Consider the following 230,686-nt stretch of genomic DNA (forward strand, 5'->3'; position numbering starts at 1 on the left):
GAAATGCATGATTGGTTCATCCAAATTCATTACAATATGACTATCCGGAGTTTATCTAAGTAATTCCCTTGTATATATTGACACATGGCAAAGAAATGGTAGAATAAGAAAGACTGATAATGATAATGAATCTCATTATCACGAATGGAAGAAGCTTGTAACTATTGTATCTCCATGAATCCCATTTCAATAGGAGATATACAATAGTCTTTATTCATATATTTTTAATTACAAATATTATCGCTGTATTTAATGAGATAGGAAGAGTAGGAAATGTAGATGAAGATAAGATATTTAGTCATGGCGTTAATTGTATTATCATTTACGTCATTATTCATTGGTGTAAAAGATATTACCCCCCTAGATTTATTGGATCTAAGTGATGATAAAGTGCAAATCATGCTGCAAAGCCGTTTCCCCAGAATGATGGCCATAGTCATTGCCGGTGTTGTGATGAGTATAAGCGGTCTGATCATGCAGCAATTGAGCCGAAACAAATTTGTATCCCCGACGACTGCCGGTACCATGGATTCTGCAAGGCTTGGACTTCTTCTTGCCCTCATCATTTTTCCTTCGGCAGCACTTATAGAGAAAATGGCATTCGCTTTCATATTCGCTTTGGCAGGTACGTTCTTGTTCATGAAAATTCTTGATCAAGTGAAATATAAGGATACGATATTCATTCCACTGGTCGGTTTGATGTTTGGTAATATCGTCGGATCCATCTCAACTTTCTTTGCTTATAAATATGATTTGATTCAAAGCCTTAACACATGGATGAATGGAGATTTCTCGATGATCATGTCGGGAAGGTACGAACTTATATATGTAAGTATCCCTCTAGTCATTCTCGCATACTTCTTTGCCAATAAATTCACTGTGGCAGGGATGGGTGAGGAGTTTGCTATCAATCTAGGACTCAATTATAAACTTATAGTCAATTTTGGGTTGATCATCGTGGCATTATCCTCCACTGTCGTCCTGTTAACGGTGGGAACGATTCCTTTCATAGGATTGATCGTACCAAATATTGTATCCCTTTACCTTGGTGATAATTTGAAAAAGAGTCTTTCTCATACAGCATTGCTAGGGGCAGTATTCCTATTGATCTGCGATATTCTGGGCAGGATCATCATATATCCATTTGAAATCCCGATCGGACTCGTGGTTGGTGTGATAGGAAGCGCCGTATTCATCTATCTGATTATGAGGAGAAAGGCATATGAATAATAAAAGTAGGATCATAATATTAGCTGTTCTAGCAGCAGCTTTAACGGCAGGTTACATATTTTGGGACCTTGGCCCGAATTGGGATTATGCACTGCCGAGAAGGGTTATAAAAATCATCGCCATCATCGTGGTAGGTTGTGCGATAGCCTTTTCAACAGTGATTTTCCAGACGGTTACGAATAATAAAATCCTGACACCAAGCATTTTGGGGTTGGACTCCATGTATATGCTGATTCAAACGGGAGTTATTTTCCTCTTCGGTTCAACGCATATCATGATTATGAATAAAAATCTCAATTTCCTGGTTACCCTTACGGCCATGCTTATTTTTTCCAGCCTGCTGTTCAAGTTCATGTTCAAGAAAAACCGAAATATTTACTTCCTATTGCTGATTGGGATCATCTTCGGGACCTTATTCGGCAGCATGTCTTCATTCATGCAGGTTTTGATTGACCCGAATGAATTTCAAATCATACAAAATAAAATGTTTGCCAGCTTCAATAATGTCAACACGGACCTGTTAACGTTAGCGATTATCCTCATGATAGCGGCAATGATATATTTCATGAGATTTTTGAAGTATTTGGATGTCATGTCCCTAGGGAGGGACCAAGCCATTAACTTGGGTGTGGATTATGATTTTGTCACAAAACGGGTTTTAATCGTCGTCACGATTTTAATCTCCATTTCAACTGCCCTGATTGGTCCTATCACGTTCCTTGGATTACTTGTTGCAAATGTGGCTTATCAATTCATCAAGTCCTATCAGCATAAACATATCATCCCTGGTGCAATGCTAATCAGTGTGATTGCCTTGGTCGGCGGCCAATTCATTGTAGAGAGGATCTTTACGTTCTCAACCACTTTGAGTGTCATTATCAACTTTGTTGGCGGGGTCTATTTCATCTATCTTCTATTAAAGGAGAATAAATCATGGTAGAAGTGAAAAATTTATTCAAAAAATATAATAGTAAAACGGTTGTCGAGGATGTTTCCATTGAAATAACGAAAGGGAAAATCACATCCTTCATCGGTCCTAATGGTGCGGGGAAAAGTACAGTCCTTTCGATGATCAGCCGGCTCATTACCCGGGATTCGGGAGAAGTCCTGATCGAGGGTAAGGATATGGCGAAATTCAATAGCAATGAACTAGCGAAAAAGATTGCCATCTTAAAGCAGGCCAACCACATCAATATCCGTTTAACGATTCGTGAACTCGTCGCCTTTGGCCGTTTTCCTTATTCACAAGGTAAACTGACTAAAGAGGATTGGGAATATGTCGATGAAGCGATTGAATATATGGAACTTGGCGAAATGCAGGATAAATTTCTTGACCAGCTTAGCGGCGGGCAACAACAGCGGGCATTCATTGCCATGGTTATTGCTCAGAACACGGAGTATGTACTTCTTGATGAGCCCCTGAACAATCTTGATATGAAGCATTCCGTCCAAATCATGAAGGTATTGAGGAGATTGGCCGATGAATTAGGTAAAACGGTCATCATCGTCATTCATGACATTAATTTTGCTTCCTGTTATTCCGACTATATTGTCGCATTGAAGGATGGCAAGGTCGTTCATAATGGACCTACCGAACAAGTCATCAATTCCAATGTATTAAAGGAAATCTATGATATGGATATTGAAATCCAAAATATCAATGACAATAAGATCTGTGTGTACTTCACTTAAGACAATTCGCTTTGGTTTTAAATTACTTCAGTATTCGTAGCCGATCCAGAATCACTTCGTACGCTCATTAGGCTGTTAAAAGTTGGCGGGCGCCCAAGACTTTAGCCGCCTCCTGTTTATATGGCAGGGAAAAGTGATGAGGTGAATTCTGTGCAGGTGAGGATTCAATATGTAATTTTAAATAAAAAAATACTTTTCGAGGTGACCATAATGATAAAGAAATTATCTTTACTGCTATTAGTAGCAATGCTGGCTGTAGTGGCTGCAGCTTGTGGAGCAGATAAGGAAAAAGAAGAATCCAGTGCGAAAAAAGAAAGTGCAAAAAGCGAAGAATTTACGGTTAAGCACCAGCTAGGCGAAACGAAAGTAAAAACAAACCCTGAAAAAGTCGTTGTATTCGATATGGGTGCTCTTGATACTCTTGATAAATTAGGTGTGGAAGTAGCAGCTGTTCCTCATGATGGCCTTCCAAAATACCTTTCTAAATATGAAGGTACAACTGAAAATGCTGGCGGATTAAAAGAACCTGACTTCGAAAAAATCAATGAGATGGCTCCTGACTTGATCCTTATTTCTGGCCGTCAATCTGAAGCATATAAAGAATTAAGCAAAATTGCCCCTACTGTTTTTGTAGGTGTAGATACTGCAAAGTATATGGAATCATTTAAAGAAAACGTAACACTTTTGGGTAAAATCTTCGATAAAAAAGACGAAGCTGCTAAGGAATTGGCAAGTGTTGAAGAAAACATCAATGCTTTGAAAGAAAAAGCTCCAACGGATAAAACTGGTTTAATCGTTCTTGCTAGCGGTGGAAAAGTAAGTGCTTACGGACCGGATTCAAGATTTGGAATTATCCATGATGTATTCGGAGTACCTGCTGTAGATGATAAATTGGAAGTATCGACACATGGTCAAAGTATTTCTTTCGAATACATTGCTGAAAAGAATCCTGACTACCTATTCGTTGTAGACAGAGATGCGGTTGCCGGTGATGGAGCTAGAGCAAAAGAAACTGTTGAAAATGACATTGTGAAAAATACAAAGGCTTTTAAAGAAGGCAACATCATTTATCTTGACCCTAACTACTGGTACTTATCAGGCGGCGGTTTAGAATCTGTTGATGCAATGGTTAAAGAAGTTTCTAAAGGCCTTAAGTAATATAAAGGAAATCCTGCCCTCGATTGGGGGCAGGATTTTTTTATTTTCTAATAATAAAGATGACTGAAAAATATATACTAACAAGGGGGGAAACCAGGAAAATCTAGTAACAACTGCTTATAAGGTCCTCACAACCAAATAAGGTGAATAAATAGGACAAGGGCCCTTACACGCCAGTTCCAGTGTCAGGGGGATTTATATGGGCAGTTATAGAAAGAAAATAACTTTTCAGTCAATCAAATAACAACAAGAAAATTCAGTTTCTTCCTATTATAATGTCATTTGTCTGGATACTTGATGCACTTTCAGGTTCCGGTGTGGTTTTTAAATTGTAATTTAAGTGAAATTTGGTAAATTGGACCTTTCATGGGTTGGAAAAACAATCTAATAATTAACATTCATTTAAACCTGGAAATGATCGAATTCATCATACAATACTTCAGGGATTTTGGCGTAGTTTACTATCAGGAAAAATAATTTAATAAAAGTTGATCAAACGAAGTCAAGAAGGGAATGATGTCGATTTACGCGAAATGCGTTTATTAAACAGTCTTCAAAACCATTTGTTATTTTATGGAATTTCGGAATGGTATGACGCAGGAGATAGACCGGTGAAACTTATGCTGGCTTTGGTTCTGAAAGGGATACGAAAAGTGCGGTGGAGCCATGCATCAATGTAATCGTCAATCAATTTTCAACTGTCGAATTATCGGGAAAGATATCCTGGAAATATCAATAGCTTTCAATGTTTGAAGATTTATATCTTTACATATTTTGTAATGTGCTGGTGTTTTTATTAAGAGTCGTTTATAATGGTAAAAGCCTGAAGGACGTGAAATTTATATAGTGACTGTCATCCGCAGTCACCCCAAAAAGTTACGGTGATATTTATTGGATTAAGACACGGAGTTCCTATATATTTGTTATAGGTGTACTGAACATTCGAGAAGGGCAAAACTCTGTAATTTTTTAAAAGGCTTGTTCATAAGCTAAGGAAGTGTTCTGGATATAAGGATTATGGATGTGACAAAAGGTGGTTTTCACAATCTTGACTATCTGAGTGAAAGAATGCTATTATAAGGTTTCCGTTTTTCCGTCTTTTGTAAGTTTGTAAGAATTTATATAAATAAACCACTAGATTAATAGAGGTGAAAGCATGAATAATTTTCTCAAAAAAAGCCGGCATTTATTTGCAAATAACATACTAGGCTTTTTCTTTATTGCAGTAGTTATGTTTCAGATTAAAACTTATATTGGATATCGAGTTGAATTTAACTTAGGTATTGAAAATGGCCTGCAACAGTTCTTACTGTTCATAAACCCGATTAGTTCAGCCATTTTATTCTTTGGCCTTGCACTATTGGCTAGAGGCAAAAAATCGTTCAAATGGATCATCAGGTTGAACCTATTGATGTCCTTATGGTTATTCTTCAATATTGTATACTACCGTTCATTTACTGATTTCATTACATTACCAACCTTGACGCAAGTGCAAAATGCCGGGGATTTAGGACCGAGTATTTTAGAATTATTTAAAACCCATGATGTATTTTATTTCCTTGATACGGTTCTTTTGATCGTATTGTACAGATTCAAAGACTTTAAAGTGGAAGACTTCAAAGTCAAACGCCGTACAGTTGGAATGGTTTACCTAGCGGGTCTTGCAATTTTCGCTATTAATTTAGGACTTGCTGAAAAGGATCGCCCGCAATTATTATCAAGAACATTTGACCGGAACTATATCGTCAAATATTTGGGCATGTTCAACTATACGATATATGATGCCGTTCAGAATACAAAAACATACGCTCAGCGTGCGACTGCAAATAGCACGGATATCGCAGAAGTGGTCAACTATACGAAGGCAACAAGCGCTGAACCAAACCCTAAGTATTTTGGGGCAGCTAAAGGTAAGAATGTCATATACTTGCATTTGGAATCCATGCAGAATTTCCTGATCGATTATGAGTTGAATGGAGAAGAAGTTACTCCATTTTTAAACTCACTTGCAGCAGATAAGTCAGATTTCATGCACTTTGATAATTTCTTCCATCAAGTAGGCCAAGGTAAAACGGCGGATGCTGAATTCATGCTCGAAAATTCCCTGTTCGGTTTACCACAGGGTGCAGCATTCACAAACCGATCCCAAAATACGTATCAAGCAGCACCAGCGATTTTAGGACAACAAGGATACACATCTGCTGTGTTCCATGGTAACTACAAATCTTTCTGGAACCGGGATAATATGTATAAGTCTCTTGGTTTTAATCAGTTCTTCGATGCAAACCATTATAATATGGAAAATAAAGAGGAAGTTCTAAGTTATGGATTAATGGATAAGCCTTTCTTTAAAGAATCGATTCCTATGTTAGAAACGCTTAAACAGCCTTTCTATACAAAATTCATAACGGTATCTCATCATTTCCCATATGCCATGGACCAGGAAAAAGCAACAATCGGTAAGCATACGACAGGCGATGCTTCCGTTGATAGTTACTTCCAAACTGCACGCTATGCCGATGAGGCGCTTAAAGAGTTTTTCGATTATCTGAAGGAATCCGGTCTTTATGATAACTCGGTAATCGTTATGTATGGTGATCACTATGGTATTTCCGAAAACCATAAAGAAGCCATGTCAAAAGTGCTTGGCAAGGATGTTGACGCATTTGAGAATGCCCAATTGCAACGTGTACCATTATTGATTCATGTTCCAGGTGTCGAAGGCGGGGAAATGCACCAATACGGAGGACAAATTGACCTTCTCCCGACTTTATTGCATCTATTAGGAATTGAATCTAAAGATTATGTACAATTCGGTTCGGATTTATTATCAAAAGATCATAATGAAGTGGTACCTTTCAGGAATGGTGATTTTGTAACACCGGATGTCACTTCCATTAAAGGGAAATACTACGATACGGATACAGGGGAAATGGTCGAGGAAAATGATGACATCCTCAATTACAAGACGAGAGTTGAAACGATGCTCAATTTATCCGACCAAGTAGTGAACGGTGACTTACTCCGTTTCTATACTCCAAATGGCTTTAAACCGATTGACCCTGCTGATTATGATTACACATATGAAGAAGAAGGTTCAAAGGAAGACGGGACCGATAAAGATAAATAAGCTTAATGAAAAGAACAGGCAGGAAGCCATTGCTTCCTGCCTGTTTTTTATATGCAAAAGGATATTTATGCTTTGTTGGTCATCATGGCGATATACTTTCTTATTTCATCAGGCTTTCCTGCATATTTTTCTGCACGCCGCTCATCCTTTAAGATTTTATCTTTTGCTTTGTTCAGGATTTCTTCACCCATGGCTTGTGGCACGACCACGACTCCATCTATGTCCCCTATGATAATGTCCCCTGGAAATACGGTGACACCTCCACAGGAAATGGGGATATTGGTTTGTCCTACACCAGCCTTGCCGCTTGAGGCAACCGTCGTCCCTTTACTGAATACAGGGAAATTCAGATCTTTAACCGCTTTAAGATCACGAATGACACCATCAACTACGAGGGCGCCAATTTCCATTGCCTGCATCATGCCGACAACAAAGTCTCCTGCAATAGCCCGGTATGTATCGCCTTTGCTGTCAACGACTATTATATCCCCAGGACTTGCTTCGCCGATTGCTTTTAACACCGCTGAATTATCACCGACGGGCATCTGTACGGTTAAAGCACGTCCGGCAAAATGATATTCTTCTTTTAAGGGCTTAATCGCTGATTCCAGATTGTTCAATCCTTCCATTGCATCTGAAATGGCCGTTGTAGGCAAATTCATGAACTGTTGAATGAGAGTATCCATGATATGATTCCTCCTTGAGGGATATGATTATATCCTAATTATACACAAAATTTGTAATTTTCCATTTACTTTACATCAGCAAAATGGTAATTGTGGTGAACATGGAGGGGGAGGGAAGTTCTGCTTATAGAAGGAGTTCAAGGCAAATCCATGTTTAATCAATCGTTTGATTAAACTTTATAGGCAGGAATGTATAAGGAAATCCCCTTCGGCAGCAAGTGTAATATCCATGGATGGACGTGGTCACTTAACCTGTTTTATTAAAGGGGATTATACTTCCTATATTAGAAATGTGCCTATGGGTTTCAATCGTGGTGAAGGTTTTGAATAAGGAGGTCATATCGAAATATCGTATTTTCATATTTTTGCGTTTTGCCTTCTTGTCCCGTATGTACTTTTTAATGTTTACTTCATTCGCCTATTGTCACCAAGAGGGAAATGTCAGTATATCCCCTCAGTTTTCTTGTTTCGAATGCAGGGGTATTGAAGCGGTCCTTAGTGGAACCAGTATGTGGGAGGTCGCTAAAGAGGTTTTCAACAATCTTCAAAGCAGGAGCAAAATCAAGACGGACGTAGCCAATGTAATCCAAATGGGGCTAAAAACTTCTGGATGAATGATTAAAAAAATGATTCCTGCGATTGTGGCAGCCTGCTGAATGGTCATATGTCTAATGAAGTGTATTCCAGCTTTAAAACAGGCTTTAAGCAGAGGCATTTGATTCATTTTCATTCCTCCCTTTTCTTTCAATAATATGACCAGGCATAAAAGAAAATACATGGGGATTCGTTTTCCGCTCAATTATTACGGGTATAGTAAAGGTAAAATAAAAGGAGGAATCATAGGTGGTCATTGTATATATTAGTCTTGCCCTCTTTATCGGATCGATTATCTATTTAGCGTTTTTTGCTTTTAAAACATTTAAGGATTCCAAACCGACTATTGATAATTTGACGGAAACCGTTACACGCATCCAGGCCAAAACGGAGCAGATTAAATCGGAGACGGACCAACTTGCCATGACACAGTATGATATCACTGAAGATGTTCAATATAAAAAAGAGGCCGTACAATATACGGTTGATGCGGCTAAAGAAATACCTGAACCCTTTAAAAAAATTTGGTTTTCAATAAAAGGTGACAAGTGGAAGCTTAGAAACTGAGCATAAGCGTTTCGAATTGGAGTATATGATATAGTCTTGAAATAATAAGTTTCTAGGATTCCTCGGTTGAATTTTACCGGTAGGGTCCAAGAGAAAGCGGAGGATTCTGCGTAAACGGAGGGAAAAAAGCTCGGGAGGTTATGATACATGACCTTTCGGGCTTTTTCTGTAATTGGAGGGAAAAAGATGGCTTTGGTTCAAATCGTGATTGAATGATTATTTGAAGTGTCATGGCCACGAATTAAAAAATGACGAGGGTTTTACGAAATTAGCGATGCGTTTGTTATTCGTCGGTTTTATTTTGGTTGGAATTATCGGCTTGAAGGTCACTTCTTCTGAATAATTTATCGTCTCCTCGCAAATATTAATATTAAATTATTTTAGAGGAGTGAGGAAAATGAATTATAAAGCGATGGTATCAAGTGCGATGATGGCTTTAGTGATTACAGGTTGTTCACCTAATGATAAAGAAGATGCCAGTGAAAATCTTGGCCTGAATCGTACCAATCAGGATAATTTAGATAATCCGATGAATGTAAGCGACACAAGGCAAAATGTTAATGATGATAATAATGATAATGGTGTAAACGATATGAGGGTTTCCGAAGATATCGCAAATCGTGTCGAAGCTTTGAAGGAAGTAAGTAACGCCAATGTCATCGTGACTGAAAATAATGCATATGTAGGGGCAGTATTAAAAGACGGCGGGGATAAGGATATCCCGAATGACCTTAAAGAAAGGGTTGCTGATGCAGTAAGGGGAGCCGATCCATCGGTGGACCAAGTTTATGTTTCGGCAAACCCGGACTTTGTTCAAAGAATGAAAGGGTATGCAAATGATATCGAGAATGGAAAACCCGTTGCAGGATTTGCTGAAGAGTTCCGTGAACTTGTAACACGGATTTTTCCAAGCCCAAGATAATTGGTAACGTTAATGAATTAAGATGAAAAGACTTATCTGGTGAATTCCGGATAGGTCTTTTCCTATTTAAAGGATATCGGTGAATCATGACTAACTTTATAGAGGGTGGTTACACTAAAAAAACTAAGTACAGGTAATGGGAGGGGTGGAATAGTGAGGTTTTTTAAGGACAGGAAGGATAAGGATGCAGCAACCTTTCAGGATTCTTCCAAGGATTTTCAGGAACTTCTTAAAAAGTTTGAAGCATCTAATGATTTTCTTACCTTCCAATACCCGACTGAAGACGACTATACCATCTCCTATTTCAATTCACTGGTTAGTGAACAACAGCTCCATGAACATGTACTGACTGCCATTTCGAATCAACCAAAGAAGGATCTTAAGCAATTAAAAGGCGAAATTCCGATGGAAGATATGAAATTGACGGCTGATTTAAATGACATTCAAAGGTTGGTTTTGGCCGGATCGGTCATGATTCAATACAGGAAAGATGAAGAAATGTGTTTGTTGATTCCATGTGTTCATAGTGTGAAAAGGCAAATTTCCACACCCGAGTCGGAGTATACGGTCGTTGGGTCCAAGGAGGCCTTTGTTGAATCGCTTGATTCGAATTTGAATCTGATCCGTAACCGTTTGCCCACTCCTGAATTGCAGTCCAAGGAATTTCGGGTCGGGAGCATCTCGCAAACAAGGTTAGCCGTTCTTTACATAGATGGGATAGTAAATCAACAGATCATTAATACAGTCATGCAGAGAATAGAAGATATAGAATATGATACGATCGTCGATATTTCGTTTGTAAGTCAGATGATCACGGATAATCGGAATTCGATGTTTCCGCAACTGATTGATACGGAGCGGCCCGATCATCTGGCCAGTGTATTATCGGAAGGGAAAATAGGGATCATGCTGGATGGATCTCCTCATGTATTAGTTGGTCCCAATACCATCATTTCGTTCTTTTCGTCATTTGAAGATTATTTTCAAATTTGGAATCTCGGTACTTCATTCCGTTTGATTAGGCTTTTCGCAGTGCTGTTTTCCGTTTTGTCATCACCTCTGTATGTTGCCGTTTTAACGTATCATTATCAGGTGATTCCAACTGATTTGCTGCCCATCTTAATATCATCCAGGGGCGTGATCCCTTTTCCGCCGATTTTGGAAGCGATCGTGCTGGAAGGGACGATCGAATTGCTCAGGGAAGCAGCGGTCAGGCTGCCAGCTAAGGTTGGCTCCACCATCGGTATTGTTGGCGGTATAGTCATCGGTACAGCCGCTGTGGAAGCGGGATTTGTCAGTAATGTCTTGTTGATGCTTGTCGCTTTGGCTGCCTTGGCTTCATTTACGGTGCCGATTTACCAAATCAGTAATACGATTCGCCTTATCCGCTTTCCTTTTCTAATTGCAGCCCAGTTATACGGACTGTTTGGAATAGCTTTATGCAGTGCATTCATTTTAAGTCACTTATTGAAATTGACTTCGCTTGGCAGTCCATATTTAGATCCTCTATACCCGTTAAGGGTTCATGACTTTAAAGATAGTCTGATTCGCCTCCCTTTTTCAAAACAGAAAAAACGCCCGCAATTTCTGCGGACGGAAAATCCACTAAGGATGAGGAAGAAGGCGGATACTCAAAAATCCCAAAGTGATATTGATGAATAAGTTGTAGAAAGCGGTGAGAAGGTATGGAAGTCAAACCAAATGAAACTAAACAAATATCCCCATTTTTTGTTTTTTTCCTTATGCCCGGCATGCAGATTGGCGTAGGGGTATTGGGGTTTGAACGGGTCATAGCGAAAGAGGCTGGCCAAGACGCATGGATATCAATCATAATTTCAGGGTTAATCATAAATGTTCTGCTTTGGATGTGTTTCAAGCTTTTAGGCAGGGGCCCACAAACACTTGATTTGATTGCCATCCATAAAGATTTGTTTGGTAAATGGGTAGGAAATGCTTTCAATATTTTATTCATCCTCTACTTCATAATGATTTCCATCATACTTATCAGGACTTATTTAGAGGTCATTCAGGTTTGGATGTTCCCTGGTGTCAATGTCCTGATGCTATTAACCTTCATTCTTATTCTCCTGTATAGTTTTGTGACGGGAGGGTTCAGGGTCATAACTGGTTTTTGTATAATCGGGCTTATTATTGGATCACCATTATTCCTTTTGAATTATTTTCCATTGAAGTACGCCCACTTTGAAAATTTGGGTCCTTTTCTTGATCATTCTTTTTTGGAAATCATGAAGGCCTGTAAGAAAATGACCCTGAATTACCTTGGTTTTGAATTACTCCTGATTTATTACCCATTCATTAAAAAGCGTGAACATTCTCAAAAGTGGGCCCACTTAGGGGTGTTGTTTACTATGTCGATATATTTAATGTTCATTATTGTTTCATTAGCCTACTATCATCAAGATCAGCTGAAAGATGTAATATGGGCAACTTTGACGTTATGGAAAATTGTCGACCTTCCATTCATTGAAAGGTTCGAATACATAGGGATTTCCGTTTGGCTGTTCATGGTGCTGCCGAATGTTTGTTTAGGGGTTTGGGCAGCAAGCAGAACAGCGAAAAGAGCATTTGGATTCAGACAGAAAAAGATGTTGGTTTTCATCCTGCTTATCATTTTAGCTTCCTGCCTTTTTTTGGATAACCGCTATAGAATCGATAGGTTTAACACGATCAGTTCGCAAATAGGCTTTTATATCATTTATTTTTATCTTCCTCTCTTATTCATATGGCAGTCGATCGTTTATAAAGTTAGGGGGGATAAATCATGAAAATCAAACTCCTCATGATTACATTAGCTTGTTTCTTGATGACGGCGTGCGGTGTGGAAAAGCAAATATTAGAAGATATTTTAATTGCTGAAGTCGTAGGTTATGATGATGCCGGAGACAAAAAAATCAAAGGTACGGTCGTTGTCAGCGTTCCTCAGCCTGGTGAGGAAGCAGATCTAGGTAATGAAGTATATGAATCAATCTCCCATGATATAAAGGCAACCCGCCAGCAAGAAAATGCAAAGACACCATTCCCGATTGTCGGCGGGAGGCTGTCAGTCATTCTCTATGGTGAAGAATTGGCGGGTGATGGGTTGAATGATTACGTCGATACATATCGGCGTGATCCGATGGTGGGAAGGGATTTGTATTTAGCGATCGTTCATGGTAAAGCTGAGGATGTAGTTAAAATGGAGCCGAAGTTGATTAAAACTCCAGGGGTTCAAGTAAAAGAACTGATTGAACAGAATATCCGGACTAATTTGCCTGATGTAGATTTGCACAGGTATTTATATGCGTGTCATGGTAATGGGATCGATCCGGTCCTGCCCTTATTGGAAACTGCAGAAGACCAAATACGGGTAAAAGGGATCGCCCTGTTTAAAAGGGATAGGTATATTGGTAAATATATCCCTTATGAGGATGGGTTTTTATTCAAAGTCCTCAGTGAAAACTTTAAGCTGGGGAATTATGAAATTAAATGGAAGGAAAATGACTATACAGATATCAATAACGTGGAGTCACGTGTCCATTATGATTTCTCGAATGTAAATCAAGACCCCAAAGTCAGGATTGAAGTGAAACTAAAAGCGAGTTTGCTAGAGGTCCAAGGTTATGACTTGGGCAAAGGGGTCGCCCTGAATAAAATAGAGGCCAGGGCTGAACATGTCATTGGTAATAAATTAAATGAGATGGTAACCATGTTTCAGGAAAACAATATAGATCCGATTGCACTCGGTAATCACGCTAAAAGTAAAACAAGAAATTTCGATCAAAAACATTGGGAGGAGGCATATCCCCATATTCCCATCGAGGTGGATTTGGACATTGAAATGATTCAAACCGGAATTGTGGAATAAAAGAAGAATATTCTGAAGTTTCTCCCTTTATAATAGGGTATTGGTGTAATGATTATGTCAATGCGTTTAAAGAGGGGAGGAAAGGCATGGACAAAGCATGGTGGAAAGAGGCAGTTGTATACCAAGTGTATCCAAGGAGTTTTATGGATAGTGATGGAGATGGGATAGGGGATTTAAACGGGATCTTGATGAAACTCGATTATTTACAAGAGCTGGGTGTGAACGTGATATGGCTATCCCCCATTTATCAATCTCCCAATGATGACAATGGGTACGATATCAGTGATTATCGATCAATCATGACTGAATTCGGGACAATGGCTGATTTTGATAGGTTGCTGAAGGCGGTGCATGAACGTGGGATGAAGATCATGATGGATCTGGTGGTCAACCATTCTTCAGATGAACATACGTGGTTCAAGGAATCCCGATCCTCAACAGATAATCCAAAGCGTGATTATTATATTTGGAAACCTGGAAGGAATGGGAAAGAGCCAAATAATTGGGAGTCCATTTTTAAAGGTTCGGCATGGGAATATGATGAAGGAACGGATGAATATTATTTACATTTATTCAGCAAGAAACAACCTGATTTAAACTGGGAGAACCCTAAGCTCCGTGAAGAAATCTACAGCATGATGACTTGGTGGCTGGATAAGGGTGTCGATGGATTTCGGATGGATGTCATCAACTTCCTTTCAAAAGATCAGAGCTATTCAGATGGATCCGTTCATCATGAGAAGCAGTATGGTGATGGAAGCCCCTTTTTCCTGAATGGACCGCGCATACATGAGTTTTTACAGGAAATCAATCAACGGGCACTTTCTCGATATGACGTGATTACCGTTGGGGAGATGCCAGGCGTCACACCGGAGGAAGCACAATTGTTCACAGGTAAAGATCGTGGTGAGCTACATATGGTCTTTCAATTCGAACATATGGATTTGGGGTGCGGACTAGAAGGGAAATGGAGTAACGATAAGTGGAAGCTAAGCGATTTAAAGCGAATTCTTTCCAAGTGGCAGACTGGTTTGGAGGGGGATGGCTGGAACAGTTTATACTGGAACAATCATGATCAGCCCCGGGTTGTCTCAAGGTTTGGAAATGATGGAAAGTATCGTATTGAAAGCGCAAAGATGCTTGCCGCTTGTCTTCATATGCTTCAGGGGACTCCTTATATATATCAAGGGGAAGAGTTGGGCATGACCAATGTTGCATTTGAAAGCATCGATGAATACCGGGATATTGAAACGTTGAATTCATATGACGAACTCGTCAATTCGCGTGGCTGGTCAAAAGAGCGGATGATGTCAGCCATTCACGCCCGTAGCAGGGATAATGCGAGGACACCGATTCAGTGGAATGATTCCCGGAACGCAGGATTCACAAATGGGAGTCCTTGGATTAAGGTTAATCCCAATTTTCCCGAGATCAATGCGGAAAAAGCCTACAATGATCCGAATTCCATTTTTCATTTTTATAAAAGGCTTATCCAAATACGCAAGGATCATGAAATCGTCGTTTATGGCCGTTTTGAACTGCTCTGTCCAGATGATGAACGAATATTTGCCTATACGAGAACGTTGGAAGAAGAAAAGCTGCTAGTGCTATGCAACTTTAAAGAGGAGCCGGCCTCCTATTCTTTGCCTGAAGAGCTGCATGCATATTCTGCTACAAGGCTGATCGGTAATTATGATCAGGAAGAAGAAGGAATCTCCACCAAACCTCTGCGTCCATATGAATGTCGTGTTTATCATTTGAAATGAAAAAAGGACCTGTTCTTCCCCGTTTAGAGAAGAGCAGGTCCTTTTACGTATTATTTTGATTTAAGGTCACATTCCTCAAGGGGAATGATTTTCGTTTTATGCTTAATTTTATAGCCGAACCATAGGACGAAAAATAGAATCAAGCCAATGTAGGAAACGAACATTGAATTCCAATCGATCCCATTGCTACTGAAGGCTTGATAGCCTTGTCCAATGATAATGATGATACAAAGGACAAGTGCGAATATAGGTCCGAATGGGAAGCCTTTGGCCCGGTATGGTAAAGCATTCATATCAAGGCCTTGAGCTACGTAGGCTTTGCGGAACCGATAATGGGCAATCGCAATCCCGACCCAGGTGACGAATCCGGCCATGCCTGAAGCATTCAATAACCAGATATAAACAACACCATCTCCGAAAAATGAAGCTAAGAATGCAACGCAGCCAACTAAGGAAGTCACGATAAGTGCATTCACTGGTACTCCTCTTTTATCTAACTTGCCAAGGAATTTCGGTGCTTTCCCATCACGTGCCAAGTCCCATAGCATACGGGTTGAAGCGTACATGCCAGAGTTACCGGCAGAGAGTACGGATGATAAAATGATCGCGTTCATGATGGATGCGGCAAATGCAAGGCCCGCACGTTCAAATACAAGCGTGAATGGACTTACGGCAACATCTTCACTCAATAAACGTGAATCCGTAAACGGTATGATCATTCCAATTACAAAAATTGCAAGGATATAGAATAAGATGATGCGCCAGAAAACGGATCTGATCGCTTTAGGGATATTTTTTTCCGGATCCTCACTTTCACCAGCCGTCACTCCAAGCAATTCCGTTCCTTGGAAAGAAAAGCCAGCTGCCATGAATACGCCTAGAATCGTGAAGAACCCCCCGTTAAAGGGACCTTCGCCCATTGTGAAATTGGAAAAACCAATTGGGTCTTTCCCACCCATGATTCCGAGGATGATCAAAACACCAGTGATCAAGAATATGACGACCGTCACGACTTTGATCATGGCAAACCAGAATTCCGTTTCCCCAAAACCTTTAACGGACATGTAATTGATAAGAAACATTGTGATTAACGCAATGGCACTCCAGATAAAGGAAGGACTATCCGGGAACCAGAACTTCATAATTAAGACAACGGCTGCTAATTCAGCGGCAATGGTGATTGCCCAGTTATACCAGTAGTTCCATCCAATCGCAAAACCGAAAGACGGATCGACGAATTTGGATGCATAGACACGGAACGAACCGGCCACTGGCATGAACGCTGCCATTTCTGCAAGACTTGTCATTAAGTAATAAACCATGATGCCGATGATCGCGTATGCCACCAAGGCACCGCCGGGTCCGGCTGAATGAATGGCACCGCCACTTGCTAAAAATAAACCTGTTCCAATCGTTCCACCTAATGAAATCATCATCAAGTGCCGCGCTTTCAGGCTCCTTTTCAATTCAGTAGGGCTTGATGCTTGTTGTGAATTTGCCAATTGATGTTACACTCCTTTTTATTGGAAGGGAACGAAAAATAAAAAAACAGCAGTCGAAAAAGATCGACGGCTGTTTATAATAAACCCGTTTATCCTTCCGAAGATAGCTCCCCACGCTTTTAGAAAAAACGTGACAGTGATGTTCCTGTTCGAAAACACCGCCAGCCAAGGTATACATGGAATATACCCAAACTTCGGCAACTTATCCTTTCAAACGGAGTCTTTAATTTTCCAGAATCTCGTCCGTTTTACTTTTATAAGCTGCAGCCTCTAACTCATCGGTAAATGAGGAAGTATTCAATTTTCTTAAATCGTTGCGCCATCTTGTAATTGACGACGGACGATTATACTCATGAAATTCATGCAATAGCTAATAGATTGCTAGTAATTGAGTAAACTTTACTATATCAAAATTATAAAATAATCTCATGGATATCGCAATGATTATTTTATGTGGTTATTTTTTCCTAGTTCAAAAAAGTCTGGAAGATTTGATGATACAAAAGTAAAGCTATTCTTAGCGTTATTAAACGCTCCTTCTTTTTATAAGGGCGTATTCCAGTTTTACATGTTTGACCACCTCAGGATTCTCGAATAGATCAACTGCCATTTTCCCAATCCATTCCAGCGGTAAGGAAATGGTCGTGATTTCGAGCATTTCACTCAGGCTATCATTATTGAAGCCGAGAATGGCCACATCTTCAGGTACCCTCATGCCAGATTTCTTAGCTGTTAGAATGAAGCCTGCCGCCGTGTCATCATTAGTGATGATGATGGCCTCAGGTTTATTCACCATCGAATTCCAATCCTGAAACAATTGTTCACCGTCTTTGATGTGATAACTGCCTTCAAACAGCCAATCTTTATTGTTTATAAGTTGATGTTTACTCATGATATCGTTAAAAGCCTTTGTGCGGAGAGAACTGTTTCTGCTCTTTTTACGGCCAAGACTGTATCCAATTTTCTGATAACCTTTAGCAATCACGTATTCAAGGGCACAGGAGAAAGCTGCATAATGATCAACGCTGATGGATGAAAATTCAGCCTGGGCTGTATCTTCACATAAGATAATCGGTCCATATTTTTGATACTCCAAGAGGATTTTCATTTCCGAAATTCTTGAACAAACGATAATGCCATCGAGTTGCTTCATTTGCAGCATATTCAAAGCCTGGATTTCTTTCTCTCTTTCGTAATGGGTCTGAAAGATGACTAGATGACAGCCGATTGCATTCGCCTGTTTAGAAATTCCGTTAACGATTGCCCCGTAATATGGGTGATTGGTGAAGGGGATGATGATGCCGATAAGATTTGTTTTGCCTTTAGAAAGATGGATGGCGTTGATGTTTCTCGAATAATTCAAACGGTCAATGGCTTGTAAAACGCTCGCTCTTTTTTCAGGGCTTACATAAGGATGATCATTCAATACACGGGAAACTGTTGAGACAGATACACCAGCACTTTGAGCAATTTCTTTAATATTTGTCATGGGATCACCGTATTTTCTTTTTTTATATTGTACAGTATGAAACCCATTTCAAAGCAAGAGAACACAGTGGGGCTGCTGAAGATTTCTTCAAATAAGCTCTTGTTCTGGTATGGGTTTCATCCTTTAAGATTGGGTTAAGTCTTAGAGGAGGAGGAGATCATGATGGTCCAAACTTTAATTACCCTGTTTGTACTTTGCGGAATTGAATTGGGATTGGCGTACCTGGCAATTTCATTGAAGTCGGAAAAATGAGTGGCAGCGCACATGGAATGCCGGATGCCAGTCGGGAATTACGCGATTTACTCTGAATTCCACGGCATTAGGCGTGAAATTCGCCATTTTCCTAGTGAATAATAAGGAATTACTCGTGAATACTGCATTTACTCGTGAATTTTGACACTTTACTCGTGAAATCCGCGCATTTACTCGTGAATTTTGACACTTTACTCGTGAAATCCATGCATTTACTCGTGAATTTCACGTTTTCCCGCCATAAACAATCGAAATAGACCCTCTAGTTTATTTTCACCATTAAAACTCCACAATATAAATATAACTTCATCGTTTACGTTTCATGTTACGGAAGGAAGAACTTTTCTTCATATAAATGACTGATTGTCCGGAAGGTCCACGTGATATTCCGGACAGTTTTTTGCTGTTTGTAAAGTCATTCGCTGAACTCAAATCCCGAAGTTATTTTTGGGTATTTTTAATAAAATGATTTATCTGCTTTATGAAAAATAGTTGCACTTTTTCCGTATACTTGTGTATAGTATAAAATAAGTTGTGTAGAGGAAACTTTTTAGCATTTGCGACAATGTAAAAAAATTTATGCTTAATTTTGCACATGGCAAACATTTTTAGAAAGATGAAAAAGGGAGGGAATATGGATGGGTTTTCTAAAATCTATTGGGGGCGTGCTTGCTGCATTGCTGATTTTAACGGGGTGCGGCAATGACGCGGCCGAAAGGGATAAAGGTAATAGCAAGTTGAATGTCGTTGCAACAACGGGAATGATTGGGGACTTGGTTGAGAATATCGGCGGTAAACATGTAGAGGTCACAAGTTTAATGGGACCGGGAGTCGACCCCCATCTATATAAAGCAACACAGGGTGATGTGAAGACACTGGATTCGGCTGATATGATTTTTTATAACGGTGTGCATCTTGAGGGGAAAATGACGGATATATTTGAAATGATGAGCAAGGATAAACCGACGATTGCCGTAACGGAGGATTTCAAGGAGGACCAACTTCGAAAAGTTAGTGCGACGGAACATGATCCCCACGTATGGTTTGATGTAAAGCTTTGGATAGTAGCGGCGGAAGCAGTTAAGAAAGAGTTGATTGCCACCGATCCGGACCATGAATCAAGTTATCGTAAAAATTATGAAGAGTACGTACTGCAGTTGGAGGAACTTGATAAATATGTTCAAGATGAAATAAATGAAATACCAGAAGATCAACGGGTGCTCGTTACAGCACATGATGCTTTTGGATACTTCGGCCAGTCATATGGTCTGGACGTAAGAGGGCTTCAAGGGATCAATACATTATCGGAATATGGATCAAAAGATGTGACCGATATGCGGAATTATCTTGTAGAGAACAAAATAAAAGCGATTTTCATTGAGTCTAGCGTGCCAAGGAAGGCTATCGAGGCTGTGATTCAAGGTGCCGAGAAGCAGGGCCACAAAGTGGAAATTGGCGGTGAATTATTCTCGGATGCAATGGGTGAAAGAGGGACGGAAGAAGGAACGTATATCGGAATGGTCCGTCATAATACCGACACCATCGTCCGTGCTTTGAAATAAGGGGGAGAAAAAATGTATCAATCAGCTTTAAAGGTCGAGAATTTAACGATTGCTTATCATAAGAAACCGGTTGTTGAAGATGTCTCATTTGAGGTGCCTGAAGGGAATTTAATTGGTATCATTGGCCCCAATGGAGCAGGGAAATCCACCTTGATAAAGGGAATACTCGAATTGATTCCAAAAATATCGGGGGAAATCACAATAAAGGGATCTACTTATAAATCGATGAGGAAGAGTATCGGCTATGTACCGCAGCGGGAGTCAGTGGATTGGGATTTTCCGACCAACGCACTCGATGTCGTGATGATGGGCAGGTATGGTCATCTCGGATGGCTGAAGCGACCAGGGAAGGCCGAAAAGCAGAAGGGGATGGAGTGCCTTGATAAGGTGGGGATGGCTGAATACGCTAACCGCCAAATCAGCCAGCTATCAGGCGGGCAGCAGCAAAGGATATTCCTGGCCCGTGCATTGGCACAGGAAGCGGATATTTATTTTATGGATGAACCGTTCGTAGGGGTGGATGCCGCAACAGAGAAAGCAATCATACAATTGCTGATGGAATTGAAGGAAAAAGGCAAAACCGTTCTGGTTGTGCACCATGATCTTTCCACCGTGAAGGAATATTTCGACTGGACGATGTTATTGAATAAAAAGGTGATGAAGATAGGTCCGACAGAAGAAGTTTTCATTCCCGAATACTTACAGGCAACTTATGGAGGCCGCCTAGCGATACTATCAGACACAAGGTCCGGCCTGTTATTAAAATGAGGTGTACACGATGAATATACTGGATATTATTACTGATCCAAATACAAGGTGGATTTTGCTGGGCACGATGTTCCTTGGATTAAGCAGTGGGGTCATCGGCAGTTTTGCCTACCTCAGAAAGCAGTCTTTGCTTGGCGACACACTCGCACATGCAGCGTTACCAGGTATCTGTGTCGCCTTTATGTTAACTGGAGTGAAATCCACTTCCTATTTTCTTATAGGAGCTGCCCTGTCTGGCTTAGTGGCTGTTTTCTTAATCAGTGTGCTAACGCGATACAGTAAGATCAAGCAGGATGCGGCCTTGGGAATCGTCTTATCTTCCTTCTTTGGCTTCGGAATTGTCATGCTTACACAGATTCAGCAGAGCGAGTATGGAAACCAGAGTGGATTGGATACCTTTTTATTCGGGCAGACGGCTTCAATGGTCATGTCCGATGTATATATGATGATGACGGTTTCCTTTATACTCATTTTCACTTGTACCGTGTTTTTTAAAGAATTCAAATTACTATCCTTTGACCCTGGGTTTGCCAAGGGGATGGGATTGCCGGTTGTTTTTCTGGATTATTTCATCATGATGCTGATCGTGGCAGCTGTAGTGATCGGTATCCAGGCTGTAGGCGTCGTATTGATGGCATCTTTACTAATCACGCCAGCCGTTTCTGCGAGGTATTGGACGGAGCGGCTGCATATCATGGTCATCCTGTCCGGTGTATTCGGAATGTTGAGCGGTGTGTCTGGAACGTTGATCAGTACCTCAGTGAATGATTTGCCAACAGGACCTTTAATTGTCTTATCCGCGACGGTATGGTTTTTCTTTTCCATGCTTTTTGCACCTAAACGCGGAGTGCTTTCATCTGTATGGAGAAGGGTATCGACAAAAAGGAAATATTCTCTCGAACAGGATAGAAGGAAAAGGAGACACTCATCATGAATGATTTTTGGATTATTTTAGTCGGAGCATTGGTGGCGAGTTCTTGCAGTGTATTAGGATGCTTTTTGATAGTCAGGAAAATGACGTTGATAGGGGATGCCATCAGTCATTCCGTTTTGCCGGGAATCGTATTGGCATTTTTAATAACCGGGACTCGTGACTCGGTTCCAATGCTGATCGGGGCAGCTGCTCTAGGTTTACTTACAGTATTCTTAATCCAGCTGTTCCAATCGTCGGGCGTTCAATCTGACGCAGCGATCGGGATTGTATTCACTTCCCTTTTTGCAATGGGGATCGTACTCGTGAGCTTGTATACGCAACAAATAGATTTTGACCTGGAACATGTCCTTTATGGCGAAATAGCCTATACTCCCTGGAACACGATGACCATCGCGGGAATCGAGGCTGGACCAAAAGCTGTTTGGATCGTCGGCGGTTGCTTCATCCTGAACCTCATCCTGATTTTCCTTTTCTTCAAACAGTTTAAACTCGTATCCTTTGATCCATCACTTGCGGCTGCAATGGGAATTCCTGTACTGTTCTTTCATTACTTATTGATGAGCCTCATTTCACTGACAACTGTAGCTTCTTTTGATAGTGTAGGTTCCATTTTAGTAGTTGGAATGCTCATCATACCTGCGGCAACGGCTTATCTGCTGTCAGACCGTTTAAGCCGCATGATATTGGTCAGTATCGGGGTCGGGGTGCTAAGTTCCATCATCGGTTATTATTCAGCTTCCATTATGGATGCTTCGATATCCGGTTGCATGGTGGGATCGGCCGCCATATTATTCGGATTGGCCTTTCTCTTTTCCCCAAGCCATGGATTGGTCAGCAGATTGCTGAAACGGAGAAAATCAAAGGAATCACATGCATAACTCCCCCTGCCTACAGGCTTCATGGAAATAACTCCGTGAAGCCTGTAAACTATTCTTCTATATAGTTGTGATTTTATTTGTTTAAAGTATAATGAATAAGTGTATTTATAGATGTATAGCAGGAGCCTTTTTAAGGGAGAGTTAAGTATGGAAGAACAAAATAAATTTTCATCACGAATAGATTTTTCTTTGGTCACAATATTGCTGTTATTATGCGTTGGAAGTTGCTTAGCAATCTATAGTGCCCAAACGACTGGACAGTACGCTGAAAACTTCTTAATTAAACAAATTTTTTGGTATATAGTGGGAATCGGAATCGTATTAGGGTTCATCACCCTGGATTCGGATCAGCTGAAAAAAATCTCTTGGTATGCCTATGGCTTCGGATTGTTTTTGCTTTTTTTGCTGATCATTATGCCAGATACCATCGTTCCTGTCCGGAATGGTGCGAAAAGTTGGTTCATCATTCCGGGAATCGGTTCGATTCAGCCATCGGAATTCATGAAGGTTTTCCTGATCCTGGCTTTAGCGAATGTCATCTCAAACCATCATCTCAAAAACACGCTGAAAACAATTCAATCGGATATGTGGCTACTTATTAAAATCGGTCTTGTGACTGGTGCCCCCTTATTGTTAATCATGCAACAGCCGGATTTGGGTACATCGCTTGTCATCATGTCAATCATGCTCGGAATGATTTTCATATCAGGGGTATCATGGAAGATCCTGCTACCGATCGTTTCGGGAGGAATTGTCGTCGCTTCAGCGGTCCTATACTTCGTCCTTTGGAAGCCGGAAATCCTGGAAAAATACCTAGGGGTAAAATCTTATCAATTCGGCCGTATCTATTCTTGGCTGGATCCATATAATTATGCCAGCTCCGAAGGATATCACTTAACCAAATCATTACTGGCTATCGGCTCCGGCCAGACCACAGGCAAGGGAATCGGTTCGAGGGAAGTGTATTTGCCTGAGAGTCATTCGGATTTCATCTTCAGTATCATCGGTGAAGAATTCGGCTTCATCGGATCTAGCATCATTATTTCCTTGTTTTTCCTATTGATTTACCATATTACAAAAACGGGAATGGACACGAAAAATAACTTCTATACATATATCTGTGTCGGCGTTATAAGCATGTTGACGTTTCATGTTTTTCAGAATATCGGCATGACTGTAGGCCTTTTACCGATTACGGGGATTCCGCTTCCATTTGTCAGTTATGGAGGAAGCTCGCTAATGGGGAACATGATGGCCATGGGCTTAATATTCAGCATTCGGTATCACTATAAGAAGTATATGTTTTCAACGGATATCTAAATGGAAAGCCGGCCCACCATGGGCCGGCTTTATTTGTAGCAAAAAAACAAAAGGAGCAGAATCTGCCCCCTGAATGTTTACTTATTGAATGTTCGATCCAGAAGGAAATTGATTTTTATATCCGGAAAATTGTTTGTACGATTGGCCTAAGCTGGTAGCTTGCGCCTTTTCTAAGCTATACCAGCCTTTTTCGAACATAAGGTTAAAGAGCTCACGCTGCATCTCCTGATTTTCTTTTGATACGGAGAAAATGTCTTGGAATAATGCTTGGTTACTCATTTCATGCAAGGCAACGGAAAAGGAGTTACAAAAGTACTTTTCAGTTGTAAGCATATCATTTATAAAATCCCTGTCATTCATTTGCGGTGTCTTTGCTACAGGAGATTCTGGATTTTGGACTTTGTTTTCATTGGGCATCAAGAACCCTCCTTTACTGGTATTGTTGTTGACCCTGAATTTGGTCCGGGTTCAAATGTTTCAAAATGGTATCGTAATGGCGTTGATGCATGAGACCGCACCGATTTAATGCATCAATGATTTGCGGGTCCTTGCATTGTGTGGCAAAAAAATGTGCTTTTTTAATCGCATTCAGATTCCATGCAAGCATATCGGTTAAGTATAAGCTATCTTTCACCGAAACCATTTCCGGCGGCTGCTTCATAAAGCCGGTGGACTGCTGTTGGCTGTTAAACGAATTTTGCTGTTCCATCATTCTACCTCCTTAAGTGTTCTTTAAACGAACTTAATTTTCCCTTAATGAAATTTATTTATTCTTGATTCTAAATATCTGAAAAATGAATTAAATGGTAAAATAATCTTGTGCATCTATTTTCCAAAATGATTTGGAGGGGAATGCAGATGGAAGGAATATTGAAAAATCTATTTCTTTTTTTATCAAAGAACAAAAGCATGACAAAGGCAGCGAAAAAATACGGGCTGCGGTTTGGTGCATCTCGTTTCGTGGCAGGAGAATCATTGAATATGGCATCTGGTGTGATTTCAGATCTAAACCGGAAAGGGCTTGCTGTTACCCTTGATTATTTAGGTGAATTCATTGAAGATGAACATGAAGCAGGGAAGATGGCAGATGAGTGTATCGAAGCGATTCGCATGATTGGCAGAAATCAACTGGATTCACAGTTATCCCTGAAGTTGACCTCGATGGGCTTGGATGTGTCCGAACGGGTCGTAATGAATAACATGCGGAGGATTTTGGATGAAGCTAAAGCCCATCAGGTTTTCGTGACGCTTGATATGGAGGATTTTCCGCGCTGTCAGCCAACTTTGGTTGTATTCAAAAACCTAAAGTCTGAATATAATGAATTGGGGACCGTAATCCAAGCTTATCTGTATCGGACTGAGAAGGATATTGAGGAGCTGGATGCATACCATCCGAATCTAAGACTTGTTAAAGGAGCTTATAAAGAACCAAGGGAAGTGGCTTTTCCAGAGAAAAAAGATGTGGATGAGAATTTCAAGAAAATTATCAAGCAGCATTTGCTGAATGGCAATTATACAGCCGTTGCCACACATGATGATAAAATCATTGATTATACGAGGGACTTGGTCAAAGATCAGGGAATTCCCCATGACCAATTTGAATTTCAAATGTTATATGGCATACGCAATGAAAAGCAGCTTGAGCTTGCTGAAGAAGGATATAAGGTAAGGGTATATGTTCCTTATGGTACGGATTGGTATGGATATTTCATGCGCCGCCTTGCGGAGAGACCGGCCAATATTGCTTTCGTTTTAAAAGGCCTATTCAAGAAATAGGAAGCGAGAGCCGCCCCGGATAAGGGACGGCTGCTCAAATTAAGAAGGTTTTATTTTTTAAACTGATTGTTCTGGCTGTTCACTTTATTGATTCCATGTTGACGTTCAGCGCCAGGGCCGGCATTGCCTTTAACGCTTGCTGCACTTACGGCTGCTTTAGAAGGATTATCTTTACGCTTCATTTTATAAGTCACCTCCTGCACGGTTATTTTTTACTGAACGGCGGAGAAATAACCAAAGGAATTTGGAGAAAAAAATATTTTTTTTACTGTTTAATCATTGCGGAATTTCCAAATATATTCTATATTAGTAATAAGAAAAAATATTCAAAAAATTTTTGGATTAAAAATGAATGAGCATTCATTCAATACATTGCGTAAGGGGGATATGAACTTGGTTCGACAAATACGAAAGGCTGCTGTTCTAGGGTCAGGAGTTATGGGATCAGGGATTGCTGCACACCTTGCTAACATCGGCATTCCGACTTTATTATTGGATATTGTACCTCGTGAGCTCACTGAGGATGAAAAGAAAAAGGGTCTTACATTAGATAATAAACAAGTGCGTAACCGCATTAGCCAAACTGCGATTACTAAACTTTTAAAACAGAAACCAGCTCCGCTTTCAGCTAAGGGAAATATTGCGTTGATCGAGGCGGGAAACCTGGAAGATGATATAAGCCGTTTAAAGGATGTCGATTGGGTCATCGAAGTGGTCGTTGAGAAACTTGAGGTTAAGCAAAGTGTATTTGCCCAGGTCGATCAGCATCGTAAACCAGGAAGCATCATTTCATCGAATACATCCGGAATTTCAATAGAAGCGATGGCAGAAGGCCGTTCGGAGGATTTTCAAAAGCACTTCCTGGGAACCCACTTCTTCAATCCACCGCGTTATCTTAAATTGTTGGAAATCATCCCTACTGAAGCAACTTCACCAGAAGTGCTCGAATACATGAAACGATTCGGCGAAGATGTACTGGGGAAAGGTGTCGTCGAAGCCAAGGACACGCCAAACTTCATCGCAAACCGCATTGGCACTTATGGTTTATTGGTCACTCTCCGGGAAATGCAAAAAGGCGGATACAGTGTCGGTGAAGTCGATTCGGTTACAGGACCGTTGATTGGAAGGGCAACCAGCGCGACTTTCCGGACACTTGATGTAGTTGGTCTGGATACCTTTGCACATGTTGCCAAAAACGTATATGACCAGGTGGATGGAGAAGAAAAAGAAGTTTTCAAAATTCCTGATTTCATGAATGAAATGCTTAAGAATGGGTGGCTCGGAAGCAAGTCAGGACAAGGGTTTTTCTTGAAAAAAGGCAAAGAAATCCTTGAACTGAATCCCGAAACGCTTGAATATGATGCACGAAAAAAATTAAAAGCGCCGTCCATTGAAATGGCTAAACAGGCCAAGGGCTTGCCAAATAAAATGAAAGCGCTTGTTTATAGCGAAGACCGTGCTGGCCAATTGCTTTGGAATGTGCTGAATCCGGCGCTTGTGTATTCTGCCCAACTGCTTGGGGACATTGCAGATGACATCGTGGCAATCGACCAAGCGATGAAATGGGGATTCGGATGGTCCACTGGTCCATTTGAAACCTGGGATGCGATAGGTGTAGAGAAATCGGTAGCCCGTCTGGAAGCGGAAGGCATCACCGTTCCGCAATGGGTAAAGGATATGCTCGCCAAGGGAATCACTTCTTTCTATAAAGAAGAAAATGGCATAGTCCACTATTATGATAATGGTGAATATAAAGAAATTGTCGAAAATCCTAAGGTGATCAATCTTAAAGCAATCAAGAAGCAAAAAGGCGTAATCAAGAAAAACAGTGGTGCAAGCTTGATAGATATCGGCGATGGAGTGGCCCTTCTTGAATTCACTTCACCGAATAATGCAATCGGTCTGGATATCATGCAAATGATCAATGCGGCGGTCGACGAAGCGGAAGCGAATTATAAAGGCCTTGTCATCGGAAACCAAGGCAAGAATTTCTGTGTAGGCGCCAATATTGCAATGATGTTGATGGAAGCGCAAGATGACAATATTTTTGAACTCGATATGGTCATCAGCCAATTCCAAAAGGCGATGCTGAAAATTAAGTACAGTGCAGTTCCTGTAGTGGTTGCCCCGTTTAATATGACACTTGGCGGGGGTGCTGAAGTATCCCTTCCGGCTGCGCGCATCCAGGCAACGACTGAAACGTATATGGGACTGGTGGAAGCTGGTGTAGGTTTGATCCCAGGCGGCGGCGGGACTAAAGAACTTTATGTGAAGACATTGAGGAATATGCCGAAGGGTGTCGACTTTGATTTACAGAAAGTGGCCAACCAAGTATTTGAAACGGTTGCCATGGCAAAGGTTTCAACCTCCGCTGAGGAAGCACGCGGGAATAATTTCCTTAATTCATATGATGGAATAAGTGTGAATGCGGATCATCAACTATATGATGCGAAGCAGGCTGTCATTTCCATGTATGAACAAGGTTATACCGCTCCTGCCCGCACAAAGATTCCTGTCGTTGGTGAAACGGGATATGCCGCACTTCTCTTAGGGGCGGAATCCATGCGCCTTTCTGGATTCTTATCCGATCATGACCTTGTCATAGCCAAAGAGCTTGCATACGTCCTGGCAGGGGGGAAACTCCCGTTTGGCACGGAAGTAGATGAACAGTATATCTTGAACCTGGAAAAACAAGCGTTCCTAAAACTGATTTCGATGCCGAAATCTCAAGCAAGGATGCAGCACATGCTCGTTAAAGGGAAACCACTCCGTAATTGATGATTAGATGAAGATATGGCCAAACCGATAAGGAAGATTAATAGATCGATAGCTTAAAAATGAGTAAGGGGGATCCTCATGAAAGAAGCGGTAATAGTAGCTGGAGCAAGGACTCCGGTAGGAAGAGCGAAAAAAGGTTCTCTAGCTAATGTACGCCCTGATGATTTAGGGGCACTTGTTGTAAAGGAAACGTTAAAGCGTGCAGGGAATTATGAAGGAACCATCGATGACCTGATTATCGGTTGTGCAATGCCTGAGGCGGAGCAAGGATTGAACATGGCGCGTAACATTGGAGCGTTGGCAGGGTTGCCTTATACAGTACCAGCCATAACCATTAATCGTTATTGTTCAAGCGGGTTGCAAAGTATTGCTTATGGAGCGGAAAGAATCATGCTCGGCCAAAGTGATACAGTCATTGCAGGCGGAGCGGAATCCATGAGCCTTTTACCAATGATGGGTCATGTAACGCGTCCGAACGCGAAACTTGCGGAAACAGCCCCGGAATATTATATGGGTATGGGTCACACTGCTGAAGCCGTTGCAAAAAAATACGGGATTTCCCGTGACGATCAAGATGCATTTTCTGTACGAAGTCATCAAAAGGCGGCTAAGGCCATTGCAGAAGGAAAGTTTTCGGATGAAATCGTACCGGTTGACGTAACCCTTCGCTCAGTGGGTCCAGATCTTAAATTAAAGGAACAATCATTCACATTCTCACAGGATGAGGGGGTTCGTCCAGGTACGACTGTTGAAGTGCTGAAAAAACTAAGACCTGCATTCGCAGTTACAGGATCCGTAACAGCAGGGAATTCATCACAAACGAGTGATGGAGCAGCCGCGGTCATGGTCATGGATGGGGAAAAGGCCTCTTCATTGGGGATGAAACCGATTGGTAAGTTCCGCTCCTTTGCTGTAGCGGGGGTACCGCCTGAAATTATGGGGATCGGACCGATTGCAGCCATTCCTAAAGCTTTGAAACTAGCAGGCCTTGAGTTATCCGATATTGGTTTATTTGAATTGAATGAAGCCTTCGCTTCCCAATCCATTCAAATCATTCGTGAGCTGGGGCTGAATGAAGAGATTGTCAATGTAAATGGCGGAGCCATTGCCTTAGGCCATCCACTGGGATGTTCAGGAGCAAAATTGACATTAAGCCTGCTTCATGAAATGAAGCGCAGAAACCAACAATTCGGAGTTGTGACAATGTGTATCGGCGGCGGAATGGGCGCTGCTGGAGTATTTGAATTATTAGCGTAATTCAATCCCTTCCGGAAGCTGTCAACATGCTTCCGGCGGTTTAACTTTCATAAATCACTTAGGAGGAAAAAACATGTCCAATCAAACAACAGATAACCTCATTAAAGGCGGAGCCTTTTTAGTAGAAGATATTACGTATGATCAAGTGTTTACACCGGAAGATTATTCCGAAGAGCATAAAATGATTGCCAAAACTTCAGAGGATTTTGTGGTGAATGAAATTCTGCCGCAGGTTGAACATTTAGAAAACCATGAATTCGACCGTTCTGTAAAATTACTGAAGCATGCAGGTGAAATCGGTTTACTTGGTGCTGACGTTCCTGAGGAATACAGCGGATTGGGTCTTGATAAAGTCAGTTCGGCATTAATTACAGAAAAAATGGCACTTTCAGGCGGCTTCGGAATTACGCATGGTGCACACGTAGGTATCGGATCTTTGCCAATCGTATTATTCGGGAATGAAGAACAAAAGAAAAAATATCTCCCTTTACTGGCAACGGGTGAGAAAATTGCTGCATATGCCTTAACGGAACCCAGCTCAGGTTCAGATGCCTTGGGGGCAAAAACGACTGCGAAATTGAATGCTGAAGGAACACACTATATTTTAAATGGTGAAAAACAATGGATTACAAATGCAGGTTTTGCAGATGTCTTCTGTGTATACGCCAAAATCGACGGCGAACAATTCTCTGCTTTCATTGTAGAGCGTGATTATGAAGGTGTATCGACTGGTGCTGAAGAGAAGAAAATGGGCATCAAAAGCTCATCTACACGTACATTAATCCTCGAAGATGTTCATGTACCCGTTGAAAACCTTTTGGGTGTAGCAGGAAAAGGGCATGTCATTGCTTTCAATATCCTGAATATTGGCCGTTATAAATTAGGCGTGGGTGCTGTCGGCGGATCTAAACGTGCCCTTGAGATTACAGCTGCTTATACGAATCAACGCCAACAGTTCAAAACGAAAATTTCCGATTTTAACTTGACGAAAGAAAAACTTGCAACAATGGCGTCTAAAATTTATGCAGCAGAAAGCTCTGTATACCGTACTGTTGGCCTTTATGATCAAAGGCAAAGCAAATTGACGGATGAGCAAGTGAAAGATGGAAAATCAATGGCAGCTGCAATCGCTGAATATGCAATTGAGTGTTCATTGAATAAATTCTTCGCTTCCGAAGTATTGGATTATGTTACGGACGAAGGCGTACAGCTTCATGGCGGTTATGGATTCATGCAGGAGTATGAAATTGAAAAAGCATATCGTGATTCCCGTATTAACCGGATTTTTGAAGGTACAAATGAAATCAACCGATTGCTTGTACCGGGAACTTTCCTGAAGAAAGCACTTAAAGGGGAATTGCCGCTTCTTCAAAAGGCTCAAGGCCTGCAAGAGGAATTAATGATGATGATGCCGGAAGAACCTGGCGATGAGCCATTGGCACAAGAAAAAATGCTTGTTAGAAACGCTAAGAAAATCGGTATTTTGGCAGCTGGCCTTGCTGCACAGAAATACGGCAATAAGCTTGATCAAGAACAAGAAATCCTCTCCAACATTGCTGATATAGCATCCCTTGCATATGCAGCTGAATCCGTGGTATTACGTACGGAAAAAGCAATTGCGGCTACAGGACTGGAGAAGAACAAACAAAAAGTGCTTTACACGGAAATTTTCGTTCAGGAAGCTTTCAATGAAATAGAACAGCATGCAAAGGAAACGTTAATTGCGGTGGAAACAGGCGATACCCTTCGCATCATGCTTTCTTCGCTTCGCAAGCTGACAAGACACAATCCAATCAATGTCATTGCGAAAAAACGTGAAGCTTCCGTTAAGGTAATCGAAACGGAAAAATATGCACTTTAAGCAATGAATCAGAATCTGTAAAGGGAATGCCCGTAAAGGCATTCCCTTTATTTCCTTTGATGAAATTGCATTGGAAATTCACAAGACATTTCGTTGTATTGCGTGGTGAAAACGGGTATTCTATTGATAGGTGGTGAAATGATGGGCTTAACATTATATTGGTACCCAAAATGCGGCACATGCCGTAATGCGAAGAAGTGGCTGGATAATCATGAACTGCAATATGAAGCGATTCATATAGCGGAAAATCCGCCTTCGCGAACTGAAATTGAACAACTATATAAAATCAGTAATTTGGAGTTGAAGAAGTTTTTCAATACTAGCGGTCAAAAATATCGGGAGCTGGGCTTAAAGGATAGGCTGAAAGAAGCTTCTGAAGCAGAGATGCTTGATATATTGTCCACAGATGGCATGCTTCTGAAAAGGCCGATTGTTACGGATGGTACCAAAGTGACGGTAGGATTCAAAGAAGAGCAATTCGAACAGGTTTGGAACTGAAATTTTACAAAATATTTGGTTAATTCCTTACTTAAACAATAAATCTACCTTATAATGGAATAGATAAAATAAGATGTACATATGGAGGGTTTATAATGACAACAACACCAAAAGAACTTCGTTACACTAAAGAACATGAATGGGTAAAAACCGAAGATGGAACAGTGCGCATTGGAATTACAGCTTTCGCCCAGTCCGAGCTAGGGGACATCGTCTTCGTTGAGCTTCCAGAAATCGGGGATGAACTGAAAGCGAACGAACCATTTGGAAGTGTTGAATCCGTTAAGACCGTTTCTGAGCTGTATGCTCCTATCAGTGGCAAGGTTGTTGAAGTAAACGAAGACTTAAGTGACAACCCTGAATATGTAAATGAATCTCCTTTTGAAAAAGCATGGATGATTGTGCTTGAACCATCAAATAGCAGTGATATTGAAAACCTGATGAGCGCTGAGGAATATGAGAGTTTGATTAACGGTTAAAAACGAAGAAGAGGGGGGACTGAAAAGGCCTGCTCTCTTTTTCATTTTGTACAATCATAGTTGCGCACATAATTCGTGAGATGGAGTGATGACATGGAATGGGGCGAATTCGATAAAGTGATCATTGTAGAAGGCAGTTCCGATAGAAGAAAAGTTGCCTCCGTTTTAGATGAAGATGTGGAAATTAGATGTACGAATGGGACCATATCATTAACTAAGCTTGATGAATTAGTGGATGAATTGATGGACCGTGATGTTTATCTCCTTTTTGACGCAGATGAATCAGGAGAAAAGCTGCGGAAGCAATTCCGAAGGGAAATGCCGGAAGCGAACCACCTGTATATTAATAAAATGTACAAAGAAGTGGAGAGCTCACCTGAACATCATATCGCAACTGTGCTTCTATCTGCCAATATGAATGTTAAAATGAAATTTTTAAGTCAAAGGGTGAACGACTAATTGATTCAGGAATGGAAAGAAGAAGAGTGTAAGCTTGCCGTTGAACAAGGGGAAACATTTTGCTTATATTTATATACGCCTTTATGCGGCACCTGTCAGGTGGCTTCCAAGATGCTGACGATATCCATGGAACTTTTCCCGGAACTGAAGGCAGGTAAAATGAATATGAATTATGTTCAAGCGATTGCCGAATCATATGAAATAGAAAGTGTCCCGTGTTTATTGCTTTTCAAAGAAGGGCAGCTGCACAAAAAAATATATGCCTTTCAATCCGTTCCTTATTTGTATGGATTGCTTAAGGAGATCAGCTAAGAAACCAATCAGAAATGGATTGGTTTTTTTAGTTGTGGACATGTGGCGGCCAAACCGGAATTAAACAAAGAATATTCTAACAATTCATTGACTGGTTAATTCTAAAATGTTATATTTTGTATTAAGAAAGCATCTGAATTTAATAGTTCTTATCAAGAGTGGCGGAGGGACTGGCCCGACGAAGCCCGGCAACCGGTATAAATTTATATACGGTGCTAATTCCAGCAGAGTGTTAGCTCTGAAAAGATGAGGTGCGTTATTAAAACCTCTTCTTATGGAAGTGGTTTTTTTGTTTATGAAAGGCCCGGTTTCAATTTAATTCCTACTAAATCCATAGAGAAAGAGGAGAAATAGTATGTCAGAGAAAAAGTTACGTTTCGAAACATTGAGTGTTCATGGCGGTTTGCAAGCTGATGAAACAGGTGCACGTGCAGTCCCGATCTACCAAAGCAATGCATACTTGTTCAAAGACACTGACCATGCAGCGAATTTATTTGGTTTAAAGGAGAATGGCTATATATATACACGACTACATAATCCCACGGTCAGCGTTTTTGAGGAAAGAATGGCCTTATTGGAAGGCGGTATCGGCGGATTGGCAACAGCAAGCGGAATGGCTGCCATCTCACTGTCAATCTTGAATATTGCCGGTGCAGGGGATGAGATCGTTTCAGCCTCCACTTTATATGGCGGTACGTATAATCTTTTTGAAAACACTCTTCCTAAATATGGGATTAAAGTGAAGTTCGTTTCTCCTGATGACCCTGAAAATTTCAAAAGGGCGATTACGCCAAGAACTAAAGCCATATTTGCCGAAACGATCGGAAATCCAAGTTTGAGGGTCCTTGATATTGAAGCGGTAGCCGACATTGCCCACGATGCCGGGATACCTTTAATCATTGATAATACCTTCGCTACACCGTATCTATGCAGACCAATTGATTTTGGAGCGGATATTGTCATCCATTCCGCTACAAAATGGCTTCTGGGAAATGGAACCACCTTAGGCGGTGTCATCGTGGATGGCGGGAAGTTCGATTGGAACTCGCCAAACTACCCTGGCTTTACGGAGCCTGATCCAAGTTACGACGGTCTGGTATACGCCGAGGCAGTTGGACCAGCCGCTTTTATAACGAAAGCCCGAGTGCAGTTACTTCGTGATTTAGGCCCTGCGCTAAGTGCCCAAAGCGCATTCCAGTTTACGCTTGGACTTGAAACGCTGCATGTGAGGATGAAAGAGCATCTTTCGAACACGAAGTCTGTACTTCAATATTTGAAAAATCACCCTGCCGTGACTTGGGTTTCGCATCCTGCTAATGAGGATCATCCCGATAAAGCCCTTGCGGATAAATATTTGCCTAAGGGAGCAGGATCTGTTGTGACTTTTGGAATAAAGGGAGACCGCGAAGCCGGGGCGAAACTTATCAATTCGGTGGAATTATGGTCCCATGTAGCGAATGTAGGGGATGCGAAGAGTTTAATCATTCACCCTGCCAGTACGACCCATCAGCAATTGAATGATGCAGGTCTGGCGAAAGCTGGTGTGCGTGCTGATCAAGTCCGTTTATCCATTGGGATTGAAAATGTAGAGGATTTAATAGAAGATTTGGAGCAGGCAATTGAAAAAGCGACGAATATCGTCTCCTTGACTTCTAAAACGGTTTAAGCAAAAAGTCCTGGGCATTCTTGAACTAGAAATATTATACATTGCGCTCCTTTTTTATCTATGATAAAATTTCAACATACTAAAGAACTTAATGATGTACAAATATTCTATATATTAGCTCTTATCAAGAGAGGTGGAGGGATGTGCCCGATGAAACCCGGCAACCGACAAGGAGATTTCCTTGGAAAGGTGCCAATTCACACAAAGTTTAATCACTTTGGAAGATGAGAGGAAGGCCTGTTTCTTCACCTGCCTTTCTGCTCATGCAGAAAGGTTTTTTCTATTTCAGTAGGAAAAACCTTTGCATGAATTGCAAAATTGGTAGGGGAAACAGATAATAATGTAGAGAAATTAACTAAGTTCATAGGTTTTATTGGATAAAAGAGGTGAGGATTAATGATTACATTGACAAAAGTCAGTAAGCTGTTCCGAACAGGAAAAGGAAGCAGTGAGACGATTAAGGCTGTAAATAATGTGAATGTTGAAATAAATAAAGGCGAGATTTTCGGTATTATTGGTTATAGTGGAGCAGGGAAAAGTACTTTGATCAGGATGCTCAATGGATTGGAAACACCCACAGAAGGATCCGTTGTGGTGGCTGAGAAGGAAATTTCAAAAATTAAAGGTGCTCAGCTTCGTAAGGCCCGTCAAGAAATCAGCATGATTTTCCAACATTTCAATCTATTATGGTCCAGGACCGTTCAGGAAAATATATCCTTCCCGTTGGAAATTGCAGGAGTTTCAAAATTTGAACGCACCAAACGTGTGAACGAATTGATCAAGTTAGTCGGACTGGAAGGCAGAGAAAAGGCCTATCCTTCGCAATTAAGCGGAGGGCAAAAGCAACGGGTGGGAATAGCCAGGGCTCTAGCGAATGATCCTAAAGTGCTGCTGTGTGATGAAGCGACTTCTGCCTTGGATCCACAGACTACCGACTCTATACTCGAATTGCTTGTTGACATCAATCAGCGTCTCGGGTTGACGATTGTCTTGATAACACATGAAATGCATGTAATACGTAAAATCTGTCATCGTGTGGCTGTGATGGAAAGCGGGCAAGTTGTTGAACAGGGACCTGTCCTGGATGTTTTCAAGAATCCTAAAGAACAAATGACGAAGCGTTTCGTGCAACAGGTGACGGAACCGGAAGAAACGAAAGAAACGATGGACCATCTGCTCGAACGCTTTCCTGCAGGCAAAGTGATTCAATTGACTTTTGTAGGTGATCATGCAGAAAGCCCGTTGATCACTAAGCTTGTACGTAACTTCGAGTTGGATGTCAATATAGTTCAAGGTAAAATATCGCAAACCAGAAGCGGTTCATATGGAACGTTGTTTATCCATCTTGATGGCAAAGAGGATGAAATGCTCCGCGCAATCGAATTCATTAAAGCACAGCAGGTAGGCGTGGAGGTGATTACTCATGCTTGAAGAATTATTGCCGAATGTTGATTGGGAAGACATTATTGAAGCAACGAAAGAAACGCTTTATATGACAAGTATCTCTGTAGTGGCAACCTTTTTTATAGGCATATTATTAGGATTGATCCTGTTCTTGACAGGGAAGGGGAATATGTGGGAAAACCGGGCAATCAACGCGGTCATTAGTGCTGTGGTTAATATATTCCGTTCCATTCCATTTCTTATTTTGATCGTGCTGCTCATTCCTTTCACTAAAGCGCTTGTCGGTTCCATGATCGGAGAGAACGCTGCACTGCCGGCACTTATTATCGGTGCGGCACCATTTTATGCACGTATGGTTGAAATCGGCCTCCGTGAAATCGATAAAGGTGTAATTGAAGCCGCTAAATCGATGGGGGCAAAAACGAGCACGATCATTTGGAAGGTCCTTCTTCCGGAGTCGATGCCTGCCCTTATTTCCGGGATTACGGTAACATCGATTGCATTGGTTGGATATACCGCAATGGCCGGAGTCATCGGCGCAGGCGGACTTGGTAATCTAGCCTATCTGGAGGGCTATCAAAGAAATCAAAATGACGTTACGCTTGTAGCGACTATCGTTATTCTAATTATCGTCTTCATAATTCAAATTATTGGAGATGTGATTACATCTAAATTGGACAAAAGATAAAGGGAGATGAAAAGGATGAAAAAGTTTTTAGGATTTGCATTGATTTTAGTGTTATCTATCGCTTTGGCTGCTTGTGGAAGTGAAAAGGATAAAGGCGGCAGTGAAACGGAAAAAGAATCGAAGAAATTAGTCGTAGGGGCATCCAATGTTCCGCATGCTGAAATCCTAGAGGAAGCTAAGCCGCTTCTTGAAGAAAAAGGAATAGAATTGGAAATTGAAACATTCCAGGACTATGTTTTACCAAATAAGGCTTTAAATGATAAGGAATTGGATGCTAACTATTTTCAGCACATTCCTTATTTAGAATCCCAAATTAAAGAAAATGGATATGATTTCGTTAATGCAGGCGGAATCCATATCGAGCCAATAGCTCTATACTCACAAAAATATAAAACCATCGATAAACTCCCTGATGGGGCAACGATCATTTTAAGCAGCTCTGTCGCTGATCATGGGCGTGCTTTATCCCTTTTGGAAAAGAATGGCCTGATCACTTTGAAAGAGGGAATCGATAAAACGACGGCTACAACTAAAGACATCGTTAAAAATGAGAAGAACCTTAAATTCGATTCTGAATATGAAGCGGCTCTGCTTCCTAAAATTTATGAGAGCGGCGAAGGCGATGCTGTTTTGATCAACTCAAACTATGCGATCGATGCAGGTTTGAATCCGATTGAAGATTCGATCGCCATTGAAGATTCTGAATCACCATACGTGAATGTCATCGCTGTAAACAAAGGTGACGAAAATAAAGAAGCAATCAAAGCGCTTGTAGAAGTATTGCATTCTAAAGAAATTCAAGATTTCATCCTTGAAGAATACGAAGGTGCAGTTGTACCGGCGGATAAATAATTCAACAATGACGGCCTGATGTAATTCAGGTCGTTTTTTCATGTTTATATATGATAGAAAAAGGGTAGAGAATGATTGAAGGTAATAAAATGATACACAAATTTGAAAGGATGGTTCACTATCAATACTCTGGATTTAAATGTAACAAGCGAAATGGAAAAGGCGATGCAGTCTTCACATGGGATTGGCTACAGTGAGTACAGTAGAAACTTAGACCTCCGTATCGAGGTTGAGAAAGAACGAGATAGGGAACATGAAAAGTGCAACAAAATGGTCCTGGACCTGCAACGCAAAATTCACGGCTAAGCATATAAAAGAGTTCTTTAAAAGATCGGTCTGTAGAGGTAAAATGGTAAGTGGTCCAGAAAATAAGGGTTTCCTTATTGGATGAACTTACATAATGCCTTACAGTCCGATTTTTTTATTTTCAAAGCGGAACGTTCATACCATCCGATCGACTCTTTCGGACATATATTAATAAGAACGAAGGTTTGCCGAATAATAAGATAATTTTAACAAAAGCTAAAATAAGGCTAAATATGCTGTAAATAGGCTATATCTGTTAGTATGGTAAGAATAGGACAGGTTTTTAACATGTAAGAAGTGGAAACCCCTTTCTATATTAGTTGATTCCAAATTGGATTTGTTATAAAATTGGAATGAGAATAAATTGAGAATGGTTTTACGTAAATTTAAAGTAAAGAAAGTAATCTTTACTTTCTGGTAATAAAATAGGAATTAGTTCACGGAGGTATTATTATGTCAGCTTCTACATTAACGGTTAAAGATCTTCACGTATCAATTGAAGGCAAAGAGATTTTAAAAGGGGTAAACCTTGAAGTTAAAGGTGGGGAAATCCATGCGATCATGGGACCAAATGGAACTGGTAAATCCACTTTATCATCAGCAATCATGGGTCACCCTAAATATGAAGTAACAAGCGGTAGCATCACATTCGATGGTGAAGACGTATTGGAAATGGAAGTCGACGAGCGCGCTCGTGCAGGCCTATTCCTAGCTATGCAATATCCAAGTGAAATCAGTGGTGTTACAAACGCTGACTTCCTACGTTCTTCCATTAATGCACGCCGTGAAGAAGGCGATGAAATTTCATTGATGAAATTCATCCGTCAAATGGATCAAAAAATGGAATTCCTTGAAATGGATGAAGATATGGCGCAACGCTATCTGAATGAAGGTTTTTCCGGCGGAGAGAAAAAACGTAACGAGATCCTTCAATTAATGATGATCCAACCTAAAATTGCAATTTTGGATGAGATTGATTCAGGTCTTGATATCGATGCACTTAAAGTCGTTTCAAAAGGAATCAACGAAATGCGCGGAGAAGACTTTGGATGCTTGATCATCACTCACTACCAACGTCTATTAAATTACATCACTCCTGATTATGTACATGTAATGATGCAAGGACGTGTCGTTAAATCAGGCGGTCCTGAACTTGCTGCCCGCTTAGAAGCGGAAGGTTATGATTGGATCAAACAAGAATTGGGCATTGAAGACGAAACTGTTGGCGAAGAAGCGTAAGTAGGAGGATTTGCAATGACTACAGAAACGAAATTACCGTTTGAACAAGAGGATATAAGCTCCTATTCAACTAAAAATAATGAGCCAGCTTGGCTTTCCGAGCTTCGGATTCAAGCGTTTTCTGAATTTGAAAAGCTCCCGATGCCAAAGCCGGATAAAACGAAAATCGACAAATGGAATTTTACTTCCTTCAAAACCCACGCGGTTGAAAGTGAAGCTTTTGCCTCTTTAGAGGAGCTTCCGGAAGAAATTAAATCCATTATTGAAGAAAATGGGAACTTATACATTCAACGCAACAATACGCCGGCATATATCAATCTGTCAGCTAATGTGAAAGAACAAGGCGTCATCTTTACGGATATTTTCACAGCGGCCCGTGACCATTCTGAGCTCGTGCAAAAATATTTCATGAAAGACGGCGTTAAAATAGATGAACATCGTTTAACAGCGCTGCATGCTGCATTAGTCAATGGGGGAGCATTCCTTTATGTTCCGAAAAATGTAGAAATCAAAGAACCGATTCAATCGGTATTCTTGTTGGATAATCCAGATACTACACTTTTCAACCATGTATTGATCGTAGCGGAAGATAACAGCTCGGTAACGTATGTGGAGAACTATTTCTCAAACGTTGAATCTAGCGAAGGTATCGCCAATATCGTAACCGAAGTAATTGCGAATGCAAATGCAAAAGTGGAATACGGAGCGGTCGACACCCTTTCAAAAGGATTTACGACATATGTTAACCGCCGTGGGGTGGCAGGCCGTGACGCACATATCGAATGGGCGCTAGGTCTTATGAATGACGGTAATACGATTTCGGATAACACAACATATTTAATGGGCGATGGCTCACATGGGGATACTAAATCCGTTGTAGTTGGCCGCGGGGAGCAAAAGCAGAACTTTACGACTGCCATCATTCATTATGGTAAGCGTTCCGAGGGGTATATCCTTAAGCATGGTGTTGTGAAGGAAAGTGCATCCACGATTTTCAATGGAATTGGAAAAATAGAGTATGGTGCGACAAAATCCAATGCCGAACAAGAATCACGCGTACTGATGTTAAGTGAAAAAGCACGCGGAGACGCCAATCCAATCCTTTTAATTGATGAAGATGATGTAACGGCTGGTCATGCCGCTTCTGTTGGACGTGTTGACCCGCTTCAACTTTATTATTTAATGAGCCGTGGTATAACAAAGCAAGAAGCGGAAAGACTTGTCATTCACGGATTCTTGGCCCCTGTTGTTAACCAACTTCCTATTGAGGGAGTAAAAAAACAATTAGTTGCGGTCATTGAAAGGAAAGTACAGTAATGAACCCATACGAAATTCGTAAGCTTTTTCCAATATTAGATCAAGAAGTCAATGGTCAGCCATTAGTTTATTTAGATAGTGCTGCAACCTCTCAAAAACCGGCTGCAGTGATTGAAGCGATTGAGCAATATTACCGCGGATACAACTCGAATGTTCACCGCGGGGTGCATACACTAGGAACAAAAGCTACGGATGCGTATGAAGGTGCACGTGAAAAGGTGCGTAAATTCATTAATGCTTCTTCTACTGAAGAGATCATCTTTACCAGAGGTACGACTACTTCTTTGAATACAGTAGCAAAAAGTTACGGTGGAGCAAATGTTAAAGAGGGTGACGAAATCGTCATCTCTTACATGGAGCATCATAGTAATATCATTCCGTGGCAACAGCTTGCCAAAGAAAAAGGCGCTGTACTGAAGTACATTCCACTTCAAGAGGATGGAACGATTTCCCTTGATGATGTGAGGGCAACAATTACGGATGCAACGAAAATCGTTTCCATCATGCAGGTTTCGAATGTACTTGGTGTTATCAATCCTGTGAAGGAAATCGCGAAAATTGCCCATGATCACGATGCTGTAATGGTAGTCGACGGGGCACAAAGTACACCTCATTTAAAAGTGGATGTCCGCGATTTGGATTGTGACTTCTTTGCCTTCTCAGGTCATAAAATGGTCGGTCCGACTGGTATCGGCGTATTATATGGTAAAAAAGAATTACTGGAAAAAATGGAGCCGATTGAATTTGGCGGGGAAATGATTGATTTTGTAGGTTTGTATGAGTCTACATGGAAAGAACTCCCGTGGAAATTCGAAGGCGGAACCCCTATCATTGCTGGTGCGATCGGCATTGGGGCTGCGATCGATTTCTTGGAAGAAATCGGCTTGGATAATATTGAGCGGCATGAACATAAACTCGCCGCTTATGCAATGGAAAAAATGTCTGCAGTTGAAGGACTTACCATATACGGTCCAAAAGATGCAGAAAAACGTGCGGGCGTAGTAACCTTTAATATTAATGACGTACATCCACATGATGTCGCTACCGTACTTGATGCAGATGGAATTGCTGTCCGTGCCGGTCATCACTGCGCACAGCCATTAATGAAATGGCTTGACGTGTCATCGACAGCAAGAGCAAGTTTCTATCTCTATAACACGGAAGAAGATATTGATAAGCTTGTGTCCGGGCTTGTTAAAACGAAGGAGTATTTCAGCAATGTCTTTTGATAACTTAGATACACTTTACCGTCAGGTCATTATGGATCATTATAAGAAACCACGTAATAAGGGTATGCTTGAGGATGGAAGCATGACAATTGATATGAACAATCCAACTTGCGGCGATCGGATTCGTTTAACGATGAAGATTGAAGATGGAAAAGTCAGCGATGTTAAATTCGATGGTGACGGTTGTTCGATATCCATGAGTTCAGCTTCCATGATGACTCAAGCCATAAAGGGCAAAGACGTAGATACTGCTTTAGCGATGTCCGAGACTTTTTCCTTAATGATTCAAGGAAAAGAATACGATGATGAGATGGACCTTGGGGATATTGAAGCCCTTCAAGGTGTTTCTAAATTCCCTGCCCGAATCAAATGTGCGACGCTAGCTTGGAAGGCCATGGAAAAGGGATTGAAGGAATAATTAAATTAAAATGAGCTGTTGTAATTCAGCCATTTGAAATGGAGGAATACGAGCTATGGCAAAGAAAATGCCTGATATCGGCGATTATAAATATGGCTTTGCGGATAAAGATGTTTCCATCTTCCGTTCAAAGCGTGGTCTGACAAAAGAAATCGTGGAAGAAATTTCTCGAATGAAGGATGAACCGCAATGGATGCTTGATTTCCGTTTGAAATCATTGGAGCATTTCTACAACATGCCAATGCCTCAATGGGGCGGCGACATGCAAAGCTTGAACTTTGATGAAATCACATATTATGTTAAACCATCAGAGAAATCAGAGAAATCCTGGGATGAAGTTCCTGATGAAATCAAACAGACTTTTGATAAATTGGGAATTCCTGAAGCTGAACAAAAATACCTTGCAGGCGTATCTGCTCAATATGAATCAGAAGTGGTTTACCATAGCATGAAAGTGGAATTGGAAGATATGGGTATCGTGTTTAAAGATACGGACTCAGCACTTCGTGAAAATGAAGATATCTTCCGTGAGCATTTTGGAAAAACGATTCCGCCGACTGACAATAAATTCTCGGCATTGAATTCAGCAGTTTGGTCAGGTGGATCTTTCATCTATGTACCAAAAGGCGTTAAAGTGGATACTCCGCTTCAAGCTTATTTCCGAATCAACTCTGAAAACATGGGTCAATTCGAACGTACGCTTATCATTGTTGATGAAGGCGCATCCGTTCACTATGTAGAAGGTTGTACAGCACCTGTTTATACAACTAACTCCCTTCATAGTGCGGTTGTTGAAATCGTCATTAAAAAAGATGCTTACTGCCGTTACACGACGATCCAAAACTGGGCAAACAACGTGTTTAACCTGGTTACGAAACGTGCGGTTTGTGAAGCAAACGCAACAATGGAATGGATTGATGGTAACATCGGTTCTAAATTGACAATGAAATATCCTGCTGTCATCTTAAAAGGTGAAGGCGCTCGCGGTATGACATTATCCATTGCCATTGCCGGTAAAGGCCAACACCAAGATGCTGGAGCTAAAATGATTCACCTAGCGCCAAATACATCTTCAACCATTGTATCAAAATCAATTTCTAAACAAGGCGGTAAAGTAACATACCGCGGTATCGTTCACTTCGGACGTAAGGCCGATGGGGCTCGTTCCAACATTGAATGTGATACATTAATCATGGATAATCAGTCTACTTCTGATACAATCCCTTACAACGAAATCTTGAATGACAACATTTCCCTTGAACACGAAGCGAAGGTTTCCAAAGTATCTGAGGAACAATTGTTCTACTTGATGAGCCGCGGAATTTCTGAGCAAGAAGCAACGGAAATGATCGTAATGGGCTTTATCGAACCATTTACAAAAGAACTTCCAATGGAATATGCGGTTGAAATGAACCGTCTGATCAAGTTCGAAATGGAAGGCTCCATCGGCTAATAACCGACTGGCCTGCCTGTAAGGCGATTTAGAATAACCATTCATACAAAAGCCTGCCGGGTCTGCCTGGCAGGCTTTTGTATTTGGAAAGTGATATATGACACTCTTATACCAAAGATTAAATATGGCTCAATAAGGGTAAAAAATAATAAAGGAAGAAGTCAGGAAATGGGGACTGTCCCGGGAGGAGTGATGGTGCAGATGATTTATGTTGGCGTGACAGGTTGGGGGGATCATGATAGTTTGTATCATGGCGGTGTGTCCCAACGTGAAAAACTCAAAGAGTATGGGGCTCATTTTCCCATTGTGGAGGTGGATGCCTCATTTTATGCAGTCCAGCCAAAGAGGAACAGTGAAAAGTGGGTATCAGAGACGCCGGCATCATTCAAGTTTGTCGTCAAAGCCTATCAAGGGATGACAGGACATCAGCGTGGGGAGATCCCGTTTGAAAGTAAGAAGGAAATGTTCAAGGCATTTCGCGACTCTCTGGAAGCTTATCAGAAGTCAGGGAAGCTCGCGATGGTCTTATTTCAGTTTCCGCCATGGTTTGATTGTAAGCGTGAAAACGTGAATTACCTGCGATGGTGCAAAGCTGAAATGGGCGATATTCCAGCTGCCATAGAATTTCGGAATCAAAGCTGGTACAGACCCAGCGTAGTCCAGCAAACTTTGGACTTTATCCAAGAGGAAGGCTGGATACATACTGTATGCGATGAGCCGCAGGCTGGAGAGGGATCCATTCCTGTCGTTCTGCATGCCACCGATAAAGATAAAACCCTGATACGCTTTCATGGCCGTAACCTGCATGGTTGGCAGAGACCTTCCTCGGGTGATGATTGGCGTGAGGTCAGGTACTTATACCGATATAATCATCAGGAATTGACTGAATGGGTGGAGAAAATCAGGATATTGGAAAAGGAATCCAAGGAGATATATGTCCTGTTCAATAATAACTCAGGCGGAGATGCCGCCGATAATGCCAAACAAATGATTGAGTTGCTTGGTATAGAATATGAAGGACTGGCTCCAAGGCAGCTTGGTTTGTTTTAAAAGACATTATATAATCAATAAAGAGAAGATGTGACAAGCTAGTAGAGGTGCCATCCTCACAAACAGGTAAAGGCGGATTTCTTCATGGTATGGTTAGTTTTAGTGGGTATCGGATTATTAGCGGGATCAATCGGCTCTCTTGTCGGTCTGGGCGGAGGCATCATCATTGTGCCTTCTCTTTTATATTTAGGTACTTCGACAAATATAATCGATGAGCTGACACCTCAGGTGGCCGTAGGTGTTTCAACCGTTATCATGATTTTCACCGGGTTATCTTCTACTTTATCTTATTTAAAACATAAAGTGGTGGATTATAAGGCCGGCTTAATCTTCTTTATAGGCAGTGCACCAGGTGGCATAATAGGGGCATATGTGAATAAAAACCTTAATGTCGAAGCTTTTTCATTGTACTTTGGGATTTTCATGGTTTTCATAGCTATCGTGTTATTAGTGAAGGACCGGTTGAAGCCAATGGTTTTCAAGCCTGGAAAAGGGAAAATGGTCAAAACGTATAAAACTGAAAATGGACATTCATTTTCTTATGGTTACCACCCCCTTATAGCTGTATTGATTACTTTTTTCGTGGGATTCAGCTCCGGGTTATTTGGGATTGGCGGCGGAGCCTTAATGGTTCCCGTAATGATGCTTCTTTTCTTCTTCCCTCCACATATGGCTGTAGCGACTTCGATGTTCATGGTATTTCTGTCTTCCATCACTAATTCGATTACGCATATTTCCCTTGGAAATGTAAATTGGCCATATGCTTTTGCCCTGATTCCGGGTGCATGGTTCGGTGCTAAATTGGGGGCATTCATCAATACGCGCCTAAAAAGCGCGTCGCTGGAAAATATGTTAAAAATAGTGCTGATAATCATTGGTTTACGTCTTATATACCAAGGTATTACAGGATAAACGAGGAGGAAAAATGATGTCAGAAATCATTCATTTATATCACACCAATGATCTCCATAGTCATTTTGAGAATTGGCCTCGTATTGATAAGTTTCTTAAAGAAAGAAGACAACTTCATCAAGATACGGGAGAAGAAGCGATCATACTTGATATAGGCGATCATGTAGACCGCTGGCATCCATATACAGAAGGTACGTTGGGTAAAGGGAATATTGAACTGCTGAATGAAGCAGGCTACCAATATGTGACCATCGGCAATAATGAAGGGATCACTTTACCTCATGACGCGTTAGACTCCTTATATGATCAAGCAAGGTTCAAAGTCTTGGCAGCCAATATTTATTACGGAAATAATGAAAGACCGGAGTGGGCGCTGCCATATTGGATACATACAACGGAAAAAGGCACTAAGATCGCCATGATAGGTTTGACAGCCTTTTTTCAAAAGTTTTATTCTGCGATGGGCTGGGAATTAACAGAACCATTCGCGGAGTTAAAGGCACAGCTTGAAAGGGTCAAAACAGAGGCGGATGTAATCATCATCCTTTCTCACCTGGGCATCCATGATGATGAGAGGATGGCAGAGGACTTTCCGGAGATTGACGTCATACTTGGTGCGCATACCCACCATATCCTTCACCAAGGGAAATTGATCAATGATACACTCCTATGCGCTGCGGGAAAATATGGTTTTTTTGTCGGGCAGGTGGAAATGACCGTCAATCAGGAAAAGAGAATTAGCCAGAAGAGTGCCATTCTATATGATACCAATGACTTTTCGGAATTAGAGGATGAACGGGCATGGATTGAAGCGATGTACCTGGCCGGAGGGGAAACGCTAAAACAGGTCGCAGTGGACTTGCCGGAAGCCTTGGACAATGATTGGTTCAAGGTAAGTGCTTTGACGGAAATCCTTGGAGAGGCCTTAAGGGAATGGAGTCAGGCGGATTGCACCTTTCTGAATGCTGGTCTTCTACTCGAGGGATTGCCGAAGGGACCAGTCACAAAAGGGGATATTCACAGAATCTGTCCACACCCCATCAATCCTTGCGTCGTTGAAGTAAATGGGAATGAATTAAAAGAAATCTTAATGCAATCGAGAAATGAGGAGTGGCCTCATATCCAAGTGAAAGGTTTCGGTTTCCGCGGAAAAATCATGGGAGTCATGCAATATGATCAAATTGAATTTAACGAAATGGAGAATGGAATCGTAAATGGGATTCTGATAAAAGGGGATAAACTGCAGGCAGATAAGTCCTATAAATTGGCTATACCTGATATGTTCACGTTTGGGAACTTTTTTCCAAGTATCCAGCGCTCCAATCGTAAGAAATACTTATTACCGGAATTCTTGCGGGATATCCTTTTATGGAAGTTGAAAAAAATGTATACGGACGCCTAACGCTAAATCACGGTTTCGCCTTTTTTTCATAAAGTATGGGGAAGAAAGGGGCGAAACCAATTGATTAGCATGATACCTATAATACTTGATAATCATACATTCCTAGCCATTACTGTCCGACTTCCCAAAACGAATTTACTTGCTGTCGCGTCCGAAAAAGGGTATATAATGTGCGGTGCGTTAGATGTAGGACTGTTGAATGATAAATTGAGAGATCGTAAAATCCTTGCAGGAAGGGCCACAGGAGTTAAATCGATTGAAGAGCTTTTGGAAGCGCCGCTTGAATCAGTTACCTGGGAGGCCGTGGAAAAGGGCATTCATCCAGGAATGATTGGTAAAGAAGCATTAATCAAGATGATTTGAAAAGGTAGGCTTTCTTTTATCAAGAAGGGGGGCCTTGTTTTTTACCAAAGATTTATTCAATAATTATTTTTAAACGGATTCATTTATCAAAATATTTTCCGATAATCCTTATAAAGGAAAGAAATGGTTCGATCTACAAATATTAAATGGGGAAATAGAGTACAAGAATGAGGCTAGCTATTACAAAGTCCCTAAGCCCTGGAGCCAGGCTCGGAAAAAACATCTATAATGAGCGGGGCCATAGCCTATTATGTGAAGGTCTTACATTAACTCAGAAAATGATCAATCGACTGGTGTCCCTTAATATTCCCTTTGTTTACATACAAGATTACAGGACGGATGACAATTAATGAAAAGAATCTCGAAATTCTTGGGCTGGGCGCGATTTTACATGATGTCGGCAAAATGCTCGTACCTTTGGAAATCCTTCGTAAACCCGGTCAGATCACGGAAAAGGAGTTTGAACAAATCCGAAAACATGCCGATTACGGATTTCACCTAATTAAAAATGTTCATACCGTTTCACTTTTAGTTGCAAATTGTGCCTATCAGCATCATGAAAGGTTGGATGGATCTGGATATCCACGTGGGATAAAAGGGGATGAAATCCACTATTTCGGCAAGATCATTGCCGTTGCCGATGTGTTTGATGCCGTGACATCCAATCGGGTTTACCGGAACGCCCTGCTGCCGCATCAGGGGTTGGAAGTACTTTATGCCGGAGTCGGGAGAAAGTTCGATAACACGATCATCGAGGCTTTCCGCAGGGCAGTCGCGATCTATCCAAATGGTTTATCCGTAGAATTGAATGATGGGAGAAAAGGGGTGGTATCAGCTCAAAATGAGGAGATAGGGGACTGCCCAATGATCAGGATACTTGAAGAAAATGGGGAACAGATAAAAGAGCCATATGAAGTGGACTTGAATAAAAACCTGCATTTGCTGATCATGAAATGTCTCAAAATACAAGAACCAGCCTAACCTCATGGATAAGCTGGTTTTATTATTCCTTGTTTTCCTTCATGATGGCAGGTGCCAACGAACCGTTTCCATTACTATAATAACTTGGTACATCACCTTCAATTAGCAAACTGCCGACTGTCACTTCCTGACTTACCTTGGTCTCCTTTGTGAAAGAGGGGATGACGATTTGAATATTGACATCAAAATCCACAATCAATTCATAATACACATTATTGATGCCTGCGTTTGTCAGTTTTGTCCTCAAATCCGATTCAACATTGCCGATGACTGACATTTTCACTGGGATTTCAGGTCCGTAGTTGGAAAGAAGGTTATTCCCGGTCACGACACCCAAGGGTATATAATAGACCACACTTTTATATTGTTCATCATTTATTTTGGCTGAACCCGTTTTAAAAGGATTTCCCTTTTTGATGCCAAGCTTCTTTTGAATATCCTTCGTAATGCTAGCTCGCAATTCGCTGTATATGACCGGATTGAAGCTATAGGAAGAACTGGAGTCCTTACTACCCTCGTTGTTGGTGATGATTTTGTTCATATCAACCTTGGCTATATTCTCATCAACCGATTCATGAATCGTTTCCGTTGCAATCCGTTTGATTTCATATTCGGCTACACTCATGATCACGGGTTCGATTGATTTATCAACGTACCAAAGAGTCATGATGCTGGTTATGATAAAAAGGATAAAGGAATAGAGAAATACTTTTCGGGTGGGAAGAGGCCCCTTCTTTCGGAATTTCTTTGTTCGAAATCTTTTTCGGAACACGCTTTAGCCCCCTTTACTAATACCTATGCATCAAGTTCAGGGGTTTATGTTCGAATCAAAAAAAAGCAGCGTAAAATTCATCGCCGCTTACTTTTTCTTTTTAGCTAAATCCTTCCTTTCCCACATTTTCAAATAAGGGTAAGGGTCAAAGCTCCATTCCGTGATTCCGTTGTCTTTGTACATTCCGTAATGAAGATGCGGAGGGAATTTCCCTGAAGTTCCCGGAGGGCCGTAACCTGTACTGCCAACACCTCCGATGACTTGCCCGGGCTCAACGATCTGTCCGACTTTCAATCCTTTGGCAAAACCGCTTAAATGAGCAAAGTAATGATACGTATTATTTAAATCCCGTATCCCGATCCGCCAACCGCCGAATTTATTCCAGCCTTTCATTTCGATGATTCCATAGCTCGTTGATCGAACGGGAAGGCTATAATCCGCAAATATATCAGTACCCTCATGGATTCTCCTTCCGCCCCATCCACGAGCGCTTCCCCATGTATTCAAATACGTATAATGAGTCCGTACTGGAACGGGGAAGGCCTTTTCCTGTAAATCCAGCCGGCCATATTTCTTATAAATCTCGGCATTGCCGATAATGATGCTGACGGCTTTATCTCGTTTATAATAATCCCACAAGCCGATCCGGATATTATCTTCATCTGCACCATAAGATTGAAGGTGCTTCGAAAAAGCATACAATCGATCGGTATCATTAGTGATATCAGCTTTGCCATCACCATTGCCATCCTGGCCAAGCCCATCAAAAAATGTGATCGTGAGCGGGTTCACGTCGTTTAAGTCAGGATTGAGGGCACCGCTCCACTTTGAAGGCTCGATGTGGATGCCTATTAAACCCTTTGCCGGCTCTAAATCTCTTCGTGCAGCCCTGAGGCTGTGCTCATATTGATCAGCTCCAGCAAGGTAATACCACGGGATTTGGACGGTAGCCTCCATATTTTTGTATAGCTCCATTCTCCCGGCATAAGCATCTGGAGTATCGGCAGCATTAGCCACTTGGCCTGGTGCATTCAAAATAAACAAACAAGTTAGGGTAAGAAGGAATAATTTTTTCAACGGGGCAGGCTCCTTTCATGTCACTCTCCGATTTATAAAGACATCAGTTATCCATCTTTTATAGTTTTGCTGATTTAGCTATAAACATGAAAAATAAATAATGGGAAACCAACTATAACTTGTATTAATGCTTTTTTATTGTTAAAGTAGGGTGTGTTAATTTCTATAGAATGGAGTGGCATTTTCATGTCTTCTACAAATAAAGAAATTCTTCGTAAACCAGATTGGTTAAAAATAAAGCTTAATACTAATGAAAATTACCTCGGTTTAAAAAATATGATGCGCGAAAAAAATCTTCATACTGTCTGTGAAGAGGCGAAATGTCCGAATATTCACGAATGCTGGGCAGTGAGAAGAACGGCTACATTCATGATCTTAGGTGAAATCTGTACAAGGGCTTGCCGTTTTTGTGCTGTTACAACCGGACGACCTAATGAATTGGACTGGGCTGAACCGGAGCGTGTTGCCGATTCCGTCGTATTGATGAATTTAAAGCATGTCGTCATTACAGCTGTTGCCCGTGATGATTTAAAAGATGGAGGCGCTGAAGTTTTCGCTGAAACGGTCCGTGCCATCCGACGCAAGAATCCATTTACATCGATTGAAGTATTGCCTTCGGATATGGGCGGGGTACATGAAAATATTAAGACTTTGATGGATGCTAAACCAGACATTCTGAACCATAATATAGAGACAGTCAGAAGTTTATCCGACCGTGTACGGGCTCAAGCCAAATACGAACGTTCATTGGAGCTTTTAAGAAGAGCCAAGGAACTGTATCCGGAGATTCCGACAAAGTCGAGTTTAATGGTTGGCCTTGGTGAAACGCGGGAGGAAATCCTTGAAACGATGGATGACCTAAGGGCCAATAATGTGGATATCATGACGATCGGCCAGTATTTGCAGCCGACTAAAAAGCATTTGAAGGTGCTGAAATACTATACGCCTGAGGAGTTTGCCGAATTGAAAGAACGTGCATTGGAAAAAGGCTTCAGCCATTGTGAATCCGGTCCGCTTGTCCGTTCTTCCTACCATGCGGACGAACAGGTTAATGCTGCGGCAAAACATAAGCAAACCAAAGGTGAAGAATTATTGAAATAGAGTGAAATAAAGGACCGAAAAAATTCGGTCCTTTCATTTTTAATTAACGGTTATCCATTTTTTGATGGATGTTATCGTGATGATCCCTTTTATCGTTAATCATTTCTCCATTTTCATTTTCCCCGTCACTCATTTTGTGTCCTTGAGGCGATTTCAGCATTCTTTTGATGGTTTGTTCAATCGTATAGTCGATCCCTTTGCTGCCGGATTTCAATGTAGCGAAATTCTCGACATCTTGGGCAAGGTTTTGATAATCATCACTAACATAGACATGATAGTAGCGAGGCACGACGGACATGGCAGTACGTTTAACTTGGTCTGCGGTTTCATTCCGATCCTTGGTATTGGTATCATATACGACAAGAACTTCCTCGTCGGTCACCAGAGTAGCCGCGTCATTGACATTTGGAATCTGAACACTCAGTTTTGAAATGACATCTGACAGTTGTTCACGGTCAATGGAAGCAGCCTTGTTGGAAATGTTACGGCCGTCAATGGTTGCACTATTTGTGCGGGTAAAACCGAAATCATCACTTTTGTTGTCATTATTACGGTAATCCTCGTCATAATATTGAGTTGGGTTATTTACGTTTGTTGGGTTGCCGGCATTGTTTTTTGCACCGAGCCCCTGATCCTCTTCTTTATCAGCACATCCAGTTAGTGCAATAATCGAACTTAAACCTATCGTTATTAGCGTTTTTTTCATCAATAACACCCCCATAACTTTAGGATGAACATATTTCTCTATTTTTCGCTTAGTAATTGATGGGGAATCAGTTATAATTTAAAGAAGGAATGTATTTATGAGAGGTGAAAATAATGATTAACATCAATAACATGACCTATGAAATAATCGAGGATGAACGGGAAGGCTATAACGAAGAAGCGTTTAAAGCCAGATACAGTGAGATTTTAACGAAGTATGATTATATAGTGGGGGATTGGGGTTACGGCCAATTGAGGCTGCGTGGATTTTTTGATGACTCTAATCAGAAAGCGACCTTCGATACAAAAATAAGCACGCTTAGTGAATATTTATATGAATACTGCAATTTTGGCTGTCCATATTTCGTCGTGAAGAAAATAAAGAAATAAGAAAGGCCAGGATTTACTCTGGCCCTCCATGTTAAGAGTTTCCATATCCTTTATAAGGAGACTGTTCATCTTTTTCTGGATCATCATGTGTCGGATGAGCTCCAGGATATTGTCGAGGTAAGTCTTCGTGCAAAGATTTATTTTCATAATTAAAGGCACTTTGATATCGTTGACCTTCCTGCCACGGGGTGTTTTTATTCTGAACTGGTGCATCTTTTGCTATGGATGATCCAAAAGGTCCTTCGGGAAATTCTTCAGGAATCAAATAATCCCGCTGTTTTTCGACATTGGAGAAATCGTGGTATATTTCCTCTTCTTTGCCCAAGGTAATCCCCCCTCATGTAATCGTACATTCAGTAGGTTATCCCGTTTAAGAAAAAAAACGTCGGCTTTCAGACGATTTCCATTAAAAAGTGACTTAGTTCTTCGGCTTCCGCTTCTGACAACTGAAAGGCATGCTCAAGATAGCCTTCCTCTTCTAAATCATCAGGTCCAATAATCGCGAAACGGTTACTCTGCATATTTAAGACAAGTTTCTTCCCATAAAAACGATCGGTTGTCGTAATGGCCAGATCGAATCTTGATTCCTCTCCCATGAAACTTATGAACCGGGTTTTTGAATCAACTACGTCATTGTATAAATAAAAACGATCTTCCATAGTATCATTCCCTTCTTATCTTCACATTTGTAGTTCCATCATAACAAAGTGCCTTCAATAGGGGAACAGACATTTTTCGGGTTCCCGTCAGGAGGAACTTCGTCACTCCTCATGGTTCCATAGGAAAGTCCGGCAATCATGCCGTCAGAGTTTTCATTGATTAAAGGAAAATTGTCAAGAATACAAATGGGACCGTAAATTTAGGTTTTTTTATGGCAATGCTTGCGTTTTTGCTGCTGTTTAATATAGGGATTGGTTCAAATGGCTGAAGGAATTGAGAGTAAGGGAGAAGCTATGGTATCATCAAGGAATAAGGTTGGTCCGGCACAGGGTTTTACCTATGCCGCTCATTCAACCAATGATTCCCTATATCATCTTAGATCAGAAAGGATCTGGAAAAAAATGTACTTTGTAGACCGCCAAAAGATTGAACAAATATTAGGTTTTCTTGAAAAGCAGCTTGGACTTTTTGAAGGGCATGATAATTGGGATGGAGACCTTTCGGAACTTATCGCTGAAAGGCTTATACATACTTCCATCGATTCCGTGTTGGATGTGGGAAATGCGGTAATTGATGGTTTTATTATGCGTGATCCGGGAAGTTATGAAGATATTATCGATATCCTTCAAGATGAAAAAGTCATTTCAGAAGAAAAAGCGATACAATTCAAAAAGGTTTTGCCGCTAAGGAAAATGCTGGTCCAGGACTTCATTGAAGTCGATCACAAAGAACTGCATGCTGTTTTCTCGGAAAATATCGAGGCATTCAAGCAATTCCCCGATTTGGTGAGGAACTATTTAACAAATGAATTGGGACCCGTATCAGCTTTTAAAAACTAGTAGCGTTAGGAAGGCGAATTCAAATGAAGTCGTATAAAGGATATTTGATTGACTTAGATGGCACCATGTATCGCGGAACTGAACAAATTGCGGAAGCGGCAGGGTTTATTAATGACCTAAGAAAAAGGGAGATCCCTTATTTATTCGTCACCAACAACTCATCCCGGACTCCGGCACAGGTAGCGGATAAATTGAGAAGCATCGGCATATCAACGGAAGATGATCAAGTTTTCACGACAAGCATGGCAACTGCCAATTACATAGCTGAACAAAAGCAAGATGCATCGGTCTATGTGGTGGGTGAAGAAGGCATCATCGAGGCTCTTAAGGAAAAAGGAATGAAGCTTGTGGATGAACATCCAGACTTTCTGGTAATGGGCATCGATCGCGGCGTCAATTATGAAAAGTTGTCAAAAGCCTGTCTTGCTGTCAGGAATGGCGCTGTTTTCATTTCGACCAATGGTGATATTGCCATTCCTACTGAACAAGGCCTTTTGCCGGGGAATGGTGCTTTGACCTCCGTTGTTTCCGTTTCGACTCAAGTACAGCCGATTTTCATCGGAAAACCTGAATCCGTCATAGTGGAGCAAGCTCTAAGAGTATTAGGGGTACCTAAAGAAGAGACGATCATGGTTGGCGATAACTATGATACGGATATCCTAGCCGGCATTAATGCAGGGATCGATACAATGCTTGTACATACTGGCGTAACGACCAAAGAACGCTTGAAACAATATAAGGAGCAGCCAACGTATGTGGTGGATACGCTCGACCTATGGCACTTCGAATGAAAAAACCAGGCCTGCGAAAGCAGTCCTGGTTTTTTTATGTCGTTTAATATCATAAGCTCACTATTCTGCATTTTCGGTTCTATGGGCAAGCCGGCTTGAAGCGGCAGCAGCAATTGCCCCAACGATATCGTCTAAAAAGGTGTTCACCTTACCTGTGCTTTTATCGTTTAGATATTTTAAGATACCTGGCTTTTGTTTATCGATGAAACCATAATTGGTAAAGCCGATGGATCCATATACATTCACAATTGAAAAAGCCAATATTTCATCGACCCCATATAGTCCTTCATCTATTTCAATGATGCTCAGTAGCGGCTCCTCGAGCAGTTTTTTCTCAGCTAGAATATCCAACTGAATGCCGGTAAGGATGGCATTTTGGACCTCGCGTTTTGAAAGGACCCGTTCGACATTGTGAAGGCAATCGGACATTTGGAGATTTTCATGGTATCCAGATTGTAAATACATGACAAGCTCAGCGATATCCTCCAATTTCACCCCTCGTTCAATTAGCCACCTACGAGCCGTTTTTTCAGACATTGATTGTTCAATATTAGCCATGTCATCACCCATTTCTCTATATTTTAAAGGGATAGTTCTATTGCCGGAAGTTTGATTTGATTAAAGTCAAAACCCATGAAAGGGATTTGGATTCGATTTTATAATAAGGTTTCGATAATCATTCAGAAAACGGGTTATTCCACATATATATAAGTATATGATGACCAATATTTCTATTATATCCATTTGATGAAGGGGGCCATTCCATGATAGAAGAAATCATTTTTAATAATTATGGTATACAGGTAGGTCATGAAGAAGCCAATAGCAGATTTCCAAGCTTCCGTTCAGGGAATATGGTTTACAGCATCGTTCCCATTGAAAATATGGAGCAGGAGGAATTAGTGGAACGGCATACAATGTCTCAACACATGATTTCACAAGGAGATCGTCACGTATCGGCTTTTGTTCTTGCCAATCATGGAAGTTATGTTTCGGAAGCGGATGAACAATTATTCATCCTTCTTGCCAATCAGGCATTGGAAGGTCCGAAAAATTTCAACCCAGGAAGACGTCTGGCAAGATTCCATCAGCGTGGGAGAAATATTAATGAAACGATTCGAACATGCTCAAGGATCGGTAAATGGAAAGAACTCTGGGAACAAAGGATCGATCAGTTAGAAAAGATTTGGCGGGATAAGCTCAATGCACATCCTGATAACCAGTTTGAAAAATTATTTATAGAAACCTTTCCCTATTATATGGTCCTGGGTGAAAATGCGATTCAATATTTAGTCGACACGGAAATTGATGATACCCCGCAAATTGTCGATAGTGGTACGGTATGTTATGAACGTTTTTTACATGATACGTGGAAAAGCAATAAATGGATGAAAAATCCGTTTGATTGGGTATTCGACCACGGAACAAGGGATGTCGCGGAATGGGTGAGGGAACACTATTTTCAAAATGTGCATACCCATCAGCGTGGCATTGGCCATTTCTTTCACGAATATCAAACCATAGAACCGTTCTCCAGCTTTTCAGCCCGGTTATTATATTCAAGGATGCTATTTCCCATTCATTACTTTGAAACAGTGGAAGAGTATTTTTCAAAAACGACGGAATCAAGGGCGAATGAACTGGAGGATAAAATATCTGCGATCACGAAATCCTCCCAACAATATGAGTCCTTCCTCAAACATTTTTATGAATTGGCGGAGGTGCCGGCCAAGCAATATGATTTGCCTAAAATTGACTGGATTTAGGTAAAAACGGAAAAGAAATATGATTCATCCTTACTTACTATGTTATGATGATAAAAAGATTTTTTAGAATAGTTAGATATTTGGTTATTACTACGGAAGGATGGGTCCATGAAAAGATTGATGATGGCCACCCTTTTAGTCCTTTTAATCATCCAACCGACAGATCTTACGAAAGCTGAAACGAAAACAAGCTGCGAAGCAACACAATTCAAGATTGTCATGAAGACTACTACGGATGTGAAGGAAAAGGCGTCGGCTGCGAGTAAAACATTAAAAACTTATAAGAAAAATAAAGAACTATCGGCAAGTGGTAGAACTGGAAACTGGTATAAGGTCTGTCATTCAAAAAAGACTGCATATATCAAGATGGCAGATGCAAAAGAGGTTTTCAGTTCCGGTGAAAAAGTCCTTCTGAAAAAATTCGATACGAGGAAAGGTGTTAATCAAGTTGTATCGGTGACAGGGAAATCCATGAGTGATACGAAGGTAGCGATCCAAACTTACGAGAAGAAACAGGGTGAATGGCGACGCGCATTAAAGAAGATGGAGGGCGTCATTGGGAAGAACGGCTTCACGAAGAGTAAAAAAGAGGGTGATGGAAAATCACCGGTTGGAATTTATTCCTTTGGTACGGCCTTTGGAAGCAAAACGAAGCCGCCCGGCGTGAAAATGAATTATAGGAAAACTACCAAATATGACTACTGGATTGATGATCGGACATCCAAGGATTATAACAAGTGGATAACCTATAAAGGAAATCCTTCAAGTAAATGGAAGTCTTTCGAAAGGATGAATCATGAACTCTATAGGTATGGGGCGATCATCAATTATAATACGAATCCCATCATAAAAGGAAAAGGAAGTGCAATCTTCCTTCATATATGGAGAGGGGAAACAAAGCCGACGGCAGGATGTACAGCAACTGCCGAAAAGAATGTCCTCAGTTTACTGAAATGGATGGATCCCGCGCAAAAGCCACATGTAGTAATGGGAACGAATGATTCATTAAAGAGCGCTGAGTAATAATCTTCAAAATGGTTTTCCCATAAAAAAATTAGCTTTAGCCGTTCTTACTCGTTCAAGGGATGGACAAAAAAAGTTCGTTCATCTATCTTTTCTAACTATTGATAATTATATGAATTAAACTTATAATGTCTACTATACAAATACAAATGTTTTCTACAGGTAAACAGTTTTTAAGGGGGAACCAAATATGAAAGCCATCTCGATCGGTTTATTGGGGTTAGGTACAGTTGGATCAGGAGTCGTACAAATCATTGAAAGTCATCAGGACAAGCTCATGCATCAAGTGGGCTGTTCCATATCCATTAAGAAGATACTGGTCAAGGACACGACTAAGGAGCGGCTTGTCGAGGTTGATAAAGATATGTTAACTGACAAACCTGAGGATATCCTTTCGAATCCCGAGATTGATGTTGTAATTGAAGTCATGGGTGGAATTGAAGAAACACGCGGTTATCTGATAGAAGCAATAAAAAATAAAAAGCATATCGTTACGGCCAATAAAGACCTAATGGCTCTATATGGACCGGAACTGTTGGAATTGGCCACCGAGAATCAATGTGATTTGTTCTATGAAGCAAGTGTTGCAGGGGGAATTCCGATTCTAAGAGGTCTTGTCGATGGATTATCTTCTGACCGCATCACGAAAATGATGGGAATCGTCAATGGGACGACAAACTTCATTTTAACGAAAATGAGCAAGGAAGGCAGAGCTTATGATGACGTATTGAAGGAAGCCCAGGAGCTGGGATTTGCTGAAGCGGATCCGACAGCAGATGTAGGGGGATTGGATGCAGCCCGTAAAATGGCGATACTATCCACACTCGGGTTCTCAATGAACATTGGCTTGAATGATGTTGAGGTACAGGGAATAACCGATATATCCGAAGAGGATTTGAGATATAGTAAAAAGCTTGGATATACGATGAAATTGATTGGCGTCGCTTCCAGGGCAGGGGATAGGGTCGAAGTAAGTGTCCAGCCTGCACTTCTTCCGGAAGCACATCCTTTAGCATCGGTAAATAATGAGTATAATGCGGTATACGTTTATGGGGAAGCTGTAGGGGAAACGATGTTTTACGGACCGGGAGCAGGAAGTCTTCCGACTGCGACTGCAGTCGTTTCGGATATGGTGACGGTCATCAAGAATATGAGGCTGGGCGTAAATGGCCGCAGTGCCGTTTCACCGCAGTACCCGAAACAATTAAAAGATGCCACTGAGATTTTCGCTAAGTTCTTCATTCGATTGCATGTTCAGGATGAAGTTGGCGTTTTAGCCAGAATCACGAATTTATTTGCCGAGCATGGGGTAGGATTCGATAAAATCCTTCAATTGCCGCTGGATGAAAAGGAATCTTCCGAAATCGTATTAGTTACGCATACAGCCACTTTGGCAGCATTTGAGCAAATTATACAGAAATTAAATGATTACAATATGGTAAGAGAAGTGAAAAGCACATATAGAGTTGAAGGAGAGGACATCAAATGAGCTGGCAAGGACTTATAAGCACATATAAAGATTTTTTACCTGTCAATGAAAATACACCTGCACTATCCCTGTTGGAGGGGAATACACCTTTAATCAGACTGAATCGATTATCCGAAGAGTGGGGAATCGACTTACATGTAAAATATGAAGGAGCTAATCCAACTGGGTCGTTTAAAGATCGCGGAATGGTCATGGCTGTCGCAAAAGCGATCGAAGCAGGTAGCGACACGATCATCTGTGCTTCTACTGGGAATACATCGGCAGCCGCAGCGGCTTATGCCGCCCGTGCCAACCTGCGCTGTATCGTTGTCATTCCAGAAGGTAAAATAGCCATGGGTAAGCTTGCACAAGCAGTTATGTACGGAGCAGAAATAATCTCTATCGAAGGGAACTTCGACCAGGCTTTAAAAATCGTCCGTTCACTTAGTGAGAGCTCACCGATCACCCTTGTGAATTCTGTCAACCCATACCGGATCGAAGGGCAGAAGACGGCGGCTTTCGAAATTTGTGATGCTCTAGGCTCTGCACCGGATATTTTGGCGCTTCCAGTCGGGAATGCAGGTAATATAACTGCTTACTGGAAAGGGTTTAAAGAATATAATGAATCGAAACAAACGGGCCTACCTGAAATGAGAGGGTTCGAAGCGGAGGGTGCGGCTGCAATTGTCAGGGATACCATTATTGAAAATCCCGAAACCATTGCAACAGCCATCCGGATTGGGAATCCTGCAAGTTGGAACTTTGCTGTCGAAGCGGCAAAAGAATCCCAAGGTAAAATTGATGAGGTGACAGACGAAGAAATTCTGGAAGCCTATCATTTCCTCGCTAAAAAAGAAGGGGTATTTGCAGAGCCAGCCTCATGTGCTTCCATTGCAGGCATCTATAAACAATTAAAAAGCGGTGAAATCAAAAAAGGAAGCAAGATTGTTGCGGTGTTGACTGGAAATGGATTGAAAGATCCGAATGTGGCAGTCGATACTAGCACGATTCAACCGACATTGTTGCCAATGGACGAAGAGGTCATATTAGAACATCTGCAGGGTGTGAAACAGGCATGAGTGCAGATTCCGAGATGTTCTTGATCCGTGTACCGGCGAGTACGGCCAACTTAGGACCAGGATTCGATTCCATCGGCTTGGCACTAGGACTTTACTTGGAAATACACGGATCTTCATCAGATCATTGGGAAGTCGTTCCACTATCAGAGGAAATGTCTGTTTTTCCAAGGGATGATCGTAATTTTATCGTTAAAGTTGCTAAGGAAACGGCGGCTTATTATGGAAAGGAACTATCCCCATGCCGGCTTTTCGTCTCTAGTGAAATTCCCCTGGCACGGGGTCTTGGAAGCAGTGCCTCCGCCATCGTAGCGGGGATTGAATTAGCGAACATCGTTGGTGAACTCCATTTATCCGTTGATGAAAAGAATAGGCATGCTTCCCTCTTTGAAGGGCATCCGGATAATGCAGGGGCATCTGTTTATGGTGGATTGGTAGTGGGCCTGCATACAGAGGAGAGAACGGATGTCGTGTCGTTTCCGATCGAGGGAGTTAAGGTGATTGCTGTCATTCCCAATTTTGAATTGCTTACTGAGGATTCAAGAAATGTCCTTCCTAATTCACTTTCCTATAAAGATGCGATAAGCGGAAGTGCAGCCGCAAATGTATTGCTTGCAGGAGTCTTATCGAAAGATTGGAAGCTTGTTGGTGAAATGATGCAAAGCGATCGATTCCATCAACCTTTTAGAGCGGGGTTAGTCCCTCATTTAGCACTTATAGAAGAGGTCGTCCTTAAAAAAGGTGGATTTGGTGCAGCCCTAAGCGGAGCAGGCCCCACTGTATTATGCTTGGCATCCGCAGAAAAATGCGAAAGTGTGCTCACTGGATTGAAGGAAAAATTTCCGGAATATCTTGCGAAAGAATTGGAAATAGATAATGTTGGCAGTTATACGGCAATCCTTTCAGAACAGGAAAAAAAGGAATTGAAATTTTTGAAATCGTGAGCCGCATTTCATTTACTTTCCATATAAAAAAGCTGACTCGCGTCAAGCCGTATCAATTCATTTGATAGGGCAAAAGCCGAGTCAGCTTTATTTTTTACTACAGTCCAGGAAAAGTTCCGGCCTGCATGAAAAAAGGTTGAACGTGTATAGATGAAGTGATCCTTCATCCATACGCTGCATGTTATTTAAAGGGCTATTAGAAAACTTGTTCTACTTCCACTACACCAGGAACTTCTTCAAGAAGGGCACGCTCAATCCCAGCTTTTAGCGTAATGGTCGAACTAGGACAGCTTCCGCAGGCTCCTAGTAATCGTAATTTTACAATTCCATCTTCTACGTCAACTAGTTCACAGTCACCGCCATCACGAAGAAGAAACGGACGAAGTTTATCTAGGACTTCTTGAACTTGAACTTCCATTGTTTGTTCAGACATTGCAATCGACTCCTTTCCTAATCATATTATAAAGCGAAGGTAGTAAAAAATCCAACTGTAACTTTGCGGAAATATAATCTATATTATTCTGGTATGATGGAAATAGGTGAAGTTTTTAAACATTATTCAAAATGAAGCAGAAATACTAAAATGAAGGAGGAAGAGTATGGTAATGAAAGAAATTGAGATAGAAGTGTATGGAGCGGAGCAAATTTGCGCGAGTTGTGTGAATCTCCCATCTTCAAAAGATACCTGTGAGTGGCTTGAAGCCGCTTTAACGAGAAAGTTTCCTGAGCAGAAATTCAAAATATCCTATATAGATATGTATAATCCCCCAGAAACGCTTAAGCAAAAGAACTTTGCCGCGAAGATGATCGAAGAAGATTTATTTTATCCACTGGTCCTCATCGAAGGTGAGATCATTGCAGAAGGAAATGTGCGTCTCAAAAAAGTGGTGGAAACGATGGAAAAATACGGATACACTATATAATGGAAGAAATTAAAAAACCGACCCATAATGAGCTGCTCGCAGCTCCATGGGCCAGTTTATGAAATGTGTGGCATATGAAGGTCTTGAAATCAACCGTTATGGTATTTATACATCCAAAGAATGCCTGATTTCATTAGACGTGCCACTCTTCCGGTGATAGGGCGATTTGCAACAAGACCAAAACCTTGTTTCTTCCCAAGGGAACCTAATGTCCCTTTTAATTTCATGGTAGGGAAGCTTTCTGGAAGTGGTTCATTTGCCCATTTCTTCACAAGGACTTGGACGATTTGTTCAGCTTGGGACTCCGCCAATTGAGCACTAGGTGCATGAGGCAGGCTCGCACAGTCGCCGACCACAAAGATGCTGTCATTATTAGGAAGGAAATGCTGAGGAGTCAGAACGGCTCTTCCTTGACGATCTTTTTCAATATCCATATCGCGGATGATTTTGCTTGGTTGAATTCCCGCTGTCCAGACGATGACGTCACTTTGAACGGCTTCGTCACCATTATAAAGAAGGTTTGGCTCAACTTTGGTTATATTTGAATGATGGATGATTTCGATTGTATGTTTATCGAACCAAGATTCGACAAAGGTACTTAATCTTTCTGGGAAAGCAGATAGTATATGCGGTCCACGGTCAAATAGCTTAACGTTCAAATCTGAACGGCTTTCAATTAATTCACTTGCTAGCTCAACACCACTAAGTCCGCCACCAACGATAGAAACGGTTGCACCTGCACCCAAATTATTCAAAGCTGAATATGTGCTACGTGATTTATCGATTGTTTGGATACTATAGGTATGTGTGTCTGCTCCAGGAATATTGTGGTATTTATCTTCACAGCCAAGGCCAATGACTAAATCATCATAAACGACAGGATCTTGGTTTTCTATAATGACCTGTTTATTTTCCATATCGATGGAAAGTACTTCTCCGTATACGTTCTTCAAGCGAGGATGTTCAGGAAATGCAACACGGATGTGCTGATCAGGAATGGTACCTGCTGCTAAAGCATAATATTCCGTTTTTAAGCAGTGATAAGGATTACGGTCGATAAGCGTGATGCTCACATTTTCAGGCAGCTGATTAGGCAGCAATCTTTGCAACATGCGCATACCACCATACCCACCACCAAGTATGACTAAATTCTTCATATGATTTTCCCCTTTATTTGATCTCTTGAAAAATTTGAAAAAATGCTTCACTTGTGAAAACAAGTATCCAACTATAGGATTCCCCCAAATGAACCCTTTTAAAGTTTAATTAAATATATATACCCCAATTAGTAGTAAGAATAAAAAATTAGATAATTTTCTTTTTTTACGTACCCCGACAAAAGTATAACGAATATAAAAGGAAATCACAACCGATATCTTGAAATCAGCTTACTTTTTATGCGTAAATATTGACTGTAACTGGGAAAAGTAATAAGATGATTTGTTAGTAACTGTGAGGTGAAACAATGTACCCGATTATTGAATTTTGCGTAAGCAATCTAGCCAGCGGTGCTCAAGAGGCTCTGGAAAGATTGGAGAGGGATCCAAATTTAGATATCATAGAATATGGTTGTTTGGGATATTGCGGCAAATGCTCCAGTAACTTATATGCACTAGTAAACGGTGAAGTGGTTTCCGGCGACACAACGGATGAATTGGTAGATAAAATATATAAGTTCATTGATGAATTTGAAATGTAATCATCAACGGCGAATGAAAAGGCTGCTCCTCTTGGGACAGCCTTTTCATTCCCTGTCCTTTTTGAAATGTCTCCAGCGAGTTAGAGGATTCTGGCTTCAGATGCCTGAGTACGCTAAAGTCCAAGTCCCCTTTAAATAGGATGCTTCATATTCCTTAAGTGCGAATCTCAAGAATCTTCCTTCTTGGTCCTTTGTTTGATTGATTCTGTATAGCCAGGCAATCCGTAAATGGGTAAAATAAGTGCGGGAATATGAGTTTTTTCAAGCTGGAAAATTGAGCGTGGGAAATTCTTTGGTATATACTATAAAGAGAAATAGTTCTATCTCACATATCTTAAGAAGGAGGGGTTTATTGTGAGTGAAGTTGTTCAAATAACGGAAGCTGCTGCTTTTCAGATAAAAGAAATGATGAAACAAAATGGTGAAGAGGGTTCCTTTTTAAGAGTGGCCGTTAAAGGCGGGGGCTGCAGTGGATTATCCTACGGAATGGGTTTTGAAGAAGAGCCCGGAGAAAAAGATAGCCAACTGGAGCAGTTTGAAATAAAGATCCTTGTTGATAACGGGGATGCCGATATATTAAATGGAACGGTAATTGATTATAAACAAACGATGATGGGCGGAGGCTTTACGATCGAAAATCCAAATGCCATCGCTTCATGCGGTTGTGGGTCTTCCTTCAAAACGGCAAAAAACGCCGGTACACCGAAGAATTGCTAACAAACTGGTTCATTTAAAAAGGGGGGGCACTTTAACAAGTGCGCCCCTTTTTCATGCTTATTTCCTATTTTAAATATTGTTAAGGGCTTCCTTGATTGGAGAGGTACCGCTGAAAATCTCGAATGTCTTATTGAACGTATTTTCCGCTGTGATTGATTGGGCAAGAACGGAGGCGACATCTGCTCTTGGAATGGATTTGTTGGCATGGTCCACTTTTGCTTCAGCAAAGATTTTTCCGATAGCTTGTTCATTTGTCAATGCAACCGGCCGGACAATCGTGTATGTCAGCCCGCTTGCTTTTAAATATTCATCGGCATCATGTTTTGCTTCAAGATAATGGCGCATCCCTTCTTGGGCTTGTTCCGGATCATCAGTACCGACAGAGCTTAACATGATAAAACGTTCGATCCCTTTCTTTTTGGCGGCATCAACTAGTTTAATCGCCCCATTCTTATCCACAGCCGTCGTTTTATCCGGTCCCGTTTTTGGTCCAGATCCGGCTGCGAAAATGATGGCTTCCATGTTATCCACTGCTTTATCCACATTTCCCTCTAAATCTGCAAGAATTGGATGCCCGCCGAGTTCTTTTATCGTTTGAGCCTGTTCCTCTTTCCGGATCATTCCGAATACATTCATTTGTGGATTTTTTGATAATTCCCCAATGATCTGCTTTCCGGTCGTTCCATTGGCTCCAGCAATTAAAATATTCATATATGGGCATTCTCCTTTCAAGTCTTCTCCTACTCTCTACCCTTAGAATAACAAGGTTAAGCATTGTGGATAACTAATGAAAAACAGTTATCCACAATCATGGAATTGGGGACAAAAAAACCCGGCTACGAAAGCCGGGTTTTTGCGTAATTTTAAAACATGGAAGAACTGTGCATTGGCTGGACTTTTGCTTTTGGGTCAATATATTGTTTTGCGTGATTGACGGCAGTGGGTGCCTCACCAAAACCACTTGCAATCAATTTGACCTTGCCATCGTATGTTGCGATATCACCTGCGGCATAAATTCCTGGGATATTCGTTTCCATTCTGGAATTCACCAAAATACTGTTCTTCTGGATATCAAGTCCCCATTCCTTGATGGGACCAAGGGAGGAAACGAAGCCGTAGTTGACGATGACTGCATCTACCTCCATCGTCTCTGTATCTTCACCGTTTGTATCCTTGATGACAACTGTATTGATCCGGCCGTCTGTACCAATCAATTCTGAAGGTATGTAAGGAGTCTTTATTTCAACTTTTGAATGTTTAAGGTTCTCTACACTATGTTCGTGGGCACGGAATTTATCTCTTCTATGAATGATGCTCACTTTCTCGGCGATCGGCTCCAGCATAAGTGCCCAGTCCACTGCTGAATCCCCACCTCCGAATACCACCACTTTTTTGCCAGCAAAATGATTGAGGTCGTCGATGAAATAATGAAGGTTGCTGCTTTCATATTTTTTTGCATCATCAATTTCGATGCGGCGGGGTTGGAAAGCCCCATTTCCAGCTGTGATGATAATGGTTTTGGAGTAATGGATTTCTTTATCCGTCGTTAACTTGAAAACTCCGTCGGCTTGCTTTTCCACTTCTTGAACGGCTTGCTCCAAGACAACATCCTGTTCAAACTTTGCCATTTGTTCTTTCAAATTATTCACTAGCTCCTGAGCACGCACTTTTGGGAAACCTGCGATATCATAGATGAATTTCTCAGGATAAAGGGCCGACAATTGTCCGCCTAATTGTGGCAGGCTCTCGATGATTTTTACGGATGCCTGTCTCATGCCGCCATAAAATGCAGTAAATAATCCAACCGGGCCTCCGCCAATGATGGTAATATCATAAACTTTTTCATTAACTTCCAACGTTATCCCTCCGATATACTAGGTTTGCTGAAATTTATTCTTTTATTTTAACATAGATGATCTTTTAAAAAGCGGAGAAAGATTAGAAAAGTGAGAAAGTTTTGACTATATATGAGCAGTCACATGATGAATACTGTTCACCCTCTTTCATAAGTGGGTAAAAATACTCTTTACCATGATTGAACATATAGAAAAAATATGGTCAGTAACCGGGTGAAAAGTAACGTTTTTAAGCTTTATTTTAACGCTAAAAAGTTCAGTTTGTTACTTGAAAAAGGTATGGAAAAAGACTAATATTTACTTAGACATCATTTGGTAAAATTTTTATGAATTTTTTATTACAATTACGAATTGTTACGTGAAATACGTCACAAATGTATAAGAGTGCTTTTTATAATGGAAATTAATAAGATACACAATAGATTTTAGTTATGGAAAGCATCACAAGAAAATATCGTAAAGGTGGACGAATACTTTTGAAAAAGCCAACTATCGTTGTTTTAGGAGCAGGTTATGGTGGATTGATGACCGTTACTCGCTTACAGAAGGCATTAGGTCAAAATGAAGCAGAAATCGTATTAGTTAACAAAAATGATTACCACTATGAAACAACATGGCTGCATGAAGCATCTGCTGGAACGCTTCATCATGATCGTGTGCGCTATCCAATCAAAAGTGTCATTAACGGCAGCAAAGTTAAATTCATCCAAGATTCTGTTTTGGAAGTGAAAACAGAAGACAAAAAAGTCATCCTTGAAAACGGCGAAATTTCTTATGATTACCTAGTGATTGGACTTGGACCGGAATCGGAAACATTCGGGATCCAAGGGCTAAAAGAATATGCTTTCTCCATCTCCAATGTGAACACTGCTCGTAAAATCCGTGACCATATCCAATTGCAATTTGCTACGTACAGTTCTGAGGTCGAGAAGAATGAAGACCGATTGACGATCGTCGTTGGCGGAGCAGGATTTACGGGTATCGAGTTCCTTGGCGAATTAGCTAATCGTGTTCCTGAACTTTGTAAAGAATATGACATCGATTTCCAAAAGGTTCGTATGTACTGTGTGGAGGCAGCACCGGCCGTCCTACCTGGATTCGATCCGGAATTGGTGGATTATGCAGTTTCTTACCTTGAGAAAAAAGGTGTGGAATTCAAAATCGGTACACCGATCAAGGGGGCAACTCCTGAAGGTATCATCGTGGCAAAAGGCGAAGATGAAGTGGAAGAAATCAAGGCGGGAACCGTTGTATGGGCAGCTGGCGTACGTGGTAACTCCGTGATTGAGGCTTCTGGTTTTGAAGCTATGCGTGGACGTATCAAAGTGAACCTTGACATGCGTGCACCGGGTCATGACGATATTTTCATCGTAGGGGATTGCGCTTTGATCATCAACGAAGAAATTAATCGTCCATATCCACCAACTGCACAAATCGCCATGCAACAAGGTGAGGTCATTGCGAAGAACCTGACTAAATTGGTTCGTAACGAAAGCGACCTTGAAACGTTCACTTTCGAAAACAAAGGAACGGTATGTTCACTTGGTGAAAACAATGCGATCGGTGTTGTATTCGGCAAGAAAGTTACAGGTAAGACTGCATCATTCATGAAGAAAATGGTCGATAACAGAGCATTGTTAATGATTGGCGGAGCTTCCCTGGTTGCTAAAAAAGGTAAATTCAACGTCCTTTAATTTTTTGATTTATAAATAATGGCCATTTGGGGAATCCTTGAATGGCTTTTTCTTAGGTTCTCTCGAGTGAGCGTCCCATGAAAGCTAGGAGTATGCACCTTTCGTATGTGGAATATAATGGGGATAAGGATGACAGCTTTAAAATCATCGTATGTTCTTATGCGGTTTGGAGTTTATACTGCTTATAATGAATGTAGGGGAAGTGGGTTTTGGTGGAACGATGCAAAAATGTTTGGCTGGCAGTGTCCGGCCTTGTGATATCTGATAAAGGTGAGTGGCTTGTCGTGAACAAAAGGTATGGCGGATTGAAAGGGCAGTGGTCACTTCCGGCTGGTTTTGTCAAAAATGATGAAACCGTTGATGAAGCTGTCGTAAGGGAAGTGTTGGAGGAGACGGGTATTCATACAGAAATCGAAGGTATTGTAGGAGTGAGAAGTGGAGTCATCAAAGGGGATATAAGTGATAATATGTTTGTATTTTTACTTAAACCGCTCAGTTTTGAAGTCACCGCTCAATTGGATGAATTATATGAAGCTAAATTTTATGACCCTGAATTACTCGTGCAGGAGGGGAAGCAATCTTTACTATTGGAACAGCTTTTAGCGTTTAAAAAGGAAAGAATGCAGACGATGCTTGACGGATTGAATCCGGGAGATCAATTTGGCTATACATCCTATAAATTATTCATGTGATTTGGGTAATTATCTTTTCTTCGGTATTATTTGGTATAAGTCGTTGACGTAGCAATTATTTTTTCAGTAAACTAAAGGTGTCGCTTTTAAGGAGGGTCAAGAATAACATGCCATTGCCTGTTTTAATTATCTCAATACTCTTATTTTTCATACTGTTTTTCGGAATTGGCTTTTTGCTGAATATGCTCTTTCGTTCTTCGTGGATCATGGTCATCTTATTTCCAATCGTCTTCATCATCATTGTCAATGAAACAAAGCTAATAGAATATTTCAGAAATCCGGGAATATCTTTTTCACATCTTGGAACGAACCTAACATCCTTACATATGGCAGATATCATGATTTTATCGAGTGGGCTGCTTGGCGCGGTTTTAGCTGGTGTGGTCATTAGGGTTTTAAGGAATAAAGGATATCAAATGTTTTGAATTGGGAAGGGCCTTCATTTATGGAGGTCCTTTTTTGTAAGAAAAAATGGTTGTTTTCATTCTTTATGAATACTTTCACTCGGGAAAGGGAACAAATATCCTTGTGAGAGGAGTGGAACTATTACATATGAAGATTGTAAAGGCATTATTTTTGAGGGTTGCTATTATCATATTATTTATCTTGGCCATCGAATCAACCTTAAATCATGTTTTTGGAGCTGAGTCGGACAATCATCTCTTTGAAGAGGCGATGAGACAAAATCGAATGCTTGGTCTCGAATACAAAGCCATCCATAGTGGTGGCCAAGTGGCAACGCTAGTGGCATCCGCATCCCTGAGCAATGGTCCAACGACGATAGCGGAGGCAATCGAGCTCTCTAAATACCCGAAGCACGAAGTTTTGGCTACAGGATATACAGCAGGGTATGAATCAACCGGAAAGTTCCCGGAGAGCCCATCTTATGGAATCACTTATTCAGGGGTGAAGGTGAAAAGGGATCTGTTTTCCACCATTGCAGCTGATCTTGCCGTATTTCCTCTCGGAACCATCCTTTGGATTCCGGGCTATGGATATGGGGTTGTAGCGGACAAGGGTGGCGCGATCAAAGGCAATCACCTGGATCTATACTACGAAACGGTACAAGACGTGTACGAGAACTGGGGAAAGAAAACCCTTGAAGTATATGTTGTGCAAAAAGGGAACGGCGAATTATCTGAAGAACAGTTAAAAAAGCTGAACGAAACCAGGATCAGGCAGGTTTTCAAGCCTAAAATCGCTGAAAAAACATTGAACGAGAATGTATCATCCTTTGCTTTTTAATGAAATGATGGATAAAGTCCAGCGAAGGTCAAAAAGGCTGCCCCGATTGTGGCAGCCTTTTTGATATCATGTTCATTTGAAAATCCCTTAGCCCAAGCCGTTGTATGCTTCAGGGTGAAGAGTCTTTGCCAATTTTGAAAGACCATCCAGTAAACGGGGGGAAGGCCGACAGAATAAGGGTTCTTCCATGATGTGGATATTGTTATCCCGGACTGCCTTCATATCGGTCCACCCTTTTCGTTTCTTGACCAGCTCTGGATTCACTTTTCGTAAAGGGACACCGACCCAAGCTAAGCAAATATGGTCGGGATCCTTTTTCCGGACCTCTTCGGAAGTGACTTGAATGCTTGCCATGTCCACATCTTCGAAAAGATTATATCCTCCAGCAAGAAGGCTGATCTCGGTTAACCAGTTAACTCCCCCAGGGCTGAATAAGGGATTTGGCCACCATTCCCAATATAGGGACGGCTTCGTTTCGATTTTATCGGCGACGTTTTTATATTGAAGGATGGCCTCACGGAATTTAGCAGCCTGTTCCGCTGCTTTATCATTAAAATCCGTGGCTTCGCCCAGGATCAGCAAATCTTTTGCTATATCTTCAAGTGATTGCGGATTGAAGATGATATGAGGGAGGTTCCGTTCTTTTAATCCTTCAATATTTTTTTCCATACCCGGTACACTCAGGGAAGCGAGCACCAAATCGGGTTTCAGTGATTCTACATGATCGATATCAATCGATAAATCGGGCCCCACCTTAGGAAGGTGCTGTATGGTTTCGGGCCAATCGGAATAGTCATCGATAGCAATCAGCTGATCTTCAATCCCTAGATATGTGCAGAGTTCCGTATTGCTGGGGCAAAGAGAGATTATTTTCAAATTGACCACCTACCCTTGAAAGATGAAAAAGTGAAGTGCCAGTGCAATGAAAACTCCGGTCAAGGCTCCGAAAAATACCTCGATTGGCTTATGGCCCAACAGTTCCTTTAATTGTTGCTGTTTCTGCTTTTCTGCTTTTTTCTGCCAGTTTTTTGCTTGCTCGACAAATGTATTGAAGTCCGTGACGAGCTGATTCAAGACGGCTGCCTGTTCTCCTGCCTGCCGTCTCACTCCTGTCGCATCGAACATCGTGATGATGGCAAAGATCGCGGCAACGGCAAATACAGGAGAATCCATTCCGGTTTCAATCCCTACTGCTACTGTTAGAGCTGACACTGCCGCAGAGTGGGAGCTGGGCATACCGCCTGTGGAGTTAAGAAGTGACCAGTTAACCTTACGAAAAGCTATGAAGTGGATGGGCACTTTAATGAATTGAGCAAAGAAAATGGCAATCAATGCTGCAATTAAAGGGAAGTTGAGAAATAATTCCAAGAGTATCAGCCTTCTTTCTAGTTATGAGTAACAATGAAATCCATATATGGGTAAATAAGAAATCCTGCTCGGTACAAGGCCCTTATTATTAGTTCAATTCGGTCCTGTCGATTCCCTGCTGGTTATAAGTATAAATATGATCTTTCTTATACTATTACTCTAAAGTCACCCATTCTAAACAATATCCCTTGTTATTATTATTTTAAGGTGCCTTATTCGAAAATTTTGGAAAATTTCGTTATAATGAAGGTAATCGAATGAAGGAGGTAGCAGAATGTTTACAGTTAAAGATTCCTTGAATATAGATTTGATTGATGAATGCCTGATTCTAGGCATATTTGACAAACCCGTAAAATTCACAGGCATAGGGAAAGAAGCCGATGAACGATTGGACGGTCAGTTAACCGAGTTAGTTAAAGCGGGAGAAATCTCTTCCAAGAAAAAATCAGTAGTTAAAATACATACATTAGGTAAATTAGGCGTAAAGAGATTGATTTTTGTAGGGTTGGGCAAGGAAAAGGAGCTTTCCTTTGAAACGCTGCGCGAAGCGTTGGGGAAAGCCCGTAAAACGATTAAAGAATCCAAGCTTACGACGCTTTCGATTGCTTTGGATACATTCACGACTGAAAACCTGGATGCATTGGATGTAGCCCATGCTTGTTCAGAGGCCTTTGAGCTTGCTTCCTATAAATTTGACGGATACAAGCAAAAATCGAACCAGGTCGAAAAAAGCATTGAATCGATTACAGTTTACAGTGAATCGGATAATGAAGAGGTCGGGGCCGCACTTCATGTAGGGAGAATCTTCGGAAGGGCGACGAATTCAGCAAGAACATTGGTTAACACACCAGGCAATTTGTTGACTTCCACGGATCTGGCGGATTATTCATCTGCCTTGGGTGAACGATATGGCTTTGAAGTGGAAATCCTGGAGAAGGAAGATATGCTCAAGTTGGGAATGGGCGCCCTCCTTGCTGTCAATCAAGGTTCGGTCGAGCCTCCGAAAATGATCGTCCTGAAGTATCAAGGTAAAGATGAATGGAAGGATGTTATCGGGTTGGTCGGTAAAGGCATCACATTCGATACAGGTGGATACTCATTGAAAACGAAGGCCGGAATCGTTGGAATGAAGACGGATATGGGCGGTGCGGCAGCTGTTTTAGGTGCAATGGAAATTATCGGGGAATTAGGACCGGATCAAAATGTCGTGGCTGTCATTCCGTCCACTGATAACATGATCAGCGGTGATGCATTCAAGCCAGATGATGTGATCACTGCCATGAGCGGCAAGACGATAGAGGTATTGAATACGGATGCGGAAGGCCGGCTTGTTTTGGCGGATGCCATGACTTACGCTAAACATCATGGTGCTGACTATCTTATTGACGTTGCTACTCTAACGGGTGGTGTCATAACGGCGTTGGGCATGGATATGACGGGTGCGATGACCAATGACACGGAATTCTATGAACAAGTGGTCAAAGCCTCAGAGGAGGCCGGGGAGCCCATTTGGAGATTGCCGATTACCGAAAAGGATAAAGAGCGGGTACGCAATAGTAAAATAGCCGATTTGAATAATTCACCTGGCGGGGCAGGGCATGCGATCATGGGTGGGGCCTTCATCGGCGAATTTGCCGAAGATACTCCGTGGGTCCATCTGGATATTGCCGGAACATCCACAACCTCGAGCAGCTCCGAATTGTGCACGGCGGGGGCTACCGGTATCATGGCACGAACGCTTGCACTATTGGTTGAAACCTTTGAAACGAAAACGAAATGAACCCAAATATCCGAAGCCGAAAAAAGGCTTCGGTTTTTTTACCAAAAGGTGTTGGACGTTATACATCCCTCCATTTCAAGCTGACGATGATATGACAATTTTCTTCCTCTGCTTTAGGATAGAAATCAAAACGGATCCCATCGGGGTTATACGTGATATCAGGTTCGTTCTTAATTCCTATCTTTCGGATCATATCGATCACGACACTCATTTTCGATGCTTGGGCAGCAATCATCAGCCGGTTTGAAAAAGGCTTGGATGTGGCTAAAGTATCCATGACTTTTTTTACATCAAGCATTAAAGATTGTGATGTCTTTGCCGATTTAACTAGCATATCTGGATTGGTTGCCGAGTAGGGACGCAATGTTCCTCCCCGCTCCCGATTCATATTCATTGCCCCGGCGTGAGGTGGAAATAGGATGGGGTCATACAAAAAATAAGGGAAATCCTCCAAAAGGTTTCCTTCCTTTCCTTAAGTCTGTCTATAGACACGTTTTCGTTATACGTTAAAATATGTATAAAGGCCAGCCGATATGATAGCGGTTTGTGAATGACTTCCTTTTGCAAAAAAATTTCTTGAAAATTATGATCAAAGACACACTATTATTTGTAAACTGCTTCATTGACAGGTATAGTGTATAGTAATATACTTACTTACCTAAAGTAAGGAGAAGGCACACTATAAATTATAAAATAGGTGATGTTAAGATGAAAATAACCCAGGAAACAAAAAACCTTTTAATAGATAAAATGAATATCATCAAAACCCCGGGAAAGGCTGATATATGCCTTGTGGGGCCTGTGAACCTGCCTGTTGAACAAGGCGATTTCTCAACGGTTTTCCAATGGTATACGTGGCTCCAGCTTGATGGCATGGATAATGACAAGGAAGCGGTGCTTGAATCGCTTTCGGAAGCTAACCTTGCTTTTGGACAGCAATCCTCCGTATTGGTGTATGGAGATTTTGAAAAGTCGGGGGATGCACTCGTCCGGATGCATAGCATCTGTCACACAGGTGATATCTTCGGCAGTAAACGCTGCGATTGCGGCTACCAGCTTCACCAATCGATGAAGATGATAGCCGAGCATGGGTGCGGGGCCATTTTTTACCTTGCGGACCATGAAGGAAGAGGAATCGGCCTGTTTTCCAAATCTCTTGCATATTTGCTTCAGGAGGAAGGGTATGACACGGTCGAGGCGAATCAGGCATTAGGATTCGAAGACGATACGCGATCTTACGAGGGAGCCATTCGAGTGTTGAGGGAACTGCGTGAGGAGCCGGTTACTTTAATTACGAATAACCCCAAAAAGTTGGATGCCCTTATGAAGCATGGACTTGCGGCAAAGGACCATATCCCGCTTTGGGGCGGTTTGACGGAAGATAATAGCTTCTATCTGGATACAAAGGTTAAGAAGTCAGGACATATTCCCCACAAGAAGCCAACTTTGATTGTATAAGGAGAGCCATAGTATGAATGATGATCAATATTACATGAAGCTGGCATTGGATTTGGCGGCCAGTGCTAAAGGAAAGACGAATCCAAATCCAGTGGTCGGTGCAGTCATAGTTAAGGACGGTGTGATAGCCGGTACAGGAATCCACCGTAAAGCGGGTGAACCGCATGCCGAGGTCCATGCTTTCAAAATGGCGGGTGAGTATGCAGAAGGTGCAACGCTATACGTGACTCTTGAGCCGTGTTCCCATTATGGAAAGACACCTCCTTGTGCAAATCTAGTGAAAGAATCAGGTGTCCGGCGGGTTGTGGTGGCTACACAAGATCCAAATCCGGAAGTTGCAGGAAGAGGGATATCCATCATTCGGAATGCGGGCATTGAAGTGGAAGTTGGCGTCCTGGAGAAGGAAGCGCAAAGACTGAATGAGCGTTTCATTCACAATATGTTGACGAGCCGTCCATTTGTCATTTCGAAGTATGCGATGACACTTGACGGAAAACTTGCAACCCACACAGGCCATTCAAAATGGATAACAGGAGAAGAATCCCGTCATTCCGTTCATTTGCTGCGTGATGAGGTGGATGCCATTCTCGTTGGTATCGGGACTGTTTTGGCCGATGATCCATCACTGACGACAAGACTTCCGGAGGGCGGAGGGAAAAATCCGATCCGAATCATTCTAGACAGTGAATTACGTGTTCCGATGGAAGCCAATGTTGTCCAGGTATCAGATGCGAAAACCATGATCGTAACGCATGATAAAGCACCTGCGGAAAAAATGGCGGCTTTACGTGAAAAAGGAATCGAATTCATTCTCGTCCCCAAAAACGATACGGGCCTGAATTTAAGGACCTTGATGGAAGAGCTGTATAAAAAGGGGATTACGGATGTCTTGCTGGAAGGTGGAAGTGAAGTGAATGCCTCTTTCCTAAGGGCGGGGCTCATCGATAAATACTTGATTTATATAGCTCCTAAACTATTGGGCGGGAGAAACTCACTAACACCGTATACTGGAATGAATGTAGATACTATGGATGAAGCGATGGATGTTACCTTCTCTGGCGTGGACACGTTTGGTGAAGACATACGCATCACGGCTTATCCTAAATTAAAATAGACAACAGGTGAAGAGGCATGTTGGTTAAATCAGATGTATGCATAGTCGGATCAGGACCAGGAGGAGCGCTGCTAGCTTACCTATTGGCCAAGCAGGACATTTCAGTCGTCCTGCTTGAGAGGCATTCTGAAGTTGCCAGGGAGTTCCGGGGCGAGTTCCTGAACGATGAAGGAGAGGCCATTCTTAAAAAGCACGGTTTATTCGAGGACGTGGAAAGGCTTGGCTTGCTTAGGATGGAACAAATTGAATATTGGAATGACGGCCAACTATTTAAAAGGATTTTCCCGGAATTTCCTATAGACCATGTTGGGATACATGTCCCTCAAAATCATCTGCTTACAGCTATATTGAATGAAGCTGAAAAGCTGGATTCTTTTCAATTGATGATGAATATGAGGGTTACGGACCTGATTCAGAATGAAATGGGCCGGTTTACGGGTGTCAAGGCTCGAAAGGGCGGAAATGACCTGGAAGTGCAAAGTTCATTGATAATCGGAGCGGATGGCAGATTTTCCATGGTTCGAAAAAAAGCGGGGATACCAGTCGTGATTAAAAATCATGGCTATGATTTACTGTGGGCAAAAATTCCTGCTCCAGAGGGATGGAAGCCTTCGATCAAGATGGCATTGGTCAATGGCTCCCAGGTTGCCCTCTTCACTCAGGCTGGAGGTTTCATCCAAATTGGATGGAATATAGAACATGGTTCATTTTCCCATTTGCGAAAACAGCCATTTGATCCATTCATTGAAGATTTGCTTTTTGCATTTCCTGAATTAAAAAAGGTCGTGTGTGAAAATATCAGCTCTTGGCAAGACTTCATTTTATTGGATGTTTACAGCAGCTACTGTGAAACGTGGACAAAGGATGGTGTTGCATTATTAGGTGATGCAGCCCATACGATGACACCTACAGGTGCATTCGGACTCAATTGTGCCATGAAAGATGCCGATATATTAGCCGAGCTTATTCAACGATGCATCCTGCAGGGGGATACTGGATTCCTTGGATTAAAAATGGCTGAACCGGAAAGAAAAGCCGAAATTGAAAGATTACAGGCCATTCAGGTGGACAAGGAAATTTCCTTCGCATCACAATTTGCCGCCGCTTATGTTTAAAGAGGAGTGAAAGATATGAAATTCGGTTTTGATATTGACGATACCCTTATTAATTTGAGGGAGTTCGCGTTCCATCTTTATAATGAAAAGCTTAATAAGAACATAGAGTTAGCGAAATTCAAAGCATTAAAGACAATAGAGATCCATGAAGCTTTCGGGCTTGATAAAGAGGCTGGGGGCAAGATGTGGAACAGCCTTGCCGAGGAAGTGTATTATTCATCCTGTCCAACCTTCGAGGGAGCGGTGGAAACGCTGCAGGAGCTTGAACGCGATGGTCATGAGATCTATTACATCACCGCTAGAAAATCGGAGCATGGTGAACGGACGAAAAAATGGTTGATTGAAAACGGCTTTCCGGTTAAGGATGACCATTTTTACTGTGGTATGAAGGATCATGAAAAAATTGATACGATTCGTAAATTGGAATTGGATTATTATTTTGATGATAAACCGGCAGTTCTGGAAACTTTATTGGATATTCCAACGAAAGTGTATGCAATTGATAATTCCTATAACAGGGAATTGGATATCCCAAGACTGACAAACTGGTTTGAATTAAAAGAAATACTCTCGAAATAATACAATTCACATTATTGAAGGATGACTTGATAGACTTGGGTCATCCTTTTTTTGTATACTATTATGAATGGTGATTCACTTTTTCTGAATCATTCGTTGTAGGAAAAAACATAAGAGTTGGGGGTATTGGGGATGGAGAGAAATATTGAAAATTCGTTGATAGGCACGCTTGGGATAGACATGAAAGTAATCGGTGACGGGAAAGTCATTGCGACGATGCCGGTGGATGAACGTACCAGGCAGCCATATGGTTTATTGCATGGGGGAGCGTCCGTTGCCCTTGCGGAATCCGTTGCAAGTTTTGGCGGGATGCAGCTTGTGGACAGTGAAAAACAAGCTGTCGTGGGCCTTGAAATCAATGCCAATCATGTAAGGGGCGTCCGTTCAGGTATTGTTACCGCCGAAGGGAACATCATCCATCGCGGGAGGACGACAATGGTATGGGACGTGAAAATCCGTGATGAAGGGGATAATCTTATCTGCATTTCACGCTGTACGTTGGCCGTTATCGACTTACCGAAGTGAATCAGGGAACGATCGCTTTGAGGTGACGTAATGATTTAGACGGTTCACTATTTTGATTCTACAGTATCCGGTTTACGTATAATATGGCAGTAGACTATTGTATGAAAAGGAGTTTTTTTATGCTGGTTGGTCATATACAGGAAATCACCCGTCATCCTGTAAAATCTTTCACTGGTGAACAGGTACAGAAAACAAGGGTGATGGATTATGGACTATATGGAGATCGTAGTCATGCCTTTAAAGACAAAAATGGGAAGTTCCTGACGATAACCCAATTCCCAGAGATGGTCCGCTATCAAGCTGTTTTTTCTGGTGAGGAAACCCTTGACCAATATCCGGAAATAAAAGTGAAGACCCCTTCAGGAAACGTGCTGACATGGGGAGAGGAAACCTTTCGGGAGGAAATGGAACGGTTGTTAAATCAGGAGGCAACTTCCGTTGTTTATCCGCCAGCACATATCCCGTTCGGTGCGATTGAAGAAGAAAACATCCTGCTAGTCAGTGATGCCTCGATTGGCGAATTGTCGAAGCTTTGGGGAAGAGAAGTGGATGGCAGAAGATTCAGGCCCAATTTGGTGCTATCTTTAGAGAACAAAACGCCCTTTTTAGAAGAGCGATGGTTCGGAAAAAGGATTCTGATCGGGGAAGATGTTGAACTAGAAATCAAAAGGCATTGTGAGCGCTGTATGATCATAACAGTCGATCCGAGCGATTCCCATAGAGATCCATCACTCTTGAAAACTGTCGTCAAGGAAAGGAACAATCATTTTGGTGTATATGCCTCGGTCATACGAACAGGTGAAATCAGTTTAGGGGACCAGGTATATTTAAAAGATTGAGACAGAAAAGAGCTGCTCCTGTTAAATAGGGCAGCTCTTTTGCAATGGCAGGGAATCACCGGATTTTCTTTAAATCATCCTGGACACTCCGATCCCACATTTTAACGCCTGAATGGTAAGCCGAGCGATTGATTAAATGCCCGGCAACAGGGCCGGTCATGAAGATGAAGATGATCGCGAGCACGACCCGGAAATCGAAATGGCTATGCTTATAATAGAAATATAACAAGGTGCCAATCAGGATGAACATGATCCCAAGTGTCGAGCTTTTTGAGGCAGCGTGATTTCTTGTATAGACATCGGGCAGCCGGATGATTCCGAAAGCCGAGACTAAAAAGAGAAAGACCCCCAATAATAGGAATAGGGCAGATAGGATTTCAACGATTGCGGTCATCTTCGATAATCTCCCCTTTCTCAAGGAATTTGGCAAACGCGACCGTTCCTATGAAAGATAGAATTCCGAGCAGTAGAATGGCTTCCAGATAAGCGCTTGTATCCATGACAATGGAGGCAAGTGCAACGATTGCTATTAGGTTTATTCCCATCGCATCGAGTGCGACGACCCGATCCGGTACGGAAGGCCCTTTGATTAAACGGTATAAGAATCCAATCATGGAAAGCGAAACACCGAGCAACGCGATTTTAAGTATTAGATCGAACATTATTTGCTCACCTCCATGATCGCCTTTTCGAATGTATTTCTAATGCTGTCCACGGCTTCATCCTTATCGGAAATATCCATCGCATGGATATAAAGAATCCGATTATCCTCCGATACTTCAACGACAAGTGTTCCTGGTGTCAGTGTAATTAAATTCGATAGTATCGTAATTTCCCAATCCTTAGTCAGCACTGTTTCGAATGCGAATATGCCAGGTCTCATATCCAGACTCGGTTTAAGCACGACCTTAAGGACGCTAACATTGGAAAGTATGAGTTCCCTTGCGAATATGAGTAGTAATAGAACGACGGCATTCACCCTGTTCAGGTAAAAACGATCATTGAAAAAATGACGGAAGACGAACATGATGCCGAGCCCCAATACATATCCGATGATAAAAGTGCTCCCGTTAAACTCATTTTTCAAAAACATCCAGATAACCGCAAGGAACACATTCAGTAAAATTTGGAATGACATCAGGCACTACTCCTTTAAAACCGCTTTGATATAAATATCGGGATTCATTAATGTATCTGCAGCTTGTGTAATGAATGGGTAAATCGATTCTGTTCCTACTCCGAATAAAACGGAAATGATAACAAGGAGGACGGCAGGAACCAGCATTTTATTTACCGTATTATTAGATAAGGCATAATCAGCTTTTGGAGTCCCCCAGAAACCGTTCATGAATATTTTCATAACCGAGTATAGGACCATCAAGCTTGAAATCAAGACAACGGCCATTCCAAAGTAGGCACCTTTTTCTGCAGCTCCCTGAAGAATCAGGAGCTTGCCGGCAAATCCGCTGAACGGTGGTATTCCCGCCAATGATATGGCAGCTATGAAGAAGGTCCATGCAAGGGCAGGGTATTGCTTGATCAAGCCGCCCATATCCCGTAAATCATCCGATCCGCTGATTTTGATCATGATGCCAACCAGCAGGAAGAGTGCAGCCTTGATAAGCATGTCATGAATGATATATATAATGGAGCCTGATAATGCCTGCCCATTCATGATCGAGATGCCGAAAATGATAACCCCGACGGCGATGATGATATTGTAAATGATGATTTTTTTAACATCCCAATAAGCTATCGCTCCTATGACACCGATGATGATGGTCAAGATCGCAAGTATCGCAAGGAAAGTGTGGGTGAAATCCTGGTCATGATAAAACATGAGTGTATAGGTCCTGAAAATGGAGTATATCCCTACCTTTGTCAGCAATGCCCCGAATAGTGCGATCACTGGGATGGGTGGAGCATAATAGGACCCAGGCAGCCATTGGAAGAGCGGGAAAATGGCTCCCTTCAAACCGAAGACGATCAAGAAGCCAATTGCTATCACCGAGATGATTCCAGGCTGGTTGACTTCCGCTATCCTCTGGCTGATGTCCGCCATGTTCAATGTGCCAAGAACTGAATAAAGGTACGCCACCATGATGACGAAAAAGGAAGAGGAAAGCACATTGACGATGATATACTTCAATGATTCCCTCAGTTGTATTTTCGTCCCTCCCAGTACAAGCAGCACGTAAGAAGCCATCAGCATGACTTCAAAGAAGACGAATAGATTGAAAAGATCCCCCGTAAGGAAGGCACCGTTTACACCAATCAGCAAAAATTGAAATACAGGATAATAATAGTGTCTTTCACGTTCTTCACCTATGGAGTAAAACGAGTAAATCAGTATGGCCAATCCAATGATATTCGTGGTCAGGACCAACAGTGAAGAAAGCATGTCTGCGACGATCACGATCCCGAACGGGGCATCCCAGCTACCGACACCGAGAGTCAAGATCCCTTGAGTATGAACCGAGAACACTAGATAAAGGGATATAACGATTCCGATAAGAGAGGAAAAAAGAGAGATTCCTCTTTGCAGCTTGATTTTTTTTACAAAGAAAATGAGAAGTATGCCTGTGAAAAGCGGCCATAAAACAGGCATGAAAGTAAGATTATTCATTCGCTTCCGTACCTCTCATTTCTTCCATATCATCAGTTCCGAGTTCCTGGTAGGTCCGATAAGCAAGAACCAGCAGAAATGATGTGACTCCGAAACTGATGACGATGGCCGTCAAGATAAGCGCTTGCGGAAGCGGATCAACATAGGTTGTAACATCATCACTTAGCAATGGAACGGAACCGCCTTTCAAACCGCCCATCGTCAAAATCAAAAGATGGGCGCCGTGACTGAGCAGCCCAGTACCGATTATGATTCTTAAAATGCTTTTTGAAAGCATTAAATAGGTCGCACACATAAATAGTATTCCAATGACAATGGCCATTAAAAGTTCCATTATTCACTCTCCCCTATCGTTTGAATAATGGTCATCGTTACACCAACAACCACAAGATAAACACCCAGATCAAAAAGTACCGCAGTATGAAGCGAGATGTGCCCAAGAAGAGGCAAATCGAAATATTGATATACATGTGTCATGAGCGGCACCCCGAACACTAACCCGCCGGCAACAGTCAGGCTTGATATGAACAAGCCTGAACCAATCATTAACTTATAGTCAATCGGCAGGATGCCTGTGACGGTTTTAATGTCGAAAGCGAGCAACAGCAGGACTATGGCGGCTGATGTCATTAAGCCGCCGACAAACCCGCCTCCTGGCGAATAATGCCCCCCTAAAAAGATGGCTACTGCAAAAAGCAGGATAACAAAGGCGGCGACCTTCGTAACCGTTTGGAGAATCAGGTCATTTTGCTTCATGATTTATCTTTACCCCCTGTCAAACGCAATTTGATCATCGCGAATATTCCAAGCGCAGCGATCGAAAGGACAGTGATTTCAAACATCGTATCAAGTCCGCGGAAGTCAACGAGAATGACATTTACGACATTCTTTCCGCCTGCTTCCTTATAAGCATTTTCAAGGTAGTAACTTGATATGGAATCAAATAGTTTATTGCTATGTGCCGATAAGGCAATCAATGTAACCATGACTCCTACACCAATGGATATAAGGGCATTATTCAACCTGAATGTCATCCGTTCTTCCTTTCTGCTTGCCATTAATGGAAGGTGGAAGAAACAGAGCAAAAACAGTGATACAGAAATCGTTTCGATGACAAGTTGAGTCAGGGCTAAATCCGGTGCCCGCAACAAAACGAAAAATAGGGAAATCGTATAACCGACCGCTCCTAAGATGATAATGGAAGTCAAACGGGATCTTGCAAACAGAATGGCGATCGAGCCAATCACGGTAATCGCCGCTAATACCCATTCATATAAGCCGATCGGAGCTAAATTTCCTGTATCCAATTTAAATGCATCCTTCCAATAGAGCGTAAAGCCCAATGAAAGAATGAAGAATAGGAATATCGAAAGCAGATATGTACGGATCGAACCTGTCATTAAAAATTTCATGACGGAGGATGCCGAGCGTTCGAGCCCTCTTAGCCCGTTATCATACAGAGCATTCAGGGATAAACGTTCAGGCATCCACTGATGGATCTTTTGCCACTTCGGAAACGTCTTGTATAAAATGATTCCAAATGCAATGATGCCGACCGTCATCCATAATTCGGGTTGGAATCCATGCCAGAAGGCGATATGGACTTGGAAATCCGGACCCACCAAGCTTGGCTGAATGCCAGCTACCGCCGGTTCAATGATCGACGAAGATAGCAAGTTTGGAAAAATGCCGAAAATGATCACCAACGAAGCAAGGATTATCGGAGAAATCAACATCCCGATCGGTGCCTCATGGGGTTTTTTGTCCAATAGGTTTAACTGAAGTTTGCCTGTAAAGGGTTTGAGCACGACAATCATGCTGTATATAAAAGTGAATACACTGGCGACCCATGCCAGCACAGGAAACAGCATCCCCCATGTCTCCATATTGAAGATATTCAGTTTCAATACATCCACCATGCTGGCCAAGAACATTTCCTTGCTTAAAAAACCATTGAAGGGTGGAAGGCCAGCCATTGAGAAAGCACCTATGACGGCGACGGTGAAAGTAATCGGCATCAACTGCATCAATCCGCCAAGCTTTCTGATATCACGCGTACCGGTTTCATGATCAATGATGCCTGCAACCATGAAAAGGCTGCCTTTAAAGGTCGCATGATTAATCAAGTGGAATACAGCTGCAACCGTGGCTGCCAAGTATATATTTTCCCCTAAAGATTCATAGTGGAGTGCCGCCGCTCCAAGCCCCAAAAGCGACATGATCAATCCGAGCTGACTGATGGTGGAAAAAGCGAGAATCCCCTTTAAATCTGTCTGTTTGATTGCAGAGAATGAGCCCCAGAACAGGGTGATCAATCCGGCAATCGAAACTAGCCAGAACCATATTCCGGATTCTGCAAAAACAGGGCTTAATCGGGCAACCAAATAAATTCCGGCCTTGACCATTGTAGCGGAATGAAGGTAAGCGCTGACTGGTGTCGGAGCTTCCATCGCGTCAGGTAGCCAGATATGGAACGGGAACTGTGCGGATTTAGTGAACGCACCAAGCAGCACAAGCAAAAGGGCAGGAGTGAAGAGCGGGTGGTCCATAAGTTCCCCACTTTGTGCTATCAATTCACGTATGCTGAATGTGTTCCCCATAATGGCAAGGAGAATGATGCCTCCAAGCAGGCTTAAGCCTCCAAACACAGTGATCAACAGGGATTTCTGCGCCCCATAACGTGAACGCTCCCTTTCATTCCAATATCCTATCAATAAAAATGAGGATAAACTCGTGAATTCCCAAAACGAATAAAGGACAATCAGATTATCGGAAAGGACGACGCCCAGCATCGCTCCCATGAAAAGCAAAAGGAAGACGTAAAATTGGTTCAGCTTTTCTTTCTCTTTCGATAAATAGAAAACCGAATACAGAACGACGAGTGAACCTATCCCTGTGATAAGCAAGGCGAACAAAAGCCCTAGTCCATCCACATAGAAATCAATATGAATTCCGAGAGAAGGAATCCATGCAGCCCTTTCTGTAATGATATCCCCTCGTTTGGTCAAGGAAATGAAACTTGAAAAATAGGTGAAAAGGAGAATCGGTAAAATCAATACAAACCAACCTGTATGTATTTGTCGAAATAGTTTGTATAATATTGGTACAATAAGTGCTAATAGAAACGGTGATAATACCGCCCAATGAAGTAAAGACATAAACTCCCCCCTTTTTAAAACGAAGTCATTCGTCTTATTATGCTTTTTTCACGCAATCCTAGACGTTAGGAAATCTTCGTTGATTATGAATTTTTTATCGAATACTTGTCTCGCTTAAAAGTATAACGCAATTTTTGTGGGTTTGCATGGCTTTAAAAATAGTGAAGGCCGACTAAAATGGAGTTTTATATATAGGTAGAAAAGGAGAGGAAATCGACCTGGAAAATTTAATTTAAAAGTTTTTCAAGGGTGAATTAGTAGAGTATCCATTGTGAAATGGTGGATTATCTAGCATAATATAGGATAAAAGATACATGGATGGAGAAATCATGAAAAACACATATTTACTTAGCTACTTTCCAATCATTTCAATCCTATTGTTCAGTCTCTCCTTTGCCATTTATGGGGAAATGCAAATGCTCAAGTTATTTGGTAATTTGGGAATCTACCAAGGGATGCTGGAGTTTTTTTCTGAAGCGGGCATTAAGCTGGCGCTGCTGATCGTATTGCTGCTATTATTCTTTATGGTTTTTGCCGCATTGAAGTTGATTTCCGATACTATATTGGAGCTGTCCTTATTATTCTTTTCCAAGGATTCTGAAGGTGAAGCACTGAACAGTGTAAGAAGGGGATCTGTCATTTATGTCATTGGCGGTGCCTGTTCATTGTTCAGTGTCCAATTCATCTTCGGGCTTGGTTCTATCTTTATCGCAACGAATGTCGTGGCCTTAATTTATTTTGTCAATAAGTTAAGCCCGAGCCTGAATTTGTCCAGGCTGGTCGGATTGGTTTTCTTTCCAATCTTCGTTTGGGCTGCCTTGATTTCAATAGTCGCTTATGCGGGCTTGAAGCTTTACAACAGCGTTATTGCAAGTCTTCCCATATAGAAAAAAAGAAGGTGCCATCATGGCACCTTCTTTTTTTCACTCGGCAGTCTGGCTGATATCTTTCCAAATCAGTACATGGGGTGTATGTGAATAAATGGATTGCAGATTGGATGGCTTGTCCTTCCCAATCCAAACGCCTGTTGTATAGTTTGCTGTCAGGCCGACAAACCACATGTCTTTCACATCATTGGTCGTACCGGTTTTCCCGCCGATATAATCTGTGGGGAAGTAGGCTTTGCGGGCTGTCCCGGAAAGCGTTGTTTCATGGAGAAGTTGCCGCATCTTGGCTACGGTGCTTTTGTTCCATATCTCCTTGGAGTTGTCGTTCCATTTATAAAGGACTTCACCTTTTTGATCAGTGACTCTAATAATGGCCCGTGCTGGCTGATAGTTTCCGTCATTGAAGGAAGTATAGGCATTTGTCAGTTCAAGGGGACTCATGCCATATTCGAACCCGCCTATGGCCGAACTCGTATGGTGGTCTTTTTTGCTCACTTTTTTAAAGTCGAAAGCTTCCAGGTACTTGAAACTAGTCTCCATCCCCGTCTTTTCAAAAAGCCTTATGGCGGGTGTGTTATAGGATTGAGCGAAGGCCGTCCTTAGTGTGACCATCCCATAACTGTCACCGCTATAATTCTTTGGGCAATAGCTATTGCTGCAATAGCTCGCTCCACTTACAAGCTGATTGATGTCAGCACCCGTTTCTTCAATGTAGGGAGCATAATCGAGAAGTGGCTTTATGGCTGACCCTGGCTGCCTATAACTTTGGTATGCCCGATTGAAAGAATTTTTTTTATAATCCTTTCCCCCAATCAAAGAGACAAGCTCGTGCGTATGATGCTGTATAACCACTAAAGCTCCCTCGATATCATTGACACCGATTTTTGATTGTACAGCAGTCTTGGACTGGGTTTGCAGCTCGGTATCGAGTGCGGTATGGATGGTTACACCGGAATTCAAAAGCTTTTCGACCTTTTTATTCAGTTCTACTTCCGCCTGCTGACGTATATCGACATCAGGACTTTGCAGAGATTTGGTGAGACCTTCAGAGGATGCCACCAGGTTTTTCAATTCCTGATGAACATACGTCACGTAATCGGGATATAAGTCGACCGGGGTGGACAAGTCTAATTTAATCGTAGTGTTGATGAGCTTTTCATACTCGGTCTGTTCTAAATCACCTTCGGCGACCATTTGTTTCAGTAATCTCTCCTGCCTCTTTTTCGTCTCATCAAAATGTTTAAGAGGATTGTAGTTTTCGGGATTATTAGGGATCGCTGCAAGGAAGGCAAGTTCCGCTTTGGATAACTCCCCAGTCGGTTTACTGAAATAATACTGGGAGGCAGCTTCGATTCCATAGGCTCCATTACTGAAATATATGGCATTCAAATATAGCTCCATGATTTCCGGTTTTGATTTTTTTCGCTCTAACTGATAGGCGTAAAGGATTTCACTAAGTTTTCGGTTATACGTCCTATCATGTGAAAGGTAAGCATTCCTGGCCAGCTGCTGGGTAATGGTACTGCCGCCTTGTTCGATTGTTTTATTTTGTGAATTAATAAGAAGCGCCCTGCTTATGCCGGATAGGTCAACGCCTGCATGATCATAAAATTTCTGATCCTCTGTAACGATGAAGAGGTTTTCCAGGAAAAGGGGGATGTCTTCAAGTTTTAGGTAGGTCCTTTTTTCACCAGTGGAAATTTCACTGATGACCTTTCCATTTGCAGCCTTCATGTAACTGGTCTGAGACAGTTCTACCGAATCCATGGGAATTCGCTCGTCGAGTACATGATAGGGAGATTGCGCTAAGGACCATTCCTGATAGGAAAGGAAAATGAAAAGGATCAATACGGGAACTAAGAGGGAAATCGTGATATAACCAAGGCACTTGCGCATAGATCAACTTCCTAACTAATATATTTTTAGTATGTTCTTGGGAAAAATGACGGGATGAAAGAATGGTACTTTTGGTTCATTCATCCATCATAATCCAATTAAGGTAGACAATAAAGAGTTTTGGGTAAATTAGGTATGACGGCAAAATTTCTATCTGAATGGTGTATTACGATCCAATTAAAAAACTTTCTAAATCTTCTGTTATAATATTCTCATGAGAAAATTAAATCCAATTTTTGTTTATACGTGATGTCAGGAAAATGAAGGGGGTCATAAAAATGGAGGAACAACAGCAATATGTATTCATTGATTTTGAATTTACGATGCCGGAAGGAAAAGCCAATCCATCAGGGTTTTATCCAGAAATCATTGAGGTTGGTTTAGTCACAGTCATTAATGAGAGTATTCAGGAACAATACTCATCTTTTGTTAACCCATTGAAATTTCCAGTCCTAACGGGAAGATGCAAGAAGTTCTTGAACATTACCCAAGATCAGGTGGACCGGGGGATTTCATTTGAAGAGTTGGTTTCTTTATTGAAGAAAATTGATGAGCAGCACCCGACGACGATTGTGACCTGGGGAAATATGGACATGAAGGTACTTCGCCAGAACTGTCAGAAATCAGGACTTGATTTCCCTTTTTCAGGGAAACAAACGGATCTTTGCTTGGAGTATAAACGCTTTTTCGGAGATCAAAATCAAACCGGACTTTGGAAGGCTGTACAGGCCTATGGCAAAGAAGGGACAGGCAAGCATCACAGGGCGCTGGATGATGCAATCACGACATATAATATCTTTAAGTTAGTAGAGAAAGATAAAAGTTATATGCAAAATCATGAACCGACGACAATTGGCGATCGCATTGATTTATCAAAGGTTTTGAATCATTTAGCGTTATAAAAGCCAAATCATCTACTACTGATTTGGCTTTTATCATGCTTTATTTGAAATAGTCCGCCGCTAAATCCTCTAGCAACTGTAAGCTTTTATCATTCCACTCTGTGTGTGCTTCGCTTAAGGTGCGTTTCATTTTCTCGACAGCTTCTCTTAAGGACTCCTTATACTCAGGAATCTCTTCTTCAAAGATCCTTACCATATTCTTCGGTACATTGGTTTGCTCCCGGAAAGCAAGAGCGCGCCGCTGATGGAACATGGACACTTCCGTTTGCTTCGGGTTATGAAGATCTCCCTGCATGGGATGCTTCAAGACAGCCAACACTTTAACAAGATATGCAGCAGGTCTGATATCGGTAATTTCCCCGATGTATTTTCCAGTTTTATATATGGCGGTAACCTTATCGCCGATTTTAAAATCCTGTTCTGACATTTCCCTACCACCTTTCTTTTAACTTCCTTCATGATACATAAGAACAACGATTTTTCACAGCGATTTTGTTCAACTTCGCAAAGATGCTTTTTTCACGAAAATCGTGTAAAGTGTACAAATGAAGATGGAAAATGGCAGTTAAGGCCATTTTATTTAAAACAGAAAGAGGGTATGTACAATGACAAACTTTCCACAATTAACAAGTGAAGTTTTGGAAAATGAAAAAGCGGTCATCATGCAAACGACGATGGGCGATATTAAAATTAAACTATTCCCTGAGCTGGCTCCGAAGACAGTGGAAAATTTCTTGACCCATGCTGAAAACGGCTACTACGAAGGAATCATCTTCCACCGTGTCATCAAGGATTTCATGCTTCAAGGCGGAGATCCGACAGGGACTGGAATGGGTGGAGAAAGTATCTGGGGAACTCCATTCGAGGATGAGTTCTCTATGCAATTATTCAATTTGCGTGGAGCTCTTTCCATGGCAAATGCAGGCCCAGGAACAAACGGCAGCCAATTCTTCGTCGTACAAGCCCAGCATGTAGACAGCAGAATGGGTGAGCAAATGAAGCAAGCCGGTTATCCGGAAGAAATCATTAGCGCTTATATGGAACAAGGCGGCACACCATGGTTGGATCATAAACACTCTGTTTTTGGTCAAGTGGTTGAAGGCATGGACGTTGTTGATACGATTGCTAACGTAGAGACAGTTGCGGGAGACAAACCAGCAGTTGATGTGGTCATTAAAGGGATCACCATTTTATAAATAAAAGGGAAGCGAGGGGCTAATGGCCTCTCGTTTTTTTTAGATTTTAGTGGATAAGGCCCACTAGTGGATTGTTCTGGTAATTGATATAATGGGATAATGCAGTTTAATTCCCTATCAGGAAGGATGTATCGGATGGACTTTCTCAATCATACTTTACTAGGTTTGTTTCTTTACTTTCCAGAAGACAAGACTGAATATATCTCGGCTGGCATAACTTGCTTCATCTTTTTGGTTGCAGCGGTTTTTACGATGAGGGCAATTATAAGATATTCAAAGAAGGAAGAAATGAAAACCAAGCAATTTGAAGATGAAGTCACTAAAAGGAACCGACGTATAAAGGATGATACCATTACTTGATTCCGGAAGAGGCGGGTGCATCGCGAGAGGTCCTGCCGTTTTTTTATTCCATGATTATTGATTATCTGAATATGAATGGTATTATGTTTTGTTAGAAGGTTGTAAAGGACCTGAATGAAGAATAAAATGTTCCCTTATCAGCATAAGCATTTTATACTATAAGCAGAGAGAGAGAAATTTTGGGGGCGTAAATAGTTATGCAAATCGTAGCGAAAAGAATGATTGCGACAGATACGGTCAAGAGTTTTTTCATTCAGCACTGGGAGACGACTCAAGTCGTTTTTTCAAGAGGCTTGTTTCATTATGCGGAACTTGAGGGTTTTGGAGTGATGGACGAGAATGAAAAAATCACGGGATTGGGAACATACAAATTATCCGACCATGTATGTCAGATCATTTCTTTGAACAGTGAGCATGAGAATCAAGGTGTGGGCTCATCGTTGCTTTATGTGATGGAAAATATCGCTAAGGAAAAAAATTGCCATACTATTAAAGCGATTACAACGAACGATAATTTACAGGCATTGAAGTTTTTTCAAAAGCGTGGTTATGTCATTTCGGAAATCGTTAAAAATGCAGTTGAAGAATCACGGAAAATAAAACCTGAAATACCATTTTACAGTTTTGATGGAATTCCGATCCGAGATGAGATAATACTGGAGAAATACTTATGATAGGGTGTAATTACCTGAAATTTGATAGGGGGAATGGGAATGTTCAAGAAAATTGCGGCTGATGCCCTTGGTCTTAGTGATATTGGGAGTGTGATTAGCCCTGCCGATTATGACAAGGTGGATGCAGATGATTATATCATGCATGAAGATGAGGAAAAAATTTATTTCCTGATTAAATCGAAAACCGATGAGTACTGTTTCACGAATCAAGCGTTCATACATTTGGATGGCACGAGTGCCATAAGCAAAAAGCGTACACTTACTAGATATAGCTACAGCCAGTATAATATTTCCAACGTAACGCTTGAAACGGCAGGGACTGTTGATTTGGATGTGGAAATTAAATTTTCGATCGGTGCAAAGAGTTTCTCCATTGATGTCCATAAGAAATTCATTGAAGAATTAAAGGACTTGTTCAAAACACTCGTGAAAATATCGGAAATTTGCCATGAAAATGAATATGCCCTTCAATATGCACAGCAAAGTGTAAACCTTGCTTCTTCCACTTTGAACCAGGTTCGTACTGAAGGAAGCCAAATGGCTGCAAGTTTCAAGGAAATTAATTCCGCAGCTTTCGAATGGTTGATGGATAGCCGGAAAAAGTACCATGTGAAAGATTTTGGCTTTGTTTTTGAGAAATATATCAATAATTAAAACAAGGAGGCGAACACAGAATGATGTGTCCGCCTTCTTTTTTAATTGTTCAAATCACTCAATCCAGGACCGTGTTCATTTGGCATATCTGGCATTTCTGGGACCGGGAATCCTTTTGGCGGCTCGGTAACAGCAAGTTTTCCGCCATTTCGACTCGGTGTTTCCCCTTGGAAAACTTCGCTGATTTGAGTTTGATCCAGCCTGAAATTGAATTGGGCATTATGGTAGCCTAAATCCACATATTTGCGGCATTCAGGATATTTTTTCAAATCATAATTAGGTACGGGGAAGATTTTCCCCCAGTCGACCCCGATGGTTTCCAATACTTTGGCAAATGCATTTTGATGGGCATAGTCAAGAACCATTAAAAATGCCAGTGTTTCACGCATTGGTTATTGGAACTCATTTCATAAATCCTCGACTTTTGCAGGACCCCCGTGGATTCAAGCATGACATTATTCAAAAGGTTCGCCACAAGATTACCGTGATCATAAACCCATAATCCATTCCATGGATTGCCGCCAGCATCGACGGGGAGGGAAGCTTTCGCACCGATGATGAAATGATGGGGGTTTGCGCCACCCCGGATGACATCATCCAATGGGGCACCATCGATACCGGCATCTCCGGGCATATCCCCGCCAGCATCATTCAACAGCTGGTTAATGGTTGATTGGACAAGTTCAACATGGCTTAGTTCCTCTAAGAAAACACCACGGATTAAATCACGATATTGTTTAGCCTTGCCGCGGAAGTTGGCGCTTTGGAAAGAATATTGCATCATCGTCCGCATTTCACCGAATTGCCCTCCGAGCGTTTCCTGAAGTACTTTTGCTGCATTCGGATTCAGGCTTATCGGGAACGATTATATTTATTAAATCTTCTTTATAGAAATACAAATAAAAGCCTTCCTAAAAATTAATATTTCTGATTTAGCTTCTGTTATCTGAATTAAATTATTCCTAAGGTAAAAAATACCCTTATGGAATGACGGGAAGAGAGAAATACTAGAGGGAAGAACGATTTTGAAAGGATGTTGCACATGCTATCCAATCAGCAGCTTAAAGAATTTCAACAGCAATTGCAGCAAACGAAGCAAGAGTTGAAAGAGCGATTAAATGATCAAGGCGACCACGATTTAAGAAGAAGCATGGAGGATTCGACAGGTGAGTTATCGAATTACGATAATCATCCCGGCGATCAGGGAACCGAGTTATATGAACGGGAAAAGGATTTGGCCCTTACCGAGCATGATCGGGATGAAATAAGGGATATTGAAAGAGCGCTTTCTGCCATCGAGGCAGGTGAGTATGGAAAATGCGAGGTTTGTTCAAAGGAAATACCTCTTGAACGTTTGAAAGTCATCCCTACTACGACTTATTGTGTCGAGCATACCCCGTCACAAGAAACTTCGGACAATCGGCCGGTGGAAGAGGAAGTGCTGGGACCCCCATTTGGAAAGTTTGATTATGATGACCGGCACGAATCGGTTGCATACGATGCGGAAGATTCATGGCAGGACGTTGCCAGCTATGGAACATCTGAAACGCCTTCCGATTTTGTGAATCCACCAAATGATTACGAAGATATGTATGTCGAGTCCGAAGAAAATATCGGATATGTCGAAGATTATGAAAATTTCGTTGGTGTGGATATATACGGTAAAGAGATAACCGTTTACCCTAACTCGCAATATGAAGAATTGAAGGAAGAACTTTTTGAAGAAAATATTCAAACCCCGTTTGGGGATTTGCCACGTTATGAGCATGATCCATATGTAGATGAAGAGAAAGAATGAAAAAAAAGAACCAGGATTCTAAACCTGGTTCCTTTTTTATTTATGGAAAAGCCAATTTCAAACGGTTTAGCCCTTCCATCATCATGCTGCGTGAACAACCGAGATTCATTCGGACGAAACCTTCTCCGCCAGGTCCATATTTTGAACCGGGCTCCAATGCGAGCTTCCCTTGATGAATCAGCCGTTCCTTAATTTCCTTGTCGGTCAATCCAAGGTCACGGCAATCAATCCATAATAGGTAAGAAGCTTCCGGATGCATGACATGCAGTGAAGGAATTTCAGCAGCAATGAATTCCTCTGCCACTTTTATATTCTCCTCAATGTAGTCAATCATGTCTTCCAGCCAATCCAAGCCCTCTCGATACGCGGCTTCCATAGCTGTTAAGGCAAAGATGTTAAGACCATGGAAGGCAAGCTTCGTTTGGGCCTTTTGCAATTGCTTCTGCAATTTTTCATTACTGGCGATCAGGAATGAAGCTTGAAGGCCGGCAATATTGAATGTTTTACTTGGGGCCATTAACGTAACGGTTATGTCCGCTAATTTTTCCGAAAGCGAGCCGATCGGATAATGCCTCGAAGTTTTATGGAATAAGTCAGCATGTATCTCATCACTGACGATGACTACATCATATTTTTCACATAGCTCCCCGATTCGCAATAGTTCGTCCTTTGTCCAAACGCGTCCGCCAGGGTTATGTGGACTGCAAAAAAGGAATAGTTTCACTCCGCTTTTCAGTTTGTCCTCAAAATCCGTGAAATCAATCTCAAAGCGGTCTTTTTCTATGATAAGGGGACTATTGACCACTTCCCGGTCATTATTTTTGATCATATCAAAAAATGGGGTATAGACGGGAGATTGTAACAATATTTTATCGCCCGGGTTCGTGAATGCTTGGATCGTTGTACCGATCGCAGAAACGACGCCAGAGCTGAATGAAATCCACTCTTTTTCGATTTGCCAGGAGTGCCGGTCTCTAAGCCAGCTTTGAATTTCGGTGAAAACCGTTTCCGAAGGGACGGTATAGCCGAAAATTGGATGATTCAAGCGTTCCATTAACGCCATTTGAATGCCCTCAGGAGATGGGAAGTCCATATCGGCAACCCACATTGGTAGAATATCCTCGCGCCCATACAATGATTTGAGCGAGTTTTTATCCCATTTTGCTGACCCTGAATTTTCCCTGTTAATTTGTTCTTCAAAAATTGACTTGTTCAAAATATACACCACCGAATAAAAATTTGTCGTCTTAGTGAAAAGTCTGTTGTTATGATACTATGATATCATGTTCTTTGAAAATAATGAGCAGGTGATGAAGATATGGATACACAGCAAATGAATTTAGCGTTGGTTGCCGTTTTGCAAGAGTGGGATCCCTTCCAAATAGGTTGGGATTTATATGAACCGGAAATTGCAGATACAGTCGTAGCAATCCGGGATATAGATGACCCAAAGGAACTGGCGGAAAAAATAAAATCCATTTACGAGTTCGCGTTTGATGAATCCGTTCAGATGGAAAAATGCCTGGAAGTTGCACAGAAGCTGCTCATCATAAAAAATGATGCCAGCTGTTCGATCTAAAGGTGAAATAGGGTGTACCCGAATAAGGGTCACCTTTTTTATGTTGGGGTGGCTACTCCAAGAAACCCTTTAATTAATTGATACACTTCTTCCGGTTTCTCCTCTGGGAGGAGGTGCCCAGTATCCTCAATGACAACAAGCTCGGAATTAGGCAGGTCATCATGAAGCCTTTGGCCAACACTCAATGGCACCACTCTGTCATGCCTTCCCCAAATAAGCAGGCAAGGTGTATGGATATCACTAAGGTCCTCCTTCAGCAAATCGACTTCCTTATCTCGAAGCATCCTCCCCAAGGCACGGAAAATATCATGATTCTTTATGAATGGCCCCAGATAACCCTGCCGCATTTCATCGTCAATCATGGCCGGGTCATGGACGACATTTTTCAAGTTCTTTTCGATACCTGATTTTTGTAAATACCGTTTTATCCCGAATGAAAAGAAAGGCAGGTAACTGACCATTTTCATTTTTTCCGAATAGCCGGGCTGATAGCCTGAACCGGCAAGCAGAATGGCGTGGTCGACAAGATCAGGATATGATTTGATGAGCTGCAGGGAAATCTGCCCGCCCATGGAATGGCCGATGAGACTGAATTTCCTGATATTTTTCCCCTCTAAGAACAGAACGACGGATTTAGCAATGTTCCGGAATGAATATGTATATCGATAATCTTTTCCGCTTTGACCGAAGGGAGGGAGGTCTATTGAGATCACATTGAATTCTTTGATCAAATAGGGTACTAATTTACGGAAACTGAAGCTGGATGACAAAAACCCATGAAGCAGTACAAGGGTGGGGAGTGAATCATCCATTCGGTCATATTCAAAATAGATTTCCATATCATCCACCCGTTCCACGCCTTTGATTGTATGACTTTCCATAAAGATCCTCCTCCGTTAAAATGAAAGTCCATGTTAACCTGAATATCCCAAAAAAGGTCCTTTAATACTGTTGCATAACAGTAATTGTAATAATAACGATGAAAAAAGACAATTACTATAACAGGTCACCAACCAATTTTGATATAATAGTGTAAGTTTATCCTGACAGAATAGGACTTATTAATTTATATTGTCATATAGGATTGTAAAAAAGTCTAATAAGGTAATTCGTGAGACTATCTGCCAGCCAAACCATCACATTTAAATTAGTGAATTCCAAAAGGGGGTTTTTCCAATGCACTTGAATGAAGAGGAATTGGAAGTCTTGAGAATCATTGAAAATAACAGCCGGATTGATCTGAAGGATTTGGCTAAAATGACCGATCTATCAGAAGCGGACATTGAAATAACATTGAAGAAATTAGAAGATATGCGGGTTATTGTACGTTATTTAACCGTCATTAACTGGGCAAAAGTAGATGAATACCATGGTGTCACAGCCATGATTGATGTAAAAGTCACTCCAAAACGCGGTGTCGGTTTCGATGAGGTCGCAAAAAGGATTTACAAATTCAAAGAAGTCCAGTCCGTTTATCTAATGTCAGGGGCCTATGATCTTTCAGTCATTGTCGAAGGACGTTCGATGAACGAAGTGGCAAGCTTTGTTTCAGAAAAACTTTCGACACTGGATTCCGTCATTTCTACGACGACTCACTTCATTATGAAAAAATACAAGCACGATGGCACGATTTTTGACCAAACTGAAGAAGATAAGCGGATAGTGGTGTCACCATGATTAAAACGAGTTATGTTTCAAGAACGATTGCAGAGCTTAAACCATCAGGTATCCGCCGCTTTTTCGACCTGGCAGCCAATTTGGAAGGGGTCGTCTCACTTGGTGTGGGTGAACCGGATTTCGTTACATCTTGGGCTGTAAGGGAAGCGGCGATCAACTCCTTGGAGGAAGGGTATACCTCTTATACGGCTAATGCCGGATTATATGAATTAAGGTCGGAAATCAGCTGGTATATGGAAAAGCAGTTCCATGTTTCGTATAGACCAGAGGATCAAATCATTGTCACGGTCGGAGCAAGCCAGGCTCTCGACATTGCTTTGAGGACCATCCTGAATCCAGGCGAGGAAGTCATAGTCGTTGAACCATGTTTCGTCGCTTATGCACCGCTTGTGACCATGGCCGGGGGAATACCGGTGACGGTCCAAACTTCAAAGGAAGATGACTTTAAGCTGACTCCCGGGCAACTCGAAGCGGCGATCACCCCTAAAACGAAGGCCGTTTTAATCTGTTCGCCGAATAACCCAACGGGCACCCAGCTTGGGCAGGAAGAATTAGTGATGCTTGCTGACATCGTCAAAAAGCATGATTTATTGGTCATTTCCGATGAAATCTATGCCGAACTTGCTTATGATGAGAAATTCACCTCCTTTGCTGCCATTGACGGCATGCTTGAGAGGACAATTGTCATCAATGGGTTTTCGAAAGGGTTTGCGATGACTGGATGGCGTCTTGGGTTCGTTTGTGCACCTAAGGAAATTTCTGAAGCGATGCTTAAGCTTCATCAATATGCGATGATGTGTGCGCCGACCATTGCACAGCATGCTGCATTGGAAGCTTTGAAGCACGGAATGCAGGATGTGGAAGAAATGCGTCGGAGTTATCGGAGAAGACGAAATTTTATCGTGAAATCATTTAACGATATGGGTCTGGTTTGCCATAATCCTGGCGGGGCTTTTTATGCTTTTCCGTCCATCGAGAAAACGGGGATGACTTCGATGGAATTTGCTGAAAAACTTCTGACGGAAGAACTTGTAGCCGTTGTACCGGGAGATGTGTTCGGGGAAAGCGGTGAAGGTCATATCCGCTGTTCCTATGCATCCTCCATGGAACAACTTCAAGAAGCACTTAGTAGGATGGAACGTTTCATGAAGAACCATTGCCAATAAAAGCAAAAAAATAGGGATCCGGCCTTTTCAAGCAGCCGGATCCCTTTCCATAGGGGGAATTAGAAAAAAGAGTTAATCTAATGGATTAACATAGAAAGTGTTAATCATAGTATATCCAGCACACTGAAAAAAAATACACACACTACGACATTTTTTGAATTAGGCTTTTGTATTATATAAAGTATGCATAACATTCAGAATTTGTTCTTCGCTAAAATCTTTAGCTGTTCTTAGAATGAGCTTTGCTTTTTTTGTTCCAACTTCTTCAATGAGCTTTTTGATGTCCTCGTCCACATCAGAAGCGTTCCCGGTTGGGGTATCCTCCAGGAATTCTGAAGCTGGAATGTCAAGAACGGTGGAAAGCCGTAAAATGGTTTGTGTATCAGGAATCGATTCACCGGATTCATACTTTTCAATCTTCTTGGTGCCGATTCGTAATTTTAGAGCCAGTTCCTGTTGAGTGAGGTTATGATCTTCTCGGTATTGCCGGATATTCTTCGCGATATTTGACATAGTCAGGCACTCCTTTTTCAGGAAATATTTTAGTAATGTAATTATTTTACCATATTATAACTTAAAGAGAAGTAATTGATTATGTAGGTTTTGTGAAAAAAATGCCGTCCCGAGATATATCGAGACGGCATTTTGGATGTTAAATGAGATTGATTGACTTAAGGAATACGAGTATGATCATGATCGGCACGATGTAGCGAATCAGGAAGTACCAAAGTTTAAAAAGTGATCGGCCGGAATCTGCGCCAGATTCGAACTCCCTTTGGACCTCGATCCTTTTCATTTGATAGCCGATGAAAAGGGATATGAACAAGGCGCCGACTGGCAGCGCGATATTGCTTGTCAGATAATCAGCGAAATCGAATATGGATAAATTGAAAATCTTCACATCCGAAAGCACCCCAAATGATAATGCGCTTGGAATCCCAATCAGGAACACGAGGATACCAGCTATCCAAGAAGCCTTCTTCCGCTTTGCAGTATCACCTTTGATCATGGCTGCCACAACGATTTCAAGTATCGAGAATGACGTTGTAAGGGTGGCAAATAATAATAAAATAAAGAAAATGGCCATGAAGATCCCGCCAAGCGCCATTTCATTAAAGACGGCAGGTAATACGACAAATACCAGTCCAGGCCCGCTTGATGGGCTGAAGCCTAGTGCGAAAACAGCCGGGAAGATAACTAAACCTGCCAACAAGGAAATGAAGATATTCAGTCCGACTACTGAAAAGGCCGATTTTGTAATATCCTCATTTTTACTTAAATAGGATGCGTAGGTTACCATCACTGAAACACCAACACTTAGCGCAAAGAAGGATTGGCCAAGTGCCAATAGGATCGTTTCCCCTGTTAAAGCGGAAAAGTCGGGCTTCAAGAAGAATTTCACACCCTCCATTGCTCCATCGAGAGTCAAGGAACGGATTAGAAGAATGATGAAAAGAATGAACAATGAAGGCATCATATATTTATTCGCTTTTTCAATTCCCTTGGATACGCCACCTTGCACGACCCAAATGGTAAAGACCATGAATAATAATTGAGCGATTACCGTTTCATAAGGATTGCTGATTATCGCATTAAAGAAGTTTCCATATTCCTCTTGAGTTAAGTTTGAGAGGGAACCTGTAAAGCTTCTTGCTAAATAAGAGATGATCCAGCCTCCAACCACACTGAAGAATGAAAGCAGAATGATGGAAGCGACGACACCGCCGTACCCAATCAAAACCCAAGGCTTTCCTGGGGCGATATGTTTATATGCGCTGATGGCATCTTTCTGTGCATTGCGGCCAATTGTGAATTCTGCAATTAATATGGGTGCACCGATAAGCAGGGTGAACAAAATGAAGAGCAGGAAAAAGACCCCTCCACCATTTTCCCCAGTCATATATGGGAGCTTCCAGATGGCACCCAATCCAATAGCGGATCCCGCGGCTGCCAGGATAAACCCAAGTTTTGAAGTCCATTGATCTTGTTTTGACATGATGGAAAAACTCCTTTAGATGTAAAAAATATCTAGCTGTAAATTACTTTCTTTAAAACATTTTCCCATCTTACTATGTTTATTAGGGATTGGATAGTGTTTTAATATTACAATCTTTAGAAAAATGAGTAAATATCTTATGGGGAAATGAGGTTATTTGCAAATTTTTAGGATAAGTTATTAATAACGAGCTTATGATATTTATTATTTCCAAAAAACAAACATATTTAATGAGTAAAATCCCAAAAAGTATGGTATACTTAACTTTGATTATTTTCCAATTATGTGATATAATTTTTTATTGCGTGAAAAGACGAAAAAATATATATAAAATAGGAGTGTTACCATGTCTGAAAAATTCGAAATTGGTGCGGTAGTTACTGGTAAAGTTACTGGTATTCAACCATACGGTGCTTTTGTTGCTCTAGATGATTCAACTCAAGGTTTAGTTCATATTTCTGAAATTACTCACGGATTCGTTAAAGATATCAACGAACATTTAAAAGTGGGCGATGAAGTAAAAGTTAAAGTGCTTTCCATCGATTCAGCTGCTGGAAAAATCGGCTTATCGATCCGCGCTACAGAAGAAGCTCCTGAGCGTACTGAAGCTCCGAAAAAAGCTCCGAAAAAACGCCAAGCATCTGTTAAAGCGACATCTCACATCGAATCTACTGAAGGTTTCAACACATTGAAAGACAAACTTCAAGAGTGGATTGAACAATCTCAACGCGAAGACTTAATCAAAAAATAATTTTGTGAACCGGCAGATCCTTCGATCAGCCGGTTTTTTTTGTCCATTTTCATGATCAATGAAGATGTCCAGACCTAACTTGCCGCTTATAGATGGTATACAGGCATATGAATTAAATAAAGCCGGGTCATGTGTTTACCATGGTCCGGCTTTATTTTATAGAACATAAACAATGTCCATGGACTTAAGACTTTCAACGAGTAGGTTTGGTTTCAGGCTCCCTGGAAATTTCAGGACTTGGTTTAAAGAGAAGACCAAGATTAATGAGACCGGAAATTCCTACCAATCCATAAACGATGCGGGCCATTGCTGCATCTTGCCCTCCGAAAATTGAAGCGACCAAGTCAAATTGGAAAAAACCTATTAATCCCCAGTTGATTGCCCCGATTATAATAAGAACAAGTGCAGTTCTTTGTATTCCACTCATTGTACAGCCTCCTTTTTGAGAAAATCAGTTCTTTACTTATCATGCTTTTTCATCATGTAAATATACATCCTTATAAAAGATGCGGGCGGATATTTTGTATTTATATGGAACATTGGTTCATAATGAAAAGAAAAACCAGCCATTGGCCAAATGGGCAATTTTATGGCCACAGATGGGGTCAATGAGGCACTAAAGGAGAGAAATCCATTGGAAAATTTCACTTATAAAAATCCTACTAAAGTAATTTTCGGGAAAAATCAGCTTGAAAGTTTAAAAACTGAAATTCCTGCTTATGGTCATAAAGTTTTACTTGTTTACGGTGGAGGAAGCATAAAGAAAAATGGCTTATATGATAAAGTGGTCAACGCATTGAAGGTGATTGATGCAGAGGTACACGAACTTTCCGGAGTTGAACCGAATCCACGCATCTCAACAGTCCGGAAAGGTGTGGATCTTTGTAAAGAAAAGGGTATCGACTTTGTCCTTGCTGTTGGAGGCGGAAGCGTTATTGATGCTACAAAGGCAATTGTGGCAGGTGCTAAATATGAGGGGGATCCATGGGATCTTGTCATTAAGGAGGCACCAGTGGTAGAGGCCCTTCCGTTTGGAACGGTGCTGACTTTAGCTGCAACCGGCTCCGAGGCAAATTCGGGCTCAGTCATAACAAACTGGGAAACGAAAGAGAAATATGGATGGGGAAGTCCATTGGTATTTCCTCAATTCTCGATTTTAGATCCCGAAAATACTTTTTCGGTGCCTAAAGATCAAACGGTATACGGAATGGTCGATATGATGTCACATGTGTTCGAAACGTATTTCCATCCGGAAACGCATGCACCCCTTCAAGACCGTTTCTGTGAATCGCTGTTATTGACCGTGATTGAAACGGCACCTAAACTATTGGAAGACCTAGAGAATTATGAGCACCGGGCTACTATCCTATATGCAGGAAATCTAGCCTTGAATGGTTCGCTTGGGGTTGGTTACAGTGGTGATTGGGCAACTCATAACATTGAACATGCCGTTTCAGCCGTTTATGACATCCCGCATGCCGGAGGATTGGCCATCTTATTCCCAAATTGGATGAAACATGTGCTCCATGAAAACGTCGCACGCTTTAAACAGGTTGCAGTCCGCGTGTTCCATGTGGACCCGGAAGGTAAAACGGATGAGGAAGCTGCACTTGAGGGCATTGAAAGGCTTAGGGCGTTTTGGAGCAGCTTAGGGGCGCCGACCAATCTTTCGGATTATGGCATCGATGACTCACAATTGGAAGTCATGGCTGATAAAGCGATGAGCAGAGGGGAATTTGGACGATTCAAAATCCTGAACCGTGAGGATGTCCTTGCCATTTTACGGGCTTCATTATAAATCAAGTGAAATGATCATTTCTCCCATCTTGTCAGGTGGGAGATTGCTGCATTATTCGTTATTTACTAAATCGATGTCTTGATTATGAGAATTACATCAGATAAAGTGAAAGGGAAACTTAAAATTAAAGGAGGAATTTGAATGGCCCATATTCGTTTCGATTATTCAAAAGCCCTACCGTTTTTCGGGGAGCATGAAATAACCTATTTACAGGATGCTGTAAAAGTGGCACACCATTCTCTGCATGAGCAGACAGGGGCAGGCAATGAATATCTTGGCTGGCTTGATTTACCCGCCAATTATGATAAAGAAGAGTTCTCAAGAATCAAAAAAGCGGCCGAAAAAATAAAAGAAGATTCAGATGTGTTGCTGGTTATCGGAATCGGTGGGTCATACCTGGGAGCACGTGCGGCAGTCGAGATGCTTCAACATAGTTTTTATAACATTTTGCCATCGGACAAAAGAAATACACCGCAAATTTTATTTGTGGGTAATAATATAAGCTCTACATATATGCAGGACGTAATGGACCTATTGGAAAATAGGGATTTCTCGATCAACGTCATCTCTAAATCCGGTACGACCACTGAACCTGCACTTGCCTTCAGGATTTTCCGGAAATTGCTGGAACAAAAATATGGGGTTGAAGAAGCTAAAGGCCGCATTTATGCGACCACTGATAAAGAAAAGGGCGCATTAAAAACGGTAGCAACGGAGGAAGGTTTCCAAACTTTCGTCATTCCTGATGATGTTGGCGGACGTTACTCGGTCTTAACGGCAGTAGGGCTGCTTCCGATTGCGGTAAGCGGGGCGGATATCGATCAAATCATGGAGGGAGCCGAGCAAGCCAGGGTGGAATTCAGTTCTTCCGAGCTAGCGGATAATCAGGCATACCAATATGCGGCGGTTCGAAATATCCTTTACAATAAAGGGAAAACCATTGAAATGCTGATAAACTATGAGCCTGGACTTCAATACTTCTCTGAGTGGTGGAAACAATTATTTGGAGAGAGTGAAGGAAAGGATCAAAAAGGAATCTTCCCTTCATCCGCTAACTTTTCGACTGACCTGCATTCATTAGGGCAGTATGTTCAGGAAGGGCGACGTGATCTTTTTGAAACAGTCATCAAAGTGGAGAAAGCCCGTCATGAAATTTCAATTGAAAAAGCGGAAAATGATTTGGATGGTCTGAATTACCTTTCAGGTGAAACGGTGCAATTCGTAAATAATAAAGCATTTGAGGGTACTCTGTTAGCCCATACGGACGGCGGCGTTCCCAATCTGATCCTATCGGTTCCTCAGCTTGATGCTTATACATTTGGCTACCTTGTATATTTCTTCGAGAAAGCTTGTGCAATGAGCGGTTACTTACTGGGTGTAAATCCATTTGATCAGCCTGGAGTGGAAGCATATAAGGTGAACATGTTTGCGCTTTTAGGCAAACCGGGTTATGAAGAGAAAAAAGCGGAGCTCGAAAAGCGCTTATAATAAAAAAAGGCATCAAGCTGGAATACATCCAGCTTGATGCTTTTTTTGGGTTGAACGCCAAAGGGTAAGAATAAACATATTCGATACTGGTATCGAAAATGAAAGTGGGGGATAAGTAGTATCGAGGTGCTAGAGAAACTGAGAACGGTACCCGGGTCCGCAAGAAGCCTGCCTGCCGGATGGAAAGAAGAGCAGCAGAAGATCCGGTAATTACGACTGGAGGAGGAGAGGAGCGACGAAGCTGAAATAAAAGCGTAAGGAAAGCTTGGAAATCAGTGAGGAAGCCAATCTTCCTTTATGCCTGATCAAGGGAACGATAGAGTCATTCCAGGGGTTTTTTTAAAGGCCTTTTGGTTAAGCTAATAGAAAATTAGCGAAAGAGGTTTTTTACAATGATTAAAATTTCTTCTGAGTTGGAAGGGAAAACATTCGGTTTGTTCGATTTGGAGACGAAGTTAAAACCCGAAGGCTATGTGATAGGCGGAGGATGGGACTATGACCACGGGTCTTTTGATTATAAGATAGATGACAGCGATGGATACCAGTTCTTGCGAGTCCCTTTCAAGGCTGTTGATGGTTCACTCGATATGGATGGGGTAATGGTCGAATTTTTACAGCCGTTTTTGCTATCTCATAAGTACGAGGACGGTATTGACGGTGAAGGAAATATCGGAAACCTCTCCGCTTCCTTCAACCAGTTTGCTGAGCCGGAAAATCCGGATGCCGAATTTCCGGAAAACTATATCTCATATGGAAAAACGCTTGTCCGTGATTTGGAAAAGCTTTTATTACATTAATCTTCAATGATGAGCAGGGTGTCATTACGATGTATGATTACATCTGCAGGGGGCTTGATGAAAGTCTTGCCCCCTGAAATGATGCCAATCAATAAAATGTCCTGATCAAATAGCTTGACGCTCAGCTGTTTGAACGACATTTCCACCCAGTCATTCCGGACGGGCAGCTGTTTGATGTTCAATCCATCCCAATCATTTTGCTCTTCTGCATCCGCAATGATCCCTTTCGATAAGCAATCCTGCATATATTCACTCGCAAATTTATTCGTTTCCACTATACCGTCCGCTCCTGCTCGTAAAGCATTTTCCTTTTGTTCATGCGTTAATATCTCCACAAGGCAATACACATGCGGATTCAGTCCCTTGACGGCCAATAATGTTAATATCGAGAACATATCCGTTTGCAGCTCGTCTTGCTTGAGGTCAGCTGTGATAAGTACGCGTATGGCTTGTTTTATATTAGCTTTCTGCAAAACGGAATCCAATGTAGCTTTTCCTTGGACAAAGTGGATATTCGTTCTTGGAAGCGGATGCTTTTGCAGTGTATCATCTATAAGGACGATGGATTGATGATGTTTACGATCATGAATGTTTTGGATGATTCTCTTGGAACGGCCATTCCAGCCTACAATGATGATATGACCGCCGCCGCCGTATACTTTCTTTCCTGTTAAAAATTGCTGTTCATTGGAAATGGACATTTTAGCAATGAACGCAAAATAAGAGGTGATCAGGCCGGCTCCCGACAAAATGAGGACCATCCCAATGATTTTTCCAATATTTGTAACGGGAGTGAAATCTCCGTAACCCACCGTTGACATAGTTACGATTGCCCACCAGATGCCATCAAGTAAAGTAGGGAATCTCTTCGGCTCCACAATGTGGATCAAGACCCCGAATGAGAGTAAAAATAATGCGATGATAGAAAGCAATCTGATGAAACGCGGAATTCTGGGAACGGCGCTGATGTATGTGCCGATTCGAATCATGTTTCTCACACCCCCTTAACTGTTCCTTTTAGTATGGTCAAAAAAGGCTTGGCTCATAAGGGAGCGGACAGACAAACTTTGAATGATGAATTTCGGCAGATTACCTGGAAAGTTGCGACTGAAATGATAAAAGCCCTCCGGACAATGCCGGAAGGCTTATTGGCTGAGTCACGTATCCTGAACTGGACTTCATGCTCGATATTTGATTATATGTCCGTTTGCGTTTTGGTATTCCAAAAGTTTGACGATAGGCTCAATCTGTTCTTAGACCCTTCTGCGTACGTTAAAATTATCACTGATGAGCAGCCAGTTTTGAGGGAAGGCCAGGCCGAGCTTCCAATAACTCATCCCCCTTAGGTTCAGTTCTTTGATTAAATCGAATTTTGCCTGAATGGATCTGGCATCCTCAAACCACACCTCATGCTGCCTATCCTCAATAGTATAGTTGAAGTGCGGGGCCTGTGCGGTTTCATCATACTCGATGGAAACATTATTTGCCGCCGCAATCTGGATGGCCTGCTGCGGACTCACGGCCTTGGCGGTGGATCCCTGTACAAAAGGCAGGGTCCAATCATAGCCATATAGATTCTGCCCCATCAGGATCTTATAGGAGGGAATATCGGTGACGGCATATTCGAGAACATCCCGAACCGGTCCAATAGGGGACACGGCCATTGCAGGTCCTCCGCTATATCCCCATTCATAAGTCATGATGATAACGAAGTCGACGATTTCACCATGTGCTTTATAGTCATGTGCTTCATACCAACTGCCTTTTTGTTCAGCACTTGTTTTAGGGGCAAGTGCCGTGGAAATGAACCAGCCTTCTTTCTTGAATCGATCCCTGGCTTTTCGGAGAAATTGATTATAGGCTTCTTTATCGGCCGGCCTTAAAAACTCAAAGTCAAAGTGAATATCCCGGAATCCATATTTCTTTGCCGTTGTAACGATATTGTTCAGGAACTTATTCTGAACAGAAGTATTCGTCAAGATGATTTGCCCGAGCTCATCGCTGAATTGGTCATTTTCCTGATTCGTGATCACCATCATTAAAACATTTTTATTTTCTCTGGCGATGGCAGGGAAGTCATCGAGCAAAGGCTCTTTTAAGGAGCCGTCACGAAGCGCCTGGAAGCTGAATGGGGCTAAATAGGTTAAATAGGGCGCAGCTTCCCTTGCAGCCGTTACAAGGGCCGGTGCGACCGTCGTACCCCTAGGCTCGACATAACCGTTGAATTCGGCGGTCCTTTTCTTCCGTGCCGGAATATAGAGCCGATATCCAACGGATAAGACTTGATTTTCGGGAATGCCATTTATTTTTGCCAACTCTTGAAAAGGGACATCAACCTTTTGGGAAATGGAATAAAGACTATCACCCGGTTGAACGAAATAATAGCTGCCGACTATTGGAATGACAAGGGCCTGCCCCGAAACAAGGTTAGTTGGGTTAGGAATCTTATTCGTTTCCACGAGCCTGTCAACGGTTACGCTGTATGTCTGGGCGATGCCATATAACGTCTGGCCTGGCCTAACCACATGTATTTGCAATTCTTTTCCCTCCTACTGTACTGAAAGTTTCCTAACAGTTTATGAACATAATAAGAAAATCATGATAAAGAGCTTTGGATTGAAGGGCCGTAAAGAAAAAAATACAATAAATTGGCAATAATAATTTAAGCTTAAAATGCTAATTAATATTAGTAGGAGGTGAAAACACATGGCAAACAACAATAACAGCAATCAACTAGTAGTAGCTGGTGCAGAGCAAGCTCTACAACAAATGAAGAATGAAATCGCAAGTGAATTTGGTGTAAACCTAGGTGCTGACACTACTTCTCGCGCTAACGGATCTGTTGGTGGGGAAATCACAAAACGTTTAGTGCAAATGGCTGAGCAACAATTAGGTGGATATTCTCGTTAATTAATTGAATAAAAATGGATTAGAAAGAGAAGGGGCTTCGCTCCTTCTCTTTCGCATTGTTCAGCCGTGTGACTGCCAAGCCTTTAAAATCTTGATTGCCTTTTCAGGGAAATCGGTCATGATAACATCGACATCCAATTCTGCAAGCTTGACGATGTCAGCTTCATCATTGGCGACCCATGGCCGGACTTTGTATCCAAGTTTTTTCGCTTTTTCACTAACTGCCGGGGTCAGGTTGTTTTTATCTGGATGAAACCCTGATTCTTTTTTATCACGTAAGATTTCTTCGAAGTTTTCAGGAAGCCCCTCGAACAATAATGCACGTTCAAGTTCCGGGGCTAGCATCTTCACTTTTTCAATGGATTGATGGTTGAAGGAAGAGAGGATCACCCGATTTTCCATTCGATATTGCCGAATTAAATCAATGATTTTCTGTTCAATCCCTTCGTAAGCGAGTTTATCCGTTTTGATTTCGATATTCATCAATAAAGCATTTCCCTTTGCCCATTCGAAAACTTCCATTAAAAAAGGAATCGGCTCCCCAAGGAATTCCTTGGAAAATTTGCTCCCGGCATCCGCCGTTTTCAGCTGTTGTGACGAATGATCTTTTACATAACCAGTAAGGGTGGTCGTTCGATCTAATGTTTCATCATGGATGATGACCAATTCACCATCAGAACTGAGATGGACGTCGAACTCGATCCCCTCGGCACCGATTTCTGCCGCCTCTTGAAATGCAGCCATGGTATTTTCAGGATGCGTCCCCTTTGACCCTCTATGGGCGAAAATCAGTATGTTTTGCAAAATCATCACTTCCCCTTTAAACTTTATCTTGAACCCTATCATACATGTACCCGTAAATTGTTTCAGCAATGTTTAATAGACAATATTTTAAACAACGAGTAAAATACATATGATATTTCCATAAATAGGTGTTCGAATTATGAGGTGAATAAAATGAATATGTGGGAAATTTTTGTTGCGGTTATCCTTGGTCTTGTTGAGGGGTTAACTGAATTTGCTCCTGTATCGTCTACAGGGCATATGATTATCGTCGATGATTTATGGCTGAATTCGAAAGAGCTTTTCGGGAGTGAAGTGGCCAATGCGTTCAAGGTGGTCATCCAGCTTGGTTCGATACTCGCCGTTGTCGTGCTCTTCTGGGGACGATTCATGGACTTGCTTGGTTTAAGGAAGCTGAAAGGCACATCCGCTGTGAAGGGCCCAAAGCTTAACCTATTGCAGGTTATCGTCGGATTGTTACCGGCGGGAGTTTTAGGTCTATTATTCGAAGATTATATTGATGAATTATTTAACATTAAGACGGTTATCGTCGGGTTGTTCCTTGGCGCGTTTTTGATGATTGCTGCGGATAAATTCCGTCCAAAGCTGACTGCTGAAACAGTTGACCAAATCACTTATAAACAGGCCCTTGGAGTTGGGTTAATCCAATGTATATCTCTATGGCCGGGATTTTCCCGTTCAGGTTCAACGATATCAGGCGGTGTGCTATTAGGAATGAGCTACCGGGCGGCTTCCGATTTCACGTTCATCATGGCAGTCCCGATCATGGCTGGGGCCAGTCTGTTGAAAATCGTGAAGTACTGGGAATTCTTCAAGCCTGAAGTTCTGCCATTCTTTATTGCAGGTTTCATAAGCGCATTTATCTTTGCGTTAATCTGTATCCGCTTTTTCTTGATTTTAATCGATAAAGTTAAATTGACTCCTTTTGCCATCTACCGGATTGTCTTGGCGATTGTGCTTCTATTCATTATTTGGTAATACGAAATGAAGCTTGAAAGTGGAGTGGAACCACCCCGTTGATTTGGGGTGGTTTTTTTGCGTCCCTAGAAAAATGCTGGAATCTCACAGAAATATATAACGAATGATAAATGTGTTTTATGGTTTTTAATTCGTAATTATCGAGGTAAATAACGAATAATCTTTTGTAAATAAAAAAATATTCGGCTTTTAGCGTAGTTTCAGTCATATTTAGTAAAAAAAATATAAATGTAATAAAGCGCCCTGAGCGTAGTAATACCAATGTGTCTGAGTTTTTATTGGAATATTCAAATGATTACATAAACTATTTTCGTATAATTTATATGATATAATTTTAGTATAAAATAAGTACATGTGTACACCTAGGGAGGACAACATGGGAAATGACCAATTGAAAAAAACGATTGGCTTTTGGGTTGGAACATCTATTGTAGTTGGTACAGTTATCGGTTCTGGTATTTTCATGAGACCTGGTGACGTGCTTGAGTTAAGTGGTAATTCAACTATGGCCTTATTAGCTTGGCTGATAGGTGGTCTGATTACCCTGGCAAGCGGATTGACGATTGCGGAAGTGAGTACCCGGATTCCTAAAACGGGTGGCTTATATGTTTATATGGAAGAAGTGTACGGAAAAGCATGGGGATTCCTATGCGGCTGGGTTCAAACATTGGTATATGGACCTGCAGTCATGGGTGCCCTCAGTTTATATTTCGGATTATTAGTCGCAGGAATATTTAATATTGCTTCAGATTACGCTTGGGTAATAGGGATTCTTACGATCGTGTTTTTAGCAGGCATGAATCTGCTGGGGACAAAATACGGCGGTATGATACAAGCCTTATCGACCGTTGCTAAATTGATTCCCATCATATTCATAGCAGTGTTCGGTATCGCACAGGGTGATATGCCTGTATTCAATGTCAATAGTGAAAGTTCAATGAAAATCAGCATGGCCGGTGCGATTTTGGCTACGCTCTGGGCATATGATGGTTGGATGAACGTCGGCTTCATGGCAGGGGAAATGAAAAACCCGCAGAAAACGTTGCCGCGTGCGATCATAACGGGAATAGTCGTGGTCATGGTCGCTTACTTAGCTGTTAACCTTGCCATGCTTCATGTATTGGGAGCAGAGGGAGTCATAGCTCATGGAACGAATGCAGCGAATGTTGCGGCAACGCTTCTATTTGGTGAATTGGGCGGGAAATTGATATCAATCGGAATAGCGATTTCCATTTTCGGTTGCTTGAACGGAAAACTCCTGACCTTCCCGCGCATAACCTTGGCGATGGCGACTGATAAAATGATGCCTGGGCATAAACAAATCGGGAAAATATCGCCCAAGTTTAAAACGCCTGTAAATGCAACGATATTACAAGTGTTCATTGCAATCATCATGATGGTTGCAGCAGACCCTGACAAACTTACCAATATGGCCGTATTCTCTGTCTTCTGTTTTTATGGATTAGCCTTCTTTGCGGTCTTCATCTTACGCAAGAAAGATCCGGATGCGAAAACTTATAAAGTTCCATTTTACCCATTGATTCCTATTGTAGCGATTGCTGGCGCAATATATATTGTTGTAAGCACATTAATCGATACGCCTTTAAATGCCCTGTACTCTGTGATCATCCTCATTATAGGTATGCCTGTGTACTGGCTGCTTAAAAAAAGTGAGCGGAATAATAAACGGTCATATTAATGAAAAACCCTTCACTCAGTGCAGTGAAGGGTTTTTTTAGGATTGCTGGAACTGAACTTTCCCTTTGGCCATAAGTGGCGAAATAGACAACTCAGGAAGTTCGTATTAACATAGGGGGAAAGTTTAATAGTGAAGGGTCTGAACAAAAGTGAATTATATCGAGCCTGCTGGTAAATCATTCAGGAAAACAATCTTGGCTTTATTTCTTGGTAGCTTTGTAACGTTTGCCGATCTATATAGTACCCAACCGGTCATTCCGGTATTCGCAAAGCAATTCGGAGTCTCTCCTGCTATGGCAAGTCTTACATTATCTTTCGCAACGGGGACGCTTGCCATTTGTTTATTGCTAGTTTCCTTTTTCTCGGAAAATATCGATAGGAAAAAAATAATGGGAACAGCGCTCACCCTGTCTGCATTGTTATCCATATGTGTAAGCTTCATCCAGGATGACCTATACATACTTATTGCAATACGGGCGATTCAAGGAGCGGTGCTTGCTGGTTTCCCGGCAATTGCGATGGCCTATATCAATGAAGAGTTCCATCCGAAAAGTCTGGGCTATGTGATGGGGATTTACGTGAGTGGGTCGAGTATCGGCGGATTGGCTGGCAGGTTGATTGTCGGGGTGCTGACCGATCATTTCTCATGGAACATAGCGATTGGCAGCCTTGGAGCTTTAAGTTTGATCATCAGTCTGGCTTTTTGGTGGATGCTTCCGCCTTCGCAGCATGCAGTTCGCGTAGGAGTCTCATTGTCGAGAATAAAAACCTCCCTCATAAATAACTTAAGGAATGGCAGACTAGTACTCTTATTCGGTATGGCCTTCCTATTAATGGGCTCGTTTGTTACCGTTTATAACTTTGTGGGTATACCTTTAATGGGACCGCCATATCATTTATCACAGACATTGATTGGCTTCATTTTCATCATCTATCTTGTGGGGACATTTAGTTCTACATGGATGGGGAAGCTTGCCGATAAATATAGTCGGAGGCTTGTTCTTCTTATCGGAATCGCAATCATGCTGATGGGGGCCCTTTTAACCCTATTGGATCCACTTTTGCTGAAAATAATGGGGCTTGCCCTGTTAACATTTGGCTTTTTTGGAGCTCATTCAATTGCGAGCAGCTGGGTTGGAAGTTTAGCCGATAAAAGTGAAAAAGCACAAGCATCCGCATTATATCTCCTGTTTTACTATGCGGGATCAAGTGTAGTGGGGGCATCAGGCGGTTTATTCCTGATGAAGTTCGGTTGGGTAGGGGTCATCTCGGCAGTATCCATATTAATCATCCTGGCTGCTGCTTGTGCCATGATGGTTGAAAAAGTGAAAATCGTTAAATAAAATGATCTTTTCTATCATGATTTTCCGGAATCCTGAATATAATCTAGTGAAAAAGGATATTGAATAATAGATTGATAAGAGAAGAGGGTAATAGATAGAGTGAAACGAAAAGTAGTAATTCTCATTGGGTTAATAGTCGTATTAATTATTTTATTCGTTGTATACTTAACAAGTCCTGGCAGATTGGAAAAGGTAGAGATTGTTGAAAAATACTATCCTCATTTCTCCGATGGCAAGGCAGTCGGTTTTAAGACGAACGAAGTCATTGATGTGACGGAGACCGAAGAGGGATCCAATTGCGCAATGAAATTCGACAATGGGAAAACGTTGGAAATTGATTGTGACCGTTATTTAACATACAAAATTGATGAAACAGTCTATATTACCACTGAAGGGAACCATGTGAAGGAGATTCGGAGAAAAAGATAGTGACAGGAAGAGCTGAGTTTGCTTAAATAACAAACTCAGCTCTTTTATTTATCCATTCAAAAACCCAGACCACATTGGACTGGGCTTTTTCATTTTTTATCTTTGCTTTTACTTTTATCCTTTTTGTTACGCCGAAGTACATCCAATAATCTGCGGCTGTTATTTTTACTGTTTATGAGTTCGACTAAATCGCTCATGTTTTCAGATTCAAAGTCTTGTTGATCTTTTTTCATGGTAATCCCTCCAAGTCATATGTCATAATACCCTTATTCAGAAAAGGGTAAACGTCTATTATCATATTGGTAATAGAAGGTTTTATACCCATAACCATTAACTATTTGATAAAATGTGATGAAAGCCCTGTATGGGAGGTCTACATGGAAGAATTAAGAATGATCGGTGAAAAAATTCAAAAATTTAAATATATCTTAGTGGAGCATATCGAGTTGTTCGAAGAAGATGTCCCGCTCTATGATTTTGAAACCAGTAAAAAGGTAAGGTCAGAGCTTATTCAAATCCATGCAGATGCCTTAATCCATGGAAAGTCACAAGCGATGGAACGTATGAAAATAACGGGTATGGAAATAGGAAAGCGCGTCGTGGATATGGGTATTCCTTTAGATAAGAATATTGAGGAAGCTCAGCTGGTACGTAATCTTTTCTGGAGTTTCATTGAAGAAGAAGTAAGCAACCGCTACTACTCCATTGAAATTTTGCTAAAGGCAAGTTCGATAATTGATGCGATCCTGGACCAATTCATACACTGTGTGAGTATAAGTTACGTGAATCATTATAAAGAAATGGCAAGAATGGCAAACGATTCTTTGCAGAAGATAAAAGAAAACCAGGAAGTCATGGAAGAATTGGCCACTCCGATCGTTCAGACCGTTTTAAAGGATGTCCTGCTCTTACCATTGATCGGGCGCATTGATGATTGGAGAATGGAGCCGATGCAATCGACTGTACTGCAAAAATGTGCAGATCTGCATGCGGAAGTATTGATTATCGATTTCTCCGGGATTACCTTTACGAAGGAAAGCAATGTGCTCTCCCTTTTAGATAAACTAGTGGGGGCACTGGCGTTGATGGGTACGGAAACGATGTTTGTCGGTTTTACCCCTGATGTGGTGAAAGAGATAATCAAACTCGATTTCACTAATCAGGTAAAAGCTTTTCTATCGTTCAGGCAGGCTATGGAATATCTGTTTAAACAAAGAGGGCTGGCTCTTCAGCCGGTATGATGGGGGTATCCTTTTCAGGGTATCTTTTTTGTATGTCATGAAGTTGCATATCCCTCCATGGTATAGTGAAATGGCGTGAGGACGGACATGCCATTTAGATAATGAATGGGAAAAATAATATACAAGAAAAAGAAATAGGACATGTAAAGCGTGAAAGGAAGGTGGATGAATAGTGTTTTTCAAGAAAAATGAAGAACTGGATCATAATGAAAAATGGTATTGTATAGGAATCATGACGGATAATGGGTTGGAGGATGAAGAATATGATGTTTTGTCAAAACGCATCCTCGACTCGGTCCAAAATGTGGCGGTCATATCAGATTTGATAAGGGTGGAATGGGATCGGGGAAAATTGCAGGCATTGAACGAACGTTTTCAGGACCATTCATTTTCTGACCCATGTTTTATCATTAATGAATTCATACCAGAGGATATAAAAAGGGCAAGGAAACTTCTTGAGAAAAACAATAAATGGAAGCGGCTCTTTGGTTTCCTTTCCCCGGTTGAATACATGGAAGCCGAGACGAAGGCGGCCCATGACTTCGATAAGGCCCTCTTTTATACGGATGATGCGGAAAAAGTGATTGAATACATAATTGCAAATAGCTAGAATCCCCTGACGCATCGATACATAGTATCGGTGTTTTTGCATTTGACAATGTTTATCGAAGCAATTTCGCGGTAGTAATTCGACCTTTTTGGGGATAAATCCTTGAGCGGGATAATTCGACCTTCCTCGGAATAATCCGACCTTGGACGGGAACAATCCGCCCTTGAGCATATCTTCCCTTCCGGAAATAAAAAGAGAGAATGTCAGGAAGTTGGTAGGAAAGGTGGGTGGAAACGCGGAATATCTTAAATAGAAAGAAAGAGAGTTTTAAGGGAGAGGGAGATGTATCGATGGAAGTTGCCGTACCTCAGCAAAAGCCAAAACCGAAATGGAAAAGACGGGCGCTATGGAGTTTTGGAATCCTGATTTTACTTTTGCTGTCTGTCTTGATTGCTGCAAATGTATTTCTTTCAAGATCCTTGCCCGAAACAAAGGGGGAAATATCGCTTCCAGGCCTTTTGAAACCGGTTACGGTAGTGCGGGATTCCAGTGGGGTACCGCATATCAACGCAGCGAATGAACATGATTTGTATTTAGCCCAAGGGTATATCCAAGCACAGGACCGTTTATTTCAAATGGATTTAAGCAGGCGTCAGGCATCAGGAAGATTGAGTGAAGTGATTGGTGAGAAAACCGTCAAAAATGATAAATATTTTCGTACACTGGGGTTGAGGCGGGCGGCTGAAGCCTCTTATGGTGCATATACAAGTAACGGGAAAGAAGCCCTGGATGTGTTTGCCGAAGGGGTGAATCTTTATATCGATGAACTGAAGCAGAATGGGAAATGGCCGGCAGAGTTCACTTTACTTGGATACGAACCAGAGCCGTGGACACCAGTCGATTCGCTGGCCATCGGTAAATATATGGCCTTTGATTTAGGCGGGAACTGGGAAGATCAGGCGTTTAGACAGTATTTGCTGCAAACGTTCCCTAAGGAAAAAGCGTATGATTTATTCCCGAATTATCCCAATGGCGCTCCATATATCATCAGCAAGGAAGAACTGGATATTGAAAAAAGTTTCGCTGGGGCGGTTATTCCTTATGAATTCAACGGCAGCAATAACTGGGTCGTTTCAGGCAAGAAAACGGATTCCGGTCAGCCGCTATTGGCGGATGATCCCCATCTGGGATTAGCTACACCGTCCGTTTGGTATCAAATGCATTTGGAGGCCCCGACAGTCAATGTGAGCGGTGTTATTTTTGCCGGGATTCCGGGAATCATTCTCGGTCATAACGAAAAGGTCGCTTGGGGTGTGACCAATACAGGTCCGGATGTTCAGGATCTGTATATTGAGAAGAGAAACCCGGAAAACGAGAAAGAATTCACCTACAAAGGTAAATGGGAAAAAGCTGAAATCCTGGACGAGCCGATCAAGGTGAAGGATGGTAAAACACTTGACTATAAGGTGACGGTTACCCGCCATGGACCGGTTGTTTCCGAGTTTGCCGGGAAAAGCGGAAAAGATACCGTCCTTGCATTAAGGTGGACGGCACTTGATCCTTCTGCCGAGCTTGAAGCGGTGTTGAATATGAATAAAGCCGGAAACTGGAAAGAATTCGAAAAGGCCCTCTTGAAATTCGAAACCCCGGCACAGAATTTCGTCTTTGCCTCAGTCGATGGGACCATTGCCTATAAGGCGAATGGGAGAATCCCAATCCGGAAAAAAGGCGATAGTATGCTGCCAGTACCTGGCTGGACGGATGAATTTGAGTGGAAAGGCTACATTCCGTTTGATGAACTTCCAAAAACGGTCAATCCGGAAGAGGGATTCATTTCGACAGCGAATAATAAAGTCATCTCGGATGACTATCCTTACCACATCAGCAATAACTGGGCACAGCCCTACCGTCAGATGAGGATACAGGAGTTTTTAAAAGCCAATAAAAAGCTTACGGCCGAGGATATGCAAAGCCTGCAAATGGATCAGCTGAATCTGCAAGCTAGAGAGTTTGTCCCTCAATTTCTAGAGGTATTGAAAGGTCCTTCGGGAAAACAGGAAGAACAGGCACTTAGGATTCTTAAGAAATGGAATCATATTGATTCCGTTGATGAAGCAGCGCCGCTGATTTTTAATGTCTGGATGAAAAAAATAGGGGAAGTTCTGCTTACAGAAGAAATACCGGAGGAAACCCTCAACCTCTTTAATGGAAGGCGTTCAGCCATTGATGAACTACTAAGGCGGGCACTGGACGGTAAGCCGGGTCCTTGGATTGAAGAGGCAGGCGGACTGGAGCAGGTACTCGCCAAGTCGTTACAGGAGACGTTAAAGGAGCTGGAAGAATCGCAAGGTGACGATATAGCTGATTGGGAATGGGGTGACTATCATCAGGTAAGGTTTAACCACCCGCTATCAAGTGTCGCCCCGTTAAATTATTTATTTAACAGCGGCGGCGGAATGCCGGTCGGCGGCAGCAGTGTAACTGTACAGGCAGCGGCATTTTTAGATGACGGAACTGTTAATCATGGTGGCTCCTGGAGGTTTGTCATCGACCTATCCGACATGAACCAGGGGTATCACCTCGTTGGCCCGGGGCAATCAGGTAACGTTAAAAGTGAGTGGTACCACGATCAGCTTGATGATTGGGCAGAAGGTACTTATCACAAAACGGCATTAGACGATCCAAAAGGTGATAAGCTGACATTGAATCCATCATACTGATATTCAGAAAAAAAGTACCAAGTCCAGCATGCATGCTCTGGACTTGGTACTTTTTCATTATTTTTGCTTAGTCAGGAATTCTGCAAGGAATTCCTCGAAATTAGGTGCCTCGATTGCTGCAATTTTTTCATATGACTCAATGATCTTGAGTTTAATCTCTTGTTCCAGATCATTCCGGTCTTGATAGTTTGTGTTTTTTAACGATTTTTTTATTTTAGGATTTAAAGAATCGATAAGATTCACCAATTCTTCTTTTGAGAGTTTTTTATCCACAATGGCTTTTCTCCTTTCTATTATATACCTCATCCATATAGTGCTTTCGAAGTTTTTTTAGAGCTTGTTTACGGATGCTTGAGATATTCTGTGGCGACTCATGGAAATAGGCAGCAATTTCCTTGTTGGATAGGCCGTAGGAAAAAATCATGGTCAGCACCAGGTTTTGTTTGGCTGTTAACTTCTTCAAGGCTTTTATCATCTCTTCATCACTTATGTGTGAAGATAGATCATTCGTTTCTCCCATCTTTTCAAGTTGAACGTCCAAAGTGCCGATTCGATCGATCATTCCGCCAGTATCCCTTGGTGTCGCATCAAGTACCATTCGATAGCGTTCCCGCTGCTTCCGTGCCCTTTTATCAAAGTCAACGGAGAAAAAGTAAATTAAGGAGCACATGTATTTGTATACCTTAGCCCGGTAATAGAAAATTTTGAAAGTCTCGTTGAGTTGGCAAATGTTGTGTGAAGAAGGGGAATCAAGAGTTTCGGTGAAAATCTTTAAATGCTCTGGGTTCTGTAAAAATACTTGAATGATCGGTTGTTCAAAGAAAGATGAGTACTGTTGTTGCAGAAATTCCAATGAATGAGAAAAAAAATGAGAAGTTAATTGGTTCATCGCTATCCCTCCTTTAATTAATAAAGTGATGGACAAGTGGAATAAATCAATTATATACGAACATTCGTTCTTTTATCCATAAATCAATAGTGCTAGATTGTTTTTTTAAAACAAGTTTCACTTTAGATAGCAGATACAAGAAAAGGGGTGAAGAGGATGATGATTGAGGATGCTACTATGTGGGTGTCATTAGTTAGCGAATTTGGCTATCCATTCGTCGTTTCTATGTTTTTGCTCTTCCGCTTCGGTAAACAATTAAAAGAACTGACAACGGACGTAGAGAACTTAAAAAAGTCCGCTCACAAAACGAAAAAACGATAACCTCAGGACGTAATGTGCTAGGTAGTAAAAACCGAATTTCGGGTTCTGTTCAATAAAGGGTCCGGAATTCGGGTATAAAGAAACCGGTACATTGGACCATTAAATTCCTCCTTTAAAGTCAAATAAAAAAATGATAAACCATTATTTGGAATATAGCACAAAATGGGTAAAAAATAATCCTCAATTGGAATCATTTTACTGCTATAATTCATCCGTCAATGGAATTAGATAGGAAATCCTCCCCTCATACGATTTTAGTTTTATGGATTAAAGTGAAAATACTTTTAAAAAAACAACATTCATATATAAACTTATGTAAATATGCGGCATCCAAGTAAAAGGATGCTGCTTTTCTTATTTTTTGGTAATAAACTGATAGTATGGAAAGGGGTGACAATTTTGAATGAAATACAGCTAGAAGATATTCGGATTCTACAGCATGAATGTGAAGGGGAAGATTTTACATTAAAGCTGAACTGGGAAACGCTTCGTAGTCGAAATGGTTTGAATAAGAATGACTTTCTTCACTATGATGGAGTAAAACTTGTTGGTTTTCTTGGTCTTTACGATTTTGGAAACAAAGTGGAGATGTGTGGGATGGTACATCCTGATTTTCGGAGGCAAGGCATTTTTACAAAGCTGATGGATGAAGCTATAAGGAGTGCCATGGAGCGCAACTATAAGTTGATCATCTTGAACGCACCTTCCCAATCCCATTCAGGGACAGGATTCTTGAAAAAACTCCCATGTGAGTTTTCTTTTTCTGAGTTTCAAATGAAATGGTCTCAAACGGAACTGGATGATTATGAGGATGCAGTCGTTCGCCCTTCACGGAGAGATGATGAGGAAACGGAAATTCAGCTGGATATTCAATGTTTCCAATTTACGAAACAAGAGGCGAAGGATTATTATCAGCGCATCCTATATGAGGATACTCTGAAAACCATGATGATTGAAAAGGATGGCCGCGCGGTCGGTAAGATCCGTGTTGATCACTCAGACCGGGAAGCGTGGATTTATGGATTTTCCATTTTGCCGGAATACCAGGGAAACGGACTTGGCAGAAAGGCATTGAAAAAGGTTGTAGCCGAACAATGCCAGCTGGGATATGATATTTTTCTCGAGGTCGAGGCGACTAATGAGCATGCTTTAAGACTCTATGAATCTTGTGGATTCAAAACCATTCAAAGACAGGATTATTATCAATATAAAGGGAAGCGGTGCTTTAACGTCAAATAGTGTTGGGGGAAAAGGGATGTTGACATTATTCACTTATAACTGGCAGGTGCGAAATGAGTGGTTCAAGTGGTGCAGATCCGTACCGATTGAGGAACTGAAACGACAGCGTACTGGCGGGATGGGCAATATTTTAAGGACACTCGCCCATATAATCGATGTCGAATGCAGCTGGATCAGGGCCATACAAGGGAAGCCGGATGTCGGGATTGATTTAGAAGCTTATAATACGATCGAGAAAGTGGAGGAATTATCCGGGCGTTATCATTCAGAGGTCGTGGACTATTTGAACTCGCATTCAATTGATGGGAAGGAAGAGATGATTCAGCCATCCTGGATGGAGGGGACATACCAAAAGGGCAGGATACTGCGCCATCTGATAGCACACGAAATTCATCATATAGGCCAGTTGTCCATCTGGTCGAGGGAGATGGGAATCGAACCGGTTTCCGCCAGTTTAATAAATCGGGATTTATAGGTTTTCATGTTTTAATAACTGGTTACCAGTTTTTTTTGAAAGGAATTCTGCAGGTTTTTTCAAAAAAGGGGATTATGGAGGGGGACAGTTCGGGAATCCATATTGGGTATAATGGTCGTTTCACCGGCACGCCTTGGTCTGGATGGGACAGGTTAATTCCTAATATAAGAAATTTTTCGTATTAAAGCAGTAGAGTTATAACATATTAAATAAAAAGGATTAGCGTATTAGCTTAATCCTTTTTATTTATTTGTCATATACATTAATATTTACGCACTCAAATTTTTGTTAATTTTGGCTTATGTGTCGCTGGTTTAATGTATTTAGTTAATAACCGGCGTGAGATTGGTCCAACAATCAGTAACTGTGATGGTAGCGCCACGATAAAGTTTAGACCAACTGTTTTAAGGTAAGCTGTGACAATTGAACCCTCGATTCCTATTATTAACCTAGTTAAAATAACCCCATATACTGACATAATAAGGACCATTATTGGGACCATACAAAAGGCGATTGCAATAATAAAGTTGGTTTCTTTCGATTTATCATAAGGCAGTGATAATGCAAGTTTACGCGCCTTCGGTTCAACTATTGACTCTGCAATAAAAGCGACGATGAATGTTACCACAAATTGAATCACTGCACCCCCTACTGTAAACGATGAAAACCCGTGTAAAGCTGTGTTGTAAACTGACATAATAAGAACCATTCCAAAACACATAAAAAGCCCAAAGATTATGCCTTCCTTTTTATTACTAGGCAAATAAAAACATCCTTTCTTTTAAGCATAAATGTAATTATATATGCCAAAATTTTTTTACATAAGTGACATCTTTATGACTTTTATTTTAAGTTATTTTAATTACATTGTTGTTTTGATGAAACCTTGTTTATAGAGGTTTTGCAAAAAAAAACGAATTAGAAAAATTGATAGATAAAGAGAACCATAAAAGAATAATAGCGAATTTAATTTGTTTCAATGAGTTTGATGATTCATTAGATTCCCAGTAAGCATTTCATTATCAATTGGGAGTATGCTGGGGTGATTGCCTTGGTCCTATTATTATCAAGCGGATTAACTGCAGCGGCGCTTCCGGTTTCACTGAAGTAGAGAGCGTCGAAGAAAGAAGGAACGATTTTGAAATCATACGATGTAAGCAAGCTGGCTCATGTGCATGGGCCAGCCTTTTATTAAAAAGCACCTTTCTCCCTAAGGATTCCCTCGGATTCGGTGACGATTATATATATTTGAAGGAAAAACGATCCATGTTCAGTGAATGGGAATGGATAAATAGTACCAATTATTCAAAATTATTAATATTATGGTAAATTATGACGCGATTTCGACAAAATCATGTTATATTATTCTAGCATTTTACAAAAATAGAAGGGTTGTGAAGTATGTCGTTCAAGATGCATGTTAAAAAGATGCTTGCCCCGATTCTGGCTGTAAGTTTGATTACAGCCCCATTTACCGTACCGGGGGAGACGTCCGCCAAAGAGTCTAATAAGAAACCGGTCGCGACTAAACCATTCAACATTTCAGCTCCTGCCGTTAATTACACAAATGGCACCAAGGCGACTGTAACGGTCACACCGAAAAAAGGGAACAAAGGAAATGAAACAGTTGTCTTCCAGTTAATGAATGGGACGAAGGTCATTTCACAGTCAGCCGTTGAGGCGGATATTAAATCGGCCCAAAAGTTCTCTGCATACTTCAATACGTATAAAGCGGGTTATTGGGTCAAGGTATCGGTTGTCTCCAAGTATAACGGCAATACGAGTAACTTCGGCAACAGCCTGGCAACCTCCGTTTCTGATGCACCATTTGAACTAAGGATCATGGAGACGACAGATATACACACTAATCTAGTGAGCTATGATTATTATAAGGATGCCGTATCGGACTCCGTCGGCTTTTCCCGCACGGCATCTTTAATCAAACAGGCACGAAAAGAAGTGGAAAATAGTGTTTTAGTGGATAACGGCGACCTTATTCAAGGGACCCCCCTGGGTACGTACAAAGCGAAAATAGCGCCACTGAAAAAAGGTGAAGTCCATCCTGTCTATAAAGCGATGAACTTGCTTGACTATGATGTCGCTACATTCGGCAATCACGAATTCAATTATGGTTTAGCTTATTTGGACGAGGCCATCAACGATGCGGACTTCCCTTATGTGAATGCCAATGTTTATAAAAAGGATAAAGACAATAATCCAAAGAATGACAAAAATAAATATACCCCTTATAAGATCGTCACGAAAAAAGTAAAGGATATCAATGGAAACGAGAAATCAGTAAAAATAGGCTACATTGGATTTGCCCCTCCGCAAATCATGGATTGGGATAAAACGAATCTTGACGGTAAGGTCATTACAAAAGAAATCGTCACGACTGCAAATAAATATGTACCTGAAATGAAGAAAAAGGGTGCGGATGTCATCGTGGCGCTCACTCATTCCGGGTTTAATGGCGACACCAAGAATACCGAGGATGTCATCTATTCATTAAGCAAAGTATCCGGCATCGATGCCATCACGTTCTCCCACACGCATAAAGTCTTTCCGGCACAAGATGAGGCGTCTTTAGACAGCCTATTTAAAGATAGCCAAGGAAAAATCCTTAAAGGCGTGGATAATAAAAAGGGCACCATCAATGGTGTACCAGCCGTTCAAGCAGGATATGGCGGCAGTAATCTGGGGATCATCGATCTTGATATCCAGAATATCAAAGGGAAATGGAAGGTCGTTCATTCTGATTCATCAACACGGGCAATCAACGACAAAGTAACAGGAAAAAAAGCAGCTGAAGATGCATCTGTCGTCAAAGCCGTTAAAAAGGATCACGAAGGAACGATCAAGTATGTCAACACGCCAATTGGAACGACTACAGCTCCAATCCATAGTTACTTCGCCCTTGTGCAAGATGATCCTTCTGTACAGGTCGTGACAAGCGCGCAGAAATGGTATGTGGAAAAATATATCCAAAGCAACCGTCCTGAATACAAAGACTTGCCTATTCTTTCTGTAGGAGCCCCTTTCAAAGCGGGGCGCAATGGAGTCGAGGAATTCACCGAAATCAAAGAAGGCGGACTGACCATTCGCAGCGCCGGCGATTTATATTTATACGATAATACCTTGAAGGCAATCAAGATCAAAGGGTCCGTGGTTAAAGAATGGCTTGAGATGTCTGCCGGGAAATATAATAAAATTGATCCTGCCAAGTCTGAGGAACAGGAATTGCTTAATGGAAAGTTTGCCGTCTATAATTTTGATGTGATTGACGGCGTTACGTATCAAATCGATGTCACCAAGGCTCCGCGCTATGATGAAAAAGGGATTAAAGTGTCGGATTCAAGCAGGATTGCAGATTTGAAATATAATGGCAAACCAGTGGACCCGAATCAAGACTTCATCGTCGTTACGAATAATTACCGTGCTTCGGGCGGAGGAAACTTCCCGGGAGTGAAAGGCAGTGAATACGTAGTTGACTCTGCGGATGAAAATCGCCAAATCTTGATGGATTACATTACACAAGAGGGTGAGATTAATCCAACCGCTGATAATAACTGGTCGATTGCCCCGATTTCAGGCAAGGTGAACGTTACTTTCACCTCATCACCAAAGGGTGCGGAATATCTAAATGAAGAAAGTACGATTTCCTATACAGGTAAAACCGATGATAAAGGCTTTGGCATTTACAAATTCAATCTTGGAAAAGAAAACGTTAAGGTGCAATTGCTCGGAATCAATGATCTTCACGGCCAGCTGGATACCACTTCTGATTTTGGCGGTATCAAACAAGGGCGTGCTGATTATTTAGCTGCGCACATGAAGCAGCGTAAAGCTGAAAACCCTGAAAATACACTTTTACTATCAGCAGGGGATGCTGTTGGGGCAAGTGCTCCCGTTTCCTCTTTGATCCAGGACAAACCGACGCTACAGTTTTTGAATAATATGAAATTCGATGTCGGAACTGTCGGGAACCATGAGTTCGACAAAGGGGTAGAAACCCTGATGGCTCAAATCAATGGCGGAAAGTCGCCCACATCTGATGTGGTATTCGATAAATTGAACTTTCCGTATGTGGTTGCCAATGTCGTATATAAAGACACGAAAAAACCCATTTTGGACCCTTACGTCATAAAAAAGGTCGGCGGGGTTGATATTGGGTTCATAGGTGTAGTCACGAATGCCACACCTCAAAAAGTAAGTCCGGATGGCATTAAGAATGTGGAATTCATAGAACAGGCACCTGCGGTAAATAAGGCGGTTGATGAGTTGAAGGAAAAGGGCGTCAAATCCATTGTGATCATCTCGCATGACCCAGGCACTGAAAAGGAAGGGGTCATCACAGGCGAAGTGGCTGATCTTGCCAATGCAGTGGATGATGAAGTCGATGTGATCTTAGCAGGAGATAATCATGCAAGGGTCAACAACTATGTGGATAATAAATTGATTGTACAAGCTTACTCTTATGGAACGGCTTTTGAAGATGTTGATTTGGAAATCGATCCAAACACAAAGGATATTGTCAAAAAGTCAGCTGAAATTGTCACGGTTACACAAGATGGCATCACACCCGATGCCGGGACGACGAAATTCATTAACGACTATTTAGACATGTTCCCCGAGTTGAAAGCCCCACTTGGGACAACGGATGATAAAATTTTAAGAACCAATGCCTATACACAGGAAACTGCACTCGGTAATTTAATTGCCGATTCGATGAAAGCAGATTTGAATTCCGATTTTGCCTTCATGAATCCAGGTGGAATTCGTGCAGATATTCCAAAGGGGGAAGTCACTTTTTCCGATTTAGCGAAAATCCAGCCGTTCGGAAACGTATTGGTTAAGCTCGAACTGACTGGAGCCGAAGTGAAAACGCTGCTTCAACAGCAATGGATCGTTGAAGGATCTCCGAAAACTTTGCAAATTTCTGGACTGAGCTACACAGCCGACTTCAGTAAACCTGTCACCGAACGTGTCACCTTATTGAAGAAAGCGGACGGGACACCGATCAAGGATACCGAAACATACACGGTCGCCGTCAATGATTTCATGGCAAGCGGTGGTGATAACTATACCGTCCTGAAAGGAAAAGAGCGAGTATTTGGGCATGCTGATCTGGAAGCTTTCGTTAACTATGTGAAAGAAACCTTCAAAGGCGGAAAGATCACGGCAGAAATTGAAGGCAGAATTACGAATATCAATAATTAATTGAGGTTTACTCGTGAGTTTGAGGATTTACTCGTGAAAATTGAGCATTTACTCGTGAGTAAAGCGGATTTACTCGTGAAAATTGGACATTTACTCGTGAGTTAAGCGAATTTACTCGTGAAACCTAAAAGAGAGCGCTCCTTAATACAAGGGGGCGCTCCTTTTTGTGATCAATTGTTTCTGAAGATGGAAAAGTTTAATCCCAATGCAAAGGTGACCCATGCGATATAGGGAATCATCGCTAAACCTGATGTACGGTCTATTTTATAAAACTCGAATGCCGTTAATGTAATCAAGGTCAGCAGTGCAGCCATTTCAAAAAATGCTGTTCCGCGCAAGCCCCATTTGAAGAATAAAAAAGACCATAAGAAATTCAACCCTAGTTGAGTATCGTAGAAGAGTTAAGCTGACTTCGATTTTTTTTCTTTGGATGCAATGCGATATTTCGCTATTCCCATAATCGTATAAAGGCCGGTCCAAGCAACGGGGAAGGTTCAGGAAGGAGGAGCAAAAGCAGGTTTCTTGAGTTTGTAATAAATTTCTTTTGAATTCCTTGTGGCGAATATCCCCACAAGTGAACCTCCGACCACAGGTACCAAAACACTTTTAGCTAACTTTCCGTAGTACATCATGCAATCATTTTCTTTCTTCATTGTTTGGATATTCTTAATACCTTTACCTTTTCATCTGAAAATAAAACATGTCCTTTAATCAAGGAGTGTAACTTTCTTCCAAATTTTACGTCGGTACTATTAAGAAAAGGGGGAATACCGATGAACCGTAAAAAAATGATGTTTTTGTTCAGTTTGTTCCTTTTACTTGCTGCATGCAGCAGTAATGAAAAAGATGATTCAGCATCGGAATCACAGGATGAAAAGGCTACCAGTAAAATGGACGCTTCCTTTTCTGGGAATAAGGAGCCGGAAGAAGTCGCGGAAAAAGAAGGGGTGACGGATGAAAGAAAGGTCATCCATCAAGCCCAGCTAGAGTTGAAAGTGAGGAACCTTGAAAAGGCACAAATGAAGATTGAGAATAAGGTGGATGAATATGGCGGATATGTTGTCGAGTCCAATGTATACAGGGAAGATGAAGAATTGGTGGAAGGAACCATCACTGTTCGGGTCCCCGAGGCCCGTTTTCAGGATTTTCTAGCCGATAGCGAGGGCGAGGCTTCAGAAGTGGTCGGAAGGAATGTTACAGGACAGGATGTGACGGAGCAATATGTAGATTTAAAAGCAAGGCTGAAGTCAAAGAGGGCTGTGGAGGAAAGGTTACTTGCATTCATGCAGGACGCTAAGAAGACAGAAGATCTGTTGAAAATATCATCTGATCTTGCCGTGGTTCAAGAAGAAATAGAGCAGCTGACCGGGCAAATGAAGTATCTTGAAAACCAGACTTCATATTCAACGGTTACAATCACGTTCATACAGGACCGGATTGTTGTACCGGGCATTGATAATAAGGAATTGAATACATGGGAGAGAACGAAGAAACAACTTGCAACGAGTGCGAATCTATTACTTAAAGCGGGTTCAGGAATCATTGTTTTCATAATAGGAAACTTGCCTATCCTCATTATTTTAGGCGGAGCTGTAGCGGTGGTCCATTGGGCGCTGAAAAGAAGGGGGAAAAGGTAAAGGAAGAAAAAAAGAGGGTGCCCAAACAAATTCGTTTGGGCACCCTCTGGCATTTATCTTTTTCGTTTATGCAAACCGGTCACATAATACAGAACCACTAACAGTAAGATCCAGATCGGACCAACGATTAGAGCGATTCTTGTATCTGCTGAAAAGCCGAGTACAACCATTACGAATACTAAAAAGGCTAGAGTGAAATAAGAAGTGAATGGGAAAAGAGGCATTTTGTAACCTAAGCCTTGTTTTTCCGCCGGACTCATTTTTCGTCTAGACATAATCTGTGTGACAAGTATGGTTCCCCAAGTCCAGAGTGCACCGAATGTGGCGACACTTGTCACGTAACTGAAAACTTTATCGGCTTCCATGTAGTTAAGGTAAACACCGAAAAGTAGCACGACAGCCGAAACGATAATGGCAACGCCAGGAACGCCCGACTTTGTTGTACGTTCGAAACTTTTTGGTGATTCACCTTGCTGCGCTAGGTTGAATAACATTCTTCCCGTACTGAAGATCCCGCTGTTACAAGATGATAGGGCCGCTGTCAGTACGACAAACTGAATGATTCCTGCTGCGCCTGGTATACCGATTTTATCAAACATCATAACGAATGGGCTGTTTTCTCCATTCATTTGATCCCATGGAGTGATTGATAGAATGACTGTCAGAGCTAAAACGTAAAAAAGTAAGATTCGATAAAAGACGGTATCGATGGCTCTTTTTAGAGATTTTTCAGGATTTTTGACTTCACCTGCGGTTACACCGAGCATTTCAATTCCCAAATAGGCGAACATGACCATTTGGAAAGAGAGGATGACACCGGAAATCCCATTAGGGAAAAATCCGCCATGTTCAACAAGGTTGCCGAATCCAACCGCGATTCCGCCGTTCCCCAGTCCAAAGATGATCATGCCGAAGCCAAGAACGATCATTAGGATGATCGTAACGATTTTAACTAGTGCGAACCAAAACTCCAATTCACCGTAAGCTTTTACAGCAAGAAAGTTAATCGTTGTCATGATGGCAAGTGCGGCTAACGCCCAAGCCCATTGTGGAGTCCCTGGGAACCAGAATTGCATATAGATTCCGACTGCCGTAATTTCGGCCATACAGGTGGCAATCCAAACGAACCAGTAATTCCAACCGGTTATATATCCGGCAAGAGGGCCGACAAATTCGCTTGCATAGCGACTGAATGAGCCTGCGACAGGATTTTTTATCGCCATTTCCCCTAGTGCCCGCATGATAAGGTAGATCATAAGACCGCCAATTGCATAAGAAATAATGATAGCTGGGCCGGCTAGTTTAATCGCAGATGCCGAGCCGAGAAATAAACCGACTCCAATGGCTGCGCCAAGAGACATTAATGCGATATGTCTTTCTTCCAAACCTCTATGCAGTTGAGATTCTTTGGAGTTTTGCATAATTTTCCCCTTTTCTTTGTTGGAGTGAAGTTTTCTCTATCTAGCATTTTATCACTAGTAGAGCTGAATACATATTATTTATTGATTTTTCACATAATATTACAACTAAATAATATATTTTAATAGGGAGATTGTAAAGTGAAAAATGAAAACGCTTACCACAAAGGAGATCTTACCTGTTTTCATTATATAATAATCTTTTATAACTAAATGGAATGCTATTTAAACAAAATATAATTATGTGATTTTTCCAAAAATTTAGACTATTTTACGATGAAAAGCTGTCCCAATGTAAAGGAACAGCTTTTTGTTTATCATTGCCAGATGGCGGAGGCCCATTCCGGATGATCTATGAAAGGGTTGCGATTATGTTGATATTCATTATAAATGACCTCATTTCGGTTACGCTCGAAGGCATCTACAGGGTCCTGTTCATTCCATTCCAGTAAGACGGCTAATTTACCATGATACGGGGCTGTACCATTGTTCACTTGATTATTTAGCTCTAAATTGACTTCCCCTGAATCGCCCTCGTAACGAACCGCCATATAAAACAGCATTCGGGCGACATCCCCTTTGACACTATCGCGAGGTTCCCAAGAATCCGAGTCATAGTAATTTCCTTTCGCTTCGGTGTGTTCAGAACCTCCATTATCGAAGTCCAGGTTGTTTCTTGTACTATTGACGGACGCATCAGTCGGCCGAAGGTGATGTAGATCGGTGCCAGGTCCTAAAGTGGTGCCAAAATCGCCATGTGATTTTGCCCAGACATGTTCACGGTTCCAATCATTGACACCAGATCCGTTCATTGTTTTTCCTTGAGAACGCCCTGTATAAAGAAGAATGACATTATTGGCGTTATTCGGGTCCTCATCGGTTTTCCGTAAAGCGTCCCAGACATTTGTATACGATATTTCCGTATGGTCATCGATGATTTCATGGAGGGAACTCTTTAACGAAGCCCCTGATTTTCCGCTTGCTGATTCATAGTATGAGCCGACCCCGGGTGTCTCTGGTTCAGGTGAATCATTCCCTGAAAAAACCATGGCAGAAACATATTTTAAGCCTGGATGGGTGAAATATGCACTCAGTGCACCGGTTACGCTGACTTTTTTTCCTTTTAAAGAAGGATTCGATTTCAACCCAAATTCAGGTCGAAAGGAAGATGGGATCTGAACATATACCATATTGGCAATGTTTGTTTCCGCGGAACTGTCTGCTAAGGCTATGGCATAATCATTCGGATAGCTGTTCGTGACTACGGTGTTAGCAGAGGTGGGCTGTCCCACTACATAACCACTGACCGTTTTAATCGTGCTGTCTTGATTTGCAATGGCTTGGGAAACGGAGAAAGGAGATGACAAGCTGCCATCACCAGTCGCGGCTAGTGAAGGGGTGCCGAAAAGAGCGGGAATAAAGAATGCCAGCACGAGTAAAATGGACAGGATAAGTCTTGGTTCATGTTTTGTGAACATGTCATTCCTCCATAAATCGATTCATACCCATTTCCAGAAAAATCGGCATGTATATGTAAAGTTATGGATAAATGGTGCCTTCTCCTTCTGGATTGTCAAAAATGAGAGAATACAGCTAGTGAGGGTTAGCGAAATTTAGGGAAATAGCCCGGGAAATATCGAAGTCCGTTATGGAAATGACATGGATACGAAAAACCGTCAGCATCCTACTGACGGTTTTTTTTACTCTTTTTTATAAGAAGGCTTTGAATGAAACTCAATAGAAATGATCCGATTAAAGCTCCCCAAAAAGAATCTATTACAAAGCCACTCACTACATAGGAGGTGATTTGAAATGTGAAGGCATTGATAATGAAAGAAAACAACCCGAACGTCAGGATGGTGATCGGCAATGTGATAAGTTGCAGAATGGGTCTAACCAGCAAGTTCATGATTGATAATATAAAAACCGCCAGCAGGGCTGTACCGTAAGATTTGATCGTGATGGAGTCGAGAAGCCAGTCAATAACGAGCAATACCAACCCGTTGATAAGAAAGCGCATTATTATGTTCATGAAAAACTCCTCCTGAAGTCACTTTACTACAAGTCATTATACTAAAATTTCATGAATTTCAGTTATATGTTTACAGAATTGTCACAAAAAAGAGGGGGGCGGATATGTACTCCCCCCGGAAAAGAAAAGGACCCATTTTAGGGTCTTATTCTATTAGTTGTTGGCAATGATCTTTTCGAATTCACTTAACTCCAATGTGTTTTTCAGCTTTGGATTGGTGTTTAAGGAAAGCAGGGCACTTTCGATGAGGAAGGTTCGCGGATCACTGTTTTGTAAAAATTCCTCTTGGATAAAGTGAATTAATTTTAAGTTTTTCACCCGTTCAGCTTCATCATCTTGACATAGCTTCAAAATCATCTTTTTTAGGTCGTTTGCAGAGTGCAGGAGTGCTGTATGAAAATCCTGCTGTGTATTGAAGCACTCCGGCAGCCATTGCTTGATTTGATCGGGTTCTAAAAGCTGTACGCCGGACTGGCTAACATCTTCGAAAATGGTTTTGATCCGGTCCACACAATAACGGATAACTTCAGTAGGGTTGAAATCGGGCTCTTTAGCCAAGACATTAAAATGAATCGTTTGATGCATCATCCCCGAGTAAAGAATGGCACAGTCCAAAATATAGGGTTTTTTCTCAGCGCCGAAAATATCCAGAAACCGTTTTGATAGCCAATGTATATGCTGGAATTTAGCATGGGTTATGAAGTTCTTAAGTTCGGTATCATTCGAAATCATTACTTCTTCATATAAGGAAAAGAGTTTATTACTTTTATTGGAGTGCATTTGCAATTCGGATTGTTTGATGAATATTTCAATATCTCCAAGGTTTTGCCCAATCAGCAATTCATTCCGCTCTTTTTCTAATTTTTCTAGGGTAGTCAGGAAGACTGCCTTAAGCAATTCGCTTTTAGAAGAAAAATAGTTATAAAATGTTCCTTTTGAAATGCCGCTATAATCCAAAATGTCCTGAATGGATGTTGCTTGATAACCCTTTTCGATAAATAATTGGTGTGCATATTTAACTACCTGTTGTTTCCGCTCATTCATTTATATCACCCTTACTCTTATTGGACGGTCATTTTAACGTAATAGTATCTTATTTTCTATACGAATACAAACCAGTATGTTTACAATTTCTCTAGCAAAATAAGGGTGATGTCCTCATATGGATACCTTGTTTCAGCCAATTTTTTTATAGGAATTCATGGATTTTTGAAATCCAAAATGTACGCGAATGGATCAAGTCTGATGAAATCGGGAATCAACAAAATGCATCCTTCTACACTTTATGTAAATAAAGGCTAATGAAGTGAACAAAGTCACAGGAGAATCATCTGGATTGCTATAAAATAAATAGAAGGAACCAGGTGCAGCCGCATCGTATCAAGAAAGCATATATCTCTCATTCTCGTTTACTATCCCATTAGTAGGAGAAATGATAAAAACACTTATTACGAAGGAATATTGGGCATGAGGGTCGTATACCATTATTAGGAATATTAATTTGTTTATATGTTGTACAACCAACGTTTATAAAGTGTAAGTAATCCATATTATGGTTATGTTTTGGGGGTGCAATATTAATGGTGACTTAATGAATTGATTATTATATTAAAATTATTATAAATAAGTATTGATTTTTTTCTGAGAAGCTTTATCATTATATACATAAATAATAATGAAAAGGTGGTTCAATAATGACGAACAAGAAAAACCTTACTACAAGCTGGGGAGCACCAGTTGGAGATAATCAAAACTCAATCACTGCCGGCGAACGCGGTCCTGTACTCATTCAAGATGTACACTTGTTGGAAAAGCTAGCCCACTTCAACCGTGAACGTGTCCCTGAACGTGTAGTTCATGCGAAAGGTGCCGGTGCATTCGGTACTTTCGAAGTAACGAACGACCTTTCTCAGTATACGAAAGCTAAACTTTTCAATGGTGTAGGCAAGAAGACAGATCTTTTTATCCGTTTCTCTACAGTGGCCGGTGAATTGGGATCTGCCGATACAGTCCGTGATCCGCGTGGATTTGCTGTTAAATTCTACACGGAAGAAGGAAACTACGATATCGTCGGTAATAATACGCCTGTATTCTTTATTCGCGATGCGATTAAATTCCCCGATTTCATTCATACACAAAAAAGAGATCCTAGAACACATTTGAAAAACCCGACTGCAGTTTGGGATTTCTGGTCACATTCACCAGAATCCTTACATCAAGTAACGATCCTGATGTCCGACCGGGGCATTCCTGCTACACTCCGTCATACACATGGTTTCGGAAGCCACACATTTAAATGGGTGAATGATGAAGGAAAAGGCGTATGGGTGAAATACCACTTCAAAACAGAACAGGGCATCAAAAACCTTGATGTGAATCTAGCTGCAAAACTAGCAGGTGAAAACCCTGATTACCATACGGAAGACCTTTTCAATGCCATTGAAAAAGGGGACTTCCCTGCATGGAAATTATATGTTCAGATCATGCCTTTGGAAGATGCGGATACATACCGTTTCGATCCATTTGATGTAACGAAGGTATGGTCTCAAAAAGATTATCCGCTAATCGAGCTTGGCCGTATGGAATTGAACAGAAATCCTGAAAACTATTTTGCAGAAGTGGAACAAGCCACGTTCTCACCGGGGACCTTCGTGCCAGGAATTGAAGCTTCCCCAGATAAGATGCTTCAAGGACGTCTATTTGCATATGGAGATGCACACCGTTACCGTGTAGGCTCGAATCACAACCAGCTTCCGGTTAACCGTCCGAAAGTCGAAGCGAACAACTACCAGCGTGATGGCTTCATGCGGGCGGATGACAATGGAAAGGGATCTGTTTATTATGAGCCGAATAGCTTTGGCGGTCCTGCAGAATCAACGGAAAATAAAGTCACTCCTTTCGAGGTGACTGGAAAAGCTGCACAAGTGGGTCATAATAGTGATGATCACTACACTCAAGCAGGTGACTTATACCGTCTATTGAGTGCGGAAGAGAAAACCCGCCTTGTCGAAACGATTGTGGGCGCAATGAAACCTGTTGAATTGGAAGAAATCAAGCTTCGTCAAATCGGCCATTTTTACAAAGCCGATCCAGAATACGGAACGCGCGTAGCTGAAGGTTTAGGCTTGGTGGTACCACAAGAAGCGTAAAATATGGAACTCCCAATCTATTTTTAAAGCAAAAAGGCACCCATTCATGAATGGGTGCCTTTTTTTATACCGGGATGTCCTGTTCATCAGGAAGGCGATGATATTCTGACCATGACCCCAAGAAATAGGACGCCAAAAAGGTGGCTGCTGCAAGTTGATGAATTAAAGCCATCGTTTTATAAAGCGTGGAACAAGGTATCACTGACACCCAACAAGTTCGGTATGAATATATAGTTATAAATGTTCGTAAAGGAAATAATGCAGTCAGATCAATAGGGGGCTGGGTACTTAGTTTATCGGTAAAGGGTGGAGTTAATGACTAATAAAAAGAAACAGGTTTTAGTAGGCAGTCCAATTTACCATAAACCACATATTTTACAAAAGTTTTTACTCTCACTTGAACGCTTGGATGTGGAGGGAATGGAGATTGGCCATTTTTTCATTGATGACAATGAAGATGAGCGATCAAGAAAATTCGGTTATATGACTTTTGGAATGAAACCCATTACAGGGTGGATGAACTCTGGTGCGCTCACCAGTACTACCGGCCGTTCCTGGTCAGGTATCGTGAGGGGTTTGAATGCAAGTGGAACGATAGGCCGCAGCATACCGGAAATGTTTTTGAATTGCCTCACAAGTTATCTGACATATGCTTGAAGCATCTGGGCTGGGTCAAAGAAGAAGATCGGATGGCGAAATTCAAAAGATTTCAGGGATTGGAACCTGATGGTACCTATGGGAATACCAAGCATTATCTAAGCATTCCGGATGATGCCCCCAATTTGGTTCGATTTGAGGAGTGAGGATCATTAATCATGAAGTCCCTATCAAGATGGCCCGGGTGCTTTGGCAATAATTAAATCGAATCAGCATACATTTGGTTAAGAGGAGGTGCAGTATGGACGTTTTTGTGAGGCAGAATGATTCCTTGTGGTATTATAGCCAATTATTCAAGGTGAATTACCAACTTATCATTGATTCCAATAATGGGATTGATCCACTTGCACTTATGATTGGCCAACAAATCAAAATTCCTGGCTTTACGACTACCAGTTATAGCATTAAGCAAGGTGATTCGTTATGGGCAATTGCCAGGTCACGTAATCTTTCATTGGATGCACTATTTTTGGTTAATCCTAATCTCAACCCGAATGCCCTGCAAGTTGGTCAGACGATTTCTGTGCCATTAAGGATTACGTGGAGGCTAGTTCAAGGAAACCAGGAATATGATTATGAGATGATGGTGACTGATGTAAGACGTTTGAAAAATATCTATCCATTTATTAAAACATCCCCAATTGGGGACTCGGTACTTGGGAGAGATATCCCCGAAGTGCTGATTGGAAATGGTAACAAACGAGTTCACTATAATGGGTCCTTTCATGCCAATGAGTGGATTACGACACCTGTGATCATGACCTTTTTAAATGATTATTTACTCGCAATCACGAATCAGGCTGACATCCGCGGTCTATCCATGTATCCTTTTTATCAACAGACGATGTTATCGGTCGTTCCGATGGTGAATCCGGACGGAGTAGAGTTGGTTCTGAAAGGCCCGCCTGCAGATGAGTCATTGAAAGGTCAGCTCGTGGAATGGAATAATGGCAGCGAAGACTTCTCTGGCTGGAAAGCCAATATCAATGGAGTGGATCTGAATGATCAATTTCCCGCCAAATGGGAATTGGAACAAGCGCGCAATAATGTAACGGAGCCAGGTCCGGCAAACTATCCTGGGGAAGGCCCGCTTACGCAGCCTGAAGCGATTGCAATGTCAGAGTTGACAAGAAAACGCGATTTTGGCAAAGTCCTTGCTTTCCATACCCAAGGAGAGGTCATTTATTGGGGGTTTGAAGATTTGGAACCACCCGAGTCCGAAACGATAGTCAATGAGTTTGCGAGGGTCAGTGGATATGAGCCTGTCAAATCCGCCAATAGTTACGCAGGGTATAAGGATTGGTACATTCAGGATTGGAGAAGGCCAGGATTTACCGTGGAGCTGGGCAAAGGAACCAATCCACTTCCTATATCACAGTTCGATGAGATTTATCAGAAATCGCTTGGGATTTTCTTAGCAGGGCTATATATGTGAATTTTGACCAAATGAAAAAGCTCAACTCCGTTTCCTGGGGAAGAGCTTTTTAGTCTTATAAACTATTAGACATGAAACGATGAGGGCTGCTGCAAAGAATAAGTAAAGTTATGCTTTACTTATCGATTGCATGATTAACTCGCTTTAAGCCTAAAAAGTAAGGACGTTCTCCAGTATTCGTCCTAGTAATAATACAGCCCCTACCAAAAGGAATTCTAATAGTTTTACGGTAAGGAAGTTTGTCTCCCTTAGCGCTAGTATTGGCCCCACCTACGCCAGATACTTTGACGGCCACGCATGCCATCCAACCTAATTCCATTATAATAGAAAGCGCTTACATTTACAAAAATATTCGTATTGCAAATTTCGACATTCGCTTCTATATCCCCTTATCAGCATAGGAAAATGGGCTTCTTACTGATAAGGGCCCTATAAGATTCAGGTTAATCTGCAATGAATTCCTGCAACTTTTGCGTTAGTCCACCATTGCCGAATTTAATGAACTTTGTTTTTCCGGCATCTTGTTCAGGGGTAGAAGCGAATTCCAAAAAGGCTAATAAGTTGATCCGGCGGTAAAGAATATGGACAATGCCATATTCATAGAACCAACGATCGATCGTGTTGTAAACCCCTCTATTCAGTCGGTATTGCTGCTGGCACCAGTGGAAAAATATTCTGTCCGGCAGATTTAGGTACTCCATATCTTCTAAGCCCCCATTTTGCTTCTCATTCATGATAGGGGAAATGGTCCGTAGCGATTCCTTTTGCATAGTGCAATCCTCCCTCATTGATAAAAACGAAAAAACCCCCTATTCTTGTTGAGTAGAGAGCCTCCAGTGAACTAGTCAGCTTATATGTTTTCCTTATATAAAAGCAGTATAAAATACATTAATCCTATTTGTCAAGTTGGTATTTAGAATTATTGAAATAGATATGTTTACTTTATATTTTCTGGGAAAATTGATTGAAAATACGAATAAAAATTTATGTTTATTCGTTTATAGTTCGTATATAATGATTTTGAAGTATTAAGGAGGAGAGACTGAATGTATAAATCGAAAAAGATTTTATTATTGGGCTCGGGTGAATTGGGGAAAGAGGTCATACTTGAAGCACAGCGACTTGGTGTTGAGACCATTGCTGTAGACCGCTATGAACATGCCCCTGCCATGCAAGTCGCTCATCGCAGTTATGTGATCGATATGCTGGATGCGGAGCAACTAAGGGGAGTTGTAGAAAAAGAACAACCCGATTTGATTGTACCGGAAATCGAAGCCATCGCTACATCTGAATTAGTCAAATTGGAAGAAGAAGGCTTTCATGTCATTCCGACTGCAAGAGCGGCTAAATTGACTATGGATCGTGAAGGAATCAGAAGGTTGGCTTCTGAAACCCTGGAGATTCCGACCGCAGCCTACAAATTCGCCGATACATATGAAGAATTTGTCCAAGCTGCCAAGGAAGTTGGATTTCCCAATGTCGTAAAACCGCTGATGAGTTCCTCAGGTAAAGGGCAAAGTGTGTGCCGAACGGAAGGTGACCTGGAGGATTGCTGGAAAATCGCGATGGAAGGCGGCCGGGTTCAAAATGGACGGGTGATCATTGAAGAATTTATCCGATTTGATTCGGAAATTACGCTGCTTACTGTCCGGGCCGTGAATGGTACCATGTTTTGTGCTCCTATCGGTCACATTCAGCAGGGCGGGGATTATATTGAATCATGGCAGCCACATAATATGACAGAAGCGCAAATAATGGAAGCTAAAAGAATCGCCCATGCGATTACAGATGAACTTGGAGGGTACGGATTATTCGGGGTTGAGCTTTTCCTCTCAGGGGATAAAGTCTATTTCAGTGAAGTTTCCCCACGTCCGCATGATACAGGGCTAGTGACATTAGTGACTCAGAATTTGTCCGAGTTTGCCCTTCATGTTCGAGCGATACTAGGATTTCCAATCCCGGAAATCACGCTGATCAGCCCAGGTGCCAGCCGTCCATTAAAAGCGCAAGATGAGTTATCGGAATATTCTATAGTCGGTGTTGAACAAGCTTTGGCTTTACCGAATACACAAGTGCGTCTTTTCGGAAAACCGGTTACCAAGGTAGGGAGAAGGGTCGCGGTTGCCCTGTCAACTGCCGATTCAATCGAGTTGGCGAGAGTGAATGCGGCCCGTGCTTTGGAATGTTTAGTTGTAGAGAAATAATAGTGAAAAAAGCGCTCTTGGAATGGAGCGCTTTTTCATATAGCATGACCTCCATAACCAGGCCTCCGACAGAGTTCTATAAGCGAAAATAAAGCATCCTGATTGGATGCTTCAGTTTATCGACAATAGGGGATTCGGAAGGGTCTCATCCCGAACCATGTTTAAGACTAGGGTGGACTTTATGGTTTTTTCTTGTTTTATGAAACCCTCAATAGTTTGAAGGAATTTGCGACACTCCTGCCGAATAACTGGCTAGCCAAGACCCCGCAGACGCTTGCGTCGAGGAGGCATGGCAGACAGTCGGCGGAAAGGGAGCGGATTTCTGAAAACAACCGGAACTTTTTTTCTTTTCTCCATTAATTTTTTAGCACTTTCAAACTCCTAACAAATCACTCCGATTTGAAGACGTTGAATGAAAAGAACTTGGTTCAAGATCACTTACCCACGCTGGTGTTAACTAAATCTTTATCATTCCTCTAAAGCCTGTAAAATGACCCCACTAATGATGATTTTCATGAATAACCCACAACTTCAAAAAAGTGGCATACAATTCCGAGTCAAGCTGCCTTTACTTTGTCTTAACAATTATCCTGCTGCATTTTTACATAGCCTTGACATGGAGTTCATTTTCTTCACCTATAGTTTAATTAAAGAGAAAACATTAATGGGAGGTCATTCATTTGAATCGCACATGGAGTAAAAAGGTTTTACCCATCACACTCGTTTCTGCATTAGCATTTGGAAGTTTATCATGGTCCGCTACGGATCGTGTTTCGGCAAAGGGGAATCCAAAAAAAGAACCCGAAATCAAGAACGTGATTTTCCTGATCGGTGACGGCATGGGTGTTTCCTATACATCCGCTTACCGATATTTAAAAGATAACCCTGGTACCCAGGTGGCAGAACGGACAGAGTTTGATAAATACTTGGTGGGCCAGCAGATGACCTACCCTGAAGACGCTGCACAAAATATAACGGATTCAGCTTCGGCAGCAACGGCAATGTCTTCCGGAGTGAAGACTTATAACGCTGCCATTGCAGTGGATAATGATAAATCCGAAGTCAAAACCGTATTGGAAGCAGCGAAGGAAAAAGGAAAAGCGACGGGATTGGTTGCCACTTCTGAAATCACTCATGCTACACCTGCATCTTTTGGCGCCCATGATGAAAATCGGAAAAACATGAATTCAATCGCAGACGATTATTATAATGACTTGATCAAGGGCAAACATAAAATTGACGTCCTCTTGGGCGGTGGGGAATCCAATTTTGTCCGTCCGGATGTCAATTTGGCGAAAGCCTTCGAAAAAGACGGTTACAGTTATGTGACTGATAAAAATCAAATGCTCAAGGACAAAAATGAACAGGTACTGGGATTATTCGCTTCAGAAGGACTCCCGAAAATGATTGACCGCCCAAGTGAAACGCCTTCTTTGAAAGACATGACTAGTTCGGCCATCGAGCGTTTGAATAAAAATAAAGATGGTTTCTTCCTTATGGTCGAAGGAAGCCAAGTCGATTGGGCAGGACATGATAATGATATCGTAGGTGCAATGAGTGAAATGGAAGACTTTGAAAAAGCATACAAAGCGGCCATGGAATTTGCGAAGAAAGACAAACATACCTTAGTGGTGGCTACTGCGGATCACTCTACAGGAGGATTCTCTATTGGAGCCAAAGGAATCTATAACTGGTACGGTGAACCCATCAAGGCAGCCAAACGCACCCCTGACTTCATGGCGGATGCCATCGTCAAAGGCGCCGATGTTGAAAAAACTTTAAAGCAATATATTGATCAAAATGAAGTGAAGCTAACTAACGATGAAATCAAAACGGTTTCTGATGCTGCCAAAACAAAAAATGTGACGAAAGTCGATAATGCCATTGAAGCCATATTCGATAATCGGACTAATACTGCATGGACTACCGGGGGACATACGGGTGAAGATGTACCGGTCTACGCATACGGGCCATATAAAGAGCGTTTTGCCGGGCAAGTCGATAACACGGATCATGCCAAAATCATCTTTGATCTATTAAAGAAGTAATAACACTTCAGGGAGGGATTCAATGAAAAGACTGATGATTGGTGCCCTGTTATTAACGGCATTTGGTGCTCTTAATACCCAACCAGCTTACGAAGAAGAAACGACAGCTAAAGAAAAAACAGAGGAAAGTGCACGACCACTGGTAAAAAAGGATGTCTATGTTCCGAATCCACAGCTTCCTGATGATATAAACTTGAACCAGATCGGTCAGAACGTTTCCGATGCAAAAGGCGAATTAACTTTGAAGGCCTATAAAAAAGTGAATGAAACGTTGAATGTTGGTCCGATCGAGGTTAAAGTCAAAGAAATGAAAGTGATGCATGCCACTCCGGATTACAGCATGATCGATTTCTTTCATGGCTATACACATGATGAAGATTTCGATATCGTAAAAGTGAACGTGGATATCAAAAACAATTCGGATAAAAAAATCAAGTTTTCCCCAGTCGCTTTCCTTGAAACAGACAAAGGGGAACATCTGACATGGGAAGATGACATCTATTTAGAAGAACTTACTGGTGAAATAGAAGGAAACGGTTCAAAAAATGGAAACATTGGTTTCATTCTAAGTGATGGAAACATAAAGGGAATATCCCTCATGACAAGTGATGCGGTGGATGAAGAAGGGGAAGTCTTTGCAAAAGGCAAGTCAGCTGAATTCGCTTTTTAGAGAATATGGTGTATGAATGCCTTCCAAAAAACAAATACTAGAACAAGTGATAGGGATTTCTATCACTGAACGGAATCTCCAAATCCTAATGATGAGGTGACACAGAATGAGCTATAAAGATCAATTAGATCCACATTCTCAAAAGTTTCACCATAATTGGACAAGACCTAAGCGTTCAAATTCTCAAGTTAATGGCCATACGCAAGAATCGCAAACAAACATTATACTAAGAAGCAATGCAAAGGCTCACAGGTGGTAATGGATATTTCCGACAAAGAAGGAGGCTCTTAATGAGTCTTCTTCTTTATATTTAAAATAGTTCATCTATACCAATCAAGGCATACATGGCTTTTCATTGATAATTATGATACCATTTACCTTTAAGATTAAAGTGATGAGCTTGGCGTGAAACTGGAGTTTCGATCTCGATTGAAAGTTTCACCTTATACAAATAGAGGACGTGAATTGTAATGATTAAAATTGAAATCCCTGCAGCGGATATAAGCATCAAACAAAGAAAGCAAGTTATAGAAGGAGACGAAGCCGTCATTCCTGAAATTTACGGGTTTATCGATTTTCATTTGATTCCCCGTGATAAAGGCGGCATCATCTTGTTTTACAATGAAAACGATGAGCTGATTTTTGTCGGAAAAGCACGTAAATTAAGACAAAGGGTCAAAAAGCACTTCGAGGATAATGTTTCTCCAATTAAAGAGCATCGTAATGAAGTCAAGAAAATTGACATTCTTATAGTCGAAGATGCCATGGAACGTGAAATCTATGAAACGTACATGATCAATAAACTTCATGCTAAATACAACATCGACAAAGTGTTTTATAAATAAAAAGAACCTATGAAAAGCTGACTGCATATGCACTCAGCTTTTTTGTGTGCAAACTTAAGTTTACATATGTACAAAAATAATTTCGTACATTTACAGCTGCTCCATGTTAGGTTAACAATGTTGGTTTATATTTAGAGTATTCCAATACATTTTCAGGAGGAAGCTATTGAAGAAAATACTTTGTAAAAAGGTGTTAGTTATCTCAATCGGGACAGTGATTGCCTTTGGGAATTTAACGTGGTCCGTGTCACAAGCTTCTAAACTGGCGAAACAGAGAGAGATTGAAACTTTTGAACAAAAGACAGTAAAATCTTCAGGGTGGGAAATGGCGGAATAAGCAAAGTAACCAATAATTTTTTTCTTGATTTGCAACAAAGAAAAAGAAAAATGTATTGGATAATGAAACGTTGTTGATGATCAGCAGCTTGTCAATATGGAAGTACAATAAATGATAAAACTGTAATGGAGGTTCATTACACATGATGTTATGTGTGATTGGGCTTCCATTTAATTTTTTTAGTTTTAGGAAGAATGTCAGCACCTTTCATTTATCCGTGATTGCCTATGCTGAGTATTGGGTGCAATGGCTGATTACATATGTTCAGGAAAAGTATTCGAGAGGTAATTTTGATAAAAAGCTTGCAAATAGGAATGATTACGTTTTATTATTAAAGAGTGATTTTTCATTAGGTTAACTTTTGTATTTAAATCGTAATGATTTTGATTTGTGAACAAAAATAATAAATCAGGTAAGGAAGTGACAAGGGATGGAGAAGGAGAAAATTCCCGTTACGGTATTGAGTGGATACCTTGGTGCGGGAAAGACGACGCTTTTGAATCATATACTTGAAAATCGCAATGATCTGAAGGTTGCCGTCATCGTTAATGATATGAGTGAGATCAATATTGATGCTTCGCTGGTCAAAAAGGGAGGGTTTACCCGGACAGATGAAAAACTTGTGGAAATGCAGAATGGCTGCATTTGCTGTACGCTTCGTGAGGATTTAATGATCGAGGTGGAGAAATTGGCGAAACAAGGGGACATTGATTACATCGTGATTGAATCGACTGGGATAAGCGAACCGGTACCTGTAGCCCAAACCTTCTCCTATGTTGATGAAAGCATGGGAATTGATTTATCGGAATATTGCCGGCTTGATACGATGGTCACCGTTGTTGATGGGTATAACTTTTGGCAAGACTTCACTTCCGGAGAAACACTTATTGACAGGATGCAGGCAACTGATACTGCGGATGGCAGGGAAGTCGTCGATCTTTTAATAGATCAGATTGAGTTCGCCAATGTCATCCTGTTAAATAAAATCGATCTAATGGATGCTGACGCCGTGGAGGAACTGAAAGCGGTACTTCATAAAATGAATGCAGATGCGAGGATCATCGAAACGGATCATTCCAAGGTGCAGCTAAAGGAAGTATTGAATACGCATTTATTTGATTTTGAAAAGGCAAGCCAAGGTGCAGGCTGGATAAAAGAGTTGAATGAAGAGCATATCCCTGAAACCCTTGAGTACGGGATTTCATCCTTCGTTTACAGAAGGAAATTACCCTTTCATCCATCACGGCTGATGACGTGGTTAGAAAGTTGGCCGGTGGAAGTGGTGCGGGCAAAGGGCTTCCTTTGGCTGGCATCAAGAAATGATATAGCCGGATTGCTATCGCAAGCAGGACCGTCATTAACGATACAAGCAGCCGGTAAATGGGTCGCAGCTTACCCTGAGGAAGAACAGCTCCAAATTTTGCAGGAAGCACCTGAATTACTGGAACGATGGAATGCGGTATATGGTGACCGGATGACGGAGCTGGTGATGATTGGCATCGAGATGAATCAAGAGGAGATAGAACGTGAACTAGATCAATGTTTACTGACTTCAGCAGAGTTGCAGCAGGATTGGTCTCTGTATGAAGATCCATTACCTGCATTTACGGAAATAGTCCATTAAAATTTAGGAGGAAAAAAACATGAGAGTGAACATTACTTTAGCATGCACTGAATCAGGGGACCGGAACTATATCACAACGAAAAACAAGCGGAATAACCCGGACAGAATCGAATTGAAAAAGTACTGCCCGCGTTTAAAGAAACACACGCTTCACCGTGAAACGAAGTAATTTCGAGATTTAAATCGTAATGATTATGCTTTATGAAGAGATTGGATGTAAAAGGAGGGAAGTTCATGTTGGAATGGATCATTATTGGCGGAGGCATTCAAGGTACGATTATGGCAGCATTTTTACTTAAGTCTTATCCAGGCCCGTAATAAGGGATCCATTCCACCTGACTTACATAAAGCGCTGATGAATCAGGTTAAACAGGGATTATTGCGTGTGATGGATGTTGAAGTGATAAGCGCTGTGCGGAGGGACGGGCAAAAGTCATTGCAGTGGGGACCTGGTTTATATGTAACGGGAGCATTGGCTGAACTTGAAATGGGCCCGATATCCAGGAATATATCGGGAGCAAGACAGGCAGCGGAACGGATTGTGAACAGTTTATAGAATTTATAAAATCATTATGGTTAAAAAAGGAGAATATAAATGGCGAAAAAATCCAAAGTGGTAAAAGCACAAAAACAGTTGGCAATGGTCGAAAAATATGCAGAAATCCGTAGGGAATTGAAGGCGAAAGGGGATTATGCTGCATTGGCTAAACTCCCGCGTGATTCTTCGCCGACAAGGGTCAACAATCGTTGCGGAGTAACAGGGAGACCGCGTGGGTATATGCGCAAATTCAACATGTCCCGTATCGCTTTTAGGGAACTTGCACATAAAGGGCATCTGCCGGGTGTCAAAAAGGCAAGCTGGTAAAGCGTGGTGATGAAAGTGATTAGGGATAAAAGTCTTTCATTCACTTGAATCAAGTACTAGTACTACAAAGAACATTCATAAAAAAGGGAGCCCTTGTTAAACAGGGGCTCCTTCCATTCGCTCATCATTATAAAGAAGTGATGCTTACTTGACTGCCTTTAATGCTTGTTCAGATATATAGAAGTCTTTTCCATTGTAAACGGTGATGGCATTTATTTTCTTTTGCTGTGTAGACTTAGAAGTCTTCATGATAACGATATTCTTATTTGCAGGCAACTCCACTTTTTGCTTACCCTTTTTTGCTACGAAAACTGGGTTATTCGGGTCAGACACATCAATACGGGTTGAATATCCCTTTTTCTCAAAGGAATCTTTAGCATTCATGTATAGTTTATTCGATAACTTTTGTAAATCAAACCCCATGAATTGGGCCATCTTTTTAGCGAGATCTGTATTCTCCACTAATCCTGTCGGTTTTGATGGGCCATAAGAATACAGGAATACGTCTTCCCCTGTATGACCGCCTGTTGTAAAACCAATGTTGGCACGGTTAGCAAGCATCTTTGTCATGTCAGCCCCTACGTTTTTTGAAGAGGATAGTTTTGCTGATTCTTCAGCTGTCAGATCATTAAGTCCATAAAGGGCTGCAACTTCCTTTAGATTGGATTTATCTGATTTCAACTTACTTAAAGCTCCTTCAACTGTCATCTTCGCTTTCTTTAATGGATCGATGTAGGCTGATACGGGTGTTTCCGGGTAGGAGGAGTTCGTGTTTAAGTTACCCATTGTAATTCCGCTGTTCCCATGGTCCGTTACAGCAATAACCATCGTGTTTCCATCTTTTTTTGCAAACTTAAGTGCCTCGTCCACGGCATTATCAAAAGCTAAAGTATCACTGATCATTCCGATTGTGTCGTTTCCGTGAGCAGCCCAGTCAATCTTGCTGCCTTCAACAAATAGGAAGAAGCCGTCTTTATCTTTTTTCAAGGTTTTAAGGGCTTTATTGGTCATTTCTGCTAAAGTGGGCTCACTTGGCTTTGTTGTTTCACGATCAAAATCATAGGCTAGGGCACTTGGTGCAAAGCTTCCCCAAATTTTATTAGATTTAGAGTTTAACAGCTCATCTCGGGTTTCAACAAAGTCATATTTGCCATCATCAAGCACTTCCAAAAGGTTTTCCCCATCAATTCTTGCATTTTTTGTTTTACCTGGTGAAAGGGATTCCTTGCCCCCGCCCAAAACCACGTCAATGCCCTGATAAACCTGTTGTTCCGCAATATCAGCGTAATTGCTTCGATGTGTCACATGAGCTGAAAAGCCTGCGGGTGTAGCATGCTGGATTTCAGAGGTAGAGATGATGCCAGTTGCCTTTCCCGCTTGTTTCGCTCCTTCCAATACGTTGGCGACTGGTTTATGGGCATTTTTCGGATTAACCGGATCGAGCCCTGGGGAATTGACGATGGATGGCAGGACACCGACAAATTTATCATTGGATTTATTTCCTGTCGCAAGCGCTGTTGCTGCAGGAGCTGAGTCTGTAATCGCTGATTCAGCTGAGTATGTACGCATACCACCGGCCAGCATTTCGTCCATGGCCAGATTATCGCCTTTATACCACCTTGAAAGGGTTGTGGCACCTGTACTTGTTCCGTCCATAACCATCATGATGACGTTTGTTGGTTCTTTTTTCTTGTCTTTTGCCTGAACATCTTCCTTCAATGTTGAAATACCCAGTGATGAAAGGGCTACTGTACCCGCTAACGTAATTCCTGCTACCTTTTTACTCATTTTCCCCAAAATGCATACCTCCAAAAAATATACTTGATACATCTAAGGATAAATGGGATATATTAAGAAATTACTTCATTTAAGTAAAGAAAGGTTTTTTATCTGTAAATTTGATTTTCTCGCTATAAATGAAATGAACGTACCATTTGAAGGCGCGACTGTTATTTATCATGGAAAAGCTCATGGGAAATGGACTGAAGTGTTATTTTTGAAGGCCTTTTCAGAAGGAATAGCTTAAGAGTGAACGTTAAAAAAGCAGAAATCCCATGGACTCTGCTTTTTTAGTATGCTATTTACCTTTGGAAAAATTCAATCCACTCTTTTTCTGGTCCATAAACGTAGAAATAGCGATAACCATTTGGAAGTGTGACGATTTCCTCCTCAATAAGCTCGGTGTTATCCAAGCTTTTGATCCGGGCATATTCTTCTTCGATATCATCCACGGTAATGGCAAAATGGTGGATCGTTGCTTCGGATGGCAGTGTGTCGCTATATCCTTGAATCAATTCTATTTCTGTTTCGTCCGACTCTTCGTAACCCAGGAATGCCAGTTCGATTACCCCATTAGTATGAGGCATGCGTAATTTTAATTTTAAATCCAGCACATCTTGATAAAAGGCGATGGATTTTTCAAGATCTTTTACAACGATGCCAATGTGATCGACCCTTTTCGCAGCCAAGAAAACTTCCTCCTTCATTATGTCCATGTGCAATATGCTGATAAATAGTATGTATAACATTATTCGGAATTAAATTACATTTTTATAGACGTTTTTAGATAATATTTAAAATAATGTTAATTAAGAGGAATTATTGGTGAATATTGAAAGGTGAGCGGTGACGTTATGGATAATATTTTTTTCATAATATTGTCTATTCAGATTCGAGGTATAAAATTATTGCGTTTACATTACATTACATTATGTTGGAAAGAATAGAATTTATATTTTTACAAGGCAAAAATTTGTTTCTATATGGATTAGTCGATATACTATGGAAACAACACCATTATTAATGGATATGAGAGGAGAGGTAATATGGGGAAAATTCGTGAAGGTGAAGTTTTCACACTTGCTGATGACAATGATGAAGGCCATGAAGTTGAGGTTTTAGGATCATTGGATGTAGAAGGAACGGAATATGTAGCGGTAGGTCTGCTTGAGGATATTGAAGAGGATACTGAAGAAGATATCGATATTTTCTTTTTCAGGGTCGAAGGCGAAGGTGAGCTGCTTGATATCGAATCGGATGAAGAGTTCGAAAAGGTATCATTGGCGTTTGAAGCCGCATTTGAAGCGAAAGAATGATGGGACAAGATAAAAGACGGCACAATATGTGCCGCCTTTTTTATATGTATAAGAAAGTATTGGCCCCGCCTTCGCCATATACCATGATAGCCACTCGTGCTATCCAACCTTACTTAAGTATAGGATTGTATTATTGATGGGACATGTACTCTATATGTAGATTTTGTTAAAAAACGGAGCATTTTTCCATCTCCAAGGCATAGGATAAAAAAGTGGAGGTGATGGGATGGCTGTTGTAAAGCACACTGATGCCGATATTGCTTTATTGGCAAGGTTGCTTAGAGCTGAAGGCGAGGGCGAAGGCGATCAAGGCATGTTGATGATCGGGAATGTAGGGGTGAATCGGATCAGGTCGAATTGTTCCGATTTCAAAGGGTTAAGGACGATTCCAGACATGATTTATCAGGAACATGCCTTTGAAGCTGTACAGAAGGGGTATTTTTATCAACGAGCAAGGGATAGGGAAAAAAGGCTTGCACGCCGCAGTGTAAATGGTGAAAGGCTATGGCCCTCGAAATTTAGCCTATGGTACTTCAGGCCACCGGGAGATTGTCCGGCAACCTGGTATAATCAGCCTCTGGTTGGCCGATTCAAGCTTCATTGCTTTTATGAACCAACAGGTGCAGAATGTCAAAATATTTATAATACATTTTAATGAAGAGGCTGAACCTTATGGAGGTTTAGCCTCTTTGTGCATCAAACCCTAAATGGTAAATATCATATGATAAAACTGGCAAATGATTTACTGTTACTGTAAAATTGAGACAGTAAATTTCCGGATAAGAAAGGAATAAAAAAATTGATGAGTAAAGGGCTTATTAATTATGGACAAGGGCAAATGGGGGAACAGTCGGAGGAGAATACTTGGAAATTCAGGTCTTTCATGGAGAATAACCCGGACGCCATTTCCATTGTTGATCTGGAAGGTAAGACTCTTCAAGTAAATGCAGCTTTTGAAGAGTTTTTCGGTTGGACGAACGATGAGCTCATTGGCATGCCATTTCCCATTATTCCTGAATTCTTGAAGGAATCAGTCAAAGGATTGCATGACCAGATTAGGGCTGGGGTACAAAAGAAAGGCTTTGAAACGGTCAGGCAAAGGAAGGATGGCCGGTTAATCGATGTGAGCATCTCCCTATTTAATATCCGGGATAAAGAAAATGAGCCGTGTGCACTGGTCTTCGTTTATCGGGATATCACGAATCAAAAACTTGCTGAAGCTGCCTTGAAGGAAAGTGAACAAAGGTATCGCAGTTTAGTGGAGGTGTCACCTGAAGCGATATTTGTGCATCGCAATGGGATCATAGAGTATATGAATCCCATGGGGGCAAAAATGCTTGGGATGGATAGTGTGGAAGATATTATCGGTAAATCGGTTTTTCAATTCGTTCACCTTGATTCCCGGGAAAGTGTACAAAAAAGAATCGAGATAATGAGGGACGATTATCAAGCAGTTGGTTTACTGGAACAAAAGTTCATTCGACTTGACGGACAAGTCTTTTATGGAGAAACACTCGGGCTTCCGATTATTTATAAAGGTCAGCCAGCCATACAGGTATTCTGCAGGGATATTACGGAGCGTAAAAAGACCGATGAGCTGCTCTGTAAATCCAATATGTTATCAGCGGTAGGACAGATGGCTGCGGGCATCGCACATGAAATAAGAAATCCATTAACTACGGTAAAAGGATTTTTACAATTATTAAGGGAAGACCCTGAGCAAAAGGACTATCTTGAAATGACGGTCAGTGAAGTTGAGAAAATCGAAATCCTGGCCAATGAATTTTTAAGTTTAGCAGAGCCTGAAGCGAAGGTTTGTGAATCGATACAGCTTAACGAAATATTGGATAGTGTGATTACGTTAGCCGAGTTTCAAGCGATATTGAATGATGTTGAAATCATCAAGGAATTCAATACGGATTTGGCATCAGTCATTGGCGAACCGAATCAGTTAAGACAAGTATTCACAAATGTCGTCAATAATGCGATAGAAGCCATGCCGAATGGCGGCAAACTTCATATACAGTTAAACCATGAGGGCGCCTCCGCAATGATCCGATTCATTGATCAAGGTTGTGGAATCTCAAATGAGCGCATGAAGCATATAGGTCAGCCTTTTTATAGCACCTCGGAAAAAGGAACAGGGTTGGGGCTCATGGTCAGTACTAAAATCATCCATGAACATAATGGGGAAATTCATTTCAGCAGCGAAGTGGGAAAAGGGACGATTGTAGAAATCATTCTCCCAATCAATGAAAGTTCACAATGAAAAGTGACGAGAAGCCATGCTCTCGTCACTTTTTGGATTATAGCTTAACGATCGTTCTGCCTCTTGCTTCCCCTTTTAATAGGGTAGGAAGGATGTCAGGCAATTCATCAATTGTAATTTCCTGTTGAATGAGCTGTTCTAAATGCGTAAGTTTAAAGTCGGTGGCAAGGCGATGCCAAACTTTCAATCTTGTATCCATCGGGCAATTGACCGAATCGATACCAAGTAAATTAACGCCTCTGAGGATAAATGGAAAGACGGTGGCAGGAAGGCTTGTACCAGCCGTTAATCCACTGACCGCTACAGATCCGCCATACTTGATTTGGCTAAGGACCGAGGCTAACGGTTCACCGCCGACGGGATCTACCGCCCCGCTCCACTTCTGTTTGCCCAGTGCCCGCAGCTTGCCATCATATACATCTTCACGGGATATAATAGTCGTCGCACCGATTTCCTTCAGGTATCCATGTTCCGATTCTTTTCCTGTACTCGCTTCAACGGAATAGCCTAGTTTGGAAAGGATCGAGACAGCGAAACTGCCAACCCCGCCAGTTGCCCCAGTGACGAGAACGCTCCCTTGCCCAGGTGTAAGGTCATTTTCTTCCAGGCGCTGAACCGATAAAGCTGCAGTGAAACCAGCCGTTCCGATGATCATCGCCTCTTTCATTGTAAGGCCATCAGGAAGCGGAACGATCCAATCTGCAGGAACACGGGCAAATTGACTGTAGCCGCCGGATTGTGAAACGCCAATCCCATAGGAGGTCGCAATGACTGCGTCCCCTTTTTTAAAGCGGGAATCCTCAGATGAAACGACAACACCAGCCATATCAATTCCCGGAACGATCGGATAGCTGCTGACAATGTTTCCATTCGGAATGCTGGCAAGGCTATCTTTATAGTTCACACCGGAATAATGAACACGGATGAGCACGTCCTCTTGCGGCAGATCATCAACTGATAGTTTCTGAATGTTAACGGTGAATTGATCATCTTGCTTGTTCACGACTAATGCATCAAATTGCTGTATCATGGTTCGTTCCCCCTTTTATAATGAATCTATCCAATTATAAAAGAAAAAACGTTGTGATGTATAATGATACAAATCGAAATAAGTAGTGCTTGCTTTTCTTTCTGCTTCTAAAAATGTTACTATTAGATTTGATTCAGTTCATATTAAAGGAGATGTTTTACATGGCTAAAAAAGGATACATACTTATGGAAAATGGAGAAAAGATCGAATTCGACCTTTTCCCGAACGAAGCACCGAACACAGTTGCTAACTTCGAAAACTTAGCAAACACAGGATTTTATAACGGCGTAGTCTTTCACCGTGTCATCCCTGGTTTCGTAAGCCAAGGCGGAGATCCAACAGGTACAGGTGCAGGCGGAAGCGGCACACAAATCAAATGTGAAACAGTAGGAAACCCTCACAAACATGAGGCAGGCAGCCTATCAATGGCACATGCCGGAAAAGATACAGGCTCAAGCCAATTCTTTATCGTGCACGCACCACAACCGCATCTTAACGGCGTTCACACGGTATTCGGTAAAGTGACATCTGGACTTGAAACAGCAAAAGCTATGAAAAATGGCGACAAAATGGAAAAAGTCGAAGTTTTTGACGCTGAATGATAGAAGTGAAAAGAGGGGGCATTATGCCCCCTCTTTTTTTTCCATGTTCATGGGCAGCAGACTTAACCTATAAGCCCGCTTTAATGGGTGAGCATTTTAGTTAGGTTGGCGTAATGCTTTCAGTGAAACGATAGTTGACCTCTGTCATGGATTCCGAAATAGCCCATAATCTTTTCGAAGTTTCTTCAATATATAAGGTATCGATGATATCGTCTTTTCTAGGAAAGCCTTTTCTGCTTTTCTTGCCATCGGGACCGATATACTCCCCGCCTGTTAATGTAGGTTCCGTTGCGGCATAAAGAGTGGGCAGTGCGCCCAGATTTGCGGGCTGGGTGATGGTTTTGGAAAGAAAGTGGACAAATTTATTCATGGGCTTGCCAGATCCGCGTGACATGAGATTGGTATGGGCAAGGCCCGGATGACAGGCAATGCTAATCGGGTTTGCATCATGCTGGTTGAATTTGTTCTGTAATTCGCGGGCAAAGAGAAGATTGGCCAGCTTGCTTTGCGCATAGTATTTCATTGGTTTATAACCGTTTTCACCATTTAGATTTTCGAAATCCATGAATCCATTGTGGGCGGCCAAGCTGCTCAATGTGACCACCCGCGATTTTGGAGTAGAAAGGATACGCGGAAGCAGGAGGCCTGTCAAAGCAAAATGACCGAGATGATTGCTGCCGAATTGTAGCTCGAAACCATCCTTCGTCTTGCTGTAAGGCGGAATCATCACACCTGCGTTATTGATAAGGACGGAGAGTGAGTCATAGTTTTCCTTATAGGAATCAGCAAAATGCCGAATGCTGCTTAAATCACTTAAATCCAGCTGCATAACGCGTACATTTGCCTTAGGGTGGACCGAGATGATTCTATCGACCGCCTTTTCACCCTTTGAAGCATTCCGGACGGCAAGAATGATTTCTGCCCCCTTACCGGCCAGTGCAAAAGCCGTTTCGAAGCCAAGTCCACTATTAGCACCAGTGATTACAATGGTTTGCCCCGATAGATCTACCATTTCTTCGCCAGTCCACTTTTTAATCATCCAATCACACCTTTCCACACATTCTATACCTATCATATACCCAAATAATTCCTATATGTCACATTCCATGGCGGGAACTAAGTGTTGTACTTATTTTTTTGCAATTTTAAAGGATATTGTTGATTTTATTGGTGAACTACCGGGGAAGTTTAGTTGCACAAGTTATAAATTGAATGGTTTAAAGTTATAGAGCATTTCGCTGTAATGAGGAATGCTTTTTATCTTGTCTATAAACAATAACAATATAATTAAAATCAATAATATTTTATTGTGAAACAATAAAACATGTGTTAAATTCAAATTGACAATAAATAAATGAGGTGCTTTTTATGAAACCAAGTTCAACACTCTTTTTAAAGGTAGCTGTTATTTTTATTGGCATTCCTGTTCTTGCTTTGTGTCTATTTTTGTTGCCTCAGATAGCGAATGAAGCAAATGAAGCAGCAGAAAGAGGTTCAGATTTGGCTTATGTGGTATATGGAATTTTAATGGTTATGTATGTTTCGGCGATCCCATTTTACTTCGCTTTGTATCAATCTTTTAACCTTTTAAGCTATATTGACAAGAACCAAGCTTTCTCGGAATTATCTGTAAGAGCCCTAAAGAAAATCAAAAACTGTGCCATCACAATCAGTGGCTTGTACGTGGTTGCTCTGCCACTCGTCTATATCATGGCGGAGATAGATGACGCACCGGGTCTCGTACTAATCGGAATGGGCTTGATTTTTGCTCCCATGGTGATTGCGGTCTTTGCGGCTGTTCTTCAAAGACTTTTAAAAGAAGCCATCGATATAAAATCAGAGAACGACTTAATAGTCTGAGGTGAATAACATGGCAATAATAATCAATATTGATGTGATGCTGGCTAAAAGGAAAATGAGCGTAACAGAACTTTCGGAGAGGGTTGGAATAACAATGGCTAACCTTTCTATATTGAAAAATGGAAAGGCAAAAGCGATTCGACTATCCACGTTAGAAGCGATTTGTAAGGCTTTAGACTGTCAGCCGGGAGATCTTTTAGAATACAAAAGTGACGAGTACACTCAAGAATAATAGGCAACAAATTTCTTCAACTAATGGGTGGTTTAGTTCAAAAAGGGAGGTTGCTGCGGCAGCCTTTTTCTTATGGAACTAACGGGGCAGGTTAGTTTGAATAAGATATAAATAATTTTCATAATTTTTATTTCAAAAGAGCTGCATATCCGTTTCGAATCTATTCATTAATTCATATCCTATTAATACTAGGGAGGAGATGAATAGATGGCATCTAATGATGAATTAATTTGTCAAGAGTTTGCAAGAATTATCGGCGGCCAAGAAGGATTTGCGGGTGGAAAATGTGTGACAACCATAAATCGAAATGAAATAAAAGCAAAAATTTCAGGAAAACGTTTTAGAGTAACCTCTTCTTTCTCATTTGAATCAAGAGATAATAAGACTGGACGAGCATTGTGCCTAGGTAGGGTAGCACTCTTGCAAAAAGAAGTCGAGAATTTTGTTGCTTCCATTCTTAAACAAGGAATAATAGTTTCATCCATACACAATGAGTGGCTTTTTGATAATCCGAATTTGGTTTACGTTAATATCGAAGCTGTTGATGCCCCATTAGTTTTTGCAAGGAAAGTAAGAAAAGCGTTAAGGAACTAATGGATTTCTCACTAGTGGTAAACCGGAGGGAAAACCAAAAAGAATAATTAATAGTTGTAGAATAAATGAGAACAGAGAACAGAGAACAGAGAACAGAGAACAGAGAACAGAGAACAGATAAAGCCAATGGAATCCAGAATTCCATTGGCTTTATTCTGATGCTTTATGTAAACAGCGTGCGTGATTATCTATTCCAAAAAAATTTATTCCTTATCAAAAACATCCATTTTTAAGATGTTATCTAATACCTGATGACCCAAAGCCACCTTCGTTTCTAGCGGTTACTGATAATTCACTAACCTCATTAACTACCGCTTTATATGTAGGTTGTATTACCATTTGAGGGATTCTCATTCCAACTTCAATATGAAATGCATCTTTCCCGTGATTAATTAAAATAACTCCAATTTCTCCTCTGTAACCTTCATCTATGGTTCCAGGACTATTTAAAACTGTTATAGAGTGTTTTAAAGCTAATCCACTCCTAGGTCTAATTTGAGCCTCGTATTTGTTGGTAACCCGATTTTTATACCTGTTTTTAATAATGATGTTTCTCCAGGTAGTAATAATTTTTCCTCAACTGAATATAGATCCATGACTATTTTTCCTATATAAAGTGGTTTTTTTGAATTTTTTTTGCAAGGTGGTACAAGTTTAACGTCTACACATGACAAACGCTCAGTCATTCAAAGGCTTGTTGCATAAAATAGAAAGAATGTCCTATTAAAGATCTCTGTCCATGCAAATAGCAAAATGGGAAACCCATACACTCATGTTTATGGCTTCCTAAACTAAAAAAGAGGTGAATCATTTTGTCTTTTCCAAACATCCCTAATATTACACCAACCATTTCGATTACGACTGCTCAGACTGTACCGTTACTTTTGGCTTCCATTGCTCTTGAAGAATTAGCCCTCGCTCACATCATCAATGCTGAGGCAGAGAAGCTTCAATTTGTTCTAGGAACATTATCAACAGGAACCACACTTTCTCCTGCAGTGGTTTCGTTACCCAATCTTCTTGCTGTTGATGCAAGTGTTCAAAGAACGCTTCGTGATGTGATCAAGAAAGAAATGCTGCTGGAGTTCAAATTTGAAAACGTTCTGGATTTGTTAACAACTATTCCCCCAACTCCGCCTCCACCAGCTTGCGGTTGTCAGGTAACGGGCATGCCAGTAGCAGGAAATGCCTTTTCCATTAACCGAGGACAAGGCGCAGCAGGCACAACTGTTATATTTAACGGAGTCGTTCAAGATCCACCTGGAGGAGTTACCTATAATGGTCTCATATGTTCGAGCTGCACACCAGATGCCAACTTCTTTGACTTTGATTTCGATGGATCCGATGGTGTCGCTGCATTTATTTTCACGGCAACTACCTTTAACGTTCCTAATTGCCCTAACAATGCTACAGTAACAATAACAGGCCAAGGGACTATCACAGCAGGCACTAATGTGTTTGGTGCTAATCCTGTATACGCTCTCACCGTGAACGAAGTAACAGATGATATTAGCTTAACGATTACTGGTAACGGTAACACATTCATAGCAACGGTAACAGACCTAGGAGAAGGTGAAATCGCTCTCTTGAATTGTCCTTAAACTGGTTCAGCGCCCAAAACATTCACACATAGACGATTTTTCCCATTAGAGTAGGAAAAATCGTCTTTTCAATTGACATAATATTCACCTTTTATGATTCTAGTAAATCACTTTCGTTAATTGATTTCAGTTATTTGGCGTCTCCTAAGATTGAACTTACCCCATAAAGTTAGTCAGGTTATTTCGTTAGGGATTTCTTGAACTAGAACAAAAATTACTTATAACGGAACAAGGGCCGTGTCCCATTTACACCATTAACCATAATTTATATATAGTCTTAAAAATTGAAAGAGGTGAATGATTTTGTCTTTGCCGAATATACCTAATATCACTCCTACCATTTCTGTTACGGTAGAGCAGACGATTCCTTTACTGTTAAGTTCCATTGCTCTGGAAGAACTAGCACTGGCTCACATCATAAATGCCGAGGCAGAGAAGCTTCAATTTGTTCTAGGAACATTACCTACAGGAACCGCACTTTCTCCTGCAGTGGTGTCGTTAGCCGAACTTTTTGCTGTTGATTCGAGTGTTCAAAGAACCCTTCGTGACGTCATCAAAAAGGAAATGCTGCTGGAGTTCAAATTTGAAAATGTTCTGGATTTAATCGGAACTCTTCCTCCTGTGGTATCTACATTTCTTTTTGTATCGAATCGTGACGATAACATGGTAGCAATTTTTGATATTTCCACTCCGCTAAGTCCTTTACTTATAAGGAAGTTTGGTACAGGAGATTTTCCAGGATCTTTAAATGGTCCTACCGGATTAGCGATTACAGGTAACACTTTGTATGTCGCAAATCAATTCGATAATACGGTAGCAATTTTTGATATTCTTCATCCTACTGATCCTATACATGTAGGGCAGGTTAGTACAGGATTAAGTGAACCTATCGGATTCGCGATTACAGGCAACATTCTTTATATCGCAAATCAAGGCGATGCCAGTGGTGTAGCAATTTACGATATTTCTGCTCCGACTGACCCTATATTTGTGAGTAAGTTTACTGGAGAAGAGTTTCCAGGAGCTTTAAATAGTCCTACCGGATTAGCGATTACAGGTAACACTTTGTATGTATCAAATCAACTCGATGACATAGTAGCAATTTTTGATATTTCAGCTCCTATTGATCCTATACATGTAGATAATTTTGGTACAGACGATTTAAGTGGGCCTACCGGATTGGTGATTACAGGCACCACTTTGTCTGTAGCCAATTTTAACGATAGTACGATAGAAGTTTATGATATTACCATTCCTACTGATCCTATACGTGTAGCCGATTTTGATACAGAGGATTTAAGTGGCCCTCAGGGATTGGTGATTTATCCTGCTGATCCCGTTACACCTCCGCTTTTATACGTCGCGAATTTTAACGATAGTACGGTAGAAGTTTATGATATTAACAATTATCCTGTTGATCCTATACGTATAAGAGATTTTGGTACAGGCGTTTTAAATGGTTCTTTCGGATTGGCGATTTACCCAACTGGCCCTGTCTAAATGAATATCATATACATGTGAGGTTGACATAACATCACATTATTGGAAGTAGCTAAAAAAGCCAAACCCATGTGTATCAGGGGTTTGGATCTTAGTCGTTTTTTATCGTTTATTCAGGATTTTATACACCCTTGATGTAGCAAGGGTTTGCTAGCTTGTAAGACTCATATAACAGATCTATTCTTTGCATAAAAAATATAAAACACCTTATTAAGCTAACGGGTGCTTTACTTCAATAAGAGAGTTGCTTTGGCAACTCTTTTTCTTATGGAACTAACGGGGCAGTTTAGTTCAAGAGTACATAAGGAGTTGTTCAACAATTGGGCTAGATTGCGAAGGAAGAATTGCTGACTTTACAAAAGGTAAATTAGTTAAGGATAAATAGTGGTGAACCGAAAAGAAGGCGCTTTTGAGTGGAGCTATTATTTGGAATTTAATGCATAAGATTGGAACCGATGCCCATTTCAAACGTAAGTAATGTAAAAGACTTAAGGTTGGGAGGCATAGGTATGAGGCAGCTTTATATAAAGCAGAAGGTATTCAGTCTTAACGGGAAATTTACAGTAAAGGATCAGCAGGAGAAAGATATATATTACGTGGAGGGAAGTTTTATGCAAGTTCCAAAAACTTTCTCCATTATGAATACAGCAAGAGATGAAGTAGCACTCATTACGAAAAAGGTGTTCAGCTTTTTACCAAAGTTTTTGGTTGAGGTGAATGGTCGAGAGGTATTAACAATAAAGAAGGAATTTTCCTTATTTAAAGCACGATATACAATTGTTGCGGCAGGTATTGAAGTACATGGAAATTGGTGGGATATGGATTTTCAAATTTTACAGCATGGTAAAATCGTAGGTAAAGTGGGCAAGGAGTGGTTCACTTGGGGCGATAGCTACAAGGTTCAAATAATAGATGAAGAGATGGAAACCATTATTATTGCACTCGTTGTTGCAATTGATTGTGTGAAGGCTGATCAAGCAGCTGCTTCCTCAGCAGCGTCGATTTAAAGTAGAAGTGTAAAATTAAAAGGCTGACGGTTTTTAAAAAATCACTGCTTGAATAGGTGCGGTGAACCGTATCATAAATAAATAAATAAATAAATAAATAAATAAATGACAAGGCCATTTGGTACCAAGGTTTTATATTCGTTCTTCAGTAATCGAGCGCGATTCTTGAATAAGGTTCGCTTTTCTTATAGAACTAACAGGCTGAAGATCGGAGCTGTCTTTAAGGCAGCTTTTTCTTATGGAGCTAACGGGGCAGGTTAGTTGAATAAGGTAATATTTGGATTAAGGTAGATATAAGTAGAAAAGTTAATAACAAGGGGTGATTTTTTGGAGGGAAATATTGGGGATGTAGATTTTTTTAAACAAGTAGTAAAAAGACTTTGCAAAAAAAACAATATTTCCCCTCAGAAACCTAAATTTGAAATCATCGAGAACGTAATGGTTATTAGCATTAAGAACCATTTAAAAGATGGAGTAGACTTAGATTGTTTTAATATTTTAAACCTTATTTAACGAACAATTGGACCTTTAGAAGAGAGCTGAACAAACAAGAAATAGAATTATTGAGGCTTATGCAGAGTGTCAAGGCATTTTATTTTGATTATAGCAATGAAATGAATACCATTTGGCGGTGAATTATTTTACTAAGTTTTTAATGTTTTTACTGATATATGCAAAGTTAGAGTACACTAATAAAGTAATAAGGTTTACTTCAGTAAAATAAGGTATATTATATTTGTTGAATAGATTCTCTTTAAAGACATGAAAAGTAGGTGAACAAAGTGGGAAAATATCAATTGGATACCAAAGGTAAGGTAGCTGTGACAAAGTTTCATGAAAAACAGAAGCCTGCCAAATTTGATAAAAAGCAGCAACTTGAAAAAATACGTGCGGAGTATTTGAAAAAGAAGCAAAAACAAACAGATAAATAATATGAATGAAAACATAGGAAGACTAAGATCTCCCTATGTTTTTCTTATTCGAAGTTCTTTTTTTAATTGATGATAGAGTTTATTATTCCCATAAATTTCAGATTCGGTGACAAAAAACTCGTCATCAGATATCCATTCCTCACTAAAAATTTCAGTAGCAGAATCAATAGACCAGCCGTTATTTTGGATACACCAGTAATCTCAAGCAGAAATTTTTAAAACATTTGGATACTCACTTGGCTTAGGTAGCTGAATAAAAATATAAGTCTCGATCTTTTCAGCAAGATACTTTCTCAACACCCCACACTCAAAGAAAGTCAGGGAATACCAATGCGGCTTTAATTCATACTTTCAATTTTACGCTTGACGAGTTTTTTATAAAAATGGTTACGGTTTTGGTTATTCATCGTTCAAATATATACAGGCTATTTTTTCAAACCTCTTCCTTATGCAACTAACGCATGCGTTAGCTGAAGATCGGAGCTGTCTTTAAGGCAGCTTTTTCTTATGCAACAAACGGGGCAGTAGAGTTGAAGAAGGAATAGGTGTATAAAGAACGAATATATATGAAGGTTAGGATTAATTTCCAAGAGTTAAATAATGTGGTTTAGAGGGTGAAGATATGGGGTTAAGCTTTAAAAAGGTATGGTTTATGAATTAGCAGGTGAAAATCGCAAAGAAGCAAAAAATGATTGAAGCATATGAACACTCTGCAAAATATAATGCTTATTTTGTTTGCTTATTGGATGACACTAAATTAATTGGCTGGGTTCTAATCTATAAGGGGTATGATTTCTTAAATGGTAATCAAGTGGGTTGGATAAGTGATTTGTATGTAAAATCACAATACAGAGGTAATGGTTATGCCAAATTATTGATGGAAGAAGCCTTTAATGAGTTCAGAAAAAATGGAGATAATGATCCACCAAATTTTAATGATGGAAGTGAATTTATGACGAAAACATCAGATAACAAAGGTAGCGCAAAGAAAAAATATCCCCTCAGGAAGCTTGGTATCGCGTTGATTATCTTAGCCGTTATCCTGGCTTTTGTTGGAGTCGCCCTTATGCCTACGGCCGATGATGCGTTCGCTGCTGCAATGGTTGCATGGATTCCTGGCGCCATAGCACTTTGGGCTGGCCTGGTATTTACCTGGTGGGATGGCAAGCTGTCTGACGGCGGGCATATGGGCTCGTAGCAGGCAGTAAAGATAAAAATCCTTAATCAACTAACGGGTGCGTTAGCTGAAGATCGGAGCTGTCTTTAAGACAGCTTTTTCTTATGGAACTAAAGGGGCAGGATAGCTCAATAAAAATAAGGGTTACCCAATTAATGTAGCTTACCTTTTGCTATATTTTCTTTAGCTAGATATTCACATGGCTTGAGGTGGTCTTTCAACCAACCGTGCTTATATCATTAAGTTTTCAGCATCTCCATCAAATCGAAATGAGGGATGTAAAGTGTTTAATTTTGAAGCAGAAAAAAACCACTCAGAGTGGTTTTTTAATCGCGCATTGCTCCTGCCTCTCGGGAGGTCATTGCACCTTGTCCTTCGCTTACATCTTTTTGAATTTCTTGTTTTACTTTTTGTGCATCAGTTCCAGAAAATTCCGGTTTCATAATAGAACCCAAATTCTCTTTAGCTTGTTGATCCTTTTGCATATAAGTCCTCCTCAATTTATTGTTTAACAATCTTATTATTTACAAAAGAACACTCTTTATATCCCGAGGATTTGAGCGAATTTCTCTTAAAGTAAAGGGGGCTTTCGTAAACAATCGGGTTGCTGTGGCAGCCCCTTTTCGACTAACGGGGCAGGTTGGTTAAAGAAGTATTTCACTAAATTCAAGCCTTATTAATCACCTAATAACACTATAAATAGAGCGGAAAGAATATTAAACTGACATTGCCAATTAAAAATTTTATTTTGAAATTCAGAAGACCACAATAAGTGGTCTTTTTCATTTGTTCAAATATCAATATTATGTTTAATAAGGCATTTTTCAGATGTATGCAGTTCTTGCTGTAGCTGAAAATTTCTATTTAGCCAACCATTAAGTAATCGAATATATTTTTCATGATCAGAATGACGGTAACTATGATAAATAATACTCTTACATATGCAACTCCCTTCTTAATGGCAAATTTTGAACCTGCCAATGCTCCTGCTATCATGGAGATCCCCATCGGTATTCCATAGGAAAAGTTGACGGTATCAAGAAAGATGAACATGATCAGTGCTGCCAGATTACTTCCGAAGTTTAAAAATTTTGCGTTTCCTGCAGAGTGCAAAAAATCAAAGCCAATCATTAAAAAGGCAAACAAAATGAAAGATCCCGTTCCAGCCCCTAAAAATCCATCATAAAAACCAATGGCAAATATAGCGAACGTAAATAGTGCTGCCTTATACCATGTAAGCCTTTGGTAAGTCGATTCTTGTCCCCAGTCCTTTTTTAAAAAGGTATAAATGGCTATAGCTAGTAAAAGAACTAAGATCAGTGGTTTTAATAGTTCGGGTGAGACGAAATTGACAACCCAAGCACCTAGCAAGGATCCCATGAAAATAAGTGGGAAAAGTTTGGATACCAATCGAAAATCAACCTTACCTGAGCGAATGAAGGCAATGGTACTTGTTAAAGATCCCATGGAACTTGCCAACTTATTCGTTGCGATCGCTGCTGAAGGGGAAAGTCCTGAAAATAATAAAGCGGGTATGGAAATCAGGCCACCGCCGCCAACTACTGAATCAATGAATGCTGCCAGAAAGCCGAAAAATATTAGCAGCAAGAGTGTTGAAATTTGTATATCTTCCATTCAAGAAACCTCCGTAAACATTGGCATTATGGCGGAATCCTTGCTTTTTCTGTAGCCATAACCCAAAGTATTTCTATTAGTCACTATTTAAATAGTAACTAACAAAAATCGTTCTGTAAATAAGAATATGATGCATACCTTTTGAAATCGAATAAATTTCGATAAGAGATTTGGTATGATAGGCATATAACTTACTTAAAGCACTAGGAGGTACTATGCAAGATATCATTCAAAAACTACAGTCTCTCGGATTTAGTCAATATGAAGCAAAGGCTTATGTTTCTTTAGTTCGCCAAGGTCCAACCAGTGCCTATCAAGTAAGCAAGGAATCAGGAATTCCCAGGGCACGTATCTATGAAATATTAAATGGACTTCAAGAAGAAGGAGTCGTATTAAAAGAGGAAATCAATGACTCGATACAATATTCACCATTACCAGTCGATGTGTTTTTGGAATCCGTCCAATCGAAATGGAAAAATACCTATCAATCCATCAGTCATACACTAAAACAATTCGAGAAAATCGAGCCGATGTCCGACAATCGTGTAATGACGCTAAAAGGTGAGGGGCATATCCTATCCTTCTGTCGTACTTTGATTCAAAAAGCCGAGAAAAGGGTGGTGGTTTCCTTATGGGACAAGATGTATGGGAAACTTGAACAAGAGCTTAAAGGGGCAGCCGCGCATTGTACTCTCAAGGGGATTGCATTTCAGGTTGAAAACCCATTATCAGGTATAGATATACATCGCCAAACCAGCTATGTGGATAATATCGGAGAGAACAAATGGTTCATCCTATCCATTGATGGCAAGGAGACGATTTACGGGCCTTCTTCGGAAGCGAGAGAAACGGCGTTTTACACAGATGACCCCATTCATATCAATTTTCTCGAAAATTACATTTGGCATGATATTCTCGTTAACCGCTTAGTTAAAAAGGATGAAGAAGATGCCGAGAAATGGATTTCGAGGGAAAGAGACCAGTTTTTCTCCCTATAAATTTGAAAAAAAGCTGATAACCCCTTATGTAGGGAATATCAGCTTTTTATTTTTTGTACCAGAGTCATTCGGACAAAAGGGTTTTAGGAAATCTAATCGCCGTGGGTAAGCTTGATTTATCTCGATAAGATCTGTAAGACACAATCGTATGGTTCTGGGCTTGAACATCCAACTGGAGAATTTGAGAGCTCTTCATTTCCAAATAGTACGTAACATCTTCTTTTTGTAAGTGGTAAAAAGAAAAGGGTATCCCTAAATGGTTCTTGCTGATTAGTTTTGTTTCAGGCTGATTGATGATGTGCTCACTTAATTCTGCTATCGTAACGGAAGTTGTTCCTGTAATTGCTGTTATTTTTTGTTTTGCATAATCGACTGCATGATTTAAGGTAACGGCAATATTTTTCAAGATTCCGTTCATGGGGGGCATCTCCTTTTAATTAGGCTATGTTTGTAGTATGGTACCTGGCTAATGCTTTATGCAAAAAAATCCTCAATGATGATATAGAATGGTCCATTTATGAACATGATTAAGATAGTGTGCCGCGAAATCAATAAAAGGGCAATTAAGGAAGGAAAGAGAAAATGTCAATGAAGGTTAAAGCATGAAGAAAAGAAAAATATATATGAGCCTGCTTTTCATCGCAATCCTCGCTTTTTCAGTGGTGTTCATTCAGTTGAATATGGATGCGAATTCTAAAGTCGAAAAAGGGAAAGACGTCGATGCCATTACGGATAGCCATGAGAAAATAGAAAAAATGCTCGGAGAAATGACGCTTGAAGAAAAAGTTGGGCAGCTTATGATGGTCGGTTTCAGGGGAACTGAAAAGAGCAGTGAAATTACGGAGCTTATTGAACAAAAACATATAGGGGGCGTCATTTATTTTGACCGCAATATGAAATCACCCGAACAAGTGGCTAAGTTATCCAATTCGCTTCAGCAAACGGCAGATCAAAGTACACTTTCGCTTCCGCTGATGGTGGCCGTCGATCAGGAAGGCGGGAACATAATCCGGATGAGGGAACGGGTATCGCCACTCCCTGCGCAAAAGGATCTTGGGGAAAATGCAACTGTGGAAGACATGTACAAGGTGGCAAAATTGAATGGGGCAGAACTGGGTTCCATGGGGATTAACATAAATTTCGCCCCGGTTCTTGATCTATCGAAAACGGATGAGCGCTCATTGGGAAAAGATCCGGAAAAGGTCTATCAATACGGAAAGAAAGCCATTCAAGGCTTGAATGATGTATCCATAACGGGTGCATTGAAGCACTTTCCCGGAAACGGACGCAGCGAAATCGATCCGCATGTCGAAACATCGTCCGTGGAAGCAAACCAACTTGATCTGGAAAATTCGGATATTTATCCTTTCAAGCAAATCATAAGTGAAATGGATAATCAAAAGTTTTTCGTGATGGTGACCCACATTAAATATCCAGCCTATGATAAAGAAAAACCGGCAAGCCTTTCAAAAGTCATCATAGAGGACCTGCTTCGGGGGAAACTTAAATATGAAGGGCTTGTGGTCACGGACGATTTGGAAATGGGAGCTGTGAACAAGTATTTCTCCTATGAGGATATGGGGAAGCAAGCAATCCTTGCAGGAGCTGACTTATTACTCGTCTGTCATGAATATTCCCATGAGCTTGAGGTATATAACGGATTACTAAAAGCAGCAAAGACAGGGGAAGTTCCGATGGATAGAATTAACGAGTCAGTGAAAAGAGTTTTGACATATAAACTCTTCAATATGAAGCAAACGAAGGCTGATCCGGATCAAGCTGAAAAAGTGGTGAAAAGTCCTGAAAGCATAAATTATATTGAAAGTCTGAATTTGGATAAATAAAAGGGACACCGCACTCTCAACAGGATGCTTTTGTTTAATTCTGTTGATAGAGGGAATACTATATATGACTAACTTGAAGGAGGAAACTCACATGCCATCAAACAAAATGCTTGGAACCGTCCTGATAGGAGCTGCCGCATTTCTAATGCGCAATAAGAAAACTCGTGAAAAAACCATGACTCAAATAAAATCACTGACCACACCAGAAACCATTGACAAGGTTAAGAGCCAATTCCAATCAATGACTAAATCAAAATCAAGTAACCCATCCATACGTTAAGGTGAAATGACCACCCCATTAAGTTGTTCTTAATGGGGCGTTTTTTATTGCTTAATATCCAACAATTAAAACGATTAAAATCCAGCAGTGAATTCATCAAGCCGGTAAAAGGAAAATGAAAAAGCACCCGTTGCTTTCGAAGACCTTTGACAGGTCTTTCAAAAGCACAAGTGCTTTCATGAATGTTCAATGATCATTCAGCTACATCTTCACCGTCATCTTCTTTATTGAACCAAAGCGGATCCTCATTATCGACTTCACCATTATAATTAATCAGGATTTCTTCTCCTGCTTTTATGTCGGTGTAAGCAAAGAAATCAAACGTATGATTCTTAAAGTTTATGTCATACGTAGCGTTTGGGGTATAAGAATGATTAAACAGCATGCCATAACCTAAAAGCATGGCAGTATGGTTAATTCCATATTCAAACGCATAATCAGCAAGCAATGTTTTCTCTATGAAGACATGCTCCTCGTTTGGGTAAGCAATGACAGGTGCTTCATGCAAAAGCTCACCTTTTTTAATGTCCTGTGTTGCGAATACGCCTCTATTGAACTCACCATCACTGAGTGTGGAAGTTTTAACTTCAATCATGTTCGTCACCTACTTGTTCTATTCAATATAGTCCAGATCATCTAAGCTTGACAGTTAATAAGGAGAAAAGCAACTATTTTACGGAATTAATCATTTTATCATTTAAATGACACTAATGTATTTATTGAGGCTTAACCTTTATTTCATAGGTATACATTCACGAGAAGGACGAATTAAAATTCCGGACGGTCGAAATATACGAAGTCTGGTTATCTTTTTTTACTTTTTATTATGATGTATCGGAAAATCCATATTTATTCTAAAATCCAAACTCACGAGTAAATGCGCGAAACTCACGAGTAAATGCGCGAAACTCACGAGTAAGTGCACCAACTCACGAGTAAATGCGCGAAACTCCCGAGTAAATGCACGAAACTCACGAGTAAATGCGCGAAACTCACGAGTAAGTGCGCGAAACTCCCGAGTAAATGCGCGAAACTCCCGAGTAAATGCGCGAAACTCACGAGTAAGTGCGCCAACTTACGAGTAAATGCGCGAAACTCCCGAGTAAATGCACGAAACTCACGAGTAAATGCGCGAAACTCCCGAGTAAGTGATTCAAACTCCCGAGTAAATGCACGAAACTCACGAGTAAGTGCGCGAAACTCACGAGTAAATGATTCAAACTCACGAGTAAATGCACGAAACTCACGAGTAAATGCTTCAAACTCACGAGTAAGTGCGCCAAACTCCGTATAGCATGGATATTCATTATAGTACATACAAAAAAACACCTCCGCTAAAAGTGAAGCTAGGGAGGTGTCGTTCATATAGGTAAATCCCTTAATTCACACCGACAGCTGTAAAGGCATTTTTGACAGCTGTGACTTCGGCACTGGTTGAACCGTATAAATCAGCTGCAGCTTGTACGACTGCCGCTTTGGCTTGTGAAAAGGTTGATGAGGTAGTTAAATAAGTCGTGTTTGCCCGGTAAAAGATTGTCCCAAGTTTATCGATACCGATCCCGGAGACGGTCACGCCATGGTGAGTGCCGCCTGCAGAGATCAAATAGGCTGCCTTATTTATGATTCCGCTGTTCGTGTGGACTCCGCCATTATCACCCGTGCCCGTATAACGGTTCGAATAATGGTCAGGGTCACCATTCAATGTTGGGTTAGCCATTGAACGGAGTGCATCACCGGAAGTTTTAGGTGTGTAAATATCTTCTCCAATCAAATAATCCGCTTTGGCACTTTGATTCTTAAATTCGACCACTGTGCCAAAAATATCAGAAATCGCTTCATTCAAAGCACCGGATTCATTTTGATAGGTAAGATTCGATTCAGTGGAAGTCACAGCATGCGTCAGTTCATGTGCAACGACATCCAGACCGCCGGACAATGGGATGAACGTCGTGCCATCTCCATCACCGTAAACCATTTGGGTGCCATCCCAGAAAGCATTATTGTATCTCGAGCCATAATGAACGGTTGATTTCAGGATGGTTCCATTTCCATCATAAGAGTTCCGTCCAAATGTGGATTTGTAATAATCATAAGTTTTACCCGCATAAAAATGAGCATCTACAGCAGCTTTATCGGTAGAAGTGGTAAAAGTATTTGTTGTGTTGGAAAAGAGTGTGCCAGGTAATCTTGAACGGTTATTGGCATTGTAAGTGAAAATGCCTTTGCCGCGTGTATTGTCTTGTAAATAGTAATTACCGTTGGATAAGGTAGTGTTCAACGACACGGTGTCGTTTAATACTCCTGTGCCCGTTCCTACGGAATTGGTTCCCGTCACTTCATCCAGGGTATTATATTTATTCAGTATTTTCCCCGTTTTGACTGAGATGAAATAATTATGATTTCCTGGTTCCGGACTTAAGAAATTCAAATTGACTTTATATACATAATCCGCCTTGCCTTCATTTGCGTATACATATAGCTCAGATTCAGGGGATTGTTCATAGGCAGGAGTGAACCCCAGATCTGTTTCCGCTATTTTGATAGCTTCTGATTTACTGATGCCTTTTTTAGCCTTTTTCTCTAATTTCGTGTTTAGATTGGCTTCGACCGTACCGGATACGACCGTTAAAACCCCTTTAGCGTCAATCGATACTGCTTGTGTAGAATTCCATACAGGTACCCCTTTATAGGTTTGTTGCAATCTAAGGACGGTATTGCCAAGTTCATCCTTGCTTTCTTTCTGGATAATGAAGGAGTCTTTCGCCTTTTGCTTTTCTAGCTTGTAAGACTTTTTGTTTTCGTCAAAAAAGGTAAGAATGATATCTTCTGCCGTTTGCTTCGATGGGTCCGTAAGTTTCCCAGACTTGAATTCTAGCGAATCCTTATGCTTATTATACTTTTCAACACTTAACACATTTTTTGCCGCTAAAGCTTCTTGATGGGGAATAGCAGAAAATAATAGACCGATGGATAGTGCAGTTCCTAAAAATACCTTACCTTTCATAACACTCAACTCCTTCATGAGAATACCTCATTTTTACATTTGCTTCATATATTATCAAATGGAGAAAACATGCAAAAAATATGACAATTAAAGGAATAAAATGGGGAAAAATGGTTTTTAATAGAAATATTCTTTCTGGATATTCTTCTAGTAATATTTGGAATGTATTTAAATTGAACCATATGAATAAAAAGTGCAAAAAAACTTGGCATAAAGTGCAAAAAAACGTGGCATAAAGTGCAAAATGTTTTGTCTATTCTGTCATTTTTTCTGTTAATTTGTTGAATATTGCGGTTTTGTAAATTTGGCATGAAAATTGCATATATATTCAGTAAGGGAATTCAGGAAGGATTCAGAAAGGAAGATTCGAATTGTAAATTAGGTCTATTTGAAAGTCTATGAAATAGGAAAATTTATTAAATGGATTTCCCCATACATGTAAGCGCTTATATAGAAAGGGATGAAAATTTATGATACCAAAACAAGAAAATGACGTCTTTCAGCATCCTCCACAGCAAGAAGGACAAGAATTAAAGCGCGGTTTAAAATCCCGACATTTAACGATGATTTCCATTGGAGGGGCAATCGGCACAGGGCTGTTTCTTAGCAGCGGGGCAGCCATTCATACAGCTGGGCCAGGCGGCGCATTACTTGCTTATGCCTTAGTTGGGGCAATGGTTTACTTCGTGATGACAAGCTTAGGGGAACTGGCAGCCTTTATGCCGACAAGCGGATCATTCAGTACCTATGGATCGAAATTCGTCGATCCGGCATTTGGGTTTGCCTTGGGATGGACGTATTGGTTCAATTGGTCGATGACCATAGCGGCAGAGTTGGCAGCCTCAACAATGATCATGAAATTTTGGTTTCCGAATAGTCCATCATTGTTGTGGAGTTCATCATTCTTGGTGCTCATTTTCCTATTAAACTATTTATCGGTTAAAGGGTATGGTGAAGGCGAATACTGGTTTTCCTTCATAAAAGTTACAGCCATCGTTATTTTTATAATCGTTGGGATATTAATGATTATCGGCATTATGGGCGGCGAAGCAGTAGGATTTAAAAACTTCACCGTCGATGACGCGCCATTCCCGGGTGGGTTCATGGGTGTCTTCATCGTGTTCATAGCGGCTGGCTTTTCTTTTCAAGGTACTGAAATCGTCGGCGTGGCTGCCGGTGAAAGTGAAGATCCTGCACGGAATATACCAAAGGCCATTAAAAGTGTCTTCTGGAGAATCCTGCTCTTTTACGTATTGGCAATCTTTGTGATAGGACTGCTTATCCCTTATACAAGTTCAAGTTTACAAGGGGATAACGTCATGGTAAGCCCGTTCACGCTCATATTTGAAAAGGCTGGAGTGGCTTTTGCAGCTTCACTTATGAATGCAGTCATTTTAACAGCGGTGTTATCAGCAGGTAACTCTAGTCTGTATGCATCTACGCGTATGCTATATTCCATGGCAAAAGATGGCCAAGCACCGCGTATTTTTGCAAGACTTAATAAACGAGGGGTACCGGTTGCAGGGATGATTTTGACATGTTCCATCGGTATGCTAGCCTTTTTAGCTTCCGTATTCGGTGATGGTAAAGTGTATATTTGGTTAATGAATGCCATTGGAATTACAGGATTCATCTTTTGGCTGGGCATTTCCATCAGCCATTACCGTTTCCGCAAAGCATTCATCGCTCAAGGCCATTCTTTGGAGAAGCTGCCATATAAGGCATTATGGTTCCCGATAGGTCCGATTTTTGCCATTGCAATTGGCATGATCGTCATCCTGTCTCAAAATATCCAAGCCTTTTTCTCAGACCAGATTGATTGGGGCAGTGTTATAGCTGCGTACCTAGGAATCCCGCTTTTCCTTGGTTTATGGTTTGGCTATAAACTGGTAAGAAAGACTAAATTCGTTAAACTTGATGAAGTCGAGTTTGACTTCGACAAAAAATACGAATGAACAAGCTTAAAGTAAAAGCCGGATAATTTGTCCGGCTTTTACTTGTTTTCTATAGGCTCATTATCAAAAGCTAGGAAGCTGATTCCTAGCTTTTTATTTTTGTTAAATGGAAATTTATACAAATCTTGTAGGAGGTGTTATATGATAATCGTAAACTCTGCTAAATTGCATGTACAGAACGACGGGGAAAGCTTTTAATATTTCCAATGGAAAGGGAAGGTGCACGGCTGATGACCTTATTGACTCATTTAAAAGTATTGGACTTTTCAACGTTACTGCCAGGCCCATTTGCCACTTTGATGCTAGCGGATTTAGGAGCGGACGTTTTGAAAGTAGAGAGGCCGGGAGCAAAGGATTCATGGGGTGTGAACCAATATCTTAACAGATCGAAGAAGTCGATCACACTTGATTTAAAACAATCTGAGTCCATCGAATCCGTAAAAAATCTAGTGAAGGAATACGATATTGTCATTGAACAATTCCGTCCAGGTGTCATGGAACGCCTAGGACTGGGGTATGAGGCATTGAAATCGATCAATCCGAAGCTGATTTACTGTTCCATCACTGGCTTCGGCCAGACCGGTCCCTATAAAGACCGACCGGGACATGATATCAATTATATTTCGATTGCAGGCTTATCAGGCTATTCCGGTACGAAAAAGGACGGTCCGGCAAAAAACGGAACCCAAATAGCAGATCTTGCTGGAGGCTCACTGCATGCTGTTATCGGTATATTATCTGCAGTCATTCATAGGGAAAGAACAGGAGAAGGCCAAGCCATCGACATCAGCATGACCGACTGCAGTTTTGCCTTGAATGCCATATCCGCACCTCTGAATTTACAAGGGGGCCTCGAGCTTGAACCAGAAAAACTGATGTTAAACGGAGGGTCCTTTTATGACTTTTATGAAACGAAAGATGGACGTTATTTTTCGGTTGGAAGCCTTGAGCCCCCTTTTCGAAAAGCATTATGTGAAGCGATCGGTGCACCCGAATTGTATGAACTGAGCATGAAAAGCAATGAAGAAAGCGGAATCAGGTTTAAAACGGCCATCCGACTTGCTTTCCTCGAAAGAGATTTTCATGAATGGCAGGAAATATTCGCTGATTTCGAGGCCTGCGCAGAACCAGTGCTGACCTTCACTGAAGCGGCCGAACACCCCCATTTGAAGGAGAGGGGAATGATTGTCGAGGTACCTGACGGAAAAGGAAATGCCCAGAAGCAAATCGCATGCCCGATTAAAACATCGGTTTTCACCCCTGAATATAAACATGCAGGCTTGAGGCCAGGAGAAAACAACGCAGAAATTCTTCGCACCCCCAATCGCTAAATAATGATGTAAAGGCTATCACTTTTCCGAGTTTTTTTGAAAAGAGATAGCCTGTTTTTTTTGAAGGGCGAAATAAGTTGGAGTTAGGTAGAATTAAGAAGGAAACAGCCGAATTAAGCAGTGGAAGAACCAATTGTTCTCTTAACACTGACGGAAAGCAACATACTACTACTGTGAAAATTTACTAGTTATAACTATTTTGGACAGGGTATCAGAGTAACATCCCAGTAATAGGGTTTTTGAGAAAATTGCTCTGATAAGGAGGGTTGATTAAACATGTTTGGTCTCTCTGATATCTTTAAATTTCTATTTTCCTTTTTTTTGATCTTGCCGATCGTTACGCTGATACATTTGAGCGGGCATATTTTCTTTGTTACAATTTTTGGGGGATCAGAAAAGAAAATCTTGATCGGTTGTGGTAATAAACTTTTCTCCTTTCGGAACATAGAGGTGAGGAAATATTATTTTTGGAATGGGACTTGCGAGTTCAAAGGATTGAAACATGATAATCGATTAACGAATACGCTGATTTATTTAGGGGGGGCTATCTTTAATTTAGTCAGCATGCTGATCATATATAGCTTAGTGTATCAGAATATCCTGGACAGCTCGGTAATCTGGTATCAGTTCATATATTTTTCTTTCTATATTATGTTTTTCTCCTTGTTTCCGATGTATTTCTCGGACGGGTCGCCCAGTGATGGGAAGGCTGCGGAATTGGCCTTGAGGAACAAGCTGAAAGATAGGGTGACGGATGATATTTTTGTGAAGAAAATGGATGATGAAGATAGCTGCAAGTAAAAAGGGACGTGCTGGTGGGCGTTCTTTTTTTGTTGCTTTCGGCTTTAGGATTTATCATAAGGTAAAATCTAGCCTTATGATGAATGTTTATATAACGGTCTAGGATTTAATGGACTGTGCTATTTTACTGCTTGACGATGAACTTGAAAGGACCAGAACAATGACCATGGCAATGGCAACCCCCGTTGCACCGATCCAGGTTATGGAAGCAAGGGATACATGTTCTACAGCAACACCGCCAATCCCAGCACCGGCAGCCATGGCCAATTGCATCATCGACTGATTGAGACCGAGCATGACTCCTGATGATTCAGGCTCAAGGGTGGCTAAATGATATTGCTGTGTCGGCCCTGATGACCATTCATTAGAATATATCGATTATTAACTCAGGAAATGTTAACTGCATCCGTTAACCCGGCATATGTTATAACCGACGTTCCTTATGAACTGTGATATTGAAAGTTGGAGGGGAATACGAGGATGAATGCATTCGATCCATCCAATATATTTGGAAATGGCATACCGATAACGGTAACTGCAGCTATGATAGAGAGAATCATAAAGATGAAATCATCTGATCAGGATATTAAAGTCGAGATTACGCCAAAGTATATAGTGCTTTCCGGAACGACGGAAGTGAAAAAAATGATGTTTAAGAAAAACGTAGCTTTCAGGATTACATTAAAACCGGTTCACGTGGAAAAAAGAACGATATCATTTGAATTAGTGGAAATGGAACCGCTTGACAGGAGTTTCATCAACCAAAGGATATTTAACAGACCGCCATTTTTTGAATTTGAAAATAGAATGATCAAAATGAATGTTGATGCTTGGAACATCGTGAGAAAAATCCCGGTGGGCACAATTAAATCATTTGAACTGGTCGATGGTGCATTGAAAATGAAACTTTCTTTATGATGGAACGTTTTTAGCCGCAATATATAAAGGGGATGCCAGGTATGTTAGTGTAGGGATGGATAGGGTGGCGATTCATTAAAATGTGTTTGAAAAACCAAGCTCTTTAAAATATACTGAATTACTAAAAGTTTTAGTTTTTCCAGAGATAAGGGGGGAAATAATGGACCAGAAGATTTTGCCTGCTTCGGCAAGCATGAAGGATTTCGAAAGATTTTTAGAAAGTTCCTATGAAATAGGCGTGTTTCTTGATTTGCATATATCACAATTGAAAAATGTAAGTATGATGGCAAAGCAGCATAATAAGAAAATGATTTATCATGTCGATTTGATCCATGGCATAAGAAGTGATGAATATGCGACAGAATTCATTTGTCAGGAGTATAATCCATATGGGTTGATTTCGACTAAATCAAACGTTATTTTGAAAGCGAAGCAAAAGGGGGTCATTGCCATCCAGCGAATCTTTTTAATAGATTCACATGCGCTGGAGAAAAGTTATAAGCTGGTGCAGAAAACCAAGCCGGATTATATCGAAGTTTTGCCGGGGGCTATGCCGTGGATGATAAAAGAAGTGAAGGAACGACTACAAACACCCATTTTTGCAGGCGGTCTCATACGTACTTCTGACGAGGTCCTGAACGCCCTTGATGCTGGAGCGTCGGCAATCACCACTTCCAAAACTGAATTATGGGATATCGTCTAATAGGGTAGAACGAGGAATTTGAAAAAAATTACAGGAAAATAGATTAATTTTTCACAAAATAATTGACAGCGTTTTCACAACCTAGTATATTTTACATTACAAGTTAATATATGTGACGGAGACTAGGAGATTCACAACAGATCTATTCATAATTTTTTTATGAGGATAGTTCTGCTGTGAATCTCCTTTTATTTGTTTGCAAGGTTTTTTAAATTATCAGGGGAGGGGTTTTATTCATGACTCCATTTTGGGGAGAAGTAGTAGGCACAATGATTTTAGTTTTATTCGGAGCAGGTATTGGAGCGGGTTCATCCTTAAAGGGATCTTATGCTAAAGATGCCGGTTGGATCGTTATCACGATTGCGTGGGGACTGGCTGTCACCATGGGTGTTTTTGCAGTGGGATCCATAAGCGGGGCGCATTTAAATCCGGCGGTCACAGTAGGTTTTGCCATTATTGGAGAGTTTCCATGGAGTGATGTGCCTGGTTACATCGTTGCCCAAATGATTGGCGCAATCCTGGGGGCAACTCTAGTATTCCTGCACTATTTGCCACACTGGAAAGCTACTGATGATCCAGGAACGAAGCTTGGTGTGTTTGCGACTTCACCAGCTATCCCACATACATTTTCAAATCTATTAAGTGAAATGATTGGAACTTTCATCCTTATTCTTGGTTTATTATTCATAGGTGCCAATGATTTTACAGAGGGTCTGAACCCATTCGCTGTCGGTTTATTGATTGTCGTGATCGGGATGTCACTTGGGGGAACGACAGGATATGCCATAAACCCAGCCCGTGATCTGGGGCCCCGCATCGCTCACTTTTTGCTGCCGATACCGGGTAAAGGCAATTCGAATTGGGGCTATTCATGGATTCCGGTAGTTGGACCGATTGTTGGGGGTTCACTTGGTGCCGTTTGTTATAAAGCATTCTTTTTAGGGGATATAACAGTAGGATTTTGGTCTGTTTTGGGTGCAAGCTTGGTACTATTGGTATTAGCCTATGCATTTGGGAAAAAGCAGTCACATGAATTGGAAAGCAGGAATATCGCTAGTTAATTAAAAGGAGGGGCATACACTATGGAAAAATATATTTTATCATTAGATCAAGGAACAACAAGCTCGCGGGCGATTTTATTTAACGAAAAGGGGGAAATCGTCCATTCCTCCCAAAAGGAATTCACGCAGCATTTCCCTAAACCAGGCTGGGTCGAGCATAACGCCAATGAGATTTGGGGATCGATCCTGGCAGTGATTGCCGGTGTACTATCGGAATCCGGTGTAAAGCCAGAGCAAATTGCCGGTATCGGGATTACTAATCAGCGTGAAACGGCAGTCGTTTGGGATAAGGAGACAGGTACTCCTGTTTATAATGCGATTGTATGGCAGTCAAGACAAACAAGTGAAATCTGTGATGATTTGAAGGAAAAGGGACTTAATGATTTATTCCGGGATAAAACGGGATTGTTGATAGATGCATATTTTTCCGGAACGAAAGTGAAATGGATCCTCGATAATGTGGAAGGGGCACGACAAAAGGCGGAGGAAGGCAAGCTGTTATTCGGTACCATCGATACTTGGCTAATCTGGAAGCTTTCAGGAGGCAAGGCTCACGTAACGGACTATTCCAACGCATCCCGGACATTGATGTACAATATTCATGAACTGAAATGGGATGAAGAACTGCTGGAGATATTGACTGTACCGAAGTCGATGCTGCCGGAAGTAAGACCATCATCCGAGGAGTATGCACGTACGGTCGAGTATCATTTCTTCGGCCAATCTATTCCGATTGCCGGAGCAGCCGGTGATCAGCAGGCAGCATTATTTGGCCAAGCCTGTTTTAATGAAGGCATGGCCAAAAATACGTATGGCACAGGCTGTTTCATGCTCATGAATACAGGGGAAAAGGCTGTCAGTTCCGACCACGGACTATTGACGACCCTTGCTTGGGGATTGAATGGGAAGGTCGAATATGCACTGGAAGGCAGTATATTCGTAGCTGGCTCCGCAATCCAATGGCTGCGAGATGGTCTGCGGATGCTTCATGATGCCAAGGATAGCGAAGCCTATGCAAAACGGGTGGAAAGTACGGATGGAGTATATGTAGTGCCGGCTTTTGTAGGCCTTGGAACTCCATATTGGGACAGTGAAGTACGGGGAGCCGTTTTTGGTTTGACGCGCGGTACCTCCAAAGAACATTTCATTCGTGCCACACTTGAATCACTTGCGTATCAAACGAAGGATGTCCTTGATGCAATGGAGGCGGATTCAGGAATCGAGCTGCAGACGTTGAGAGTGGATGGCGGTGCAGTCAAGAATGACTTCTTAATGCAATTCCAAAGCGATTTATTACGGGTGCCTGTCGAAAGGCCGACCATAAACGAAACTACGGCATTGGGGGCTGCGTATTTAGCGGGACTTGCTGTCGGGTATTGGAAGGATCAAGAAGAAATCTCTCGGCAATGGGCGGTGGACAAAACCTTCAAACAATCCATGGAAGAGCAAGATAGTGATAAATTATATGAGGGCTGGAAAAAAGCTGTACACGCTGCAATGGCGTTTAAATAAAAAAACAAGGTGAATTCTTTCTCAAATGAGCTGGAGTATGCTATACTGAAATCAAGTTAATAACTCGGCCGGAGAACAGGAGAGACCATGAATGCGTTATCGTGAATACGATAATGTGCATTTATGGTCTCTCTTTTTTGTTTTTTAAAGGCAGATTAGGGATATTAATATCTATACGAATGAGAAACTATGAGAACAAATGAACCAATTGAATATAAGCGAACTCACGAGTAACCAGCACGAACTCACGAGTAAACGTGCAGAACCACGAGTAACCAGTGCGAACTCACGAGTAAACGTGCAGAACCACGAGAAAACAGTGCGAACTCACGAGTAAACGTGCAGAACCACGAGAAAACAGCGCGAATTCACGAGTAAACGTGCAGAATTCACGAGTAAACAACACGGACTCACGAGTAAACAGCGCGAACTCACGAGTAAACGTGCAGAACCGCGAGAAAACAGTGCGAACTCACGAGTAAACGTGCAGAACCACGAGTAACCAGCGCGAATTCACGAGTAAACAACACGGACTCACGAATAACCAGCACGAACTCACGAGAAAACAGTGCGAACTCACGAGTAAACGTGCAGAACCACGAGAAAACAGTGCGAACTCACGAGTAAACGTGCAGAACCACGAGAAAACAGTGCGAACTCACGAGTAAACAGCACGAATTCACGAGTAAATAGCGCGAATTCACGAGTAATTCAAGCTACACGACAATAGAGAGCATTACTTAAAGGAGGAGTCAGGGATGAGGTTTTCAAATATATATCGGGAAGAAACAATCGAACTTCTGAAAAAAGAAAAATATGATGTAATTGTCATTGGTGGGGGAATTACCGGTGCAGGAATCGCCCTGGATGCAACGACCCGTGGGATGAAAGTGGCATTGGTTGAAATGCAGGACTTTGCGGCAGGTACTTCAAGCCGCTCGACAAAACTGGTCCATGGTGGTTTGAGGTATTTGAAGCAATTTGAGATAAAAATGGTTGCTGAGGTTGGTAAAGAGCGGGAAATCGTTTATGAAAATGGACCGCATGTGACCACGCCGGAATGGATGCTGTTACCGATGCACAAAGGAGGCACCTTCGGGAAATTCAGTACTTCCATTGGACTCCGTGTATATGATTTCCTTGCAGGTGTTAAAAAAGCCGAACGCAGGAAAATGCTTTCGGCGGATGAAACACTAAAACGGGAGCCCCTCGTTAAGAAAGAGGGACTGAAAGGCGGAGGCTACTATGTCGAATATCGGACAGATGATGCTCGTCTGACGATTGAAGTGATGAAGGCAGCTGTCGATAAAGGTGCAACGGCGATAAATTATACAAAAGTAGATAAATTGTTATATGATAATGGAAAGGTGAACGGCGTCCAAGTTGCCGATTTACTTTCAGGTGATGCTTATGAAATATACGCAGACAAAGTTATTAATGCAGCAGGTCCATGGGTGGATTCCATCCGTGAGAAAGATCAATCGAAAAAAGGGAAAACGCTGAAGTTATCCAAGGGTGTCCATGTGGTCATCGACCAATCGAAGTTCCCGTTGAAGCAGGCGCTTTATTTTGATACACCTGATGGACGGATGATCTTTGCCATCCCGAGAGCCGGTAAAGCTTATGTAGGGACTACGGACACTTTTTATGATGGTGATCCTGCAGTGCCATCCGTTACATCCGAGGACCGTGCCTATTTATTAAAGTCGATACATTATATGTTTCCAGAAGTGAAAATTTCCGATGATGATATCGAATCAAGCTGGGCTGGAGTAAGACCGTTGATTCTTGAAGAAGGAAAAGACCCTTCTGAAATATCAAGGAAAGATGAAATATGGGAGTCCGATTCGGGTCTTATCACGATTGCGGGAGGTAAATTGACCGGTTATCGCAAAATGGCAAAAACGACGGTCGATCTTGTGGCAGGGAAGCTTTCCCAGCAATCTAATAAGACTTACCCAACCAGCAGCACTAAAGGAATGCCGATTTCAGGAGGGGATGTCGGAGGATCAAGCAACTTCTCCGATTATATCAAGCAACATATTCAAATGGGAGTGGACTCAGGACTTGCCGGTAAGGACTCCGAAGAAATATTGGCCATGTACGGGTCCAACGCACCTGTGTTATTCGATATCGTAAAAAGCGAAGGAGACGGAGCAGCAAGCATTGGCCTTCCGCAGAAATTGTTCGTTCAGCTGAAATACGCACTAGATCATGAAATGGCCGCAACTCCAGTGGACTTCTTCTTCCGCAGGACCGGGACCCTGTTATTCGATATCGATTTAGTCCAAACGCATAAAAGTGGAGTGATTGAATATATGGCTGGATATTTCGGGTGGACGGAATCAACAAAAATGGAGAGAACCAATCAATTGGAACGGGAAATACTCGGTGCGATTAGAGTATCTTGACTTATATGCAAAAAACATGATGCCGGCGGAATCGCTGGCGTTTTTTTCGATTCGGGAAGGAAATGAAAGACGAAACTATCATGTTAGGTTTTCCATGGTGCCTGGAAGCTCATCATACTGGTAGCCAGTTTCTATGGATCCGTCCGTACGGCAGAGCTGGCTTGGGCATTATGGTATGGCTTAATGTCATTGCCATTTTAATTCTGGCTAAACCGGCGCTTATTGTGTTAAAGGATTACGAAACGCAAAAGAAGGCGGGGGTGGTTCTGGTTTTCGATCCCAAAGCTTTAGGCATAAAAAACGCCTTCTTTTGGGAGCATGAATACACCGGAGACAAGGAAAACGTTTCATGAAGAGAAATGCCCTGAAATAAATTAATAAATATATGGAGATACATGAAAAACCAGCTTTAGGTATTTGAGAGCTGGTTTTTTATCATATTGCGATAACTAGGACAAAACTGAAATTGTGAACATAACCAGTGAGGCTTTAGTTTACATAGAAAGACTAAAAGGATGGAATATTATTGAGTAAATAATCATAGTATTTATGATTGTAATTATATAAGTGTGTGAGGGAGTTTGATTAAAGATGAAGCTGACAAAGGTCGATACAGTATATCAACTATCTTTCATGCCACGCGTATTTCCCGTAAACTGTTATTTCATAGAAGAAGAGGATAGCCTTACACTAGTAGATGCAGCTTTACCCTATAGCGGAAAAAGTATTTTGAAGGCGGCGCGGATTATTGGAAAACCGATAACAAGAATAATAGTTACTCATGCACATGATGATCATGTCGGTGCACTAGACGGGCTAAAAGCGTTAATGCCTGATGTGCAGGTGAGTATTTCTATCAGGGAAGCATCATTACTGGCTGGTGATTCCAGCCCCTTACAAAATGAAAATCCAATTCGCGGTGGAGTCCCCAAAAACATTCAAACTCAACCCGACTTACTGCTTAAAGAGGGCGACCGTATCGGTTCATTGGAAGTTATTTATTCACCTGGGCATACCCCTGGTTCGATATCGCTTCTTGATACCCGGAATCATAGTTTAATTGTCGGGGATGCTCTGCAGACAAGGGGTGGAACTGCAATTTCTGGAATCATTAAACCTTTATTTCCATTCCCGGCCTTTGCTACATGGGATAAACTCATTGCCCTTGAAAGTGCAAAGAAATTAAGAAGTCTTAATCCGCATTTGCTTGCTGTAGGTCATGGAAAGATGCTAGAACAACCTGGGAATTCCATGGACAAAGCAATAGTTGAAGCTGAATTAAAACTCCAACAATGAAAGAATGGGAAAGTGCCGGCATATTGAGGTGTTATTTCAAAAAGAGTGAGGAACACGGCTGATGGGTCTCCGTGCTCCTCACTCTTTAGCTGTTTGAATCTTTTAACCGTAAAAGCGAAATGCCTTAAGATTTTTGCTTTATAAGCTGTAAATCGATGTAGAGTTGTATTCTTGAGTGTAAGTCATCAAAATCGATTGAAGTGAGATCGGCTATTTGGTTCAATCTATATTTCAATGTGTTGGTATGAATGTATAGCTGCTCAGCTGTCGGTTTGATCCGGCAATTGTTCAACAGATATATTTCCAATGTTTGAAGGAGTTTCGTTTGGCTTTCCTGGTCCTTCTTTTGAAGAATCTGTAAATCCATATTGATATAATTCGTTTTAGTATGATGATGGGAGATCATTTCGAGGTAACGGAAAATCCCTAGCTTGCTATATTGGAAAGGAAGCTGTCCAGGTTTACCGATGAACTTCGCTGCATTGATCACTTCCAGGGCTTCGAGGTAGGATTTCCTTAATTGAAGAATCGAAGAATATTCATTTCCGATTCCCGGAAACACCCTTTGATCATTGAATTGGGAAAGAACCGTATTCGTTAAATCATTGGCGCTTTCAGAAAGGAGTTCTTTCCCTTTTCCGTTGCTGCCAATTAATACGATGATCTTCAATTGGTTTGTGAATACATGGGAAAAATGATTCAAAGCATTGGCGAATAGACTGACTGTATCCGTTAATTCATCGAAATGTTCCGCATCGGATTGAGCGATGGTAAAGACATTTACAAGGAAAGTTTCCGGAATGAGGAGATTCATATTGGCGGCTTCCCATTTTATTTGGTTTTCAGTTTGATAGACTTCATCAATGACCTTTTGATAAAACTCATTTTTTTCTTCATCTTTTTTCATGTTTATCTGTTTTTTCTGATAAAGGAGCTTGCCGATATGATGGGAAACCTCATGCAAAAATTCCAAGTCGGAATCAGTCATCATTTCCGTCTCTTGAACCCATATGAATCCGAAGACTTGCCCTTTGTGTACCGCGCTTACAACGACTCTTTGATTTAAACCGATTTCCTCGATTTGTTTCACCCTAAAGGGATGCTGCACCGTTTTAAGCTGTTCGACAATGCCCTCATCCATGAATTTCTCCAAGATTGGAATCGGCCAATGCTTTGTGAAAATGGTTTGCCGATTGGCTTGGTCGAAGTGATCGATATAATATGAACTATATGACAGCAATAAAAATTGGTCATTTTCGATGACCACTGGTTTTTTTAAATAAGTGCTGACCATATCCGTTATATCGTTGATGTTTGTGAGAGTAAGGATTTTTTCTAATGACATATATGGCCCCCTGTTTTTTGAATTGGATGATAACTTAGTCTAATAATACTTATAAACGGATGATGTGTATAGGGGCAAGCACAAAGAAGGCACGGTATATGAAAAAAATTTCATATACCGTGCCTTTCAGGGGATTTATTATTGTTTTAATGTTCTTTCGAATTCGTCGAACTTTTCTTCTACTTCTCTAGATGGTTTCGCTGTAAGAAGACTGACCACGATGATGGCAATCAAGCTCGCGCCAAAACCAGGAATCATTTCATAAAGCGTATCGGATAATCCTGCCATGGACCAGAAAATTACAGTCCCGGCACCGACGATCATCCCTGCTAAAGCGCCCCATCTTGTCATCCGTTTCCAGCAGAGGCTTAGTATGACCAATGGACCGAATGAAGATCCGAATCCAGCCCATGCATAGCCGACAAGTCCAAGGATCGTGTCATTCTGTTCCCAAGAGAGAATGAGCGCTATGATGGATATGGTCAGTACGGAAAGTCTGCCCAGGAAAACAAGCTCTTTATCTGAAGCGGAACGACGGAAGAAAGTTTTGTACATATCCTCCGTTAAAGAGCTGGCCGTAACCAAAAGCTGCGAAGAAATCGTGCTCATGATGGCTGCCAGTATCGCAGAAATCAAGAAACCAGTGATAAGTGGGTGGAATAGTATTTCACCTAACTCTATGAAAATCGTTTCAGGATCATCTAACTTCAGGTTGTTCTGATGGAAATACGTGATACCGATGAATCCAGTCAGCATGGCACCGACACTGGAGAAAATCATCCAGCCCATCCCGATAGTACGGGCTTTTTTGATTTCCTTAATAGAGCTGATCGCCATAAAGCGGACAATGATATGCGGCTGGCCGAAGTAACCAAGTCCCCAAGCAAATAATGAGATGATTCCTAAAAAGCTCGTCCCCGTGAAAATATTCAATAGAGCTGGATCAATGGAACGTGGCGTATCTATGGAAGGACCGAAACCGCCAACATGGAAAAGGGTGACGATCGGTACAAGAACCAAGGCAACGACCATGATGATTCCTTGAACGAAGTCTGTCCAGCTTACTGCCAGGAATCCGCCGAATAAAGTATAGGCAACGGTGACGCCTGTTAAGATCCATAGGCCTGTATGGTAATCAAGGCCAAATGTACTTTGGAATAAGACTCCGCCGGATACCATACCGGAAGAAACGTAAAAGGTGAAGAAAATTAGGATAACTAAAGCGGAAATGAGCCTTAGGATCCGTGAACCCTCGCCAAAACGATTTTCCAGGAAAGCGGGGATCGTAATGGAGTTATTGGCGACTTCCGTATAGGTTCTTAATCTTGGCGCAACATACAGCCAGTTCGCATAGGCGCCTAGCGTCAGGCCGATTACGATCCAGATGGAACTTAGTCCTGTTGCGAACATGGCACCAGGCATCCCCATCAAAAGCCAACCGCTCATATCCGCAGCGCCGGCGCTTAATGCAGTGACAGCAGGACCAAGGCCCCGGTCGCCCAACATATAATCATTTAAATTGGAAGTCCGTTTGTAAGCGAAGTAACCAATGAAAAGCATGCCAGCCATGTAAATGCTGATGGAAATTATTAATGCGTAATCCATAAAAGACTCCCTTCAGGTTGAAATATATATTTTTTTGTTTTAAAAGAGGAAGCAACCTATTTGTCACTTCCTCCATTTACCCTCATTTTGGTTTTGTATCGCAAAATGGAAGATACATAACCAAAACGAGTATTCAAACTGCTTGATGGAACATTATCAGAACGTTTCTGATGTTGTTTTAGCTTGCATATGAAGCTGCAAGTAGTCCGGTCCGCCTGCCTTGGAATCGGTTCCTGACATGTTGAACCCGCCGAATGGCTGATAACCTACGATTGCACCAGTACAGCCGCGGTTGAAATACAAGTTCCCCACATGGAATTCTTCACGTGCTTTTTCCATGTTAAGGCGACTTGTCGTAATGACAGCCCCAGTCAAACCGTATTCTGTGTTATTGGCAATTTCAAGAGCTTCGTTAAAGTCTTTGGCTTTTGTAAAGGCAACGACTGGTCCGAAGATTTCTTCTTGCATCAAACGGGCTTTCGGATCGACATCAGCGACGATTGTCGGTTGAACGAAGTAGCCTTTAGAGCTATCTCCTTCTCCTCCAGTCAGAATGCGTCCTTCTTGGTTCCCGATTTCAATATAGCTCATGATTTTGTCGAAAGCTGCTTGATCGATTACAGGACCCATGAAGTGGTTCTCTGTAGGATTACCGACAGTCAGTTGTTTAGTTAACTCGACAGCGCGATCCAAAACTTGATCATATACATCTTCTACTATGACAGCACGGGAGCAAGCAGAACATTTTTGTCCCGAGAAGCCAAATGCCGATTTCACGATCGATTGAGCTGCCAATTCCAGATCAGCCTCTTTGTCGACGACGATCGTATCTTTTCCGCCCATTTCAGCAATGACACGCTTTAGCCAAACTTGGCCTTCGTTCACTTCTGAAGCACGTTTGTAAATGCGCAGACCTACATCACGTGAACCAGTGAAGGAAATGAAACGTGTTTTTGGATGATCTACCAGGTAGTCGCCCACTTCGGCTCCGTTCCCTGGAACGAAATTCAATACTCCTGCTGGAAGGCCTGCTTCAAGCATCACTTCAACGAATTTCGCAGCGACAATAGGAGTGGTCGAAGCTGGTTTCAACAGGATTGTGTTACCAGTAACGATAGCTGCAACAGCTGTACCTGCCATGATGGCAAATGGGAAGTTCCAAGGAGAAATGATGATGCCGACTCCTAATGGAATGTAATCATAGCGGTTATATTCTCCCGGACGGCTTTGTACAGGCACACCATCTTTAAGCGTCAACATTTGACGGGCATAGAATTCAAGGAAATCGATTGCTTCAGCTGTATCGGCATCAGCTTCATTCCAAGGTTTTCCTGCTTCTTTTGTCAATAACGCAGAGAATTCATGCTTGCGTCTGCGAATGATGGCAGCCGCTTTGAATAAAACGTCAGCACGGATTTCCGGCTTCACTTTTTTCCAGCTTTCAAAAGCTAAAGACGCTTCCTGCATGGCTTTTTCAGCAAGATCCCTGTTCGCTTTCGATACTCGGCCGATGACCTCTTCCTTATCTGCAGGGTTATATGAAACGATTTTCTCATCAGTCGTCACTTTCTCTGCCCCGATATAAAGAGGGTAGTCTTGCCCTAAGTAGCCTTCAACAGTTTGAAGAGCTTCCTGATACGCTTTTTTGTTTTCCTCGTTTGTAAAATCAACAAATGGTTCGTGTTTATATGAAATCATTGATTACTCACACCTTTTTATAGATTTTTTGTAACAATTAGAATATTAAATGTATATTTAGCTTTTGACCATCCCTTTGAATGCAAAGGCAATATTGGATGGCCTTTCTGCAAGCCTTCTCATGAAGTATCCATACCAATCCAGACCATATGGAACATAGACGCGCATTTTGTAACCTTGCTTGACCAACTCGTATTGTGTTTTGTTTCTCATGCCATAAAGCATTTGAAATTCGAATTGTGTATTTGGAATGTTGTGCCTCTTAGCCAACTCTTTTGTATACTCGATGATTTTGTCATCATGTGAGGCGATGGCTGTATAATTACCGTTAAGAAGACTTTGCTTAATCAACTTTTTATAGTTTTCATCTACATCATCCTTTTCGGGAAAAGCCACCTCTGGAGATTCCTTGTAGGCACCCTTTACGAGACGCAGGAATGGCTTATATTGGGCAAGGTCCTCCAAATCTTTCTCTGTGCGGAATAAATATGCTTGCAGAACAGTACTTATGCAGCTGTATTTTTCCTTGAACTGTCTAAAAATGTCGATTGTTGCCTGACAGCGAACTTCATCTTCCATGTCGATCGTGACCATGACTTTATGCTTTTCTGCTGTATCAAGAATTTTCGTCATGTTCTCTATGACCAGATTATGATCGATATCGAGTCCCAAAGAAGTCATCTTCAGTGAAACTTGTGAATCAAGTTTTTCCCTGCTGATCATTTCGATGGTTTCGATGCATTCTGCCGTCCTTTCCTGAGTCACTTCCTTAGAATCAACGAATTCCCCAAGATGGTCGACTGTAACCGATAAGCCACTATTATTAAGTTGTTTAATAAATTTAATGGAACTTTGGAAATCAGTTCCCCCAATGATCTTTCCAGCAGCAAAACTTCCTCCGCTTTTTTTAGCAATATTATTAAGCAGATTATTTTTAGATAAAAATAAGAAAAAGTCCCTTGTAATGGCTTCCATATAAAGCGCACCCCCTAAGAAGATGTATTTCAATAAATTAAGCTTACGATTATTCGACAATATTCACAATGTTTCAAAAAAACAATAATTGTGCCTTCCGTTTGTCGGTTATGGACAAATGAAAAGGTTTACATTTTTTCTTTTATGATCGGAAAGAAACGAAGGTTTATATTTTAACTTAAAGAGAAACGCTAGAAATAAAGGCTTTATCAGGAAGCGATGATGTGAAGGTCATCAATAAATACGTTTAAAAGTGGCACCTCGACCATAATCATCCAATGCGTTATAATGAACCTAATTTAACGGAATGGGTGCAAATTTCGAAGATAAAACGATTAATGAAGCTTTCAGAAGTAAAATGGGTGATAAACCGTAAAATAAGTCGCATCGGCAAGCCGGGGAGGATAAGGAATGGATGCTGTACTTGAAGAACTTAGAGAAACATCGGGTTTGATAATAGGATTAATAATGGCCCTGGTAATATTGGGGCTGATCGGTTATGCCCTTACGAATGTACATGATTCCATTGTGTCGCCTGTGGTTCAGTTCATAAAGAAAATGGTTAGGCGAAAATAGCTGAAGCGAAATAAATAACCCTTTGTCCCTAATCGATAACAAGCCCTTGATAATAGAAATCCCTGCAGGGTTTGTCTAAAAGGAACAAAAAAACTGCAAGAAATAAGCATATCATCCGAAAATGAAGAAAATCCCCGCTCATAATGGAGGTGGGGGATTTCAGACTGTAGACAAATTCGAATAATTTGCCTACAGTTTTTTTATTTAGTAAACGTTCCAGTTGATTTCAGAAATCCACTCCCTTTCCTCCGACTGGCTGCCAAGCCTCCTCACCAAAAGCGCCTGGACAATCTCCCAACCGGTATGATCTTTGGTGTATGTAAGCTTGAAAATTGTTTGAAGGTAATTGAAAATAACGGGATGCAGGCAATACTGGAAGATGGACAAGTGGATCAAGGCAATGGTTTTTTTTAGGAGCCCCACAGTGGGAGAATACGCCTGGGAAGTTAAGGACATGCGGCTGTTCCAGCGAAAGGAAAGTTTGGACTTAGGGAGCATGGATAAGGAGAGTATCAACATTTAGCCCCGGCCATTACGCTGGGCCTTTTTGTTTATAAATCAAAGTAGTCATCTGCCTTTGCGCCAGCATCTATACTTCGAACCGCCTTCATGATTTTCTTTAATACTCCGGCTGACGGCACATACTTGGGATCGCTGCAAACTCTGCTTATCGTATTGCGTGAGATTCCGGACGCACTTACAAACTCCTCTTGTGAATATCCGTGCTTATCGATGAATTTGCCGACCTTACTTCGTGGCTTTCCTTTCCCGAATCTAAACATTTTGATAACCTCCTAGATTAATTTACTAGCAGTCTCGTCCAACTTTCACAAAAATATACGCATAGTTTCGCAAAAATTTGGTATTAGGGACAAAGTAAGCAATTGGATGTATAAAATATATGTGTAAGGTTGCCAGGGTTCCTTATACTAACGGCAGAATAATGAAATATCCATTCACTATAGTAAATAAGGATTAACGAAAAATGTTATAATACATAGGTGTCAGAATATTCAAAAATGAGTTGGCGTGAAAAAGGCAAACATAAATAAAAAAAGGGGATTTTTGTTTGAAGGTAACAATTGGCCCAGCTATGTATGGAAAGTGCGGGTGATGAAGAAGTGAATATGGTATTTCTTTATTACCATAAGTCGGTCTACCTATACATTAAAGCAGATGGAGATCAAAGGCTAACGGATAGAAATTTATGATTTATCTCTTAAAAAGGCAGCTATCCACAAAAATTGTGAGAATCAATTAAGGCTCGATTGAAGGAAGGGGTATGGTTGAAGTGAATGTTGAATCTTTTTTTCCTGAAAACATTAAAGCGGCACTTAAGAATGATCCGCCCGGTGCATGGATGTCAGACCTGCCAGGTGGTTGTATTCGTTTGAGTTCAGGCTATCCTGATCCTGCGCTCGTTCCTGCTGAGGAGCTCAAGGTAGCTGTAGCCGGACTTCTTGATGAGGAGCAGGATTTGCCGCTCCATTATATCGGAAGTCCAAGGATTGTAAGACTGAAGCAGCAACTCCAGAAAAGACTTGAAGATCGTGGAATTCGCGTTTTGGAAGAACAGCTTTTGATTACATCAGGTGCTTGCCAAGGGATTGATCTTATTGCCCGCATACTCCTTGACGATAAAGCGGTAGTAGCTGTAGAATCTCCCACCTATATGGAGGCTTTAGAGATTTTTCAAAACTATACGAAGCAGATTATTAGTATACCTATAGATGAAAATGGACTCCAAACGTACCTATTAAAAGAAATGCTGGATGAAAGGAAACGTAAAGGTCTAACCCTCCCGCGTTTTCTATATACCATTCCAACCTTTCAAAATCCAACTGGGACGACTATGACAACTGAGCGGCGGAAGCATTTATTGGAACTTTCCATCGAGTTTGATTTCCTCATTCTAGAGGATGATGCATACGGAGAATTAGCCTTCGATGAAAATCCGCTGCCAATAAAATCTTTTGATACACGCGGAAGAGTCCTCCACGTTGGTTCATTATCCAAAGTAGTGGCACCGGGAATGCGGATTGGATGGATAGCAGGAGAAAGTGAATTCATTAAGGCATTAGAGTGGTTTAAAAAAGATTTAGACCATCCATTTGCTCAAAGTACAATGGCTGTATACTTAGAAAACACGGATTTTGAGAAACGAATCGACCTTCTGAAAAATGTGTATCGTGCTAAATGTACTGCGTTAATCCATTCGTTGGAACAATTCCTTCCAGAATCCGTTTCCTGGTATGTACCAGATGGTGGTTACTTTGTATGGGTGAGAATTCCAGGTATGGATACGTCGCAATTATTATCACAGGCTCTAGCTGAGGGTGTTTCGTATGTTCCAGGGAAGTACTTTTTCTTGGATGAAAAGGATGGAACCGAGTTTCTCCGGCTCTCGTTCAGTTATGCTAATGAGGAAGAAATAATCGAGGGAACTAGAAGACTAGGACAGCTTATCGCATCTTTTTTTCATGAAATGTCCTGAAGGATTGTTAGTTTTAAATTTGAATGCGCCTACTTCCTTAAAGGGGGTAGGCTTTTTGTTATAAAAGGATTCTTTATCTCTTTCGCGATGATCATATCGACAAATTCTTTTAAATCTTAGCTGGGATAGGCATGCAAAGAAGTGGCATCTGGCAAATACATATTCACATGTTCTTCCAAACATGCAAGAAGAAGTGGCAAATTGTGACCGTTTTTATAGCCAAAATATGATCAGCGCGCGATGTTTTTCCTTTAAGTCAAAGAAAAAAACCCTTGCTACACAAGGGTTTTTGGATATGGAGCATAGCGGGATCGAACCGCTGACCTCTACGCTGCCAGAGGGGACTGGCTATTTTAGATTAGATAAACGTAATAAAATAAGAAAAAACAGTGCAGGTTTATTGGTTGATATCACTGATTTTTGATAAATGAGTTAGATAAATTAAATAAAAAAATTAGCTCTGTGCAATACAGTGCAATTGTGCACTTAGGTATGAGGTGGTCAAACTTGTATTATAAGTTTATAAAACAGAGTTAAGTACCATTATGTTAAATGGTACTTTTTTTAAAAAAAATATTGATGTAGATTTATCTTTCAACTGAATAGAAAACAAGCTTTTTCTTATTATGGGAAAAGGACTTGAAAAATAGATAAATTTGAAAATTCAACAGATTTAAATAGAGTTTTCCTTAACTTGGCATTATCTTATTTATTATAACTAAAAGTAGTACAAGTACCGAATGAGAAAAAATAAATTGACTTATCGGATAACTATGATTACTACATCTCTTTTTGAAGAAATTTAGTGGTAATTATTAACATATATATAGAGTGCTATTTTATATTTTTGTGTCCTTATTTTTTTTATGTTATTTGTGTATAAAAATTCATTGTTATTTATCTGGTTTTTTTATATTTCCTTTTATATTTTTATCTATTTTTTTTTATTATGTAAAAAATATATAAGCTTAAAACCTTATTAATAATAGTGTTTACACCTATTCATTATGGTACTATAATGTCACTTATCAGCGCGGCTACTTGGAGTGTTAGCTAAAAATATGAATATGATTATGCATATTTTAAGGAATGCTTAACTAAGCCAAAGGATCGCAGCTATAAAAGCAAGGGTTTGAAAACAAAAAATTATTAAGGAGCTAGAAAATGATTATAAATAAAAATGAACTCACCTCTGTCACTCTTAAGGCAGATTATGTTAATGAGATGATTATTGATGGTCGAAAAACTATTGTTATGGTTGTAAAAACAAATTACTTTTTGAAGACGAATATTCCTAATAAAGCTAATAGTAGAGAATATACCGGAAGCAAAAATAAAGCAGTTAAGGAAATGGTTCATACATTAAGAAATGATCCAGAAAGTTTTCGTTTTAAGAATTTAGGTATACGTATGGTAGCAACAGAAATTATTAGAAACGGGAATGAAGTTAAATTGTTTTTCTTACCAGAAGAAGGGATATTTAATGGAGGTCATACCTACAAAATATTGAGAGTAAATGGAAATTCTAACGCCTATGTATATGTAACGGTTGAAGTAAATTTACCAAAAGAAAAGTTAATTGATATTTCCGTAGCTTTAAATATGTCAAAAAAAGTAGAAGAATTTTCAAAGGGAGAAAAAATTGGTGCACACGATTGGATTAAAGACGCTCTCCCACAAGAATCAATAATTTACAAAGAAGGAGATGAAGGAGAACACCACGTTACGGATGTATTGAAAGTTGCCAATATATTTAAAGTTGGTAAAGGTAACAAGTATCTTGAAAGTTCATTTCAAATATCTTTATTAAGGAAAGCCAAGATAGTTAGAGAAAACAATGAAAAGCAGATTTTATCATACACAAGGTATCTTTTACCTGATATTTGGTATTTGTATAAAGAACTAAGAAGTAACAAGGTTATTCAAAGTAATTTGCCTGGCAGATTCTCCAAAAAGGGTGAACTGCTTCAGGGAATGGCTCTAGTTTTTATTTATGGGATTCAATATATGACAGAAGTGAATAAAAATAATATTCCTGTTTTGAAAAAAGACTATTCGATTGAACAAGCATTAATGACTTGCGAAAAGCTTTCAAAAGAGGTCGGTAAAGTTATTAATAAACCACCGTTTAAAGATACAAAAGCTGAATGGGTTTATAGAGAAACAAAATTTCAAGATAGAATCAAACGTTTATTTGCTGATGAATTGTTGTGATAAAATGGTAGCTTAATAGATATGAACATATGATTCTAATCAGCAATTAAAAATAAAATAGTAAGATTATAGAATAAGACAAGATAAGTTATGGGGGAATAAGTTGAAAGTCATCGTTTTTAGAATGAACAGTATGAAACTATATAGGAGAGTCCTAAAATGAAAATGAACTATTTAATCTTACATTTAACGATCATCTTTATGGTTGGTTGTACCAACGTAGAAGATACATCCAATACAGATGTAGAAATAGAGTCACAAGAAGTAACCACAGTTGAAACAACTAAAAATAATGAAAAAGAAGAAGATGAACCAGTAGTAGAGGAAACGCCGAGTGTTCCGGTTGCGGAGGAAACACCAACCCAACCAAATAATGAGCTGTTCTCAGGATACAAACTTATTGAAGTTGATGGTGGTGATTTGTCTGGTTATCGTGAACCTAACGTAGTTGTTGACATTGGTTATGGGGACCGTGAATATTGGGCATTTACTAATGAATACGGACAACTAGTACGTGTCATTGCTGACGAAATCATTCTGCAAGATGATAATATTGAAGCTGTATTATCGTCTGGCAGATACTATTCTGATGAGGCAAAGGTTCCGGGTGTTGAAAGTGACGTTTTAGATGAAGGACATATCATTGCTGATTCTCTCGGAGGGGTAGCAAATGCTTATAATATCACTCCACAAGATAGCACACTCAATCGACACGGCGATCAAGCTTATATGGAAGATTCAATAAGTAGAGCAGGTGGTGCTACTGACTTTGAAGCAATTATCACTTATTCGAATACAAAAACACAGATTCCTTCGAGTTATCAATATACTTATACGATAATGGGCAACAAGATTGTTGATACATTTGACAACGTGAACCCTGACGAAGTAAACGCATCACTCGGTTTAACAGACAGTGAACCAGTTAAATCAACTGAACCAGCTGAATCAACTGGATCAAACGCAAACGGTGATATTTCTAGTGTTGATACAAACGGTAATGGACAGGTGACGATTAAAGAAGCAAAAGCAGCAGGCTTTAGTATGCCAATAACGAGTGATCATTGGTTATACCCATATATGGAAGATCGTGATAACGACGGTATGGTAGGTGAGTAAACCCCTAGAACTTTGAGGCAAAATAAATGAACGTAAGAACATTTTCCTCGTTGGCGATTTATTACAATTTGCAAATGGGTGTCTATACAGGAACAACTGAAGTTAATGGTGATATCACCTATAAAAATTGTACGGTGGAAATTTAATTACTTTTCACTAACGGGTGCAAGAGTTTAAGAACGAGCTGTCATTGAGGCAGCTTTTTTGTTATTGAACTATAGGAGCAGGTTAGTTGAATAAGACAAAGAGAGGATACAGTAAATTCTGTATCCTCTCATTCTCTGTTACACACGGGAGGGATGACATAGCTTAACACCATTCCGAAATCATTTCAATTTAAGAACTTCTTATCAATTTACATATAAAATAAATGCATTAAAATGATAAAAATAATATAGTTATTTTTTTTCGTCCATTATCATCTCTAAATACATATTCTCATCATTAATCATTTCGACAATGTTTTGGTAATCATTCATTTCTCCTAAAATGTTTTCCATTTTAGTGATTAAATCTTCATTTTTATTCTCACGTTCTGTCCATTTAATAATGGATTCCACCTGTTTATATGTTTCTATATAAGTGGTTAGAGTATATAAATCTATTTTACTAATTATTGTGTTACTTGTTGATACCATTACCTTTATAAGTTTTTTTACAATTAACTCAATATTTTCACTCTTACTTATATACTTTGAAAGCGTCCTTCCTAATGTTCCATATTCATTTATTATAAAAGAGTTTAATTTTTTATGCTTTGCTAGAAAAGGGAATAATTCAACAAAATCATTGCAAAGAATAATGTTTAATTCGTCATTATTTTCTATTTCACTATGGAGCGTAAGTATATTATATGTAGAAAGGAGATGTTGATCAGGATTTTCCTCTAATGATTGTTTTAATAAATTGGAAAAGTTATAGGAGCCTGTGATAATCATTAATCGCTTCTGTTTACTACCTAATTTTTCACTTTTCAATATATAACTAAAAATCGAGTTATAAACAAATTTACAAGATGTAAAAACCTCATAATCTCTATTTTTAATAGCAGCTTCAGCAATACTATTTATTCTGGAAAATATTGTACTCCCTATATATTCCCATTGAGCACCTTTTAAGTGATCATAATTGATTTTTTGAGTCGCCTTATTATGCATTTGAAACACTAGCAACTCTGTTTCAGCGGGTAAATCGTATTCTATATTTTGAATCATAAAATCTGATAAAAAATGAACATACCTTCTTCCTAATTCTGAAAAGTTTGTTTTAATATGCCTAATACACATATCGTGGATAATTTCTTCATATTCTATAAAATCATAATATGGAACTTTTTTAATTAAACTGTATTTTCTAATTTCGATATACATAATTAATAAACGATGTAAAATCCACATTTGTTTCTGGTCTTCTGAATCTTTCATCAGTGCTTTAAATAATTTTACGAAAGCATTCATATAATCTCTAATTTGATTTGCTTCAGTCACGTTTGTAGTATCTATTTTTGCTTTAATTAGCTCAGTACATTTATCTAGAATATTATTAATAATAAGTTTTTCATTATTAATAATAAAATTTCTTGATAGCATTGTCAGTATATAAAAAGCATTGTTACTCAATTTTTTAAAATCCTGTGACATTAAAAAAATATTAGCAGAATCCTCATTTAATTCACTTAGCATCACTTCTACTGGTTTATTTGATTTTGATTCATTGATTATCTTCTTAATAGTAGGATATATTTGTAACAGACTATATACATATAGGATAAGTCCATATCCTAGCATATTAATACCAACATTTGAAAGGCTTTCATCAAGTAGGAAGTTTGCACTTATCATAACTAGAATAGTGATAAAACATAACTGGAAGTACCTAATTAATTGCCCTGAATTAACAAAAATGGAATATGAAATACTACTAAAATTCTTTTCGAATAAGCTAAAAGCTAAAATATAAACTGCTATTACTATCCCTAGAATTGAACTTATTGAGCCAATTACTATTGAGATCATTTCTCTAAGCATTGAAAGACTGACTTTTACCTCTATAAAAGAGTATTCACTTAAAGGGAAAATTAATAGATATATTAAAATAAGGCATATTGAAATTAAGTATTTGTTAAGAGATGAACTTATCTTTGCTTGCAATTTATACACCACATCATTTTTATTATTTTTTACGTACTGTAAAAGTTTTCTAAAGATATCCTATAATTTATACTACCAAATAATACTATTGTTATCATAGCTTTTATTTTTTTCTAAAGAATATTATTTCCAATACAAACTTTAAGTTTTGGTCAGATTATATAGAAATTATCGGTAAAAAGCTCATAAATTGTTAAATAATAACTTCAACGATCGAGCTCAATTGTTAAATAAGCGTCAATTTTTTTCTTCAACTAATGGGTGCGATTGTTCAAAAAGAATATCGCTTTTTTCTTATTGAGCTAACGGAGCAGGTTACTTGAAGAAGGATTTATAATGCTGATTGAAGAATAGAATCCCAAAGATATTTATTTTGGGGATAAATTTATGAATAAAGAACAATTAGAGGTTATAAAGTTTGAAGTTTAGTCATTATAGCAATCAGTTTAAGTAAAATCTCTTGGAGAATGGAAAGTGTGGTTAATTTTTAAAATATTTAGTCCTGGTATCGGGCAATAATTAAGAAAATGTAATCATAAGGTATAGAATAAATTGCGGAATTAAGAAAAAGGTGTGAGTAAGATATGTCAGATGAATTTGAAAAGACTAACGAAGTTGCTGACCGGAAAAACGAAATTGTAAAAGCAATGACAATGACAGATGTTGAATTTTACCCTAGCATTATAGAAGAACAGATCTCTGTAGCTAAATACACAAAGCTTCCTCTATCGAGATTTAAAACCCTCGGGACTGCCTTTGAGCCTTTGACTGCGGCGTTTCGAAATGTCATAAATGGAGGTGGAGCTACAAGTGGATTATATCAAGTAACGATCCCAAAAGGTGGAAACCTAGCAGAATTTAAAAATGGTTCTGGATACTTAGGTAGCGTTTTGAAGGAAAACGGTGCAGTAGGTGGCGGACAGGCCGTGTTGAATCCTCTTGTCTGCAATCCAACAATGCTATTTATGGCTGCGACTCTAGCGACCATTGATAAAAAACTCGACAACATCCAAGAAATGCAGAAAGAAATCCTTGATTTTCTTCTTCAAAAAGAGAGGTCTGATCTTAAAGGTGATCTCAATTTTTTGACGGATGTTCTTAATAATTATAAATACCACTGGAACAACGATACATATAAAAATAGCAATTATAATATAGTCCTGCGTATCAAACAGGAGGCAGAAAGAAAAATTGATTTATACAGTGCCCTGATAACTACTGAAATAAAGAAGAAGTCGTCTTTTGTTTATTTGGATCAATGGGTAGAAAAGCTATTAGAAAAAATTCGGTCTGAGTTTAAAGACTACCTACTTGCTTTATATGTGTATTCCTTTTCTTCATTCCTTGAAGTAATTCTTTTACAAAACTTTGAGTCAGCATATCTTGATGGTATTTCTAAAAAAATAGAAGATTATTCACTTAAGTATAGTGAACTCTTCACTATCAGCTATGACCAAATTGAAGGTTATTCTCATTCCTCAATACAGTCCAAAGGGTTAAAGGGATTAACAAGCTTGAGCAGAGATCTAGGCGATAATTTAATAAAGGAACGAGACATTAGCAAAGTATTATTGGGCGGGCCCTTTATATTTATTAGCAAAAAAATAGAAAAGAAAGGTTCAGAGAGAACAGAGCGGACTATGGAACAATTTAAAGAAAAGCAGAACGATTACATCCGACCTTTTGTTGAAAAAATTAATACAGTTAACAAGATATATAATCAGCCAATCGAACTCATTTTTGATAAAGAGAACATTTACATTGGAACTACAGAAGTGCAATAACAATTGCTTTATGTTTGATATGGACAATGAAACTATTAAAGCTTTAATCTAGGTCAAAACGAAGAAGAGAGCCTTAGTATAAGCATTTTCTAAATCTGTTCTGTCAACTCACACTCGTTGAGTTAGTTGCGTTACTCAAATTAAGAAACGAGTAATTTGCATTAAGTAAGTGGGTTTGAAATTTTTTTGAATGGAAGGGACCTTTTTAAAAGCAATTCGCAATACCACAAATGAGGGCAGATGAAAGGATATGAGTAAAGAAAAGGGTGAAGAGTTTTGAGGATATTAAAAAGATTACTTAAAGAGGCTGATGGCTCACTAGAGATGATTTTTTCCAAGGCGTTTAGTGAGAAAAATAAGAAATTTGAAATAGAGGATGCAGTTATATTAGGATTTTTCGAGGATATGGTACGAAAAATAGACTCATTAATATCTCTTTTAGATGCAGAAAAATTAGTATCAATTGATTTAATTACTCGTAGTATATTTGAGAGTTATATTTATTTAAAGCTTCTCCTACTGAAGGATAGACGATTATACGCAAAATCTTATATAGCTTCACAAAAAATGAAGGAATTTTCAATGTTTAATAGTTTAATCGCTGAAAATAAAGATGGGGTAAAAATTAGAAAACTGTTAGGGAAGAGAATTGAAGAAATAAAAATAGATATTAAATTTGAAGCTGAAGAAAAATTAAATAAGATACAACTTCAGTTTTCAGATGTGTTTGAGAAAAGAGGGAAAAATCAAAATTGGTATAACTTAGATGGTAAAACAAAAAACTTTGAGCAATTATGCAGAAAACTGGACTTGGTTGCTGAATATGAACTTGTGTACAGAATTCTTTCCTCTGAAGTACACTCAATGGACGTAATGAAAAGGTGGCGTTTTGAGCCTAATCAAGTATATGTATTAGAAGGATTTACGAATAACGAAATGAATATTTCAACAGTTAAAAAATTTTTATTAGAGGCAATAAACGATTTATATACTTTTTATGGTTTAATGAAGGAACTAAAAGACTTCAATGTTTTATTGTCATTAAATTACAGACTTTCAAGAAGTAAATAGTTCTACCAGCCAGCAGAGTTAAGATAGGGACTGTTGGAGGTTTCTGTATTACACATCGAAGATAGTGAAAAGTTGTGCAACAAACGGGTGCTATACCTAAAAATCGTTGAGTTGCTTAGACGCTCTTGGCAGGTTAGCTTAATAGCATTTGGAGCATTAATCTAAAGGATTTGTGCTCTTTTTTGTTGAATTAGTATCCTAATCGCTGTAAAGGAGACATTCTAAATGGAAACAGATAATAATTTAAAAGACCATATAAAACAGTTAGAGGAGAATTTATTAAATCCAGAAATACGTTCATCAAGAACTCAGCTAAAAAAATTATTGGCTGATGATTTCTTTGAATTCAGAAGTTCAGGTAAGGTTTTGTATAAAGATGAAGATATTGCAGATGTCGGAATAGGAATAGTTAAAATGGAATTGAGTCATTTTGAGATTCGCCTTTTATCGGATGGTATTGTATTAGCTACATACCGAATTTTCAATGAAATTAGTAACCAACATTCCTTACGTAGTTCTATATGGAAGTTAAATGAAGGTGTATGGAAATTGGTTTTTCATCAAGGTACCAAAACTGAGCCTTCGGTTTAAATTTAATCTCTCCTTAGTGTGCTTAATGGAGCAGGATAATACAATAAGAAGAATATGTCTTATGTCTCATCAGATGAATATTATTCATTAAGAAAGGGATGAATACGATGACAAAATTATCTTATAGTGGTTTAAAATATGGGGAAAGTGATGTGGAAGTAAATTTATTGGTGGATATACAAAATGATTGGTTTGAGATAAAGCATACGAAGGAAGTGTCTCAAGTAATGAATAAATCAACAGGTGAATATATCATAGTAAAACGAAACACCCTGAAATTTGAGGTTGTTTCATAGTACGATGAGATTGTGAAGTATTGTACTTAAAGTAACAGGGTGCTTTAGTTCCATAAGGTATTAAACACCTTTATTATCTGTTTTAATTTCAGAAGTAAAGATGAACTTAATCTTTTTAAAGAATTTTAAAAGGAGATACTGCAATTTAAGTAGTGTCTTCTTTACGTTTTTATATGTGAATCTTAATGACTTTATTATTCCCATTCACTTTTTACGGATAGGGTCAGGGGTGATATAAGAAAGAACGACATCGCATCTTGAATGGCCTAAGTGGAGTGATACAAGCATTAGTCTTAAATGTTCGTGAGAGAATCCTTTTAGGTCCTTCCCATTCATTTTTCGATATACGTTAATTCTTTCTAATTCTTTTTTCATTCTTTCTACTAAAATTTGCTGATTTGATCCTTGATTTCTTACATATTTACCAATTTCTTTTTTTAGTTGCTGTTTGCTCTTAAAATGAGTCTTATCATACATATTTTGAGCATATTTTTTTCTATTCGAATGTGTTGTGAATCTTCTATTTTCGCGATTTACACCAGTTCTTTTAGCTGCGACGTTTGTATATCTTTGAACTGTCTTCACTGATTTTTCTAGGGACATATCATTCCCTTTAGAATCTACCATAGTGAACACAGGGGATCCTGGTTTCTTTTCGTGACAAGCATTAAGCAAAATCTTTTCAGCTGCTACTGTCATTGGAACTGTACGAGTGAAGTTGTTTTTATCATTACGAAAGGTAATGGTTTTTTTATTAAAATCAATATCTCTAACTTCTAATTTGAAAATGGATTTTATTCTTCCACCAATTTCTACTTGTAATTCGTTAATAGCAAGTGAAATTTTTCCTTTTTTGGTTTTGGTATTTATGTTTGAATGGACTGCATTGATTTCATCATTAGAAGGCTTTATAGCCGTTATTTCGTCTTTAGAACGATATACTCCACGAAGTTTTAGATAATCAAGCCTTTCTACTTTGTTCCCGACACGTATTGTTGTGCCTTTTCCTAAGACATTTGTTTCTCTAACCATCACTCGGAATGCTTCAAGTGCATTAACGCGTCTTTGAATCTGTCCTGCCGAAAGTTTATCTTCCTCATATCGATTGGATAAGACTTCAAAATATTTATCCCAAGTTGTTCCATTCATAAATTTCGGCAATAGCCTTTTAAAATCTGAACCTTCTAATCTGGCAATATCATTTAACATTGTTATCACAGAATCTTTATAATCAGCATAAGTAGTTTTTCGCCACTTAGCTTTTTTTACTGTAATACCAGCTTTTTCACCTTCGCGGAATGCAGCCTCAACATTTTGGATTGCGATCTCCAAATTACTCATTTGGCTTCGTTTGTTGCCGGTGTTTTGCTTTTTCTTTTTGCTCATTGAATCGCCCCCTTGCTTGTAAAAATGAGTGAGCCCAAAAATTGCGTCCGCCAAGAGTCTGTAATGTTCGCCCGAAGGATGAAAGCTTCGCTGTATCACCTTCGATTACGAACAAACAGACTCTAGGCGATTTGGTATGGATTAAACCAAAATTTAGGTGTGAAAAAGCTATGTATATTTTGAGCAGTTTCCCTCCAGGATATCGGTTTCGAAATCTCAACATTTTCAGCGATACATCGCCTTAATGTTTCACTTTCTCAAAACTCTATCCGGAGAGAAACTGCTCAAGGCACGTCTGTCCCTGCCATTCGTAATTTTATCGACGCTTTCGGCTAAACGCCGAAACCATTCTCAAAATTACTTCATTCCAGGACCATTCGTGACCTAATCCTAAACCCATTATGCTAGTGCTTTGACCAAGTGAACGTATCTTACAAATGTCCAGATACATTCTAATCAAATATAGATCGTAATCCATATCTCATTAGAACATACCGTTTCATCGGCATTCACTTAGTTACGGACGCAGTTTTACCCACGCACATCGATGCCTCCATTACATCGATGCTCTCTCAGGTTTCCTCTGAGTTCACACTTATCCGTAGATAAGGTTAGACCGCCAATCATTTCCCTAAAAAGGACCGAGATTGGTGCATATCCACTTCTGGACTTAACAACGGTAAAAGCGGGCTGTTAACCCAATTTAAATCCAAATGTAACAACTAACGCTTTCCTTTGACACTACACATAATAAATTACAGATCATACATATTCTGAATTTTTCTGCCAAACATTTTTTTAATTCCTCCTATTGATTTTTTTAGTTTGGTTTTTTGTTTGCACATCACACGCCTAATTAAAATTTTCTACTTTTTCTTTCGTGTCTCAATTATCGCTTCTGGATGTTTTGAGAACTTCGTTCTAACGCTTCTAAAGTAGTCTTGCTGATATTTTGTTTACACATCACTCCTCTAAAGTTAAATTTTTTTCGTTATTGCAGTTTGTTAGTTTTGATTAAAATCAAATCAACTCCAATCCTTTTTATCCTTGTTATATCTTTTAATAAGATTATCTCTTTCACTTACGAGATGATTCACTTTCAGTAGTGAACAAAAATGGTATGCTCAAATTATAATTAGGAATTTGGAGATTTATGAAAATAATAAAAAAGATTTATAGTGAATTTGAAATAGTAATCAACCTCCTTTTTTATGATGGATAATTAAAATAAAAGGTCAAAACTACTGCTAATCTCAGTGTCACTTAGAGTGCCAGTACGGGACTCTTATTTAACTAAAGATGCAGGTTTTTTAAGAAGGATTTTATTTTTACTAAGAAATACAAACAGAGAGGTGATAATATGAATGGAAAAAAGAAATGTTTAGGGTGTAATTTAGCTAATAAAATTTCACCCGTAAATGTAGTTTATGAGAATAGGGGTAAATTGCTAAAATGTTCCCTATACCAAAGAACAACAACGTTTAGTGAACCCTTCGTGACCTGATGAGGTCTTGGCCTTGCATCCCCGTCTGAATCCAAAGGTACAAAATCATAATCATTCGATACATTTACTTGATCGTCCATTAGTCTATCGTCGAAAACACATTCTCCTTTAAGGGTATTTTCTTTTTCCTAACATATAAATTAAAATTAAATAGCAGCGTATACTCAATATTTGGTTTTATGTTGGAAAATATTCGAAAAAGGAGCAAAAGCAATTAGGTTTTTCTACTAGGTTTCGGTCATTATTTTTAATTAGGTTTTAACTGAGGAGGAATAATAAATTGAAGCAGTATGTTATTATTTTTTTTATAATTATATTATTAATTCCGGCTTTCTTCATTACGTTAGATATTTTTAACATAACTTCTTTTATCCATTTGACTAAAGAATATGATTGGTTAGGATTTTACGGTGGATTTCTAGGAAGTACATTAGGTGGTGCAGTAACCTTTTTGGGTGTTTATTTAACCTTACAGCATCAAAAAAAGACAGAAGATGAGAAAAATAGACTGTCAGTGATACCGATACTTGAATATAAAATAAGTTATAATCAAGAAGATTTTGATAATTCAAATGGACAATTAGCAGGTGAATCCTGGGGCCATATTAATATCGGGGAAGCAACGTATGAAGATAAGGACAGTTTGGAATGGTATTTTAATTTAATTATAAATAATGTTGGGATGGGCCACGCACAAATTAGGAGTATTACATTTAGATTTGTAGATGCAGAAAATAACCACAAAGTAATTAAAGAAGTGAAAGAGGAATATTCTTATAAATTGGTAAAGAAGGATGATGAAAAAAGTTTTAAAGCCCAGATATATGCTCCGGGGAAAGATGTTAAGGAACTTATATATGGATTAAAAATTATAGTTCACTATCAAGACCTTTTAGGGAATAAATATGTACAATTATTACACGCAGGTATAGCAAAATCCTCTGATATTAATTTTGTTGACCTCCATTTTTATGAACATTTTCAAACTAGTGAACTAGTAGATTTTTAGCTTTTATACATTTTAATATTGAAAAACCTCCCAAGATAAAAAAGATTCTTTTCCTACCTAAACGCTCAAAGTTAACAGTTCCAAGCTTTGTCCCACTCCAGAGAACGCTGTTGATCGGTATGGAGTTGTGCATTTGAGCTTTATAGGTCACTTCTTTCAGGTATCAAATGGACAATAAAACAATTTCATTTGGATAGAGTTCTTTAATTGATTGTCCTAGTTTCAGTTTGCTACCAATTAAGGCGGCCTCGGCTTTTTTTATTAGAGCGATGGGACAGAGGCAAATTTGTGAAGTAAAGTACTTAACTAACGGGTGCGAATATGAAAGAAGAAAAGAGAAGAATTAGCAAAGACATATTTTGATTATATTTTGACAATTCATAAGGAATTAAGAGAATACGGTGAAAAATTAGATGATATATATTCAAAATATAAATAGGACTTTAAGAAGGCACTAATTAACGAGTGCCTTTTTTTATTTGTTCGCAATCTTTTTCGCATCGTTCTGAATGAACAGCAAGTCGTGCCGTACAAAAAACTTATCAGAAAGTAAGAATTTTGAAAAACCTCCTTGTTCAACTGACGGTGCAGGTTAGTGGAAGATAAAATTACTGGTAAAACTAAACTGAATTTCTATCCCTTGATAATCAACTTTTAAAACAGGATAGAGACTGTGAAGAGCTATGCTAAGGACTTTATGAATGGATACAGGATGTAGGTTTATAAAAAAACAGACTTAATTCTCTAAGCCTGTATAGTCCGCTCTATATTCACCATTTACCCAAACTTTTTTCAGAGCTTCTTGTGGATCTTCATTTACATCAAGATGATGATCAAACCAAAAGCCTTGAATTTCAAATGTAGGGAAGTCATTATCACGCTCACCTAATGTAGCAATATAACGCAAATGATAAACGGATTGTATGCTATAACTGTTTCCTTTAGAGATATAGTAGGACTGTAAAGCGAAAGGAATATTTCCTTCTGCTACTAGTGCCTTTCCTTTTTCACGGGTGAATTTGGAATTTAAATACTCTTTCACATCCATAGTTAATACTGATGTTGGAAGCTCAAAATTCGGGAATAAAATTTCCCTGTTGGAATCTGTAAATGGTTCAGGGAAATAAATAAACGCACGTTGCATAACGATATGGTCGCTGTTTGAGATAAATGTAATACGTTCGTCTTTCGAATCAACTTTGCTTATCCAGACAGCTTTGTTTTCATTCTCATTTTGTTCAAATGCTAGATTAAACTGTTCAGCCGTTAATTTGTATGTGTTATGAGTAAGCCAAACACCTAATAAAGCAATAAGTGCCGCAGCTATGGCTATCACATTTTGGGGTGTAAAATAGCTATTTTTCTCCTTAGTTTGTGGAGGTTTTCCTTGTTGTTGTCTTGATCTTTTTTTACTCAACACCAACAATCCTTTACTAATTTATTTTTACTTTAACATCATAGCAAAATCAAAACTCAATTTTATAAAAATTGTGTTTTTTTTTCTTGTTTGTTGAAATAACAAGAGAGGAACGCCTTAAATAAAATGACTTTTAATGAGGTGAGCTTAAAGATTGTGGAGATATGTACTTAAACTAACCCGTACAATAGTGGAAGAACCAGGATTGCTGCGGCAATCCTATTTTGTTATTGAGCTAAGGGAGCAGTAGAGTTGAAAGAAGGATTGATATGATTATGATATATTAAGTGGAGGTTTTGTAAATGAATTCTTATAAGAGTGACAGTCTAATTATTCGCTCAATGGCTAAAAGCGATATAGAAAAATTTGTTGAAGAATTTGCAGCACAGAAGTGGCATTAACCAATCGAGTTGTTTTAGGATTACTATATTCGACAAGAAAGTAAGGAGCAGTTAGTTATAGTTGCAGAAGTAAACAATCAAGTTGCAGGTTACGTAACACTTTTACCAAGTGCTTCAAGAGGACCATTCGCATCTGAAAACATCCCTGAAATTGTTGTTTTAAACGTACTTATTAAATTTCAGAAGAATGGTATTGGGAACAAGATGATGGATGTGATAGAAGGAATTGCAAAAGAATATAGTGACTATGTATCGCTAGCAGTAGGTTTACATTATGGTTATGGTTCTGCTCAAAAAATGTATGTTAAGCGAGGATATATCCCTGACGGTTCAGGGGTATGGTATAAGGGACTACAGTTGGAGCAATATGCTCAATGTGAAAATGATGATGAATTAACTTTTTATTTCCTAAAAAAAAATTAAACAAAGCTTATTCAACAAACGGGTCTTTAGTTGAATAAGGATTCGGTTCTTAAACAAAGAAAACTCGCCATCACAATGTGGCGAGTTTTTGCATTTTTATATGCATATATTGATGGTCAAAACTACTTTCATTTTGGCACAAATTTTAAGAAAAGCACTCAAAAAGGAACCCTTTAGATTAGCTCTGTTTTCATATTCTTTAACTCAACTAGCAATTTCGAAACATAATCAACTTCTGATCGGAAGTCCTCTTTTTCTTCTGTCAAGGAAGTTCTTCTTTGCAGCTGCATAATATTCGGAAAAACTTCATTTGTATTTAAATCATATCCTATGTATCCCTTTAATATTTTTTGCTCATTTAATGATGTAGTAGGAAATTCCGTTGGCCTCACTTCTTTAAATTTTTGCAGGGCTTTTAAAACCTCTTCTTCTATAATTTTTATAATAGCTATTTCTTCTTCAGAAAAACTGCTTTTATCTAAATTGTATTCTTTGAAATTTTCTTCTGATAGGGAATTAATTTCTTTTATTATATCCAAACCTTTATAAGCCTTGTTGATTAAATTAATTAACTCCTTTTTTTGTTGATTAGCTCTTCATATTCCCTAGTTGTCACATTAGAATAAATTAATTTTATCTTTAAGTTATTACACATTGTTTCTTGAAGAAACTCTTTGTATTGATCCAAATATGATTCAAGAGAGCCAATTGTTATTCCACCGTCTCCATAAGTAAACTTAAACCAAGACTTCAATTCAGGTAAATAGGATATAGTTAGTCTGTAAATTCTTTTCTTTATTTCATCTAGTAATATTTCTCTTTTTATGTACTCTTGCACGCTTTCGTGATATTCCTCAACAATTTCCGGATTTCTATCCATTTTGAATCTACATTCTTCTAATTTATCTGAATAAACTCTTTGAAATTCCTTCTTGTCATAATCGTAGTAAAAATATAAATTTTCTCGATAGCCACGGCCTCTGATATCGTTAGATGGTTGGGTATAACGTATGTCTTTTCCTACTCGAATAATAGGTATTCCGGTCATTTCAACCTTAATTAATCCCAATGGTTTAATAATAAGTTCAGAGCTGCCGACTATATAAAAACCACGTTCAGGAAAACAGTCATTTATATTCTTTTGAAAAAGTTGAACTTGAAATTCGGATAGTTTTCTTTCGTCAAAATAAGGGACTACAATCTTGTATATACCGTCTTTTTTCTCGTATAAAATATATGGAGATAGTTCATCAAATTCAGCTTTTAAAGGCATTTCATAAGCAAGTTCATTCATCTCTTTACCAACCAATTGAATAGGACCTAAGCTAAATATTGATTTTATAGCAGCATCTAATATTTTTTTTGGTTCATTCTTTTGTATTTTTTTCATATCAAATAAGTCTTTAAATTCCAAAAGGTTAACACCTCCTAAAAATCCTTAACATTATACTTCATAGTCTTGCGTTTTCAAGGAAATAGCACTTCTAAGTAAAACTATTAACTTGATTCTTAAGATTTAATTTTTACTGTTAAGCTTTGTTTAATAGATGAATATGGTAATATTTACTTATGGTAAATTTTATAGAAAAAAAGGGGGTAGAGAGAAAAATGTTGTCAAAGGTTGTAATAAAAAACTTTAAGTCTTACGGGGCTTTCTCAATTGATTTTAATCCTGACTTAAATATTATAGTTGGGGATAATGATGCCGGTAAATCAACATTACTTGAAGCTATAAATCTAGTCTTAACTTGTCAACTTAACAATAGACACATATCGAACGAAATAAATCCTTACATATTTAATACAAATGTTATTGCTGGTTATTTAAAAGGAATAAAAGAAAAGAAACCTACACCACTGCCTGCAATACTAATAGAAGCATATTTTAACGATCCTGAAAATTGCTATAGCTCTCTAAAGGGTACGAATAATACTGAAAGTATTGACTGTCCGGGGGTGTATTTATCAATTGAATTTGACCCATCTTTTGAAGAAGAGTATAAGAGTTATATCGAAGACGAAGATAAAATAAATACAATTCCAATAGAATACTATACTTTTAAATGGTTTTCTTTTGCTAACAACTCCATCACATATAGAAGTATTCCTTTTAATTCTGCTTTAATAGATACCTCAACAATCAAGTTGCAAAATGGAACTGATAAATATATTTATAAGATTATTCAAGATACACTTGAGGTTCGAGAAAAAACAGAACTAGCTTTAAACTATAGACAATTAAAGGAATCTTTTGCTGCTATTCCATCTATCCAAGAAATAAACACAAAGCTAAATACAAAAAAGGGCGACATTACAGATAAAAGTTTAAGTATTTCTGTTGATATTTCTCAAAAAAACAATTGGGATACAATCATTACATCTTATTTAGATGATGTTCCATTTGATTTCATAGGTAAGGGTGAGCAGAGCTCGATCAAAATGAAAATGGCACTTGAATCAAATAATGATACTTCAAGCTTAGTTATGATTGAAGAGCCGGAAAATCATCTTTCTTACGGTAATATGAATAGGCTTATTTCAAGCATAAAAGATAAGAATGAAGGTAAACAAGTAATTTTAACAACCCATAGTAGTTTTGTATTAAATAAGTTAGATATTAGTAAAATGGTTTTGTTAAATTCCGATAAGAGTGTAATTACATTTAATGATTTAGATAATGATACAAAAAGGTTCTTTATGAAGCTACCTGGTTACGACACATTAAGGATTATTTTATGTGATAAAGTCATTTTAGTTGAAGGACCATCTGATGAATTAGTTGTACAGAGAGCGTATAAAGACTTATATAACAAATTACCAATTGAAGAAGGGGTAGACATATTTTGTGTTGATGCCCTCTCATTTAAGAGATTCCTCGATTTATCGATAGCATTAAAGAAAAAAATATATGTAATTACTGATAACGATGGAGATATAGAGAAAAACATAAAACAAAAATATGATGGGTATCTAAATAATGAATTTGTAACAATTAGTTATGATCCGGATACAAACTATAATACATTAGAACCTCAACTCATAAAGGCGAATATAGATGATACAAGTGTGCTAAAGGAAATCTTAGGGCATCCAAAATATAGTGATGAACGTCTAACTCAATATATGATAAATAATAAAACAGATTGTGCTTTAAAAATATTTGAGGCTGTCCAATCTATTAATATGCCGAGGTATATATTAGATGCAATTAAAAAATAAAGTCATTATAGCTGCTGCGGGATCCGGTAAAACAACTTATTTGGTACAGGAAACTATTCGACGTAATACATCAAGAGTACTAATTGTTACTTTTACAAATAAAAATAAAGAAGAAATAATAAAAAAGTTTATCCAAATTCACGGCTATTTACCAGCTAATGTTAATGTTAATACCTGGTATTCTTTTTTACTATCAGATTGGGTGAGGCCATATCAAAATAGTGTTTATCCTGAAAAAAGAATTGAGTCCATTTTTTTTAGAGATAGACCTGCAAGCTATTACATTAAGAAGACCAACATTAGAGGTTATTATTTTAATGAAAGAAATGAAATAGATAAAGACCGACTTTCAGATTTTGCAATTCAATGCTTTGAAAAAAGTGATGGAAAAGTAATTAAGAGATTAGAAGAAATTTATGATTACATATTTATTGATGAAGTACAAGATATGTCAGGATATGATTTAGATATTTTTCATATTTTCTTTTGTTCGAGAATTAATATGGTTTTAGTAGGAGATATAAGACAAGCAACATACTCAACAACAAATTCTTCTAAAAATAAAAAGTATAGAGGAATAAATATAATTGACTATTTTAAGGAACAAGAAAAAAGAAAAAGATGTCATATCGAGTATTTATATATAAATCATAGATGTAATCAAGCTATATGCGATTTTTCTGATAATCTCTTTGCAAATTTACCACCCACAAAATCTATGAATAGCCAAATAACAGGTCACGATGGTCTTTTTATTATTAATCCTAAAGAAGTAAGTGATTATATAAGAAGATTCAACCCCCAAGTCCTAAGATATGATTCGAGAACAAAAATTGTTCGTGCAATAAATTTTGGTGAATCCAAGGGATTAACATTTGACAGGGTACTTATAAAACCAACTAAGAAAATGGAGCATTATTTAAAAACAGGTGAAATGTTTTTAGACGACATTACTTTAGCCAAATTCTATGTTGCAGTGACTAGATCCAGGTATAGTGTTGGGTTTATTTCAAATATTGAAAGTATTAATGTTAGTGGGATAGAAAGATATTATTTAAATTAAAATGGCTTTCTTGTTTTGTAAAAAAGTTTTTTGAAATACGATCTGTTCATTAAACTTAAAAGTTAATAGGGTTTAAATTGATTATCGCGAATATAATTTCTTAATACCATTCTAAAATGGAGGGTTTTTATGGCTAAACATTGGAGTGAACAAGAAATTCCGGTATGGTCCGGGACAATCAGTTCTCCATCCAAAACTGTTCCATTTGGTAGATTAAGATCGCAAAGCTCAGGGAACTTTGCTGTAACTTCGTTATTATGCCTTGTATATAAACGGACCTTGTCCTGGAATTTGGTCCATATTAATCTAATTCCATCCAATTTCAACTCGGTAATGAAACTTGAATCATTAAAAGGTTGCTTTGATTTTTGTAGCAGCATAGGACTAACAAACATTTAAATACACCTCTCCTATAATAATTGTAGCAAAGAGGAAGGGAGGTTTAAGTGGTATTTAATTGTCTTATTTACCAAATTAATCAAAGGTATGGGATAGTTACCATACTGCGAAAAAAAGGAACAAGGGAGGCAATCCCTTGTTCCTTTTTTAGGCTTTAGCTAAATCTTCTAATATAAAAAATTATATAATCAAAGATTTTTTTATTCCTCTTGAAAATAAAAAAATTAAAGAATATAAGTTAAGTACCAATAGGGTAAATGTTTTGAAACACTAAAATGGAAACCTAGTATCAAGGGTTTAGCGTGTCTCATAAATTTGTCTTATAAAAGTTTTTAAAAATCGGGAGGGGCAAATCAACATTATGTCAGTTTTTGGATATATACGAATCAGCTCAAAGGATCAACAAATTTTCCGGCAAAAGGAATCGCTAATTAATTATAGAGTTCCGGAAGAAAATATCTTTGTTGATGTAATGTCCGGTAAAAATTTTGACCGGCCGGAATACCAACATTTAAAAAATACTGTTCAAGATTCAAACACTTTTGTTTTTCACGAATTAGATCGTCTGGGAAGAAATCTGGGTGAAGGTAAAAACGAAGTCGATTATTTTCAGAAGCACAATATTAAGCTCATATTTCTTGATATGGAATTCTTAAATACTATGATGGAAAACAGCGATATTATGGTTCGGCTGATGGGATATGTACAAGTGTTAACTGCCTTGGCCATTGCAGAAAAAGAGCGTAATTAAAAATATAATACGTAAAAAGTTGATATATTACTGTGAAATATTAGGATGTGTCGTAAGAAGAGGTTAACGGTTTGGATAAAAGATGAAGAAGTGGGCCCCAAAACCAAAGGTAAGTAGTCATCTAATCCTAATAATTTACGATGAATTACAAATGTTTACGGCCAAATTAGAGATTGGAAAGGATAAGGAATTAGTTGAGGATGGACTGGAATCTTTGAAACGGAAATATCAAAACGTATAAAGCCTCCGCTTAATTTATAAGGGGGGATATATATTATGAGCAAAAAACAGTTAGTTATAATTGATCCTGGAACCGGTGCGGTAGTAAATTATTTAAAGGAAAATGATCAAATAATTAGAGCTGAAAGTAGAAAATCATATCAAGAAAATAAGAAGAAACAAAAAGAACGTGTGATGGATTTCATAAATAGAGGTCTATTTGTAAGAGTCCTGCACAATAAAGATAGAGAAATCGAGAAAGAATTAAGTTTAACACAATCTGATGTATTACAGGAACTTTTTTTATGTGTCACTATTGATAGTAAGAATTATCTTGTTCACATAGATGGTGAAAAAAAAGGTCAAAAAATGAATTTAACAGATATATCTATGTTTTTAAGTAAAAGCGAAAGACAAACAAAGAGAGATTTAACGGCTATAGTTAAAATTGGAGCTTTAATAAGTGAACAAAATCCAAAAAAGAAAACAGAAAACTATTATTTATTGAATAGCGAATTTTTTTCTGCTACTAAAAATCAGGGATCGAAAGTTAATTTTACGAAAATGTTCCTTAGTAAATTAAAGGAAGTACGCTCCAAACTAAATAAAAATCAGCGTGGAGCTTTACTAAAATTCATTAGAAATTTTCATTATCAGACATATTATTTAGTGGCTAACCCTAATCATAATATTATAATTAATCCTGAATTAAGTATTTCTGATAATTTACTTTTAGAAGAAAATAAATTTGTTTTAAAACATTTAAATCAGCGTAAATTAGCTCTAATTATAGGAGTAGGAGAAGAGGCAGTTAGAGGTTATGTGGAAGCATATGAAAAAGCCGGTGCAATGATGGTGCATAGGCAACATAAAAGTTATCGTTTTATTATTCATCCTGATTTAATGTTTAGAAAAGATTATGAAGGTGAAGACGAATACACTAAAACGATTAGGTTCCAATTTAAACAACTGGAAAATAACGAAAAAAAACCACAAAAAAAGAAGTGTATATAATACTTCTTTTTCTTTGTTATTTAACGTGTCGGATTAGTGTAATAATAAGCATATATTTAAAGGAAGTGAATATATGAAAATACACTGGTCCGTGTTGTGGTTATAACTGCTTTTGTTACCGATATATAAATAACCACATAACTTCCCTTGGCGTGAAAAGGCTAAAATGCCCTATTTTTATGTCACCTATATTTAAAAATACCCCATTTTTATGTCACCTTTTAGGTCAATTGGATCCAGTAGTTTCAGCGTTTTAAAAAAAATGCTCTTAGAGTATCTTATTAAATCTTTATAATTAGATAAATTACTAAGTTATTAGTTTTCGTGTTCCCGCTAGTACAGGTTGTGATCAACTTATTGTTTTCGCTTTCATAGATGAAAAAGTGTAAAGTTAGCAGCTTCTTTGACCATAAGTTAAATGTTCATAGAATTGGCTATTTTTTCTATAATTAAATGCCCTTTAATAAAAACTATCCGTGGAATTTGCCCTCGAACCTAAAAGTAGCAATCTAATAAAAATAGAGCACCTTACTTAATATAGTGTATTTCTGCTTTTATATAATAAAAAACAGGATCTGGGGTTGAAAGGCACCCCAGTCCTAAAAACCTTTTATTAAAAAGCCTGGACTGAAAAACATTCTAGTCCTCGATAATAACGACATTAGAGCAGCGGATACACCGGAAAACCATTATATGCAAATCCCTCATTAAAATCATTGATGAGGGATTTTTATTAATATGATAAAAATAAAACTAATTTCACTAAACTATTGAAAAGTAGGAATTTTTAAAAATATAATGTGTTCGAATTAAATAACTAAATTGAATTAATTATTGAAAATAAATATGAGGAGCAAAAACAACAATGTATAAAAATCTTGAAGAATATCCAGTGGTCCTTACTGCTAGCCATATATCAGAAATTTTATTAATTTCTAAACCAACAGCGTATGAAATTATGGAAGATAAGTCGTTCCCGTTAATAAAAATTGGTCAACGAAGCAAGCGTGTCTTTAGAAATGATTTCATTGAATGGTTGCATCAACAGCAAGCAAAAACATCATAATTCGTATCGGTGAGCATAGAAATTCTAAAAAAGAAAGTTAATTCGAATATATTGGGGAATATAGTGGTTTACTTATCTCCTCCATTTTATTTATAGTGAATTTTTATAATGACAGGTATTAGGATGGTATACTTTAAGAGACCACCTTCATACCTGTCACAGTATATGGAGGTAATAATAAATGCGAATGCCAAAGATAAATAAAGATAAAAATGGTTATTATTTTAGGGCAAGGTTTACTGACTCAAATGGAAAAAAACATCAGAAGTATAAGAGTGGTTTTAAACGAAAACAAGATGCCATAGATTGTTACATTAATATGTATCAAACTTACCAAGAAGAATGTTGTAATGACCCGTTAAGAGAACCGTTTAATGAACATATTCGTAAATGGTTTAACTCGACTTATAAACGAAGTGTAGCAGAAACCACTGCTGAAACAAGATGGTACTCAATCGAGAAACATATTTTACCCTACTTTCACAATCAAATGTTGGATAATATTACTGCCCGGATGATAGACGAGTTCTATAATGATAAGCTGGATGAAGGTCTTGCATCAAAAACAGTCCGGGAATATCATAATTTGTTAAACCGAGCTTTTACTCAAGCGATCAAATGGTCATTAATAAAAGAAAATCCCGTTAATGAAGCTACACCACCAAAAATACAAACAAAAGAAGTAACTCCTTGGACAAAAGAACAAACTGAAACATTCTTGCGATTGGTAAAAGAAAGTGAAGATGAAGCATTTTATGTAGTGGCAATCTTTACTGGAATGAGGCGAGGTGAAATATTAGGCTTAAAATGGGAAGACATTGATCTATATCAAGGAAAAATACACGTCCAAAGAAGCTTAGCTCGTGTAAAGGGAAAGGGGTTAATTCTTAAAGACGTAAAGACAAAGAAATCGAAGAGACAAATTGCGATTTCTCCTTATGTAGTCTTTGTCTTAAAAAAACATAGGGAAAAACAACTTTCTTGGAGTAAAAAGATGAATGGAGAATTTATCGAACAGGGAATTGTTTTTAGTGCTATGAATGGGAATCTTAAGGACCCCAATAACCAGCTTCGACAATTCAACAAATATATTAAGCAAGCTGGAGTTCCCAAAGTGACCATTCACGATTTAAGACATCTTCACGCAACTCTTATGTTGAAAAATGGGGAAAATCCTAAAGTGGTTTCAGAGAGACTGGGTCATAGCCGAGTTGGAATTACATTAGATATATATTCTCACGTTACTCCTGATCTCCAAGATGAAGCAGCACTTAGATTAGAAAAATCCTTCTTTCAAAAAGAAACTGAATAAAATGTGCAATTTTTGTGCAATCAGAAAATTGTACGTGAAGTTGCAAATCAAAAGAAAAGAAAAAACCCTTGATATACAAGGGTTTCGGATATGGAGCATAGCGGGATCGAACCGCTGACCTCTACGCTGCCAGCGTAGCGCTCTCCCAGCTGAGCTAATGCCCCGAATTGAGGTACAATAATTATTTTATCGGATTTTGGGGAAAAGTCAATATAAAAAATGAGATTTTTGCAAAAATGATAAAAAAAACCGTTTGAGAGTAGTCAAACGGTTCTTTTATTATGAATTTTCGATTTCTACCCGTGCAATTTCCTTAAGATTGGAGACGGTGTAATACACTTCAGATGTTCTAACTTTATGATCGACCAAAACTTTAAGTGTCAAAAGGTGGAGGTCTTCTTCTACATCTTTGATTCTAAGGTTCTTGATGAATATCTTTTCCTCTTTGATTTTTTTCAATACGACGGCAATGTCATCTTTGTTTTTGACCACCAGCTGCAGAAAGATTTCTTTTTGCCGTAACTTCATCGGTCCGAGCCAGGTGACCATTGCTGGCACCAATTCCACACTGATGATCAATAGTATGACGCCGGCTATGGCCTCAAGAAAAAATCCTGCTCCTACGGCAATCCCGATTCCGGCCGCTCCCCAGATGATGGCGGCTGTCGTTAAACCGGATATGCTGTTGTTGCCCCGCCGGAGAATGACGCCTGCCCCGATAAAGCCGACGCCAGAAACAATCTGAGCGGCTAGACGCAAGGGGTCCATTGTTATATTTACGTCGTCACTTCCTGGGAACTTATAAGCGGACTCCATGGAAACGATCGTTAATAAACAGCTGACTATTGAAATGACCAGGCTTGTTTTTAATCCAACGGGTTTTCGTTTCATTTCTCGCTCAAGTCCGATAATTAGTCCTAGGAGAGCTGAAATCCCCAATTTGATAAGGATTTGCAGTTCCGATTGAGGGTCGAATGTCCATTCCATTTTGTTTCACCACTTCCGAATTATTATCGAAGAAAAAGATCGTCTGTTGCCATATACCCGTTTTTAAAAAAAGCTTACCCTATTAATTTTAACATAGTAGAATAGAGTTCAATGTTAAGTAATTCCCTTTGAAAGGAGGAGTTTGAAATGCAAATGCCAAAAGTGAATCCTTATGTTGCGTTGGCGATTGGTGTGGCATCCGTTTCATTTTCGGCCATCCTTGTTAAATTAGCGACTGCTCCATCGGGTGTTATAGCCTTTTACCGTTTATTATTTACTGTCCTTCTTATGCTGCCGGTTTTCTTGGTGAAATACCGCCATGAACTTAAATTCATTGGTAAAAAGGATTGGTTGTATTCGATTGCTGCAGGAGTGTTCTTGGCTTTTCATTTTATTTTATGGTTTGAATCGCTTAATTACACGTCTGTTGCGAGTTCAACTGTACTTGTCACCCTCCAGCCTTTATTCGCTTTTGCCGGAGCCTATTTGTTTTTTAAAGAAAGCTTTTCAATGAAGGCAATATTGAGCGGCATCATTGCGATAGCAGGCAGCCTTGTCATTAGCTGGGGAGATTTGAGAATCAGCGGCATGGCGCTTTGGGGAGATATTCTTTCGCTAATCGCATGTGCGCTTGTAACCGGTTATTTACTATTTGGGCAAAATGTTCGAAAACGCATCTCTTCTATAACATATACATTTGTCGTGTATGCTATCAGTGCAGTCACTTTGTTTTTTTATGTGATCTTCAAGGGAGAGGCATTGGCACCATATCCTGCTGCTGATTGGATTTATTTTGTTTTGCTTGCCATTTTCCCGACATTATTAGGACATTCTTTATTCAATTGGTCATTAAAGTGGTTAAGCACTTCGACGCTTTCGATGGGAATCTTACTTGAACCGGTTGGAGCGACGGTTCTGGCTTACTTCATATTAGATGAACCGATACTATGGACGCAGGTCCTGGGAGGTACCATCATATTGGGCGGTTTGATGATGTTCCTGAAGGATGAAAAGAAAAGTAGGGTACAGGAAGAAACACAAGTCTCCGTATAAAAGCAGTAAGTCTCCTGACTTACTGCTTTTATTTAATAGGGATGAAACAAATAGGTGATTCGTGTGAAAATCATAGCGAAAGTAAAGCTGAATAAAAATGTCGTACCATGCACCTTGCCTTTTTCTCTGCTGAACCTGATGGCTTCATAAAAAGCAGTACTGAATAAGTAAAGGGCCATACTGTAAGAAATGAGTAATCCGATTAATGATAGATTCATTGCTTCACCTCATGGGAAAAGATATCTTTATAAGTCTATTTGTGTTTCTTTGGAAATATGCTTCGTTCATTCATGTACCATGCTATTGGTCAAGGAAGCAGGGGGGATGATAATGAAGGATATATAGAGGGAAAAAGAAAAAAACGTTTTTTTTGAAAAAAGTTTTAAAAAACATATTGCAAACATTTTTGGTACATGGTATATTATTTCTTGTCGCTAAGACAGCAACTTAAACAGCTAACAAGTTGTTGAAAAATATTTTTAAAAAAGTTGTTGACGAAACGTGACACAATGTGTTACATTATAGAGGTCGCTTCTGAGAGAAACGACAGAAATTGCTCTTTGAAAACTGAACAAAACAAAGCGCCAACGTTAAATTTTAAGTGAGCACACACTATCAAAAAAGCAAAATGAGCAAGTCAAACATTTCTTCGGAGAGTTTGATCCTGGCTCAGGACGAACGCTGGCGGCGTGCCTAATACATGCAAGTCGAGCGAATCGACGGGAGCTTGCTCCCTGAGATTAGCGGCGGACGGGTGAGTAACACGTGGGCAACCTGCCTATAAGACTGGGATAACTTCGGGAAACCGGAGCTAATACCGGATACGTTCTTTTCTCGCATGAGAGAAGATGGAAAGACGGTTTCGGCTGTCACTTATAGATGGGCCCGCGGCGCATTAGCTAGTTGGTGAGGTAATGGCTCACCAAGGCGACGATGCGTAGCCGACCTGAGAGGGTGATCGGCCACACTGGGACTGAGACACGGCCCAGACTCCTACGGGAGGCAGCAGTAGGGAATCTTCCGCAATGGACGAAAGTCTGACGGAGCAACGCCGCGTGAACGAAGAAGGCCTTCGGGTCGTAAAGTTCTGTTGTTAGGGAAGAACAAGTACCAGAGTAACTGCTGGTACCTTGACGGTACCTAACCAGAAAGCCACGGCTAACTACGTGCCAGCAGCCGCGGTAATACGTAGGTGGCAAGCGTTGTCCGGAATTATTGGGCGTAAAGCGCGCGCAGGTGGTTCCTTAAGTCTGATGTGAAAGCCCACGGCTCAACCGTGGAGGGTCATTGGAAACTGGGGAACTTGAGTACAGAAGAGGAAAGTGGAATTCCAAGTGTAGCGGTGAAATGCGTAGAGATTTGGAGGAACACCAGTGGCGAAGGCGACTTTCTGGTCTGTAACTGACACTGAGGCGCGAAAGCGTGGGGAGCAAACAGGATTAGATACCCTGGTAGTCCACGCCGTAAACGATGAGTGCTAAGTGTTAGAGGGTTTCCGCCCTTTAGTGCTGCAGCTAACGCATTAAGCACTCCGCCTGGGGAGTACGGCCGCAAGGCTGAAACTCAAAGGAATTGACGGGGGCCCGCACAAGCGGTGGAGCATGTGGTTTAATTCGAAGCAACGCGAAGAACCTTACCAGGTCTTGACATCCTCTGACAACCCTAGAGATAGGGCTTTCCCCTTCGGGGGACAGAGTGACAGGTGGTGCATGGTTGTCGTCAGCTCGTGTCGTGAGATGTTGGGTTAAGTCCCGCAACGAGCGCAACCCTTGATCTTAGTTGCCAGCATTCAGTTGGGCACTCTAAGGTGACTGCCGGTGACAAACCGGAGGAAGGTGGGGATGACGTCAAATCATCATGCCCCTTATGACCTGGGCTACACACGTGCTACAATGGATGGTACAAAGGGCTGCAAACCTGCGAAGGTAAGCGAATCCCATAAAGCCATTCTCAGTTCGGATTGTAGGCTGCAACTCGCCTACATGAAGCCGGAATCGCTAGTAATCGCGGATCAGCATGCCGCGGTGAATACGTTCCCGGGCCTTGTACACACCGCCCGTCACACCACGAGAGTTTGTAACACCCGAAGTCGGTGAGGTAACCTTTATGGAGCCAGCCGCCTAAGGTGGGACAGATGATTGGGGTGAAGTCGTAACAAGGTAGCCGTATCGGAAGGTGCGGCTGGATCACCTCCTTTCTAAGGATAATTACGAGAGCGCTTTTGTTTTGTTCAGTTTTGAATGAGTAATTCATTCAAATAGGGAAGAAAAGCATCACGATGTGATGGATTCTTTCTGCTTTGTTCCTTGAAAACTAGATAATAGATAGAAGGCAATTAATTTTTTTCAAAGCATCTGTAAGATCTTTTTAACGGTTAAGTTAGAAAGGGCGCACGGTGGATGCCTTGGCACTAGGAGCCGATGAAGGACGGGACTAACACCGATATGCTTCGGGGAGCTGTAAGTAAGCTTTGATCCGGAGATTTCCGAATGGGGAAACCCACTGTTCGTAATGGAACAGTATCTTTACCTGAATACATAGGGTACTGAAGGCAGACCCGGGGAACTGAAACATCTAAGTACCCGGAGGAAGAGAAAGCAAATGCGATTTCCTGAGTAGCGGCGAGCGAAACGGAATTAGCCCAAACCAAGAGGCTTGCCTCTTGGGGTTGTAGGACACTCAACATGGAGTTACAAAGGAACGGGGTAAATGAAGTGATCTGGAAAGGTCCGTCAAAGAAGGTAAAAACCCTGTAGTTGAAACTTCGTTCCCTCCTGAGTGGATCCTGAGTACGGCGGGACACGAGAAATCCCGTCGGAAGCAGGGAGGACCATCTCCCAAGGCTAAATACTCCCTAGTGACCGATAGTGAACCAGTACCGTGAGGGAAAGGTGAAAAGCACCCCGGAAGGGGAGTGAAATAGATCCTGAAACCGTGTGCCTACAAGTAGTCAAAGCCCGTTAATGGGTAATGGCGTGCCTTTTGTAGAATGAACCGGCGAGTTACGATTTCATGCGAGGTTAAGTTGATAAGACGGAGCCGCAGCGAAAGCGAGTCTGAATAGGGCGAATGAGTATGAGGTCGTAGACCCGAAACCAGGTGATCTACCCATGTCCAGGGTGAAGTTCAGGTAACACTGAATGGAGGCCCGAACCCACGCACGTTGAAAAGTGCGGGGATGAGGTGTGGGTAGCGGAGAAATTCCAATCGAACCTGGAGATAGCTGGTTCTCTCCGAAATAGCTTTAGGGCTAGCCTCAAGATGAGAGTATTGGAGGTAGAGCACTGATTGGACTAGGGGCCCCCAACGGGTTACCGAATTCAGTCAAACTCCGAATGCCAAATACTTATTCTTGGGAGTCAGACTGCGAGTGATAAGATCCGTAGTCGAAAGGGAAACAGCCCAGACCACCAGCTAAGGTCCCAAAGTATACGTTAAGTGGAAAAGGATGTGGAGTTGCTTAGACAACCAGGATGTTGGCTCAGAAGCAGCCACCATTTAAAGAGTGCGTAATAGCTCACTGGTCGAGTGACTCCGCGCCGAAAATGTACCGGGGCTAAACGTATCACCGAAGCTGTGGATTGACACCATTAGGTGTCGATGGTAGGAGAGCGTTCTAAGGGCGTTGAAGTCAGACCGGAAGGACTGGTGGAGCGCTTAGAAGTGAGAATGCCGGTATGAGTAGCGAAAGAAGGGTGAGAATCCCTTCCACCGAATGCCTAAGGTTTCCTGAGGAAGGCTCGTCCGCTCAGGGTTAGTCGGGACCTAAGCCGAGGCCGAAAGGCGTAGGCGATGGACAACAGGTTGATATTCCTGTACCACCTATACATCGTTTGAACGATGGGGGGACGCAGAAGGATAGGGTAAGCGCGCTGTTGGATATGCGCGTCCAAGCAGTTAGGCCGGAAACGAGGCAAATCCCGTTTCCATTAAGGCGGAGCTGTGATGGCGAGGGAAATATAGTACCGAAGTTCCTGATTCCACGCTGCCAAGAAAAGCCTCTAGTGAGATGTAAGGTGCCCGTACCGCAAACCGACACAGGTAGGCGAGGAGAGAATCCTAAGGTGTGCGAGAGAACTCTCGTTAAGGAACTCGGCAAAATGACCCCGTAACTTCGGGAGAAGGGGTGCTTTTTAGGGTGAATAGCCCGGAAAAGCCGCAGTGAATAGGCCCAGGCGACTGTTTAGCAAAAACACAGGTCTCTGCGAAGCCGCAAGGCGAAGTATAGGGGCTGACACCTGCCCGGTGCTGGAAGGTTAAGGGGAGAGGTTAGCGCAAGCGAAGCTTTGAACCGAAGCCCCAGTAAACGGCGGCCGTAACTATAACGGTCCTAAGGTAGCGAAATTCCTTGTCGGGTAAGTTCCGACCCGCACGAAAGGTGTAACGATCTGGGCACTGTCTCAACGAGAGACTCGGTGAAATTATAGTACCTGTGAAGATGCAGGTTACCCGCGACAGGACGGAAAGACCCCGTGGAGCTTTACTGCAGCCTGATATTGAATTTTGGTACAGCTTGTACAGGATAGGTAGGAGCCTGAGAAGCCGGAGCGCTAGCTTCGGTGGAGGCGTTGGTGGGATACTACCCTGGCTGTATTGAAATTCTAACCCGCGCCCCTTATCGGGGTGGGAGACAGTGTCAGGTGGGCAGTTTGACTGGGGCGGTCGCCTCCTAAAGAGTAACGGAGGCGCCCAAAGGTTCCCTCAGAATGGTTGGAAATCATTCGTAGAGTGTAAAGGCACAAGGGAGCTTGACTGCGAGACCTACAAGTCGAGCAGGGACGAAAGTCGGGCTTAGTGATCCGGTGGTTCCGCATGGAAGGGCCATCGCTCAACGGATAAAAGCTACCCCGGGGATAACAGGCTTATCTCCCCCAAGAGTCCACATCGACGGGGAGGTTTGGCACCTCGATGTCGGCTCATCGCATCCTGGGGCTGTAGTCGGTCCCAAGGGTTGGGCTGTTCGCCCATTAAAGCGGTACGCGAGCTGGGTTCAGAACGTCGTGAGACAGTTCGGTCCCTATCCGTCGCGGGCGCAGGAAATTTGAGAGGAGCTGTCCTTAGTACGAGAGGACCGGGATGGACGCACCGCTGGTGTACCAGTTGTCTTGCCAAAGGCATAGCTGGGTAGCTACGTGCGGACGGGATAAGTGCTGAAAGCATCTAAGCATGAAGCCCCCCTCAAGATGAGATTTCCCATGGCGCAAGCTAGTAAGATCCCTGAAAGATGATCAGGTTGATAGGTCAGAGGTGGAAGCGTGGCGACATGTGGAGCTGACTGATACTAATAGATCGAGGACTTAACCAACGCTTTAAAAAAATGAAATACCTTCTTATTATCTAGTTTTGAAGGAATGAAAATTTCTTCTTGCATTTTTTCGAAAAGACGTTATAATAATATATGTCTTAAAAAAAATGTTAACATTGTTTGGTGACGATAGCGAAGAGGTCACACCCGTTCCCATTCCGAACACGGCAGTTAAGCTCTTCAGCGCCGATGGTAGTTGGGGGTTTCCCCCTGTGAGAGTAGGACGTCGCCAAGCAGGTTTCATATGGAGGATTAGCTCAGCTGGGAGAGCATCTGCCTTACAAGCAGAGGGTCGGCGGTTCGATCCCGTCATCCTCCACCATTTTACACCTGCCGGTGTAGCTCAACTGGTAGAGCAACTGACTTGTAATCAGTAGGTTGGGGGTTCAAGTCCTCTTGCCGGCACCATATTTTGAAATAGTACAAGCACGAGCCATTAGCTCAGTTGGTAGAGCATCTGACTTTTAATCAGAGGGTCGAAGGTTCGAATCCTTCATGGCTCACCATTTTATATGCGGGTGTGGCGGAATTGGCAGACGCACCAGACTTAGGATCTGGCGCCGCAAGGCGTGGGGGTTCAAGTCCCTTCACCCGCATCTTTCATGCGGAAGTAGTTCAGTGGTAGAATACAACCTTGCCAAGGTTGGGGTCGCGGGTTCGAATCCCGTCTTCCGCTCCACTTTTCGTATGTGCCGGGGTGGCGGAACTGGCAGACGCACAGGACTTAAAATCCTGCGGTAGGTGACTACCGTACCGGTTCGATTCCGGTCCTCGGCACCATCTTAATATGCGCCCGTAGCTCAATTGGATAGAGCATCTGACTACGAATCAGAAGGTTGTAGGTTCGACTCCCGCCGGGCGCACCATGTTTTTATTGCGGGAAGTAGCTCAGCTTGGTAGAGCACTTGGTTTGGGACCAAGGGGTCGCAGGTTCGAATCCTGTCTTCCCGACCACGTGATTTTTAATGAATGGGGCCTTAGCTCAGCTGGGAGAGCGCCTGCCTTGCACGCAGGAGGTCAGCGGTTCGATCCCGCTAGGCTCCACCATTTTTCAATCAGATACTTATATTATATTGGCGGTGTAGCTCAGCTGGCTAGAGCGTACGGTTCATACCCGTGAGGTCGGGGGTTCGATCCCCTCCGCCGCTACCAATAAATATAAGGACCTTTAGCTCAGCTGGTTAGAGCAGACGGCTCATAACCGTCCGGTCGTAGGTTCGAGTCCTACAAGGTCCACCATATGCATTTTTTAAAGCCGTGGAGGTATACCCAAGTTCGGCTGAAGGGATCGGTCTTGAAAACCGACAGGGGAGTCAAATCCCGCGGGGGTTCGAATCCCTCTACCTCCTCCATTTTTTTAAAAAGCAGCAAGTTGTTTTGAAACAACCTTACATAGAGGAAGCGAAAAAACAATATACACGAAAACTTGATGCAAATCGTTTCATTATTACCGTCGCGGGGTGGAGCAGTCCGGTAGCTCGTCGGGCTCATAACCCGAAGGTCGCAGGTTCAAATCCTGTCCCCGCAATTATTAGGTCCCGTGGTGTAGCGGTTAACATGCCTGCCTGTCACGCAGGAGATCGCGGGTTCGATTCCCGTCGGGACCGCCATTTTTTAAATTTAATACAAATGTGGCTCAGTAGCTCAGTCGGTAGAGCAAAGGACTGAAAATCCTTGTGTCGGCGGTTCGATTCCGTCCTGAGCCACCATATCTTTCATATTACGGCGGTTGTGGCGAAGTGGTTAACGCACCTGATTGTGGTTCAGGCATTCGTGGGTTCGATTCCCATCAGTCGCCCCATTTCGCGGGTGTAGTTTAGTGGTAAAACCTCAGCCTTCCAAGCTGATGATGAGGGTTCGATTCCCTTCACCCGCTCCAAATATGGGCCTATAGCTCAGCTGGTTAGAGCGCACGCCTGATAAGCGTGAGGTCGATGGTTCGAGTCCATTTAGGCCCACCATATTCATATTGTTCCGCAGTAGCTCAGTGGTAGAGCATTCGGCTGTTAACCGAACGGTCGTAGGTTCGAGTCCTACCTGCGGAGCCATGGGGAAGTACTCAAGAGGCTGAAGAGGCGCCCCTGCTAAGGGTGTAGGTCGCGCGAGCGGCGCGAGGGTTCAAATCCCTCCTTCTCCGCCATTTGGCCCGTTGGTCAAGCGGTTAAGACACCGCCCTTTCACGGCGGTAACACGGGTTCGAATCCCGTACGGGTCATAACAAAAAAGGAAGCATACATTCATGTATGCTTCTTTTTTTCATTTCTTTTCATTGATATAAGTATCTTTTTGTTTATAAGGAATGTTTCCAAGCTGGGAATCGATATTTTCTTCATCTAATGTATCTTCATATTCCTTTTGCTTTTTGTTCGGTATATCCACCCTATTTTTTCCCCTTCGATATCATTTGCTGCAAATCCTTCATAGTCTTCTGGAAATCCATCCGTTTCATCTTCGGTTTTATAAAGATCATTATAATTGTCATGATCGCCGGTGTAATCAGATGGCGTTTCGGATGTACCGAATTTGGCGACTTCACCAAAGCTATCCTCTTTATCCACTATTTCATTTCCATGACGATTTTCAAAATGATCACCCTTGGATGGAATCAATATATCCTCTTCCACTGGTCGGTCTTGTGTAGTAGGCCGTTCTGGGGCATGCTCGACACAGTAAAGAGTGCTTGGGATCGCTTCAAGCCTATCGATGGGGATTTCTATATCACAGGTTTTACAATGGCCATACGTACCCTCATCTATGGCATTCAATGCTTCTTCGATTTTCTCCATTTCAGATTGTGCATGCTCGTCCAGTGCTTGGTTCCGTTCCATCTCGAATAATTCTGTTCCTAGGTCAGCAGGATGATTATCATAGGATGATAATTCCCCTACGGATTCAGTCTGGCTTTTATCCAGAACGGATTGTTCATCATTTTGAATCCTGTTTCCAAGCTCATCTTTTTCTTGAAGCAGTTCTTTTTTGAATTTTTGCATTTGCTGTTTGGTTGCCATATCCGTTTCACTCCTTCTAAAGTCCATATCTCATTTTATATTGGTAAGATGGTTGTATTATCTATTACCCGAATCGTAGTATAGGGAAACAAAATGGAACGGAAGATAGAAAAAAGGACTGAGCGGATGAGCTCAGTCCTTGGAGATCATATTAGATAGCTGATGAATAATCCAATGGCCATGAGTAAGCCAAAGAAGGTGTTCGTCTGGGCCGTGGCTTTCATTGCTGGCACCATGGTGATTGGCTGCGTTTTACCTACGAAGCCTTTGATTGCGGCCATGGCTTTCGGGATGCTTAGGAAGGCAAGGAGAATCCACGCTGTTACGTTTCCGGTAAGGACTAACCCAACCAGCCATAGATAAGAGAAGGCAAACATGATTGCCATGAATTTCAGGGCGTTTTTCCTGCCCATCACTACAGGCATGGTTTTGCGGCCATGTGCCTTATCCCCATCATGGTCACGGAGGTTATTGGATAAGTTGATCAACCCGACCAATATTCCACTTGGAATGGCAATTAAGATGGCTGTTGAGGAAACATGACCGGTTTGAATGAAAAAGGCGATCAGGATTATCAAAAAGCCCATGAACAATCCCGAAAAAAGTTCCCCGAATGGTGTATATGAAATGGGTAGGGGACCGCCTGTATAAAGATAGCCGACAAGCATGCAAACCAGTCCTACTGCAGCAAGCCACCAAGATGATGCGGCACAGATATAGATTCCGATTATGAGTGCGATGGCATACATGCCAAGGGCCAAGGTCATGATGAGTTTGGGGGTCATCCCATGACGGACGATTCCGCCACCGATGCCTACGGATTCCTCCGTATCCAAGCCTCGCTTGAAATCATAGTATTCATTGAATAAATTGGTTGCAGCTTGAATCAGGATACTTGCAATCATCATGGCAGCGAATAGTAACCAATTCACTCCATCATCCAAAAGTGCAATCATAGTTCCAAGTAAGACCGGGACAAAAGCTGCGGTTAGTGTATGTGGACGAATTAACTCCCACCAAATCTTCCAGGTCCGTTTAAGGGGAAGTCCGTCGTATTCTGTTTGCATTATTTCTCTCCTCAAAATCATTATTGGTTCTCTCGAAATTATAACAAATATTGAAATGTTGCACAAAAGGTTATCCTAATAAGGATAGGAAAATTAGGTAAGGGTGTCAATTGATTTCGTGGACGATTCTCTTCCAAAATAAAGGATATTTCTCTTCATTCGCTAAGATTCATATAATAAGGAAAAAAGCAGGCATGAATCGCTCGGTATAGGGGCGTTTTATTGACATGAGGTTGAATGGAGGTGTATCTTTAAATAGGTTAAAAAGCTTTTAAAATGTACATTTGGGGGGATTTTTTTGGCTATCTCAGAAGAAACTGGGCAGTTTCAGGGACTGGCTTCAGCTATACAAAAGGCGAAGGACTTGAATGATCAAGTTCTATTCAGTCATATTAAGAAAGTTAATTGCACGAACCCCCTTTCATTTTATCAAGCTGGAAGAGAACGGTACGCGGGTGAACGCTTTTTCTGGGAGGACCCTGCAAAGGAAATAACCATCACCGGCTTAGGCAATGTTAAGAAACTCAAAGCGGCATCGAATGCCGAACGTTATAGAGAAGTCGAAAAGAGCTGGATCAAACTGCAGAATACTGCTGTCAAAACAGGATTGACTGATGTAGAAGCGACCGGTCCTTTACTGTTTGGGGGCTTTTCTTTTGATTATGAAACTAACAGTACGCTCCTTTGGAATCAATTCGGGGACAACCTGTTTTATATACCTGCCTTCATGCTATCAATAGTGGGGAAACAAGCTTACTTAACGACAAACTTACTTTGTTCGCCTGATGATTCAGAAAAACTCTTCATAGATATGATAAATGAACGGGAAGCTTTCCTTTTCGAAAGCTTGGATGACACTGGATTGGGTCACAATTCCCTGGTTAAGCAGAGGGAAGTCAAACCTGACGAATGGAAACGGACGGTCGCTGAGGCTGTTCAGGAAATCAAGACGACAGATCTCGACAAAATCGTTTTGGCGAGGGAGCTTCGACTGGTTTTTGAGCGTTCCATCGATTCAGGGAAAGTGCTTGAACAATTGATTGCTGAGCAGCCATTAAGCTATATTTTCAGTTTGGAAGCTGGTGGTGACTGTTTTGTCGGTGCCACTCCTGAACGTTTAATTAAGAAACAGGGAAATGAAGTATTTTCTACCTGTCTTGCTGGATCGATGGGGCGAGGGAAAGATGAGGAAGAAGATGTTTGTCTTGGTGATGAATTGCTTCATGACCAAAAGAATTTACAAGAGCACCAATATGTCGTGTCGATGATATCGAATGCCTTTGATTCTGTATGCGAAAAGGTAATTGTTCCGGCCGAACCGAAACTTATGAAAAACCGTCATATCCAGCATTTATATACACCGGTCCGCGGAATATCCAAGGAAGGTGTCACGATTTTTGAATTCGTCGAGAAACTACATCCTACACCGGCTATGGGCGGACTTCCAAAAGAAAAGGCCGTTGTCCGAATCCGGGAAATGGAAGGTCTTGAACGCGGCTTTTATGCGGGTCCTTTAGGCTGGGTGGATACGTATGGAAATGGGGAATTCGCTGTAGGGATACGATCTGCGCTTATACAGAACAATGAGGCATCGCTTTTTGCTGGATGCGGCGTAGTTGAGGATTCGACTCCCGAAAGTGAATTCCGGGAAACGGGGATTAAATTCAATCCGATGTTAAGTGCTTTAGGAGGAAATCTTAATGAATGACCGAGATGCATTGACAGCATATGCTGCTTCATTTGTCGATGAGCTGGCACAAAATGAGATGAAGCATGTGGTGGTGAGCCCGGGTTCACGATCCACACCCCTAGCTTTGTTGCTAGTGGAACACCCTGATATCGAAGTTCATATTAATGTGGATGAGCGTTCGGCTGCTTTTTTTGCCCTTGGTTTGGCTAAGGCCTTAAAGGAACCTGTCGGACTTCTTTGTACGTCCGGTACAGCCGCTGCAAACTTTTATCCAGCCGTCATTGAGGCTTTTTATTCAAGGGTGCCGCTTATTGTACTTACCGCTGATCGTCCACATGAATTGCGTGATGTCGGCGCCCCACAGGCAATCGATCAGATTCATCTTTATGGTAGACAAGTAAAATGGTTTGTCGAAATGGCACTACCTGAAAGCACGGATGAGATGATGCGGTATGCAAGAACGGTCGGTGCAAGGGCAGTGGCTACAGCGGCAAGTGAACCTGCAGGGCCTGTACATTTGAATTTCCCGCTTCGTGAACCATTGATTCCGGATCTGGAGCAAGCAAAGGAGTATCGGCAAAATAAAATGACGCCTGCAGTGTTGATTGACAGTGGAGAACGGTCATTGTCCGCATCACAAATAGAAGCTGTTGCAACTACTTTGTCACAAGCTAAGCAAGGGTTGATTGTATGTGGCGAATTACCGCATCCAGAGATGAAGGAAGCCATCGTCGCATTAGCGGATAAACTTGCTTTTCCGGTACTCGCTGACCCTCTTTCCCAGTTAAGGAGCGGGAGTCACGGCAAAGACGTCATAATTGATGCGTACGATACGTTTCTGCGCGATGAAGCGGTAAAAGCGGCTTTCAAGCCGGAAGTGATATTGCGTTTCGGGACAATGCCTGTTTCTAAACCCTTATTGTTATTCATGAAAAAACAAAAACAGGCAACCACTTTGGTCGTCGATGGCGGTGCAGGTTGGCGTGAGCCAGCAGGATTGGCAACTAACATGATTTACAGCGAAGAGAAAGATTTCTGCAAGCGTGTTGTTGAAAATATTACTGAGGCCAATGATGATGAATGGCTTGGTTTATGGCAAACCGTCAACGGAGCGACGAAGAATGCCTTAGCCTCCATCAAGGATGAAGGGGAGTTAAGTGAAGGCAAGCTGTTCTCCCTGTTAGCTGATATGATGCCATCGGGATCCACTTTGTTTGTCGGGAATAGTATGCCCATACGTGATTTGGATACATTCTTTTTGAATAATGGAAAGGGAATCAAGACCTTTGCAAACCGAGGGGCGAATGGCATCGATGGTGTCGTTTCCACTGCGCTTGGCGTAAGTACGGTATCGAAAAATACCGTACTGGCAATCGGGGATTTAAGTTTTTTCCATGATATGAATGGCTTGCTTGCGGCTAAACTTCAAAAACAAAACATCACGATATTGTTGATCAATAATGATGGGGGCGGCATTTTCTCCTTCTTGCCACAGGCGAATGAGAGAGAACATTTCGAAACGCTATTCGGGACGCCTCACGGTCTTGATTTTTCCCATGCTGCCCAGCTTTACGGCGGTAAATACAGCAAGGTGCAAAATTGGGATGAGTTAAAGAAGGTATTTACAGAGTCATTTGAAATGCAAGGTCTGAAAATCATTGAAGTACCGACAGAAAGAGAGTCCAATTTACAAAAGCATCGAAATTTGTGGAGTTTTGTTTCCCAGGAAATAAAAATGGTGTTAGACAGGGAAATATCATGAATTTTGTCATCAAGGATGTCAATTATGCTGTTGAAATAACGGGAAATGGAGATCCTCTTGTTCTTTTGCACGGATTTACGGGAAATCGGGATACATGGAAATTCCTCATTCCGCTTTTGCGTGAGCGGTATACCTTGATCATGGTCGATATCATAGGTCATGGCATGTCTGCATCACCAGTTGATCATCGAAGGTATGAGATGGAGCGAGTGGCTGAAGATATCAAGGATATTTTGGATGCGTTACATTTCACGAAAGCCCATATCCTTGGATACTCGATGGGCGGAAGGCTTGGATTGGGATTTGCCTGTTTATATCCTGGGTATGTTGATACATTGATATTGGAAAGCGCTTCACCAGGCCTTTTAACAGAAGAGGAGCGGGAAATCCGAAGGCGAAATGATAGGAAGCTTGCCGAAAGGATTCTTGAAAATGGCATGGAAGCTTTTGTGGATCAATGGGAAAGCATCCCGTTGTTTGAAAGTCAAAAACGGCTGCCGGCCAAAACCAGGTCGGCCATCCGGGAACAGCGGATGGCAAATGTCCCTGCCGGCCTTTACAATAGCCTTCTCGGTATGGGGACCGGCAGTCAAGCTTCTTACTGGGAAGAACTGAAAACCCTTGATTTTCCTGTGCTCCTTGTAACCGGTGATTTCGATCCTAAGTTTTGTGAAATTGCTGCCTCGATGAAAAAAAAGCTGAAGCGGGCTGAATGGAAAATAATAAATGGTGCGGGACATGCGATTCATGTGGAAGATGGAGAAAAGTTTGGTAAAATAATAAGTGAGTTTTTAAAGAGAAATCGAAGGAGGAATTAAGATGACGATACAATGGGAAACAATACGTGAGTATGATGAAATTTTATATGAAAAATATAACGGGATTGCAAAAGTGTCCATCAACCGACCGCATGTACATAATGCATTCACGCCAAAAACGACTGCGGAAATGATTGATGCATTCGCAAGGGCGCGTGATGATTCCAGCATCGGTGTCATTATTTTAACGGGTGTAGGCGGCAAAGCATTCTGTTCAGGCGGAGACCAAAGTGTACGTGGGAATGGCGGATATGTAGGTGAAGATAACATTCCACGTCTAAACGTTCTTGATTTACAACGCTTGATTCGCGTCATTCCAAAACCAGTCGTAGCCATGGTCGCAGGTTATGCAATTGGTGGAGGTAATGTCTTGAATGTGGTTTGTGACTTAACGATTGCTGCTGACAATGCAGTCTTCGGACAAACTGGACCGAATGTTGGAAGCTTTGATGCTGGTTATGGTTCTGGCTACCTGGCACGTATCGTCGGTCATAAAAAGGCACGTGAAATCTGGTACCTATGCCGTCAATACAATGCCCAGGAAGCATTGGATATGGGATTGGTCAACACAGTCGTACCTTTAGACCAATTAGAAGCGGAAACGGTTAAATGGTGTGAAGAAATGCTTGAGAAGAGCCCAACGGCACTTCGTTTCTTGAAAGCGGCAATGAACGCTGATACTGATGGCCTTGCGGGTCTTCAACAATTGGCTGGTGACGCTACACTTTTATACTATACAACAGAAGAAGCAAAAGAAGGCCGCGATGCATTCAAAGAAAAACGCAATCCGGACTTTGGACAATTCCCTCGTTTCCCTTAATGAAACGCGTGAATCGATGAGACTGACAGCTTGGCGGATATTCGCCGGGCTGTTTTCTATATCCAAATGGAGGAGGCTAAGCAAACATGGCAGAAGAAAAGTTGCCGAACTGGCTGAAAAATCGGGCGCATCTTTCACCAGATCGTCCGGCAATTGAGTTTGAAGGTCATACGTATAGCTTTCTTGAACTGCATACATTATCGGAGAAGATGGCTGGCAAGCTTTCTAACATTGGTCTGAGGGCTGGCGATTCATGCGCGGTTTTACTCCGTAATCATATTGATGGTGTTGTCGCTATCCACGCACTATTTTATCTTGGTGTGAAGATTGTGATGCTGAATAATAAGTTAACGGCAAAAGAGTTGTCCTGGCAGATTGAAGATAGTGAGACCGTTTATCTGGTTTCGGAAGGTACCTTCACCGACAAACTCTCGGATATTGGCGGTATTCTCCCTGATTTAAACCTTCACTTAATGGAAGAATTGCCGGATGAGGGCAAGGCAGAGATACTTCAAGAGTTTTACCTTGAGGATACCGCTACGATCATGTATACATCAGGTACGACAGGAAATCCAAAAGGTGTGATCCAAACCTTCGGCAATCATTGGTGGAGTGCCGTCGGGTCGGTTCTGAACCTTGGATTGCATGAGGAGGATTCTTGGTATTGCGCGGTTCCGATCTTTCATATTAGCGGCTTATCCATCCTGATGAAAAATGTGATTTATGGCATGAAGGTCGTTTTGGCGGAACGGTTCGATGAACGGGAAGCAAACCGGAGCATTCAGGAAAATGGCGTGACGATCATTTCGGTCGTGACGGCGATGCTGAATAGGATGGTGCAGGATTTGAAGGGAACTGGCTATCCGGAAACCTTTCGCTGTTTCCTGTTGGGCGGCGGCCCTGCACCCGTTCATTTACTTGAATCATGTAAGGAGAAGGGGATTCCCGTCTATCAGTCTTATGGGATGACCGAAACGTCTTCACAGATTGTGACACTGGCACCGGAGTATAGTATGACAAAAATCGGATCAGCGGGAAAACCTTTATTCCCTTCG

At 40.6% G+C, this 230,686-nt stretch carries 220 protein-coding genes, 22 tRNA genes, 3 rRNA genes, 8 pseudogenes and 3 riboswitches (2 of these 256 only partly in view); of the genes and pseudogenes, 175 read left to right on the plus strand and 78 right to left on the minus strand.

The genetic code is table 11. From position 1 onward, the window contains the following. Positions 1–30 carry the beginning of a DUF1450 domain-containing protein gene (locus QUF86_RS07595; protein WP_289314459.1) on the minus strand. 333 nt of this gene lie to the left of the window's left edge, so the window shows 30 of its 363 coding nt (coding positions 1–30); its start codon is at positions 28–30; its stop codon lies beyond the left edge, outside the window. A gap of 249 nt (positions 31–279) precedes the next feature. Between QUF86_RS07595 and QUF86_RS07600 the strand changes: the two genes are divergently transcribed. The 5 genes from QUF86_RS07600 (at position 280) to ltaS (ending at position 7,210) form a co-directional block, all read left to right on the plus strand. After that, on the plus strand, positions 280–1,230 hold the full coding sequence (locus QUF86_RS07600; RefSeq protein WP_289333958.1) for an ABC transporter permease: 951 nt from the start codon (positions 280–282) through the stop codon (positions 1,228–1,230). Further along, positions 1,223–2,170, plus strand: coding sequence for an iron chelate uptake ABC transporter family permease subunit (locus tag QUF86_RS07605; RefSeq protein WP_289314461.1), 948 nt, complete (start codon positions 1,223–1,225; stop codon positions 2,168–2,170). Before QUF86_RS07600 ends, QUF86_RS07605 begins: the two co-directional genes overlap by 8 nt. Next, the gene (locus QUF86_RS07610; protein ID WP_289333959.1) at positions 2,164–2,922 is read left to right on the plus strand and encodes an iron ABC transporter ATP-binding protein; all 759 of its coding nucleotides are present in this window, start codon (positions 2,164–2,166) and stop codon (positions 2,920–2,922) included. Before QUF86_RS07605 ends, QUF86_RS07610 begins: the two co-directional genes overlap by 7 nt. 213 nt (positions 2,923–3,135) lie before the next feature. Further along, complete coding sequence (locus tag QUF86_RS07615; RefSeq protein WP_289336195.1) at positions 3,136–4,080, plus strand: siderophore ABC transporter substrate-binding protein; 945 nt, start codon at positions 3,136–3,138, stop codon at positions 4,078–4,080. A gap of 1,156 nt (positions 4,081–5,236) precedes the next feature. Then, positions 5,237–7,210 carry a lipoteichoic acid synthase gene (ltaS, locus tag QUF86_RS07620; RefSeq protein WP_289333960.1) on the plus strand — a complete coding sequence of 658 codons (1,974 nt, stop codon included), beginning with the start codon at positions 5,237–5,239 and terminating at the stop codon, positions 7,208–7,210. A 65-nt stretch (positions 7,211–7,275) separates the two neighbouring features. Here ltaS and QUF86_RS07625 read toward each other — a convergent pair whose 3' ends face one another. Beyond that, positions 7,276–7,896, minus strand: a complete 621-nt coding sequence (locus QUF86_RS07625) for an RraA family protein (protein WP_289314464.1) — start codon at positions 7,894–7,896, stop codon at positions 7,276–7,278. A gap of 544 nt (positions 7,897–8,440) precedes the next feature. After that, complete coding sequence (locus tag QUF86_RS07630; protein WP_289314465.1) at positions 8,441–8,620, minus strand: hypothetical protein; 180 nt, start codon at positions 8,618–8,620, stop codon at positions 8,441–8,443. A 119-nt stretch (positions 8,621–8,739) separates the two neighbouring features. On the opposite strand from QUF86_RS07630, the gene QUF86_RS07635 reads away from it, so the two are divergent. From QUF86_RS07635 to QUF86_RS07660, 6 genes are all read left to right on the plus strand, one after another. Next, positions 8,740–9,057, plus strand: coding sequence for a DUF948 domain-containing protein (locus tag QUF86_RS07635; RefSeq protein WP_289333961.1), 318 nt, complete (start codon positions 8,740–8,742; stop codon positions 9,055–9,057). 397 nt (positions 9,058–9,454) lie between these two features. Continuing rightward, positions 9,455–9,979, plus strand: coding sequence for a YhcN/YlaJ family sporulation lipoprotein (locus QUF86_RS07640; RefSeq protein WP_289314467.1), 525 nt, complete (start codon positions 9,455–9,457; stop codon positions 9,977–9,979). Positions 9,980–10,132: 153 nt separating this feature from the next. After that, the gene (locus QUF86_RS07645) at positions 10,133–11,641 is read left to right on the plus strand and encodes a spore germination protein (RefSeq protein WP_289333962.1); all 1,509 of its coding nucleotides are present in this window, start codon (positions 10,133–10,135) and stop codon (positions 11,639–11,641) included. A 23-nt stretch (positions 11,642–11,664) separates the two neighbouring features. After that, positions 11,665–12,765, plus strand: coding sequence for a GerAB/ArcD/ProY family transporter (locus QUF86_RS07650; RefSeq protein ID WP_289333963.1), 1,101 nt, complete (start codon positions 11,665–11,667; stop codon positions 12,763–12,765). Then, positions 12,762–13,844, plus strand: coding sequence for a Ger(x)C family spore germination protein (locus QUF86_RS07655; RefSeq protein ID WP_289333964.1), 1,083 nt, complete (start codon positions 12,762–12,764; stop codon positions 13,842–13,844). Before QUF86_RS07650 ends, QUF86_RS07655 begins: the two co-directional genes overlap by 4 nt. A gap of 86 nt (positions 13,845–13,930) precedes the next feature. Beyond that, positions 13,931–15,610 (plus strand): glycoside hydrolase family 13 protein, encoded by a 1,680-nt coding sequence (locus QUF86_RS07660; protein ID WP_289333965.1) that lies wholly within the window; start codon positions 13,931–13,933, stop codon positions 15,608–15,610. Positions 15,611–15,660: 50 nt separating this feature from the next. Here QUF86_RS07660 and QUF86_RS07665 read toward each other — a convergent pair whose 3' ends face one another. Together QUF86_RS07665 and QUF86_RS07670 are read right to left on the minus strand one after the other, a co-directional pair. Beyond that, positions 15,661–17,112, minus strand: coding sequence for an amino acid permease (locus tag QUF86_RS07665; RefSeq protein WP_289326877.1), 1,452 nt, complete (start codon positions 17,110–17,112; stop codon positions 15,661–15,663). Positions 17,113–17,208: 96 nt separating this feature from the next. After that, positions 17,209–17,393: riboswitch (Lysine riboswitch) on the minus strand. Between the two features lie 245 nt (positions 17,394–17,638). Beyond that, positions 17,639–18,601 carry a LacI family DNA-binding transcriptional regulator gene (locus QUF86_RS07670; RefSeq protein ID WP_289333966.1) on the minus strand — a complete coding sequence of 321 codons (963 nt, stop codon included), beginning with the start codon at positions 18,599–18,601 and terminating at the stop codon, positions 17,639–17,641. Positions 18,602–19,491: 890 nt separating this feature from the next. On the opposite strand from QUF86_RS07670, the gene QUF86_RS07675 reads away from it, so the two are divergent. The 5 genes from QUF86_RS07675 (at position 19,492) to QUF86_RS07695 (ending at position 24,315) form a co-directional block, all read left to right on the plus strand. Then, entirely contained in the window at positions 19,492–20,415 is a 924-nt protein-coding gene (locus tag QUF86_RS07675) for a metal ABC transporter solute-binding protein, Zn/Mn family (RefSeq protein ID WP_289333967.1), read from the plus strand. Between the two features lie 12 nt (positions 20,416–20,427). Further along, the gene (locus QUF86_RS07680; RefSeq protein ID WP_289314476.1) at positions 20,428–21,183 is read left to right on the plus strand and encodes a metal ABC transporter ATP-binding protein; all 756 of its coding nucleotides are present in this window, start codon (positions 20,428–20,430) and stop codon (positions 21,181–21,183) included. Between the two features lie 10 nt (positions 21,184–21,193). Beyond that, complete coding sequence (locus tag QUF86_RS07685) at positions 21,194–22,117, plus strand: metal ABC transporter permease (RefSeq protein ID WP_289333968.1); 924 nt, start codon at positions 21,194–21,196, stop codon at positions 22,115–22,117. Beyond that, the gene (locus tag QUF86_RS07690; protein ID WP_289333969.1) at positions 22,114–22,995 is read left to right on the plus strand and encodes a metal ABC transporter permease; all 882 of its coding nucleotides are present in this window, start codon (positions 22,114–22,116) and stop codon (positions 22,993–22,995) included. The genes QUF86_RS07685 and QUF86_RS07690 overlap by 4 nt, the downstream gene beginning before the upstream one ends. 147 nt (positions 22,996–23,142) lie before the next feature. Then, complete coding sequence (locus QUF86_RS07695) at positions 23,143–24,315, plus strand: FtsW/RodA/SpoVE family cell cycle protein (RefSeq protein ID WP_289314479.1); 1,173 nt, start codon at positions 23,143–23,145, stop codon at positions 24,313–24,315. A gap of 81 nt (positions 24,316–24,396) precedes the next feature. Here the strand turns inward: QUF86_RS07695 and QUF86_RS07700 are convergent, their stop codons facing one another. Then, a complete protein-coding gene (locus QUF86_RS07700) occupies positions 24,397–24,732 on the minus strand; it encodes a spore coat protein (RefSeq protein ID WP_289333970.1) in 336 nt (111 codons plus the stop codon). Between the two features lie 13 nt (positions 24,733–24,745). Continuing rightward, positions 24,746–25,024 (minus strand): hypothetical protein, encoded by a 279-nt coding sequence (locus QUF86_RS07705; protein WP_289326868.1) that lies wholly within the window; start codon positions 25,022–25,024, stop codon positions 24,746–24,748. Positions 25,025–25,173: 149 nt separating this feature from the next. On the opposite strand from QUF86_RS07705, the gene QUF86_RS07710 reads away from it, so the two are divergent. Next, positions 25,174–26,091 (plus strand): proline dehydrogenase family protein, encoded by a 918-nt coding sequence (locus tag QUF86_RS07710; protein WP_289314482.1) that lies wholly within the window; start codon positions 25,174–25,176, stop codon positions 26,089–26,091. Positions 26,092–26,141: 50 nt separating this feature from the next. On the opposite strand, the gene QUF86_RS07715 is transcribed toward QUF86_RS07710, so the two are convergent. Beyond that, positions 26,142–26,273, minus strand: coding sequence for a YuzL family protein (locus tag QUF86_RS07715; RefSeq protein WP_289314483.1), 132 nt, complete (start codon positions 26,271–26,273; stop codon positions 26,142–26,144). 205 nt (positions 26,274–26,478) lie between these two features. Here QUF86_RS07715 and QUF86_RS07720 point away from each other — a divergent pair, with 205 nt between their 5' ends. The 22 genes from QUF86_RS07720 (at position 26,479) to QUF86_RS07820 (ending at position 49,015) form a co-directional block, all read left to right on the plus strand. Further along, positions 26,479–28,869: a 3-hydroxyacyl-CoA dehydrogenase/enoyl-CoA hydratase family protein gene (locus tag QUF86_RS07720; RefSeq protein ID WP_483313908.1), complete on the plus strand. Its 2,391-nt coding sequence runs from the start codon at positions 26,479–26,481 to the stop codon at positions 28,867–28,869. A 78-nt stretch (positions 28,870–28,947) separates the two neighbouring features. Next, entirely contained in the window at positions 28,948–30,126 is a 1,179-nt protein-coding gene (locus tag QUF86_RS07725) for an acetyl-CoA C-acetyltransferase (protein ID WP_289314485.1), read from the plus strand. A 73-nt stretch (positions 30,127–30,199) separates the two neighbouring features. Next, on the plus strand, positions 30,200–31,987 hold the full coding sequence (locus tag QUF86_RS07730) for an acyl-CoA dehydrogenase family protein (RefSeq protein ID WP_289314486.1): 1,788 nt from the start codon (positions 30,200–30,202) through the stop codon (positions 31,985–31,987). A gap of 141 nt (positions 31,988–32,128) precedes the next feature. Next, positions 32,129–32,485, plus strand: coding sequence for an arsenate reductase family protein (locus QUF86_RS07735; protein WP_289314487.1), 357 nt, complete (start codon positions 32,129–32,131; stop codon positions 32,483–32,485). A gap of 95 nt (positions 32,486–32,580) precedes the next feature. Next, on the plus strand, positions 32,581–32,964 hold the full coding sequence (gene gcvH / locus QUF86_RS07740) for a glycine cleavage system protein GcvH (protein WP_125162586.1): 384 nt from the start codon (positions 32,581–32,583) through the stop codon (positions 32,962–32,964). Between the two features lie 93 nt (positions 32,965–33,057). Further along, a complete protein-coding gene (locus QUF86_RS07745) occupies positions 33,058–33,423 on the plus strand; it encodes a toprim domain-containing protein (RefSeq protein WP_289314488.1) in 366 nt (121 codons plus the stop codon). After that, positions 33,424–33,735: a thioredoxin family protein gene (locus tag QUF86_RS07750; RefSeq protein WP_353957650.1), complete on the plus strand. Its 312-nt coding sequence runs from the start codon at positions 33,424–33,426 to the stop codon at positions 33,733–33,735. Positions 33,736–33,881: 146 nt separating this feature from the next. Beyond that, a riboswitch (SAM riboswitch) is annotated at positions 33,882–33,988 on the plus strand. 102 nt (positions 33,989–34,090) lie between these two features. Next, positions 34,091–35,401, plus strand: coding sequence for an O-acetylhomoserine aminocarboxypropyltransferase/cysteine synthase family protein (locus tag QUF86_RS07755; protein ID WP_289333972.1), 1,311 nt, complete (start codon positions 34,091–34,093; stop codon positions 35,399–35,401). A gap of 118 nt (positions 35,402–35,519) precedes the next feature. Then, a riboswitch (SAM riboswitch) is annotated at positions 35,520–35,632 on the plus strand. Positions 35,633–35,797: 165 nt separating this feature from the next. Further along, the gene (locus QUF86_RS07760; protein ID WP_289314490.1) at positions 35,798–36,832 is read left to right on the plus strand and encodes a methionine ABC transporter ATP-binding protein; all 1,035 of its coding nucleotides are present in this window, start codon (positions 35,798–35,800) and stop codon (positions 36,830–36,832) included. After that, on the plus strand, positions 36,825–37,493 hold the full coding sequence (locus QUF86_RS07765; RefSeq protein WP_289314491.1) for a methionine ABC transporter permease: 669 nt from the start codon (positions 36,825–36,827) through the stop codon (positions 37,491–37,493). The genes QUF86_RS07760 and QUF86_RS07765 overlap by 8 nt, the downstream gene beginning before the upstream one ends. A gap of 15 nt (positions 37,494–37,508) precedes the next feature. Further along, a complete protein-coding gene (locus QUF86_RS07770; RefSeq protein WP_289333973.1) occupies positions 37,509–38,345 on the plus strand; it encodes a MetQ/NlpA family ABC transporter substrate-binding protein in 837 nt (278 codons plus the stop codon). A gap of 165 nt (positions 38,346–38,510) precedes the next feature. Next, entirely contained in the window at positions 38,511–38,651 is a 141-nt protein-coding gene (locus QUF86_RS28890; RefSeq protein ID WP_483313630.1) for a YuzK family famiily protein, read from the plus strand. A gap of 453 nt (positions 38,652–39,104) precedes the next feature. Then, the gene (gene sufC, locus QUF86_RS07775; RefSeq protein ID WP_289314493.1) at positions 39,105–39,890 is read left to right on the plus strand and encodes a Fe-S cluster assembly ATPase SufC; all 786 of its coding nucleotides are present in this window, start codon (positions 39,105–39,107) and stop codon (positions 39,888–39,890) included. A 15-nt stretch (positions 39,891–39,905) separates the two neighbouring features. Next, on the plus strand, positions 39,906–41,207 hold the full coding sequence (sufD, locus tag QUF86_RS07780; protein WP_289314494.1) for a Fe-S cluster assembly protein SufD: 1,302 nt from the start codon (positions 39,906–39,908) through the stop codon (positions 41,205–41,207). Further along, positions 41,207–42,436: a cysteine desulfurase gene (locus tag QUF86_RS07785; RefSeq protein WP_289314495.1), complete on the plus strand. Its 1,230-nt coding sequence runs from the start codon at positions 41,207–41,209 to the stop codon at positions 42,434–42,436. Before sufD ends, QUF86_RS07785 begins: the two co-directional genes overlap by 1 nt. Further along, entirely contained in the window at positions 42,426–42,854 is a 429-nt protein-coding gene (gene sufU / locus QUF86_RS07790) for a Fe-S cluster assembly sulfur transfer protein SufU (RefSeq protein ID WP_034310148.1), read from the plus strand. The genes QUF86_RS07785 and sufU overlap by 11 nt, the downstream gene beginning before the upstream one ends. 55 nt (positions 42,855–42,909) lie before the next feature. Continuing rightward, on the plus strand, positions 42,910–44,307 hold the full coding sequence (sufB, locus tag QUF86_RS07795) for a Fe-S cluster assembly protein SufB (RefSeq protein ID WP_289314496.1): 1,398 nt from the start codon (positions 42,910–42,912) through the stop codon (positions 44,305–44,307). Between the two features lie 201 nt (positions 44,308–44,508). Beyond that, positions 44,509–45,357 carry a DUF72 domain-containing protein gene (locus tag QUF86_RS07800; protein WP_289336196.1) on the plus strand — a complete coding sequence of 283 codons (849 nt, stop codon included), beginning with the start codon at positions 44,509–44,511 and terminating at the stop codon, positions 45,355–45,357. Positions 45,358–45,441: 84 nt separating this feature from the next. Further along, positions 45,442–46,269 carry a sulfite exporter TauE/SafE family protein gene (locus QUF86_RS07805; RefSeq protein ID WP_289333974.1) on the plus strand — a complete coding sequence of 276 codons (828 nt, stop codon included), beginning with the start codon at positions 45,442–45,444 and terminating at the stop codon, positions 46,267–46,269. 16 nt (positions 46,270–46,285) lie between these two features. Next, positions 46,286–47,671, plus strand: coding sequence for a bifunctional metallophosphatase/5'-nucleotidase (locus QUF86_RS07810; protein ID WP_289333975.1), 1,386 nt, complete (start codon positions 46,286–46,288; stop codon positions 47,669–47,671). 69 nt (positions 47,672–47,740) lie between these two features. Beyond that, the gene (locus tag QUF86_RS07815) at positions 47,741–48,034 is read left to right on the plus strand and encodes a YunC family protein (protein ID WP_421156794.1); all 294 of its coding nucleotides are present in this window, start codon (positions 47,741–47,743) and stop codon (positions 48,032–48,034) included. Positions 48,035–48,373: 339 nt separating this feature from the next. Beyond that, the gene (locus QUF86_RS07820; RefSeq protein WP_353957651.1) at positions 48,374–49,015 is read left to right on the plus strand and encodes an HD-GYP domain-containing protein; all 642 of its coding nucleotides are present in this window, start codon (positions 48,374–48,376) and stop codon (positions 49,013–49,015) included. A gap of 22 nt (positions 49,016–49,037) precedes the next feature. Here QUF86_RS07820 and yunB read toward each other — a convergent pair whose 3' ends face one another. After that, on the minus strand, positions 49,038–49,787 hold the full coding sequence (gene yunB, locus QUF86_RS07825) for a sporulation protein YunB (protein ID WP_289314500.1): 750 nt from the start codon (positions 49,785–49,787) through the stop codon (positions 49,038–49,040). An 87-nt stretch (positions 49,788–49,874) separates the two neighbouring features. Beyond that, the gene (locus QUF86_RS07830) at positions 49,875–50,864 is read right to left on the minus strand and encodes a M23 family metallopeptidase (RefSeq protein ID WP_483313631.1); all 990 of its coding nucleotides are present in this window, start codon (positions 50,862–50,864) and stop codon (positions 49,875–49,877) included. Positions 50,865–51,050: 186 nt separating this feature from the next. On the opposite strand from QUF86_RS07830, the gene lipA reads away from it, so the two are divergent. Continuing rightward, positions 51,051–51,965, plus strand: coding sequence for a lipoyl synthase (gene lipA / locus QUF86_RS07835; protein WP_125162574.1), 915 nt, complete (start codon positions 51,051–51,053; stop codon positions 51,963–51,965). A 43-nt stretch (positions 51,966–52,008) separates the two neighbouring features. Here the strand turns inward: lipA and QUF86_RS07840 are convergent, their stop codons facing one another. Continuing rightward, complete coding sequence (locus tag QUF86_RS07840; RefSeq protein WP_289333977.1) at positions 52,009–52,671, minus strand: YhcN/YlaJ family sporulation lipoprotein; 663 nt, start codon at positions 52,669–52,671, stop codon at positions 52,009–52,011. Between the two features lie 113 nt (positions 52,672–52,784). On the opposite strand from QUF86_RS07840, the gene QUF86_RS07845 reads away from it, so the two are divergent. Then, a complete protein-coding gene (locus tag QUF86_RS07845; RefSeq protein ID WP_034310177.1) occupies positions 52,785–53,060 on the plus strand; it encodes a YutD family protein in 276 nt (91 codons plus the stop codon). A gap of 31 nt (positions 53,061–53,091) precedes the next feature. Here QUF86_RS07845 and QUF86_RS07850 read toward each other — a convergent pair whose 3' ends face one another. Continuing rightward, positions 53,092–53,385, minus strand: coding sequence for a cytosolic protein (locus QUF86_RS07850; RefSeq protein ID WP_289314503.1), 294 nt, complete (start codon positions 53,383–53,385; stop codon positions 53,092–53,094). Positions 53,386–53,452: 67 nt separating this feature from the next. Further along, complete coding sequence (locus QUF86_RS07855; protein ID WP_061465473.1) at positions 53,453–53,719, minus strand: DUF3055 domain-containing protein; 267 nt, start codon at positions 53,717–53,719, stop codon at positions 53,453–53,455. 261 nt (positions 53,720–53,980) lie between these two features. Here QUF86_RS07855 and QUF86_RS07860 point away from each other — a divergent pair, with 261 nt between their 5' ends. Together QUF86_RS07860 and QUF86_RS07865 are read left to right on the plus strand one after the other, a co-directional pair. After that, positions 53,981–54,559, plus strand: coding sequence for a DUF86 domain-containing protein (locus QUF86_RS07860; RefSeq protein WP_353957652.1), 579 nt, complete (start codon positions 53,981–53,983; stop codon positions 54,557–54,559). A 23-nt stretch (positions 54,560–54,582) separates the two neighbouring features. Continuing rightward, positions 54,583–55,350 (plus strand): TIGR01457 family HAD-type hydrolase, encoded by a 768-nt coding sequence (locus QUF86_RS07865; RefSeq protein WP_289314504.1) that lies wholly within the window; start codon positions 54,583–54,585, stop codon positions 55,348–55,350. Positions 55,351–55,410: 60 nt separating this feature from the next. Here QUF86_RS07865 and QUF86_RS07870 read toward each other — a convergent pair whose 3' ends face one another. After that, on the minus strand, positions 55,411–55,908 hold the full coding sequence (locus QUF86_RS07870; RefSeq protein WP_063234039.1) for a phosphatidylglycerophosphatase A family protein: 498 nt from the start codon (positions 55,906–55,908) through the stop codon (positions 55,411–55,413). A 206-nt stretch (positions 55,909–56,114) separates the two neighbouring features. On the opposite strand from QUF86_RS07870, the gene yutH reads away from it, so the two are divergent. The 5 genes from yutH to thrB all read left to right on the plus strand — a co-directional run bounded on the left by yutH (position 56,115) and on the right by thrB (position 61,627). Then, complete coding sequence (yutH, locus tag QUF86_RS07875; protein ID WP_289333978.1) at positions 56,115–57,116, plus strand: spore coat putative kinase YutH; 1,002 nt, start codon at positions 56,115–56,117, stop codon at positions 57,114–57,116. A gap of 108 nt (positions 57,117–57,224) precedes the next feature. Then, positions 57,225–58,139, plus strand: a complete 915-nt coding sequence (locus QUF86_RS07880) for a L,D-transpeptidase family protein (RefSeq protein WP_289333979.1) — start codon at positions 57,225–57,227, stop codon at positions 58,137–58,139. Positions 58,140–58,329: 190 nt separating this feature from the next. Beyond that, positions 58,330–59,628: a homoserine dehydrogenase gene (locus QUF86_RS07885; protein ID WP_289314507.1), complete on the plus strand. Its 1,299-nt coding sequence runs from the start codon at positions 58,330–58,332 to the stop codon at positions 59,626–59,628. Next, a complete protein-coding gene (gene thrC, locus QUF86_RS07890; protein ID WP_289333980.1) occupies positions 59,625–60,686 on the plus strand; it encodes a threonine synthase in 1,062 nt (353 codons plus the stop codon). The genes QUF86_RS07885 and thrC overlap by 4 nt, the downstream gene beginning before the upstream one ends. Then, positions 60,683–61,627 carry a homoserine kinase gene (thrB, locus tag QUF86_RS07895; protein WP_289333981.1) on the plus strand — a complete coding sequence of 315 codons (945 nt, stop codon included), beginning with the start codon at positions 60,683–60,685 and terminating at the stop codon, positions 61,625–61,627. The genes thrC and thrB overlap by 4 nt, the downstream gene beginning before the upstream one ends. Positions 61,628–61,823: 196 nt before the next feature. Here the strand turns inward: thrB and QUF86_RS07900 are convergent, their stop codons facing one another. Further along, the gene (locus QUF86_RS07900; protein WP_034310199.1) at positions 61,824–62,060 is read right to left on the minus strand and encodes a NifU family protein; all 237 of its coding nucleotides are present in this window, start codon (positions 62,058–62,060) and stop codon (positions 61,824–61,826) included. A 166-nt stretch (positions 62,061–62,226) separates the two neighbouring features. On the opposite strand from QUF86_RS07900, the gene QUF86_RS07905 reads away from it, so the two are divergent. After that, positions 62,227–62,550: a YuzD family protein gene (locus tag QUF86_RS07905; protein WP_289333982.1), complete on the plus strand. Its 324-nt coding sequence runs from the start codon at positions 62,227–62,229 to the stop codon at positions 62,548–62,550. 89 nt (positions 62,551–62,639) lie between these two features. Here the strand turns inward: QUF86_RS07905 and QUF86_RS07910 are convergent, their stop codons facing one another. Continuing rightward, positions 62,640–63,707 (minus strand): NAD(P)/FAD-dependent oxidoreductase, encoded by a 1,068-nt coding sequence (locus tag QUF86_RS07910; RefSeq protein ID WP_289314511.1) that lies wholly within the window; start codon positions 63,705–63,707, stop codon positions 62,640–62,642. A gap of 308 nt (positions 63,708–64,015) precedes the next feature. Here QUF86_RS07910 and QUF86_RS07915 point away from each other — a divergent pair, with 308 nt between their 5' ends. Beyond that, positions 64,016–64,249, plus strand: a complete 234-nt coding sequence (locus QUF86_RS07915) for a YuzB family protein (RefSeq protein WP_289314512.1) — start codon at positions 64,016–64,018, stop codon at positions 64,247–64,249. Between the two features lie 96 nt (positions 64,250–64,345). Here the strand turns inward: QUF86_RS07915 and QUF86_RS28585 are convergent. Continuing rightward, positions 64,346–64,492, minus strand: a pseudogene (locus tag QUF86_RS28585) (DUF2225 domain-containing protein); the annotation flags it as partial. A 111-nt stretch (positions 64,493–64,603) separates the two neighbouring features. Here QUF86_RS28585 and QUF86_RS07920 point away from each other — a divergent pair. Beyond that, complete coding sequence (locus QUF86_RS07920; RefSeq protein ID WP_289333983.1) at positions 64,604–64,966, plus strand: HesB/IscA family protein; 363 nt, start codon at positions 64,604–64,606, stop codon at positions 64,964–64,966. A gap of 69 nt (positions 64,967–65,035) precedes the next feature. On the opposite strand, the gene QUF86_RS07925 is transcribed toward QUF86_RS07920, so the two are convergent. Beyond that, entirely contained in the window at positions 65,036–65,677 is a 642-nt protein-coding gene (locus tag QUF86_RS07925; RefSeq protein ID WP_289333984.1) for an SDR family oxidoreductase, read from the minus strand. Between the two features lie 152 nt (positions 65,678–65,829). After that, positions 65,830–66,822 (minus strand): NAD(P)/FAD-dependent oxidoreductase, encoded by a 993-nt coding sequence (locus tag QUF86_RS07930; RefSeq protein ID WP_289314514.1) that lies wholly within the window; start codon positions 66,820–66,822, stop codon positions 65,830–65,832. Between the two features lie 476 nt (positions 66,823–67,298). Between QUF86_RS07930 and QUF86_RS07935 the strand changes: the two genes are divergently transcribed. The 4 genes from QUF86_RS07935 to QUF86_RS07950 all read left to right on the plus strand — a co-directional run bounded on the left by QUF86_RS07935 (position 67,299) and on the right by QUF86_RS07950 (position 70,453). After that, positions 67,299–68,516: an NAD(P)/FAD-dependent oxidoreductase gene (locus QUF86_RS07935; protein ID WP_289314515.1), complete on the plus strand. Its 1,218-nt coding sequence runs from the start codon at positions 67,299–67,301 to the stop codon at positions 68,514–68,516. 209 nt (positions 68,517–68,725) lie between these two features. Then, the gene (locus QUF86_RS07940; RefSeq protein ID WP_421156787.1) at positions 68,726–69,208 is read left to right on the plus strand and encodes an NUDIX domain-containing protein; all 483 of its coding nucleotides are present in this window, start codon (positions 68,726–68,728) and stop codon (positions 69,206–69,208) included. A gap of 107 nt (positions 69,209–69,315) precedes the next feature. Then, positions 69,316–69,633, plus strand: coding sequence for a YuiB family protein (locus QUF86_RS07945; protein ID WP_289314516.1), 318 nt, complete (start codon positions 69,316–69,318; stop codon positions 69,631–69,633). 127 nt (positions 69,634–69,760) lie between these two features. Beyond that, on the plus strand, positions 69,761–70,453 hold the full coding sequence (locus QUF86_RS07950; protein ID WP_289314517.1) for a 3D domain-containing protein: 693 nt from the start codon (positions 69,761–69,763) through the stop codon (positions 70,451–70,453). A gap of 87 nt (positions 70,454–70,540) precedes the next feature. Here QUF86_RS07950 and QUF86_RS07955 read toward each other — a convergent pair whose 3' ends face one another. Together QUF86_RS07955 and QUF86_RS07960 are read right to left on the minus strand one after the other, a co-directional pair. Next, positions 70,541–71,329, minus strand: coding sequence for a cobalamin-binding protein (locus QUF86_RS07955; protein ID WP_289333985.1), 789 nt, complete (start codon positions 71,327–71,329; stop codon positions 70,541–70,543). 9 nt (positions 71,330–71,338) lie between these two features. After that, positions 71,339–71,821 (minus strand): divergent PAP2 family protein, encoded by a 483-nt coding sequence (locus QUF86_RS07960; protein ID WP_289314519.1) that lies wholly within the window; start codon positions 71,819–71,821, stop codon positions 71,339–71,341. A 274-nt stretch (positions 71,822–72,095) separates the two neighbouring features. On the opposite strand from QUF86_RS07960, the gene QUF86_RS07965 reads away from it, so the two are divergent. Further along, entirely contained in the window at positions 72,096–73,601 is a 1,506-nt protein-coding gene (locus QUF86_RS07965; RefSeq protein ID WP_289333986.1) for a leucyl aminopeptidase, read from the plus strand. A 58-nt stretch (positions 73,602–73,659) separates the two neighbouring features. Here the strand turns inward: QUF86_RS07965 and QUF86_RS07970 are convergent, their stop codons facing one another. Next, positions 73,660–73,989, minus strand: a complete 330-nt coding sequence (locus QUF86_RS07970) for a YuzC family spore coat inner layer protein (RefSeq protein WP_289333987.1) — start codon at positions 73,987–73,989, stop codon at positions 73,660–73,662. A gap of 320 nt (positions 73,990–74,309) precedes the next feature. Between QUF86_RS07970 and QUF86_RS07975 the strand changes: the two genes are divergently transcribed. The 6 genes from QUF86_RS07975 (at position 74,310) to QUF86_RS08000 (ending at position 79,231) form a co-directional block, all read left to right on the plus strand. Beyond that, positions 74,310–75,059, plus strand: a complete 750-nt coding sequence (locus tag QUF86_RS07975) for a GTP cyclohydrolase II (RefSeq protein ID WP_289314522.1) — start codon at positions 74,310–74,312, stop codon at positions 75,057–75,059. 13 nt (positions 75,060–75,072) lie between these two features. Then, positions 75,073–76,173 carry a bifunctional diaminohydroxyphosphoribosylaminopyrimidine deaminase/5-amino-6-(5-phosphoribosylamino)uracil reductase RibD gene (ribD, locus tag QUF86_RS07980; protein WP_289333988.1) on the plus strand — a complete coding sequence of 367 codons (1,101 nt, stop codon included), beginning with the start codon at positions 75,073–75,075 and terminating at the stop codon, positions 76,171–76,173. 17 nt (positions 76,174–76,190) lie between these two features. Then, positions 76,191–77,288: an FAD-dependent monooxygenase gene (locus QUF86_RS07985; RefSeq protein WP_289333989.1), complete on the plus strand. Its 1,098-nt coding sequence runs from the start codon at positions 76,191–76,193 to the stop codon at positions 77,286–77,288. 15 nt (positions 77,289–77,303) lie between these two features. Continuing rightward, the gene (locus QUF86_RS07990) at positions 77,304–77,867 is read left to right on the plus strand and encodes a 5' nucleotidase, NT5C type (protein ID WP_289314525.1); all 564 of its coding nucleotides are present in this window, start codon (positions 77,304–77,306) and stop codon (positions 77,865–77,867) included. Positions 77,868–77,999: 132 nt separating this feature from the next. After that, entirely contained in the window at positions 78,000–78,392 is a 393-nt protein-coding gene (locus QUF86_RS07995) for a hotdog fold thioesterase (protein WP_289333990.1), read from the plus strand. Between the two features lie 119 nt (positions 78,393–78,511). After that, on the plus strand, positions 78,512–79,231 hold the full coding sequence (locus QUF86_RS08000) for an MOSC domain-containing protein (RefSeq protein WP_289333991.1): 720 nt from the start codon (positions 78,512–78,514) through the stop codon (positions 79,229–79,231). Positions 79,232–79,286: 55 nt separating this feature from the next. Here QUF86_RS08000 and mnhG read toward each other — a convergent pair whose 3' ends face one another. From mnhG to QUF86_RS08035, 7 genes are read right to left on the minus strand one after another with little or no spacing between them, the layout of a single operon-like run. Further along, complete coding sequence (gene mnhG / locus QUF86_RS08005) at positions 79,287–79,625, minus strand: monovalent cation/H(+) antiporter subunit G (RefSeq protein WP_289314528.1); 339 nt, start codon at positions 79,623–79,625, stop codon at positions 79,287–79,289. Further along, on the minus strand, positions 79,609–79,845 hold the full coding sequence (locus QUF86_RS08010) for a Na(+)/H(+) antiporter subunit F1 (RefSeq protein WP_370017115.1): 237 nt from the start codon (positions 79,843–79,845) through the stop codon (positions 79,609–79,611). The genes mnhG and QUF86_RS08010 overlap by 17 nt, the downstream gene beginning before the upstream one ends. Positions 79,846–79,892: 47 nt before the next feature. Beyond that, positions 79,893–80,369: a Na+/H+ antiporter subunit E gene (locus tag QUF86_RS08015; protein WP_289333992.1), complete on the minus strand. Its 477-nt coding sequence runs from the start codon at positions 80,367–80,369 to the stop codon at positions 79,893–79,895. A gap of 6 nt (positions 80,370–80,375) precedes the next feature. Next, positions 80,376–81,857 (minus strand): Na+/H+ antiporter subunit D, encoded by a 1,482-nt coding sequence (locus QUF86_RS08020; protein ID WP_289333993.1) that lies wholly within the window; start codon positions 81,855–81,857, stop codon positions 80,376–80,378. Then, positions 81,850–82,191, minus strand: a complete 342-nt coding sequence (locus tag QUF86_RS08025) for a Na(+)/H(+) antiporter subunit C (protein WP_289314532.1) — start codon at positions 82,189–82,191, stop codon at positions 81,850–81,852. Before QUF86_RS08025 ends, QUF86_RS08020 begins: the two co-directional genes overlap by 8 nt. Further along, positions 82,191–82,613 carry a Na(+)/H(+) antiporter subunit B gene (locus tag QUF86_RS08030; RefSeq protein ID WP_289314533.1) on the minus strand — a complete coding sequence of 141 codons (423 nt, stop codon included), beginning with the start codon at positions 82,611–82,613 and terminating at the stop codon, positions 82,191–82,193. The genes QUF86_RS08025 and QUF86_RS08030 overlap by 1 nt, the downstream gene beginning before the upstream one ends. Further along, the gene (locus tag QUF86_RS08035; RefSeq protein WP_289333994.1) at positions 82,610–85,015 is read right to left on the minus strand and encodes a Na+/H+ antiporter subunit A; all 2,406 of its coding nucleotides are present in this window, start codon (positions 85,013–85,015) and stop codon (positions 82,610–82,612) included. Before QUF86_RS08035 ends, QUF86_RS08030 begins: the two co-directional genes overlap by 4 nt. 329 nt (positions 85,016–85,344) lie before the next feature. Between QUF86_RS08035 and QUF86_RS08040 the strand changes: the two genes are divergently transcribed. After that, positions 85,345–85,902 (plus strand): DUF5366 family protein, encoded by a 558-nt coding sequence (locus QUF86_RS08040; RefSeq protein ID WP_289333995.1) that lies wholly within the window; start codon positions 85,345–85,347, stop codon positions 85,900–85,902. Positions 85,903–85,938: 36 nt separating this feature from the next. Here QUF86_RS08040 and QUF86_RS08045 read toward each other — a convergent pair whose 3' ends face one another. Beyond that, the gene (locus QUF86_RS08045) at positions 85,939–87,798 is read right to left on the minus strand and encodes a transglycosylase domain-containing protein (protein ID WP_289333996.1); all 1,860 of its coding nucleotides are present in this window, start codon (positions 87,796–87,798) and stop codon (positions 85,939–85,941) included. A 278-nt stretch (positions 87,799–88,076) separates the two neighbouring features. On the opposite strand from QUF86_RS08045, the gene kapD reads away from it, so the two are divergent. Continuing rightward, positions 88,077–88,700 (plus strand): 3'-5' exonuclease KapD, encoded by a 624-nt coding sequence (gene kapD / locus QUF86_RS08050; protein WP_289314537.1) that lies wholly within the window; start codon positions 88,077–88,079, stop codon positions 88,698–88,700. Positions 88,701–88,740: 40 nt separating this feature from the next. Here the strand turns inward: kapD and kapB are convergent, their stop codons facing one another. Continuing rightward, positions 88,741–89,127, minus strand: a complete 387-nt coding sequence (gene kapB / locus QUF86_RS08055) for a kinase-associated lipoprotein KapB (protein ID WP_289314538.1) — start codon at positions 89,125–89,127, stop codon at positions 88,741–88,743. Between the two features lie 178 nt (positions 89,128–89,305). On the opposite strand from kapB, the gene QUF86_RS08060 reads away from it, so the two are divergent. From QUF86_RS08060 to QUF86_RS08075, 4 genes are all read left to right on the plus strand, one after another. Further along, positions 89,306–89,896, plus strand: coding sequence for a peptidylprolyl isomerase (locus tag QUF86_RS08060; protein WP_098371439.1), 591 nt, complete (start codon positions 89,306–89,308; stop codon positions 89,894–89,896). Between the two features lie 135 nt (positions 89,897–90,031). After that, entirely contained in the window at positions 90,032–90,256 is a 225-nt protein-coding gene (locus tag QUF86_RS08065) for a hypothetical protein (RefSeq protein ID WP_289314539.1), read from the plus strand. A gap of 197 nt (positions 90,257–90,453) precedes the next feature. After that, complete coding sequence (locus QUF86_RS08070; protein WP_289314540.1) at positions 90,454–90,930, plus strand: GNAT family N-acetyltransferase; 477 nt, start codon at positions 90,454–90,456, stop codon at positions 90,928–90,930. Positions 90,931–90,969: 39 nt separating this feature from the next. Then, entirely contained in the window at positions 90,970–91,584 is a 615-nt protein-coding gene (locus QUF86_RS08075) for a PH domain-containing protein (protein ID WP_289314541.1), read from the plus strand. A gap of 41 nt (positions 91,585–91,625) precedes the next feature. Here QUF86_RS08075 and QUF86_RS08080 read toward each other — a convergent pair. Then, positions 91,626–92,483: pseudogene (locus QUF86_RS08080) on the minus strand (manganese catalase family protein). Positions 92,484–92,626: 143 nt separating this feature from the next. Between QUF86_RS08080 and QUF86_RS08085 the strand changes: the two are divergent. Then, positions 92,627–93,382: a TraR/DksA C4-type zinc finger protein gene (locus QUF86_RS08085; RefSeq protein ID WP_289333997.1), complete on the plus strand. Its 756-nt coding sequence runs from the start codon at positions 92,627–92,629 to the stop codon at positions 93,380–93,382. 40 nt (positions 93,383–93,422) lie between these two features. Here QUF86_RS08085 and QUF86_RS08090 read toward each other — a convergent pair whose 3' ends face one another. Further along, positions 93,423–94,598, minus strand: coding sequence for a MalY/PatB family protein (locus QUF86_RS08090; protein WP_289333998.1), 1,176 nt, complete (start codon positions 94,596–94,598; stop codon positions 93,423–93,425). 102 nt (positions 94,599–94,700) lie between these two features. Between QUF86_RS08090 and QUF86_RS08095 the strand changes: the two genes are divergently transcribed. After that, positions 94,701–94,961 (plus strand): DUF1871 family protein, encoded by a 261-nt coding sequence (locus QUF86_RS08095; RefSeq protein WP_289314545.1) that lies wholly within the window; start codon positions 94,701–94,703, stop codon positions 94,959–94,961. Between the two features lie 38 nt (positions 94,962–94,999). On the opposite strand, the gene QUF86_RS08100 is transcribed toward QUF86_RS08095, so the two are convergent. After that, entirely contained in the window at positions 95,000–95,842 is an 843-nt protein-coding gene (locus tag QUF86_RS08100; protein WP_289314546.1) for an alpha/beta fold hydrolase, read from the minus strand. Positions 95,843–96,137: 295 nt separating this feature from the next. Between QUF86_RS08100 and QUF86_RS08105 the strand changes: the two genes are divergently transcribed. Together QUF86_RS08105 and QUF86_RS08110 are read left to right on the plus strand one after the other, a co-directional pair. Then, the gene (locus QUF86_RS08105; protein WP_100533585.1) at positions 96,138–96,638 is read left to right on the plus strand and encodes an Lrp/AsnC family transcriptional regulator; all 501 of its coding nucleotides are present in this window, start codon (positions 96,138–96,140) and stop codon (positions 96,636–96,638) included. Beyond that, the gene (locus QUF86_RS08110) at positions 96,635–97,804 is read left to right on the plus strand and encodes an aminotransferase (RefSeq protein ID WP_289314547.1); all 1,170 of its coding nucleotides are present in this window, start codon (positions 96,635–96,637) and stop codon (positions 97,802–97,804) included. Before QUF86_RS08105 ends, QUF86_RS08110 begins: the two co-directional genes overlap by 4 nt. Before the next feature lie 159 nt (positions 97,805–97,963). On the opposite strand, the gene QUF86_RS08115 is transcribed toward QUF86_RS08110, so the two are convergent. Continuing rightward, on the minus strand, positions 97,964–98,317 hold the full coding sequence (locus tag QUF86_RS08115) for a helix-turn-helix domain-containing protein (protein WP_289314548.1): 354 nt from the start codon (positions 98,315–98,317) through the stop codon (positions 97,964–97,966). Between the two features lie 139 nt (positions 98,318–98,456). Further along, the gene (locus QUF86_RS08120; RefSeq protein ID WP_289333999.1) at positions 98,457–99,800 is read right to left on the minus strand and encodes a sodium-dependent transporter; all 1,344 of its coding nucleotides are present in this window, start codon (positions 99,798–99,800) and stop codon (positions 98,457–98,459) included. A gap of 346 nt (positions 99,801–100,146) precedes the next feature. Here QUF86_RS08120 and yugI point away from each other — a divergent pair, with 346 nt between their 5' ends. Next, positions 100,147–100,551 (plus strand): S1 domain-containing post-transcriptional regulator GSP13, encoded by a 405-nt coding sequence (gene yugI, locus QUF86_RS08125; protein WP_061143894.1) that lies wholly within the window; start codon positions 100,147–100,149, stop codon positions 100,549–100,551. Between the two features lie 193 nt (positions 100,552–100,744). Here yugI and QUF86_RS08130 read toward each other — a convergent pair whose 3' ends face one another. Then, a complete protein-coding gene (locus QUF86_RS08130) occupies positions 100,745–100,978 on the minus strand; it encodes a DUF378 domain-containing protein (protein ID WP_289334000.1) in 234 nt (77 codons plus the stop codon). Between the two features lie 207 nt (positions 100,979–101,185). On the opposite strand from QUF86_RS08130, the gene QUF86_RS08135 reads away from it, so the two are divergent. The 3 genes from QUF86_RS08135 to QUF86_RS08145 all read left to right on the plus strand — a co-directional run bounded on the left by QUF86_RS08135 (position 101,186) and on the right by QUF86_RS08145 (position 104,634). Beyond that, positions 101,186–102,349, plus strand: a complete 1,164-nt coding sequence (locus tag QUF86_RS08135; protein ID WP_289314551.1) for an iron-containing alcohol dehydrogenase — start codon at positions 101,186–101,188, stop codon at positions 102,347–102,349. 141 nt (positions 102,350–102,490) lie between these two features. Continuing rightward, on the plus strand, positions 102,491–103,837 hold the full coding sequence (locus tag QUF86_RS08140) for a glucose-6-phosphate isomerase (protein WP_289334001.1): 1,347 nt from the start codon (positions 102,491–102,493) through the stop codon (positions 103,835–103,837). 392 nt (positions 103,838–104,229) lie between these two features. After that, positions 104,230–104,634 (plus strand): YugN-like family protein, encoded by a 405-nt coding sequence (locus QUF86_RS08145; RefSeq protein WP_289314553.1) that lies wholly within the window; start codon positions 104,230–104,232, stop codon positions 104,632–104,634. On the opposite strand, the gene QUF86_RS08150 is transcribed toward QUF86_RS08145, so the two are convergent. Next, entirely contained in the window at positions 104,631–105,623 is a 993-nt protein-coding gene (locus tag QUF86_RS08150; RefSeq protein WP_289334002.1) for a potassium channel family protein, read from the minus strand. The genes QUF86_RS08145 and QUF86_RS08150 overlap by 4 nt on opposite strands. A gap of 264 nt (positions 105,624–105,887) precedes the next feature. Continuing rightward, on the minus strand, positions 105,888–107,171 hold the full coding sequence (locus tag QUF86_RS08155; RefSeq protein ID WP_289334003.1) for a glycoside hydrolase family 18 protein: 1,284 nt from the start codon (positions 107,169–107,171) through the stop codon (positions 105,888–105,890). A gap of 169 nt (positions 107,172–107,340) precedes the next feature. On the opposite strand from QUF86_RS08155, the gene QUF86_RS08160 reads away from it, so the two are divergent. Beyond that, on the plus strand, positions 107,341–107,544 hold the full coding sequence (locus tag QUF86_RS08160; RefSeq protein WP_057278019.1) for an alpha/beta-type small acid-soluble spore protein: 204 nt from the start codon (positions 107,341–107,343) through the stop codon (positions 107,542–107,544). 60 nt (positions 107,545–107,604) lie between these two features. Here the strand turns inward: QUF86_RS08160 and QUF86_RS08165 are convergent, their stop codons facing one another. After that, a complete protein-coding gene (locus tag QUF86_RS08165) occupies positions 107,605–108,354 on the minus strand; it encodes a glycerophosphodiester phosphodiesterase (protein WP_289334004.1) in 750 nt (249 codons plus the stop codon). Between the two features lie 147 nt (positions 108,355–108,501). Here QUF86_RS08165 and QUF86_RS08170 point away from each other — a divergent pair, with 147 nt between their 5' ends. From QUF86_RS08170 to QUF86_RS08185, 4 genes are all read left to right on the plus strand, one after another. Next, entirely contained in the window at positions 108,502–109,326 is an 825-nt protein-coding gene (locus QUF86_RS08170; RefSeq protein ID WP_289334005.1) for an undecaprenyl-diphosphate phosphatase, read from the plus strand. Positions 109,327–109,702: 376 nt separating this feature from the next. Then, a complete protein-coding gene (locus tag QUF86_RS08175; RefSeq protein ID WP_289334006.1) occupies positions 109,703–111,025 on the plus strand; it encodes an APC family permease in 1,323 nt (440 codons plus the stop codon). A 148-nt stretch (positions 111,026–111,173) separates the two neighbouring features. After that, entirely contained in the window at positions 111,174–112,367 is a 1,194-nt protein-coding gene (locus QUF86_RS08180) for an MFS transporter (protein WP_289334007.1), read from the plus strand. 99 nt (positions 112,368–112,466) lie between these two features. Continuing rightward, a complete protein-coding gene (locus QUF86_RS08185; RefSeq protein WP_289314560.1) occupies positions 112,467–112,796 on the plus strand; it encodes a hypothetical protein in 330 nt (109 codons plus the stop codon). Between the two features lie 89 nt (positions 112,797–112,885). Here QUF86_RS08185 and QUF86_RS08190 read toward each other — a convergent pair whose 3' ends face one another. Beyond that, complete coding sequence (locus QUF86_RS08190; protein ID WP_289334008.1) at positions 112,886–113,029, minus strand: hypothetical protein; 144 nt, start codon at positions 113,027–113,029, stop codon at positions 112,886–112,888. A gap of 144 nt (positions 113,030–113,173) precedes the next feature. Between QUF86_RS08190 and QUF86_RS08195 the strand changes: the two genes are divergently transcribed. The 3 genes from QUF86_RS08195 (at position 113,174) to QUF86_RS08205 (ending at position 117,307) form a co-directional block, all read left to right on the plus strand. After that, positions 113,174–114,037, plus strand: coding sequence for an STAS domain-containing protein (locus tag QUF86_RS08195; RefSeq protein ID WP_289314562.1), 864 nt, complete (start codon positions 113,174–113,176; stop codon positions 114,035–114,037). Positions 114,038–114,209: 172 nt separating this feature from the next. Further along, positions 114,210–114,647, plus strand: coding sequence for a hypothetical protein (locus QUF86_RS08200; RefSeq protein WP_289334009.1), 438 nt, complete (start codon positions 114,210–114,212; stop codon positions 114,645–114,647). Between the two features lie 290 nt (positions 114,648–114,937). Then, positions 114,938–117,307 (plus strand): penicillin acylase family protein, encoded by a 2,370-nt coding sequence (locus tag QUF86_RS08205; protein ID WP_289334010.1) that lies wholly within the window; start codon positions 114,938–114,940, stop codon positions 117,305–117,307. Positions 117,308–117,364: 57 nt separating this feature from the next. Here QUF86_RS08205 and QUF86_RS08210 read toward each other — a convergent pair whose 3' ends face one another. Together QUF86_RS08210 and QUF86_RS08215 are read right to left on the minus strand one after the other, a co-directional pair. Continuing rightward, positions 117,365–117,580 (minus strand): hypothetical protein, encoded by a 216-nt coding sequence (locus QUF86_RS08210; RefSeq protein WP_289314565.1) that lies wholly within the window; start codon positions 117,578–117,580, stop codon positions 117,365–117,367. Further along, entirely contained in the window at positions 117,573–118,196 is a 624-nt protein-coding gene (locus QUF86_RS08215; RefSeq protein ID WP_289314566.1) for a sigma-70 family RNA polymerase sigma factor, read from the minus strand. Before QUF86_RS08215 ends, QUF86_RS08210 begins: the two co-directional genes overlap by 8 nt. 156 nt (positions 118,197–118,352) lie before the next feature. Here QUF86_RS08215 and QUF86_RS08220 point away from each other — a divergent pair, with 156 nt between their 5' ends. The 3 genes from QUF86_RS08220 (at position 118,353) to QUF86_RS08230 (ending at position 120,231) form a co-directional block, all read left to right on the plus strand. Beyond that, positions 118,353–118,517 carry a YvrJ family protein gene (locus tag QUF86_RS08220; RefSeq protein WP_081088496.1) on the plus strand — a complete coding sequence of 55 codons (165 nt, stop codon included), beginning with the start codon at positions 118,353–118,355 and terminating at the stop codon, positions 118,515–118,517. A 390-nt stretch (positions 118,518–118,907) separates the two neighbouring features. Beyond that, positions 118,908–119,756, plus strand: a complete 849-nt coding sequence (locus QUF86_RS08225; protein WP_289334011.1) for a GNAT family N-acetyltransferase — start codon at positions 118,908–118,910, stop codon at positions 119,754–119,756. A 16-nt stretch (positions 119,757–119,772) separates the two neighbouring features. Continuing rightward, the gene (locus QUF86_RS08230) at positions 119,773–120,231 is read left to right on the plus strand and encodes a DinB family protein (protein WP_289334012.1); all 459 of its coding nucleotides are present in this window, start codon (positions 119,773–119,775) and stop codon (positions 120,229–120,231) included. Between the two features lie 277 nt (positions 120,232–120,508). Here QUF86_RS08230 and QUF86_RS08235 read toward each other — a convergent pair whose 3' ends face one another. Further along, positions 120,509–120,994, minus strand: a complete 486-nt coding sequence (locus QUF86_RS08235) for a DUF2798 domain-containing protein (RefSeq protein WP_289334013.1) — start codon at positions 120,992–120,994, stop codon at positions 120,509–120,511. Between the two features lie 638 nt (positions 120,995–121,632). On the opposite strand from QUF86_RS08235, the gene QUF86_RS08240 reads away from it, so the two are divergent. After that, positions 121,633–125,451 carry a bifunctional 2',3'-cyclic-nucleotide 2'-phosphodiesterase/3'-nucleotidase gene (locus QUF86_RS08240; protein WP_289334014.1) on the plus strand — a complete coding sequence of 1,273 codons (3,819 nt, stop codon included), beginning with the start codon at positions 121,633–121,635 and terminating at the stop codon, positions 125,449–125,451. A gap of 170 nt (positions 125,452–125,621) precedes the next feature. Here the strand turns inward: QUF86_RS08240 and QUF86_RS08245 are convergent. Further along, positions 125,622–125,930 (minus strand): annotated as a pseudogene (locus QUF86_RS08245) (TspO/MBR family protein); the annotation flags it as partial. A 294-nt stretch (positions 125,931–126,224) separates the two neighbouring features. Here QUF86_RS08245 and QUF86_RS08250 point away from each other — a divergent pair. Then, the gene (locus QUF86_RS08250; RefSeq protein WP_289334015.1) at positions 126,225–127,088 is read left to right on the plus strand and encodes a DUF4349 domain-containing protein; all 864 of its coding nucleotides are present in this window, start codon (positions 126,225–126,227) and stop codon (positions 127,086–127,088) included. A gap of 53 nt (positions 127,089–127,141) precedes the next feature. Here the strand turns inward: QUF86_RS08250 and QUF86_RS08255 are convergent, their stop codons facing one another. From QUF86_RS08255 to QUF86_RS08270, 4 genes are all read right to left on the minus strand, one after another. Beyond that, positions 127,142–128,509, minus strand: coding sequence for an amino acid permease (locus tag QUF86_RS08255; RefSeq protein WP_289326788.1), 1,368 nt, complete (start codon positions 128,507–128,509; stop codon positions 127,142–127,144). Positions 128,510–128,823: 314 nt separating this feature from the next. Beyond that, positions 128,824–129,984 (minus strand): endonuclease, encoded by a 1,161-nt coding sequence (locus QUF86_RS08260; RefSeq protein ID WP_289334016.1) that lies wholly within the window; start codon positions 129,982–129,984, stop codon positions 128,824–128,826. 206 nt (positions 129,985–130,190) lie between these two features. Continuing rightward, positions 130,191–130,538 carry a phage holin family protein gene (locus QUF86_RS08265; protein WP_289314575.1) on the minus strand — a complete coding sequence of 116 codons (348 nt, stop codon included), beginning with the start codon at positions 130,536–130,538 and terminating at the stop codon, positions 130,191–130,193. 153 nt (positions 130,539–130,691) lie between these two features. Next, on the minus strand, positions 130,692–131,582 hold the full coding sequence (locus QUF86_RS08270; RefSeq protein WP_289334017.1) for a TetR/AcrR family transcriptional regulator: 891 nt from the start codon (positions 131,580–131,582) through the stop codon (positions 130,692–130,694). Between the two features lie 650 nt (positions 131,583–132,232). Between QUF86_RS08270 and katA the strand changes: the two genes are divergently transcribed. The 3 genes from katA (at position 132,233) to QUF86_RS08285 (ending at position 135,779) form a co-directional block, all read left to right on the plus strand. After that, positions 132,233–133,687: a catalase KatA gene (katA, locus tag QUF86_RS08275; RefSeq protein WP_289314577.1), complete on the plus strand. Its 1,455-nt coding sequence runs from the start codon at positions 132,233–132,235 to the stop codon at positions 133,685–133,687. Positions 133,688–134,002: 315 nt separating this feature from the next. Beyond that, the gene (locus QUF86_RS08280) at positions 134,003–134,344 is read left to right on the plus strand and encodes a hypothetical protein (RefSeq protein ID WP_289334018.1); all 342 of its coding nucleotides are present in this window, start codon (positions 134,003–134,005) and stop codon (positions 134,342–134,344) included. A gap of 241 nt (positions 134,345–134,585) precedes the next feature. Beyond that, a complete protein-coding gene (locus QUF86_RS08285; protein ID WP_289334019.1) occupies positions 134,586–135,779 on the plus strand; it encodes a M14 family metallopeptidase in 1,194 nt (397 codons plus the stop codon). 443 nt (positions 135,780–136,222) lie between these two features. Here the strand turns inward: QUF86_RS08285 and QUF86_RS08290 are convergent, their stop codons facing one another. Continuing rightward, entirely contained in the window at positions 136,223–136,549 is a 327-nt protein-coding gene (locus QUF86_RS08290) for a hypothetical protein (protein ID WP_289314580.1), read from the minus strand. 276 nt (positions 136,550–136,825) lie between these two features. Here QUF86_RS08290 and purT point away from each other — a divergent pair, with 276 nt between their 5' ends. The 10 genes from purT to rpsN all read left to right on the plus strand — a co-directional run bounded on the left by purT (position 136,826) and on the right by rpsN (position 144,372). Further along, entirely contained in the window at positions 136,826–137,983 is a 1,158-nt protein-coding gene (purT, locus tag QUF86_RS08295) for a phosphoribosylglycinamide formyltransferase 2 (protein WP_289334020.1), read from the plus strand. Between the two features lie 680 nt (positions 137,984–138,663). After that, positions 138,664–140,031 carry an alkaline phosphatase gene (locus QUF86_RS08300; protein WP_289334021.1) on the plus strand — a complete coding sequence of 456 codons (1,368 nt, stop codon included), beginning with the start codon at positions 138,664–138,666 and terminating at the stop codon, positions 140,029–140,031. A 22-nt stretch (positions 140,032–140,053) separates the two neighbouring features. Continuing rightward, complete coding sequence (locus tag QUF86_RS08305; protein WP_289334022.1) at positions 140,054–140,701, plus strand: DUF4352 domain-containing protein; 648 nt, start codon at positions 140,054–140,056, stop codon at positions 140,699–140,701. A gap of 106 nt (positions 140,702–140,807) precedes the next feature. Continuing rightward, complete coding sequence (locus QUF86_RS08310) at positions 140,808–140,960, plus strand: YpzG family protein (protein ID WP_076368068.1); 153 nt, start codon at positions 140,808–140,810, stop codon at positions 140,958–140,960. A gap of 205 nt (positions 140,961–141,165) precedes the next feature. After that, positions 141,166–141,546 carry a nucleotide excision repair endonuclease gene (locus QUF86_RS08315; protein ID WP_289336197.1) on the plus strand — a complete coding sequence of 127 codons (381 nt, stop codon included), beginning with the start codon at positions 141,166–141,168 and terminating at the stop codon, positions 141,544–141,546. Positions 141,547–141,712: 166 nt separating this feature from the next. Then, a complete protein-coding gene (locus QUF86_RS08320) occupies positions 141,713–141,883 on the plus strand; it encodes a hypothetical protein (RefSeq protein ID WP_181762212.1) in 171 nt (56 codons plus the stop codon). A 430-nt stretch (positions 141,884–142,313) separates the two neighbouring features. Continuing rightward, complete coding sequence (locus QUF86_RS08325) at positions 142,314–143,507, plus strand: GTP-binding protein (RefSeq protein WP_289314589.1); 1,194 nt, start codon at positions 142,314–142,316, stop codon at positions 143,505–143,507. 19 nt (positions 143,508–143,526) lie between these two features. Further along, the gene (gene rpmG / locus QUF86_RS08330) at positions 143,527–143,676 is read left to right on the plus strand and encodes a 50S ribosomal protein L33 (protein ID WP_034310390.1); all 150 of its coding nucleotides are present in this window, start codon (positions 143,527–143,529) and stop codon (positions 143,674–143,676) included. Positions 143,677–143,760: 84 nt separating this feature from the next. Next, positions 143,761–144,063, plus strand: coding sequence for a hypothetical protein (locus tag QUF86_RS08335; RefSeq protein ID WP_289336303.1), 303 nt, complete (start codon positions 143,761–143,763; stop codon positions 144,061–144,063). A 39-nt stretch (positions 144,064–144,102) separates the two neighbouring features. Continuing rightward, positions 144,103–144,372: a 30S ribosomal protein S14 gene (rpsN, locus tag QUF86_RS08340; RefSeq protein WP_289334023.1), complete on the plus strand. Its 270-nt coding sequence runs from the start codon at positions 144,103–144,105 to the stop codon at positions 144,370–144,372. A gap of 144 nt (positions 144,373–144,516) precedes the next feature. On the opposite strand, the gene QUF86_RS08345 is transcribed toward rpsN, so the two are convergent. After that, positions 144,517–146,160, minus strand: a complete 1,644-nt coding sequence (locus tag QUF86_RS08345) for an alkaline phosphatase (RefSeq protein WP_289336198.1) — start codon at positions 146,158–146,160, stop codon at positions 144,517–144,519. A gap of 52 nt (positions 146,161–146,212) precedes the next feature. On the opposite strand from QUF86_RS08345, the gene QUF86_RS08350 reads away from it, so the two are divergent. After that, positions 146,213–146,398 (plus strand): hypothetical protein, encoded by a 186-nt coding sequence (locus QUF86_RS08350; protein ID WP_289334024.1) that lies wholly within the window; start codon positions 146,213–146,215, stop codon positions 146,396–146,398. Positions 146,399–146,453: 55 nt separating this feature from the next. Here the strand turns inward: QUF86_RS08350 and QUF86_RS08355 are convergent, their stop codons facing one another. Continuing rightward, on the minus strand, positions 146,454–146,840 hold the full coding sequence (locus QUF86_RS08355) for a VOC family protein (protein WP_289326774.1): 387 nt from the start codon (positions 146,838–146,840) through the stop codon (positions 146,454–146,456). A gap of 357 nt (positions 146,841–147,197) precedes the next feature. Between QUF86_RS08355 and QUF86_RS08360 the strand changes: the two genes are divergently transcribed. The 3 genes from QUF86_RS08360 to QUF86_RS08370 all read left to right on the plus strand — a co-directional run bounded on the left by QUF86_RS08360 (position 147,198) and on the right by QUF86_RS08370 (position 149,736). Beyond that, positions 147,198–147,467: a DUF1292 domain-containing protein gene (locus QUF86_RS08360; RefSeq protein ID WP_230159473.1), complete on the plus strand. Its 270-nt coding sequence runs from the start codon at positions 147,198–147,200 to the stop codon at positions 147,465–147,467. 226 nt (positions 147,468–147,693) lie between these two features. After that, complete coding sequence (locus QUF86_RS08365; protein WP_289314593.1) at positions 147,694–148,122, plus strand: cell wall hydrolase; 429 nt, start codon at positions 147,694–147,696, stop codon at positions 148,120–148,122. 147 nt (positions 148,123–148,269) lie between these two features. After that, positions 148,270–149,736 carry a PAS domain-containing sensor histidine kinase gene (locus tag QUF86_RS08370; protein WP_289314594.1) on the plus strand — a complete coding sequence of 489 codons (1,467 nt, stop codon included), beginning with the start codon at positions 148,270–148,272 and terminating at the stop codon, positions 149,734–149,736. 37 nt (positions 149,737–149,773) lie between these two features. Here QUF86_RS08370 and QUF86_RS08375 read toward each other — a convergent pair whose 3' ends face one another. Then, positions 149,774–150,766, minus strand: coding sequence for an NADPH:quinone oxidoreductase family protein (locus QUF86_RS08375; protein WP_289334025.1), 993 nt, complete (start codon positions 150,764–150,766; stop codon positions 149,774–149,776). A 161-nt stretch (positions 150,767–150,927) separates the two neighbouring features. On the opposite strand from QUF86_RS08375, the gene QUF86_RS08380 reads away from it, so the two are divergent. Next, positions 150,928–151,368, plus strand: a complete 441-nt coding sequence (locus tag QUF86_RS08380; RefSeq protein WP_053348803.1) for a peptidylprolyl isomerase — start codon at positions 150,928–150,930, stop codon at positions 151,366–151,368. Between the two features lie 100 nt (positions 151,369–151,468). On the opposite strand, the gene QUF86_RS08385 is transcribed toward QUF86_RS08380, so the two are convergent. Continuing rightward, the gene (locus QUF86_RS08385) at positions 151,469–152,407 is read right to left on the minus strand and encodes an oxidoreductase (RefSeq protein WP_289334026.1); all 939 of its coding nucleotides are present in this window, start codon (positions 152,405–152,407) and stop codon (positions 151,469–151,471) included. 329 nt (positions 152,408–152,736) lie between these two features. Between QUF86_RS08385 and QUF86_RS08390 the strand changes: the two genes are divergently transcribed. The 3 genes from QUF86_RS08390 to QUF86_RS08400 all read left to right on the plus strand — a co-directional run bounded on the left by QUF86_RS08390 (position 152,737) and on the right by QUF86_RS08400 (position 154,054). Then, positions 152,737–153,228 (plus strand): DUF2975 domain-containing protein, encoded by a 492-nt coding sequence (locus tag QUF86_RS08390; RefSeq protein WP_289314597.1) that lies wholly within the window; start codon positions 152,737–152,739, stop codon positions 153,226–153,228. Positions 153,229–153,238: 10 nt separating this feature from the next. Continuing rightward, positions 153,239–153,460 carry a helix-turn-helix domain-containing protein gene (locus tag QUF86_RS08395; RefSeq protein ID WP_289314598.1) on the plus strand — a complete coding sequence of 74 codons (222 nt, stop codon included), beginning with the start codon at positions 153,239–153,241 and terminating at the stop codon, positions 153,458–153,460. Positions 153,461–153,667: 207 nt separating this feature from the next. Next, positions 153,668–154,054 (plus strand): DUF1259 domain-containing protein, encoded by a 387-nt coding sequence (locus QUF86_RS08400; RefSeq protein WP_289334027.1) that lies wholly within the window; start codon positions 153,668–153,670, stop codon positions 154,052–154,054. Positions 154,055–154,291: 237 nt separating this feature from the next. Here the strand turns inward: QUF86_RS08400 and dut are convergent. Further along, positions 154,292–154,650: pseudogene (gene dut / locus QUF86_RS08405) on the minus strand (dUTP diphosphatase). A gap of 216 nt (positions 154,651–154,866) precedes the next feature. Here dut and QUF86_RS08410 point away from each other — a divergent pair. From QUF86_RS08410 to QUF86_RS08435, 5 genes and pseudogenes are all read left to right on the plus strand, one after another. Next, positions 154,867–155,175, plus strand: a pseudogene (locus QUF86_RS08410) (alpha-helical endospore appendage domain-containing protein); the annotation flags it as partial. A 783-nt stretch (positions 155,176–155,958) separates the two neighbouring features. Beyond that, on the plus strand, positions 155,959–157,155 hold the full coding sequence (locus tag QUF86_RS08420; RefSeq protein WP_353957653.1) for an LVIVD repeat-containing protein: 1,197 nt from the start codon (positions 155,959–155,961) through the stop codon (positions 157,153–157,155). Positions 157,156–157,664: 509 nt separating this feature from the next. Next, positions 157,665–158,162 (plus strand): LURP-one-related/scramblase family protein, encoded by a 498-nt coding sequence (locus tag QUF86_RS08425; RefSeq protein ID WP_289334028.1) that lies wholly within the window; start codon positions 157,665–157,667, stop codon positions 158,160–158,162. Positions 158,163–158,944: 782 nt separating this feature from the next. Further along, positions 158,945–159,094, plus strand: a complete 150-nt coding sequence (locus tag QUF86_RS08430) for a hypothetical protein (RefSeq protein ID WP_048680414.1) — start codon at positions 158,945–158,947, stop codon at positions 159,092–159,094. A gap of 688 nt (positions 159,095–159,782) precedes the next feature. Further along, positions 159,783–160,292, plus strand: coding sequence for a GNAT family N-acetyltransferase (locus QUF86_RS08435; protein WP_289334029.1), 510 nt, complete (start codon positions 159,783–159,785; stop codon positions 160,290–160,292). A gap of 305 nt (positions 160,293–160,597) precedes the next feature. Here the strand turns inward: QUF86_RS08435 and QUF86_RS08440 are convergent, their stop codons facing one another. Together QUF86_RS08440 and QUF86_RS08445 are read right to left on the minus strand one after the other, a co-directional pair. Further along, a complete protein-coding gene (locus tag QUF86_RS08440) occupies positions 160,598–160,756 on the minus strand; it encodes a hypothetical protein (RefSeq protein WP_289314602.1) in 159 nt (52 codons plus the stop codon). Between the two features lie 379 nt (positions 160,757–161,135). After that, the gene (locus QUF86_RS08445) at positions 161,136–161,906 is read right to left on the minus strand and encodes a TSUP family transporter (protein WP_289334030.1); all 771 of its coding nucleotides are present in this window, start codon (positions 161,904–161,906) and stop codon (positions 161,136–161,138) included. Positions 161,907–162,121: 215 nt separating this feature from the next. On the opposite strand from QUF86_RS08445, the gene QUF86_RS08450 reads away from it, so the two are divergent. Then, entirely contained in the window at positions 162,122–162,904 is a 783-nt protein-coding gene (locus tag QUF86_RS08450) for a TrmB family transcriptional regulator (RefSeq protein WP_289334031.1), read from the plus strand. A 64-nt stretch (positions 162,905–162,968) separates the two neighbouring features. Here the strand turns inward: QUF86_RS08450 and QUF86_RS08455 are convergent, their stop codons facing one another. Continuing rightward, a complete protein-coding gene (locus tag QUF86_RS08455; RefSeq protein ID WP_289314605.1) occupies positions 162,969–163,322 on the minus strand; it encodes a hypothetical protein in 354 nt (117 codons plus the stop codon). 184 nt (positions 163,323–163,506) lie between these two features. Here QUF86_RS08455 and nagZ point away from each other — a divergent pair, with 184 nt between their 5' ends. Next, on the plus strand, positions 163,507–164,748 hold the full coding sequence (nagZ, locus tag QUF86_RS08460) for a beta-N-acetylhexosaminidase (protein ID WP_289334032.1): 1,242 nt from the start codon (positions 163,507–163,509) through the stop codon (positions 164,746–164,748). A 91-nt stretch (positions 164,749–164,839) separates the two neighbouring features. Further along, entirely contained in the window at positions 164,840–165,028 is a 189-nt protein-coding gene (locus QUF86_RS08465; protein WP_289334033.1) for a hypothetical protein, read from the plus strand. Between the two features lie 193 nt (positions 165,029–165,221). Here QUF86_RS08465 and QUF86_RS08470 read toward each other — a convergent pair whose 3' ends face one another. The 3 genes from QUF86_RS08470 to QUF86_RS08480 form a co-directional block, all read right to left on the minus strand. Then, on the minus strand, positions 165,222–165,623 hold the full coding sequence (locus tag QUF86_RS08470; RefSeq protein WP_289314608.1) for an SET domain-containing protein: 402 nt from the start codon (positions 165,621–165,623) through the stop codon (positions 165,222–165,224). A 314-nt stretch (positions 165,624–165,937) separates the two neighbouring features. Continuing rightward, a complete protein-coding gene (locus QUF86_RS08475; protein ID WP_289334034.1) occupies positions 165,938–166,345 on the minus strand; it encodes a hypothetical protein in 408 nt (135 codons plus the stop codon). Between the two features lie 61 nt (positions 166,346–166,406). Continuing rightward, entirely contained in the window at positions 166,407–168,032 is a 1,626-nt protein-coding gene (locus QUF86_RS08480; RefSeq protein WP_289334035.1) for a M4 family metallopeptidase, read from the minus strand. A 470-nt stretch (positions 168,033–168,502) separates the two neighbouring features. On the opposite strand from QUF86_RS08480, the gene QUF86_RS08485 reads away from it, so the two are divergent. The 3 genes from QUF86_RS08485 to QUF86_RS08495 all read left to right on the plus strand — a co-directional run bounded on the left by QUF86_RS08485 (position 168,503) and on the right by QUF86_RS08495 (position 172,119). Next, positions 168,503–169,987, plus strand: coding sequence for an amino acid permease (locus tag QUF86_RS08485; protein ID WP_289314613.1), 1,485 nt, complete (start codon positions 168,503–168,505; stop codon positions 169,985–169,987). Between the two features lie 230 nt (positions 169,988–170,217). After that, positions 170,218–171,318 carry a CaiB/BaiF CoA transferase family protein gene (locus tag QUF86_RS08490; protein WP_289314614.1) on the plus strand — a complete coding sequence of 367 codons (1,101 nt, stop codon included), beginning with the start codon at positions 170,218–170,220 and terminating at the stop codon, positions 171,316–171,318. A 276-nt stretch (positions 171,319–171,594) separates the two neighbouring features. After that, on the plus strand, positions 171,595–172,119 hold the full coding sequence (locus tag QUF86_RS08495) for a hypothetical protein (RefSeq protein WP_289334036.1): 525 nt from the start codon (positions 171,595–171,597) through the stop codon (positions 172,117–172,119). Positions 172,120–172,218: 99 nt separating this feature from the next. Here the strand turns inward: QUF86_RS08495 and QUF86_RS08500 are convergent. After that, positions 172,219–172,479: pseudogene (locus QUF86_RS08500) on the minus strand (MFS transporter); the annotation flags it as partial. A gap of 120 nt (positions 172,480–172,599) precedes the next feature. On the opposite strand from QUF86_RS08500, the gene QUF86_RS08505 reads away from it, so the two are divergent. The 7 genes and pseudogenes from QUF86_RS08505 to QUF86_RS08535 all read left to right on the plus strand — a co-directional run bounded on the left by QUF86_RS08505 (position 172,600) and on the right by QUF86_RS08535 (position 180,020). Further along, positions 172,600–173,037 (plus strand): hypothetical protein, encoded by a 438-nt coding sequence (locus QUF86_RS08505; RefSeq protein WP_289334037.1) that lies wholly within the window; start codon positions 172,600–172,602, stop codon positions 173,035–173,037. A gap of 160 nt (positions 173,038–173,197) precedes the next feature. Beyond that, a complete protein-coding gene (locus QUF86_RS08510) occupies positions 173,198–173,740 on the plus strand; it encodes a glycerol-3-phosphate responsive antiterminator (protein WP_089361795.1) in 543 nt (180 codons plus the stop codon). 236 nt (positions 173,741–173,976) lie between these two features. Next, positions 173,977–174,801, plus strand: a complete 825-nt coding sequence (locus QUF86_RS08515) for an MIP/aquaporin family protein (protein WP_289314617.1) — start codon at positions 173,977–173,979, stop codon at positions 174,799–174,801. Between the two features lie 21 nt (positions 174,802–174,822). Next, entirely contained in the window at positions 174,823–176,313 is a 1,491-nt protein-coding gene (glpK, locus tag QUF86_RS08520) for a glycerol kinase GlpK (RefSeq protein WP_289314618.1), read from the plus strand. Positions 176,314–177,071: 758 nt separating this feature from the next. Continuing rightward, positions 177,072–178,724, plus strand: a complete 1,653-nt coding sequence (locus QUF86_RS08525; RefSeq protein ID WP_289334038.1) for a glycerol-3-phosphate dehydrogenase/oxidase — start codon at positions 177,072–177,074, stop codon at positions 178,722–178,724. Between the two features lie 105 nt (positions 178,725–178,829). Further along, positions 178,830–179,077: pseudogene (locus QUF86_RS08530) on the plus strand (alanine:cation symporter family protein); the annotation flags it as partial. 238 nt (positions 179,078–179,315) lie between these two features. Further along, entirely contained in the window at positions 179,316–180,020 is a 705-nt protein-coding gene (locus QUF86_RS08535) for an MBL fold metallo-hydrolase (protein WP_289314621.1), read from the plus strand. A gap of 124 nt (positions 180,021–180,144) precedes the next feature. Here QUF86_RS08535 and QUF86_RS08540 read toward each other — a convergent pair whose 3' ends face one another. The 4 genes from QUF86_RS08540 to QUF86_RS08555 form a co-directional block, all read right to left on the minus strand. Further along, positions 180,145–181,365, minus strand: a complete 1,221-nt coding sequence (locus tag QUF86_RS08540) for a PucR family transcriptional regulator (RefSeq protein WP_289334039.1) — start codon at positions 181,363–181,365, stop codon at positions 180,145–180,147. 138 nt (positions 181,366–181,503) lie between these two features. Further along, complete coding sequence (putP, locus tag QUF86_RS08545; protein ID WP_289334040.1) at positions 181,504–182,970, minus strand: sodium/proline symporter PutP; 1,467 nt, start codon at positions 182,968–182,970, stop codon at positions 181,504–181,506. Positions 182,971–183,126: 156 nt separating this feature from the next. Continuing rightward, positions 183,127–184,668, minus strand: a complete 1,542-nt coding sequence (gene pruA, locus QUF86_RS08550; protein ID WP_289334041.1) for an L-glutamate gamma-semialdehyde dehydrogenase — start codon at positions 184,666–184,668, stop codon at positions 183,127–183,129. Between the two features lie 57 nt (positions 184,669–184,725). After that, positions 184,726–185,643 carry a proline dehydrogenase family protein gene (locus tag QUF86_RS08555; RefSeq protein ID WP_289314625.1) on the minus strand — a complete coding sequence of 306 codons (918 nt, stop codon included), beginning with the start codon at positions 185,641–185,643 and terminating at the stop codon, positions 184,726–184,728. Between the two features lie 411 nt (positions 185,644–186,054). Here QUF86_RS08555 and QUF86_RS08560 point away from each other — a divergent pair, with 411 nt between their 5' ends. Then, positions 186,055–186,219 carry a hypothetical protein gene (locus QUF86_RS08560; protein WP_289314626.1) on the plus strand — a complete coding sequence of 55 codons (165 nt, stop codon included), beginning with the start codon at positions 186,055–186,057 and terminating at the stop codon, positions 186,217–186,219. Between the two features lie 551 nt (positions 186,220–186,770). Here the strand turns inward: QUF86_RS08560 and QUF86_RS08565 are convergent. Further along, on the minus strand, positions 186,771–187,001 hold the full coding sequence (locus QUF86_RS08565) for a helix-turn-helix domain-containing protein (protein ID WP_289326739.1): 231 nt from the start codon (positions 186,999–187,001) through the stop codon (positions 186,771–186,773). Between the two features lie 509 nt (positions 187,002–187,510). On the opposite strand from QUF86_RS08565, the gene QUF86_RS08570 reads away from it, so the two are divergent. The 4 genes from QUF86_RS08570 (at position 187,511) to QUF86_RS08585 (ending at position 192,046) form a co-directional block, all read left to right on the plus strand. Further along, positions 187,511–188,713, plus strand: coding sequence for an aminotransferase-like domain-containing protein (locus tag QUF86_RS08570; protein WP_289334042.1), 1,203 nt, complete (start codon positions 187,511–187,513; stop codon positions 188,711–188,713). Between the two features lie 181 nt (positions 188,714–188,894). Continuing rightward, on the plus strand, positions 188,895–189,137 hold the full coding sequence (locus QUF86_RS08575; protein ID WP_289334043.1) for a hypothetical protein: 243 nt from the start codon (positions 188,895–188,897) through the stop codon (positions 189,135–189,137). Positions 189,138–189,877: 740 nt separating this feature from the next. Further along, complete coding sequence (locus QUF86_RS08580) at positions 189,878–190,927, plus strand: AIPR family protein (protein ID WP_289334044.1); 1,050 nt, start codon at positions 189,878–189,880, stop codon at positions 190,925–190,927. A gap of 159 nt (positions 190,928–191,086) precedes the next feature. Further along, positions 191,087–192,046 carry a DNA/RNA non-specific endonuclease gene (locus QUF86_RS08585; protein ID WP_289334045.1) on the plus strand — a complete coding sequence of 320 codons (960 nt, stop codon included), beginning with the start codon at positions 191,087–191,089 and terminating at the stop codon, positions 192,044–192,046. A gap of 398 nt (positions 192,047–192,444) precedes the next feature. Here the strand turns inward: QUF86_RS08585 and QUF86_RS08590 are convergent, their stop codons facing one another. Then, positions 192,445–194,196 (minus strand): hypothetical protein, encoded by a 1,752-nt coding sequence (locus QUF86_RS08590; protein WP_289334046.1) that lies wholly within the window; start codon positions 194,194–194,196, stop codon positions 192,445–192,447. Between the two features lie 584 nt (positions 194,197–194,780). Between QUF86_RS08590 and QUF86_RS08595 the strand changes: the two genes are divergently transcribed. The 4 genes from QUF86_RS08595 to QUF86_RS08610 all read left to right on the plus strand — a co-directional run bounded on the left by QUF86_RS08595 (position 194,781) and on the right by QUF86_RS08610 (position 197,938). Further along, positions 194,781–195,980 (plus strand): hypothetical protein, encoded by a 1,200-nt coding sequence (locus QUF86_RS08595; RefSeq protein WP_289334047.1) that lies wholly within the window; start codon positions 194,781–194,783, stop codon positions 195,978–195,980. 276 nt (positions 195,981–196,256) lie between these two features. After that, on the plus strand, positions 196,257–197,051 hold the full coding sequence (locus tag QUF86_RS08600) for a DUF5677 domain-containing protein (RefSeq protein WP_289334048.1): 795 nt from the start codon (positions 196,257–196,259) through the stop codon (positions 197,049–197,051). 225 nt (positions 197,052–197,276) lie between these two features. Further along, positions 197,277–197,642, plus strand: coding sequence for a nuclear transport factor 2 family protein (locus tag QUF86_RS08605; protein WP_289334049.1), 366 nt, complete (start codon positions 197,277–197,279; stop codon positions 197,640–197,642). 107 nt (positions 197,643–197,749) lie between these two features. After that, positions 197,750–197,938 carry a hypothetical protein gene (locus QUF86_RS08610; RefSeq protein ID WP_289334050.1) on the plus strand — a complete coding sequence of 63 codons (189 nt, stop codon included), beginning with the start codon at positions 197,750–197,752 and terminating at the stop codon, positions 197,936–197,938. Positions 197,939–198,142: 204 nt separating this feature from the next. On the opposite strand, the gene QUF86_RS08615 is transcribed toward QUF86_RS08610, so the two are convergent. After that, complete coding sequence (locus tag QUF86_RS08615) at positions 198,143–199,324, minus strand: tyrosine-type recombinase/integrase (protein WP_289334051.1); 1,182 nt, start codon at positions 199,322–199,324, stop codon at positions 198,143–198,145. A 1,784-nt stretch (positions 199,325–201,108) separates the two neighbouring features. Here QUF86_RS08615 and QUF86_RS08620 point away from each other — a divergent pair. Next, a complete protein-coding gene (locus tag QUF86_RS08620; protein ID WP_289334052.1) occupies positions 201,109–201,837 on the plus strand; it encodes a hypothetical protein in 729 nt (242 codons plus the stop codon). Positions 201,838–202,573: 736 nt separating this feature from the next. On the opposite strand, the gene QUF86_RS08625 is transcribed toward QUF86_RS08620, so the two are convergent. After that, the gene (locus QUF86_RS08625; protein WP_289334053.1) at positions 202,574–203,254 is read right to left on the minus strand and encodes a hypothetical protein; all 681 of its coding nucleotides are present in this window, start codon (positions 203,252–203,254) and stop codon (positions 202,574–202,576) included. A gap of 428 nt (positions 203,255–203,682) precedes the next feature. Between QUF86_RS08625 and QUF86_RS08630 the strand changes: the two genes are divergently transcribed. Continuing rightward, positions 203,683–204,078, plus strand: a complete 396-nt coding sequence (locus QUF86_RS08630) for a GNAT family N-acetyltransferase (protein ID WP_289336200.1) — start codon at positions 203,683–203,685, stop codon at positions 204,076–204,078. A gap of 173 nt (positions 204,079–204,251) precedes the next feature. Here the strand turns inward: QUF86_RS08630 and QUF86_RS08635 are convergent, their stop codons facing one another. Next, positions 204,252–204,617 carry a hypothetical protein gene (locus tag QUF86_RS08635; RefSeq protein WP_289334054.1) on the minus strand — a complete coding sequence of 122 codons (366 nt, stop codon included), beginning with the start codon at positions 204,615–204,617 and terminating at the stop codon, positions 204,252–204,254. Between the two features lie 29 nt (positions 204,618–204,646). Continuing rightward, entirely contained in the window at positions 204,647–205,492 is an 846-nt protein-coding gene (locus QUF86_RS08640; protein WP_289334055.1) for a hypothetical protein, read from the minus strand. A gap of 194 nt (positions 205,493–205,686) precedes the next feature. Between QUF86_RS08640 and QUF86_RS08645 the strand changes: the two genes are divergently transcribed. Further along, a complete protein-coding gene (locus QUF86_RS08645) occupies positions 205,687–207,297 on the plus strand; it encodes an ATP-dependent nuclease (RefSeq protein WP_289334056.1) in 1,611 nt (536 codons plus the stop codon). Beyond that, positions 207,281–208,360 carry a UvrD-helicase domain-containing protein gene (locus QUF86_RS08650; RefSeq protein ID WP_289334057.1) on the plus strand — a complete coding sequence of 360 codons (1,080 nt, stop codon included), beginning with the start codon at positions 207,281–207,283 and terminating at the stop codon, positions 208,358–208,360. Before QUF86_RS08645 ends, QUF86_RS08650 begins: the two co-directional genes overlap by 17 nt. 173 nt (positions 208,361–208,533) lie before the next feature. On the opposite strand, the pseudogene QUF86_RS08655 reads toward QUF86_RS08650, so the two are convergent. After that, positions 208,534–208,755 (minus strand): annotated as a pseudogene (locus QUF86_RS08655) (ATP-dependent DNA ligase); the annotation flags it as partial. A gap of 365 nt (positions 208,756–209,120) precedes the next feature. Here QUF86_RS08655 and QUF86_RS08660 point away from each other — a divergent pair. The 4 genes from QUF86_RS08660 to QUF86_RS08675 all read left to right on the plus strand — a co-directional run bounded on the left by QUF86_RS08660 (position 209,121) and on the right by QUF86_RS08675 (position 213,121). Further along, a complete protein-coding gene (locus QUF86_RS08660) occupies positions 209,121–209,510 on the plus strand; it encodes a recombinase family protein (protein ID WP_289334058.1) in 390 nt (129 codons plus the stop codon). A 276-nt stretch (positions 209,511–209,786) separates the two neighbouring features. Beyond that, positions 209,787–210,743, plus strand: a complete 957-nt coding sequence (locus QUF86_RS08665) for a hypothetical protein (protein ID WP_289334059.1) — start codon at positions 209,787–209,789, stop codon at positions 210,741–210,743. A gap of 865 nt (positions 210,744–211,608) precedes the next feature. Then, positions 211,609–211,809: a helix-turn-helix transcriptional regulator gene (locus QUF86_RS08670; protein ID WP_289334060.1), complete on the plus strand. Its 201-nt coding sequence runs from the start codon at positions 211,609–211,611 to the stop codon at positions 211,807–211,809. Positions 211,810–211,990: 181 nt separating this feature from the next. After that, positions 211,991–213,121: a tyrosine-type recombinase/integrase gene (locus QUF86_RS08675; protein ID WP_289334061.1), complete on the plus strand. Its 1,131-nt coding sequence runs from the start codon at positions 211,991–211,993 to the stop codon at positions 213,119–213,121. A gap of 91 nt (positions 213,122–213,212) precedes the next feature. Here QUF86_RS08675 and QUF86_RS08680 read toward each other — a convergent pair. Both QUF86_RS08680 and QUF86_RS08685 read right to left on the minus strand, forming a co-directional pair. Further along, a tRNA-Ala gene (locus tag QUF86_RS08680) sits at positions 213,213–213,285 on the minus strand. A 115-nt stretch (positions 213,286–213,400) separates the two neighbouring features. Next, positions 213,401–214,108, minus strand: a complete 708-nt coding sequence (locus tag QUF86_RS08685) for an MgtC/SapB family protein (protein WP_289334062.1) — start codon at positions 214,106–214,108, stop codon at positions 213,401–213,403. 147 nt (positions 214,109–214,255) lie between these two features. On the opposite strand from QUF86_RS08685, the gene QUF86_RS08690 reads away from it, so the two are divergent. Continuing rightward, positions 214,256–215,161 carry a DMT family transporter gene (locus QUF86_RS08690; RefSeq protein WP_289334063.1) on the plus strand — a complete coding sequence of 302 codons (906 nt, stop codon included), beginning with the start codon at positions 214,256–214,258 and terminating at the stop codon, positions 215,159–215,161. Between the two features lie 32 nt (positions 215,162–215,193). Here QUF86_RS08690 and QUF86_RS08695 read toward each other — a convergent pair whose 3' ends face one another. Further along, positions 215,194–215,379 (minus strand): hypothetical protein, encoded by a 186-nt coding sequence (locus tag QUF86_RS08695; RefSeq protein WP_289334064.1) that lies wholly within the window; start codon positions 215,377–215,379, stop codon positions 215,194–215,196. Positions 215,380–215,807: 428 nt separating this feature from the next. Here QUF86_RS08695 and QUF86_RS08700 point away from each other — a divergent pair. The 24 genes from QUF86_RS08700 (at position 215,808) to QUF86_RS08815 (ending at position 222,681) form a co-directional block, all read left to right on the plus strand. Then, positions 215,808–217,358 (plus strand): 16S ribosomal RNA (locus QUF86_RS08700). Between the two features lie 175 nt (positions 217,359–217,533). Next, positions 217,534–220,466 (plus strand): 23S ribosomal RNA (locus QUF86_RS08705). A gap of 119 nt (positions 220,467–220,585) precedes the next feature. Then, positions 220,586–220,701, plus strand: a 5S ribosomal RNA gene (rrf, locus tag QUF86_RS08710). The 16S, 23S and 5S rRNA genes sit together here with 21 tRNA genes alongside, the layout of an rRNA operon. A gap of 11 nt (positions 220,702–220,712) precedes the next feature. Beyond that, a tRNA-Val gene (locus QUF86_RS08715) sits at positions 220,713–220,788 on the plus strand. Between the two features lie 10 nt (positions 220,789–220,798). Then, a tRNA-Thr gene (locus tag QUF86_RS08720) sits at positions 220,799–220,874 on the plus strand. Positions 220,875–220,896: 22 nt separating this feature from the next. Continuing rightward, a tRNA-Lys gene (locus QUF86_RS08725) sits at positions 220,897–220,972 on the plus strand. Positions 220,973–220,980: 8 nt separating this feature from the next. Then, positions 220,981–221,062, plus strand: a tRNA-Leu gene (locus QUF86_RS08730). A gap of 8 nt (positions 221,063–221,070) precedes the next feature. Continuing rightward, positions 221,071–221,145, plus strand: a tRNA-Gly gene (locus QUF86_RS08735). A 12-nt stretch (positions 221,146–221,157) separates the two neighbouring features. Further along, positions 221,158–221,246: transfer RNA gene (locus QUF86_RS08740), tRNA-Leu, on the plus strand. A gap of 9 nt (positions 221,247–221,255) precedes the next feature. Then, positions 221,256–221,332, plus strand: a tRNA-Arg gene (locus QUF86_RS08745). Positions 221,333–221,343: 11 nt separating this feature from the next. Next, positions 221,344–221,420 (plus strand) — tRNA-Pro (locus tag QUF86_RS08750). 17 nt (positions 221,421–221,437) lie between these two features. Continuing rightward, positions 221,438–221,513: transfer RNA gene (locus tag QUF86_RS08755), tRNA-Ala, on the plus strand. 28 nt (positions 221,514–221,541) lie between these two features. Beyond that, positions 221,542–221,618: transfer RNA gene (locus tag QUF86_RS08760), tRNA-Met, on the plus strand. 10 nt (positions 221,619–221,628) lie between these two features. Beyond that, positions 221,629–221,705: transfer RNA gene (locus QUF86_RS08765), tRNA-Ile, on the plus strand. A gap of 20 nt (positions 221,706–221,725) precedes the next feature. After that, positions 221,726–221,818 (plus strand) — tRNA-Ser (locus QUF86_RS08770). Between the two features lie 102 nt (positions 221,819–221,920). After that, positions 221,921–221,994, plus strand: a tRNA-Met gene (locus tag QUF86_RS08775). Positions 221,995–222,000: 6 nt separating this feature from the next. Further along, a tRNA-Asp gene (locus QUF86_RS08780) sits at positions 222,001–222,076 on the plus strand. Between the two features lie 23 nt (positions 222,077–222,099). Beyond that, positions 222,100–222,175: transfer RNA gene (locus tag QUF86_RS08785), tRNA-Phe, on the plus strand. A gap of 16 nt (positions 222,176–222,191) precedes the next feature. Then, a tRNA-His gene (locus tag QUF86_RS08790) sits at positions 222,192–222,267 on the plus strand. A gap of 4 nt (positions 222,268–222,271) precedes the next feature. Then, positions 222,272–222,345: transfer RNA gene (locus QUF86_RS08795), tRNA-Gly, on the plus strand. Between the two features lie 5 nt (positions 222,346–222,350). Further along, a tRNA-Ile gene (locus QUF86_RS08800) sits at positions 222,351–222,427 on the plus strand. A gap of 12 nt (positions 222,428–222,439) precedes the next feature. Next, a tRNA-Asn gene (locus tag QUF86_RS08805) sits at positions 222,440–222,514 on the plus strand. A gap of 1 nt (position 222,515) precedes the next feature. Continuing rightward, positions 222,516–222,606, plus strand: a tRNA-Ser gene (locus QUF86_RS08810). 3 nt (positions 222,607–222,609) lie between these two features. After that, positions 222,610–222,681: transfer RNA gene (locus tag QUF86_RS08815), tRNA-Glu, on the plus strand. 118 nt (positions 222,682–222,799) lie between these two features. Here QUF86_RS08815 and QUF86_RS08820 read toward each other — a convergent pair. Both QUF86_RS08820 and QUF86_RS08825 read right to left on the minus strand, forming a co-directional pair. Beyond that, positions 222,800–223,474 (minus strand): TraR/DksA C4-type zinc finger protein, encoded by a 675-nt coding sequence (locus tag QUF86_RS08820; RefSeq protein ID WP_289334065.1) that lies wholly within the window; start codon positions 223,472–223,474, stop codon positions 222,800–222,802. A 146-nt stretch (positions 223,475–223,620) separates the two neighbouring features. Beyond that, complete coding sequence (locus tag QUF86_RS08825; protein WP_289314635.1) at positions 223,621–224,541, minus strand: 1,4-dihydroxy-2-naphthoate polyprenyltransferase; 921 nt, start codon at positions 224,539–224,541, stop codon at positions 223,621–223,623. A gap of 298 nt (positions 224,542–224,839) precedes the next feature. Between QUF86_RS08825 and QUF86_RS08830 the strand changes: the two genes are divergently transcribed. From QUF86_RS08830 to QUF86_RS08850, 5 genes are all read left to right on the plus strand, one after another. Then, the gene (locus QUF86_RS08830) at positions 224,840–226,249 is read left to right on the plus strand and encodes an isochorismate synthase (protein ID WP_289314636.1); all 1,410 of its coding nucleotides are present in this window, start codon (positions 224,840–224,842) and stop codon (positions 226,247–226,249) included. Then, positions 226,242–227,993: a 2-succinyl-5-enolpyruvyl-6-hydroxy-3-cyclohexene-1-carboxylic-acid synthase gene (gene menD / locus QUF86_RS08835; RefSeq protein ID WP_289334066.1), complete on the plus strand. Its 1,752-nt coding sequence runs from the start codon at positions 226,242–226,244 to the stop codon at positions 227,991–227,993. Before QUF86_RS08830 ends, menD begins: the two co-directional genes overlap by 8 nt. After that, positions 227,990–228,811, plus strand: coding sequence for a 2-succinyl-6-hydroxy-2,4-cyclohexadiene-1-carboxylate synthase (gene menH / locus QUF86_RS08840; RefSeq protein ID WP_289334067.1), 822 nt, complete (start codon positions 227,990–227,992; stop codon positions 228,809–228,811). The genes menD and menH overlap by 4 nt, the downstream gene beginning before the upstream one ends. 1 nt (position 228,812) lies before the next feature. Beyond that, positions 228,813–229,631: a 1,4-dihydroxy-2-naphthoyl-CoA synthase gene (menB, locus tag QUF86_RS08845; protein WP_289314639.1), complete on the plus strand. Its 819-nt coding sequence runs from the start codon at positions 228,813–228,815 to the stop codon at positions 229,629–229,631. An 86-nt stretch (positions 229,632–229,717) separates the two neighbouring features. Then, on the plus strand, positions 229,718–230,686 hold the 5' portion of the coding sequence (locus QUF86_RS08850) for an o-succinylbenzoate--CoA ligase (RefSeq protein ID WP_289314640.1). It continues 513 nt past the right edge of the window; the window shows 969 of its 1,482 coding nt (coding positions 1–969); the start codon lies at positions 229,718–229,720; its stop codon lies off the right edge, out of view.

This window comes from Peribacillus sp. NJ11 (assembly GCF_030348405.1).
Classification (GTDB): Bacteria; Bacillota; Bacilli; order Bacillales; family DSM-1321; genus Peribacillus.

Coding starts and splice junctions, on each gene's coding strand:
- QUF86_RS07600 (WP_289333958.1), top strand. CDS start 280: ATGAAGATAAGATATTTAGTCATGGCGTTAATTGTATTATCATTTACG.
- QUF86_RS07605 (WP_289314461.1), top strand. CDS start 1,223: ATGAATAATAAAAGTAGGATCATAATATTAGCTGTTCTAGCAGCAGCT.
- QUF86_RS07610 (WP_289333959.1), top strand. CDS start 2,164: ATGGTAGAAGTGAAAAATTTATTCAAAAAATATAATAGTAAAACGGTT.
- ltaS (WP_289333960.1), top strand. CDS start 5,237: ATGAATAATTTTCTCAAAAAAAGCCGGCATTTATTTGCAAATAACATA.
- QUF86_RS07625 (WP_289314464.1), bottom strand. CDS start 7,896: ATGGATACTCTCATTCAACAGTTCATGAATTTGCCTACAACGGCCATT.
- QUF86_RS07630 (WP_289314465.1), bottom strand. CDS start 8,620: ATGAATCAAATGCCTCTGCTTAAAGCCTGTTTTAAAGCTGGAATACAC.
- QUF86_RS07640 (WP_289314467.1), top strand. CDS start 9,455: ATGAATTATAAAGCGATGGTATCAAGTGCGATGATGGCTTTAGTGATT.
- QUF86_RS07650 (WP_289333963.1), top strand. CDS start 11,665: ATGGAAGTCAAACCAAATGAAACTAAACAAATATCCCCATTTTTTGTT.
- QUF86_RS07655 (WP_289333964.1), top strand. CDS start 12,762: ATGAAAATCAAACTCCTCATGATTACATTAGCTTGTTTCTTGATGACG.
- QUF86_RS07660 (WP_289333965.1), top strand. CDS start 13,931: ATGGACAAAGCATGGTGGAAAGAGGCAGTTGTATACCAAGTGTATCCA.
- QUF86_RS07670 (WP_289333966.1), bottom strand. CDS start 18,601: ATGACAAATATTAAAGAAATTGCTCAAAGTGCTGGTGTATCTGTCTCA.
- QUF86_RS07675 (WP_289333967.1), top strand. CDS start 19,492: ATGGGTTTTCTAAAATCTATTGGGGGCGTGCTTGCTGCATTGCTGATT.
- QUF86_RS07680 (WP_289314476.1), top strand. CDS start 20,428: ATGTATCAATCAGCTTTAAAGGTCGAGAATTTAACGATTGCTTATCAT.
- QUF86_RS07685 (WP_289333968.1), top strand. CDS start 21,194: ATGAATATACTGGATATTATTACTGATCCAAATACAAGGTGGATTTTG.
- QUF86_RS07690 (WP_289333969.1), top strand. CDS start 22,114: ATGAATGATTTTTGGATTATTTTAGTCGGAGCATTGGTGGCGAGTTCT.
- QUF86_RS07695 (WP_289314479.1), top strand. CDS start 23,143: ATGGAAGAACAAAATAAATTTTCATCACGAATAGATTTTTCTTTGGTC.
- QUF86_RS07700 (WP_289333970.1), bottom strand. CDS start 24,732: ATGCCCAATGAAAACAAAGTCCAAAATCCAGAATCTCCTGTAGCAAAG.
- QUF86_RS07705 (WP_289326868.1), bottom strand. CDS start 25,024: ATGGAACAGCAAAATTCGTTTAACAGCCAACAGCAGTCCACCGGCTTT.
- QUF86_RS07710 (WP_289314482.1), top strand. CDS start 25,174: ATGGAAGGAATATTGAAAAATCTATTTCTTTTTTTATCAAAGAACAAA.
- QUF86_RS07715 (WP_289314483.1), bottom strand. CDS start 26,273: ATGAAGCGTAAAGATAATCCTTCTAAAGCAGCCGTAAGTGCAGCAAGC.
- QUF86_RS07720 (WP_483313908.1), top strand. CDS start 26,479: ATGAACTTGGTTCGACAAATACGAAAGGCTGCTGTTCTAGGGTCAGGA.
- QUF86_RS07725 (WP_289314485.1), top strand. CDS start 28,948: ATGAAAGAAGCGGTAATAGTAGCTGGAGCAAGGACTCCGGTAGGAAGA.
- QUF86_RS07730 (WP_289314486.1), top strand. CDS start 30,200: ATGTCCAATCAAACAACAGATAACCTCATTAAAGGCGGAGCCTTTTTA.
- QUF86_RS07735 (WP_289314487.1), top strand. CDS start 32,129: ATGGGCTTAACATTATATTGGTACCCAAAATGCGGCACATGCCGTAAT.
- gcvH (WP_125162586.1), top strand. CDS start 32,581: ATGACAACAACACCAAAAGAACTTCGTTACACTAAAGAACATGAATGG.
- QUF86_RS07745 (WP_289314488.1), top strand. CDS start 33,058: ATGGAATGGGGCGAATTCGATAAAGTGATCATTGTAGAAGGCAGTTCC.
- QUF86_RS07755 (WP_289333972.1), top strand. CDS start 34,091: ATGTCAGAGAAAAAGTTACGTTTCGAAACATTGAGTGTTCATGGCGGT.
- QUF86_RS07760 (WP_289314490.1), top strand. CDS start 35,798: ATGATTACATTGACAAAAGTCAGTAAGCTGTTCCGAACAGGAAAAGGA.
- QUF86_RS07765 (WP_289314491.1), top strand. CDS start 36,825: ATGCTTGAAGAATTATTGCCGAATGTTGATTGGGAAGACATTATTGAA.
- QUF86_RS07770 (WP_289333973.1), top strand. CDS start 37,509: ATGAAAAAGTTTTTAGGATTTGCATTGATTTTAGTGTTATCTATCGCT.
- QUF86_RS28890 (WP_483313630.1), top strand. CDS start 38,511: ATGCAGTCTTCACATGGGATTGGCTACAGTGAGTACAGTAGAAACTTA.
- sufC (WP_289314493.1), top strand. CDS start 39,105: ATGTCAGCTTCTACATTAACGGTTAAAGATCTTCACGTATCAATTGAA.
- sufD (WP_289314494.1), top strand. CDS start 39,906: ATGACTACAGAAACGAAATTACCGTTTGAACAAGAGGATATAAGCTCC.
- QUF86_RS07785 (WP_289314495.1), top strand. CDS start 41,207: ATGAACCCATACGAAATTCGTAAGCTTTTTCCAATATTAGATCAAGAA.
- sufU (WP_034310148.1), top strand. CDS start 42,426: ATGTCTTTTGATAACTTAGATACACTTTACCGTCAGGTCATTATGGAT.
- sufB (WP_289314496.1), top strand. CDS start 42,910: ATGGCAAAGAAAATGCCTGATATCGGCGATTATAAATATGGCTTTGCG.
- QUF86_RS07800 (WP_289336196.1), top strand. CDS start 44,509: ATGATTTATGTTGGCGTGACAGGTTGGGGGGATCATGATAGTTTGTAT.
- QUF86_RS07805 (WP_289333974.1), top strand. CDS start 45,442: ATGGTATGGTTAGTTTTAGTGGGTATCGGATTATTAGCGGGATCAATC.
- QUF86_RS07810 (WP_289333975.1), top strand. CDS start 46,286: ATGTCAGAAATCATTCATTTATATCACACCAATGATCTCCATAGTCAT.
- QUF86_RS07815 (WP_421156794.1), top strand. CDS start 47,741: ATGATACCTATAATACTTGATAATCATACATTCCTAGCCATTACTGTC.
- QUF86_RS07820 (WP_353957651.1), top strand. CDS start 48,374: ATGACAATTAATGAAAAGAATCTCGAAATTCTTGGGCTGGGCGCGATT.
- lipA (WP_125162574.1), top strand. CDS start 51,051: ATGTCTTCTACAAATAAAGAAATTCTTCGTAAACCAGATTGGTTAAAA.
- QUF86_RS07840 (WP_289333977.1), bottom strand. CDS start 52,671: ATGAAAAAAACGCTAATAACGATAGGTTTAAGTTCGATTATTGCACTA.
- QUF86_RS07845 (WP_034310177.1), top strand. CDS start 52,785: ATGATTAACATCAATAACATGACCTATGAAATAATCGAGGATGAACGG.
- QUF86_RS07855 (WP_061465473.1), bottom strand. CDS start 53,719: ATGGAAGATCGTTTTTATTTATACAATGACGTAGTTGATTCAAAAACC.
- QUF86_RS07860 (WP_353957652.1), top strand. CDS start 53,981: ATGGCTGAAGGAATTGAGAGTAAGGGAGAAGCTATGGTATCATCAAGG.
- QUF86_RS07865 (WP_289314504.1), top strand. CDS start 54,583: ATGAAGTCGTATAAAGGATATTTGATTGACTTAGATGGCACCATGTAT.
- QUF86_RS07870 (WP_063234039.1), bottom strand. CDS start 55,908: ATGGCTAATATTGAACAATCAATGTCTGAAAAAACGGCTCGTAGGTGG.
- yutH (WP_289333978.1), top strand. CDS start 56,115: ATGATAGAAGAAATCATTTTTAATAATTATGGTATACAGGTAGGTCAT.
- QUF86_RS07880 (WP_289333979.1), top strand. CDS start 57,225: ATGAAAAGATTGATGATGGCCACCCTTTTAGTCCTTTTAATCATCCAA.
- QUF86_RS07885 (WP_289314507.1), top strand. CDS start 58,330: ATGAAAGCCATCTCGATCGGTTTATTGGGGTTAGGTACAGTTGGATCA.
- thrC (WP_289333980.1), top strand. CDS start 59,625: ATGAGCTGGCAAGGACTTATAAGCACATATAAAGATTTTTTACCTGTC.
- thrB (WP_289333981.1), top strand. CDS start 60,683: ATGAGTGCAGATTCCGAGATGTTCTTGATCCGTGTACCGGCGAGTACG.
- QUF86_RS07900 (WP_034310199.1), bottom strand. CDS start 62,060: ATGTCTGAACAAACAATGGAAGTTCAAGTTCAAGAAGTCCTAGATAAA.
- QUF86_RS07905 (WP_289333982.1), top strand. CDS start 62,227: ATGGTAATGAAAGAAATTGAGATAGAAGTGTATGGAGCGGAGCAAATT.
- QUF86_RS07910 (WP_289314511.1), bottom strand. CDS start 63,707: ATGAAGAATTTAGTCATACTTGGTGGTGGGTATGGTGGTATGCGCATG.
- QUF86_RS07915 (WP_289314512.1), top strand. CDS start 64,016: ATGTACCCGATTATTGAATTTTGCGTAAGCAATCTAGCCAGCGGTGCT.
- QUF86_RS07925 (WP_289333984.1), bottom strand. CDS start 65,677: ATGAATATTTTAATTGCTGGAGCCAATGGAACGACCGGAAAGCAGATC.
- QUF86_RS07945 (WP_289314516.1), top strand. CDS start 69,316: ATGCCATTGCCTGTTTTAATTATCTCAATACTCTTATTTTTCATACTG.
- QUF86_RS07950 (WP_289314517.1), top strand. CDS start 69,761: ATGAAGATTGTAAAGGCATTATTTTTGAGGGTTGCTATTATCATATTA.
- QUF86_RS07965 (WP_289333986.1), top strand. CDS start 72,096: ATGTTTACAGTTAAAGATTCCTTGAATATAGATTTGATTGATGAATGC.
- QUF86_RS07970 (WP_289333987.1), bottom strand. CDS start 73,989: ATGAATCGGGAGCGGGGAGGAACATTGCGTCCCTACTCGGCAACCAAT.
- QUF86_RS07975 (WP_289314522.1), top strand. CDS start 74,310: ATGAAAATAACCCAGGAAACAAAAAACCTTTTAATAGATAAAATGAAT.
- ribD (WP_289333988.1), top strand. CDS start 75,073: ATGAATGATGATCAATATTACATGAAGCTGGCATTGGATTTGGCGGCC.
- QUF86_RS07985 (WP_289333989.1), top strand. CDS start 76,191: ATGTTGGTTAAATCAGATGTATGCATAGTCGGATCAGGACCAGGAGGA.
- QUF86_RS07990 (WP_289314525.1), top strand. CDS start 77,304: ATGAAATTCGGTTTTGATATTGACGATACCCTTATTAATTTGAGGGAG.
- QUF86_RS07995 (WP_289333990.1), top strand. CDS start 78,000: ATGGAGAGAAATATTGAAAATTCGTTGATAGGCACGCTTGGGATAGAC.
- QUF86_RS08000 (WP_289333991.1), top strand. CDS start 78,512: ATGCTGGTTGGTCATATACAGGAAATCACCCGTCATCCTGTAAAATCT.
- mnhG (WP_289314528.1), bottom strand. CDS start 79,625: ATGACCGCAATCGTTGAAATCCTATCTGCCCTATTCCTATTATTGGGG.
- QUF86_RS08010 (WP_370017115.1), bottom strand. CDS start 79,845: ATGATTGGATTCTTATACCGTTTAATCAAAGGGCCTTCCGTACCGGAT.
- QUF86_RS08015 (WP_289333992.1), bottom strand. CDS start 80,369: ATGTCATTCCAAATTTTACTGAATGTGTTCCTTGCGGTTATCTGGATG.
- QUF86_RS08020 (WP_289333993.1), bottom strand. CDS start 81,857: ATGAATAATCTTACTTTCATGCCTGTTTTATGGCCGCTTTTCACAGGC.
- QUF86_RS08025 (WP_289314532.1), bottom strand. CDS start 82,191: ATGGAACTTTTAATGGCCATTGTCATTGGAATACTATTTATGTGTGCG.
- QUF86_RS08030 (WP_289314533.1), bottom strand. CDS start 82,613: ATGAAGCAAAATGACCTGATTCTCCAAACGGTTACGAAGGTCGCCGCC.
- QUF86_RS08035 (WP_289333994.1), bottom strand. CDS start 85,015: ATGTCTTTACTTCATTGGGCGGTATTATCACCGTTTCTATTAGCACTT.
- QUF86_RS08040 (WP_289333995.1), top strand. CDS start 85,345: ATGAAAAACACATATTTACTTAGCTACTTTCCAATCATTTCAATCCTA.
- QUF86_RS08045 (WP_289333996.1), bottom strand. CDS start 87,798: ATGCGCAAGTGCCTTGGTTATATCACGATTTCCCTCTTAGTTCCCGTA.
- kapD (WP_289314537.1), top strand. CDS start 88,077: ATGGAGGAACAACAGCAATATGTATTCATTGATTTTGAATTTACGATG.
- kapB (WP_289314538.1), bottom strand. CDS start 89,127: ATGTCAGAACAGGATTTTAAAATCGGCGATAAGGTTACCGCCATATAT.
- QUF86_RS08060 (WP_098371439.1), top strand. CDS start 89,306: ATGACAAACTTTCCACAATTAACAAGTGAAGTTTTGGAAAATGAAAAA.
- QUF86_RS08065 (WP_289314539.1), top strand. CDS start 90,032: ATGGACTTTCTCAATCATACTTTACTAGGTTTGTTTCTTTACTTTCCA.
- QUF86_RS08070 (WP_289314540.1), top strand. CDS start 90,454: ATGCAAATCGTAGCGAAAAGAATGATTGCGACAGATACGGTCAAGAGT.
- QUF86_RS08075 (WP_289314541.1), top strand. CDS start 90,970: ATGTTCAAGAAAATTGCGGCTGATGCCCTTGGTCTTAGTGATATTGGG.
- QUF86_RS08085 (WP_289333997.1), top strand. CDS start 92,627: ATGCTATCCAATCAGCAGCTTAAAGAATTTCAACAGCAATTGCAGCAA.
- QUF86_RS08095 (WP_289314545.1), top strand. CDS start 94,701: ATGGATACACAGCAAATGAATTTAGCGTTGGTTGCCGTTTTGCAAGAG.
- QUF86_RS08100 (WP_289314546.1), bottom strand. CDS start 95,842: ATGGAAAGTCATACAATCAAAGGCGTGGAACGGGTGGATGATATGGAA.
- QUF86_RS08105 (WP_100533585.1), top strand. CDS start 96,138: ATGCACTTGAATGAAGAGGAATTGGAAGTCTTGAGAATCATTGAAAAT.
- QUF86_RS08110 (WP_289314547.1), top strand. CDS start 96,635: ATGATTAAAACGAGTTATGTTTCAAGAACGATTGCAGAGCTTAAACCA.
- QUF86_RS08115 (WP_289314548.1), bottom strand. CDS start 98,317: ATGTCAAATATCGCGAAGAATATCCGGCAATACCGAGAAGATCATAAC.
- QUF86_RS08120 (WP_289333999.1), bottom strand. CDS start 99,800: ATGTCAAAACAAGATCAATGGACTTCAAAACTTGGGTTTATCCTGGCA.
- yugI (WP_061143894.1), top strand. CDS start 100,147: ATGTCTGAAAAATTCGAAATTGGTGCGGTAGTTACTGGTAAAGTTACT.
- QUF86_RS08130 (WP_289334000.1), bottom strand. CDS start 100,978: ATGAGTGGAATACAAAGAACTGCACTTGTTCTTATTATAATCGGGGCA.
- QUF86_RS08140 (WP_289334001.1), top strand. CDS start 102,491: ATGGCCCATATTCGTTTCGATTATTCAAAAGCCCTACCGTTTTTCGGG.
- QUF86_RS08145 (WP_289314553.1), top strand. CDS start 104,230: ATGATTAAAATTTCTTCTGAGTTGGAAGGGAAAACATTCGGTTTGTTC.
- QUF86_RS08150 (WP_289334002.1), bottom strand. CDS start 105,623: ATGATTCGAATCGGCACATACATCAGCGCCGTTCCCAGAATTCCGCGT.
- QUF86_RS08160 (WP_057278019.1), top strand. CDS start 107,341: ATGGCAAACAACAATAACAGCAATCAACTAGTAGTAGCTGGTGCAGAG.
- QUF86_RS08165 (WP_289334004.1), bottom strand. CDS start 108,354: ATGATTTTGCAAAACATACTGATTTTCGCCCATAGAGGGTCAAAGGGG.
- QUF86_RS08170 (WP_289334005.1), top strand. CDS start 108,502: ATGAATATGTGGGAAATTTTTGTTGCGGTTATCCTTGGTCTTGTTGAG.
- QUF86_RS08175 (WP_289334006.1), top strand. CDS start 109,703: ATGGGAAATGACCAATTGAAAAAAACGATTGGCTTTTGGGTTGGAACA.
- QUF86_RS08190 (WP_289334008.1), bottom strand. CDS start 113,029: ATGAAAAAAGATCAACAAGACTTTGAATCTGAAAACATGAGCGATTTA.
- QUF86_RS08195 (WP_289314562.1), top strand. CDS start 113,174: ATGGAAGAATTAAGAATGATCGGTGAAAAAATTCAAAAATTTAAATAT.
- QUF86_RS08205 (WP_289334010.1), top strand. CDS start 114,938: ATGGAAGTTGCCGTACCTCAGCAAAAGCCAAAACCGAAATGGAAAAGA.
- QUF86_RS08215 (WP_289314566.1), bottom strand. CDS start 118,196: ATGAACCAATTAACTTCTCATTTTTTTTCTCATTCATTGGAATTTCTG.
- QUF86_RS08220 (WP_081088496.1), top strand. CDS start 118,353: ATGATGATTGAGGATGCTACTATGTGGGTGTCATTAGTTAGCGAATTT.
- QUF86_RS08230 (WP_289334012.1), top strand. CDS start 119,773: ATGTTGACATTATTCACTTATAACTGGCAGGTGCGAAATGAGTGGTTC.
- QUF86_RS08240 (WP_289334014.1), top strand. CDS start 121,633: ATGTCGTTCAAGATGCATGTTAAAAAGATGCTTGCCCCGATTCTGGCT.
- QUF86_RS08250 (WP_289334015.1), top strand. CDS start 126,225: ATGAACCGTAAAAAAATGATGTTTTTGTTCAGTTTGTTCCTTTTACTT.
- QUF86_RS08255 (WP_289326788.1), bottom strand. CDS start 128,509: ATGCAAAACTCCAAAGAATCTCAACTGCATAGAGGTTTGGAAGAAAGA.
- QUF86_RS08260 (WP_289334016.1), bottom strand. CDS start 129,984: ATGTTCACAAAACATGAACCAAGACTTATCCTGTCCATTTTACTCGTG.
- QUF86_RS08265 (WP_289314575.1), bottom strand. CDS start 130,538: ATGAACATAATAATGCGCTTTCTTATCAACGGGTTGGTATTGCTCGTT.
- QUF86_RS08270 (WP_289334017.1), bottom strand. CDS start 131,582: ATGAATGAGCGGAAACAACAGGTAGTTAAATATGCACACCAATTATTT.
- katA (WP_289314577.1), top strand. CDS start 132,233: ATGACGAACAAGAAAAACCTTACTACAAGCTGGGGAGCACCAGTTGGA.
- QUF86_RS08280 (WP_289334018.1), top strand. CDS start 134,003: ATGACTAATAAAAAGAAACAGGTTTTAGTAGGCAGTCCAATTTACCAT.
- QUF86_RS08285 (WP_289334019.1), top strand. CDS start 134,586: ATGGACGTTTTTGTGAGGCAGAATGATTCCTTGTGGTATTATAGCCAA.
- QUF86_RS08290 (WP_289314580.1), bottom strand. CDS start 136,549: ATGCAAAAGGAATCGCTACGGACCATTTCCCCTATCATGAATGAGAAG.
- purT (WP_289334020.1), top strand. CDS start 136,826: ATGTATAAATCGAAAAAGATTTTATTATTGGGCTCGGGTGAATTGGGG.
- QUF86_RS08305 (WP_289334022.1), top strand. CDS start 140,054: ATGAAAAGACTGATGATTGGTGCCCTGTTATTAACGGCATTTGGTGCT.
- QUF86_RS08310 (WP_076368068.1), top strand. CDS start 140,808: ATGAGCTATAAAGATCAATTAGATCCACATTCTCAAAAGTTTCACCAT.
- QUF86_RS08325 (WP_289314589.1), top strand. CDS start 142,314: ATGGAGAAGGAGAAAATTCCCGTTACGGTATTGAGTGGATACCTTGGT.
- rpmG (WP_034310390.1), top strand. CDS start 143,527: ATGAGAGTGAACATTACTTTAGCATGCACTGAATCAGGGGACCGGAAC.
- rpsN (WP_289334023.1), top strand. CDS start 144,103: ATGGCGAAAAAATCCAAAGTGGTAAAAGCACAAAAACAGTTGGCAATG.
- QUF86_RS08345 (WP_289336198.1), bottom strand. CDS start 146,160: ATGAGTAAAAAGGTAGCAGGAATTACGTTAGCGGGTACAGTAGCCCTT.
- QUF86_RS08350 (WP_289334024.1), top strand. CDS start 146,213: ATGGGATATATTAAGAAATTACTTCATTTAAGTAAAGAAAGGTTTTTT.
- QUF86_RS08360 (WP_230159473.1), top strand. CDS start 147,198: ATGGGGAAAATTCGTGAAGGTGAAGTTTTCACACTTGCTGATGACAAT.
- QUF86_RS08365 (WP_289314593.1), top strand. CDS start 147,694: ATGGCTGTTGTAAAGCACACTGATGCCGATATTGCTTTATTGGCAAGG.
- QUF86_RS08370 (WP_289314594.1), top strand. CDS start 148,270: ATGAGTAAAGGGCTTATTAATTATGGACAAGGGCAAATGGGGGAACAG.
- QUF86_RS08375 (WP_289334025.1), bottom strand. CDS start 150,766: ATGATACAGCAATTTGATGCATTAGTCGTGAACAAGCAAGATGATCAA.
- QUF86_RS08380 (WP_053348803.1), top strand. CDS start 150,928: ATGGCTAAAAAAGGATACATACTTATGGAAAATGGAGAAAAGATCGAA.
- QUF86_RS08385 (WP_289334026.1), bottom strand. CDS start 152,407: ATGATTAAAAAGTGGACTGGCGAAGAAATGGTAGATCTATCGGGGCAA.
- QUF86_RS08390 (WP_289314597.1), top strand. CDS start 152,737: ATGAAACCAAGTTCAACACTCTTTTTAAAGGTAGCTGTTATTTTTATT.
- QUF86_RS08395 (WP_289314598.1), top strand. CDS start 153,239: ATGGCAATAATAATCAATATTGATGTGATGCTGGCTAAAAGGAAAATG.
- QUF86_RS08400 (WP_289334027.1), top strand. CDS start 153,668: ATGGCATCTAATGATGAATTAATTTGTCAAGAGTTTGCAAGAATTATC.
- QUF86_RS08425 (WP_289334028.1), top strand. CDS start 157,665: ATGAGGCAGCTTTATATAAAGCAGAAGGTATTCAGTCTTAACGGGAAA.
- QUF86_RS08435 (WP_289334029.1), top strand. CDS start 159,783: ATGATTGAAGCATATGAACACTCTGCAAAATATAATGCTTATTTTGTT.
- QUF86_RS08440 (WP_289314602.1), bottom strand. CDS start 160,756: ATGCAAAAGGATCAACAAGCTAAAGAGAATTTGGGTTCTATTATGAAA.
- QUF86_RS08445 (WP_289334030.1), bottom strand. CDS start 161,906: ATGGAAGATATACAAATTTCAACACTCTTGCTGCTAATATTTTTCGGC.
- QUF86_RS08450 (WP_289334031.1), top strand. CDS start 162,122: ATGCAAGATATCATTCAAAAACTACAGTCTCTCGGATTTAGTCAATAT.
- QUF86_RS08455 (WP_289314605.1), bottom strand. CDS start 163,322: ATGAACGGAATCTTGAAAAATATTGCCGTTACCTTAAATCATGCAGTC.
- nagZ (WP_289334032.1), top strand. CDS start 163,507: ATGAAGAAAAGAAAAATATATATGAGCCTGCTTTTCATCGCAATCCTC.
- QUF86_RS08465 (WP_289334033.1), top strand. CDS start 164,840: ATGCCATCAAACAAAATGCTTGGAACCGTCCTGATAGGAGCTGCCGCA.
- QUF86_RS08470 (WP_289314608.1), bottom strand. CDS start 165,623: ATGATTGAAGTTAAAACTTCCACACTCAGTGATGGTGAGTTCAATAGA.
- QUF86_RS08475 (WP_289334034.1), bottom strand. CDS start 166,345: ATGTACTATAATGAATATCCATGCTATACGGAGTTTGGCGCACTTACT.
- QUF86_RS08480 (WP_289334035.1), bottom strand. CDS start 168,032: ATGAAAGGTAAGGTATTTTTAGGAACTGCACTATCCATCGGTCTATTA.
- QUF86_RS08485 (WP_289314613.1), top strand. CDS start 168,503: ATGATACCAAAACAAGAAAATGACGTCTTTCAGCATCCTCCACAGCAA.
- QUF86_RS08490 (WP_289314614.1), top strand. CDS start 170,218: ATGACCTTATTGACTCATTTAAAAGTATTGGACTTTTCAACGTTACTG.
- QUF86_RS08495 (WP_289334036.1), top strand. CDS start 171,595: ATGTTTGGTCTCTCTGATATCTTTAAATTTCTATTTTCCTTTTTTTTG.
- QUF86_RS08505 (WP_289334037.1), top strand. CDS start 172,600: ATGAATGCATTCGATCCATCCAATATATTTGGAAATGGCATACCGATA.
- QUF86_RS08510 (WP_089361795.1), top strand. CDS start 173,198: ATGGACCAGAAGATTTTGCCTGCTTCGGCAAGCATGAAGGATTTCGAA.
- QUF86_RS08515 (WP_289314617.1), top strand. CDS start 173,977: ATGACTCCATTTTGGGGAGAAGTAGTAGGCACAATGATTTTAGTTTTA.
- glpK (WP_289314618.1), top strand. CDS start 174,823: ATGGAAAAATATATTTTATCATTAGATCAAGGAACAACAAGCTCGCGG.
- QUF86_RS08525 (WP_289334038.1), top strand. CDS start 177,072: ATGAGGTTTTCAAATATATATCGGGAAGAAACAATCGAACTTCTGAAA.
- QUF86_RS08535 (WP_289314621.1), top strand. CDS start 179,316: ATGAAGCTGACAAAGGTCGATACAGTATATCAACTATCTTTCATGCCA.
- QUF86_RS08540 (WP_289334039.1), bottom strand. CDS start 181,365: ATGTCATTAGAAAAAATCCTTACTCTCACAAACATCAACGATATAACG.
- putP (WP_289334040.1), bottom strand. CDS start 182,970: ATGGATTACGCATTAATAATTTCCATCAGCATTTACATGGCTGGCATG.
- pruA (WP_289334041.1), bottom strand. CDS start 184,668: ATGATTTCATATAAACACGAACCATTTGTTGATTTTACAAACGAGGAA.
- QUF86_RS08555 (WP_289314625.1), bottom strand. CDS start 185,643: ATGGAAGCCATTACAAGGGACTTTTTCTTATTTTTATCTAAAAATAAT.
- QUF86_RS08560 (WP_289314626.1), top strand. CDS start 186,055: ATGGATGCTGTACTTGAAGAACTTAGAGAAACATCGGGTTTGATAATA.
- QUF86_RS08565 (WP_289326739.1), bottom strand. CDS start 187,001: ATGTTTAGATTCGGGAAAGGAAAGCCACGAAGTAAGGTCGGCAAATTC.
- QUF86_RS08575 (WP_289334043.1), top strand. CDS start 188,895: ATGCAAGAAGAAGTGGCAAATTGTGACCGTTTTTATAGCCAAAATATG.
- QUF86_RS08580 (WP_289334044.1), top strand. CDS start 189,878: ATGATTATAAATAAAAATGAACTCACCTCTGTCACTCTTAAGGCAGAT.
- QUF86_RS08585 (WP_289334045.1), top strand. CDS start 191,087: ATGAAAATGAACTATTTAATCTTACATTTAACGATCATCTTTATGGTT.
- QUF86_RS08595 (WP_289334047.1), top strand. CDS start 194,781: ATGTCAGATGAATTTGAAAAGACTAACGAAGTTGCTGACCGGAAAAAC.
- QUF86_RS08605 (WP_289334049.1), top strand. CDS start 197,277: ATGGAAACAGATAATAATTTAAAAGACCATATAAAACAGTTAGAGGAG.
- QUF86_RS08610 (WP_289334050.1), top strand. CDS start 197,750: ATGACAAAATTATCTTATAGTGGTTTAAAATATGGGGAAAGTGATGTG.
- QUF86_RS08615 (WP_289334051.1), bottom strand. CDS start 199,324: ATGAGCAAAAAGAAAAAGCAAAACACCGGCAACAAACGAAGCCAAATG.
- QUF86_RS08645 (WP_289334056.1), top strand. CDS start 205,687: ATGTTGTCAAAGGTTGTAATAAAAAACTTTAAGTCTTACGGGGCTTTC.
- QUF86_RS08650 (WP_289334057.1), top strand. CDS start 207,281: ATGCAATTAAAAAATAAAGTCATTATAGCTGCTGCGGGATCCGGTAAA.
- QUF86_RS08660 (WP_289334058.1), top strand. CDS start 209,121: ATGTCAGTTTTTGGATATATACGAATCAGCTCAAAGGATCAACAAATT.
- QUF86_RS08665 (WP_289334059.1), top strand. CDS start 209,787: ATGAGCAAAAAACAGTTAGTTATAATTGATCCTGGAACCGGTGCGGTA.
- QUF86_RS08670 (WP_289334060.1), top strand. CDS start 211,609: ATGTATAAAAATCTTGAAGAATATCCAGTGGTCCTTACTGCTAGCCAT.
- QUF86_RS08675 (WP_289334061.1), top strand. CDS start 211,991: ATGCGAATGCCAAAGATAAATAAAGATAAAAATGGTTATTATTTTAGG.
- QUF86_RS08685 (WP_289334062.1), bottom strand. CDS start 214,108: ATGGAATGGACATTCGACCCTCAATCGGAACTGCAAATCCTTATCAAA.
- QUF86_RS08690 (WP_289334063.1), top strand. CDS start 214,256: ATGCAAATGCCAAAAGTGAATCCTTATGTTGCGTTGGCGATTGGTGTG.
- QUF86_RS08695 (WP_289334064.1), bottom strand. CDS start 215,379: ATGAATCTATCATTAATCGGATTACTCATTTCTTACAGTATGGCCCTT.
- QUF86_RS08820 (WP_289334065.1), bottom strand. CDS start 223,474: ATGGCAACCAAACAGCAAATGCAAAAATTCAAAAAAGAACTGCTTCAA.
- QUF86_RS08825 (WP_289314635.1), bottom strand. CDS start 224,541: ATGCAAACAGAATACGACGGACTTCCCCTTAAACGGACCTGGAAGATT.
- menD (WP_289334066.1), top strand. CDS start 226,242: ATGAATGACCGAGATGCATTGACAGCATATGCTGCTTCATTTGTCGAT.
- menH (WP_289334067.1), top strand. CDS start 227,990: ATGAATTTTGTCATCAAGGATGTCAATTATGCTGTTGAAATAACGGGA.
- menB (WP_289314639.1), top strand. CDS start 228,813: ATGACGATACAATGGGAAACAATACGTGAGTATGATGAAATTTTATAT.